This window comes from Hyphomonas sediminis, from assembly GCF_019679475.1.
Classification (GTDB): domain Bacteria; phylum Pseudomonadota; class Alphaproteobacteria; order Caulobacterales; family Hyphomonadaceae; genus Hyphomonas; species Hyphomonas sediminis.
Genome location: NZ_JAIEZP010000001.1, coordinates 726,119 through 946,254 on the forward strand (window position 1 = coordinate 726,119; position 220,136 = coordinate 946,254).

At 62.1% G+C, this 220,136-nt stretch carries 232 protein-coding genes, 1 pseudogene and 1 riboswitch (2 of these 234 running past the window's edge); of the genes and pseudogenes, 130 read left to right on the forward strand and 103 right to left on the reverse strand.

The annotated features are described in order from the left end of the window. Positions 1-117, forward strand: the final stretch of a protein-coding gene (locus tag K1X12_RS03630; protein ID WP_220986272.1) for a beta/gamma crystallin-related protein. Its footprint begins 1,452 nt before the window's first position; the window shows 117 of its 1,569 coding nt (coding positions 1,453-1,569); its start codon lies beyond the left edge, outside the window; it ends in the stop codon at positions 115-117. A 12-nt stretch (positions 118-129) separates the two neighbouring features. On the opposite strand, the gene K1X12_RS03635 is transcribed toward K1X12_RS03630, so the two are convergent. After that, positions 130-879, reverse strand: coding sequence for a glycosyltransferase family 2 protein (locus K1X12_RS03635; RefSeq protein ID WP_220986273.1), 750 nt, complete (start codon positions 877-879; stop codon positions 130-132). Positions 880-1,027: 148 nt separating this feature from the next. Between K1X12_RS03635 and K1X12_RS03640 the strand changes: the two genes are divergently transcribed. Then, positions 1,028-2,833, forward strand: coding sequence for a monovalent cation:proton antiporter-2 (CPA2) family protein (locus K1X12_RS03640; RefSeq protein WP_220986274.1), 1,806 nt, complete (start codon positions 1,028-1,030; stop codon positions 2,831-2,833). Here K1X12_RS03640 and K1X12_RS03645 read toward each other — a convergent pair. Further along, on the reverse strand, positions 2,830-3,678 hold the full coding sequence (locus K1X12_RS03645; protein WP_220986275.1) for a hypothetical protein: 849 nt from the start codon (positions 3,676-3,678) through the stop codon (positions 2,830-2,832). The two genes, K1X12_RS03640 and K1X12_RS03645, sit on opposite strands and share 4 nt — an antisense overlap. 123 nt (positions 3,679-3,801) lie before the next feature. On the opposite strand from K1X12_RS03645, the gene trmD reads away from it, so the two are divergent. The 11 genes from trmD (at position 3,802) to K1X12_RS03700 (ending at position 13,817) form a co-directional block, all read left to right on the forward strand. Continuing rightward, on the forward strand, positions 3,802-4,578 hold the full coding sequence (gene trmD / locus K1X12_RS03650) for a tRNA (guanosine(37)-N1)-methyltransferase TrmD (protein ID WP_220986276.1): 777 nt from the start codon (positions 3,802-3,804) through the stop codon (positions 4,576-4,578). Further along, positions 4,565-5,116: a 50S ribosomal protein L19 gene (gene rplS, locus K1X12_RS17155; RefSeq protein WP_220986277.1), complete on the forward strand. Its 552-nt coding sequence runs from the start codon at positions 4,565-4,567 to the stop codon at positions 5,114-5,116. The genes trmD and rplS overlap by 14 nt, the downstream gene beginning before the upstream one ends. A gap of 123 nt (positions 5,117-5,239) precedes the next feature. Then, entirely contained in the window at positions 5,240-6,637 is a 1,398-nt protein-coding gene (gene leuC, locus K1X12_RS03660; protein ID WP_220986278.1) for a 3-isopropylmalate dehydratase large subunit, read from the forward strand. 27 nt (positions 6,638-6,664) lie between these two features. Continuing rightward, on the forward strand, positions 6,665-7,627 hold the full coding sequence (bioB, locus tag K1X12_RS03665) for a biotin synthase BioB (RefSeq protein WP_220986279.1): 963 nt from the start codon (positions 6,665-6,667) through the stop codon (positions 7,625-7,627). Between the two features lie 93 nt (positions 7,628-7,720). Then, complete coding sequence (gene cysK, locus K1X12_RS03670) at positions 7,721-8,704, forward strand: cysteine synthase A (RefSeq protein WP_225907860.1); 984 nt, start codon at positions 7,721-7,723, stop codon at positions 8,702-8,704. Between the two features lie 81 nt (positions 8,705-8,785). Continuing rightward, entirely contained in the window at positions 8,786-9,424 is a 639-nt protein-coding gene (locus tag K1X12_RS03675) for a glutathione S-transferase family protein (protein ID WP_220986280.1), read from the forward strand. Further along, complete coding sequence (locus tag K1X12_RS03680; protein ID WP_225907861.1) at positions 9,391-10,269, forward strand: VOC family protein; 879 nt, start codon at positions 9,391-9,393, stop codon at positions 10,267-10,269. The genes K1X12_RS03675 and K1X12_RS03680 overlap by 34 nt, the downstream gene beginning before the upstream one ends. An 11-nt stretch (positions 10,270-10,280) precedes the next feature. Continuing rightward, a complete protein-coding gene (leuD, locus tag K1X12_RS03685) occupies positions 10,281-10,910 on the forward strand; it encodes a 3-isopropylmalate dehydratase small subunit (RefSeq protein WP_220986281.1) in 630 nt (209 codons plus the stop codon). 111 nt (positions 10,911-11,021) lie between these two features. After that, positions 11,022-11,342, forward strand: a complete 321-nt coding sequence (locus K1X12_RS03690) for a hypothetical protein (protein ID WP_220986282.1) — start codon at positions 11,022-11,024, stop codon at positions 11,340-11,342. 153 nt (positions 11,343-11,495) lie between these two features. Further along, complete coding sequence (leuB, locus tag K1X12_RS03695; RefSeq protein WP_220986283.1) at positions 11,496-12,548, forward strand: 3-isopropylmalate dehydrogenase; 1,053 nt, start codon at positions 11,496-11,498, stop codon at positions 12,546-12,548. A gap of 78 nt (positions 12,549-12,626) precedes the next feature. Further along, positions 12,627-13,817 (forward strand): amidohydrolase family protein, encoded by a 1,191-nt coding sequence (locus tag K1X12_RS03700; protein WP_220986284.1) that lies wholly within the window; start codon positions 12,627-12,629, stop codon positions 13,815-13,817. On the opposite strand, the gene K1X12_RS03705 is transcribed toward K1X12_RS03700, so the two are convergent. Then, on the reverse strand, positions 13,814-14,185 hold the full coding sequence (locus K1X12_RS03705; protein ID WP_220986285.1) for a nuclear transport factor 2 family protein: 372 nt from the start codon (positions 14,183-14,185) through the stop codon (positions 13,814-13,816). The two genes, K1X12_RS03700 and K1X12_RS03705, sit on opposite strands and share 4 nt — an antisense overlap. Before the next feature lie 125 nt (positions 14,186-14,310). Here K1X12_RS03705 and K1X12_RS03710 point away from each other — a divergent pair, with 125 nt between their 5' ends. Continuing rightward, positions 14,311-15,351, forward strand: coding sequence for an aspartate-semialdehyde dehydrogenase (locus tag K1X12_RS03710; protein WP_220986286.1), 1,041 nt, complete (start codon positions 14,311-14,313; stop codon positions 15,349-15,351). Positions 15,352-15,407: 56 nt separating this feature from the next. Here K1X12_RS03710 and K1X12_RS03715 read toward each other — a convergent pair whose 3' ends face one another. After that, entirely contained in the window at positions 15,408-15,905 is a 498-nt protein-coding gene (locus K1X12_RS03715; RefSeq protein WP_220986287.1) for a prolyl-tRNA synthetase associated domain-containing protein, read from the reverse strand. Between the two features lie 62 nt (positions 15,906-15,967). Here K1X12_RS03715 and K1X12_RS03720 point away from each other — a divergent pair, with 62 nt between their 5' ends. Then, on the forward strand, positions 15,968-16,702 hold the full coding sequence (locus K1X12_RS03720; RefSeq protein ID WP_220986288.1) for a DUF6065 family protein: 735 nt from the start codon (positions 15,968-15,970) through the stop codon (positions 16,700-16,702). Positions 16,703-16,815: 113 nt separating this feature from the next. On the opposite strand, the gene hisE is transcribed toward K1X12_RS03720, so the two are convergent. Beyond that, positions 16,816-17,178: a phosphoribosyl-ATP diphosphatase gene (gene hisE / locus K1X12_RS03725; protein WP_220986289.1), complete on the reverse strand. Its 363-nt coding sequence runs from the start codon at positions 17,176-17,178 to the stop codon at positions 16,816-16,818. A gap of 171 nt (positions 17,179-17,349) precedes the next feature. Between hisE and K1X12_RS03730 the strand changes: the two genes are divergently transcribed. Next, positions 17,350-18,159 (forward strand): crotonase/enoyl-CoA hydratase family protein, encoded by an 810-nt coding sequence (locus K1X12_RS03730; RefSeq protein ID WP_220986290.1) that lies wholly within the window; start codon positions 17,350-17,352, stop codon positions 18,157-18,159. Between the two features lie 170 nt (positions 18,160-18,329). Here the strand turns inward: K1X12_RS03730 and hisF are convergent, their stop codons facing one another. Then, on the reverse strand, positions 18,330-19,088 hold the full coding sequence (gene hisF / locus K1X12_RS03735; protein ID WP_220986291.1) for an imidazole glycerol phosphate synthase subunit HisF: 759 nt from the start codon (positions 19,086-19,088) through the stop codon (positions 18,330-18,332). A gap of 144 nt (positions 19,089-19,232) precedes the next feature. On the opposite strand from hisF, the gene K1X12_RS03740 reads away from it, so the two are divergent. Further along, the gene (locus K1X12_RS03740; protein WP_220986292.1) at positions 19,233-19,427 is read left to right on the forward strand and encodes a hypothetical protein; all 195 of its coding nucleotides are present in this window, start codon (positions 19,233-19,235) and stop codon (positions 19,425-19,427) included. Positions 19,428-19,430: 3 nt separating this feature from the next. Here K1X12_RS03740 and K1X12_RS03745 read toward each other — a convergent pair whose 3' ends face one another. The 4 genes from K1X12_RS03745 to hisB form a co-directional block, all read right to left on the reverse strand. Continuing rightward, positions 19,431-19,628: a hypothetical protein gene (locus tag K1X12_RS03745; protein WP_220986293.1), complete on the reverse strand. Its 198-nt coding sequence runs from the start codon at positions 19,626-19,628 to the stop codon at positions 19,431-19,433. A gap of 226 nt (positions 19,629-19,854) precedes the next feature. Beyond that, entirely contained in the window at positions 19,855-20,586 is a 732-nt protein-coding gene (gene hisA / locus K1X12_RS03750; RefSeq protein WP_220986294.1) for a 1-(5-phosphoribosyl)-5-[(5-phosphoribosylamino)methylideneamino]imidazole-4-carboxamide isomerase, read from the reverse strand. Continuing rightward, a complete protein-coding gene (gene hisH / locus K1X12_RS03755; RefSeq protein ID WP_220986295.1) occupies positions 20,583-21,215 on the reverse strand; it encodes an imidazole glycerol phosphate synthase subunit HisH in 633 nt (210 codons plus the stop codon). Before hisH ends, hisA begins: the two co-directional genes overlap by 4 nt. A 30-nt stretch (positions 21,216-21,245) precedes the next feature. After that, positions 21,246-21,842: an imidazoleglycerol-phosphate dehydratase HisB gene (gene hisB, locus K1X12_RS03760; RefSeq protein ID WP_220986296.1), complete on the reverse strand. Its 597-nt coding sequence runs from the start codon at positions 21,840-21,842 to the stop codon at positions 21,246-21,248. Positions 21,843-21,961: 119 nt separating this feature from the next. On the opposite strand from hisB, the gene K1X12_RS03765 reads away from it, so the two are divergent. After that, positions 21,962-23,734, forward strand: a complete 1,773-nt coding sequence (locus K1X12_RS03765) for a putative bifunctional diguanylate cyclase/phosphodiesterase (RefSeq protein ID WP_220986297.1) — start codon at positions 21,962-21,964, stop codon at positions 23,732-23,734. Here the strand turns inward: K1X12_RS03765 and K1X12_RS03770 are convergent. From K1X12_RS03770 to K1X12_RS03790, 5 genes are all read right to left on the reverse strand, one after another. Then, positions 23,716-24,234, reverse strand: coding sequence for a GNAT family N-acetyltransferase (locus tag K1X12_RS03770; RefSeq protein ID WP_220986298.1), 519 nt, complete (start codon positions 24,232-24,234; stop codon positions 23,716-23,718). The two genes, K1X12_RS03765 and K1X12_RS03770, sit on opposite strands and share 19 nt — an antisense overlap. After that, positions 24,231-24,665, reverse strand: a complete 435-nt coding sequence (locus tag K1X12_RS03775; protein ID WP_220986299.1) for a nuclear transport factor 2 family protein — start codon at positions 24,663-24,665, stop codon at positions 24,231-24,233. Before K1X12_RS03775 ends, K1X12_RS03770 begins: the two co-directional genes overlap by 4 nt. A gap of 2 nt (positions 24,666-24,667) precedes the next feature. Beyond that, complete coding sequence (locus K1X12_RS03780) at positions 24,668-25,096, reverse strand: hypothetical protein (RefSeq protein ID WP_220986300.1); 429 nt, start codon at positions 25,094-25,096, stop codon at positions 24,668-24,670. 83 nt (positions 25,097-25,179) lie between these two features. Beyond that, positions 25,180-25,833: a suppressor of fused domain protein gene (locus K1X12_RS03785; protein WP_220986301.1), complete on the reverse strand. Its 654-nt coding sequence runs from the start codon at positions 25,831-25,833 to the stop codon at positions 25,180-25,182. Between the two features lie 12 nt (positions 25,834-25,845). Next, the gene (locus tag K1X12_RS03790) at positions 25,846-26,901 is read right to left on the reverse strand and encodes an HpcH/HpaI aldolase/citrate lyase family protein (RefSeq protein ID WP_220986302.1); all 1,056 of its coding nucleotides are present in this window, start codon (positions 26,899-26,901) and stop codon (positions 25,846-25,848) included. Between the two features lie 132 nt (positions 26,902-27,033). Between K1X12_RS03790 and K1X12_RS03795 the strand changes: the two genes are divergently transcribed. Continuing rightward, positions 27,034-27,204, forward strand: a complete 171-nt coding sequence (locus K1X12_RS03795; RefSeq protein WP_220986303.1) for a YqaE/Pmp3 family membrane protein — start codon at positions 27,034-27,036, stop codon at positions 27,202-27,204. A gap of 2 nt (positions 27,205-27,206) precedes the next feature. On the opposite strand, the gene K1X12_RS03800 is transcribed toward K1X12_RS03795, so the two are convergent. Together K1X12_RS03800 and K1X12_RS03805 are read right to left on the reverse strand one after the other, a co-directional pair. Next, a complete protein-coding gene (locus K1X12_RS03800) occupies positions 27,207-28,136 on the reverse strand; it encodes a tyrosine recombinase (protein WP_220986304.1) in 930 nt (309 codons plus the stop codon). A 43-nt stretch (positions 28,137-28,179) separates the two neighbouring features. Next, the gene (locus tag K1X12_RS03805; protein WP_220986305.1) at positions 28,180-28,317 is read right to left on the reverse strand and encodes a YdgA family protein; all 138 of its coding nucleotides are present in this window, start codon (positions 28,315-28,317) and stop codon (positions 28,180-28,182) included. A gap of 107 nt (positions 28,318-28,424) precedes the next feature. On the opposite strand from K1X12_RS03805, the gene K1X12_RS03810 reads away from it, so the two are divergent. Genes K1X12_RS03810 through K1X12_RS03820 form a run of 3 tightly spaced genes read left to right on the forward strand, consistent with a single transcriptional unit; the run spans position 28,425 to position 31,406 of the window. Continuing rightward, the gene (locus K1X12_RS03810) at positions 28,425-28,985 is read left to right on the forward strand and encodes a shikimate kinase (protein ID WP_220986306.1); all 561 of its coding nucleotides are present in this window, start codon (positions 28,425-28,427) and stop codon (positions 28,983-28,985) included. Further along, complete coding sequence (gene aroB / locus K1X12_RS03815; RefSeq protein ID WP_220986307.1) at positions 28,982-30,112, forward strand: 3-dehydroquinate synthase; 1,131 nt, start codon at positions 28,982-28,984, stop codon at positions 30,110-30,112. The genes K1X12_RS03810 and aroB overlap by 4 nt, the downstream gene beginning before the upstream one ends. Before the next feature lie 19 nt (positions 30,113-30,131). Next, positions 30,132-31,406 (forward strand): HlyC/CorC family transporter, encoded by a 1,275-nt coding sequence (locus K1X12_RS03820; protein ID WP_220986308.1) that lies wholly within the window; start codon positions 30,132-30,134, stop codon positions 31,404-31,406. Positions 31,407-31,418: 12 nt separating this feature from the next. Here the strand turns inward: K1X12_RS03820 and K1X12_RS03825 are convergent, their stop codons facing one another. After that, positions 31,419-31,706, reverse strand: coding sequence for a BolA family protein (locus K1X12_RS03825; RefSeq protein ID WP_220986309.1), 288 nt, complete (start codon positions 31,704-31,706; stop codon positions 31,419-31,421). Between the two features lie 31 nt (positions 31,707-31,737). On the opposite strand from K1X12_RS03825, the gene K1X12_RS03830 reads away from it, so the two are divergent. From K1X12_RS03830 to K1X12_RS03855, 6 genes are all read left to right on the forward strand, one after another. Beyond that, positions 31,738-32,361: a J domain-containing protein gene (locus K1X12_RS03830; RefSeq protein WP_220986310.1), complete on the forward strand. Its 624-nt coding sequence runs from the start codon at positions 31,738-31,740 to the stop codon at positions 32,359-32,361. Positions 32,362-32,802: 441 nt separating this feature from the next. Then, positions 32,803-33,267, forward strand: coding sequence for a Csu type fimbrial protein (locus K1X12_RS03835; protein WP_220986311.1), 465 nt, complete (start codon positions 32,803-32,805; stop codon positions 33,265-33,267). Positions 33,268-33,278: 11 nt separating this feature from the next. After that, positions 33,279-33,959, forward strand: a complete 681-nt coding sequence (locus K1X12_RS03840) for a fimbrial biogenesis chaperone (protein WP_220986312.1) — start codon at positions 33,279-33,281, stop codon at positions 33,957-33,959. A gap of 53 nt (positions 33,960-34,012) precedes the next feature. Beyond that, entirely contained in the window at positions 34,013-36,265 is a 2,253-nt protein-coding gene (locus tag K1X12_RS03845) for a fimbria/pilus outer membrane usher protein (protein WP_220986313.1), read from the forward strand. Beyond that, positions 36,266-36,724: a Csu type fimbrial protein gene (locus K1X12_RS03850; RefSeq protein ID WP_220986314.1), complete on the forward strand. Its 459-nt coding sequence runs from the start codon at positions 36,266-36,268 to the stop codon at positions 36,722-36,724. A gap of 126 nt (positions 36,725-36,850) precedes the next feature. Then, the gene (locus K1X12_RS03855) at positions 36,851-37,840 is read left to right on the forward strand and encodes a complex I NDUFA9 subunit family protein (protein ID WP_220986315.1); all 990 of its coding nucleotides are present in this window, start codon (positions 36,851-36,853) and stop codon (positions 37,838-37,840) included. Positions 37,841-37,843: 3 nt separating this feature from the next. Here the strand turns inward: K1X12_RS03855 and K1X12_RS03860 are convergent, their stop codons facing one another. After that, positions 37,844-38,701, reverse strand: a complete 858-nt coding sequence (locus K1X12_RS03860; protein WP_220986316.1) for an undecaprenyl-diphosphate phosphatase — start codon at positions 38,699-38,701, stop codon at positions 37,844-37,846. A 236-nt stretch (positions 38,702-38,937) separates the two neighbouring features. Here K1X12_RS03860 and K1X12_RS03865 point away from each other — a divergent pair, with 236 nt between their 5' ends. Both K1X12_RS03865 and gltB read left to right on the forward strand, forming a co-directional pair. Further along, on the forward strand, positions 38,938-40,383 hold the full coding sequence (locus tag K1X12_RS03865) for an NAD(P)-dependent oxidoreductase (RefSeq protein ID WP_220986317.1): 1,446 nt from the start codon (positions 38,938-38,940) through the stop codon (positions 40,381-40,383). 5 nt (positions 40,384-40,388) lie between these two features. Further along, positions 40,389-44,930 carry a glutamate synthase large subunit gene (gltB, locus tag K1X12_RS03870; RefSeq protein ID WP_220986318.1) on the forward strand — a complete coding sequence of 1,514 codons (4,542 nt, stop codon included), beginning with the start codon at positions 40,389-40,391 and terminating at the stop codon, positions 44,928-44,930. A 12-nt stretch (positions 44,931-44,942) separates the two neighbouring features. Here the strand turns inward: gltB and K1X12_RS03875 are convergent, their stop codons facing one another. Further along, complete coding sequence (locus K1X12_RS03875) at positions 44,943-45,806, reverse strand: DUF4349 domain-containing protein (protein ID WP_225907862.1); 864 nt, start codon at positions 45,804-45,806, stop codon at positions 44,943-44,945. A 127-nt stretch (positions 45,807-45,933) separates the two neighbouring features. After that, the gene (locus K1X12_RS03880) at positions 45,934-47,481 is read right to left on the reverse strand and encodes an acyl-CoA carboxylase subunit beta (RefSeq protein ID WP_220986320.1); all 1,548 of its coding nucleotides are present in this window, start codon (positions 47,479-47,481) and stop codon (positions 45,934-45,936) included. A 108-nt stretch (positions 47,482-47,589) separates the two neighbouring features. Here K1X12_RS03880 and K1X12_RS03885 point away from each other — a divergent pair, with 108 nt between their 5' ends. The 4 genes from K1X12_RS03885 to K1X12_RS03900 all read left to right on the forward strand — a co-directional run bounded on the left by K1X12_RS03885 (position 47,590) and on the right by K1X12_RS03900 (position 51,489). Next, positions 47,590-47,895: an SCP2 sterol-binding domain-containing protein gene (locus K1X12_RS03885; protein WP_220986321.1), complete on the forward strand. Its 306-nt coding sequence runs from the start codon at positions 47,590-47,592 to the stop codon at positions 47,893-47,895. Between the two features lie 86 nt (positions 47,896-47,981). Next, positions 47,982-48,932 (forward strand): alpha/beta fold hydrolase, encoded by a 951-nt coding sequence (locus K1X12_RS03890; protein ID WP_220986322.1) that lies wholly within the window; start codon positions 47,982-47,984, stop codon positions 48,930-48,932. A gap of 42 nt (positions 48,933-48,974) precedes the next feature. Then, a complete protein-coding gene (locus K1X12_RS03895) occupies positions 48,975-50,432 on the forward strand; it encodes an AMP-binding protein (protein WP_220986323.1) in 1,458 nt (485 codons plus the stop codon). Positions 50,433-50,484: 52 nt separating this feature from the next. Beyond that, positions 50,485-51,489 carry a zinc-dependent alcohol dehydrogenase family protein gene (locus K1X12_RS03900; RefSeq protein ID WP_220986324.1) on the forward strand — a complete coding sequence of 335 codons (1,005 nt, stop codon included), beginning with the start codon at positions 50,485-50,487 and terminating at the stop codon, positions 51,487-51,489. Between the two features lie 36 nt (positions 51,490-51,525). On the opposite strand, the gene K1X12_RS03905 is transcribed toward K1X12_RS03900, so the two are convergent. Next, a complete protein-coding gene (locus K1X12_RS03905; RefSeq protein ID WP_220986325.1) occupies positions 51,526-53,088 on the reverse strand; it encodes an alanine/glycine:cation symporter family protein in 1,563 nt (520 codons plus the stop codon). 147 nt (positions 53,089-53,235) lie between these two features. Here K1X12_RS03905 and miaB point away from each other — a divergent pair, with 147 nt between their 5' ends. The 15 genes from miaB to truB all read left to right on the forward strand — a co-directional run bounded on the left by miaB (position 53,236) and on the right by truB (position 68,218). Continuing rightward, positions 53,236-54,612 carry a tRNA (N6-isopentenyl adenosine(37)-C2)-methylthiotransferase MiaB gene (miaB, locus tag K1X12_RS03910; RefSeq protein WP_225907863.1) on the forward strand — a complete coding sequence of 459 codons (1,377 nt, stop codon included), beginning with the start codon at positions 53,236-53,238 and terminating at the stop codon, positions 54,610-54,612. 38 nt (positions 54,613-54,650) lie between these two features. Further along, positions 54,651-55,595 carry a PhoH family protein gene (locus tag K1X12_RS03915; protein ID WP_220988786.1) on the forward strand — a complete coding sequence of 315 codons (945 nt, stop codon included), beginning with the start codon at positions 54,651-54,653 and terminating at the stop codon, positions 55,593-55,595. Positions 55,596-55,604: 9 nt separating this feature from the next. Further along, positions 55,605-56,057 carry an rRNA maturation RNase YbeY gene (ybeY, locus tag K1X12_RS03920; RefSeq protein WP_220986326.1) on the forward strand — a complete coding sequence of 151 codons (453 nt, stop codon included), beginning with the start codon at positions 55,605-55,607 and terminating at the stop codon, positions 56,055-56,057. Positions 56,058-56,063: 6 nt separating this feature from the next. Further along, complete coding sequence (locus K1X12_RS03925) at positions 56,064-56,924, forward strand: CBS domain-containing protein (RefSeq protein ID WP_220986327.1); 861 nt, start codon at positions 56,064-56,066, stop codon at positions 56,922-56,924. Positions 56,925-56,933: 9 nt separating this feature from the next. Further along, positions 56,934-58,577, forward strand: a complete 1,644-nt coding sequence (gene lnt / locus K1X12_RS03930; protein ID WP_220986328.1) for an apolipoprotein N-acyltransferase — start codon at positions 56,934-56,936, stop codon at positions 58,575-58,577. A 36-nt stretch (positions 58,578-58,613) separates the two neighbouring features. Then, complete coding sequence (locus tag K1X12_RS03935) at positions 58,614-59,072, forward strand: helix-turn-helix domain-containing protein (protein ID WP_225907864.1); 459 nt, start codon at positions 58,614-58,616, stop codon at positions 59,070-59,072. Continuing rightward, a complete protein-coding gene (trmB, locus tag K1X12_RS03940; protein ID WP_225907865.1) occupies positions 59,069-59,767 on the forward strand; it encodes a tRNA (guanosine(46)-N7)-methyltransferase TrmB in 699 nt (232 codons plus the stop codon). Before K1X12_RS03935 ends, trmB begins: the two co-directional genes overlap by 4 nt. A gap of 186 nt (positions 59,768-59,953) precedes the next feature. Next, positions 59,954-60,163 (forward strand): cold-shock protein, encoded by a 210-nt coding sequence (locus K1X12_RS03945; protein WP_220986329.1) that lies wholly within the window; start codon positions 59,954-59,956, stop codon positions 60,161-60,163. Positions 60,164-60,340: 177 nt separating this feature from the next. Further along, a complete protein-coding gene (rimP, locus tag K1X12_RS03950; RefSeq protein ID WP_220986330.1) occupies positions 60,341-60,937 on the forward strand; it encodes a ribosome maturation factor RimP in 597 nt (198 codons plus the stop codon). Then, a complete protein-coding gene (gene nusA, locus K1X12_RS03955; RefSeq protein ID WP_220986331.1) occupies positions 60,934-62,706 on the forward strand; it encodes a transcription termination factor NusA in 1,773 nt (590 codons plus the stop codon). The genes rimP and nusA overlap by 4 nt, the downstream gene beginning before the upstream one ends. Further along, entirely contained in the window at positions 62,681-63,367 is a 687-nt protein-coding gene (locus K1X12_RS03960; RefSeq protein WP_220986332.1) for an RNA-binding protein, read from the forward strand. Before nusA ends, K1X12_RS03960 begins: the two co-directional genes overlap by 26 nt. Positions 63,368-63,422: 55 nt before the next feature. After that, positions 63,423-65,990 (forward strand): translation initiation factor IF-2, encoded by a 2,568-nt coding sequence (gene infB / locus K1X12_RS03965; protein WP_220986333.1) that lies wholly within the window; start codon positions 63,423-63,425, stop codon positions 65,988-65,990. Positions 65,991-65,999: 9 nt separating this feature from the next. Next, complete coding sequence (gene rbfA / locus K1X12_RS03970) at positions 66,000-66,407, forward strand: 30S ribosome-binding factor RbfA (protein ID WP_220986334.1); 408 nt, start codon at positions 66,000-66,002, stop codon at positions 66,405-66,407. Positions 66,408-66,503: 96 nt separating this feature from the next. Continuing rightward, positions 66,504-67,142: a hypothetical protein gene (locus tag K1X12_RS03975; protein ID WP_220986335.1), complete on the forward strand. Its 639-nt coding sequence runs from the start codon at positions 66,504-66,506 to the stop codon at positions 67,140-67,142. Positions 67,143-67,276: 134 nt separating this feature from the next. Further along, on the forward strand, positions 67,277-68,218 hold the full coding sequence (truB, locus tag K1X12_RS03980) for a tRNA pseudouridine(55) synthase TruB (protein ID WP_220986336.1): 942 nt from the start codon (positions 67,277-67,279) through the stop codon (positions 68,216-68,218). 874 nt (positions 68,219-69,092) lie between these two features. Here truB and K1X12_RS03985 read toward each other — a convergent pair. Continuing rightward, a complete protein-coding gene (locus K1X12_RS03985; protein ID WP_220986337.1) occupies positions 69,093-69,563 on the reverse strand; it encodes a DUF2721 domain-containing protein in 471 nt (156 codons plus the stop codon). A gap of 331 nt (positions 69,564-69,894) precedes the next feature. On the opposite strand from K1X12_RS03985, the gene rpsO reads away from it, so the two are divergent. From rpsO to K1X12_RS04005, 4 genes are all read left to right on the forward strand, one after another. After that, complete coding sequence (gene rpsO / locus K1X12_RS03990; protein ID WP_220986338.1) at positions 69,895-70,164, forward strand: 30S ribosomal protein S15; 270 nt, start codon at positions 69,895-69,897, stop codon at positions 70,162-70,164. Positions 70,165-70,236: 72 nt separating this feature from the next. Continuing rightward, positions 70,237-72,378 (forward strand): polyribonucleotide nucleotidyltransferase, encoded by a 2,142-nt coding sequence (gene pnp, locus K1X12_RS03995; protein WP_220986339.1) that lies wholly within the window; start codon positions 70,237-70,239, stop codon positions 72,376-72,378. Positions 72,379-72,470: 92 nt separating this feature from the next. Then, positions 72,471-73,157, forward strand: a complete 687-nt coding sequence (gene udk / locus K1X12_RS04000; protein ID WP_220986340.1) for a uridine kinase — start codon at positions 72,471-72,473, stop codon at positions 73,155-73,157. 27 nt (positions 73,158-73,184) lie between these two features. Further along, positions 73,185-74,009: a CAP domain-containing protein gene (locus tag K1X12_RS04005; RefSeq protein ID WP_220986341.1), complete on the forward strand. Its 825-nt coding sequence runs from the start codon at positions 73,185-73,187 to the stop codon at positions 74,007-74,009. Here the strand turns inward: K1X12_RS04005 and K1X12_RS04010 are convergent. The 6 genes from K1X12_RS04010 to K1X12_RS04035 form a co-directional block, all read right to left on the reverse strand. Next, on the reverse strand, positions 73,999-74,598 hold the full coding sequence (locus K1X12_RS04010) for an NAD(P)H-dependent oxidoreductase (RefSeq protein WP_220986342.1): 600 nt from the start codon (positions 74,596-74,598) through the stop codon (positions 73,999-74,001). The genes K1X12_RS04005 and K1X12_RS04010 overlap by 11 nt on opposite strands. Next, positions 74,595-75,374: a hypothetical protein gene (locus K1X12_RS04015; protein WP_220986343.1), complete on the reverse strand. Its 780-nt coding sequence runs from the start codon at positions 75,372-75,374 to the stop codon at positions 74,595-74,597. The genes K1X12_RS04010 and K1X12_RS04015 overlap by 4 nt, the downstream gene beginning before the upstream one ends. Positions 75,375-75,484: 110 nt before the next feature. Beyond that, positions 75,485-75,742 carry a YjhX family toxin gene (locus K1X12_RS04020; RefSeq protein ID WP_220986344.1) on the reverse strand — a complete coding sequence of 86 codons (258 nt, stop codon included), beginning with the start codon at positions 75,740-75,742 and terminating at the stop codon, positions 75,485-75,487. Between the two features lie 246 nt (positions 75,743-75,988). After that, on the reverse strand, positions 75,989-76,807 hold the full coding sequence (locus K1X12_RS04025; protein ID WP_220986345.1) for an enoyl-ACP reductase FabI: 819 nt from the start codon (positions 76,805-76,807) through the stop codon (positions 75,989-75,991). Positions 76,808-76,964: 157 nt separating this feature from the next. Next, on the reverse strand, positions 76,965-77,501 hold the full coding sequence (fabA, locus tag K1X12_RS04030; protein WP_220986346.1) for a bifunctional 3-hydroxydecanoyl-ACP dehydratase/trans-2-decenoyl-ACP isomerase: 537 nt from the start codon (positions 77,499-77,501) through the stop codon (positions 76,965-76,967). A 56-nt stretch (positions 77,502-77,557) separates the two neighbouring features. Continuing rightward, the gene (locus K1X12_RS04035) at positions 77,558-78,076 is read right to left on the reverse strand and encodes an SH3 domain-containing protein (RefSeq protein WP_220986347.1); all 519 of its coding nucleotides are present in this window, start codon (positions 78,074-78,076) and stop codon (positions 77,558-77,560) included. A 137-nt stretch (positions 78,077-78,213) separates the two neighbouring features. Here K1X12_RS04035 and K1X12_RS04040 point away from each other — a divergent pair, with 137 nt between their 5' ends. Beyond that, entirely contained in the window at positions 78,214-79,200 is a 987-nt protein-coding gene (locus K1X12_RS04040) for a 2-hydroxyacid dehydrogenase (RefSeq protein ID WP_220986348.1), read from the forward strand. A gap of 33 nt (positions 79,201-79,233) precedes the next feature. Here K1X12_RS04040 and K1X12_RS04045 read toward each other — a convergent pair whose 3' ends face one another. The 5 genes from K1X12_RS04045 to K1X12_RS04065 form a co-directional block, all read right to left on the reverse strand. After that, the gene (locus tag K1X12_RS04045; protein WP_220986349.1) at positions 79,234-80,223 is read right to left on the reverse strand and encodes an alpha/beta fold hydrolase; all 990 of its coding nucleotides are present in this window, start codon (positions 80,221-80,223) and stop codon (positions 79,234-79,236) included. 75 nt (positions 80,224-80,298) lie between these two features. Then, positions 80,299-81,039, reverse strand: a complete 741-nt coding sequence (locus K1X12_RS04050) for a HesA/MoeB/ThiF family protein (RefSeq protein WP_220986350.1) — start codon at positions 81,037-81,039, stop codon at positions 80,299-80,301. After that, positions 81,036-81,623: a nicotinate (nicotinamide) nucleotide adenylyltransferase gene (gene nadD / locus K1X12_RS04055; protein WP_220986351.1), complete on the reverse strand. Its 588-nt coding sequence runs from the start codon at positions 81,621-81,623 to the stop codon at positions 81,036-81,038. Before nadD ends, K1X12_RS04050 begins: the two co-directional genes overlap by 4 nt. Then, positions 81,620-82,906 carry a glutamate-5-semialdehyde dehydrogenase gene (locus K1X12_RS04060; RefSeq protein ID WP_220986352.1) on the reverse strand — a complete coding sequence of 429 codons (1,287 nt, stop codon included), beginning with the start codon at positions 82,904-82,906 and terminating at the stop codon, positions 81,620-81,622. The genes nadD and K1X12_RS04060 overlap by 4 nt, the downstream gene beginning before the upstream one ends. A gap of 45 nt (positions 82,907-82,951) precedes the next feature. Next, positions 82,952-83,890 (reverse strand): DUF2785 domain-containing protein, encoded by a 939-nt coding sequence (locus tag K1X12_RS04065; RefSeq protein WP_220986353.1) that lies wholly within the window; start codon positions 83,888-83,890, stop codon positions 82,952-82,954. Between the two features lie 118 nt (positions 83,891-84,008). Between K1X12_RS04065 and K1X12_RS04070 the strand changes: the two genes are divergently transcribed. Beyond that, complete coding sequence (locus K1X12_RS04070) at positions 84,009-85,577, forward strand: long-chain-fatty-acid--CoA ligase (protein ID WP_220986354.1); 1,569 nt, start codon at positions 84,009-84,011, stop codon at positions 85,575-85,577. A 79-nt stretch (positions 85,578-85,656) separates the two neighbouring features. Here K1X12_RS04070 and soxR read toward each other — a convergent pair whose 3' ends face one another. Next, the gene (soxR, locus tag K1X12_RS04075) at positions 85,657-86,112 is read right to left on the reverse strand and encodes a redox-sensitive transcriptional activator SoxR (protein WP_220986355.1); all 456 of its coding nucleotides are present in this window, start codon (positions 86,110-86,112) and stop codon (positions 85,657-85,659) included. 81 nt (positions 86,113-86,193) lie between these two features. On the opposite strand from soxR, the gene K1X12_RS04080 reads away from it, so the two are divergent. Next, positions 86,194-86,610, forward strand: a complete 417-nt coding sequence (locus tag K1X12_RS04080; protein ID WP_220986356.1) for a VOC family protein — start codon at positions 86,194-86,196, stop codon at positions 86,608-86,610. A gap of 97 nt (positions 86,611-86,707) precedes the next feature. Here K1X12_RS04080 and K1X12_RS04085 read toward each other — a convergent pair whose 3' ends face one another. The 8 genes from K1X12_RS04085 to K1X12_RS04120 all read right to left on the reverse strand — a co-directional run bounded on the left by K1X12_RS04085 (position 86,708) and on the right by K1X12_RS04120 (position 93,091). Then, the gene (locus K1X12_RS04085; protein WP_220986357.1) at positions 86,708-86,977 is read right to left on the reverse strand and encodes an SEL1-like repeat protein; all 270 of its coding nucleotides are present in this window, start codon (positions 86,975-86,977) and stop codon (positions 86,708-86,710) included. Between the two features lie 228 nt (positions 86,978-87,205). Then, positions 87,206-87,622, reverse strand: a complete 417-nt coding sequence (locus K1X12_RS04090; protein WP_220986358.1) for a GFA family protein — start codon at positions 87,620-87,622, stop codon at positions 87,206-87,208. A 151-nt stretch (positions 87,623-87,773) separates the two neighbouring features. Beyond that, entirely contained in the window at positions 87,774-88,298 is a 525-nt protein-coding gene (locus tag K1X12_RS04095; RefSeq protein WP_220986359.1) for a CarD family transcriptional regulator, read from the reverse strand. Positions 88,299-88,584: 286 nt separating this feature from the next. Continuing rightward, entirely contained in the window at positions 88,585-88,926 is a 342-nt protein-coding gene (gene fdxA, locus K1X12_RS04100) for a ferredoxin FdxA (protein WP_220986360.1), read from the reverse strand. 99 nt (positions 88,927-89,025) lie between these two features. Continuing rightward, positions 89,026-89,472 carry a tellurite resistance TerB family protein gene (locus K1X12_RS04105; RefSeq protein ID WP_220986361.1) on the reverse strand — a complete coding sequence of 149 codons (447 nt, stop codon included), beginning with the start codon at positions 89,470-89,472 and terminating at the stop codon, positions 89,026-89,028. Beyond that, positions 89,469-89,756, reverse strand: a complete 288-nt coding sequence (locus K1X12_RS04110; RefSeq protein WP_220986362.1) for an RNA-binding S4 domain-containing protein — start codon at positions 89,754-89,756, stop codon at positions 89,469-89,471. The genes K1X12_RS04105 and K1X12_RS04110 overlap by 4 nt, the downstream gene beginning before the upstream one ends. A 10-nt stretch (positions 89,757-89,766) precedes the next feature. Beyond that, positions 89,767-92,541, reverse strand: a complete 2,775-nt coding sequence (locus K1X12_RS04115; protein ID WP_220986363.1) for a helicase-related protein — start codon at positions 92,539-92,541, stop codon at positions 89,767-89,769. A 70-nt stretch (positions 92,542-92,611) separates the two neighbouring features. Further along, a complete protein-coding gene (locus K1X12_RS04120) occupies positions 92,612-93,091 on the reverse strand; it encodes a pentapeptide repeat-containing protein (RefSeq protein WP_220986364.1) in 480 nt (159 codons plus the stop codon). 134 nt (positions 93,092-93,225) lie between these two features. On the opposite strand from K1X12_RS04120, the gene K1X12_RS04125 reads away from it, so the two are divergent. The 5 genes from K1X12_RS04125 (at position 93,226) to K1X12_RS04145 (ending at position 98,582) form a co-directional block, all read left to right on the forward strand. Continuing rightward, a complete protein-coding gene (locus tag K1X12_RS04125; RefSeq protein WP_220986365.1) occupies positions 93,226-93,681 on the forward strand; it encodes an SAM-dependent methyltransferase in 456 nt (151 codons plus the stop codon). A gap of 111 nt (positions 93,682-93,792) precedes the next feature. Then, positions 93,793-96,111: a S8 family peptidase gene (locus K1X12_RS04130; protein ID WP_220986366.1), complete on the forward strand. Its 2,319-nt coding sequence runs from the start codon at positions 93,793-93,795 to the stop codon at positions 96,109-96,111. A 1-nt stretch (position 96,112) separates the two neighbouring features. Next, positions 96,113-96,775: a hypothetical protein gene (locus K1X12_RS04135; RefSeq protein WP_220986367.1), complete on the forward strand. Its 663-nt coding sequence runs from the start codon at positions 96,113-96,115 to the stop codon at positions 96,773-96,775. Further along, on the forward strand, positions 96,772-97,434 hold the full coding sequence (locus K1X12_RS04140) for a hypothetical protein (RefSeq protein WP_220986368.1): 663 nt from the start codon (positions 96,772-96,774) through the stop codon (positions 97,432-97,434). The genes K1X12_RS04135 and K1X12_RS04140 overlap by 4 nt, the downstream gene beginning before the upstream one ends. After that, a complete protein-coding gene (locus K1X12_RS04145) occupies positions 97,434-98,582 on the forward strand; it encodes a M23 family metallopeptidase (RefSeq protein ID WP_220986369.1) in 1,149 nt (382 codons plus the stop codon). Before K1X12_RS04140 ends, K1X12_RS04145 begins: the two co-directional genes overlap by 1 nt. Positions 98,583-98,639: 57 nt before the next feature. Here the strand turns inward: K1X12_RS04145 and K1X12_RS04150 are convergent, their stop codons facing one another. Both K1X12_RS04150 and K1X12_RS04155 read right to left on the reverse strand, forming a co-directional pair. Then, positions 98,640-98,984, reverse strand: coding sequence for a P-II family nitrogen regulator (locus tag K1X12_RS04150; RefSeq protein WP_220986370.1), 345 nt, complete (start codon positions 98,982-98,984; stop codon positions 98,640-98,642). A 64-nt stretch (positions 98,985-99,048) separates the two neighbouring features. After that, positions 99,049-99,792: a class I SAM-dependent methyltransferase gene (locus K1X12_RS04155; RefSeq protein WP_220986371.1), complete on the reverse strand. Its 744-nt coding sequence runs from the start codon at positions 99,790-99,792 to the stop codon at positions 99,049-99,051. Positions 99,793-99,833: 41 nt separating this feature from the next. Here K1X12_RS04155 and gloB point away from each other — a divergent pair, with 41 nt between their 5' ends. Then, on the forward strand, positions 99,834-100,604 hold the full coding sequence (gene gloB, locus K1X12_RS04160; RefSeq protein ID WP_220986372.1) for a hydroxyacylglutathione hydrolase: 771 nt from the start codon (positions 99,834-99,836) through the stop codon (positions 100,602-100,604). Then, positions 100,604-101,053: a cupin domain-containing protein gene (locus K1X12_RS04165; protein ID WP_220986373.1), complete on the forward strand. Its 450-nt coding sequence runs from the start codon at positions 100,604-100,606 to the stop codon at positions 101,051-101,053. Before gloB ends, K1X12_RS04165 begins: the two co-directional genes overlap by 1 nt. Positions 101,054-101,167: 114 nt before the next feature. On the opposite strand, the gene phbB is transcribed toward K1X12_RS04165, so the two are convergent. Beyond that, complete coding sequence (phbB, locus tag K1X12_RS04170) at positions 101,168-101,893, reverse strand: acetoacetyl-CoA reductase (protein ID WP_220986374.1); 726 nt, start codon at positions 101,891-101,893, stop codon at positions 101,168-101,170. 157 nt (positions 101,894-102,050) lie between these two features. Here phbB and phaR point away from each other — a divergent pair, with 157 nt between their 5' ends. Continuing rightward, entirely contained in the window at positions 102,051-102,644 is a 594-nt protein-coding gene (gene phaR, locus K1X12_RS04175) for a polyhydroxyalkanoate synthesis repressor PhaR (protein WP_220986375.1), read from the forward strand. A 47-nt stretch (positions 102,645-102,691) separates the two neighbouring features. On the opposite strand, the gene K1X12_RS04180 is transcribed toward phaR, so the two are convergent. Together K1X12_RS04180 and K1X12_RS04185 are read right to left on the reverse strand one after the other, a co-directional pair. Next, positions 102,692-103,282 carry a hypothetical protein gene (locus K1X12_RS04180; RefSeq protein ID WP_369426058.1) on the reverse strand — a complete coding sequence of 197 codons (591 nt, stop codon included), beginning with the start codon at positions 103,280-103,282 and terminating at the stop codon, positions 102,692-102,694. An 81-nt stretch (positions 103,283-103,363) separates the two neighbouring features. Further along, complete coding sequence (locus K1X12_RS04185) at positions 103,364-103,753, reverse strand: DUF983 domain-containing protein (RefSeq protein WP_220986376.1); 390 nt, start codon at positions 103,751-103,753, stop codon at positions 103,364-103,366. Positions 103,754-103,879: 126 nt separating this feature from the next. On the opposite strand from K1X12_RS04185, the gene K1X12_RS04190 reads away from it, so the two are divergent. Then, on the forward strand, positions 103,880-104,821 hold the full coding sequence (locus K1X12_RS04190) for a prephenate/arogenate dehydrogenase family protein (RefSeq protein ID WP_220986377.1): 942 nt from the start codon (positions 103,880-103,882) through the stop codon (positions 104,819-104,821). A gap of 19 nt (positions 104,822-104,840) precedes the next feature. Here K1X12_RS04190 and K1X12_RS04195 read toward each other — a convergent pair whose 3' ends face one another. Together K1X12_RS04195 and K1X12_RS04200 are read right to left on the reverse strand one after the other, a co-directional pair. Continuing rightward, a complete protein-coding gene (locus tag K1X12_RS04195) occupies positions 104,841-105,413 on the reverse strand; it encodes an ActR/PrrA/RegA family redox response regulator transcription factor (protein WP_220986378.1) in 573 nt (190 codons plus the stop codon). 59 nt (positions 105,414-105,472) lie between these two features. After that, positions 105,473-106,840 (reverse strand): ActS/PrrB/RegB family redox-sensitive histidine kinase, encoded by a 1,368-nt coding sequence (locus K1X12_RS04200; RefSeq protein ID WP_220986379.1) that lies wholly within the window; start codon positions 106,838-106,840, stop codon positions 105,473-105,475. On the opposite strand from K1X12_RS04200, the gene K1X12_RS04205 reads away from it, so the two are divergent. After that, entirely contained in the window at positions 106,839-107,522 is a 684-nt protein-coding gene (locus tag K1X12_RS04205; RefSeq protein WP_225907866.1) for an SCO family protein, read from the forward strand. The genes K1X12_RS04200 and K1X12_RS04205 overlap by 2 nt on opposite strands. Here K1X12_RS04205 and K1X12_RS04210 read toward each other — a convergent pair. Beyond that, on the reverse strand, positions 107,519-108,262 hold the full coding sequence (locus K1X12_RS04210; protein ID WP_225907867.1) for a glycosyltransferase family 2 protein: 744 nt from the start codon (positions 108,260-108,262) through the stop codon (positions 107,519-107,521). The genes K1X12_RS04205 and K1X12_RS04210 overlap by 4 nt on opposite strands. Before the next feature lie 189 nt (positions 108,263-108,451). Here K1X12_RS04210 and K1X12_RS04215 point away from each other — a divergent pair, with 189 nt between their 5' ends. Next, complete coding sequence (locus K1X12_RS04215) at positions 108,452-110,302, forward strand: ArnT family glycosyltransferase (RefSeq protein ID WP_220986381.1); 1,851 nt, start codon at positions 108,452-108,454, stop codon at positions 110,300-110,302. Here K1X12_RS04215 and K1X12_RS04220 read toward each other — a convergent pair. From K1X12_RS04220 to ftsE, 5 genes are all read right to left on the reverse strand, one after another. Then, positions 110,275-110,838: an HNH endonuclease gene (locus K1X12_RS04220; protein ID WP_220986382.1), complete on the reverse strand. Its 564-nt coding sequence runs from the start codon at positions 110,836-110,838 to the stop codon at positions 110,275-110,277. The genes K1X12_RS04215 and K1X12_RS04220 overlap by 28 nt on opposite strands. A gap of 153 nt (positions 110,839-110,991) precedes the next feature. After that, entirely contained in the window at positions 110,992-111,636 is a 645-nt protein-coding gene (locus K1X12_RS04225; RefSeq protein ID WP_220986383.1) for a DNA-3-methyladenine glycosylase family protein, read from the reverse strand. After that, positions 111,633-112,373 (reverse strand): lysophospholipid acyltransferase family protein, encoded by a 741-nt coding sequence (locus K1X12_RS04230; protein WP_220986384.1) that lies wholly within the window; start codon positions 112,371-112,373, stop codon positions 111,633-111,635. Before K1X12_RS04230 ends, K1X12_RS04225 begins: the two co-directional genes overlap by 4 nt. 44 nt (positions 112,374-112,417) lie before the next feature. Then, positions 112,418-113,290 carry a cell division protein FtsX gene (locus K1X12_RS04235; RefSeq protein WP_220986385.1) on the reverse strand — a complete coding sequence of 291 codons (873 nt, stop codon included), beginning with the start codon at positions 113,288-113,290 and terminating at the stop codon, positions 112,418-112,420. After that, positions 113,287-114,048: a cell division ATP-binding protein FtsE gene (gene ftsE, locus K1X12_RS04240; RefSeq protein WP_220986386.1), complete on the reverse strand. Its 762-nt coding sequence runs from the start codon at positions 114,046-114,048 to the stop codon at positions 113,287-113,289. The genes K1X12_RS04235 and ftsE overlap by 4 nt, the downstream gene beginning before the upstream one ends. Positions 114,049-114,118: 70 nt before the next feature. Here ftsE and K1X12_RS04245 point away from each other — a divergent pair, with 70 nt between their 5' ends. The 4 genes from K1X12_RS04245 to K1X12_RS17045 all read left to right on the forward strand — a co-directional run bounded on the left by K1X12_RS04245 (position 114,119) and on the right by K1X12_RS17045 (position 115,877). Further along, on the forward strand, positions 114,119-114,865 hold the full coding sequence (locus K1X12_RS04245; protein WP_220986387.1) for an MJ0042-type zinc finger domain-containing protein: 747 nt from the start codon (positions 114,119-114,121) through the stop codon (positions 114,863-114,865). Beyond that, positions 114,858-115,391 (forward strand): phosphoribosyltransferase, encoded by a 534-nt coding sequence (locus K1X12_RS04250; RefSeq protein ID WP_220986388.1) that lies wholly within the window; start codon positions 114,858-114,860, stop codon positions 115,389-115,391. Before K1X12_RS04245 ends, K1X12_RS04250 begins: the two co-directional genes overlap by 8 nt. Before the next feature lie 96 nt (positions 115,392-115,487). Beyond that, positions 115,488-115,730: an HP1242/YdcH family protein gene (locus K1X12_RS04255; protein ID WP_220986389.1), complete on the forward strand. Its 243-nt coding sequence runs from the start codon at positions 115,488-115,490 to the stop codon at positions 115,728-115,730. A gap of 12 nt (positions 115,731-115,742) precedes the next feature. Continuing rightward, the gene (locus K1X12_RS17045) at positions 115,743-115,877 is read left to right on the forward strand and encodes a hypothetical protein (RefSeq protein WP_255563913.1); all 135 of its coding nucleotides are present in this window, start codon (positions 115,743-115,745) and stop codon (positions 115,875-115,877) included. A gap of 671 nt (positions 115,878-116,548) precedes the next feature. On the opposite strand, the gene K1X12_RS04260 is transcribed toward K1X12_RS17045, so the two are convergent. The 9 genes from K1X12_RS04260 to htpX form a co-directional block, all read right to left on the reverse strand. Beyond that, entirely contained in the window at positions 116,549-117,265 is a 717-nt protein-coding gene (locus K1X12_RS04260; RefSeq protein ID WP_220986390.1) for a hypothetical protein, read from the reverse strand. Positions 117,266-117,279: 14 nt separating this feature from the next. Next, positions 117,280-117,567, reverse strand: coding sequence for a hypothetical protein (locus tag K1X12_RS04265; RefSeq protein WP_220986391.1), 288 nt, complete (start codon positions 117,565-117,567; stop codon positions 117,280-117,282). Between the two features lie 84 nt (positions 117,568-117,651). Then, positions 117,652-119,238, reverse strand: coding sequence for a bifunctional phosphoribosylaminoimidazolecarboxamide formyltransferase/IMP cyclohydrolase (gene purH / locus K1X12_RS04270; RefSeq protein ID WP_220986392.1), 1,587 nt, complete (start codon positions 119,236-119,238; stop codon positions 117,652-117,654). 91 nt (positions 119,239-119,329) lie between these two features. Continuing rightward, complete coding sequence (locus tag K1X12_RS04275; protein ID WP_220986393.1) at positions 119,330-121,057, reverse strand: heparinase II/III family protein; 1,728 nt, start codon at positions 121,055-121,057, stop codon at positions 119,330-119,332. Between the two features lie 28 nt (positions 121,058-121,085). Further along, positions 121,086-121,754, reverse strand: a complete 669-nt coding sequence (rpe, locus tag K1X12_RS04280; RefSeq protein WP_220986394.1) for a ribulose-phosphate 3-epimerase — start codon at positions 121,752-121,754, stop codon at positions 121,086-121,088. 74 nt (positions 121,755-121,828) lie between these two features. Next, the gene (locus K1X12_RS04285) at positions 121,829-122,317 is read right to left on the reverse strand and encodes an outer membrane lipoprotein (RefSeq protein ID WP_220986395.1); all 489 of its coding nucleotides are present in this window, start codon (positions 122,315-122,317) and stop codon (positions 121,829-121,831) included. A gap of 162 nt (positions 122,318-122,479) precedes the next feature. Further along, positions 122,480-123,754, reverse strand: a complete 1,275-nt coding sequence (locus K1X12_RS04290; RefSeq protein WP_220986396.1) for a transcription antitermination factor NusB — start codon at positions 123,752-123,754, stop codon at positions 122,480-122,482. 91 nt (positions 123,755-123,845) lie between these two features. Next, a complete protein-coding gene (locus tag K1X12_RS04295) occupies positions 123,846-124,214 on the reverse strand; it encodes an endonuclease domain-containing protein (protein WP_220986397.1) in 369 nt (122 codons plus the stop codon). Between the two features lie 171 nt (positions 124,215-124,385). Next, positions 124,386-125,279 carry a zinc metalloprotease HtpX gene (htpX, locus tag K1X12_RS04300; RefSeq protein ID WP_220986398.1) on the reverse strand — a complete coding sequence of 298 codons (894 nt, stop codon included), beginning with the start codon at positions 125,277-125,279 and terminating at the stop codon, positions 124,386-124,388. A 104-nt stretch (positions 125,280-125,383) separates the two neighbouring features. Here htpX and K1X12_RS04305 point away from each other — a divergent pair, with 104 nt between their 5' ends. Next, complete coding sequence (locus K1X12_RS04305; protein ID WP_220986399.1) at positions 125,384-125,593, forward strand: DUF1674 domain-containing protein; 210 nt, start codon at positions 125,384-125,386, stop codon at positions 125,591-125,593. A gap of 419 nt (positions 125,594-126,012) precedes the next feature. Continuing rightward, on the forward strand, positions 126,013-127,299 hold the full coding sequence (locus tag K1X12_RS04310; protein ID WP_220986400.1) for a hypothetical protein: 1,287 nt from the start codon (positions 126,013-126,015) through the stop codon (positions 127,297-127,299). Positions 127,300-127,367: 68 nt separating this feature from the next. Here K1X12_RS04310 and K1X12_RS04315 read toward each other — a convergent pair whose 3' ends face one another. Next, the gene (locus K1X12_RS04315) at positions 127,368-128,390 is read right to left on the reverse strand and encodes an NAD-dependent epimerase/dehydratase family protein (RefSeq protein ID WP_220986401.1); all 1,023 of its coding nucleotides are present in this window, start codon (positions 128,388-128,390) and stop codon (positions 127,368-127,370) included. 202 nt (positions 128,391-128,592) lie between these two features. Then, on the reverse strand, positions 128,593-129,555 hold the full coding sequence (locus K1X12_RS04320; protein WP_220986402.1) for a DMT family transporter: 963 nt from the start codon (positions 129,553-129,555) through the stop codon (positions 128,593-128,595). Here K1X12_RS04320 and K1X12_RS04325 point away from each other — a divergent pair. Beyond that, on the forward strand, positions 129,554-129,838 hold the full coding sequence (locus K1X12_RS04325) for a hypothetical protein (RefSeq protein ID WP_220986403.1): 285 nt from the start codon (positions 129,554-129,556) through the stop codon (positions 129,836-129,838). The genes K1X12_RS04320 and K1X12_RS04325 overlap by 2 nt on opposite strands. Here K1X12_RS04325 and K1X12_RS04330 read toward each other — a convergent pair. The 8 genes from K1X12_RS04330 to ykgO form a co-directional block, all read right to left on the reverse strand. Beyond that, entirely contained in the window at positions 129,829-130,713 is an 885-nt protein-coding gene (locus K1X12_RS04330; protein WP_220986404.1) for an SDR family NAD(P)-dependent oxidoreductase, read from the reverse strand. The two genes, K1X12_RS04325 and K1X12_RS04330, sit on opposite strands and share 10 nt — an antisense overlap. A 99-nt stretch (positions 130,714-130,812) precedes the next feature. Continuing rightward, complete coding sequence (locus tag K1X12_RS04335; RefSeq protein WP_220986405.1) at positions 130,813-131,694, reverse strand: SDR family NAD(P)-dependent oxidoreductase; 882 nt, start codon at positions 131,692-131,694, stop codon at positions 130,813-130,815. A gap of 26 nt (positions 131,695-131,720) precedes the next feature. Continuing rightward, positions 131,721-132,236 (reverse strand): hypothetical protein, encoded by a 516-nt coding sequence (locus tag K1X12_RS04340; RefSeq protein WP_220986406.1) that lies wholly within the window; start codon positions 132,234-132,236, stop codon positions 131,721-131,723. Positions 132,237-132,273: 37 nt separating this feature from the next. Next, positions 132,274-132,540, reverse strand: coding sequence for a DUF2312 domain-containing protein (locus K1X12_RS04345; RefSeq protein WP_220986407.1), 267 nt, complete (start codon positions 132,538-132,540; stop codon positions 132,274-132,276). A 40-nt stretch (positions 132,541-132,580) separates the two neighbouring features. Further along, the gene (locus tag K1X12_RS04350; RefSeq protein WP_220986408.1) at positions 132,581-133,525 is read right to left on the reverse strand and encodes an alpha/beta fold hydrolase; all 945 of its coding nucleotides are present in this window, start codon (positions 133,523-133,525) and stop codon (positions 132,581-132,583) included. A 5-nt stretch (positions 133,526-133,530) separates the two neighbouring features. Further along, positions 133,531-134,067 (reverse strand): tetratricopeptide repeat protein, encoded by a 537-nt coding sequence (locus tag K1X12_RS04355; protein ID WP_220986409.1) that lies wholly within the window; start codon positions 134,065-134,067, stop codon positions 133,531-133,533. 58 nt (positions 134,068-134,125) lie between these two features. Continuing rightward, the gene (locus K1X12_RS04360; protein WP_220986410.1) at positions 134,126-134,734 is read right to left on the reverse strand and encodes an HAD family hydrolase; all 609 of its coding nucleotides are present in this window, start codon (positions 134,732-134,734) and stop codon (positions 134,126-134,128) included. A gap of 31 nt (positions 134,735-134,765) precedes the next feature. Further along, positions 134,766-134,891 carry a type B 50S ribosomal protein L36 gene (gene ykgO, locus K1X12_RS04365; RefSeq protein WP_011648318.1) on the reverse strand — a complete coding sequence of 42 codons (126 nt, stop codon included), beginning with the start codon at positions 134,889-134,891 and terminating at the stop codon, positions 134,766-134,768. A gap of 289 nt (positions 134,892-135,180) precedes the next feature. On the opposite strand from ykgO, the gene K1X12_RS04370 reads away from it, so the two are divergent. Beyond that, positions 135,181-136,338, forward strand: a complete 1,158-nt coding sequence (locus K1X12_RS04370) for a lytic murein transglycosylase (protein ID WP_225907868.1) — start codon at positions 135,181-135,183, stop codon at positions 136,336-136,338. 11 nt (positions 136,339-136,349) lie between these two features. On the opposite strand, the gene K1X12_RS04375 is transcribed toward K1X12_RS04370, so the two are convergent. Further along, the gene (locus tag K1X12_RS04375; RefSeq protein ID WP_220986411.1) at positions 136,350-137,627 is read right to left on the reverse strand and encodes an MFS transporter; all 1,278 of its coding nucleotides are present in this window, start codon (positions 137,625-137,627) and stop codon (positions 136,350-136,352) included. 134 nt (positions 137,628-137,761) lie between these two features. On the opposite strand from K1X12_RS04375, the gene motA reads away from it, so the two are divergent. Together motA and K1X12_RS04385 are read left to right on the forward strand one after the other, a co-directional pair. After that, positions 137,762-138,640 carry a flagellar motor stator protein MotA gene (motA, locus tag K1X12_RS04380; RefSeq protein WP_220986412.1) on the forward strand — a complete coding sequence of 293 codons (879 nt, stop codon included), beginning with the start codon at positions 137,762-137,764 and terminating at the stop codon, positions 138,638-138,640. Between the two features lie 68 nt (positions 138,641-138,708). Next, entirely contained in the window at positions 138,709-139,239 is a 531-nt protein-coding gene (locus K1X12_RS04385; RefSeq protein ID WP_220986413.1) for a hypothetical protein, read from the forward strand. A 120-nt stretch (positions 139,240-139,359) separates the two neighbouring features. Here K1X12_RS04385 and K1X12_RS04390 read toward each other — a convergent pair whose 3' ends face one another. Next, positions 139,360-140,079: a M48 family metallopeptidase gene (locus K1X12_RS04390; RefSeq protein ID WP_220986414.1), complete on the reverse strand. Its 720-nt coding sequence runs from the start codon at positions 140,077-140,079 to the stop codon at positions 139,360-139,362. A 70-nt stretch (positions 140,080-140,149) separates the two neighbouring features. Here K1X12_RS04390 and K1X12_RS04395 point away from each other — a divergent pair, with 70 nt between their 5' ends. The 3 genes from K1X12_RS04395 to K1X12_RS04405 all read left to right on the forward strand — a co-directional run bounded on the left by K1X12_RS04395 (position 140,150) and on the right by K1X12_RS04405 (position 144,261). Then, positions 140,150-141,895 carry an aq_1923 C-terminal domain gene (locus tag K1X12_RS04395; RefSeq protein ID WP_220986415.1) on the forward strand — a complete coding sequence of 582 codons (1,746 nt, stop codon included), beginning with the start codon at positions 140,150-140,152 and terminating at the stop codon, positions 141,893-141,895. 109 nt (positions 141,896-142,004) lie between these two features. Next, positions 142,005-142,829: a TIGR00282 family metallophosphoesterase gene (locus K1X12_RS04400; protein ID WP_220986416.1), complete on the forward strand. Its 825-nt coding sequence runs from the start codon at positions 142,005-142,007 to the stop codon at positions 142,827-142,829. A 523-nt stretch (positions 142,830-143,352) separates the two neighbouring features. After that, the gene (locus tag K1X12_RS04405; protein WP_220986417.1) at positions 143,353-144,261 is read left to right on the forward strand and encodes a metallophosphoesterase family protein; all 909 of its coding nucleotides are present in this window, start codon (positions 143,353-143,355) and stop codon (positions 144,259-144,261) included. 93 nt (positions 144,262-144,354) lie between these two features. On the opposite strand, the gene K1X12_RS04410 is transcribed toward K1X12_RS04405, so the two are convergent. From K1X12_RS04410 to K1X12_RS04420, 3 genes are read right to left on the reverse strand one after another with little or no spacing between them, the layout of a single operon-like run. Then, positions 144,355-144,828 carry a VOC family protein gene (locus K1X12_RS04410; RefSeq protein ID WP_220986418.1) on the reverse strand — a complete coding sequence of 158 codons (474 nt, stop codon included), beginning with the start codon at positions 144,826-144,828 and terminating at the stop codon, positions 144,355-144,357. Then, positions 144,825-145,283 (reverse strand): hypothetical protein, encoded by a 459-nt coding sequence (locus K1X12_RS04415; protein ID WP_220986419.1) that lies wholly within the window; start codon positions 145,281-145,283, stop codon positions 144,825-144,827. The genes K1X12_RS04410 and K1X12_RS04415 overlap by 4 nt, the downstream gene beginning before the upstream one ends. A 59-nt stretch (positions 145,284-145,342) precedes the next feature. Continuing rightward, positions 145,343-146,227: a methylated-DNA--[protein]-cysteine S-methyltransferase gene (locus K1X12_RS04420; protein WP_220986420.1), complete on the reverse strand. Its 885-nt coding sequence runs from the start codon at positions 146,225-146,227 to the stop codon at positions 145,343-145,345. 140 nt (positions 146,228-146,367) lie between these two features. On the opposite strand from K1X12_RS04420, the gene K1X12_RS04425 reads away from it, so the two are divergent. Together K1X12_RS04425 and K1X12_RS04430 are read left to right on the forward strand one after the other, a co-directional pair. After that, the gene (locus K1X12_RS04425; protein WP_220986421.1) at positions 146,368-147,315 is read left to right on the forward strand and encodes a glutathione S-transferase family protein; all 948 of its coding nucleotides are present in this window, start codon (positions 146,368-146,370) and stop codon (positions 147,313-147,315) included. Between the two features lie 84 nt (positions 147,316-147,399). Continuing rightward, positions 147,400-148,371: a cyclase family protein gene (locus K1X12_RS04430; protein WP_220986422.1), complete on the forward strand. Its 972-nt coding sequence runs from the start codon at positions 147,400-147,402 to the stop codon at positions 148,369-148,371. A gap of 4 nt (positions 148,372-148,375) precedes the next feature. Here K1X12_RS04430 and K1X12_RS04435 read toward each other — a convergent pair whose 3' ends face one another. Together K1X12_RS04435 and K1X12_RS04440 are read right to left on the reverse strand one after the other, a co-directional pair. After that, a complete protein-coding gene (locus K1X12_RS04435) occupies positions 148,376-149,266 on the reverse strand; it encodes an alpha/beta fold hydrolase (protein WP_220986423.1) in 891 nt (296 codons plus the stop codon). 130 nt (positions 149,267-149,396) lie between these two features. Further along, a complete protein-coding gene (locus K1X12_RS04440; RefSeq protein ID WP_220986424.1) occupies positions 149,397-151,940 on the reverse strand; it encodes a TonB-dependent receptor plug domain-containing protein in 2,544 nt (847 codons plus the stop codon). A 180-nt stretch (positions 151,941-152,120) separates the two neighbouring features. On the opposite strand from K1X12_RS04440, the gene K1X12_RS04445 reads away from it, so the two are divergent. From K1X12_RS04445 to K1X12_RS04455, 3 genes are all read left to right on the forward strand, one after another. Then, positions 152,121-152,927 (forward strand): SDR family NAD(P)-dependent oxidoreductase, encoded by an 807-nt coding sequence (locus K1X12_RS04445; protein ID WP_369426152.1) that lies wholly within the window; start codon positions 152,121-152,123, stop codon positions 152,925-152,927. Between the two features lie 107 nt (positions 152,928-153,034). Next, positions 153,035-154,735 (forward strand): acyl-CoA dehydrogenase family protein, encoded by a 1,701-nt coding sequence (locus tag K1X12_RS04450; RefSeq protein ID WP_220986426.1) that lies wholly within the window; start codon positions 153,035-153,037, stop codon positions 154,733-154,735. 91 nt (positions 154,736-154,826) lie between these two features. Continuing rightward, positions 154,827-156,470, forward strand: coding sequence for a DUF389 domain-containing protein (locus tag K1X12_RS04455; protein ID WP_220986427.1), 1,644 nt, complete (start codon positions 154,827-154,829; stop codon positions 156,468-156,470). Here K1X12_RS04455 and K1X12_RS04460 read toward each other — a convergent pair. Both K1X12_RS04460 and hisI read right to left on the reverse strand, forming a co-directional pair. Further along, positions 156,460-157,356 carry an N-acyl homoserine lactonase family protein gene (locus K1X12_RS04460; RefSeq protein ID WP_220986428.1) on the reverse strand — a complete coding sequence of 299 codons (897 nt, stop codon included), beginning with the start codon at positions 157,354-157,356 and terminating at the stop codon, positions 156,460-156,462. The genes K1X12_RS04455 and K1X12_RS04460 overlap by 11 nt on opposite strands. A 26-nt stretch (positions 157,357-157,382) precedes the next feature. Further along, positions 157,383-157,778: a phosphoribosyl-AMP cyclohydrolase gene (gene hisI / locus K1X12_RS04465; protein WP_220986429.1), complete on the reverse strand. Its 396-nt coding sequence runs from the start codon at positions 157,776-157,778 to the stop codon at positions 157,383-157,385. 121 nt (positions 157,779-157,899) lie between these two features. On the opposite strand from hisI, the gene K1X12_RS04470 reads away from it, so the two are divergent. The 3 genes from K1X12_RS04470 (at position 157,900) to K1X12_RS04480 (ending at position 160,211) form a co-directional block, all read left to right on the forward strand. Further along, positions 157,900-158,730 (forward strand): enoyl-CoA hydratase, encoded by an 831-nt coding sequence (locus tag K1X12_RS04470; protein WP_220986430.1) that lies wholly within the window; start codon positions 157,900-157,902, stop codon positions 158,728-158,730. Between the two features lie 8 nt (positions 158,731-158,738). After that, positions 158,739-159,653 carry a hydroxymethylglutaryl-CoA lyase gene (locus K1X12_RS04475; protein WP_220986431.1) on the forward strand — a complete coding sequence of 305 codons (915 nt, stop codon included), beginning with the start codon at positions 158,739-158,741 and terminating at the stop codon, positions 159,651-159,653. A gap of 177 nt (positions 159,654-159,830) precedes the next feature. Then, the gene (locus tag K1X12_RS04480) at positions 159,831-160,211 is read left to right on the forward strand and encodes a DUF4168 domain-containing protein (protein WP_220986432.1); all 381 of its coding nucleotides are present in this window, start codon (positions 159,831-159,833) and stop codon (positions 160,209-160,211) included. 92 nt (positions 160,212-160,303) lie between these two features. Here the strand turns inward: K1X12_RS04480 and K1X12_RS04485 are convergent, their stop codons facing one another. The 6 genes from K1X12_RS04485 to K1X12_RS04510 all read right to left on the reverse strand — a co-directional run bounded on the left by K1X12_RS04485 (position 160,304) and on the right by K1X12_RS04510 (position 165,760). Beyond that, complete coding sequence (locus K1X12_RS04485; RefSeq protein WP_220986433.1) at positions 160,304-160,732, reverse strand: hypothetical protein; 429 nt, start codon at positions 160,730-160,732, stop codon at positions 160,304-160,306. Between the two features lie 135 nt (positions 160,733-160,867). Next, a complete protein-coding gene (gene thiC / locus K1X12_RS04490) occupies positions 160,868-162,835 on the reverse strand; it encodes a phosphomethylpyrimidine synthase ThiC (RefSeq protein ID WP_220986434.1) in 1,968 nt (655 codons plus the stop codon). 37 nt (positions 162,836-162,872) lie between these two features. Then, positions 162,873-162,984, reverse strand: a riboswitch (TPP riboswitch). A gap of 303 nt (positions 162,985-163,287) precedes the next feature. After that, positions 163,288-164,241 (reverse strand): hypothetical protein, encoded by a 954-nt coding sequence (locus K1X12_RS04495; RefSeq protein ID WP_220986435.1) that lies wholly within the window; start codon positions 164,239-164,241, stop codon positions 163,288-163,290. 90 nt (positions 164,242-164,331) lie between these two features. Continuing rightward, a complete protein-coding gene (locus K1X12_RS04500) occupies positions 164,332-164,670 on the reverse strand; it encodes an ArsC/Spx/MgsR family protein (RefSeq protein ID WP_220986436.1) in 339 nt (112 codons plus the stop codon). 107 nt (positions 164,671-164,777) lie between these two features. Then, entirely contained in the window at positions 164,778-165,017 is a 240-nt protein-coding gene (locus K1X12_RS04505) for a DUF2164 domain-containing protein (protein ID WP_220986437.1), read from the reverse strand. Further along, entirely contained in the window at positions 165,014-165,760 is a 747-nt protein-coding gene (locus K1X12_RS04510) for a phosphodiester glycosidase family protein (protein WP_220986438.1), read from the reverse strand. The genes K1X12_RS04505 and K1X12_RS04510 overlap by 4 nt, the downstream gene beginning before the upstream one ends. A 283-nt stretch (positions 165,761-166,043) precedes the next feature. On the opposite strand from K1X12_RS04510, the gene K1X12_RS04515 reads away from it, so the two are divergent. The 3 genes from K1X12_RS04515 to K1X12_RS04525 all read left to right on the forward strand — a co-directional run bounded on the left by K1X12_RS04515 (position 166,044) and on the right by K1X12_RS04525 (position 168,269). Beyond that, the gene (locus K1X12_RS04515) at positions 166,044-166,589 is read left to right on the forward strand and encodes a PadR family transcriptional regulator (protein ID WP_220986439.1); all 546 of its coding nucleotides are present in this window, start codon (positions 166,044-166,046) and stop codon (positions 166,587-166,589) included. A gap of 727 nt (positions 166,590-167,316) precedes the next feature. Further along, positions 167,317-167,940: a hypothetical protein gene (locus K1X12_RS04520; protein WP_220986440.1), complete on the forward strand. Its 624-nt coding sequence runs from the start codon at positions 167,317-167,319 to the stop codon at positions 167,938-167,940. Between the two features lie 17 nt (positions 167,941-167,957). Beyond that, on the forward strand, positions 167,958-168,269 hold the full coding sequence (locus K1X12_RS04525) for a winged helix-turn-helix domain-containing protein (protein ID WP_220986441.1): 312 nt from the start codon (positions 167,958-167,960) through the stop codon (positions 168,267-168,269). A gap of 75 nt (positions 168,270-168,344) precedes the next feature. Here K1X12_RS04525 and K1X12_RS04530 read toward each other — a convergent pair whose 3' ends face one another. Continuing rightward, positions 168,345-169,127 (reverse strand): 3-hydroxybutyrate dehydrogenase, encoded by a 783-nt coding sequence (locus K1X12_RS04530; protein ID WP_220986442.1) that lies wholly within the window; start codon positions 169,125-169,127, stop codon positions 168,345-168,347. A gap of 108 nt (positions 169,128-169,235) precedes the next feature. Here K1X12_RS04530 and K1X12_RS04535 point away from each other — a divergent pair, with 108 nt between their 5' ends. From K1X12_RS04535 to K1X12_RS04565, 7 genes are all read left to right on the forward strand, one after another. Beyond that, complete coding sequence (locus K1X12_RS04535) at positions 169,236-169,670, forward strand: DUF350 domain-containing protein (protein WP_220986443.1); 435 nt, start codon at positions 169,236-169,238, stop codon at positions 169,668-169,670. 3 nt (positions 169,671-169,673) lie between these two features. Continuing rightward, positions 169,674-170,501 carry a S1 family peptidase gene (locus K1X12_RS04540; RefSeq protein ID WP_225907869.1) on the forward strand — a complete coding sequence of 276 codons (828 nt, stop codon included), beginning with the start codon at positions 169,674-169,676 and terminating at the stop codon, positions 170,499-170,501. Continuing rightward, positions 170,498-171,379, forward strand: a complete 882-nt coding sequence (gene pyrF / locus K1X12_RS04545; RefSeq protein WP_220986444.1) for an orotidine-5'-phosphate decarboxylase — start codon at positions 170,498-170,500, stop codon at positions 171,377-171,379. The genes K1X12_RS04540 and pyrF overlap by 4 nt, the downstream gene beginning before the upstream one ends. 147 nt (positions 171,380-171,526) lie before the next feature. Next, positions 171,527-173,653: a PQQ-dependent dehydrogenase, methanol/ethanol family gene (locus tag K1X12_RS04550; RefSeq protein ID WP_220988793.1), complete on the forward strand. Its 2,127-nt coding sequence runs from the start codon at positions 171,527-171,529 to the stop codon at positions 173,651-173,653. A gap of 14 nt (positions 173,654-173,667) precedes the next feature. Next, on the forward strand, positions 173,668-174,477 hold the full coding sequence (locus K1X12_RS04555) for a hypothetical protein (protein ID WP_220986445.1): 810 nt from the start codon (positions 173,668-173,670) through the stop codon (positions 174,475-174,477). Then, positions 174,453-174,992, forward strand: a complete 540-nt coding sequence (locus tag K1X12_RS04560; protein WP_220986446.1) for a hypothetical protein — start codon at positions 174,453-174,455, stop codon at positions 174,990-174,992. The genes K1X12_RS04555 and K1X12_RS04560 overlap by 25 nt, the downstream gene beginning before the upstream one ends. 69 nt (positions 174,993-175,061) lie before the next feature. Beyond that, positions 175,062-175,889, forward strand: coding sequence for a sulfotransferase domain-containing protein (locus tag K1X12_RS04565; RefSeq protein WP_220986447.1), 828 nt, complete (start codon positions 175,062-175,064; stop codon positions 175,887-175,889). Here the strand turns inward: K1X12_RS04565 and K1X12_RS04570 are convergent. Both K1X12_RS04570 and K1X12_RS04575 read right to left on the reverse strand, forming a co-directional pair. Further along, positions 175,879-176,565, reverse strand: coding sequence for a glutathione S-transferase (locus K1X12_RS04570; RefSeq protein ID WP_220986448.1), 687 nt, complete (start codon positions 176,563-176,565; stop codon positions 175,879-175,881). The genes K1X12_RS04565 and K1X12_RS04570 overlap by 11 nt on opposite strands. Further along, positions 176,562-176,858, reverse strand: coding sequence for a YciI family protein (locus K1X12_RS04575; RefSeq protein WP_220986449.1), 297 nt, complete (start codon positions 176,856-176,858; stop codon positions 176,562-176,564). The genes K1X12_RS04570 and K1X12_RS04575 overlap by 4 nt, the downstream gene beginning before the upstream one ends. A 164-nt stretch (positions 176,859-177,022) precedes the next feature. On the opposite strand from K1X12_RS04575, the gene K1X12_RS04580 reads away from it, so the two are divergent. Then, positions 177,023-177,703, forward strand: coding sequence for a TetR/AcrR family transcriptional regulator (locus tag K1X12_RS04580; protein ID WP_225907870.1), 681 nt, complete (start codon positions 177,023-177,025; stop codon positions 177,701-177,703). Positions 177,704-178,062: 359 nt separating this feature from the next. Here K1X12_RS04580 and tsaD read toward each other — a convergent pair whose 3' ends face one another. Further along, the gene (gene tsaD / locus K1X12_RS04585) at positions 178,063-179,148 is read right to left on the reverse strand and encodes a tRNA (adenosine(37)-N6)-threonylcarbamoyltransferase complex transferase subunit TsaD (RefSeq protein ID WP_225907871.1); all 1,086 of its coding nucleotides are present in this window, start codon (positions 179,146-179,148) and stop codon (positions 178,063-178,065) included. 114 nt (positions 179,149-179,262) lie between these two features. On the opposite strand from tsaD, the gene K1X12_RS04590 reads away from it, so the two are divergent. From K1X12_RS04590 to K1X12_RS04615, 6 genes are all read left to right on the forward strand, one after another. After that, complete coding sequence (locus K1X12_RS04590) at positions 179,263-179,832, forward strand: thermonuclease family protein (RefSeq protein WP_220986452.1); 570 nt, start codon at positions 179,263-179,265, stop codon at positions 179,830-179,832. Between the two features lie 75 nt (positions 179,833-179,907). Continuing rightward, on the forward strand, positions 179,908-181,566 hold the full coding sequence (locus tag K1X12_RS04595; RefSeq protein WP_220986453.1) for a serine hydrolase domain-containing protein: 1,659 nt from the start codon (positions 179,908-179,910) through the stop codon (positions 181,564-181,566). A gap of 42 nt (positions 181,567-181,608) precedes the next feature. Further along, a complete protein-coding gene (locus K1X12_RS04600; protein WP_220986454.1) occupies positions 181,609-182,130 on the forward strand; it encodes an RNA polymerase sigma factor in 522 nt (173 codons plus the stop codon). Continuing rightward, complete coding sequence (locus K1X12_RS04605) at positions 182,123-182,710, forward strand: hypothetical protein (RefSeq protein WP_220986455.1); 588 nt, start codon at positions 182,123-182,125, stop codon at positions 182,708-182,710. Before K1X12_RS04600 ends, K1X12_RS04605 begins: the two co-directional genes overlap by 8 nt. 68 nt (positions 182,711-182,778) lie before the next feature. Beyond that, positions 182,779-183,204, forward strand: a complete 426-nt coding sequence (locus tag K1X12_RS04610; protein WP_220986456.1) for an MAPEG family protein — start codon at positions 182,779-182,781, stop codon at positions 183,202-183,204. Between the two features lie 221 nt (positions 183,205-183,425). Next, complete coding sequence (locus K1X12_RS04615) at positions 183,426-183,842, forward strand: hypothetical protein (protein WP_220986457.1); 417 nt, start codon at positions 183,426-183,428, stop codon at positions 183,840-183,842. Positions 183,843-183,865: 23 nt separating this feature from the next. Here K1X12_RS04615 and K1X12_RS04620 read toward each other — a convergent pair. Then, positions 183,866-185,050 (reverse strand): annotated as a pseudogene (locus tag K1X12_RS04620) (IS3 family transposase). A gap of 112 nt (positions 185,051-185,162) precedes the next feature. Here K1X12_RS04620 and K1X12_RS04625 point away from each other — a divergent pair. Then, on the forward strand, positions 185,163-185,429 hold the full coding sequence (locus tag K1X12_RS04625) for a hypothetical protein (protein WP_220986458.1): 267 nt from the start codon (positions 185,163-185,165) through the stop codon (positions 185,427-185,429). Positions 185,430-185,517: 88 nt separating this feature from the next. Here the strand turns inward: K1X12_RS04625 and lepA are convergent, their stop codons facing one another. Next, entirely contained in the window at positions 185,518-187,323 is a 1,806-nt protein-coding gene (gene lepA, locus K1X12_RS04630) for a translation elongation factor 4 (RefSeq protein ID WP_220988794.1), read from the reverse strand. Positions 187,324-187,492: 169 nt separating this feature from the next. On the opposite strand from lepA, the gene K1X12_RS04635 reads away from it, so the two are divergent. From K1X12_RS04635 to ruvB, 8 genes are all read left to right on the forward strand, one after another. After that, positions 187,493-188,311, forward strand: a complete 819-nt coding sequence (locus tag K1X12_RS04635; RefSeq protein WP_220986459.1) for a hypothetical protein — start codon at positions 187,493-187,495, stop codon at positions 188,309-188,311. Further along, positions 188,280-189,101 (forward strand): hypothetical protein, encoded by an 822-nt coding sequence (locus K1X12_RS04640; RefSeq protein ID WP_220986460.1) that lies wholly within the window; start codon positions 188,280-188,282, stop codon positions 189,099-189,101. Before K1X12_RS04635 ends, K1X12_RS04640 begins: the two co-directional genes overlap by 32 nt. A 100-nt stretch (positions 189,102-189,201) precedes the next feature. Continuing rightward, positions 189,202-189,762, forward strand: coding sequence for a protease inhibitor I42 family protein (locus tag K1X12_RS04645; RefSeq protein ID WP_220986461.1), 561 nt, complete (start codon positions 189,202-189,204; stop codon positions 189,760-189,762). Between the two features lie 8 nt (positions 189,763-189,770). Beyond that, positions 189,771-190,868: a Rieske 2Fe-2S domain-containing protein gene (locus K1X12_RS04650; protein ID WP_220986462.1), complete on the forward strand. Its 1,098-nt coding sequence runs from the start codon at positions 189,771-189,773 to the stop codon at positions 190,866-190,868. Positions 190,869-191,015: 147 nt separating this feature from the next. Then, a complete protein-coding gene (locus K1X12_RS04655; protein WP_220986463.1) occupies positions 191,016-191,609 on the forward strand; it encodes a fasciclin domain-containing protein in 594 nt (197 codons plus the stop codon). 145 nt (positions 191,610-191,754) lie between these two features. Beyond that, positions 191,755-192,261: a crossover junction endodeoxyribonuclease RuvC gene (ruvC, locus tag K1X12_RS04660; protein WP_220986464.1), complete on the forward strand. Its 507-nt coding sequence runs from the start codon at positions 191,755-191,757 to the stop codon at positions 192,259-192,261. Then, complete coding sequence (ruvA, locus tag K1X12_RS04665) at positions 192,258-192,881, forward strand: Holliday junction branch migration protein RuvA (RefSeq protein ID WP_220986465.1); 624 nt, start codon at positions 192,258-192,260, stop codon at positions 192,879-192,881. Before ruvC ends, ruvA begins: the two co-directional genes overlap by 4 nt. Next, positions 192,878-193,909, forward strand: coding sequence for a Holliday junction branch migration DNA helicase RuvB (gene ruvB / locus K1X12_RS04670; protein WP_220986466.1), 1,032 nt, complete (start codon positions 192,878-192,880; stop codon positions 193,907-193,909). The genes ruvA and ruvB overlap by 4 nt, the downstream gene beginning before the upstream one ends. Here ruvB and K1X12_RS04675 read toward each other — a convergent pair. Further along, positions 193,906-194,283, reverse strand: coding sequence for a DUF983 domain-containing protein (locus K1X12_RS04675; RefSeq protein ID WP_220986467.1), 378 nt, complete (start codon positions 194,281-194,283; stop codon positions 193,906-193,908). The two genes, ruvB and K1X12_RS04675, sit on opposite strands and share 4 nt — an antisense overlap. Positions 194,284-194,358: 75 nt before the next feature. Here K1X12_RS04675 and K1X12_RS04680 point away from each other — a divergent pair, with 75 nt between their 5' ends. The 15 genes from K1X12_RS04680 (at position 194,359) to rpiB (ending at position 208,661) form a co-directional block, all read left to right on the forward strand. Then, positions 194,359-195,504: a DUF3137 domain-containing protein gene (locus K1X12_RS04680; protein ID WP_220986468.1), complete on the forward strand. Its 1,146-nt coding sequence runs from the start codon at positions 194,359-194,361 to the stop codon at positions 195,502-195,504. Beyond that, positions 195,501-195,959 carry a YbgC/FadM family acyl-CoA thioesterase gene (locus K1X12_RS04685; RefSeq protein WP_220986469.1) on the forward strand — a complete coding sequence of 153 codons (459 nt, stop codon included), beginning with the start codon at positions 195,501-195,503 and terminating at the stop codon, positions 195,957-195,959. The genes K1X12_RS04680 and K1X12_RS04685 overlap by 4 nt, the downstream gene beginning before the upstream one ends. Before the next feature lie 210 nt (positions 195,960-196,169). Continuing rightward, positions 196,170-196,883, forward strand: a complete 714-nt coding sequence (locus K1X12_RS04690; protein WP_220986470.1) for a MotA/TolQ/ExbB proton channel family protein — start codon at positions 196,170-196,172, stop codon at positions 196,881-196,883. 12 nt (positions 196,884-196,895) lie between these two features. Further along, positions 196,896-197,333 (forward strand): ExbD/TolR family protein, encoded by a 438-nt coding sequence (locus K1X12_RS04695; RefSeq protein ID WP_220986471.1) that lies wholly within the window; start codon positions 196,896-196,898, stop codon positions 197,331-197,333. A 426-nt stretch (positions 197,334-197,759) separates the two neighbouring features. Next, positions 197,760-198,617 (forward strand): cell envelope integrity protein TolA, encoded by an 858-nt coding sequence (tolA, locus tag K1X12_RS04700; RefSeq protein WP_220986472.1) that lies wholly within the window; start codon positions 197,760-197,762, stop codon positions 198,615-198,617. Between the two features lie 40 nt (positions 198,618-198,657). After that, a complete protein-coding gene (gene tolB, locus K1X12_RS04705; RefSeq protein ID WP_220986473.1) occupies positions 198,658-200,013 on the forward strand; it encodes a Tol-Pal system beta propeller repeat protein TolB in 1,356 nt (451 codons plus the stop codon). A gap of 220 nt (positions 200,014-200,233) precedes the next feature. Continuing rightward, positions 200,234-200,779 carry a peptidoglycan-associated lipoprotein Pal gene (pal, locus tag K1X12_RS04710; RefSeq protein ID WP_220986474.1) on the forward strand — a complete coding sequence of 182 codons (546 nt, stop codon included), beginning with the start codon at positions 200,234-200,236 and terminating at the stop codon, positions 200,777-200,779. A gap of 115 nt (positions 200,780-200,894) precedes the next feature. Next, positions 200,895-201,896 (forward strand): tol-pal system protein YbgF, encoded by a 1,002-nt coding sequence (gene ybgF / locus K1X12_RS04715; RefSeq protein WP_220986475.1) that lies wholly within the window; start codon positions 200,895-200,897, stop codon positions 201,894-201,896. Next, entirely contained in the window at positions 201,884-202,996 is a 1,113-nt protein-coding gene (tilS, locus tag K1X12_RS04720) for a tRNA lysidine(34) synthetase TilS (RefSeq protein ID WP_220986476.1), read from the forward strand. Before ybgF ends, tilS begins: the two co-directional genes overlap by 13 nt. Before the next feature lie 47 nt (positions 202,997-203,043). Beyond that, positions 203,044-204,966 (forward strand): ATP-dependent zinc metalloprotease FtsH, encoded by a 1,923-nt coding sequence (gene ftsH, locus K1X12_RS04725; protein WP_220986477.1) that lies wholly within the window; start codon positions 203,044-203,046, stop codon positions 204,964-204,966. Between the two features lie 144 nt (positions 204,967-205,110). After that, complete coding sequence (locus K1X12_RS04730) at positions 205,111-205,914, forward strand: hypothetical protein (protein WP_220986478.1); 804 nt, start codon at positions 205,111-205,113, stop codon at positions 205,912-205,914. Between the two features lie 41 nt (positions 205,915-205,955). Continuing rightward, positions 205,956-206,561: a hypothetical protein gene (locus K1X12_RS04735; protein WP_220986479.1), complete on the forward strand. Its 606-nt coding sequence runs from the start codon at positions 205,956-205,958 to the stop codon at positions 206,559-206,561. 83 nt (positions 206,562-206,644) lie between these two features. Next, the gene (locus K1X12_RS04740) at positions 206,645-207,334 is read left to right on the forward strand and encodes a DUF4328 domain-containing protein (protein WP_220986480.1); all 690 of its coding nucleotides are present in this window, start codon (positions 206,645-206,647) and stop codon (positions 207,332-207,334) included. 94 nt (positions 207,335-207,428) lie between these two features. Next, complete coding sequence (locus K1X12_RS04745) at positions 207,429-208,184, forward strand: YebC/PmpR family DNA-binding transcriptional regulator (RefSeq protein WP_220986481.1); 756 nt, start codon at positions 207,429-207,431, stop codon at positions 208,182-208,184. Positions 208,185-208,223: 39 nt separating this feature from the next. Beyond that, positions 208,224-208,661: a ribose 5-phosphate isomerase B gene (gene rpiB / locus K1X12_RS04750; RefSeq protein ID WP_220986482.1), complete on the forward strand. Its 438-nt coding sequence runs from the start codon at positions 208,224-208,226 to the stop codon at positions 208,659-208,661. Positions 208,662-208,721: 60 nt separating this feature from the next. On the opposite strand, the gene K1X12_RS04755 is transcribed toward rpiB, so the two are convergent. Together K1X12_RS04755 and K1X12_RS04760 are read right to left on the reverse strand one after the other, a co-directional pair. Beyond that, positions 208,722-209,891, reverse strand: coding sequence for a CaiB/BaiF CoA transferase family protein (locus K1X12_RS04755; protein WP_220986483.1), 1,170 nt, complete (start codon positions 209,889-209,891; stop codon positions 208,722-208,724). Positions 209,892-209,957: 66 nt separating this feature from the next. Then, positions 209,958-211,385 carry a protein adenylyltransferase SelO family protein gene (locus K1X12_RS04760; protein ID WP_220986484.1) on the reverse strand — a complete coding sequence of 476 codons (1,428 nt, stop codon included), beginning with the start codon at positions 211,383-211,385 and terminating at the stop codon, positions 209,958-209,960. Between the two features lie 187 nt (positions 211,386-211,572). On the opposite strand from K1X12_RS04760, the gene K1X12_RS04765 reads away from it, so the two are divergent. Continuing rightward, positions 211,573-214,449 (forward strand): TonB-dependent receptor domain-containing protein, encoded by a 2,877-nt coding sequence (locus K1X12_RS04765; RefSeq protein WP_220986485.1) that lies wholly within the window; start codon positions 211,573-211,575, stop codon positions 214,447-214,449. 141 nt (positions 214,450-214,590) lie between these two features. Here the strand turns inward: K1X12_RS04765 and K1X12_RS04770 are convergent, their stop codons facing one another. The 4 genes from K1X12_RS04770 to glmM form a co-directional block, all read right to left on the reverse strand. Continuing rightward, a complete protein-coding gene (locus tag K1X12_RS04770; RefSeq protein ID WP_220986486.1) occupies positions 214,591-216,939 on the reverse strand; it encodes a TonB-dependent receptor in 2,349 nt (782 codons plus the stop codon). 179 nt (positions 216,940-217,118) lie between these two features. After that, positions 217,119-218,075, reverse strand: a complete 957-nt coding sequence (locus K1X12_RS04775) for an alpha/beta hydrolase (protein WP_220986487.1) — start codon at positions 218,073-218,075, stop codon at positions 217,119-217,121. Between the two features lie 79 nt (positions 218,076-218,154). Then, positions 218,155-220,008: an AMP-binding protein gene (locus K1X12_RS04780; RefSeq protein ID WP_220986488.1), complete on the reverse strand. Its 1,854-nt coding sequence runs from the start codon at positions 220,006-220,008 to the stop codon at positions 218,155-218,157. An 87-nt stretch (positions 220,009-220,095) separates the two neighbouring features. Continuing rightward, on the reverse strand, positions 220,096-220,136 hold the 3' end of the coding sequence (gene glmM, locus K1X12_RS04785; protein ID WP_220986489.1) for a phosphoglucosamine mutase. 1,309 nt of this gene lie beyond the right edge of the window; the window shows 41 of its 1,350 coding nt (coding positions 1,310-1,350); the start codon falls outside the window, past its right edge — the gene reads right to left on this strand; the stop codon is at positions 220,096-220,098.

Consider the following 220,136-nt stretch of genomic DNA (forward strand, 5'->3'; position numbering starts at 1 on the left):
ACTACAGCCGTGTCGCGGCCTGCGCCTCCGCCGAGGGTTGAGCGTGGTGGCAGAGGCGGTGGTGGTGAAGGTGGCGGTGGCCGCGGTGGCCGCCGCTCCGGCAGCTCGCAGGACTGATCCGTAAAAGGATCAGCTTGCGCGCGGATCGTTCCACTCGGCGGCGACCCCATAGCCGCCGCGCCGGACCAGCCAGAACATGCCGATCAGGTCAAAGATGCCCGCGCCCAGCCGGCCCAGGAATCCATACTTGGATTGCCCGGCCAGGCGCGGGCGGTCATTTACCAGCTCTTCATGCACATCCCAACCGGCCCGCTTGATCAGGGCAGGCAGGAACCGGTGCATGGACGCAAAATATGGCAGGTCGCGGAAAGCGCGCGTGCGGATCAATTTCCAGCCGCATCCGGTGTCGGTCGCGTCATCCTGAAGCACAAACCGGCGTACGCCATTGGCGATGCGCGATTGCAGCCATTTGAAGCCGGAATCGTTCCGGCTGTTGCGTTTGCCCGCGATGATGCCGAGCTTCGCCGGGGCGCCCGGTGCGATGATCTCATTCCAGAGGCGCGCCGTGTCAGCCGGGTCGTTCTGCCCGTCGCCGTCCAGCAACTGCACCCACTCTCCGCGCACGGACCGCAGCCCGGTAAACAGCGCCGCCGATTTCCCGCGCCGCTGCACATGGGTCAGCACGGTCACCGTGCCGGGGTATGTCTCCAGGGCCTCGGCCAGTTCGGCCCCGGTCGCGTCGCCGGAGCAGTCATTGACGCAGACAATCTCGAAATCGATGCCGGCCAGCGCCGTGTGCACTTCCTCGATCACTGGATGGATATTGCCCGCTTCATTGAAGAAAGGGATCAGGACGGACAGTTTGGGAGAGGGGCTCATGCGGCGGCCTTATTGATAACAACCATTTCTTAGCCGCAAAAGCGGGCGCCTGTCAGCAATTGAGCGCGGCCTTGGGATATGGGGTGACGTTGCGCGCTGCATCAATCCCACTATGACTGGAAGCAGAAGCACACATTGGGGGATGGTCATGGCCACTGAATCGCACGCCTCACATGCGCTGGATCTGGCACCGGTCGTCATCCTGCTCGGCTCGGCGGTGCTGGCCGTGCCCCTGTTCAAGCGGATCGGCTTTGGCTCGGTGCTGGGCTATCTGGCCGCCGGTCTCGTCATCGGGCCCTTTGGCTTCCGGGTCTTTACCGAGCCCTCGGCCATCCTGCATGTCGCCGAACTTGGCGTCGTGATGTTCCTCTTTATCGTCGGCCTTGAGATGCAGCCCTCCCGGCTCTGGGCGATGCGGAAGGATATTTTCGGGCTTGGGCTCGCGCAGGTCGGCGTCTGCATGCTGCTCCTCTCCTGGGTCGGGATGGCGCTCGGCTATTCGGCGCAGACGTCGCTGATCGCCGGCACGGGTTTCGTCCTCACCTCGACTGCCATTGTCATGCAGATGCTGCAGGAACGGGGCGACCTGGCAAAGACGCGCGGTCAGAAGATGGTCTCCATCCTCCTGTTCGAGGATCTCGCCATCGTGCCGCTGCTCGCGCTCGTCGCCTTCCTCGCGCCGGGGGGCGGGGATGTCACCCTGATGGAACGCCTGCAGGGCGTCGGCATAGGTCTTGGCTGTATCCTCGGGCTTATCCTTGCCGGGCGTTACCTGCTCAACCCGATCTTCCGCGTGCTGGCCGCGGCGCGGGCGCGCGAAGTGATGACGGCGGCCTCACTGCTGCTGGTTCTCGGCGCGGCCTGGTGGATGCAGCTTGGTGGTCTCTCCACCGCCATGGGCGCTTTCCTTGCGGGTGTGCTGCTGTCTGAATCGTCCTACCGGCATGAACTTGAGGCCGATATCGAGCCCTTCCGGGGTGTTCTCCTCGGCCTCTTTTTCCTTGCGGTCGGCATGTCGCTCGATCTCAATATCGTCTTCGCCAACTGGGAAGTTATCGCGATCAGTGTTGCCGCCTTCACGGTCCTCAAGGCCGCCGGCGTTTACGGCGTCGCCCGCCTGTTCAAGGCAAACCACCGCGAAGCCATCGAGCGGACGGTGCTGATGACGCAAGGCGGGGAGTTCGCCTTCGTCCTTTATGCCGCCGCCCTCGGCGTTGGCCTGATCGATCCCGAAGGCAGCGCCATGCTGACGGCGATCATCATCGTCTCCATGCTGATGACGCCGCTTTTCGTCCTTATCCATGACCGGCTGATGCCGGAGGTCGAGGTTGACGCCTCCGGCGTGGAAACCCCGCATGACGCGCGCGGCACGGCGCTGCTCATCGGCTTTGGCCGCTTCGGCCAGCTCGCCAGCCAGCCGCTGCTCGCGCGCGGTTATTCCATCACCCTGATCGATAACGATCCGGAGATGATCCGGGCTGCCGGGGATTTCGGTTTCAAGGTCTGGTATGGCGATGGTCAGCGGCTCGATATTCTTCATGCGGCGGGCGCTCATCACGCGTCCCTGATCCTTGTCTGCGTCGATGATCCGGCTGCAACCACCAAGATCGTTGAGATTGTCCGGCATGAATTTCCCGGCGTTCTCGTGCTCGCCCGTGCCTATGACCGGGATCATGGCCTTCAGCTCGTCCGGGCAGGGGTCGATTACCCCGTCCGCGAAACCTTTGAATCCGCCCTCAAATTCGCGCGCGGCGCGCTTGAACGTCTGGGCGAGCCGGAAGAGGCCATCGATGACGCGATCGAGGAGGTCCGCCGCCGCGACGAAGAACGCTTCGCCCTCCAACTCACCGGCGGCACCTTCGCTGGCCGCGAACTGATGTTCGGCAATGGCGGCGGGTCTGTGCCGCTGAGCAGCAGGAAACCGGACGGCGACCCCGAACCTGCGGGCAGCTAGTCAACAGACAGCAGAACGCACTGGGCGAGCTTGGGCTGCAACTCTTCCAGGTTGATCGTGTTTGCCCAGGCAGACATAGATGTCCCAATCGCAGAGGCGTCAGACAGGAAATCCATCGCCGCTCCGTCTGCAGGTGGCGGCTTCTTCGCGTCCTCGATTTGCTTCTGATACTGCATCACCAGGGCCGCGATTGTCGTCGCGTCGGCAATCGAACCTTTGGTCGACAGGCGTTGCCGTGCCTTGTTCTCGACACTGAGTATCGCGTCATACAGCATCCCGTAGGCCTGCGTTTCCCGATCTATGATCAGTTCATTCAAGGTGTCGATAAATGCCTGGGCATTCGCGATATCTGCGGCGCCGGCGCCGGCGCCGTCCCGGCGTTTTGCGCCGTCGATGAAAATCCTGGCGCCGGACAGCTGCATTTTTGCATCGGTCGTTTTTATGCTGATGCCAAGCGTTTCCCGCCGGATGCAGGAGAATGCCTCGACGGCGTCATAATATATGTCGGCGCGATCATCGGGCGCATAATATTGTCTCGCGCTGGAAGCCAGCGCGCTGACTGCACCGGTTCCGATGGCAACGTCCGCATTCGCGCCAAGTGCTGCCGCCGTGGTTCCGCCGACCAGTGCAACCATGGCCGGCACGTCGAAAAATTGCCGCCCGTTCGCAATGTCGGCCGCCGCGTTGCGGTATTCCGTCGTGTATCTGTCGAGCAGGTTCAAACCCTCCGACAAAGTTTTCTGCGATCCGGGGCCTTCCACGACGGGCGGCGCGAAACTCGTCGTCGAACAGGCCGACAGGCTGACGAGCGCCGCAGCAATCATCCAGTTAATGTGCTGTCCCATGGTGTCCCTCCCACAAGGGAATTATGCCCCAAGGGAGTCAGAAAATCAATCAGAACGATTTTTCGGGAGACTGGCCGTTTGCCGCTCTGGCCGGCTGGTGGCAGATGGATTAGGGAGGCGCCCATGTTCAAGGCCACTGCCATCACCCTCATCCCGGAAGCCTGGCCGGGTCCGCTTGGCGCTTCGATCCTTGGCCGCGCGCGCGCCGAGGGGCTGTGGGATCTCGAAACGGTCGATCTGCGCCAGTTCGGTCTCGGCAAGCATCGCAAGGTCGATGACACGCCTGCCGGGGGCGGGGCCGGTCTCGTCTTGCGTCCGGATGTGGCCGCTGAGGCGATCGATTTCGTTCAAAAAGGCCTCAAAAGTACACAGAGTGATACGGAAAGTACCCAATCTGTCCCTGAAGGGACACGGCCTGTCATCTATCTGTCCCCGCGCGGGCGCCGTTTTGACCAGCAGATGGCGCGCGACTGGGCCGCCGGTCCCGGTGTCATCCTTTTCTGCGGAAGGTTCGAGGGACTCGACGAACGAGTCCTTGAAGGCCGGAATATGCAGGAGGTTTCCCTCGGCGACTTTGTTCTGGCGGGCGGCGATGTCGCCGCAATGGCCATGCTGGAGGCGGCGGTGCGCCTTTTGCCGGGGGTTGCCGGAAATTCCGCTTCAATTACAGGGGAATCTTTCGAGAATGGCCTCCTCGAATATCCCCAATACACCCTCCCAAGGGAGTGGGAGGGGCGCCTAACCCCCCCGGTTTTGCTGTCTGGCGATCATAAGCGTATAGAAGAGTGGCGAATCAGCCGCTCAAAGGCGTTGACTTTTGAGCGCCGCCCCGATTTATACGCCGCTTACTCCGAAACCCCGACCACCAATGCGCCGGAGACTGGCGATGAACCTGATTAAAGAGCTTGAGACCGCTGAAATCGCGCGCGTCCTCGGCGACAAGAATATCCCGCAATTTTCACCCGGCGACACGGTCGCTGTGAACGTGAAGATCAAGGAAGGCGACCGTGAGCGCGTGCAGCGCTATGAGGGCGTCTGCATCGCCCGTTCCGGCGGTGGCATCAATGAGAGCTTCACTGTCCGCAAGATCTCGTTCGGTGAAGGCGTCGAGCGCGTTTTCCCGCTGGTCTCGCCGGTGATCGACTCGATCGAAGTTATTCGCAAAGGCCGCGTGCGCCGCGCGAAACTCTACTATCTGCGCGATCTGCGCGGCAAAGGCGCCCGTATCGCCGAGCGCACCACGGGTCACGGCATCGAGCAGCAGGAAGTTGCTGTCTCCAAAACCGAGCGCCGCCGCCAGAAGGATGCCGAGAAAGCAAACCGCAAGGAAGCTGCTGCTCAGGCGCGCGCTGAAAAAGCCAAGGCCGATGCTGCTGCTGCCGCAGCCGCCGAAGCAGCCGCTGCTGCTGAAGCTCCTGCAGAGGGCGGCGAAGCGTAAGCTTTCGCTTCCAGCATATCAGCTATGTGAACGCCCTCCCTCACCGGAGGGCGTTTTCGCATGGGCAAGGCTTCCCTAAGCGGTCGTCATCGCTATTGTGCGCCGCGCAAGAGAGAGGCCAAAATGTCCGCTAAGACGCTCTACGACAAAGTCTGGGAATCCCATGTCGTCCACACCGATCCGCAATCGGGGGAGAGCCTTCTCTATATCGACCTTCACCTGATCCATGAGGTCACCACGCCCCAGGCCTTTGCTGGCCTGAAAACGGCTGGCCGCAAGGTGCGCCGTCCGGAGCTGACGCTGGCTGTGGCCGATCATAACACGCCGACGGAAAATCAGGCCCTCGGCCTGCCCGGCGTGAAGGATCCCGAAGCGCGCAACCAGCTCGAAACGCTGACGCGCAATGTGGCGGAACATGGCATCGAGTTCTTCCCGATGGGCGACATCAACAATGGTATTGTCCATGTCGTCGGGCCGGAGCAGGGGCGCACCCAGCCGGGCATGACCATCGTTTGCGGTGATAGCCATACCTCCACTCATGGCGCCTTCGGCGCGCTGGCCCATGGCATCGGCACGTCCGAGGTCGAGCATGTGCTCGCCACACAGACCCTGCGCGCGCGCAAGATGAAGAATATGGCCGTCGAAGTGTCCGGCCGCCTGCGCGACGGCGTGACGGCGAAGGATCTCGCCCTCCACGTCATCTCCATCACCGGCACCGCCGGCGGCACGGGCCATGTCATTGAGTATCGCGGCGAAGCTGTCCGCGCGTTGTCGATGGAAGGCCGCATGACACTGTGCAACCTCTCCATCGAAGGCGGCGCCCGCGCCGGCCTTGTTGCCCCTGATGAGGTGACCTTCGAATACATGAAAGGCCGCCCCTCCACGCCGAAAGGCGGCGCCTGGGAGATGGCCGAGAAATACTGGCGTACCCTGTTCACCGATGAGGGCGCCGAGTTTGACGCTGTTATCCACATCAAGGGTGAAGAGGTCGAGCCGACCGTCACCTGGGGCACCAGCCCGGAACAGGGCATCGCCCTTTCCGGCCTTGTTCCGAAGCCGGAAGACTTTACCGATCCGGTCAAACGCGCGGCCTGCGAGCGCGCGCTGGAATATATGGGCCTGGAAGGCGGCCAGCCGATTGCCGGCACGCCGGTTCAGCGCGTCTTCATCGGCTCCTGCACCAACAGCCGCATCGAGGATCTTCGCGCCGCGGCTGAGATCGCCAAGGGCAACAAGGTGGCGGCGAGCGTCCGGGCCATGGTCGTTCCTGGTTCGGGCCTTGTGCGCGCGCAGGCGGAGTCTGAGGGGCTCGACCTAGTCTTCACAGAGGCCGGCTTTGAATGGCGCGAGCCGGGCTGCTCCATGTGCCTCGGCATGAACCCGGACATTCTGTCTCCGGGCGAGCGCTGCGCTTCGACATCCAACCGTAATTTTGAAGGCCGGCAGGGCAGGGGTGGGCGTACCCACCTGATGAGCCCGGCGCTGGCCGCCCGGGCCGCCATCAATGGCGTCATCGGATAATCCGTCAACGAATCAGGAAACGCGCATATGACCACTGCCGATCTCACGCCCCGTCAGGACTGGACTCGCGAAGAAATCGCCGCGCTGTATGAGCTGCCGCTCGACCAGCTGTTCGCCCGCGCCCTGGCGGTGAAAGCGGCCAACTGGCCGGATGGCAAGGTCCAGAAATCCCAGCTTCTTTCCATCAAGACCGGCGGCTGCGCCGAGAACTGCGGCTATTGCAGCCAGTCGGCGAGCTTCAAGACTGGTCTGAAGGCAGAAAAGCTGATGCCGGTGGAAGAAGTGGTTGATGCCGCCCGCCGCGCAAAAGCCAATGGTGCAGACCGTTTCTGCATGGGCGCCGCCTGGCGCTCGCTGAAAGACCGGGACCTGCCGAAAGTGGCGGAGATGATTTCGGCTGTGAAAGCCGAAGGCCTCGAAACCTGCGTCACGCTCGGCATGCTCGAAGAGGGCCAGGCCGAAGCGCTGAAGGAAGCCGGCCTCGACTATTACAACCACAACCTCGACACCTCGCGCGAATATTACAGCACGGTTGTCACGACACGGACTTTTGACGACCGGATCGAGACGCTGGGCCGCGCCCGCCAGGCAGGCATCAAGCTATGCTGCGGCGGTATCCTCGGCATGGGCGAGTCGCGGTCTGACCGCGTTGGCCTGATCCACGAACTGTCGCTGCTCTCGCCGCATCCGGAGAGCGTACCGGTCAACAAGCTGGTGCCGATCGAAGGCACGCCGCTGGCAAACAGCGAAGAGCTCGACACGCTGGAGCTGGCCCGCGCCATCGCCGTATGCCGCATCGTGTTCCCGAAAAGCTGGGTGCGTCTCTCTGCCGGCCGTGAAACGATGAGTTCCGAAGGACAGGCGCTCTGTATCCTGGCTGGCGCCAACTCCATCTTCGTTGGCGACCGCCTGCTGACCACCGCCAATCCGGCGATGGACAAGGACTCCCGCCTTCTGGAGTCGGTCGGAGGTGGTTGCTCCACCTGCTGATCTGCCTTTAGGCAAGCTAAACGCAGGATTGGTTGCCAATCTTGTGGTCGGGACCGATATTCTCCCTTCAGAAAGCTCTGAAGGGAGAAAGTCATGGCCGGAACAGTCAAACTTGATGGCGGTGTAACGCTGGATGGCCCGCGTGGGCGTATCTATGGCTCGATCCTGGAAACAGTCGGCGCCACGCCGCTGGTGCGGGCCGAGAAATTCGCCAAGTCCGAAGGTGCCGGCGCCGACCTCCTGTTCAAACTCGAATTCTTCAATCCGCTGGCCAGCGTGAAGGACCGGATTGGCCTGGCCATGGTCCTCAGCCTCGAAGCCGAAGGCAAGCTGAAGCCGGGCGGTGTGCTGATCGAGCCGACCTCCGGCAATACCGGCATCGGCCTTGCTTTCGTGGCCGCCGCGCGCGGCTATCGCCTGATCCTCACCATGCCGGAATCGATGTCGATCGAGCGGCGCAAGATGCTCGCCTATCTCGGCGCAGAGCTTGAGCTGACGCCGAAGGAGAAGGGCATGGGCGGCGCCATCGCGCGCGCCAAGGAACTGCTTGCCGAGATTCCTGGCGCTGTCAGCCCCAGCCAGTTCGACAATCCGGCCAACCCTGCCATTCATGAGAAAACCACCGCCGAAGAAATCTGGGCCGACACCGCCGGCGGCGTTGACGCGATCATCGCTGGCATCGGCACGGGCGGCACGTTTACCGGCGCTGGCCGCGTGCTGAAGCCGCGCAAACCGGGGCTGAAGATGGTGGCGGTCGAGCCGGAAGCCTCGCCCGTTCTGTCCGGCGGCCAGCCCGGCCCGCATATGATCCAGGGCATCGGCGCCGGCTTCGTGCCCGGCAATGCCGATACCAGCCTGATCGACGAGATCCTGAAAGTCTCCAACGAAGAAGCCCTGGCGACAGCGCGCACGCTCGCCAAGATCGAAGGCATCCCGGGCGGTATTTCCTCGGGCGCGGCGGCTGCGGCGGCCGTTCGGCTCGGCAAGCGGCCGGAAATGGCCGGCAAACAGATTGTCGTCATCCTCGCAAGCTTCGCGGAGCGGTATCTTTCGACGGCGCTCTTCGAGGGGGTCTGATCGCAGTCATCGTGGCGGCAGGGCTCGCCATTCTCCGGAAGCTGGTTAATACAGTCAGCCAGATACTTCCGGAGGACACACATGGCCCGATACACACTGCACGGAATGTGGCCTTCCGGGCCGACTTACAAAGTCGGCCTGATGCTGCGCTTGACGAACACGCCCCACGATTACGAGCATGTCGATCTGCGGGCAGGGGCGCATAAGGCAGACGCCTTCCTCGCCAAGAACCGCTACGGACAGGTGCCGGTGCTGGAAGACCATGAGCAGGATGTCTGCCTCAGCCAGTCTTCGGTCATCCTCGACTATCTTGCCGATGAGACCGGGCAGTTCGGCGGCAAGGACCGGGCCGACCGCCTGCGCGCGCGGGAATGGCAATTCTGGGCCGCCGGCCCGCTCACCACCGGCATCTATCGCACGCGCGCAGTGAAGCTGGGTCTCTTCAAGTTTCCCGATGATGTTCAGGCCGCCAATCTCCAGTCGGCGCTGGGCGCGCTGAAGGAACTTGATGGCTTGCTCGCCGGCCGTACCTGGCTTGTCGGCGCAGGGCCAACGATCGCCGACATCGATATCTATGGCATCGTCAGCTATTCCGGCCAGGCGCAGATTGATCTTCAGCCCTTCGCAAACCTGCGCAAATGGATGGACCGGGTGGAAGCCCTGCCGGGCTTCAAAGGGCCGACAGAATGCCTGCCGCAGGCGAGTGTGAAAGCGCCGTGATTACTGGTCTCGACCATCTCGTCCTGATCTGTCCGGAGATTGTCTCCGGCACGGCGGTCTATGAGAAACTGCTCGGCCGGAAAGCCGATTGGCAGGCAGAGCTTGAAGGCGGGGCGGCTGCGTCGGTGTTCCGGCTGGGCAATACGTCTCTCGAATTGCTCGCGCCGGCGGGTGACGGGCCGCTGGGGCAACGTCTTGCCGAGATCATCGAGGCAGACGGCCCCGGCCTCACAACGCTGGCTTTCGCCAGCGACGCAATCGAGGACGACCATCAGACCTTCGCGCGGCGCGGCCTTTCGCCCAGCGAAATCGCCGGCGGCCATTCCGTGCACGCTGCGTCTGGCGCGCAGCGGAGCTGGCAGCGCTTTCGCGTCCCCGACGAGAAAGCCGGCGGCATCAAGACCTTCATCCTTCAGCAGGGGGAGGGCGCGCTCCAGCCTGTCGCAGTGGGCGCAGATGCCGTTCACGGGCTCGACCATGCGGTGGTCAACACCGCCGCGCCGGATCGCGCACTTGCCTTCTACGGCGCCAAGCTTGGCCTGCGCCTCGCGCTCGACCGGACAAATCCTGATTGGGGCGTCCGGCTGATTTTCTTCCGCACCGGTGGACTGACCATAGAGATTGCGCAGAAGCTGTCAGATCCCGAAGACGCGAGCCGCCCGGACAAGTTCTGGGGCCTCACCTGGGCGGTGAAGGATATTGAAGCGGCGCATCACCGTCTTGTGGCGAGCGGGTTTGAGGTTTCGGAGATCCGCAAGGGCCGCAAGCCCGGCAGCCGCGTTTTCACAATTCGCAACGGTACCATGAGCGTGCCGACCCTGTTCATTGCCCATGAGGGCGTTTAGAAGTCTCCGCCATGAAACCGTTTACCCGTCTCGATGGAACCGCCGCCCCGCTGATGGACAAGGGCAAGCCCATGTCCAATGTCGACACCGACATGATCATCCCCAAACAGTTCCTGAAGACGACGGAACGGACAGGGCTGGCCAAAGGCCTGTTCTATGAGCTGAAAACGCGGGCGGACGGCTCAGAAGACCCCAATTTCGTGCTCAATCAGCCGCAATACGCCAAGGCCAGCATCCTGATTGCGGGCGATAATTTCGGTTGCGGTTCCTCGCGCGAGCACGCGCCCTGGGCGCTGGCCGATCAGGGCATCACCTGCATCATCGCGCCATCCTTCGCCGACATCTTCCACAACAACTGCTATAAGAACGGCATCCTTCCGGTGCGCCTGCCGGTTGAGGTTTGCGAGAAGCTCGCCGCTGAAGCAGGCGGATCGAACCATGTTTTCTCGGTGGATCTGGAAGGCCAGACGGTGACAACACCGGCCGGCGAGGTCTTCAGCTTTGAGGTCGATCCTGGTCGCAAGTCGAATCTGATTGCGGGCCTGGACGAGATCGGCGCCTCGCTTACGGCGGCTGCGGAAATTGACCGTTTTGAAGACCAGCGCCGCATGGCCACGCCTTGGCTGGTACCGGTACACTAAATCCGAACGCTCTGCCCGTCATCGGAATGATTTATCGATATTCGAGTTGCAGGCTTAGGGTCTGAGTGTATTAGTATGGCCATCAACTAATGCGCGACTTGGAGATCTTTGATGGCGATCGGAATGAAACTTGGTGTTGTTGGTTTGCTCTCAGCTGGAGCACTTGTGGCATGCGCGAGCAACACGTCAGGTACAACGGCACTGAACGGCGCTGACAAGATCACTGCGTCCATGGAAGGACAGACCGCGCCGGATGGCAGCATCGTGAAATGCCGCTCCATGCAGGTCACAGGCAGCCGCTTTCCGGCAAAGGATTGCAAGTCTGAGTTGGCCTGGAAGGAGTTCGATCGACTGATGGCGGAGAACGCAAAGAATGAAACGGATAAGTTTCAGCGTCTGAATACCGGCTGTTCCACGACGGGTACCTGCTGAGCGCTTCCCTGAGGCGGGAAAGAGCAAAGGCTGTCATCGCATTGGCGCTGAAACTGTCTCTGGCGGGTCTTTCTTGAACCACAAATAGGGACTACAGGCGGAGCGTCGGGCGTTTGTCCCGGCGCTCCTTCAGCTATGTTTTGAGCAAATTCTATGAAACAGACACTCCTTCTTCTCCCTGGTGATGGCATCGGCCCCGAAGTCATCGCCGAGACGCGCCGGATTGCCCAGGCGCTTGTCCCGGATATTCACATTGAGGAAGGTCTGATCGGCGGCGCGAGCTTCGATGCCCACGGAACGCCCTTGACGGAGGAAACGCTGGAGCGCGCGCGCCATTCCCATGCCGTGCTCATGGGTGCTGTTGGTGGCCCGAAATGGAACTCGGCTGCTCGCGACAAGCGCCCGGAGGCTGGCCTCCTTGCGCTTCGCAAAGGCCTGGATGTTTTCGCAAACCTCCGCCCGGCTTTCTGCTTCCCGGCGCTGGTCGATGCGTCCAGCCTGAAGAAGGACAAGATTGAAGGTCTCGACCTGATGATTGTCCGGGAGCTGACGGGCGGGGTCTATTTCGGTCAGCCACGCGGCATTGACGAGCAGGGCGGCCTGCGTCGCGGCTATGACACGGCAATCTATACCCATCCGGAAGTTGAGCGCGTCGCGCGTGTTGCTTTCGATATTGCGCGCGGGCGTGATGGACGTGTCTGTTCGGTTGAGAAATCGAATGTGATGGAGTCGGGGCTTTTCTGGCGTCAGGAAGTTACCCTGGCTCATGCTGAACTTGGCGGCGGCGTGGAACTGACCCACATGTATGCCGACGCCTGCGCTATGGAACTCGTCCGTGCGCCCAAACAGTTCGACGTAATCCTCGCCGACAATCTGTTCGGTGACCTCCTTTCGGACGCGGCCGCGATGCTCACAGGTTCAATCGGCATGCTGCCGTCTGCCTCGCTCGGCGTGCCGGGCGTGCCGGGTCTGTATGAGCCGGTCCACGGCTCTGCGCCCGACATTGCCGGCAAAGGCATCGCCAATCCCTGCGCAGCGATTCTTTCTTTGGAAATGGCGCTGCGCTGGTCGCTGGGCAAAGAGAAAGCCGCAGATGCGCTGTTCGCCGCCGTCGGCAAGGCGCTCGATCGCGGTGCCCGCACGCGAGATCTCGGCGGCGAGCTGACCACACGCCAGATGGCCGATGCCGTGCTTGCTGCGCTGTAGCCGCCAAAGCCTCCATTTGGACAATTCTTCCGCCTTGTGACATCCTCCGCTCAAAAAGAAGAGCGGAGGAAACGAGGGATGTCTTATGCTGCCGGAAGGTTGATCCACGACGCCGATAGTCACCTGATGGAAATGACGGATTGTCTCGATCCGTATTTCGAGGCGCGCCTGCTAACGCGTTTTCATGATCTGCCGGCCTACAAGCGGAAACATTCCGACGCACATTGGATGAATGAGGAGCGCGCCCGGCATGAAGATGCAGCCTATCGGGCGGCGGCAGGCGAGGCGGTGCTCCTCAAGAAGAATTACGAAGCGCTCGGATCGTTTCGCGCGTCGGACCGTCCCGAAGTGATGAACCGGCTCGGCTTTGCGAGCCAACTTGTCTTCACCACATTCTGCCTCGGCAACTTCGGCCTCGACCAGTCTGATGACACGGAGCTCTGCTATGCGGCGGCCGATGCACACAACCGGCTGATGACCGATTTCTGCTCGGTCGACCGGCGCTTGCTGCCTGTGGCCTATGTCCCGCTGGAGCATTTTCAGAGGGCGGAAGAAACAGCGCGCCTTGCCATTCGCCTCGGCGCCAAGGCAATCATGGTTCCCTCGCTTTGCCCGCAAAAGCACTCGCCCAGCCATATCGGCCTTGATCCGGTCTGGCGCGCTGCGGAAGAGGCAGGGCTTCCGATCCTCTTTCATGTTGGCGGCGAAGAGAAGCTGAACGCGGCCTACAAGGAAAATGGCCTGCCGCCGGTTCCGGACTTCCACGGCGGAGACGACAATTTCACGTCGGTTTCCTACATGCCAATTCCGAACGCTGCGATGCAGACGATTGCGACGCTGATCTTCGATGGCGTATTCGACCGGTTTCCGAAACTGAAGTGGGGCGCGATCGAGCTTGGGGCGTCCTGGGTGCCGGGATGGATGCGGTCTATGGATTCGGCGGCTCATGCCTTCCGCCGCAATGAGGACCGGCTGCAGAAACTCTCGGATAAGCCCTCTGAAATCGTAAAGCGCAGTTTCCGGGCAGCGCCCTATCCGCATGAAGATGCCGGCTGGATCATCCGTAATGCGGGGGATGAGATCTGTCTCTTCTCGTCGGATTATCCGCATGTCGAAGGGGGCCGGAACCCGATCAAGCGGTTCGATGAAACGCTCGCGGGCTGTACCCCATCGCAGGTCTCCGGCTTCTATTCGGAGAACTTTATCGACCTGATGGGAGAGGGCCTGGCAGCTGATCTGCGCAGGCCGGTGCTGAAGGCGAGCGCCTAGCTGTAGTCCGCGATCCGGCAGAGCAGGGGGCCGCGGAACTCGAAGAAGCTTGCGCCGCGTACCTTGACCGACTGGCCGGCCTTCACGCCGGTCGGCAGATCGACCGCCGCGCGGCCTTCAAACTCGATCTCGGCGGCGGCCTTGCCTGCCCCGGAGATGAGATTGATCAAGCGTTGCCGGCGATACGAGAAGGCATTGCCGGACACTTCGGCCACCTGGCGCATCATGTCCTTGCCCTCAAGGCGCATGGATTGGCCAGTATTGGAGATGTTCTCGAACACCACGTCATCGGTCACATGGGCGAGCATGGCATCGATATCGCGCTCATTATAAGCGGCAATATATCTGCGGATGATCTCGTCGAGCATGGGAAGGCCCCCGCCTTGTTGTGTGCGTCGCGAGTCCTGCCCGACGCAGGGGAATTGCACAACCCGCTTTAAGTGAGCGGTCAGATGCGCCATATAGCCCCCGAACCTAACCAGAGGAGAGTATCATGGGCACACGCATCGCGGTTGTCGGCGCCACAGGTAATGTCGGGCGGGAACTCCTCAACATTCTGGACGAGCGCCTCTTCCCCGCCGACGAAGTGTTCGCCGTCGCCTCTCGCCGCTCCATCGGCAAGGAAGTCTCCTATGGGGACCGCACGCTGAAATGCCACGATCTCGAACAGTTCGACTTCAGCAAGGTCGATGTGGTGCTGATGTCGGCAGGCGGCTCTGTCTCCAAGGTCTGGTCACCGAAGATCGCCAAGGCCGGCGCCATCGTCATCGACAACTCTTCCCAGTGGCGGATGGACCCTGATGTGCCGCTCGTCGTTCCGGAAGTGAACGCTGACGCGGTGATGGACTACAAGAAGAAGGGCATCATCGCGAACCCGAACTGCTCGACGGCCCAGCTCGTCGTGGCGCTGAAGCCGATCCATGACGCGGTTGGCATCAAGCGCGTGGTTGTCTCGACCTATCAGTCGGTCTCCGGCAAGGGCAAGGACGCGATGGACGAGCTGTGGAACCAGACGCGCGGCGTGTTCGTGAATGACGAGCCGGCCCCGGAAGTCTTCCCGAAGGAAATCGCCTTCAACCTGATCCCGCAGATCGACGTGTTCATGGATGATGGCTTCACCAAGGAAGAGTGGAAGATGACGGTCGAGACGAAAAAGATCGTCGACCCGTCGATCGAGCTGGTGGCGACCTGTGTGCGCGTGCCGGTGTTCGTGGGCCACTCCGAAGCGGTGAATATCGAAACCAACGCTCCGATGAGCGCCGACGAATGCCGCGCCCTGTTGCGCGAAAGCCCCGGTCTGATGGTCGTCGATGACCCCAAGGAAGAGCTCTACATCACGCCGAAGGAATGCGTTGGCGAGTGGGCAACCTATATCAGCCGCATCCGCAAGGACCCGACCGTGGCCAACGGCCTCGCCTTCTGGTGCGTCTCCGACAATCTGCGCAAAGGCGCTGCGCTCAACGCGGTCCAGATTGCTGAGGAGCTGCTTAATCGCGGCGTTATCAAGCCGGAAACGGAAGCAGCGAAAGCCTGATCTTTCCAGGCAGCCAAAGTCTCGAAACCCCGGCCTTCGCGCCGGGGTTTTGCGTTTCAGAGCTCTGAAAAATCCACGATTTCAAACGTATGGCCGGTTGCTTCGACAAACTTCCGGAAATCGGCCTGGCTGATGGCGGTGGTGCCGGTGTTCGTCATCGGGTGAAAGTTCACAATGTCGGCAGCGGCCAGAACGCTGTCGACCAGGAAGCGGACGCGGGCAGGGTGGTCGTTCATCAGGGAGAAGGCCGTGACCGAGCCGGGCGTCACGCCTAGCACCTCTGTCATCAGCTCCGGCGTGCCGAAGGAGAGGCGGCGGGTGCCGATTCTCCGGTGAAGCTGGTTCAGTTTCAGTGAATTGTGCGCCTCGGCAGCGATCAGCACGAGCAGGCCATCGGCGTCCTTCAGGAACAGGTTCTTGGTGTGGGCGCCCGGCATATCAGCCTTCAGCGCGGAGGACTGTTCCACGGTGAACATCGCCTCATGCCAGGTGGTGGAATGGGCGATGTCGAGGCTGTCGAGATAGGCGAACAGGTCTTCAGGGCTTGCAGGCATGGCGCCCTTTGGGGCAGGACTTTGCCTTGCCGTCAAGCAGCCAGGAAGCGGAAACTCAGCCCATGCGCCTTGAATGTTATAAGATTTACGATGTCGCCCCTGAAATCGTGCCGGGCCGCTCAGACCGGGAATGGATGGATGCCTTCACCGATCGCCACCCCTATCGCTGCCTGCCGCTGACGATGGCGAACTCTACGGGCTGGGAAATCCTCTGCCCGATGGACATCAAGATAAAATGGAATGGCGGGCCGCGGAATGAAGACATTCAGCTTCTGACGACGGGCGATCCGAACGCCATTGCGAGCTTTGCCGATGCGCATTTCATGCGCGGCATCGTCACCTTCCATACCGGCCATCTGTTTCGCACGCCGCCGGGCTGGGGCGTGTGGGTGACCGGGCCGCCCAACTGGCCGAAAGACGGGATCGCGCCGCTGACGGGCCTGGTGGAGACCGACTGGCTGCCCTTTCCCTTCACCATGAACTGGCAGATGACCCGGCCGGGCGAAGTGGTCTTCCGAAAGGGGGAACCCTTTGCTTTCATTACACTTATGGAACATAAGCGGCTGGAAGAGATCACCCCCGAGCGCAAGCTGCTAAGGTCAAACCCCGAGCTGGTGAAGGAATATGAAGGCTGGCGCGAGAGCCGCGCGGACTTCAACACACGCCTCAAATCGGGCGAAGAAAACGCCATGAAGGCGCGCTGGCAGCGCCACTATATGCGGGGCGAGAAGCCCGATGGCGAGAAGGCCGACGCCCACCAGACCAAGCGCCGCCTGAAGCCCCCGAAGGACTTGTAAGGTGTTGGAGAGGCGCCCGCCTATCCCGTGGATAAGGGCGCCGAAAAACTCCAAAAAAGCTCTAAAAAAAACTCCAACCGCAGGGCCGAAAACTCCAACGCCGTTGGAGTTTTTCAGCTTCCGGACGGGCGCGCAGCCTTCTCCGCGATGCCGGAGGTGCCCTGGCGCTTTTCGAGGGCGGCGGCGACCGCGTCGAGCGCGACCCCGCGCGCGCGGAGCGCGACGAAGATGTGATAGAGCACATCGGCCGCTTCACTCGCCACCCGCTCATCACTCTCGGCGCGGACGGCCTGGGCGAGCTCTCCGCCTTCTTCGGCGACCTTGGCGGCGGCCGCGTCCGGGCCTTTGGCGAGCAGCTTGGCCGTCCAGCTGGAGGCAGCGTCGCCCTCAAGGGCGCGCGCGTCGATGGTTTCGGCAAGATGCGTCAGGGCAGCGGCAAGGCGCGCAGGCGAGGCGAGGGGGGCTTTGGCGGTCATGGCCTTGCTTTAACGCCATCGGGCCGACGCGAGAAGAGGCGGCGTTGCGGCCCCTCACCCCCAACCCCCTCTCCCCGCAAGCGGGGCGAGGGGGCTTTGACGCGGCGGGCACGCTTGACGTCCGCAGCGGAAGGGCGCCAGCTTGGCGGCAAAGTTCCGGAGGAAGCCAAGATGAAAGACCGCGTTTCGATTACCATGCTGGAAGACGGCGTTGCCGATGTGCGCCTGATCCGCACCGACAAGATGAACGCCCTCGACAGCGCGATGTTTGCCGGCATTGCCGAAGCGATCGACACGCTGAAGGCCACCAAGGGCCTGCGCGTTGTGGTGCTCTCTGGCGAGGGGCGCGCCTTCTGCGCCGGGCTCGACCTTTCAAACTTTGCCGCCAGCGAGGAGAAGAAGCCGGGGCAGGGGAGCGTGACTTCCAATCTGGGCGACCGCAGCCACGGCATTGCCAACCTGGCGCAATATGTGGCCTGGGGCTGGCGCGAGCTGCCGGTGCCGGTGATTGCGGCGGCGCATGGCGTGGCGTTTGGCGGCGGCTTCCAGATCCTTTCGGGCGCTGACATCCGCATCATCCATCCGGAAACGCGCTGCGCGGTGATGGAAATGAAATGGGGCCTGGTGCCGGATATGGCGGGTTTCCCGCTGTGGCGCGGAAATGTGCGCGATGATGTGCTCCGTGAGCTGACTTACACGAACCGCGAGTTCAAGGGGAAGGAAGCCCATGAGATGGGCTTTGCGACCAAGGTTTCCGATACGCCGCTGGAAGATGCGCTGTGGTTGGCCAAGCTGATGGCGAGCAAGCATCCTGCCGCGATGAAAGGCGCCAAGCGCCTGCTGAACGCCATGGCCGACAGCACGGACGCCGAGCTGCTGCAGATGGAAAGCGACGAGCAGGCCAAAGTGATCCGTACACCCAACCAGATGGAAGCGGTGATGGCGGAAATGCAGAAGCGCAAGCCGGTGTTTTCGGAGTAATTTCCCGCGCTTTACTGCACCAAAGTTTCGTCACGCTCGATGGCCGCCAGGCCATCTGAGCGCCCATCTCCTGACAGCGCCTCAACTTACGCTGGGTGAGTTCAGGAGATGGGCACTCAGATGCGCTTTCGCGCATCGAGTGTGACGAGAAACTGAAGGCTGAACTTGTTTCAGACCGTTCGCACCGGCGCGCCCGCTTCAGCAAGCGCCGCGCGGGCCTCTGCCAGCGTGGCTTCGCCGAAATGGAAGATCGAGGCGGCGAGCACGGCGCTTGCCCCGCCTTCGAGGACGGCGGGGGCAAAGTCCTTCACGCCGCCGGCGCCGCCGCTGGCGATGACGGGAATGGTGACGGCGGAGGAGACCGCTTTCAGGAGCGGAATGTCGTAGCCCGTTTTCGTTCCGTCCCGGTCCATCGAGGTGAGCAGGATTTCGCCGGCGCCGCGTTTTGCAGCCTCGCGGGCAAACTCTACGGCATTGATGCCGGTGGGCTTGCGCCCGCCATGGGTGAAGATTTCCCAGCTGTCGCCGGATTTGCGCGCATCGATGGCGACGACGACGCATTGGCGCCCGGCCTTGGCGGCGCAGGCGGAAATCAGCGCGGGGTCTGCCACGGCGGCGGAGTTGATCGCCACCTTGTCTGCGCCCGCTCTCAGAAGCGCGACCATATCGTCCACCGAGCGCACGCCCCCGCCCACGGTGAGCGGCATGAAGCAGGCCTCTGCCGTGCGGCTGACGGTGTCGAGCAGGGTGCCGCGGCCTTCATGGCTGGCGGTGATGTCGAGGAAGCAGAGCTCGTCGGCGCCCTGAGCGTCATAGGCGCGGGCAAGGGCCACGGGGTCGCCAGCGTCTTTCAGGTCCACGAAGTTGACGCCCTTCACGGTGCGTCCGTCTTTCACGTCGAGGCAGGGGATGATGCGCGTCTTCAGCATGGCCGCTCCTTTGCCGGGAAAGGCACGCGAATGCAAACTATCCGTAAGGTTGCCGAGGGTGGGAACAGGCGCCGGGATGGCTTATGTTGCCTTCAGGGAAGGCTGAACTCGCACGAGACGGGGCGCCGAAACAGGAGACGACCGATGGACATGAAACAAACCGAACGCCGCACATCCGCCCGCCTGCAGGCCGACGAAGCCGAACGCCTGGCGCAGCTCGCCGCAGGGCTGTCGAAGCTGGAAGCCGGGAAGGGCGCGCCGGCGGGCGAAGAAAGCGACATCGCCCACGCCCTGCGCACACGCCGCCGCCTGCGCCGCCCGCTGTCCAGCGCGCGCTGAGGCCTAGTCCATGAAGCTCGCCGCAACCAGGTAGACCGTGGCAAGACCTGCCCCGGTCACTGCGGCGGCGAGCCGGCCAGCCAGCCTTGCCTGATCCAGCTGACTTCGGCGCATATTGCTCAGCATCGTCTGATACACAGCGTCCTGCGCCAGTTTCTGCGCGGCCTGCTCGGACGGGGATTTCGATCTCTGCCGGGTCATGGCAGGGGCAATGCGAAATGCGTGCCACTTTGGGGGGAAAGGATAGTGTGAGGATGTTTGAGCGCGGAATGGTGGCGCTGGTGCGGGCTAGGGGCGGTTTGCTCCGGACCCGTAGGGTGGGTTAGGCGAAGCCGTAACCCACCGCTTTCGGGCCGCACCGTCTGATGGTGGGTTACGGCTTCGCCTAACCCACCCTACGAAGGGCTTGTTTAGGTATAGGCGGACCCTAGGATGAGGCGGCGGCTTCGACCGCCTCACGCGCCACAATGTCCCCATCGTAGAGCGCGCGGCCAAGGATGCTGCCCGCGATCGGCGCGCCGGAGGCCTTCAGGGCACGGATGTCGTCGACGCTTTTGACGCCGCCTGAGGCGATGACGGGGATGGAGACGGTGTTTGCCAGCTCTGCCGTGAACGGAACATTGACGCCGGTCTTCAGGCCGTCGCGGCCAATGTCGGTCGCCACGATGGCGGCGACGCCGCAGCCTTCGAAGGCCTTGGCAAGCTCGGTGGCGCGCATGTCGCTGGTTTCGGCCCAGCCTTCCACGGCAACCATGCCATCTTTCGCGTCGATGCCGACGACGATGCGGCCGGGCAAGGCGCGGGCGGCGTCTTTCACGAGCTGGGGATCGCGCAGGGCGATGGTGCCGAGGATGACGCGGGAGATGCCCGCTTCCAGCCAGGCGTCGATCTGCGCGCGGCTGCGGATACCGCCGCCGAGCTGGACCGGGGCGGGGGTGGATTTCAGGATGTTCTCGACGGCAGCCTTGTTCACCGGCTCGCCCGCAAAGGCGCCGTTGAGGTCAACCACGTGCAGGTGGCTAAAGCCCATCTCGTGGAAGGCGCGGGCCTGCGCGCCGGGATCGGTGTTGAACACGGTGGCCGCGTCCATCTCCCCGCGCAGCAGGCGCACGCAGGCGCCGTCTTTAAGGTCGATTGCGGGGTAGAGGGTGAAGGTCATGGGCGCCATTTCAGGAAGTTGGCGAGCAGGGTCAGGCCGAGGCGCTGGCTCTTTTCGGGGTGGAACTGGGTGCCGAAGATGTTGTCGCGGGCAAGGGCGGCGGCGATGGGGGCGCCATAGTCCGTCCAGGCGGAAACGCGGGCGTCTTCTTCCGGGCGGAAGGCGTAGGAATGGGTGAAATAGGCGTGGGGCGTGTCGCCAAGGCCCGCCAGAACGGGGTGGGGCGCCGGGATCATCAGCTCGTTCCAGCCAACATGGGGTACAGGCAGGCCGGGCGCAGCTTCCAGCTTCTCGACAATCCCGTGGACCCAGCCAAGGCCGGGGGTTTCCCCGTCCTCAAGGCCGGTATCGGCGAGCAGCTGCATGCCCACACAGATGCCGAGGAAGGGGCGTCCCTTGGCGAGGACGGCTTCTTCCAGCGCCTCGACCATGCCGGGGATGGCGCGCAGGGCGCCGGCGCAGTCGGCAAAATGGCCGACGCCGGGCAGGACGATGCGCTCTGCAGTCAAGATGTCTTCAGGCCGGGCGGTGACCCTCACCTTGCCCGGATCATCCGCAGCAGCGGCAAGCGCCCGCGCGCAGGAGTGCAGGTTGCCGGAGCCGTAATCGATGAGGGCGATGCGGGTCATGGCCGCGCTCTTAGCGGCGGGGAGGGAGGCTTACAAGCTGCCCTTGGTGCTGGCCGGCGCGCCGCCGAGACGCGGGTCGATGGCGATGGCCGTGCGCAGGGCGCGCGCGGTCGCCTTGAAGCAGCTTTCGGCGATGTGGTGGTTGTTCTCGCCATAGATGTTCTCGACATGCAGGCACATGCCGCCATTGCCGGCGAGGGCGTGGAAGAACTCCTTGAAGAGTTCGGTATCCATCTCGCCGATCTTGTCGCGGCGGAACTCCACCTTCCAGACGAGGTAGGGGCGTTTGCAGAGGTCGATGGAGGCGCGGGTCAGCGTCTCGTCCATCGGGATATAGGCATGGCCGAAGCGCGTGATGCCGGCAAAGTCGCCCAGCGCCCTGGCGATGGCCTGGCCAATGACGATGCCGGTGTCTTCGACCGAGTGGTGGAAGTCGATATGGGTGTCGCCCTTGCAGCGGACTTTCAGGTCGATCAGCGAGTGACGCGCCAGGCTGTCGAGCATGTGATCGAAAAAGCCGATCCCGGTCTCGATGTCGGCTTTGCCGGTGCCATCAAGGTTAACAGAAACCGAAATATCGGTTTCCTTTGTCTTACGGGCGACGTCTGCGGAGCGGTTCTGTGTCATGCGGGCCATATAAGCTGATGGAAGCGCAACAGCTAGCGTATCTGTGTTCACGGATTCCTAAACATATATCAGGCAGTTTCTGCGGGAATTGAGCAACTGGGATTCCTCGCGGGGACGATTTGAAGAAAATCTCTCTTCTCGGCCGGCTGATCAGCAGCCTATCGATCCCCGCCTTCGTTTCGCTGGTGGGGGCGTTTACCGCCCTGTTGCTGTTCGTCACGGTCATTTCGATCGAAATGGTGTTCCGTTTGGCCACAGGCGGGAACCCGTTCGAGTTTGTGCTGCCGGTCTACCTGCTGCTGCCGATCATCGGCGCGACGGTTCTGATCGCGTCGGGTGTCGGCTATATTCTCTCCCGGCCACTGCAGAAGGTGTTCGAGCGGTTTACCGAATACATGACCGTCTCGCGCGGCGAGGTCGATACCGATCTCTATTCGCTGCAATTCCCGGAACTGCGCCGCCTGCGCGTGGCCACGACCCGCACCGTGCGCAAGCTGCGCCGCGAGAACGAACACCTGCGCAAGATTGCCTATCGTGACAGCCGCACTGGCCTGCCCAATGCGGTGGCCGCCGAAAAGCGCATCGTCGATACGCTGCCCAATGCGAGCTTCGAGCGCCCGGCGGCTTTCATCCTGCTCGACATCGACCGCTTCGCGCACCTCGTTGAGCAGGTGGGGGCAGGGCATGGCGAGATGATGATCCACGCCGCCGCCCAGCGCATTTCCAAGGCGCTGGCCGATGTGCCCGATCCGTCCGCTTCGGCGCTGCGCGGGTCCATGCTGGCGGCGCTGACAGCAGACCAGTTCACGCTTTACATGCCCGACGCCGGCAGCCGCGAACATGTGATCGCGATTGCCCGCGCGATCCGCAACGCTTTCAATGAGCCTTTCACCATCTTCGGCCGCAGCGTGACGATCTCGCTGTCGGGCGGTATCGTGATGGCGCCGGAAGACGCCGATTCCCCGCAGAAGATGATGCAGAACGCAAAGCTGGCGCTGCGCCTCGTGCGGAACGAATCCCAGTCGGGCTTCCGCTTCTTCACCCCGCGCCTGACGCGCATCGTGCAGGGGCGTTACCGGTTTGAATCGGAGCTTCGCGACGCGGTGGAGAACCGCGAGTTCAAGGCCGTGTTCCAGCCGAAGATCGATTTTGCCACGGGCCGCATTGTCGGCGCCGAGGCGCTGGCGCGCTGGCGGCGCTCGAACGGCAAGCTGATCTCGCCAGCCGCTTTTATTCCGGTGGCGGAGGAAGCTGGCCTGATCGAAGAGATCGGCAAGCAGATCCTTGAGGCGGCTTGTGAAGCCGCGCGCACCTGGGAATTGGAAGGCCATGACGTGACCGTTGCGGTCAACGTGTCGCCCAGCCAGTTCCAACGCAACGATCTTACCGAAACCGTGATGGGCGCGCTCAAACGCTCCGGCCTGCATCCGCGCCGGCTGGAGCTGGAGATTACCGAGAGCATGGCCGTGTCCGATCCGGCGCGCGTGGCAGAGTTCATCTCGCCCCTGCGCGCGATGGGCACCAAGCTCGCCATCGACGATTTCGGCACCGGCCACTCGAACCTCGCCACGCTGACCCAGCTGCCGTTTGACGTGTTCAAGATCGACCGCCAGTTCGTCTCGGCGCTGGAGACAGACCGTCAGGCCCCGGCCATTGTCGAGATGATCCTGGCGATGGCCGAAACGCTCGGCCTGAAGACGGTTGCTGAAGGCGTGGAGACGACGAAGCAGGCAGACTTCCTGCGCCGCCGTGGCTGCACCATGGCACAAGGCTTCCTCTACAGCCCCGGCTTGCCCGATCAGGCATTCCTGGAATTGCTGCGGGCGTGGAAGCCGCTGGGCGCCAATGACGAAACCGGCAGCCCGGAAGCCTATCAGGCCCCGCGCCGGTAAGTGTTCACCACATTGCCTGCGAGCAGTGTCTCGCCGGTGCGCTGGTATCCGAGCTTTTCGGCAACCCGTTGCGAGCCGGAATTGTCAGGCTCGATAACGCAGCAACTGCTTCGGAATTCGCTCGCATCCAGCCAGGCGTGCATCGCGCGAACGGCTTCTGTTGCCAGGCCCTTGCCCCAGGACGCGGGTGTGAACGCCCAGCCGGCCTCCGGCCCGTGGATCAGCTCTTTGGGCAGGCCGCGCTCGAAATCGGCAAAGCCGGCTTCACCGAGATAGGCATCGGTCTGCTTGTCCGCGACGACCCAGTAGCCAAAGCCCTTCATCTCCCAGAGCCCAACGCCGCGCAGCAGCGCGAACCAGGCATCCTGACGGGACCGGGGTTTGCCGCCAATGAAACGGGTTACCGCTTCGCTGCCCCACATTGTGGCAGCGGCATCAATATCCCGCGGCTCTGCGCCGCGAAGGATCAGGCGGGCAGTTTCCAGGGTAGGGGCTTTCATGCGCCGGCTTTCATCTTTGCGAGCATTGCGCCCATGGCGGCATGGACCGTCTGGATGGCCTTCAGGGGGCGGACCATCACCTTGAAGTCGGTGATTTCACCGGCCGCATTCCATTCGATCATGTCGACCCCGTTGACGAGCACGCCGTCCATTACGGTTTCAAATTCCAGCACGGCGCGGGTTTCATTGTCGAACACGCGCACATAGCGGAAGCTGTCATTGCCGAGCGTTTCACCCGCCGCCAGCAGATAGGCCATGGTGATCGCCTTGCCCTCCTGGGGCGTGTGCACCACCGGGCTTTTGAACACGACATTCTCAGCCAGGATTTTCGAGAGGCCTTCGGCGGAGTGATCCTCAAGCATCCAGGCAAACCAGGCGTCGACATTAGCCGACCAGCCAGTGAGGGGAACGGTGTGCTGCGTTGTGGACATGGCTATTCTCCAACCACGGGTTCAGCGACGAGGAAATCCGTCGGCTGATCGAAACAATTGCCCTTCAGGGCGACAAAGCGGGCCGGGAAATCGGGCTCCACAAAGATCAGGTCCACGCGGCCCCAGGCATAGGTGGCGCCGCCATTTATCGGGTCTGCCATTGCGGACATGCAGGGGCCGTCTTCGCGTGCGTCCGGGTCCACCCAGTAGCCGCCGAAGAACACCCGGCCTTCGGTGACGCCGGCCATCTCCGGGAACACGCCCAGCAGGCGCTCGCCGCTTTCGCCGGGGAAGGAGAGGACGGCCTCGCCCGTGTCCAGATCCTGTTCGTAGACGACCTCGCCGACTGGCGTGGTCCACACTTCATCGGTGCCGGCGACACCTGACACAGACAAAAGCGCGATCGCAGACATGGCAACGGTACGGATCATGTGGAGTCTCCAGAAACAGTGCAGCCCCCAGCGAAGTGGCCGGAAGGAACGCTATGCGGGTCTATCCGGTTTGGCGAGGGTTTTCAGCGGCGTGAAAGGTCCGTCACGATCAGCGGGTCTGCCGTCGCCAGCTTTTCCGCAAGCGCGCCGAATGTCGTCTGATCGGCCAGAACGGCTTCGCATTCGGCGCGGGTAAGCCCCACCATCTGCAGGAACTGCACACTGCCATGAGGCGTGTCGATGGTGCCAAGTTCAGGGTCTTCGACAAATACGACACCGGTGATCTCGCTGGTGCTGTCGGGATTGGTTGGCTTGTCCAGTGGCCCGCCGGTGGAGGGAGAACCATGCCCCGGCTCAAACCAGCGCCCGCTTTCCTGGACATAGGCGAAGAGGTTCTGCATCACCACGATCGGCCATTGCGGCACGGCGTCCGGTGTCTCCGCGCTGCCCTTCAGGCGGAACGTCAACTCGAAACCGGCCCCGGAAAACTCTCCGCCCGCGGCGTCTTCATCATAGTGCAGGGTGGTGAAGCCATAGGTGACGTAGTGCAGGTGGCCGCCGGCCTGATAGACGCTGATCCCGTCTGGCCCGCGCCCGCCCAGCATGGGCGGGACAGATGGCGCAAAATGGCCGAGCGGATCGCCCGGCCCGTAAAGCTTTGCCATCGCTGCATCGATTGCGCGCCATCCCGGGGAGTCTTCGTCCGCGAAGGTGGCTTTGTAGGTCTCAGCGTCCATGCGGGCGCCCTCTCAGCTTGAATACGCGTCAGCCAGATCCGGGTCCTTCGAGGCGACGAGGTCTGCGAGATCGGAAATGACCTTGGCCTGTTTCCAGGTCGCGTCGTCCTGCATCTTGCCGTCGATCATGGCGACGCCGGAGCCATCGGGCATCGCGGCGAGGATCTTGCGGGCGAACTTCACCTCGTCCGGGTCCGGAGAGAAGACGCGCTTGGCAATGGCGATCTGGTTGGGGTGCAGGCTCCAGGTGCCCGCGCAGCCGAGCAGGAAGGCATTGCGGAACTGCTGCTCGCAGGCGTCGAGGTCGGCAATGTCGCCGAAGGGGCCGTAGAAGGCGTTGATGCCAGCCATGCGGCAGGCGTCGACCAGGCGGGCGATGGTGTAATGCCACGGGTCCTGCTGGGCGCTCATCCTGGCGCTGCCATCGGCTTTCGGGTCTTCGATCACGCGGTAGAAGGGGTGGCCGCCGCCGACGCGGGTGGTTTTCATCTTGCGGCTGGCGGCAAGGTCTGCCGGGCCAAGGCTGATGCCCTGCATGCGGGGGGAGGCGAGCGCGATCTCCTCGACGCGGGCAACGCCTTCGGCTGTTTCGAGGATGGCGTGGAAAAGGATGGGGCGGGTCAGGCCGGCTTTTGCTTCCAGCTGAGCGACATACTGGTCCGCGAAGTGAATGTCCCACGGGCCTTCGACCTTGGGCAGCATGATCACGTCCAGCTGGTGGCCGGCGTTGAGCACCAGCTGCGATACGTCCTCCTGGAACCAGGGGGAGTTGAGGCAGTTCACGCGACTCCAGAAGCCGGTGCCCTTGCCCTGCCAGTCATACATGTTGGCCATCTCGATGGCGCCAGCGCGGGCGGCGTCCTTCGCGTCGGCGGGGATCGCGTCTTCGAGGTTTGCCAGCATCACGTCCACACCCGGCGCCATTTCCGGCACCTTGGCGCGCACCTTCTCCAGATGCGGCGGCACGAAGTGGATCATCCGCTCCAGCTTCACCGGCAGCTCGCGATAGGGCTCGGGCGCGCCAATCGACAGCGGCTTGAAGAAATTGCGCGGCGTTTTCTGGCTCATGGGACCCTCTTGCGAATGTGTGGCCACTGGATAGGCGCGGGGGGTGCCTCCGTCAAACGGCAGAAATGCCGCCGGAACGAGTCGCCTTGCCCGTGCGTTGTCTCAGCACGTCACGATGAAAGGCTTTCCTCAATGTCGCTTCTGATGATCCTGCTCACCATCTTCCTCCCGCCGGTCGCGGTGCTCATCAAGGAAGGCCTTGGTCTGCAATTCCTGCTGAACGTCCTGCTGACGCTGATCGGCTGGCTGCCGGGTGTTATCCACGCCTTCTGGGTTAACACGCGCGGCTCGGCGCTGGCGTAAGCCTAGCGGCGCTTGAGCGACCCGGTCGCCATCGGGTGGGCCGTTTCGAGCAGCTCGGTCAGCTCGTCGGTCAGCACATGGGTGTAGATCTGTGTGGTGGCGATGTCGGCATGGCCGAGCAGCGTCTGCACCACGCGCAGGTCTGCTCCGCCTTGCAGAAGGTGCGTCGCGTAGGCGTGGCGCAGGGCGTGCGGGTAAACCCTGTCGGACCGGATACCGGCTGCAACGGAGAGTTCTTCCAGCATCTGGCCGAGGCGCCGGCGGGTAAGGTGGCCCTCTTTGCCGCGTGAGGGGAACACGAAGGGTTCGGCCTTGGCGCGCACCAGCGGATTGTCCGGCAGGCTCGCCTCGCGCACATCCAGCCATTCGGCGAGCGCCGTCAGTGCCGCCCGGCCCAGCGGGCAGAGGCGGTCCTTGCCGCCTTTACCGCGAATGATGATATCGGCGCTCATCCATTGGCCGGCCTTGCGGCGGGGCAGGTTGCCCACGCGCAGGGTGACGAGTTCAGAAGCACGCAGGCCGGCGCCATAAAGCAGCTCGACCAGACATTTGAGGCGTTTGTCCGTTTCGCAGGCGGCAATCAGCCGGGCAACTTCCTCGCGGGAGAGCACATCAGGCACTTCCCGTTCGGGCGAGGGGCCATCGAGGCGCGCTGTTGGATCGTCTTTCCGGTCGCCTTCCTGGAACAGGAATCGGAAGAATCGCCGCACGGCGGACAACTTGCGCGCCTGTGTCGAGGGCGCCATGCCGCGCGCGGCAAGATCGGACAGCCAGGCGGCCAGTTCACGCGAAGAAGCGCCCACCAGGCGGCCCCGGCAGAATTCCGAAGCATCCAGCAGGTCACGGCCATAGGCATCGAGCGTATTGGGGCTTGCGCCCCGCTCGGCCGACATCATTTCGAGAAAAGCGCCAATGCGCGAACGGTCATCCATCCGGCAGACGCTAGGAAAACGCGGTTAAGGTCGCGTTTCTGCTCTATCCGAGCGCGCCTTCCACCGGTATGCGGATTTCACCATCTGGCGGCGCGTCCTTGACGGCACGCTGGCCCAGCCACCACATGCCGCCTACAACGGCGACGGCGATGATGACGAAGAGGATCAGGTATTTGCGCATGGAACCGGCCCCGCAAAGGATTACTGGCAGGGCGAATCTGCCTGCCGATTGCGCCGTCTATGTGGCACCACTAGGACTTCTGCGCAACGCCGGGTAATACATTACACATGCCATCTGACGCCGACCCTTCGAGTACGCAGCCGCCCTTTGCCGGGCGCACGATTGCGCTTGTCGGGCTTATGGGCGCGGGAAAATCGACCGTCGGGCGGCGTCTGGCCGAAAAACTCGGCCGGGCCTTCTTTGACAGCGACCACGAAATCGAGAAGGCAGCCGGGCTCTCCATATCCGACATTTTCTCCCTGCACGGGGAAGCCGATTTCCGTCGCGGTGAAAAACAGGTCATCCGCCGCCTGCTGGAGTTGCAGCCGCATGTGCTGGCGACCGGGGGCGGGGCCTATCTCGACCCTGAAACCCGCGAAATGCTGCGGGAGAAGGCGATCACGGTCTGGCTGAACGCCGATCTTGAAACGCTCTGGCGCCGCGTTTCCAAACGCGACACCCGCCCGCTGTTGCAGCGGCCGGATGCGCGCGACCATCTCGCCCATCTTGTGATGGAGCGCGAGCCCTTCTATTCGCAGGCCGATCTGGTGGTCCATTCCAAGGATGGACCCCACACGCATACGGTCAATGCGATCCTGAAAGCCCTTCAGACCTGGACACCGAAATGACACCTTCTCCATCGCTGGAAACCGTTCGCGTCGATCTCGGCGCGCGCTCTTATGACATCCTGGTGGGTCATGGCGCGCTGGCCGAGTTGGGGCCTCGCCTCGCCGCGATGCTGAAACGACCGCGTGCGTTTGTCCTGACCGATGACACGGTACGCCGCCTTCACGCCGAAGCGCTGGAAGCCGTTGTTGCGCCCGCCGGGATCAAGCTCGATTGGTACAGCCTGCCACCGGGCGAGAAGACCAAATCCTTCTCCAATCTCGAAGGCGTGTTCGACTGGCTGCTGGCAGGCGGCGCGGATCGGGGCGACACGCTGATTGCGTTCGGCGGCGGCGTCATTGGCGATATGGCCGGCCTTGCTGCGGCGCTGATGAAGCGCGGCATGGGCTTTGTACAGGTGCCGACCACGCTGCTTGCGCAGGTCGATTCTTCCGTGGGCGGGAAAACCGCCGTCAACACGCCGCGCGGCAAGAACCTGATCGGCGCGTTCTATCAACCGCGCCTCGTGATCGCGGACACCGCAATTCTCGCCAGCCTGCCGGAGCGGGAGCTGAAAGCCGGCTATGCCGAGATCGTAAAATACGGCCTGATCAATGATGCGGCCTTTTTTGACTGGCTGGCCGTGAACGGATCGAAAGTGCTTGCGCTGGAGCCGGAAGCAGCCCGCTATGCCGTGGCGCGCTCCTGCGCGGCAAAGGCGGCGATTGTCGCTGAAGACGAAACGGAAATGGGTGTGCGCCAGCTGCTCAATCTCGGCCACACCTTTGGCCACGCCTTCGAAGCGGCGAATGAATACCGGGAAGACCTGCTGCACGGCGAAGCCGTTGCGCTCGGCATGGCGCTTGCCTTCCGCTATGGCGCAGCCAGCGGCATCACGCCGGCAGTTGAAGCGGCCCGTGTTACCGAAGTTCTTGGCGCTTCCGGCCTGCCAGTATCGCTGGATGGGTTCGATCCGCAGCGCTTTTCCGCCGTCCGCCTTGCCGCGCTGATGCAACAGGACAAAAAGGCCCGCGCAGGCCGCGTCCCGTTGATCCTCGCACGCGGCATCGGCGCCGCCTACGTCCATCCGGACGCGGATCTCAAATCGGTCGAGCAGTTTCTCGCCGGTGAACTTGCAGCAGCTGGTTGATAGGAACTGAGCCACACCCATGATCGTCGGATATGTCATCGCCATCCTCATCCTCCTGATGATGTCGGGGTTCTTCTCTGGGTCTGAAACTGCGCTGACGGCCGCCTCGCGCGCCCGCATGCATGCGCTGGAAAAGGACGGCGACAAGCGCGCCAAGACGGTGAACCGCCTCTTGGCGAACCGCGAGAATTTCATCGGCGCGATCCTGCTGGGCAACAACGTCGTCAACATCCTCGCCTCGGTCCTGGCGACGACGCTCTTCACCACGCTGTTCGGGCAGGGCGGTCTGGCGCTGGCGATGGCCACCGCCGTGATGACCATCCTTGTCCTGATCTTTTCAGAGGTGATGCCGAAAACCTATGCCATCACGCGTCCGGACGCTGTGGCGCTGGTCGTTTCCGGGCCGATCTCTCTGCTCGTTCGGGGCGCGGCCTGGATCGTCAAGCTGGTCCAGATCATCGTCAATGGCGTGCTGCGCCTCGTCGGCGCGGGCACGGCGGTAAACCCGCTTTCGGCAGAAGAGGAAATCCGCGGCGCGATCGATCTTCATGCCGCGGAAGGCGGTGTGGACAAGGACGATCACCTCCGTCTCGTCGGCGCGCTTGACCTCAAGGACCTCACTGTCGAAGACGTGATGATCCACCGCAAGAACATTTACATGCTCGACGCCGACCTTGAGCCGCGCCAGCTGATCATGAAGGCGCTGTCGAGCCCCAATACGCGCATCCCGCTCTATCGCGGCGAGAAGGAAGAGATCATCGGCATCCTGCATGCCAAGGACCTGCTGCGCGCGGCGATCCCGCTCGGCGGAGATCTCTCCGGGCTCGACCTTGACGCCATCCTGCGCAAGCCGTGGTTCGTTCCGGAAACGACGCCGGTTCAGGAACAGCTCAACCATTTCCTCTCGCGCGGCCAGCACTTCGCCCTCGTCATTGACGAATATGGCGAGCTTCAGGGTCTGATCACGCTGGAAGACATTCTTGAAGAGATCGTCGGCGCCATCCATGACGAACATGACGTACAGATTCAGGGTGTGCGTCCGCAGCCCGACGGCTCCGTCAATGTCGATGGCTGGGTGCCGATCCGCGATCTCAATCGCGCGACCGGCTGGGAACTGCCCGATGAGGAAGCCGTCACGGTTGCCGGCCTCGTCATCCATGAGGCCCAGACGATCCCGGAACCGGGGCAGAGCTTCGTCTTCCACGGCTACAAGTTCCGCGTGCTGCGCCGCCAGCGCAATCAGGTGACCGGGGTGAATGTGTCGAAGGCCGAGGCCGCTGCCGCCGTTGACTGAGTTCAGATAGGATCAGGCCTTGCCTGAAGTCGGCGCGCGTGCCTTGAGTGCAAGAGCGTGCAGGCCTGTGTCGAACTCTTTCTGAAGCACCATCATTACCGCGCGTTGAACCTGCACGCGCGAGAGACCCCCAAACGCCTCGGCGACAATCTCCACGGAATAATGGGTTTCCCCGCCCGGCGCGGCGCCTGCATGTCCTTCATGCTTGTGGCTGTCATCCACGACTGACAGCGAGTCGGGAACAAAAGCGGCCGTCAATGCGTCTTCAATGCGCGTTCTTCTGTCGTTTGGTTGTGGCATGTTTAACCGGCGCTCCCTATTATAAGGCCCCATGTCAGACGGCGACCCGTTCAGATACCGCGTGAAGTTCACCGACATAAGGGTGAAACCGCCTGCCGACGAGACTTCTCGTGCACGGGCGAAGAAAACGCGCGTGTGCGATGAGCCGGGTTGCGACCTGGAAGGCTCCCATCCTGCGCCACGTCCGGGCGGCAAGGGCCGGCACTGGTTCTGCGAGGCGCATGCCGCCGCCTACAATCGCAGCTTCAATTTCTTTGAAGGTATGACCGACGCCGAGGCTGCCGCCTTCCTGCGGGCCGAGCAGTATGGCCACAAGCGCACCTGGCGCATGGGCGGCGGCCCGATGGGCGGGCGCAAGTCTGCCGATCATATCGACCCGCGCCGCTGGGCAGGCCGGGGCTTCTTCGACATGGATGATACGCCTGCCGCCGAAGAGCGGATGCATTCCCATCGCTCCAGCCTCCAGATCCGCGCCCTCAAGGAGCTGGACCTGGAAGTCGATGCCAAGCCCGCCGAAATCCGCGCGCGCTATGCCGACTATGTTCGCCGTTTCCACCCGGATTCGAACAAGGGCGACCGCTCCAGCGAGCACAAGCTCGACCGCGTCCTGCGCGCCGGCAAGCTGCTAAAGGCCTCCGGCCTGATGAAGGGCTGAGGCACCCCAACCAGTCCGCTGAGTAATTTTCCAGTTCCGGAAGACGTCGCCATTGCTGGCGCCTGCCTCCGCACGCCATTTGCGTGCTGAATTGGCTCGCGCTGCCCGATGGATATCGAGTCTTCCACCTAAAAAAGAAACGTCCGTCCGGTTTATGGGTAGTCGAGGAACGCGCCTTTGCGCGCTGGGATTGTTGAGGATTGCCTGGGTCGCGCAGGACGCGAAACGCCGGAAGAATCGACGAATCCGCTAGATGCCCAACAAATACTTCAGAAGATACCGGACGACCGTTTTCTAAATGCTCAGAAAAATCATCCGTATAAATACCTACCGGCGTAAACCATTCGGAGACTCTTCCGAAAGCTACCAGCAATAAAGTAGCGCTATAGTAGAACTCTACAGAGCTGAAGTAATCAGCCGCCAACAATGGACAGGTGGAGTATGTTGAAGAAACTTTTGGCAGGGGCCGCATTGGTGATCTGTGGGCAGACGGCTCATGCCGCTACAGCGACAGGGACCTTGGATGTGCAGGCGACGGTGCTCAACACCTGCGTTGTGACAACATCGCCAGTGGTGTTTGCAAACGTCGGTCTTGATGCAGTTACCGCAAATGGCTCGGTTACGGTCAATTGCACCAATACGAGTGCATTCACCGTGGCGCTGGATGGCGGGGATGCAGGCGACATTGCCGCCCGGACGCTGACCCATGCCACCCTGCCGACGAGTTTCGAATACCAACTCTACACCGATGCTGGCTTCACGACGGTTTGGGGTGATGGGGTAACCGGTTCAGAGGCTAACGGGACAGGACCATCCCAGACGCTGACAGTCTACGGCCGGACGACAACCACACCCGATGCGGCCGGCGCCTATTCCGACGAGGTACAGGTGACGGTCACCTACTAAGGAGACCGACCATGAAACGCCTGACACTGCTCCTCCTGGGAGCAGCCTGGCAGGTTTTGCCTGCAAGTTCCCAGGGGCTCGCGATTGCTCCCATCATGATCGACGCCCCGGCCGGGGGCGGCGCAACCTCGCTCACTGTCAGCTCCGGTCTGGAGCATGATGTGACGGTTCAGGTGCGCGTCTTTGACTGGACCCAGAAGGGCGGCGAAGACCAGTTGTCTCCCGCCAGAGGCGTTCGTTTTGCGCCTGAAATCTTTGCGCTGTCCCCCGGTTCTTCCCAGGTCATCCGGATGTCCGTTCCCGATACAGACGGGCAGGGTGCCTGGCGCGTGATTGTTGACGAGCTTCCCAATCAGAAAGCCAGTGCGCCGGAAGGCGCCGCGCAATTGTCGATCCGCTTGCGCTATGTGCTCGCCATGTTCGCCGGAAAGCCTGGCGCGCCACAGGCAGTTCAGGCAAGCCTTGCCGGCGATGGCCTACGTCTGCACAATGAAAGCGCTGGCTGGCTGAAACTGCATAACCTGTCGCTTGAAACAGAGAGCGGGGACGCCGCGACGACCGGTCCCGGCATTGTCTATCTGCTGCCGGGAAGTCAGATCAGCATTCCTCCGCCGGAGGCTGCCGGTTTCAGCACGCTCAACTATTCGGTCGAAGGTCAGGCCTACGCCACGCGCCTCCGACAGGTGAGGTGAACGCGGCGCGTTCAGCCTGTCTTGCAGCGCCCGCACTGCTGCTAGGTGTTGCAATGGCTGCCGAGGCAGCGCCGGTTTCCGGCGCCGCGCCCGGCGAAGCCTTGCCCGATACCCTCAGTCTGCTTGTCGAAGCCAGAATCAACGGAAAGGCAATCGACGAACTGGTCAGTTTGCAGATTGAACCGGATGGCTGCGCACGCATTGAAACCCGCCCCCTCAGGATCGCAGGTCTCTATGGCGGCAGCGAAGGCGCGGCCTGCCTGCAATCTGTGGCGGGTATAGATTACACGCTCGACACGCAGTCGGCCCGGCTCGATATTTTCGCTGCGCAGGCGCCTGCGCCGCGCCGTGTGGTTTTTCTCAAACAGCAATACGCGCCGTCTCTTTCCGGCGTCATGGGCAGTTATGGCCTTTCGGCCCAGCGCGTCTATGATGGGGAAGAGGAGATTGTGAACGCTTTCGGCGATCTCTCGCTGACGGTACATACGCCTGCGGGCCGCCTCAGGAATGATATGATTGCCACCTATGGCGATGATGGCGGCCGGGCACGCCGCCTGATGACCGTCTATGAACATGATTTGCCAGATCGAATGACGCGCCTCAGTGTCGGGGATAGTTTTACCCGCGCGCCGCGCTGGGGCCGCATCGCCGCTTTCGCCGGCGTGCAGTATGGCACCGACTTCTCGATGGACCCGCAGGACAGCTGGCGTCCCTACCGGACATTCCAGGCGCTGCTGAAGGAACAGTCGGAAATCGATGTCCGGGTCAATGGCTCAGTCCGCCAGCGGACGAGTGTGAGCCCTGGCTATAGCGACTTTGAAGTCAGCCCAGAGGCTGGCCTCAATGAGGTTGAGATTGTCATTCGGGAAGCGAATGGACTCCGACGGATCGAGGATTTCAGTTTCTACACCTCTGCCGAAGCGCTGGGGAAGGGGGTGACGGACTATTCGGTCAGCGTTGGCGTCCCGCGCCAGTTTTCGGGAATTTCGTCCAGGTATGAGGACGATCTGATCGCCAGCGGCCTGGTTCGTCACGGCGTTTCCGATGCTGTTACCGCAGAAGCGTATACGGAAATCGGAGAAGCCGGACGCGTACTGGGCGCAGGAGGTCAGTATGCGGCAGGCGATCTTGGCGTTGTCAGCCTGTCGGCGGGTGTCAGTGACAGCCGGGATGGGCGGTCGGGCGCGATCCTCTCGGCGGGCATCGAGCGCAATACGCGGCGCAGCTCGCTGCAAGTGCAGGCCCGGTTTGCAGATTCCGGGTATTCGGACATCGTTTCGCGTTTTGGCGCGGAATTTCCCGACCGGTCCATCCGCGCCAGCACCGGCGTCTACACAAAGGCCGGAACTTTCCGCGCTTCCTATGTAGAAGAAGAAGACAAGGTGCTGGCCGACAGGCGCTTCCTGTCATTCGGCTGGGAAAAGCCGTTCCAGCGCGACAAGCTCTGGCTGAGCCTCAGCGCCTATCAGGATTTCGAACGGGAAGAGACTGGCATCGCGTTTGGCCTGCGTGTCAGTTTCGGACCTTACAGTGCGGGGGGAGGCTATCAGTCCGCCGGCGGGCGTGAGGCCTCCAGTGTGCAGCTCAGCCGCGCGCGCCTTCCGGGCGAAAGGATGCAGTGGGCAGTCCGCGCAGCCGATGGCGATGCCGGCGCCGTTTATCAGGGCGATCTTGCAGTCGATCTCGGCGAGGCGGATCTCGTCGTAAATGGCGGTGTTTATGGCCGGTCCAATCAGCTGATCGCCGGGGTTCGCGGGGGCTTTGCCGCCATGTCTGGCCGGGTCGCGCTGCAGCGCCAGACAACCGGCGCCGCGGCGATCGTCCGGATACCGGACCTGAAGGGCATGCCGATCTACAAGGATAACCGGATCATTGCTGTCACAGGGGAAGATGGCGTTGCGGTCATTCCCGAAGTGCGCCCGTATGAGGTCAACACGCTCAGCCTCCGGCCCGATGACGTGCCGCTCGATTTCGAGGTCGGGGATTTCAGCGCCCGCTTCGTTCCCAAGCGAGGCATTTCCGAAGTCAGCTTCGATGTGCGCCGCCAAAGCGCGCTCGCCTTCACCGTTTACCTTCCGGATGGGAGACCTCTGCCACAATCAGCGAAGGTGGAACTCGTACAGTCCGGACTGGTCTGCCCGGTCGGACTCGAAGGCCGGGTCTATTGCCCGGCGGCGGAAGATGGCGACCTGATCTCCGTCACCATTCCCGCCGGGCGCTTCGTTCAGCCGGTGAGGGATGTGCGTTTGCGCGGCGAAATGCGGCTTGGCGCCCCAAACGGGCTCAAAATGGCAGGGATTGACTGAATGATGCGCCTGATCGTCCTCGTTTTGACCCTGTTTGTGACTGTTTGTCCCGCTTTTGCCCAGACCTGTTCGGTCTCGTCCACGCCGCTGAGCTTCACGCCCTACCAGGCCTTCTCCGGCAACCCGTCGACCGCGAGTGCCACCGTCACGGTCAGCTGCACCGGCTTGCTCTTTGTGGGCGCGACTTATGATGTGCGGCTGGGGGGCGGGCAGGCCGCCAGCATTCCTGCCCGGAAGATGAAACAGGCAAGTAGCGGCAACCAGCTCGGTTATCAGGTTTACATTCAGTCGGGCCATGTCTGGGGGGACGGCGTACAAGGGTCGACCATCAATGACTTCTTCCTGCTCGGTCTGCTCACCCGGTCGCGCACCCATAACATCACGGCAACGGTGCCCGCTGGCCAGCAGGTAAACACCGGTGATTACAGCGACTCCGTGGTGATGACGATCGTCTGGTAGGCGGCGGTCCGGCCTGCCACGCAGCGAGCGTCATGGCCGCATGGACATCGTGCCCGCAAAGTGGTGAAAGGCGAAGGAATGAGCTGAATTGGGGCCGCTCGGCCCGCGCACAGGATGACGGATACTATGAGCAAAGGCTTGGTAACTCTGGTTGGTGGCTCCGGCTTCATCGGGCGCTATGCTGCGCGGGTGCTGGTCGAGCAGGGCTGGCGTGTCCGCGTCGCCTGCCGCAATGTTTCCACCGCGATTGACGCGCGCCTTGCCGGCCCTCCGGGCTGGGTGGACGTGGTTCAGGCCAATATCCGCAACCGCGATTCCCTCGTTCGCGCGCTCGATGGCGCCGATGCCGTGGTCAACCTGGTCGGCATTCTGTTTGAGCATGGTCGCCAGACCTTCGAAGGTGAGCACGCCGAAGGCGCTGCTCTCGTGGCGGAAGTGGCCAAGGAAAAAGGCATAACGCGCTTTGTCCAGATTTCGGCCATCGGCGCGGATGCAGGTTCGAAGTCACCCTACGCCCGCACAAAGGCTGCCGCTGAAGCCGCGGTGCGCGAAGCGATCCCGGAAGCGGTTATCCTGCGCCCATCCATTGTGTTCGGCCCGGAAGACCAGTTCTTCAACCGCTTTGCCAACCTTGCCCGTTTTGCGCCGTTCATGCCCGCGATCGGGGGCGGGAAAACCAAGTTCCAGCCGGTCTATGCCGGCGATGTAGCTGAAGCGATTGCTGCGGCGGTCGACCGGGAAGATGCCGCGGGCAAAACTTATGAGCTTGGCGGCCCGCGCACCTACAGCTTCAATGAGATCTATGATCTCGTCCTGAAGACGATTGATCGCAAGCGCTTCAAGATCCCTGTGCCCTTCTTTGTGATGCGCCCGATTGCGTATATCACCGGCGCTGTCTGGCGGTTCGTTCCGCCTTTCTCCTGGGCGTTTTTCGGCGATCCGCCGGTCACGGGCTCCCAGGTAGAGATGCTCACCGCAGACAATGTGGTGGCTGAAGGCGCGCTGACCATCAAGGATCTGGGCGTGCCGCAGCTGGAGTCTGCTGAGGCGATTGTGCCGGGCTATCTGTGGCGGTTCCGGCCCTATGGCGAGTTCCACAAGGCCAGCGAAGCCTGACCGTCAGCCGCTCAGGTTTGCCGTTAGCGGGGATGTCGCGAGTAGCGCGATACCCAGCGCGAACCGGTAGAGAACAAAGGGCAGGAAACTCATGCGCCGGATGAGCGCCATGAGCAGCCCGATGGATGCATAACCTGATACAAAGGCCAATGCTGCGACCAGCAGGCCGTCGCTCAGCGTGGCTGATCCTGTCATGCCATCAGCCGTTGCCAGGCCCAGCAGGCCATAAAGGCTGACCGCGCCGAGGATGGGGGCGCCGATAAGCATCGAGAAGCGCGCCGCCTCTGTCCGCTCATAGCCGAGCGCGCGCGCTGCCGTCATCGTTATGCCGGACCGGCTGGTGCCGGGAATGATCACGGCCACCAGCTGGCTTGCGCCGATAAGGGCGGCGTCGCGGAGGGTCATGTCGCCTTCGCCGCGCGACTGGCCGCCGCGAACATCCGCCCACCAGAGCAGGGCGCCGAACAATATGGTTGTTGCCGCGACAGCATATACGCTGCGCATTGCGCTCCACAGCGTTTCCGGGGCCAGAAGCTGATAGAGGAACGCGCCGATCAGGGCGAAGGGTGTTGCCACCAGAATGCACAAGGCCAGGCGCCCGCCCTGAGACAGCGGCTGTTTGCGCACAGGAGCGCCGATCAGCTCGACGCTGCCACTAATCGCGAGGGCGACATCTTTCCGGAAGTAGAGCAGCATCGCCAGCAATGTTCCGGTGTTGGACGCTGCGTTCAGCAAAAGCTCGTCTTCGCCGATCAGGCCGACAAAATCTGATGCCAGCATGACGTGAGCGGAAGAAGATATGGGCAGCCACTCGGTGATGCCCTGGACGATAGCGATGAAGGCGAGCTGGAGAAGTGACATGCTAGCGGGAATAAGGCTGAACTGTTGATAATCTTCTACAAGCGTGCGGTTGCGGACGTTCGTCGAAATAAAATATCATATTGATACAAATAATCGGAAACCGCATAATGGTTGCAAGCCGTCGACTGAAATATTCTGACCTTAAGTATCATATTGATATCATTTTGTGATCTTGCCTATTGCGACTTGCGAAGCCGCGCTTATAGCAAGCGTTCCAGCAATTTTGGGGCAAGCCTATGGCCGAGCGTATGCTGCAGTTCACGAAAGTTTCCCGCGCAATGCCGCAGAAACGTAGCGCGAAAGACCGCGCCGCCGACTTCCGCGAGATTTACGGCGAATTTTCTGTTGAAGCGGCGACCGCGCAGGCGAGCCGCTGCTCCCAGTGTGGCGTGCCTTTCTGCCAGCAGGGCTGTCCGCTCTCAAACAACATTCCCGACTGGTTGCGCCTGGCTGCCGAAGGCCGCGTTGAAGAAGCCTGGCGGGTTTCTTCGGCGACCAACAACATGCCAGAGATCTGTGGCCGCATCTGCCCGCAGGACCGCCTGTGTGAGGGCATCTGCACAATCGAGCAATCGGGCCACGGCACCGTGACTATCGGCTCGATCGAGAAATACATCACCGATACGGCCTGGGCTGAAGGCTGGGTTCAGCCGATCAAGCCGCCGCGCGAGCGTTCGCAGTCGGCGGGCGTCATTGGCGCGGGCCCCGGCGGTCTTGCCGCAGCCGAGCAGCTTCGTCGCAAAGGCTATCAGGTTACCGTTTATGACGCCTATGATCGGGGCGGCGGACTCTTGATCTACGGAATTCCGGGCTTCAAGCTGGAGAAGGATGTTGTCGAGCGCCGCATCCAGCATCTGGAAGCCTCTGGCATCAAATTCAAATTCAACACCCGCATTGGCGTAGACATGCAGCTCTCGGATATTCGGGATGCGCACGATACGGTTCTCATCGCGACGGGCGTGTATGCAGCCAAGGACCTGAAGTGTCCGGGCAGCGGATCGGAGGGCGTCTTGGCCGCACTCGATTACCTCACGGCGTCCAATAGGGTGGATCTTGGTGACAAGGTAGCCGAGTACGAAGACGGCACCCTGAATGCTGGCGGCAAGCGCGTGGTGGTCGTGGGCGGTGGCGACACCGCAATGGACTGTGTACGCACGGCAATCCGCCAGGGTGCCAAGTCTGTAACCTGTCTTTATCGCCGAGACCGGGCCAACATGCCCGGATCGCAGCGCGAAGTTCAGAATGCGGAAGAAGAGGGGGTCGTTTTTGAATGGCTCGCCAATCCGGAAGCCATCATTGACACCAAGGGTGGCAAGGTGAAGGCCGTTCGTGCCAGCCGAATGAAGCTTGGCGAGTCTGATGCGTCTGGACGCCAGGCGCCAGTCAAGACTGGCGAAACCTTCGATGTGAAAGCCGATCTTGTCATCAAAGCGCTTGGTTTCGATCCTGAAGACCTGCCGGCGCTCTTCAATGAACCTGCCTTGACGGTCAATCGCTGGGGCGCGGTCCGTGTGGACTATTCCACGATGGAAACCAGTCTTCCGGGTGTCTATGCGGCTGGCGACATTGTTCGCGGCGCATCACTTGTCGTCTGGGCGATCAAGGATGGCCGCGACGCGGCCGAAGCAATGCACCAATCTATGAAAGCGGCCGAGCAGGCAGCGAAAGTGGCGGCGGAGTAAATCAGATGTCTGATTATGTGAAGAACTATGAAGAGAACCGCCAGCGTCTCATCGAGGCAGGCGCTTACAATCCCGAAGACGAACGCGACGCCTGCGGCGTTGGCCTCGTGGTTGCGCTGGACGGCAAGCCGCGCCGCGAAATCGTCGAGATGGGTATCCGCGCGCTGAAGAATGTCTGGCACCGCGGCGCCGTTGATGCCGATGGCAAGACGGGGGACGGCGCGGGAATACGCCTTGATGTACCGCAGGATTTTTTCCGCGAACATGTGAGCCGCACCGGCCATAACCCGACCGATGACCGTATCTGCGTTGGCCAGATCTTCATGCCGCGCACGGATTTCGGCGCGCAGGAAGCGGCCCGTACGCTTGTTGAGCGCGAAGTGCTGAACTTCGGCTTCTACATTTATGGCTGGCGCCAGCCGCCGGTCGATGTGTCCGTGATCGGACAGAAGGCGAAAGACACGCGCCCTGCCATTGAACAGATCATGTTCCGTGATGCGCGCGGCCGGTCGCCAGAAGAGCTGGAGCGGGCGCTTTACATTTGCCGCCGCCGGATCGAACGCCGGGCGCGCGAAGCAGCGATCCCGCATTTCTATGTCTGCTCGCTCAGCCACAAGTCGCTGATCTACAAAGGCATGTTCCTGGCGCAGGACATCGACAATTTCTATCTCGACCTCCGCGACGAGCGGTTCGTGTCGGCTTTTGCGATCTATCACCAGCGCTATTCGACGAACACGTTCCCGCAATGGGCGCTGGCCCAGCCCTTCCGCACGATTGCCCACAATGGGGAGATCAACACGTTGCGCGGCAACCGCAACTGGATGAAGAGCCATGAGATCCGCATGGTGTCGGAAGCATTTGGCGATCACACGCAGGACGTGAAGCCGGTTATTCCCGACAGCACATCTGACTCCGGCGCGCTGGACGCGGTTTGGGAGCTGCTTTGCAAATCGGGCCGTCCGGCGCCGATGGCCAAGGCAATGCTTATCCCGGAAGCTTGGTCGAAACGTGACTCGGTGATGCCGATGGCGCACCGCGCGCTCTATGATTACTGTAACTCCGTCATGGAGCCATGGGATGGCCCGGCAGCGATTGCCGCTTATGACGGCCGCTGGGCAGTGGCCGGACTTGACCGCAACGGTCTTCGCCCGCTTCGCTATTCTCTGACAACGGACGGTATATTGGCCGTCGGTTCAGAAACGGGCATGTGCCCGCTTGGCAATCATGAGGTTACCCGCCGCGGGTCTATCCCGGCGGGGGGCATGATCGCGGCGGATCTGGGCACGGGCAAGTTTTACGATCACCGCGAAATCGTGGACTTTCTTGCCGAGCAGGCGCCCTATGAAGAGTGGCTGCAGGCAGTCACCGAGCTTGAGCCGGAAATCGGCCCAGGCCCGGAGCCTGTTCTCTTTAACAAGGAAGAGCTGCTCCGTCGGCAGACAGCAGCAGGCTATACGCTTGAAACCCTAGAGTTGATCCTTGCGCCTATGGCCGAAAGCGCCAAAGAAGCGATTGGCTCTATGGGCGATGACACTGCTCCAGCGGTTCTGACCATGGCGTATCGCCCGATGAGCCACTTCTTCCGTCAGAACTTCAGTCAGGTGACCAACCCGCCGATCGACCCGCTGCGCGAAGGCCGTGTCATGAGCCTGCGAACGCGGTTCAAGAACCTCGGCAACGTGCTGGATACGGACAAATCGCAGCAGGAAGTGTTCGTGCTAGAGAGCCCGGTTCTCACGACCGGAATGTATGAACGCCTTCTGGAGCGGCTGGGTCTCGGCACCGAGACGATCGACTGTACTTTCGACGCAGCGGATGTGACCTCCGAAGGCGCGGCGCTTAAGGAGGCGCTGGAACGCATCCGCCGTGAGGCGGAAGAAGCTGTTCGTGCGGGTCGTGAGCATATCATCCTGACGGATGAGAACCAGTCGGCCAGCCGGATTGCGGTGCCTATGGTGCTGGCAACGGGCGCAGTGCATTCGCACCTTGTGGCGCAGGGGTTGCGGACGTTCTGCTCGATCACCGTACGTTCGGCTGAATGTCTCGACACGCATTACTTCGCGGTGCTCGTTGGCGTCGGCGCGACCTGTGTGAACGCTTATCTGGCGCAGGATGCCATTGCGGACCGGCATGCACGCGGCCTGCTGGGCGACATTTCGCTCGGAAAAGCCGTCCAGAACTTCAAGGAAGCCATCGAGGCGGGTCTTCTGAAGATCATCTCGAAGATGGGCATTTCGGTCATCTCTTCCTATCGCGGCGGATATAATTTCGAAGCGCTTGGCCTCTCCCGCGCGCTGGTCGCAGATTATTTCCCCGGCATGTCCAGCCGTATTTCCGGCCTTGGTCTTGCTGGCCTCGAAGAGAATGCGCTTGTCCGCCATCAGAAGGCTTTTGATGAGGACGTCATCTCTCTGCCGGTTGGTGGTTTCTATCGCCTGCGCGCCTCTGACGAGCCGCACGCGCTCGACGGCAACCTGATCCACACCCTGCAGGCGGCGTGTGATCGGGGCGACTACTCCATCTATCGCAAGTATGTCGACGCGGTTCACAACCGCGACCCGCTGCAACTGCGTGACCTGCTGGACTTCAAGCCTGCAGGCCCGGCGATCCCGCTGTCGCAGGTTCAGTCGATCAACGAGATTCGCAAGCGTTTCGTCACGCCAGGTATGTCGCTTGGCGCACTGTCGCCTGAAGCGCATGGCACGCTGAACGTTGCCATGAACCGCATTGGCGCCAAGTCGGTGTCGGGTGAGGGTGGGGAAGACCGCGCCCGTTATCGCCCGCTGCCGAATGGCGACAACATGAACTCGGCGGTGAAGCAGATTGCTTCCGGCCGGTTTGGTGTGACGGCGGAATACCTCAACGAGTGCCGCGAGATAGAAATCAAGGTGGCCCAAGGCGCAAAGCCTGGCGAAGGCGGACAGTTGCCGGGCTTCAAGGTGACCGAACTGATCGCCAAGCTGCGCCATGCGACGCCGGGCGTGATGCTGATCTCGCCGCCGCCTCATCATGACATCTACTCGATCGAAGACCTCGCGCAGCTGATCTACGACCTGAAGCAGATCAACCCGGAAGCCCGGGTTTGCGTGAAGCTCGTTGCCCAGTCGGGCGTCGGCACGGTGGCTGCCGGTGTTGCGAAAGCCAAAGCGGACATCATCCTGATTTCAGGCGGTGTCGGCGGCACGGGCGCAAGCCCGCAGACCTCGATCAAATATGCTGGCCTCCCCTGGGAGATTGGCCTGGCCGAAGCCCATCAGGTGCTCTCGCTCAACAACCTTCGTGAAAAGATCACCCTGCGGACGGATGGTGGTCTGCGTACCGGCCGCGACATCGTGATCGCAGCCATGCTGGGCGCTGAAGAGTATGGCGTCGGCACAGCGGCGCTTGTGGCGGTCGGCTGTATCATGGTCCGCCAGTGCCATTCGAACACCTGCCCAGTCGGCGTGTGTACCCAGGATGAAAAGCTGCGGGCGCACTTTACCGGCAATCCGGACAAGGTGGTGAATCTGATGAGCTTCATCGCCGAAGACGTGCGGGAAATCCTCGCGTCGCTGGGGCTCAAGTCTCTCGATGAAGCAATCGGACGCACGGACCTGCTCAAGCAGGTCAGCCGCGGGGCAACGCACCTCGACGATCTCGACCTCAACCCGCTTCTGGTTCAGGTCGATACCGACAGCCCGATTGTCTACAAGCCGACCTATCGTGAGCCGGTTCCGGATACGCTCGACGCACAGATCCTGCGGGATGCTGAACCCTTCTTTGAGCGTGGTGAGAAGATGCAGCTCGAATATGGCGTGCAGAACACGATGCGGGCGATTGGCGCGCGGGCAAGTTCGCGCATTACACGGAAGTTCGGTATGCATGCGCTCCCCGAAGGGCGGTTGCACATCCGTCTTGAGGGTTCTGCAGGCCAGTCGCTTGGGGCGTTCAGCGTGCAGGGCTTGCTTCTGGAAGTGCTTGGCGATGCCAACGACTATGTCGGCAAGGGCCTTTCTGGCGCGACCATCGTTGTGACGCCGCGTCCGCGTGATCGCCGTGCAGCCGTGGGAGACGCCATCATTGGCAACACCTGCCTTTATGGCGCGACCACGGGCAAGCTCTTTGCCGCGGGCACGGCAGGGGTTCGTTTTGCCGTCCGCAATTCGGGCTCGAAAGCGGTGGTCGAAGGCTGCGGTGCAAACGGCTGTGAATACATGACCGGTGGCCGGGCGATGATCCTTGGGCCGGTTGGCGACAATTTCGGCGCCGGCATGACCGGCGGCGCTGGTTATATCTGGGATCCGCAACAGCGGTTCGAGCGTGTCGCAAATCCGGATTCAATCGACTGGTATCCGCTGGCCGACATGCCGGAGGAACATATCGGCGAAGCCAAGGCGCTGCTGGAAGAGCATGTTCGCCGTACGGGCTCTGTGCGGGGAAGGGAACTACTCGACGCCTGGGACGCGACGCTCGGCCAGATGCTGATGATTGTGCCGAAAGAAGTCGCCAATCTGCTGCTTGCGCGGAAAGCCGATGGCTCCAAGCGCAAGCAGGCAGAGCGGGCCTGATCCGGGGAAGGATCAGGCGCCTGGCTTCTTTTTGCGGCGGATGCGCGGCCAGATGGCCCGCAGCCAGATCCAGAGCAGCACGCCGATGAGCAAGAGCCAGGGCAGGCCGATGGCAAAAGCCGTGACGACGGCCGCGACAGCGCTGGCAAGATTGTAGAAGAAGTTTCCGAAGGCTTCGCCGAGCGGCTGCAATGCGCCTTGCGACACGGGATTGGTTTTCGTGTCATAGCTGACCGCAAGCTGGCTCATGTCTACGCGCTGGCGCAGAGCGGCGAGCGTGGACTTCAGGGAGTCGATTTCGCCATTGACGCGGGCCAGTTCACGCTCGGTTTCGAGAATGTCACCAAGTTCGCCCGGGCGGTCCGCGAGCAGCTTTTCGAGACGCTTCTGCAGCGTTTCCTGAGCATTCAGGCGGGCGCCGGTGTCGATTATGGAAACCGTCAGATCTTCGGCGGTGGTCTGCCGGTTGGTGACCTCGCCCTTCGCCGCTTCAGCTTCGGCTTCCACGCCGGACAGGAACTTCTCGATCCAGTCAGGCGTCGCGCGCAAATTCAAAGTGGCTGAAACCTGGTCCTCAGAATAGGCGTTCATCCAGGAATTGGTGACGACGCAGACTGCTGGTCCTGCGGCTTTGCAGGCGGCGATATGGCCCTGCATTGTGGGTTCGATGGACTTCACAGGAAGCCGCATGCCGACGCTATGCGAGTAGGCAATATACTGCTGCACACTGGCTGAATCCGCTCCGCCTCCGGCGGACTCCTCCACCTCACTGTACATTGGCTCTGCGGATTTCATGGCCATTTCCATGGCCGGGGGCGCCGGAGCGTAGCTGCGTTCCGCGCTGCAGGCTGCGGCCAGCAGAAGCGGCAGGGTCAAAAGGGCTAATTTCCTGAGCATGATGCGTGTCCTCCCCAACATCGGGCGTGAGCAGGCATCATCTCCCGGAAAATGGCAATACCGTGCCGGAAGCTGGTCCGAAGCAGGATAGATTGCAGAATGGGGCTTAGGGGCGGAAGCCGATCCGTCTCTCTTCAGCCTTCAGAACGCGCTGAGCGTGCGACACGAAGTCTACCAGTAAGGGTCGGGTATCACGGGGGTCTATGATTTCCTCCGCAAGGAAACTTTCCGCGGTGCGGAAGGGAGACCTGATTGCTTCGAACTTCCTGTAGAGCTGCGCTTTCAGGGCGTCGGGATCTTCTGCTTCCGAAAGCTCTTTGCGGAACGCCGCCTCGATGCCGCCGGCCATCGGCAGGGAGCCCCAGTCTCCGCTTGGCCAGCAATACCGCCACTTCGTCTTCGACTGGTTCATCATGGCCGAGCCCGCCAGACCATAGGCTTTGCGAATGACCACCGAGCATACCGGAACATCAGCCTGGTAGACGGCTGTCATGGCCCGTACACCGGCGCGGGTGACGCCTGCAGTTTCCGCTTTAACGCCAACGGCAAAGCCGGGGCAGTCGACGAAGTGAATGACGGGCAGGTGGAATGTGGAGCAGAGGTCCATATGCCGGGTGACCTTGTCGCAAACGTCGGCCGTCCACGCGCCATCCAGGAAGAAGGGGTCGCCGGCAAGAATGCCAACCGGATATCCGTCAATCCGGGCGAGGCCTGCGACGATGCCGCGGCCCCAATATGCGCCGATCTCGAAAAAGCTGCCTTTGTCGACTGCCGCGTCGATGATCTTGCGGGGTTTGTAAGGCGTGCGCCCGTCCTGCGGCACGATGGACAGCAGGCTCTCTTCCTTGCGCTTCGGGTCATCCGTCGGCTGAACGCGTTCAGGCAGATGATGTACGGAAGGGGGAAGGTAGGAGAGGAATTTGCGCGCAGCGATAAAGGCATCGGCTTCGGTGTCGACGACGTTATCTACAGTTCCGTTCTGGGCTTGAATTTTCCAGCCGCCGAGCTCTTCCTTTGTGACGTCCTCTCCCAGAGCGATGGCAACTGGCGGGCCGGCCACGAAGACCTGGCTCAGTTCTTTCACCATGATGCTGAAATGGCTGGCTGCGACCCGGCCAGCGCCCATGCCAGCGCAGGGCCCGAGTGCCAGTGACACGAATGGCACCTGCGTGAGGCCGTGAACAATTTCGTTCCAGCCGGGCGTTTCTGGAATGTAGGTGCGCGGATCTTTCTCCAACATCTTGACTGAGCCGCCACCGCCAGTTCCGTCGATCATCTGAACAAGGGGCATCCGGTATTCGGCGGCCATCTTGATGGCTTGAACCATCTTCTGCCAGATCGAGGCGTCGGCCGCGCCGCCGCGCACAGTGAAGTCGTCTGCGAGGACAACGGTGGGACGCCCGTCAAGGCGGGCGCGGCCCATCACGGAGTTTGAGGGCATGAAGGTGGCAAGCTCTTCATCAGGGCCGTAAGCAGCCTTACCCGCAATCTTTCCAATTTCGTGGAAGCTTCCTGGGTCGGCCAGGAAGGCGACCCTTTCCCTTACGGTAAGTTTGCCGCGTCCGCGCTGGCGCGAAACCGGCTCCTCTCCTCCCATCTCCTCGGCCAGCCGTTCCCGGCGTCGGAGTTCCTCGATCGCTTTTTGCCAACTCATGGAATTCAACTGATCGATGTATCGCAAGGTGCGTCAAGGGATTCTTCTTGCCGGGTCCCTTCCGGTTTGCTTTATCCGGGGCAGGTCTCAATCCAAGGAGGAAGCCTGATGGATCTCGCCCAACTCACCCAGCGCGCTGCAGAAGCGATGGCTGGCGGCAGTGATTTCAAGAAAAAAGTGAAGTTTGATTTCGGTAGCGTCGGCAAACTGTTCATCGATGGCGCCGCAGGCGTTGCTGACAATTCCGACGGCGCGGCTGATGCCACCATCTCGATCAACTGGGATGACTTCACGAAGCTCGCTGCTGGCGCGCTCGACCCGACGATGGCCTTCATGCAAGGCAAACTCAAAGTTGCGGGTGACATGTCGGTCGCGATGCAGCTCCAGTCGCTGATGAAGAAGCTGGCTGGCTGATCTGCCTGAAACAGATCGCTTGACGCATTGAGCCGCCCCGGGGAGACCTGCGGGCGGCTCTATCATTTGAACCAGGAGACTCTTGCATGACACAGGCAGGCGCCAGACAGGACCGGTTTGTGGAAGTGTCAGGAAATCCCGCGCCCCAGGGCGCTGAAATTGTCTGGTTCGACGGTCTTGAAGGGCGCCGGCTCAGAGCGTGTGTCGCGCCCGCGCTTTCGGCAGCAAAGCCGCGCGGGACCGTGATTGTGTGTCCGGGCCGCACGGAGTTTATAGAGAAGTATTTCGAGGTAGGCCGCGAGCTCCAGCAAATGGGCTTTGCTATCGTGATCCTCGACTGGCCGGGGCAGGGCCTTTCCGACCGCTTGCTGCCCGACAGCAAGAAGGGGCACATAGACCGCTTCGAGACTTTCATGAACGCGCTTGCCAAGGGACTTGGTGCGCTCGAGACGCGTTTGCCGCGCCCCTATGTGTCGCTGGCTCATTCGATGGGGGGCGCCATCGCTCTGGCGGCAATTACTCAGGAGCTTGTGAAGGTGGAGGCTGCGGCCTTCTGCGCGCCGATGTGGGGGATCAAGTCACCTGTACTCGGGATGCGCTATCTCGTCTGGGCAATGAGGGCCACTGGACGGTCCGGCGATTATGCGATGCAGCCAGGGCCGCCGGAAACATTCGAAAATAATATCGTGACCCACGACAAACGGCGTTGGGAGCTGCAACGTGCGCTGATTGATGCGCAGCCTGATCTTGAGCTTGGCCCCGTTACCTGGGGCTGGCTGGGCGCGTCGCTGGACATCTTCTCGACCTTCTCGAAAGCCAAGCTTCTCGCCAAGGTCTCCGTGCCGGTATTTGTTGCTTCGGCCGGAGAAGAAAAGCTGGTGGATAACGCATCGCATAGCCGGATCGCGTCGCGGCTTCGCGATTGCGAACACATCACCGTGGAAGGCGCGATGCACGAGATCCTTATGGAGACAGGCGACAAGCGTGCTGAATTCTGGGACGGCTTCCAGCGCCTTCTGAAGCGTGCCGGGATCTGAAACTAATCACAAGCGGGCGACTGCGGATCGGGAGGAATTTCTATGGCCATCATTTCACTGTCTCGTATTCTGGCTCATTGGGCGGATGAACAACCTGACCGGATCGTACTTTCGCACGAGGGCACCGAGATCAGCTGGGCGACATTTGATGCCCGCACCAACCGGCTTGCCCGCGCATATCAGGCGCTTGGCGTAAAGCAGGATGACTTTGTCACGATTTCCCTGCCGAATGGGATAGAGTTTTTTGAGGCTTGTTTTGCGACCTGGAAGGCAGGCGCTACGCCGCAGCCGGTGTCCGCACGTCTCCCCAAGCTGGAACGCGACCAGATCGTTGAAGTCGGCGCGCCGGCGTTGGTCGTTGGTGTTCCGGCGGGGGAATATCCGCAGACGGCATGTATTCCTCTTGGCTACAGTCCCGACCCGTCGCTGCCGGATACTCAATTGCCTGAAGCGATTGCGACCAGCTTCAAAGCCATGACGTCGGGAGGTTCGACAGGGCGGCCAAAGCTGATTGTCTCGAAGCAGCCGGCGGCTACGGACCCGGATATCCCGCTTCTCGAGATACCGCAGAAGGGATGCATGCTTATCCCGGGTCCACTCTATCACAATGGCCCTTTCCTCTGGGCAATGCAGGCCTTGTTCAAAGGGTGTACGGTCGTTGTTACCACCCGGTTTGATCCCGAAGAAACGCTTCGGCTGATCGAGAAGTACAGCGTCGATGTGGTTTACACGGTCCCCACCATGATGCGGCGCATCTGGGCGTTGCCGGAGGAAACCCGGACGAAATACAACCTCTCCAGTTTGAAGGCGCTCTGGCACCTGGCAGCGCCCTGTCCGGCGTGGCTCAAGGAGTGCTTCATTGAGTGGTTGGGCCCAGAAGTTATCTGGGAGCTGTACGGCGGTACCGAAGGGCAGGGCTCGACGACTATTCAGGGCACAGAGTGGCTGAAGCATAAGGGATCGGTTGGGAGGCCTGTTGAGGCCTGCGAAATGAAAATCGTGGGCGAACAGGGTGAAACCCTTCCGCCACGCGAAGTCGGGGAAGTGTTTATCCGGCCGCTTTCGGGCGCAGGGACGACCTATCGCTATATTGGTGCTGAAGCCAAGGCGATTGAAGGCGGTTGGGAAAGCCTCGGCGACATGGGCTGGATGGATGAAGACGGGTATCTTTACCTGTCTGATCGTTTGTCCGACATGGTGATTGTCGGAGGCGCCAATGTCTATCCGGCTGAAGTCGAGGCGGCGATCGAGGCTTATCCAGGTGTCCGGTCATCTGCTGTGATCGGCCTTCCCGATGATGACATGGGCGCGCGCCTGCACGCCGTTATCGATCGCCCGGACGGCGCGGTTGATGAGGCCTCCATGCTCGCTCATCTTTCGGAGCGTCTTGTGCGGTACAAGATCCCGAAGACCTTCGAATACACGGCGGAAGCTGTTCGGGATGATGCCGGCAAGGTTCGGCGCAAGGCCCTAAGGGAAGCTCGAATCCAGGCCTCTTGACTTCCCCAAGGGCGCAATAGCTCCCGTCCTTCCACATTGGGAGGAAAACGCCATGAAAGTAGCAGCCGTCAAAAAGCCAGGTGGGCTGGAAAAGCTCGTCATTGAAACGCGGGAAGATCCGAAACCGAAAGCGGGCGAAGTGCTCGTCCGTGTTCGGGCCAGCTCGCTCAACTACCATGATTTCGTTGTCGTGCTGGGCGGAATTCCAACGCCTGACGGCCGCATTCCGATGTCGGATGGCGCAGGGGAGGTTGTGGCGGTCGGTGAAGGCGTCACGAAGTGGAAAGTCGGCGACAGGGTCATTTCACTTTTCTTTCCGGGTTGGCAGTCGGGGCAGATTGAAGCAGCTGGTTTCCAGAGTGTTCCTGGCGACGGCGCTGATGGGTTCGGAGCCGAGCTGGTTGCGGCGCCGGAAACCGCCTTCACGCGGATGCCCGCTGGTTGGACCTTCGAAGAAGCCGCAACACTGCCGTGTGCAGCCTTGACCGCGTGGCGCGGAATGTTTGTTGAAACAAAAACCAAGCCTGGCGATTGGGTGCTGGTTCAGGGAACGGGCGGCGTGTCGATCTTTGCCCTGCAGTTTGCGAAGATGGCCGGAGCGCGCGTCATCGCAACCTCTTCCTCAGAGGAGAAGATGCAAAAGCTCAAGAGCCTCGGCGCTGACCATGTGATCAATTACAAGGAAACGCCGGACTGGGGCCGCAAGGCTTTTGAGCTGACGGGTGGCCGAGGAGTCGATGAGGTGGTCGAGATTGGCGGGCCTGGTACGATGGCGCAGTCAATCAATGCCTGCCGTCCGGGTGGACACATTTCGCTGATCGGCGTCCTGACGGGTGTCTCAGGTGAAGTCCCGACAGCAGCGCTCTTTTCAAGGAACGTAACCGTGTCGGGGATCACCGTGGGGTCTCGCCGTCACCAGGAGGACATGATCGACGCCATTGAAGCCTCGACCATGCGCCCTGTCATCGACAGCAAGTTCCCGCTGGATCAGATCGCCGCTGCCTTTGCCCACCAGGCGAGCCAGAAGCATTTCGGCAAGATAGTCCTGACGATCTGATCCTATCGCAAGAAGAATGATTAGGGCGTGCCCGTCTTATTCGACGGGCACGTTCTCACGCAGATCCTCGATCTCACTGTTTCCGTCAGCCGTATCCGGGTCGCCGTTGGCTTTGTGGATCCGGTAGACGACGCCGGACAGGAGGGCGATGGCGAGCAGGTTTGGCAGCGCCATCGATGCATTTGCGATATCGCCGAAGCGCCAGACAAAATGCACCTGCGCCACAGCGCCCACGAAAATCACCACAACCCAGATGTAGCGGAACGGCTTGGTCGCCCATTCGCCGATGAGGAAGGTGACCGCCTGCTCGGCATAGTAGGACCAGCCGATAATGGTCGTGAAGGCGAACAGCGTCAGGCAAAGTGTGACGATCCAGCCACCGACTGGGCCGGGAACGGCGTCAGTGAAGGCCTGATTGGTCAAGGTTGCCGGGCTGTGGCCTTCGGCCATCCAGATATGGCTGGTGGTTTCGCCGGCCCATTCCTTAAATTGGCCAGCCGTTGCCCAGCTGCCCTCGGCGGTGAGGATCACGAGCGCCGTCATGGTGCACAAGACCATCGTGTCGATGAATACGCCGATCATGGCGATCTCGCCCTGGGTTGCGGGGTTTTTCATCTGAGATGCGGCGTGCGCGATGGGCGCAGACCCTTGACCCGCTTCGTTCGAGAAAAGGCCGCGTGCCACGCCTTCGCGGACTGCAAAGAGAACAGCATAACCCGCCAGGCCGCCGAGCGCTTGATTGAGGCCGAATGCGGAAGCGAAGATCATTCCGAATGCGGCAGGAATGAACTGAATGTTGAGGGCGAGAATGACAACACAGGCGGCGATGTAGAGTGCCGCCATTGCCGGAACGAGATTACCTGCAACCCGTCCGATGGACTTGATACCGCCAATAATGACCGCAAAAACGAATGCGCAGAGTACGGCGCCGATCAGAGCCTTCATCGGGTCGACATCGATACCGAATACGGAAACCGAGTTCGCCATGCCGATCCCGAAGTCGGTGCGGAAAACATCTGTCAGGTTGGCGGTAATGCCGTTGGCTTGAATCATGCCGCCGGTTGCGGTTGCAGAGAACATGGTTCCAAGGCAGAAAATCGCGGCTAGCCAGGTCCATTTTTTCCCGAGACCTTTGCGGATGTAGTACATCGGGCCGCCATTGATCCGGCCATTTTCGTCTATCTCGCGGAATTTGATGGCAAGGGAGCTTTCGGCGAAGGCGAGCGCCATGCCGAGGATCGCCGTCACCCACATCCAGAATACTGCGCCGGGGCCGCCGATGGTGATAGCCGTTGCCACACCGACAATGTTTCCGGTGCCAACCTGACCAGAAAGAGCCGTTGCCAGGGCTTGGAAAGGGGTGATCGCGTTCGGCTCACCGTTGCCTTTGCGTCCCCGCCAGACTTCAGAAACTGCCGGAACAAAGCGTCGGAGCGGACGGGCGCCGAGGCGCAGCATGAAAAACACCCCCACACCGAGAAGAATGAGGGCCATAGGACCAAAGGGCAGAACGCGCGTGTCGCCCCATGTTCCGCCCCAAATAAAATCGCTGAAGGTCAGGACGCCCATTTCAATCGTCCCGAAAAGTTCGGCTAGCATGTGTGAGGGCCTCCCCGGCGCCAAAAGTGTCAATTTGGGGGCACACTAGCCCGCTTCGACGGGCTGTGAAGTCTTAGACTGCTATGGGGCGGGTCAGATTGCGGAAGGTTCTTCCAGCTTGCCCGCTTTTGAGGCATAAGCCGCCGAATGACCGGCACCCCCGACCAGAAGCCTCTGAAGGGCCTGTTTATCAGGACCTATGGCTGCCAAATGAATGTCTATGACTCCGAGCGCATCCGCGATGTGCTGCGCCCGCTTGGCTATGCGCCGGTGGATGCCCCTGACGCGGCAGACCTTGTGGTCGTGAACACCTGCCATATCCGAGAAAAGGCGACCGAAAAGGTCTATTCCGAGCTTGGCCAGCTGAAGCGCATGAAAGAAGCCTCGGGCGGCCGCATGACCATCGCTGTCGCTGGGTGCGTGGCGCAAGCTGAGGGTCAGGAGCTTATCCGCCGCCAGCCAGCTGTGGACCTGGTTCTAGGTCCGCAAGCCTATCACAAGCTTCCTGAAATGATCGCCCGCGCCAGCCGAGCAATCGGCGACCGTCTGGAGACCGAGTTCGATACGGTCGAAAAGTTTGACGCTCTTCCCAAGACGCGCGAAGCCGATGGCCCGACGGCCTTCGTCTCGGTTCAGGAAGGCTGTGACAAGTTCTGCACCTTCTGCGTGGTGCCCTACACTCGCGGCGCCGAGATTTCGCGCCGGGTGGATGATATTGTGGTCGAGACGCGCAGCCTTGCCGCTCAGGGCGTGCGTGAAATTACTCTGCTCGGTCAGAACGTGAATGCGTTCCATGGGCCTGCGCCTGCTGTTGAGGGCGGTGAAGACTGGACTCTCGGCCAGCTCTGCCGCCATCTGGCGCGGATCGGTGGAATCGAGCGTATTCGCTATACCACCAGCCACCCGCGCGACATGGATGACGATCTCATCGCAGCCCATGGCGATACGCCGGCCCTGATGCCGTTCCTGCATCTGCCGGTTCAGTCGGGTTCTGATCGTATCCTCAAGGCGATGAACCGTGGCCACACCGCTGATCACTACCGCGATATCATCGCGCGCGTCCGCAAGGCGCGTCCGGATATTGCTATTGCGTCGGACTTTATTGTCGGCTTCCCTGGTGAAACGGACGCCGACTTCGAAGCGACGATGCAGCTCGTTCGCGATGTCGGCTATGCGATTGCCTATTCTTTCAAATACTCCTCGCGTCCCGGCACGCCAGCAGCTGAAATGCACGGTCACCTGCCCGAAGCGGTGAAAGATGAGCGGCTTCAGGCGCTTCAGGCTCTGCTGCGGGAACAGCAGATGGCGTTCAACGCCTCGCAGGTCGGCGAGTCGCTGCCAGTTCTTGTCACTGGCAGGGGACGCAATGAAGGCCAGATGCATGGCCGTTCGCCCTATCTGCAGGCCGTCCATTTCGAGGGCCCGGAAAGCCTCAATGGGCAGATTGTTGATGTGAAGATTGTCGGGTCGAGCCTCAACTCCCTGACGGGTGAACTCGTGCGTGTGAGCGAGGCAGCCCTGTGACTGGCAAACGCCGCACGTCATCAGACCCTGATCCGAAGATGGTGAGCCGCCTTTATGAGGTGCGCGAGTCCGAGCGCCTGCGTGATCTCTGCGGTCCCCATCATCGCCACCTGACGCTCCTGGAAACGCGCCTGAAGCCTTTCAGCGTGAGTGCCGAGAGCCAGGGCGGCGGGATTATGCTTGCGGGCAGCCAGGAAGGCGTTTCCATCGCAGAGGCTGCACTCGCGGAGTTCGAGCGCAGGCTGCGTGGCGGCGCTGAGCCCAGCGAGATGGAACTCGATGGCGCCTTGCAGGCCGCGCAGGCGCCTTCTCAGACATTCACCGGCCTTCGCGGTCTGAAGAAGTCCGTCACCGCGATGACGCGCGGGCAGGCGAAGTATCTGGAAATCCTGTCCAATCCGGACAATGCGCTTGTGTTCGGTGTCGGCCCGGCCGGTACGGGTAAGACGTATCTGGCTGTGGCGACGGGTGTCGCGGAACTCAATGCCGGTATCCGCCAAAGGCTGATCGTGACCCGCCCGGCGGTCGAGGCCGGCGAAAAGCTCGGCTTCCTGCCGGGTACGCTTGAAGAGAAAGTCGATCCCTACATGCTGCCCATTTGGGACAGCTTGCGCGAGCTGATGGGGCAGGAGCAGATGGAGCGGCGCATGGCGCGCGGCGAGATCGAGGTTGCGCCGATTGCTTTCATGCGGGGGCGCACCCTGAAGAATGCGTTTGTTATCGTCGATGAGGCGCAGAATACGACAGCGGCGCAGATGAAGATGGTGCTAACGCGTCTTGGCCGGGACAGCCGAATGGTCGTGACCGGTGATCCGGACCAGGTTGACCTGCCGGGCAGCCAGGAATCCGGCCTCAAACAGGCGCTGCGTATCCTGAAGGACGTTGAGGGGATATCCGTTCAACGCCTGACGGCGGCCGATGTCGTCCGCCATGGCCTCGTCAGCCGGATTATTGATGCCTACGCTGCGTCAGGGGAGAGCTGAGGCCCCGCCATGATTAGTTTCGACCTTCTCGTCGAGGATGACAGTTGGGCGGCGCTCGGTAGTCTCGAGGCTCTCTGCAAAAAGGCTTTCGATGCGGCGTCAGCTATTGCGCCGGCAGGTGAGGGCACCATTGCGCTGCTGCTTGCCGACGATAGCGCATTGCATCAGCTGAATCTCGATTTTCGCGGCAAGGACAAGCCCACAGACGTGCTGTCTTTCCCTTCACTGCCGATGGACCGTCCGTTCCTGGGAGACATTGCCGTAGCTTGGGGTGTGTCCGCCGCAGACGCTGCAGAGCAGGGCAAGGCGCCCGCCGACCATCTCTTGCACCTGCTGATCCATGGCTACCTTCACCTGCTCGGATTCGATCACGAGACGGATGAAGAGGCGGCAGAAATGGAAGCACTGGAAATAAAGGCGCTTGCCTCCCTTGGCATTGCTAATCCATACCGGAATGACTGATTGGAAATGAGTGATTCAGACCCCTCCGACGCGGCTCCGGCCGGCCGATTGCGAAGCTTCTTCGGATTCCGCAAAAAGGCAGCTGAGCCTGTAGCGCCTGCGGGCAAGGACGCCGAACCGGCGGCTGCGCCCCAGGTCATGCGCCTTCGCCTTGCCGAGTTCGAAGAGCTTCGTGTTGATGATGTGATGATCCCGCGCGCGGACATCAAAGCTGTCGAGGCCGGTATCAGTCTCCAGGAACTTCTGGAAACCTTTGCTGAGGTGACCCACTCGCGTTTGCCGGTTTTCCGGGAAACGCTTGATGACCCCATTGGCTTTGTTCACATCAAGGATCTTGTGACGGAACTTGCCAAAGGTGGAACTTTGCCCCGGCGCCCGCTCGAGCGTCTGCACCGGGAAGTCCTGTATGTCCCACCATCGATGAAGCTCACCGATCTGCTCGTGAAGATGCAGGCGACCCGCATTCATCTGGCGTTGGTCGTGGACGAGTATGGCGGCACCGACGGCCTGCTCACGCTGGAAGATCTTGTGGAAGTCATCGTGGGCGACATTGAAGACGAACACGATGATGAGGAAGCTATGTTCGTGCGGCGCAGCCCCCGTGTTTGGGAAGCTGATGCGCGTACGGAAATAGAGGATTTCCAGGAGGAAACCGGCGTTGATCTCAGCCTCGATGAACTGGATGCAGACATCGATACGCTTGGCGGCGTTGCCTTTGCGCTGGCGGGGAAAGTTCCTGTCCGCGGAGAAGTGCTGCGCCATCCGGGCGGCGCCGAGATTGAAATCATGGATGCGGATGCCCGGCGGGTTCGCCGGCTGCGTCTGCGTTTGCCAGAGCCCCCGCCGCAGCCCGCTGCCGAGGAGTAGAGTTTCGACATGAGCAAAGCTGTGCGCAGTCATGGATTTACTGCGCTGGGGCCTCTGCATGAGGCCTTTGCGCGTCTGTCTGGCCTTTCGGCGCTCGCGGCAGCCTTTGCGCTGGGCGCGCTATCGGCTGTCGCGTTTGCGCCTTTCCATTTCAGCGCTGTGCTGGCGATTTCTTTCACCGGTCTTGTCTGGATGATCGATGGCGCCAGGGCGCAGGCGCGCTGGGGCCGGGCGGTATTTCTGCGTGGTTGGGCCTTCGGGACGGGCTTTTTCCTTGTCAGCCTTCACTGGACGGCGATGCCGTTCCTGGTCGATCCGGCGCGCACCATCTGGTTTATCTGGATGCCGCTGGTTCTGCTGCCGGCGGGCATGGCGATTATCTGGGGTGTGTTTACGCTCATGGCGGGTGCCTTTTGGTCGGCGTCGCCATCGCGCGTTTTCATCTTTTCACTGTTCTTTGCCCTAGCCGAGTTCACACGTGGTCACCTGTTTGGTGGTTTTCCGTGGAATCTTCCGGGCACCACCTGGATTCCGGGTGGGGCGTTGTCTCAGGCGGCCTCGCTCGGCGGGGTTTATTGGCTGACGCTGCTCACCGTTTTCATCATGGCGTCTCCGGCTGCGCTGGTCGATACGCGCGAAGCGCGGGGCATTCCGCTGCGTGTCGCGCCCGCGCTTGTGTCTGTGGTAGCGCTAGCGCTCGGTTGGGCTTGGGGCGCCAATCGTACTGAAGAGCCTTCGCCGCTCACTGATCAGGCCGTCGTGGTTATGGATGCCGGCGTTCCGCAAGACCAATGGGACACGCTTGGGCCCGACCCTGTGCTCTATGAATACCTGCGCATGCTGACCTATCCTGACAGTCGGCCTGGCGATGTTGTCGTCTGGCCGGAAGCTGCTGTGCCGGCGTACCTGCTGCAGGACGCAAATGCGTTGGACGCGATCGCAGCCTATATTGGGCAGCGCAGGCTTATTGCAGGTACGACCCGCTATGAGCTGACAACCACGGATTCCCGCACCTATTACAACAGTCTCGCCGTGATGGACGAGACCGTGAACCAGACCGGCCCGCTTGCGCTCTATGACAAGCACCGCCTTGTGCCTTTTGGCGAACTCGCTGCCGTCAACTTCATTCCGCTTGGCGAGCGGCTCAGTGCCTATCTTCCGCCTGCTGTACAGCGTCTGGCGGCGGACGGGTTCCGCCCCGGCGCGGGTGCTACAGCGATCGATACCGGCGGACTTCCGCCATTTGTGGCACTCATCTGTTATGAAGGACTGTTCCCGGAGATTTCGCGAAGCGTGAACCTGACTGACCGGGCAAAGTGGATGGTTCTGATTTCCAACGATGCCTGGTTTGGCCGCGGGATGGGTCCCGCCCAACACTATGCGCAAAACCGGTATCGTGCGATCGAGACCGGCTTGCCACTGGTGCGCGCTGCCAATCGTGGAACCTCAGGCATTGTTGACGGTTACGGCCGCGAAGTGATGCGCACCATTCCAGCAGAGACGGCACCTCAGGGCTGGTCTACCTCTTATGGTCGGGCGCGGCTGCCGGTCGCCGCTGAGGTGACCCTGTTCCAAAGTCGGGTTGGCGCCTCGCTTTTCTGGGCAAGCCTCTGCCTGTTCGCGCTACTGGCCTTCGCAAGCTGGAGGCGTTAAGCCCTTATCTCCACGGAAAATGGCGGCGCCACCTGAATGAGTATGTCTGAAAGCAAATTGCCGAGCGGGATCGACCGCGTCGTCGGCAAGAAAATCCGTCTTCGCCGGCGGGAGCTGAAGCTGACTCAGGAAAAGCTTGGCGAATTGCTCGATTTGACGTTTCAGCAGGTGCAGAAATACGAAAAGGGCGTGAACCGGGTATCGGCGGGCCGCCTCTTCGAGATAGCCGGCGTGTTGGAAGTTCCGGTCGGTTACTTTTTTGAGGGGGCCGAGGAGCTCGCTGGTCTCGAAGCCCCGGAACTCGCTGAAGAGCCGGATGACGGCGGCCTGCAAGTGCTGTCGGACGAAGTTCTGGAGCTGATCTCGGCATTTCAGAAGATTGAGGATGCCTCTTTGCGTGGATCCCTGCTTGCGACGGTCCGCGCGGCGGCTTCTGCGTTTGAAAGTCGGCTCGCCGATCAGGATAGGGCCAGTCAGGGGCCGCCGCGCGCATGACAGATCCGACCGAAGCAGAGTTTCGGGATCGCCCGTTGCGCAGCTTTGGGCGCACTGGCGGACGGCCGCTGTCGCCTCGTCAGAAGGCGCTTATGGCCGAGAAGCTGCATGCCTATCGCATTCCGGCGGGCGATGCTCCGCTGAACCTTGAGGCGTTGATTCCTGGGAAACGCGCTTATTGGCTGGAGATCGGCTTTGGCGGCGCGGAGCATATGGTGGAGCAAGCGCGCCGGAATCCGGATGTGGGCATCTTCGGCTGCGAACCCTTTCTGGAGGGGGTCGCCAAGGCGCTTGGCGGAATTGAAGATACTGGCGCTGACAATATCCGGCTCTGGCCAGATGACGCCCGGCCACTGATCGAACGCCTGCCTGATGCAAGTCTGGAGCGGGTCTTCATCCTTTTTCCGGACCCATGGCCGAAGCGCCGGCAACATAAGCGCCGCCTCATTCAGCCAGCTTTTCTGAAAATGCTGCATCCGAAAATAAAACCTGGCGGTCGACTTCGCTTCGCGACGGATGTGATCAGCTATGCCGATGAGGCGTTGCACACACTTACGGCTGCAGATGGTTTTGAATGGTTGGCCAGCTCGGCAGACGACTGGCGCAAGCCGCCACAGGACCACATCACCACCCGCTATGAATCCAAGCAGCTGGGTGACTGCAAACCAGTCTGGTTCGACTTCCAGATTGCCTAATCTGCCGGTTTTTCTTGACGGAAACGCGGCCTCATGCGCTAATTAGGTTTATCGAAACCGGCCGGTCTGAATATCAAGACCCCGTCAGACCGACGGCAATGACTTTCCCTCCTCCGTTTTCGACAGGCACCGTATGGCACAATCCCGTGCTGGCGCGGCCGAAGGAACGTCAAAGGAAAGCCAAGCATGGCAACCGGCAAAGTTAAATGGTTCAACGATCAGAAGGGCTACGGCTTCATCAAGCCGGATGATGGCGGCGCGGACATCTTCGTCCACATTTCCGCTGTCGAGCGCTCGGGTCTCAAAACCCTCGCCGAAAACCAGGCGATTTCTTACGAGCTCTACAAAGACGAGCGCCGCGGCAAGACCTCGGCAGTGGACCTGAAAGTCCTCTAATCGTCTCTGTCCTCAGACAGATAGCGGCGGCGGCTCCTGAGGGGGCCGCCGTTTGTGTTTTTGCCCCTCTCGACATCCGGCGAGTTTGGGATTATCTAGCGCGCAAGTCGAAATATATCGGCGGCGGGTCCGGAAACGGGTCCGCCGCTTTTCTTTAGCGCGGAATGCCACTTTTACATGATTGCCCTGACCGAACAGGAACGCCGCATCCTTGCCCTTGTCCAACCCGTTGCGGAGGGCATTGGCATGGAAATCGTGCGCCTGCGTATCCAGGGCGGCCGCCGGCCTCATTTGCAGATCATGGCTGAGCGGGCAGGGGGGGCGCCTACCGATGTGGAAGATTGTGCCCGCCTTTCGCGCGCGCTGTCTCCGACCCTCGATACGGCAGATCCCATTCCCGAGGCTTACACGCTGGAAGTCTCCACGCCTGGTATTGACCGTCCGCTGACCCGGCCGGGCGACTTTGCGCGCTGGATTGGTCACGCCGCCAAGGTTGAGCTGGCGCGTCCGGTTGATGGCCGCCGCCGGTTTACGGGCATCATCACGGGCGAGGACGAGAACGGCGCGCATATCGAGCTTGATGACGAGACCGAACTCGTCGCCGCCGTCCACGAGATGAGCCGGGCAAGCCTTGTGCTGACAGACGAATTGATCGAAGCCGCGCGGGCAGCCGGCAACCTGCCGCCCCAGCCGGAAGACGATGAAGAATCCCTCGCCGATTTTGAAATCGACGAGTCCGAAGACGAAGATGAAGAGACAGGAGATGTCCAATGAGCGCCATCGGCGTTTCAGCCAACCGGCTTGAAATCCTGCAGATCGCCAAAGCGGTTGCCGAGGAGAAGTCGATCGACCAACGCATCGTGATCGAAGCGATGCAGGAAGCGATCGAGAAGGCCGCCAAGGCCAAGTACGGCCAGGAACACGACATCCGTGCCAAGATCGACGCTGTGACCGGCGAGCAGACGCTGTGGCGTGTGCAGACGGTCGTTGCCGATGAGGACTTCGAAGACGAAGCCAAGCAACTGCGCCTCGCCGAAGCCAAGAAGATCGACGCCTCGCTTGAGATCGGCAGCGAACTCAAGGAAGAGCTGCCACCGTTCGATTTCGGCCGTGTGGCTGCCCAGACTGCAAAGCAGGTCATCACGCAGAAAGTGCGCGATGCCGAGCGCGAGCGTCAGTATAATGAATACAAGGACCGCGTCGGCGAAATCGTTTCCGGCATCGTCAAGCGTGTCGAGTATGGCCATGTGATTGTGGACCTTGGCCGCGCCGAAGGCATCATCCGACGCAATGACGGTATCCCGCGCGAGAACTTCCAGCCCAACGACCGCGTGCGCGCTTACCTTTATAAAGTGAGCCGCGAAGTGAAGGGCCCGCAGATCTTCCTGTCGCGCGCTGCGCCCGATTTCATGCGCAAGCTGTTCGCCCAGGAAGTTCCGGAAGTCTACGAAGGCGTTATTCAGATCAAGGCCTGTGCCCGCGATCCGGGTTCTCGTGCGAAGATCGGCGTGATCTCCAACGACAGCTCGATCGATCCGGTCGGCGCCTGTGTGGGTATGCGCGGCGCGCGCGTCCAGGCAGTTGTCGGCGAGCTTTCCGGCGAGAAGATCGACATCATTCCGTGGAGCTTCGACGCTGCGACGTTTATCGTGAACGCGCTTCAGCCGGCCGAAGTTTCCAAGGTGGTGCTGGATGAAGATGAGCGCCGGGTCGAGGTTGTCGTGGCCGACGATCAGTTCCCGCTGGCCATTGGCCGCCGCGGACAAAACGTGCGCCTCGCATCCCAGCTCACCGGTTGGCAAATCGACCTCATCACCGAGTCGGCAGACTCCGAGCGCTTCCAGAAGGAATTCCAGGAGCGTACCGAGCTGTTTATGAAGGCTCTGGATGCGGACGAGACGTTGGCCCAGCTGCTCGCTTCGGAAGGCTTCGAGTCGGTTGAGGAAATCGCCTATGTGGCGCCTGACGACTTCATCACGATCGAAGGCTTTGACACCGATGTGGCTGAAGAGCTGCAGGAGCGTGCGCGCGAGTATCTCGAGCGTGTGGCCACCGAGAACGATGCGAAGCGCCGTGAACTCGGTGTTGAAGACGAAGTCATGGAACTTGAAAGCATGACCCCGTCCTTCGCTGTGAAGCTTGGTGAGCAGGGCGTGAAGACGGTTGAGGATGTCGCCGGTCTCGTGCCGGACGACATCACCGGCTATCGCGAGCCCGGCCCTGACGGCAAGCCGGTCTGGGTTGAGGGCATCCTGAAGAAGGGTGAGATGCGCAAGGACGACGCGCAGCTGTTCATCATGAAGGCGCGCGTTGTGGCTGGCTGGATTGAGCCGGGCGCGATCGACGAGATGCTGGCACAACAACGCGCAAGCCAAACGGCGCCGGAGCTGACCGAGGAGGAGCGTGCGCTCCTGGCCCTGGGTGAGCTTGGCAATTCGGGCGGCGATGAGGGAGACGAAGAGGCCCTTGCCGAGGAACTCGGCATCGATCTCTCCGAACTTGAAGTGGAGGGCGGCGATGACGAGGCCGCATCCCGAGAGTGATCCGCGCCTGATCGCAGACAATTTGGAAGATGGGCAGGGCGAGGAAGATACTTCCTCGCCTGAGCGCCTATGCGCGGTGACACGCGAGCGGTTGCCGAAGGCGGCAATGCTCCGGTTTGTGTTGTCTCCGGACGGTATCGTGACGCCGGACATCGCTGAACGCTTGCCGGGCAGGGGCGTCTGGGTGAAGGCGGAAAGGGGCGTTGTTGAAACAGCGGCTCGCAAGGGCGCCTTTGCGCGGGGTTTCAAGTCCCAAGTGACGGTTCCGGACGATCTTGCCGGATTTGTTGAGCGGTTGCTGCTGAAGCGGACCGTTGAGCTTCTGGGCCTTGCCCGAAAAGCGGGCCAGGCGATCTGTGGCTTTGATCAAGTGCGCGACGCGCTGAAGGAAGGGGCGCCCGCCTTCCTGCTGGAAGCGTCGGACGGTGCGGAAGATGGCCGTTCGAAGGTGTATTTTCTCGCAAAAGCCCTATATAGCGGCGTGAAAGTTGCCGGTGCGCTTAGCGCGCCGGAATTGGGCATGGCATTTGGACGCGACCGTGTGATACACGGGCTCGTCCGCAGGGGGGCCATCGCGGAGAACTGGGAGTTGGCCTATAGGCGCCTCACCGGCTTTCGCGAGGCTCCAGAGTTGACCTGGTTCAAGGATACGGACCGGTAGCGGAAACTGCCGGAACGCTGAGGCGTTCCGGCGCAACGTGTGATATGTAGGACGAATGAGCGATAACAACGATCAAGGCAATTCCGGCGGGCGCAAGCCGCTTACCGTGGTTCGGAAAACTTCCGGCACGGTGAAGCAGAGCTTCAGCCATGGGCGCTCCAAACAAGTGGTCGTGGAGACCAAGAAGCGCCGTCCGGTTTCCGCAGGGGGCGGGCAGGGTGAAGGTGGCGCAGGTGCTGCGCCGGCCGCGCCTTCTGCTGCAGAGGCAATGGAAGCCAAGTTCGTGGCGTTGGCCGCGAAGCTCGGCATCACCGTTGCGGAGCTGAAAGCCCGGCAGAAAGTGCTCGATCAGCGCAAGGCTGAGGAAGCCGCTCGCGCGAAGGAACTTGAACGCGAGAAAGCCGCTCAGGACCGCCTGCGCTCCGAACAGGAACGTAAGATCCAGGAGACGCGTGAACGCGAGGAAGCTGAAGCCCGCCGCAAGGCCGAGGAAGAAGCCGCCAAGGTTGCCGAGGCTGCCGCCCGTGAACGGGCAGAGCGCCAGGCAAAAGCGCCGCGCGCTGCTCCGGCGACTCCGGCACCGGCCGCTGCTGCCGGCGCCAGCGAAGAGGATGACAGCGGCCGCAACAAGCGTGGCAGCAAGCCTGTCCGCGATGATCGCGGCGACCGCGCCCGCGAAGCTGCCAACAAGGCCTCCTCTCGCGACACCGGTGAACGCCGCCGCGGCAAGCTGACAATTGCGTCTGCGCTCGGCGATGACGAAGCGCGTCAGCGGTCGCTTTCTTCTGTCCGCCGTGCCCGTGAACGGGAACGTGAGCGGCGGATGGGCGGGGCAGGCGATCGTGAAAAGGTCTCGATCGAAGTTACACTGCCTGAGACGATTACGCTTCAGGATCTGGCCGGCCGGATGAACGAGCGCGTCGCAGACGTTGTGAAGTTCATGATCCGTCAGGGCGAAATGCTGCGAGGCAACGATATCATCGATGCCGACACGGCCGAGCTGATCGCGGCCGAATTCGGCCACTCGGTTAAGCGTGTTGCTGAATCGGACGTCGAAATCGGCCTTGAAGGGGAAGCGGACCGCGCCGAGGATCTGAAGCCGCGCGCCCCGATCGTGACGATCATGGGTCACGTCGATCACGGCAAGACTTCTCTGCTCGATGCTCTGCGTAAGACGGACGTTGCCGCCGGCGAAGCGGGTGGCATCACCCAGCATATCGGCGCCTATCAGGTGCAGCTCAAATCGGGTGAGCGGATCACGTTTCTCGACACGCCGGGCCACGCGGCCTTCACGGCGATGCGGGCGCGCGGTGCGAACGCAACCGACATTGCGATCCTCGTTGTGGCGGCCGATGACTCGATCATGCCGCAGACGATCGAATCCATCAATCACGCCAAAGCGGCCGGAGTTCCGATCGTCGTCGCAGTGACCAAATGCGACGTGTACGAAGCCAATCCGGAAAAGGTGCTGACAGACCTTCTGCAACACGACATCCAGGTTGAGGCCATGGGCGGCGCAACCCAGGCCGTCAAGGTTTCGTCCAAGACCGGAATGGGCCTTGATGAGCTGACTGATGCGATCTCGCTGCAGGCTGAACTGCTTGAGCTGAAAGCAAACCCCGATCGCGACGCCGACGGCGTGGTGATCGAGTCGAAGCTCGACAAAGGCCGTGGACCCGTTGCGACCGTGCTGGTGAAACGCGGCACGCTGAAGCGTGGCGATATTGTCGTGGCTGGCGGCCAGTGGGGCAAGGTACGCGCACTTGTTGACGAGCGTGGCCAGCAGCTTCCCGATGCGGGCCCGTCGCTTCCGGTCGAAGTTCTCGGTCTTGATGGCGCGCCCGATCCGGGCGAGGCCTTTGTGGTTGTCGACAGCGAATCCCGCGCTCGCGAGATTACGGAATACCGTGTCCGGACGAAACGCCAGATTGCCGGGAATGCAGGTGCAGCAGCGCGTGCGTCTCTCGACCAGCTGATGAACCGCCTCAAAGACGGCGCCATCGAGACGAGCGAGCTCCCGGTCGTCCTCAAGGGGGACGTGCAGGGCTCGGTCGAGGCGATCACCATGTCGCTCGACAAACTGTCGACCGAAGAAGTCCGCGCACGTGTCATCCACGGCGCTGTGGGCGGTATTTCGGAATCCGATGTGCTCCTGGCACGTTCTTCCAACGCACCGATCTTCGCGTTCAACGTTCGTGCCAACAAGCAGGCGCGTGACCTGGCGGAGCGTGAAGGCGTCGAGATCCGGTACTACTCGATCATCTACGACCTGATCGATGACGTGAAAGCGACACTGTCGGGTATGCTTGCGCCGGAGAAGCGCGAGACCTTCCTTGGCTATGCCGACATTCTGGAAGTCTTCAACATCACCAAGGTTGGCAAGGTTGCCGGCTGCCGGATTTCCGAAGGCAAGGTCATGCGTGGCTGCGGCGTACGCCTGCTGCGCGACAACGTCGTTATCCACGAAGGCAAGCTCAAGACGCTCAAGCGCTTCAAGGATGAGGTGGGCGAGGTCAATGCCGGTATGGAATGCGGTATGGCATTCGAGCGGTATGAAGACATCCGCGTTGGCGACAAGATCGAGTGCTTCCAGGTCGAGGAAATCGCAAGGACGCTTGCGTAACCGAAACAGATGGCACGCCGTCCCACTCCTCCAGGACTTCCTTCCCAGCGCCAGTTGCGCGCTGGGGAGATTATCCGTCATGCGCTTGCCGAGATCATCTCGCGCGAGGACTTCCGCGATCCGGACCTCGCCAATGTGATCGTCACGGTAGGCGAGGTGCGCTGCTCGCCCGATCTCAAGCATGCCAACATCTTCGTCACACCGCTGGGTGATGAATCCGCGGACGGCCGCGCCCGGCTCGCGGAAGCGCTGACACGGGCGAGGGGCTTCCTGCGCGCCCGTCTGGGCCGAGAGATCGACATGAAGTTTACGCCCGAACTGCACTTCATCGCCGATGCGTCCTATGACGAAGCGACGGCCATTGACCGGCTGCTGGCTGACCCGCGTGTGCGGCGGGATGTTGAAAGCGGCGATTGAGGGCAGCGCTTCGCCGTCTTTCTGCCTTTTTGCTTTGTCATTTGACAGGATGGGGTGGTCCTGCCAGCCCTTTCTATCAGGGTAACGGGGCTCAGAATGGACCGTCAGACACTCGACATGGAAGGCGCCCGCCAGGGCGAAGTATCGGCGGCATCGCTGCAATTGGCTGACGACACGATCGCCATCCGCAGAATTGCTACCATGTCGATCGAGCGGCATGAGTTTGCCCCTTGGGACACTCCGCGCAATCGCAAGACACAAGGCGTGTATGCCACGCTGTGTGTGTCGCTTCTCTTCATTGGCCTGCTGGCACTGGGTTGGTGGGCGCTTCGGCCCGGCCAGGAGGATGCCGTCTTCGGCCTGTTTCCCGGCATCGGAATGCTGCTGATCGGTGTACTCTTGGGGGTGCGGGCGGCCATGATCGCCGTCATGCTGAAGCGCCGCGAGCCGTATTTTCGGCTTCTGATCGGCACGTCGGACGGTCGGCAAATCCCGCTGGTGGACAACAACCGCGATGTGCTGGTGCAAATTCGCGATGTGGTCCGTCATAAGCTCGACACGGGCGACACGGCAGTGACGGGCGACTTTGATCTCAATCTGGACCGCGTGAATTTGCGGTTGCCGAAGGATGTGACCCTCGGCGCAGCGGTTGTTGCCGCCGATCCGCCGACAGCGCCCGCGCGCGCACGCGACGTGGATGACGACGTGTTTGATGGCCCCAGCCTCAAATTCTGACGGCACCTATCGCCGCAGGCTGCAGCAACGGTGATTGACGAGGGCCGGTGCTTGGCCCTATGCGGCGCGATCAGATAACAGATCATACTCCCCGGGCGTTCGAACCGCCGGGTTGGCATTTGCTGGAGATTACTTTGTCCCGCCAGAGAAAGCGTAAAGGCGAGCCCATCACGGGCTGGATCAACCTGTTCAAGCCCGTGGACATGACCTCCACCCAGGCTGTGGCGATCATCAAGCGGCTCTACAATGCCGACAAGGCGGGCCATGGCGGCACGCTCGATCCGCTGGCGGATGGTATCCTGCCGATCGCGCTTGGCCAGGCGACCAAGACCGTCCAGTGGGCCATGGACTCCCACAAAGAATATATTTTCACTATCCGCTGGGGTATTTCGACCGCCAGCCAGGACGCAGAAGGCGAAGTGACAGCCACTTCCGATGTGCGCCCGGACCGGGCTGCCGTCGAGGCGGCGCTGAAGAATTATATCGGTACGATCCGACAGGTGCCGCCGAAGTTTTCCGCCATCAAGGTCGCCGGTGAACGTGCCTATGACCTGGCGCGGGAAGGAGAAGCCTTCGAGCTGGAAGCCCGCGAGGTGGACGTGCACGCAGCCAGCGTGATTGGCATGCCTGACGCCGACCATACGGTGATCCACGTCGTTTCCGGCAAGGGCTTCTATGTCCGCGCGATGGCACGCGACCTTGCTCACGATCTTGGCGCGGAGGGCTATATCAGCCAGTTGCGCCGCAACCGCGTTGGCGCGTTTGGCGCGCAGGCGGCAGTCTCGATCGAGGACCTTGAGGCCCTGAAAGAAGACAAGCCCGGTCTGATGGCAAAGCTCCAGCCGCTGCACGCAGTGCTCTCAGGCATGCCGCAGGTGCAGGTTTCGGCACATGACGCGGCCAATATCCGTCAGGGCCGGTCGGTCATTCTGCTGCCGCATGTGGTGGAGCAATGGCGCGAAGGCCGCAAAGACGAGGACGACCGGGTGGCCCTTGCGCTGGCCGGAGACGACGCTGTGGCGCTTGGCGAAGTACGCGCTGGGCAGTTTGAGCCCGTTCGCGTTTTCGCCGGTTAATCAAACATCAGACGGCCCTGCCGCCCCGGCCAGCGCGCCGGGTGAAGCAGCGCATTCCAGTGTTTCCGTGTCGTTGCCTGCGCAAGGCGTTCTCTTCGGGTAAGAGACTTTCCGGAAAATAGAAGCGGCGCTGGCGGCGGCGGTGGCTCATGAGAAGCTCCATACATCAGTCTCCGGACTGGCTGTGCCATCCGGGTTTGGGGCAGTTCAGGTGGCTTAGCCAGCAGTCTTTCAGACAGCTGGCCTTCTCGGGGAAATCGCAGTGCGATTTCTGATCTCTCGAAGGGAGCCTTGCGCGGCGGGCGCCGCGGCGCCCGGGAAAGAAATTTTGTGTGGGGTGTGGGCGCTACGCCCGCCGCGCATCTGCCAACCGGAGTTTCGGGCAGTTCTTCGGGATGACTTCGGCGCTGCCAGGTCTTGCCCGTCCCTCGGGCAATCGCAGTGCGATTGCTGATCCTCGGAACTCCTCAACTCTCGTGGCCTTGGCGGATAAACACCAAGGCGGGCCAGTCGGGTTTCTCTACCGGCTTTTTAGTCCGGCTCACCTGGATCAGCGTCCCTAGAGAGATTGCGGGCCGTTACGTCCGCCGCCTCCCATCCTCCGGGGCGCCCTCCCACAAACCGAACGGTACCGGCCCGGCTCCTTGTGAGAGGATGCGGGCATTGTGATCGCGTGGGGGAGCCTGCCGGATAGGTCTGGCCAGCCCGCTCTATGGTTCGACTTCGCTCACCATGAGCTTCGGGAGGGTGAGGCTTTGAACTTCGAGGGATTCTGGGTCCCGGATAATCGCTTCCGCGATTTCCGGGATGACACGGGGAGGGGGCGTGGCGGTGTTGGATAGGGTGGGGCTTGTCCGCCGGTGGAGTGCGCCGATCAGGCTTTCTTGGGTTTGCCGGCTTCCAGCACTGCGCGGGTGACGCGGAGGGTGCGGCTGGCGATGCGGACTTCCATGAGGAAGGAGACAAGCGCGACCGAGAGGAAGAGCATCGAGGCGACAAAGAGGACCGAGACGGCCTGGGCGACCGGGATGGGCACAAGCTGGCCGGTGAACAGAAGGATGATGACAACGCAGATCAGCAGGGCAGCAAGCGTCGACAGGGAGATGGCCCGGTGGATCCGTTCCATCCGCTTGTCGAGCACGGCAAGCTCGGCATGGAACAGCAGGCGGGTATCAAGATCGGCTTCCGACAGGCCGCCTTCCAGCGCCCGCCAGCGATCCACCACCCGCGCCAGACGGTTTGCTATCACGTTCAGCAGGGCGCCGATGCCGGCCAGCGTGAAGACAGGCGCAATGGCGAGCTGGATGATATGGGCGACTTCTTCAGGAAGCTGGGTAGGGTCCATTCCGGGCGGGTCCGTTGGTGAACTCCCGGATGATTCCGGGGCCGGGAAAACCTAAACGAAGACAATGATGTTGTCGCCGGCCGATGCGCCGGGGCAGAAGCTTGCCGGATCTGGCAGCGGGAGGGGCAAAACTCATCACGCCGCCCCCTTTCATTTCCCCCTCAAATAGGTCATAAGCCGCGCTTTGGGGCGGAGGCCTGCCTGCTGACCCTGCTGGACGACATCCCGGCCGTGGCCAACAAGAAAGAGCCGCTCCCAAAAAATCACGCCAATTCAGGCGCTTATTGAAACCGGCGCTCTCCGGAGCGCGCCAGAAAAAGAAGGTATGCCGATGTCGATTACTGCAGAACGTAAGCAGGAACTCATCAAGAAGTTCGCCACCAAAGAGGGTGACACGGGTTCTCCGGAAGTCCAAGTTGCGATCCTCACCGAGCGGATCAACAACCTGACCGACCACTTCAAGACCAACAAAAAAGACAACCACTCCCGCCGCGGCCTCCTGACCATGGTCGCCACGCGCCGGAAGCTGCTCGACTATGTGAAGGGCAAAAGTGAGGATCGTTACACGAAACTCATCACAGAGCTCGGCATCCGCCGCTAGGCTCTGACAAAACAGCCCGCCGGGCATTGGGGCCACGGCGGGCTTTTCGTATGTGAAAGAAAGACAAGACGAATGTTCAACAAACAATCTGTGTCGCTGGAATGGGCCGGCCGCACGCTGACAATCGAGACGGGCCAAGTGGCACGTCAGGCCGACGGCGCCGTTATGGTGCAGTATGGCGACACAATCGTTCTGGCGACCGCCGTGTTCGCCAAGGAACCGAAACCGGGCCAGGACTTCTTCCCCCTGACCGTGAACTATCAGGAAAAATACTTCGCCTCCGGCCGGATCCCCGGCGGATATTTCAAGCGCGAAGGCCGCCCGACTGAGAAAGAGACGCTGACCTCGCGCCTCATCGACCGTCCGATCCGTCCGCTGTTCGTTGACGGCTTCAAGAACGAAGTCCAGGTCGTCGTCACGACGCTCTCCTACGACCTCGAAAACGATCCCGATGTGGTTGGCATGATCGGCGCCTCGGCTGCGCTCGTGCTCTCCGGCGCGCCCTTCATGGGCCCGATCGGCGCAGCGCGCGTCGGCTACAAGGACGGCGCCTACATCATCAACCCGACGGTTGCTGAAGTTGAAGAATCCGAACTCGACCTCGTCCTGGCCGGCACCGCCGACGCCGTGATGATGGTGGAATCGGAAGCCTATGAACTTTCCGAGGAAGTGATGCTCGGCGCCGTTGTCGCCGGTCACGAAGCCATGCAGCCGGTGATTGATGCGATCATCGCCCTGGCAGAAAAAGCCGCCAAAGAGCCCTTCGCCTACGAGCCGCCGGATCATTCGGCTGCCCTGAAAGCCGTGCTCGACACCGTCGGCGCTGACCTCTCGAAAGCCTACAAGATCACCGCCAAGGGCGAGCGTTATGCTGCCATCGGCGCCGCCAAGGACAAGGCGAAAGCCGCCCTCGTCGGCACCGAAGAAGCCCCCGGCGCGCTGACCGCTGAAATCTTCAAGACCGTGTTCAAGGAAGCCGAAGCTTCCGTGGTTCGCGGCGACATCCTGAAGACCGGCGAGCGCATCGACGGCCGTAAGCTCGACCAGATCCGTCCGATCATCGCAGAAGCAGGCTTCCTGCCACGTACGCACGGTTCCTCGCTCTTCACGCGCGGCGAAACGCAGGCGATCTGCGTTGCCACGCTCGGAACGTCCGATGACGAACAGTACATCGACGGCCTGGACGGCACGAAGAAAGAGAAATTCCTCCTGCACTACAACTTCCCGCCCTATTCGGTCGGTGAAACGGGCCGTATGGGCGGCGCTGGCCGCCGCGAAATCGGCCACGGCAAGCTCGCCTGGCGCGCGCTGCAGGCTGTCCTGCCCAAGCATGAAGAGTTTCCGTACACGATCCGGCTCGTCTCCGAGATCACCGAGTCCAACGGCTCGTCCTCGATGGCAACGGTTTGCGGCTGCTCGCTCGCAATGATGGACGCCGGCGTGCCGGTGACCCGTCCGGTTTCGGGCATCGCGATGGGCCTCATCCTTGAAGGCACCGACTTTGCTGTTCTCTCCGACATCCTCGGCGACGAAGACCATCTCGGCGACATGGACTTCAAAGTGGCCGGTACGGAGAAGGGCATCACCTCGCTCCAGATGGACATCAAGGTGGCCGGTATCACCAAGGACATCATGGGCAAAGCCCTTGAGCAGGCCAAAGGTGGCCGGATGCACATCCTCGGCGAAATGGGCAAGGCACTGACCGCTTCGCGGGGCGAGCTGTCCGAGAACGCACCGCAGATGGAAATCATGAAGGTTCCGACCGACAAGATCCGTGATGTGATCGGTTCGGGCGGCAAGGTGATCCGCGGCATCGTCGACGAGACGGGCGCCAAGGTGAACATTGACGACGACGGCACCGTTCAGATCTCCGCGCTCGACCGCAAGTCGATCGAAGCGGCGATCAAGATGATCAAGGGCATCGTGGCTGAGCCGGAAGTCGGCGAAATCTACGAAGGCAAGGTCGTCTCGATGAAAGACTTCGGCGTCTTCGTGAACTTCTTCGGTCCCAAGGACGGCCTCGTCCACGTGTCGCAGATGGCCAACAAACGCATTGGCCATCCAAAAGACATGGTCAAGGAAGGCGACAAGGTCTGGGTCAAGCTGATGGGCTTCGATGACCGCGGCAAGGTTCGCCTCTCCATGAAGGTCGTGGACCAGGAAACCGGCAAGGAACTCGCTGAAGAAGCGGGCGCCGAGGGCGACGAAGAGTAATCTTCCGGCCAATTGCCGCAGAATTGAGGGCCGCTCCTTGATGGGCGGCCCTTTTTTATGGAAACACCGGTCATAGAAGAGGGCGCGCTGTCATGACCAAGAAGAAGAACTTCCTGATTGCCATGTCGGGCGGCTCGGGCTCGGGCAAGTCAACGCTTGCGGTGGCGCTGCTGGAGCGGCTGGGGCCAGGCAAGGCGGTGATGTTCGGGGAGGACGCCTATTACCATCCGATGAGCCATTACGGGGAGCCAAGTTCGGAGGCCGAGCGCGAGACGCTGGTGGCCGGCATCAACTATGACGACCCCAAGTCCAAGGAAGTCGACCATCTTGTGTCCGACCTCAGGGCCCTGAAGGCAGGGGAGGGCGTTGATCAGCCGATCTATGATTATGACCGGCATGATCGCTCGAAAAAGACCCGGCGGATCGAGCCGGCGCCGGTACTGATCCTTGAGGGCATTCACGCCCTGTCGATGCCGAAGATCCGCAATCTCATCGACCTGTCTGTTTATGTGGACACACCTGACGACCTGCGCCTGGCGCGCCGCATTCGCCGGGATGTGATCGAGCGGGGCCGGACGGTGGATTCGGTGTTGCAGCAATACATGTCGACCGTGCGGGCGGCTCATTACCGCTTCACTTATCCGGCGATGTTCGAGGCGGACCTCGTGATTGCGGATGAGGGCGTGCCGGCATACGGTCATGTGAAGCCCTCGGCTGAAGCCATCGAGCGGATGCTTGCACCGGTACTCTCGCGGCTGCAATCTGCGGGCGTGATCTGAGCGGTCTTCCGTGCTAGGAAGGTGGCCATGCGCATCATGGCTGCCTGTCTTGCCTGGTTGAGTTTTCTGACGCTGCCGGCGTTCGCCTGCGACCTGCGGATTCAGGGGCGCCCCTTAAGCGTGGCGGGATATGTCGAGATGGCAGAGCCTTGCCTGGCGCGGCCGCCGGCGGGCTTTCAGTTCGATGCGGCGCTGGAGGCTGAGTTCCTGGCGCTGGTGAACAAGGAGCGCGCCGCAGAAGGGCTTGCCCTCGTAAAGCTGCGCCCGGAGTTAAGGGCGGCGGCGCGGTTCCATAGCCTTGACATGGCCGTGAACGGATTTTTCGGGCATTCCGGCCCGGATGGGCGACACCCGGATGAACGGATGGCTGCGCTCGACCGGACGGCGCTGGCGGATTTCTCTGCCGAGAATGTCGCCACGATTTCAAAGACCGGCGGGCGGATGGGGCCGGGCTTTGCGGTCAAACGGCTGCACCGCAACCTGATGGAGAGCCCAGGCCACCGCGCGAACATCCTGCATCCCAAGGCGACGCATGTGGCATTTGGTGTGGTGCGCACGGAAAGCGGCGTGTGGGTAACGCAATTGTTCATGCGGGTTTCCGGGACGCTGCCGGAAGCCGCGCCGCTTCGCATTGCCTCGGCGGACCTGCTGCGCGGCAAGCCGGCGGGGCTCAGCGGCTGGCGTTTCGTGCGCTATGACATGGTATCCGCTACAGGCGAGCCATCGCCGATCAGCGGCGCGCGGCCCGGCGGGAATGCGCGGCTGGCCGCCTATGCGACCCAGCCGGGCGATGATCCGCTCTCCTATTACTGGATGCGGTTTCCAGGGCCTGCGGTAACGATTACGCCTTAGCGAGCCGCCCCGCGGCAGACGCGCCGCGTGCCTCGGCCTGTTTCAGCCAGTGCTGGATTTTCTCCGGTTTTGCAGATTTGACCGTGCCGACCTGCAAGGTGCGGATGGGCTTGACCCCTGCAAATTTCATCACGAGATTTTCGACCTGCAGCTTGGCCGGGCGGCCATAGGCAAGTTGGTCGAACCAGGCGGGGCCGTCGGCGGTCATCAGGATGTCGCCCGAGCGGCCCGTGAGTAGTTTATCCCACCACGGATCATTATCGTGATAGCGCATGGCAAAGCCGGGCAGGTAGGCCCGGTCGATGACGCCTTTCATCATGGCGGGCATGCCGCCCCACCATTGGGGATAGGCCCAGCAAAGATGGTTCGCCCAGAGAATGTTTTCCCGCCATTCCTCCAGGCACGGCTCCAGCGTCTTGCGGGCGTGGTAGCCTTCGTGAAGGTCGGGATCGAACTTCATGTCGGAGAGATGCATGCGGCGGATTTCAGCGCCATGGGCCTGCGCGCCGCGCGCATAAGCGTCTGCCATGCCGTGGCTGAGCGAGGTTTCGCGCGGGTGGCCGACCCAGAGGAAGATGCGGGCAGTCATTTCGTCTCCGGATTTGCTGAAGGGTTCATATAGGCTGCGACCGTCAGGAGTTTTGAGACCGCGAAGTCCATGTAGCAGGAGTGAGAAATGTAGCGCGGGGAAAGGCCCGCCTGTTTCACCTCGGCCATGTAGTAGGCCGAATCCATTGGGCAGAGCCATTCCTTGCGGCCGTATTCGTCGAGGCCGTTCGTGGGGACCGAATAGGGCAGGCTGTCGGGCCCGTTGAGGAAGCAGGGATCGGTGAGGATCGTCTCAAGGGCTGCCGCTTTGCCCGCGTCCAGCGCGGAGGTGATATAGGGCGGCCGGGGCGGCGGCGGTGGTTCTGGGGGCCAGTCCTCAAAGCCGGGCAGCAAGTTGCCCTCCGCATCTACCGGGGGAGGCGGGGGAGGAGGCGGCGGCGCGCGGTAATCGATATTGTTGGTGGCAACCTGCCAGACGCCATCGGTGGATTTCCAGAGGGTGACGCGTGTATCGAGCGCCCACATGCCGGTTGGCGGCACGCGCACGCGAATGCGCGTTTCCGCTTCCTCCGCGCCCGGCGGAAGCGGCGTCAGGAGTGTCTGTTCAAGAATCCAGGTTTCCCGCTGGGCGGCGTCTGCTGCGTTCTTCTCTTTTATCTTTGCGACATCAAACTTTTCCGCGCCGGGGCAGAGCTGCCCATTGGCGTCTACCAGCCGGGGCGACGATGCGGCGCCGGGCGCCGTAGCGCAGCCCGGAAGCAGCAGGGCCGCCGAGAGCGTGAGCTGCGCCAGAAGGCGGACAGGTTTGGTGATCATATGGTGTGTCCACGCAGTTCGATGCCTGCGAGAATGACTGCGCCGGCGAGGATGGCAAGAGGGGACGAGGGCGGGATTGCCCTCGCCCCCTTCTTGCGGGGCCGTCTCGCTCAGCAATTGTCCAGCTGGGAGCGGACGAGTTGCAGGCCACGCCGCGTGATGCGGTATGGGCCGCCACCGCTGGACGCGATGGTGCCGCGCCGTTTCAGCTTGCGGAACAGCTCAAGGTCGAGGCCGGCAAAGCGCCAGCCATCGCGCGTGTAGCAATGGGCTTCTTCGGGTTTGCGGCTTTCATTGCGAATAAGGTCGATCCGCCCGCCTTGGGCGAGCAGGTGGAGGATGCGCTGTTCAGCGCGTGAAATATCCATTTCGTCAGGTCTCTGGTCCCGCGCTCCTTATGGAAAGGGGCGCATGAAAACGTCTCCGGCGCGGCTTCCGGGCGGAAGGGCGCCGGGCTCTACGCTTTCGCCGGCCTGCCTTGCACTGATGTCAGTGCGGGAACGGCAGGCCCTTCAGCGGGACTCAGACAGAGTACGGAACATAAAAAACCTCAAAGGGCGAGGCACCCATTTTGGAATGCCTCGCCCTGAAGTCAAGAATGGAAGGGAAGAAGCTTATTCTTCCTCGCCCGCATCCGGCACGCCGACGGCGTGGAAGCCGGCATCGACGTGGATCACTTCGCCGGCAATCGAGCGGCCGAGCGGGGAGAGCAGGTAAAGCGCGCAGCCCGCGACGCCTTCCATGCTGGTGTCTTCTTTCAGGAGAGACCAGTTGCGGCCTGTGCCCATCAGGCTCTTGCCGCCGCGGATGCCTGCCAGCGACAGCGTGCGCATTGCGCCAGCCGAGATCGCGTTGACGCGGATGCCCTGCGGGCCAAGATCGCGCGCGGCGTAGCGGGTGGAGGCTTCCAGCGCCGCCTTGGCAACGCCCATGACATTGTAGGAAGGCACGGTGCGCTCAGCGCCGAGATAGGTCATGCAGATGATCGAGCCGCCATCCGGCATGATTTCCGAGGCGCGGCGGGCGCTGTCGATAAAGCTGTATACGGAGATATCCATCGCGCGGCGGAAGCCTTCACGCGAGGTGTTGGCGACCATCGAGCCCATCAGCTCGTCCTTGCCGGCAAAGGCGATGGAGTGGACGAGGAAGTCGATCTTGCCCCATTTTTCCTTGATGGCGGCGAAGGCTGCATCCATCGAGGCGTCGTCGGTCACATCGGCCGGGATCATCGTGTCCATGCCGATGGATTCGACGAGCGGGCGCACGCGGCGCTCCAGGCTTTCGCCCTGATAGGTGAAGGCGATTTCAGCGCCCTGGGCGGCCAGCTGAGTGGAGATGCCCCAGGCAATGGAGTTCTGGTTGGCAACGCCCATCACGACGCCGCGCTTGCCCTTCATCAGGTCGCCTTTCGGCATGTTCCAGTCATCGGCCATCAGGGGCTCCCTTGTATTCGGTTTTGCTTGGGGATTGGGCTAGGCGGGGTGGTGTTTGCCGTCAAGACGGGAAAGGCCCGGACGCTGTAGGGCGTCCGGGCCTTTCAATTGGGGCTTCCTGCTGGAATTGGCCGAAGGCGACCGGACCAGGGCCGTCTCAGTCGAGGTCCGAGGGGTTCATCAGGCCGACTTTCATGTCTTCGGCGGTGTAGACCAGCTTGCCATCGGTGATGACGCGGCCATTGGCGATGCCAAGGACCAGCTTGCCGCGCTTGACGCGCTTGATGTCGATTTCGTACCGAACCAGCTTGCGTTTGGGCGTGATCTGGCCGGTGAATTTCACCTCGCCAACGCCGAGCGCGCGGCCCTTGCCGGGCGATCCGGACCAACCGAGCCAGTAGCCGACAGCCTGCCACATGGCGTCAAGGCCAAGGCAGCCGGGCATGACGGGGTCGCCGGGGAAGTGGCACTGGAAGAACCAGAGGTCGGGCGTGATGTCGAGTTCGCCGACAACATGGCCCTTGCCGAAAGCGCCGCCATCCAGGCTGATTTCCGGAATCCGGTCCATCATCAGCATCGGCGGGGCGGGCAGCTGCGCATTGCCAGGCCCGAAGTAGCCGCCGAGACCGGATTGGATCAGGTCTTCCTTGGTGTAGGAAGATTTCGGCGTGTGGAAGTCGTGCGGACCCTGCATGTGGGTGCCCTCATTCTGCTATGGATCACGCCTTCCAGCCGAGCGACCCGGCCTTGTCAACCGTTTGTGGCGATCTGGACGGTCTCTGGCGGCAGCGCTCCCCACAGGCTGGAGCGGGCTATCCAGCCGCGATAACCGGCGGCTTCGACCTCGCAGAGGTCGCCGTCGCAGCGCGTGACCAGTACCTGGACGCCCTTGCCAAGCTCGGCAATGCCGGGGGCGCTCTTGGTGGAGTCGCTGGTCATGACGGCCGTGCGGGTGACGATGGCGGTGTTGCCGTCTTCCAGCATCCGCTTGTGGACCCAGACTTCATCGCCGGAGGGGTCGCGCACCCGGTACCATTCACCGCTTTCCTTGAGCACCTGAACAGGCAGGCCCTTACGGTTGTATTTCCAGGCAATGGGGTAATCGAGGCTGGGACCGGTGCGGCCGTTGACTTCGGCCCAGCGCAGCGTTTCGAAGCGGGGTACGGGCTTGCCAGAAAACCGGCTGATGCGGGCGTCTGCGCCAGGGTCGGCAAACGCTGCGCCAGCAAGGGCAAGCAGGGTGGCCAGAACGAGGGGTGCCCGTTTCATGTGCAAAGCTTCCATCAGGAGGGGAAGCGCTATTCTGGCAGCATAGCATGAATCGCCCGTAAAGCGGTGGGAGATTGGCGTGGCGGGCTGGCTCTGCTAAGTCCCCCGAAACAATAAGAAGCACCGATGGGAGTCCCATGCCGGCCAGCAAGCTGAAAGTCGTCGTCACCCGCAAACTCCCGGCCTCGGTGGAGCTCCGGATGAAGGAGTTGTTTGACGCCCGGCTGAACGAAAGTGATCGCCCTTTCTCTGCCGACGAACTGGCGGACGCGATGCAGACGGCCGATGTGCTTGTCCCTACGGTAACTGACCGGATTGACGGGCGCCTGCTGGCACGGGCCGGTGAAAAGCTCCGTCTGATTGCCCAGTTCGGGGCAGGGGTGGACAATATCGATGTGGCGAGCGCTGTTCAGCGCGGCATCACGGTGACCAATACGCCGGGCGTGCTGACCGATGATACTGCTGACGTGGCCATGGCGCTGATCCTGGCGGTTCCGCGCCGTCTGCATGAAGGCGTGCAGATCATGGAAGCGGGCAAGTTCGATGGCTGGACGCCGACCTGGATGATGGGCCGCCGCCTGTCGGGCAAGCGCCTCGGCATCATCGGCATGGGCCGCATTGGCCAGGCGGTTGCCCGCCGTGCGCGCGCGTTTGGCATGCAGATCCATTATCACAACCGCAAACCGGTGAGCCAGCGCATCGAAGAGAGCCTTGAGGCGACCTATTGGGATTCGCTCGACCAGATGCTGGCGCGGATGGACATCGTTTCGATCAACTGCCCGCACACGCCGGCAACCTTCCATCTGATCAATTCCCGGCGCCTGAACCTGATGAAACCGGAAGCCTACATCATCAACACCGCGCGCGGTGAGGTGATCGACGAGGCAGCGCTGGCGCGGGCCATTCGCGGCGGTAAGATCGCGGGCGCCGGCCTCGATGTGTTCGAGCGCGAACCGGCGGTGAATCCGGAACTGATGGGCCTGCCCAACGTGCTGCTGTTGCCGCATATGGGCTCTGCCACCATCGAGGGGCGCACCGAGATGGGTGAGAAGGTGATCATCAATATCAAGACCTTCGCTGACGGGCACCGCCCGCCGGACCGCGTGATCCCGGCGATCCTCTAAGCATCGCAATTTACCTGAACAGGACGTCGCCGGTCAGTTGGTCGGCGTCGTTTCAGACGTGACGGATGGATAGACACGCGTGGCGAGGAAGCTGCGCAGGTCGGCAACCGACTCGGCGGCGATCTCTTCCTGCGGCAGGTGGCCGACATCCGGATAGAGCTTCAGCTCTGCGCCCGGAATGGCCGCGGCGAAATTTTCGCCATGGGATGCCGGGATGAGATTGTCCTTCTCGCCATGCATGACCAGAGTTGGCGTGGAAATCGCGGCGAGCCCTTGGGCGGTTGCCTCGGTGCCCTCGCCGGCGGAGAGGGCGAGCAGCGCATCGCGGTGGCACGGCGCGCGCGCGAGCGAGGCGTAGCGGTCGACCATTTCATCGGTCACAAAAGCGGGGTTTGCGAAGCTGTCTTCCAGGCCCGACCGGATCAGCGACGACATGTCGAGGTCCTTGATCAGCTTGCGGGCGAAGCCAATCTCCAACAGGCGAAAGATGACGGGGCGATCCTTGCTTTCTGCTTCGCTGCGGGGCCAGCCAGCGGCGTCGACCAGCACCAGGCCGTCGAGACGCTCTGGGTGCGCCAGGGCATAACTCCAGGCCGCGCCGCCGCCCATCGAATTGCCCGCAAGCGTGAACCGCTCGACCTTCAGCGCGTCTACTACGCGGTCGATGATGTCGACGAACTGTTCTGTTCCGATCGCGCCATTGTCGACGCAGCGGGAGAGTCCGTGGCCGGGAAGATCGAGGCTGATGATGCGATAGTCACGTTTCAGGTCAGCGACCCACGGCTCCCATGTGTGCAGCGAGGCGGAGAAGCCATGAACCAGAACAAGCGTTGGCGCGTCACGTGGGCCGACATCACGGAAATGAATCCGCTTTTCATCGTCAAGCGCAAGGAAGCGACTGTCGGAACTGGCATAGATGGTTTCGAGCTGTTCGTAGGGAATGTCGTCGCGCTTGAGGGCCATCCATCCGGCAAACAGGATGGCGCCAAGGGTGATCACCACAGCGAGAAATCTGGAAAGCATCTGTTTTGAAGTATCCGGTCTGCAAATCAGGACTGCGAATAACGCGCGCGGGGCCGCGCATGTCAAACCTTCTGTTCAGCCAGAACAGACAGGACACTGAGAATCGCGCCGCAGGCGCACTGTGCGCATCTCCGCGTTGAGGCCGTCCATCAGCAAAAGGCGGCCGATCAAAGGTTTACCTGCGCCCGTGATCAGCTTCACCGTTTCGAGCGCCATGGCAGAGCCCGTCATGCCGGTGATGGCGCCGACAACGCCAACTTCATCGCAGGCCTGCGCAGCCGGTGGCATCTCGGCGATCCAGCAGCGATAGCACGGCGCTTCTGCGTCAACGCCGGACGCAAACACGCTGACCTGACCGGTCCAGCCGCTGGCGGCACCGGAAACGAGATAGCGCTTTTCCGCATGTGCGAAGGCGTTCAGCGCAAAGCGCGTTTCGAAATTATCGGTCGCGTCGATGAGGATCGTGCCACTCGGCGCGCCGCCTTCACCAAAACGCGCAGTAACCACCTTCACGCGGATCGAAGGGTCGATGGCATTGATGCGGGCGGCGAGTGAGGCGGCTTTCTCGGCGCCGATCTGTCTTTCCGTAAACTGTATCTGCCGCTGCAGGTTCGACCGTTCGATGCGGTCATCGTCCCAAAGTTCGATTGAGCCGACGCCAGCCGCAGCGAGGTACAGCGCAGCAGGGCCGCCAAGGGCGCCGGCGCCGATGATCGAGACGTCTGCCGTGCGTAGCTTGGCAACGCCCGGCCCGCCGATTTCCTTCAGCAGTATGTGCCGACGGTGACGGTCTAGCTCTTCGGGGGTGAGGCTCATGCCTTTGCCCTCAGCGCGGTTGAGGAAACAGGATTTTCCCGTACACGGATGTAGGTCCAGGCGGGCGCGATCATGCGGGAAAGATCACGGGCGCGGGCCTCGGGAATGCGCGCGGCAGCGAACTTGCGAGAGAAGGGTGTTGCCTTGGAAATGCGCGCGCCGGGACGGGCGATGACCGCAATGGGAAGCATGCCGGCAATCTTTTCCCAATCCTTCCAGCGGTGGAAGCTTGACAGATTGTCGGCCCCCATCAGCCAGACGAAGCGGGTTTGCGGGGCTGCTTTCTTGAGGGCCGATATAGTGTCTACAGAATAAGTTAGGCTGAGCTGTGCTTCTATATCTGTCGCGCGCAAGTGGCGCCGGCCAGCAAGTTTCTGTGCCGATGCAAAGCGGGCGGAATAATCTCCGTGATCGGATTTAATGGGATTGCCGCGTGCAACAATCCACCAGACGGCATCAAGATCGAGGCGGACTAACGCAGTTTCGGCAACCAGAAGATGGCCTGCATGGGCAGGATTGAAGCTGCCTCCGAAAAGCCCGATGGCAAGGCCCCGGCCCGAACCAGGCAGGCGCGCGCGCGTCAAGGGCGGACCTGTCCTGTTCCGCGCACGGCGTATTTGTAGGTTGTCAGCTGTTCTGCGCCGACCGGGCCGCGCGCATGAATGCGCCCGGTGGCGATGCCGATTTCCGCGCCAAAGCCAAACTCGCCACCATCGGCAAATTGCGTTGATGCATTGTGCAGCACGATGGCTGAATCGACCTGTGCGATGAACGTATCAGCGGCTGTCTGATCCTCGGTGATGATCGCGTCCGTGTGGCCGGACGACCAACGCGCCAGATGGGCGAGCGCGTCATCCAGGTCGTCCACCACGGCGATGGCGAGGATAGCGTCGAGATATTCAGTGGCCCAGTCTTCTTCCGTCGCCGGTTTAATGTCGGCAAGGATTTCTCGCGCGCGCGTGTCCCCGCGCAGTTCGCAACCCGCTGCCGTGAGCGCCGCCGCAATTTGCGGCAGGAGGGAAGGGGCGACAGACGCGTCTATCAGCAGTGTTTCGGTTGACCCGCAAACGCCGGTCCGGCGCATCTTGGCGTTGAGGGTGATCTCGACGGCTTTCACGGGGTCTGCCGCGCTGTGCACATAGGTGTGGCAGAGGCCTTCAAGGTGGCCGATCACGGGCACGCGGGCTTCAGCCTGCACACGCTCGACGAGGCTGCGGCCGCCACGCGGGACGATCACGTCCAGCGTGCCATCGAGACCGGCAAGCATGTGGCCGACGGCTTCGCGGTCTGTTGTGGCGACCAGCTGGATGGCGTCGACGGGCATCTCTTCGTTTTTCAGCGCGCCGCGCATGGCGTCCGCCAGCGCATGAGAAGTGCGTGCGCTTTCAGAGCCGCCGCGCAGGATGGCGGCGTTGCCGGAACGCAGGCAGAGCACGCCGGCATCGACCGTCACATTCGGGCGGCTTTCATAGATGATGCCGATGACGCCGAGCGGCACAGCAATGCGCGCAATGTCGAGCCCGTTGGGGCGAGTCCAGCGGGCCAGCTCCCGGCCAATCGGATCAGGCAGGGCGGCAACGGTTTCGACGCCCGCTGCGATGCCCTCAAGGCGTTTCTCATCGAGCGCGAGGCGGTCCAGCATGGCGCCCGAAAGCCCTTTGGCGCGGGCATTGGCCATATCCTCGGCGTTGGCTGCGAGGATTTCCGGCGCGGCTGCGCGGATGGCTGCTGCGATGGCGACCAGTGCGCGGGTGCGGTCTGGTGCCGTGAGCAGGCCCATTGCTTTGGAGGCGGCGCGGGCGCGATGGCCCATGCCGATCATGATATCTGCAAGCTCAGGGCTGGGAGGGGGCGTATGTACGGTCATGGCGCATCCAAGTGCCGCAAACGGGCGTCCCCTGCAAGGTTTGGCTCAGGGAAGGGAATTCAAGAGGGCAAAGGAAGATCGTGCCAGCGGTTCATAGGTTTCCTCGTTCGAAGCGATGGCGCTGACATAAACTGCTTCTGAGAAGGCGCGCAGATTGTGCAGCTTTCGCAGCGCCGCTTCCGAGCCATAAACATTTTGGCGGAGCGGATCGTCCGCCGGCCAGAGGCTGGCGAACCAGGCGTCCCATTCGTCTGGGGCGAAGTTTTGCCGCTGCGCGAGATACAGCACGGGCGCGGCCAGCCGCTCGCTTTCCCCGAAAATGTAGGCGTGCTCGTGGGGGGCCACCTTTGCCGCGATCGCAGCAAGGATTGCTTCGGCTTGCGACCGGGTGAGCGCATGATTGAGGGAGAGCTGCATCAACAGGTCGCCCGTGTGGGCGACGCCGTGGCGCCAGCCTTCCTTATCGCTGAAGCCGCGATAATCGGTGAGGCCTGCCAGATAGGTATGCGCCGCGGCGATCAGGGCGTCGCGCTCTTCGGGCGCCATCCAGGGGTCGATCCGGTCCGTGCGGGCGACTTCCGCCAGTGCGAGCGCGGCGAAGGGGCGGGCGAAGCCGTCCTCATCCTCCGGTCCGGCAAGAACGGCCAGCAGGTCGTCCTTGATGGCTGCGACGGTTTCCGGGCCGATCAGCTTGCTGCGCATCATCTGCGAGAGGGTGGTGTAGGTAACGCCGTCGCGCAGGATGGGGGCGGGATCGGCAAGGCAGGGGAGCAGAGAGAGGGCAAGCTCCTCCCGGCTCGTCTGGGTCATGTCGAGGACGACTTCGCTGCGGGCGCGTTCATCCCCCAGAGCGGCGAGACCGGCAGCAGGGGCGCAGGGTGAACGGTTGGCGGTTGCTTCCGGCGCTGCCGTGGTGGGCGAAACCGGGGCGGGGGCGGTTGTACAGGCGGTCAGCAGCAGGGGGAGGATCAGGTGGCGCAGCATGGTCAAAACTCTCCTGTTGGCCGGCTTCCGCAAGGGTTGCGCTTCCCAAACCGGGCTGACAAGCGGCCGGAAGGCATTAATGTTCTTCCCAAGAAATGATGCCCGCCGGAGGAAACCCATGATCGACATCGATGCGATGCCCTACATTGCGGATATTCCGCCCGTTCAGGCAAGGTTGCGCCCGGATGAGACCGTGCTGTGGTTTGAAGGCCGCGCGACGAGCTTTGCGCAGCTTGAAGCGCGGTCCAGCCAGATTGCCAATGGCCTGATCAATCTTGGCCTCCAGCCTGGAGACCGGGTGGGTTATCTCGCCAAGAATACCGACCAGTATTACGAGCTCCTCTTCGGCTGCGCCAAATCGCGGACAGTGATGACCGGCGTGAACACGCGCCTGGCCGCGCCGGAAGTGAAGTTCATCCTGTCGGATTCCAAGACGCGGGTGCTGTTCGTCGGCAAGGAATTCTACGCCATGATCGACGAGATCAAGGCCGAGCTGCCAGACCTTGCGCGGGTCATCACGCTGGATGGCGACCGGGAAGACTGGGATTATTTCCCCTCCTGGCGCGATTCCAAGAAGATCGACCCGCCGGGGCTCGCCGTTCAGGGCGATGACGATGTCATCCAGCTTTATACCTCAGGCACGACGGGTCTGCCCAAAGGCGTTCAGCTGACGAACGACAATTACCGGGCCTTCTTCAAACAGGCCGGCCTGCTGGAATGGTCGAGCTATGATGCGGGAGAGGCCGTGATGAACGCCATGCCGCAATTCCATGTGGCGGGCGTGAATGTCGGCGTGCTGGCAAGCCTTCAGGGCGCCAAGACGGTGGTGCTGCGCGAGATTGATCCGCAGGCGATCCTTGGGCTGATCCCGGAGCACAAGATTGCCCATGCCTTCTGGGTGCCCGCGGTGATCCTCATGCTGACACAGCAGCCAAACATCCGCGAGGTGGATTTCTCCAGCCTGCGACAGGTATTCTACGGCGCCTCCCCAATTTCTGAAGCCCTGCTGCGCACGGCGGTCGAGATTATGGGCGCCCGCTTCACCCAGCTATACGGCCTCACCGAAACCGTCGGTGCCGGGACATTCCTGCCGCCCGAAGCGCATGATCCTTCCTGGGGCAAGCTGCGCTCCTGCGGCGTGCCGTGGCCCGGCGCTGTGGTGCGCGTTGTCGACGGCGAGGGGAATGCGCTTCCCGTGGGCGAGGTCGGCGAGATCGTCATCAAGTCCGGCTTCGTGATGAAGGGCTACTGGAACCGCCCCGACGCGACGGCAGACGCAGTGCGCGACGGCTTCTTCCATACGGGCGACGCGGGCTATTTCGACGAGGATGGCTTCCTCTACATCCACGACCGCGTGAAGGACATGATCGTGTCGGGCGGGGAGAACGTGTATCCGGCAGAGGTCGAGAATGCGATCTTCGGTGCGCCCGGCGTTGCGGATGTCGCCGTCATCGGTGTGCCGGATGAAAAATGGGGTGAGGCCGTCAAGGCGATCGTCGTCAAGAAGCCCGGAGAGGATCCGTCTACGGAAAGCATCATCGCCTGGGCAAAGGAACGTATTGCAAGTTACAAGGCGCCGAAATCTGTCGACTTCATCGATGCCCTGCCGCGCAATCCTTCCGGCAAGATCCTGCGTAAAGACCTGCGCGAACCCTACTGGAAGGGTATGACGCGGCGGGTGGGATAAGTCTGGTGATCTGGCATTCACCGTTGGCTTCCTGGTCTTCCTGCTTACATTCCGTCCAAAGACGGAAAAATCCTGACGGTCAGTCACTGCCGCCAAAGACGTAGCGCGGGCCTGAGCCGGACTTGCCCGCAATATCTCCCGGATTGTACAGGGCGCAGCGTTTCAGAGACAGGCAGCCGCACCCGATGCAGCCATCAAGCGTATCACGCATGTGCTCCAGCGCTGCGATCTTGCGGTCCAGCACGCGGCGAACTGTATTGCTGATCTGACGCCAGTCTGCCGCAGTCGGTGTGCGCCCCTCGGGGAGGGACGCAAAGGCGTGGACGATGTCTTCAATCGACAGGCCCAGGGATTGCGCGATGCGGATAAAGGAAACGCGGCGCACGTCCGACCGGAGGAAGCGCCGGTGACGGCCCGCTGACCGGATAGACCGGACAAGGCCGCGTTCCTCATAATAGCGCAGCGCAGACACAGCGACGCCCGTGCGGGCGGCGAGTTCGCCGATCGTCAGGACATCGGAATGTTTCAGGGACATGCAATTTTCTGCTTGATCTAAAGTTAGCTTGAGATTGTAGCAGAAGGGTCAGGCAACAACTACCCCGGAAAGGGACCAGCCATGACCCCGTCAGTTCTTCGCCCCGCGCGTATTGAACATGTCAACATAACTGTACCGGATTCGGAGCATGCCGCGGGTGTCTTCGAACAGATTTTCGGTTGGCATGTGCGGTGGCGCGGCGAGGCGATGAGCGGCGGTCACACTGTGCATGTTGGATCCGGCGATCACTATCTGGCGCTCTATTCTCCGCCTGCAGGGAAAGAATGCCCCAGTCGGTTTGACAAGGGTGTTCCGCTCAATCACATCGGGATCGAGGTTGACGACATTGTCGCCATTGAAACACTGGTGCGCCAGGCGGGCTATCAGCCCTTCGGCCACGACGATTATGAGCCAGGTCGCCGGTTCTATTTCTTCGACGAGAGCAATATCGAGTTCGAGGTGGTCTCTTACGCGCCGGTACTCGAGTATTCCGGCTGAGCGGGGCTGCTCTCTCCCGCGACACCCGGCGCAGCGGGAAGTGCATTCACGTGCCTTCCCGTTGCTTGCGCCCGAAGCGTTTACCTCTGGCGGTGTCTTAGTGGGCGAGGCGCATCCAGTCGCGGGCCGCCTGAAGGGCGATCTTGACCTCGGCAGAGGTCAGCATGTCGGCCATTTCCTGACGCTGCATCTTGGCGTCCTCATGCCCGCGCACCGCGGCCAGGTTGAACCATTTGTGCGCCTCAACGAGGTCGATCTCGGTGCCGGTGCCGGTCGCGTAGGCAAGGCCTGCGCGGTAGAGGTCGTCGGGAAGCGAATGCGCGCCGAGCAGGCTCGCGGGCTCCACGGGAATATCTGAGTAAGCCATCTTCTTGTCCTTCACTCCTTCCAGCCTGCCGGGTTTTCCCGTGCGCGGTCTGGCTACCATCACGTGCCGAATATTCCGGCGACGGACAAAGGTTGCCCTGAGAGCGTTGGAACATGGTTAATTTTGCATTGGTCGTGACACGGCTTCGTAAACGTCGTGGGCTCTCTTGTTAGCAAACGGACGGAATCGGCAGCTTTTGGAGTGGATGGGTCTCCACTAGGGCGCGTATCATTCGGTGCCCGGATGGCGCTTGAAGGCCGGAATCTCGCTCAAATGTACTACCCACGGTGCCTGTTCGACTGTCTGCACCTGGGCGCCAGGTTCGAACTTCTCAGGTGTGTCCAGCGTCATCAGCTGAACATCCACAATTCCAGGCAGGTAGGTTTCATTGATGTAGTAGAGGCCCGTACCGCACTGGCTGCAGAAATATCGGAAGCTGTCGCCGGAAGAGTTGAAGGCCTGCGCCTTGCCCTTGGTCACCGTGAAGTCAGGCGTCGGCACCATCGCCCAGGCGACCAGCGGCGCGCCAGCGCTCTTCTGGCAATCCCGGCAATGACACACGGAGATGCGTTCCGGCGCGTTGGCGAGGGTGTAGCGCACGGCGCCACACTGGCAGCCACCCTGGATTTGTCCTGTCTCCGACATCGCACGCCTCGTCAGATTGTTCTTGGTTTGTTTTTTTGCATTCGAGGCGCTGCAAGTCAAATGAGGGCAGCCTGGAAAATCGCGGGGCAGGGCGCAAAGAAAAAGCCCCGCAGTCGCCTGCGAGGCTTTTTTATCTTGGCTCAGCCTGAAATCAGGCGGCCACTTTTTTCTTTGCCAGGGACTTGGCGAGTTTTTCCATCGCCTTGCCCTTGTCGATATTCTCGACAGCGGCGAGTTCGCGGGCCATCCGGTCCAGCGCGCTCTCATAGAGTTGGCGCTCGGAGTAGGACTGCTCGGGCTGGTCATCGCCACGGTGAAGGTCGCGAACGACTTCCGCGATCGAGATCAGGTCGCCGGAGTTGATCTTGGCTTCGTATTCCTGGGCGCGGCGCGACCACATGGTGCGCTTGATACGGGCTTTGCCGCCAAGCGTCTTGAGGGCGTCGTCAACCAGTTTGGAGCCAGCAAGGGCGCGCATGCCCGAAACCTCGGCGCGGTTCGTCGGCACACGCAGGATCATCTTGTCCTGATCAAATGCAACGACATAGACTTCCAGCTGCATACCCGCGACTGTCTGACTTTCGATACCGGTGATTTTGCCCACGCCGTGCGCCGGGTAGACAACACTCTGACCGACCTCGAACGCATGAGTCCGAGCTTCTGCCTTCTTCGCCATGTTCGGTAAGACCCTTTTCTACACACACATTAAGAGAGTCGAGTTCCTCCGGCCCCAGTTCCGTTTAAGGTTCTGAGTTAGGAATTCCCGCTCTTCTTGATTGTTGTTCAGGCCCTCTGTGTAGCACATTCTTGCAGGAAATACAACAGCGTGGCGCAGAGGTTACCAGGGCGTAAAAGAAACAGAATCAAGGAATTCGTTAACGCACCCTGATCCTTGCTCCTGCCTGCAGGCACTGCAGAACATGGCCCCTAGGGGAATCAAATTCCCGCAAAGGCAGACAATATCAATCACCAGTGCCCGGATTGGGGCTGAAGTATTTTTCCAGCTTGCCAGTCACGCTTGCCCATTCGTCCCGGTCGGCAGGCGGTTCTTTCATCCGGGTGATGTTTGGCCAGACCTTGGCGTAGTCGGAATTGAGCTTCAGCCATTTGCCGTCGGGATCATCTTCCGTGTCTGGCTTGATGGCTTCGGCGGGGCATTCTGGTTCGCACACACCGCAATCGATGCACTCATCCGGGTGGATGACGAGCATGTTCTCGCCTTCATAGAAGCAATCGACGGGGCAAACCTCGACGCAGTCCATGTATTTGCAGCGGATACAGGCGTCGACGACGATATAGGTCATGGGAAACTTGGGTCCTGGGCGGGATATATCAGGCCCGCCAATTGGCGAGCCAAGCCGCGCATGTCAATGAGGCGAACTACACTGGGGCCGGAGATTGTCTCAAGCCGCGCCGTTTGCGTGCTCTCTCGCCCGTTGGCGGGCGCCGGCGCGTTGCACATCATCGACATAGAGAAGGCCCGCCACATGGCGCACATAGGCCTCCTCCACATCGTCATGCTCGCCATCGGCAAAGATCACGCGGTACATCGCTTCGACGATCTTCACCCGCTCATCCATCGGCAGCTTTTTCGCGTGCCGCGTGAACTGATGACTGCCGACAGCCTCTTCGGCGAGTGTTTCGGCTTCAGATAGCAACGCGTCGGCCTTGTCGGCATCGAACTCGAACGCTTCGACAAGAATTTCGGCGATCATGTCGCTTTCGATGTTCACATAGACCCCGTCCACCAGCGCGGCTTCAACGAGAAGGGCGGTGACAGCCACATAGGGTGGCATTGATTGTTCTGCAGGGGTCTTCGGTGTGAAGAGGCGCTTGATGCGGTCCATCATGGATCGGTCTCCAGCGGGCGATAGAGCGCCCTTGCTTCCTCTGCCGGGCCGCGGCGGTCGCCGAGATCCAGCACTTGAACGGAGTAGATACGCCCAGCTTTGCCGAATGTCACCACATCGCCAATGTTCACGCTGGTGCCGGGTTTATCCGTCTTTCGGGTCTGGCCCATATGCGAGAGGCGAACGCCGTGCCCCTTGACGTGAGCGGTGGACAACGCGCGCGTCTTGAAGAAGCGCGCCCGCCACAGCCAGACATCAAGGCGAAGCGTCCCCTCTTCGCTCATCGCGCCTCACTCACTGGAAGGGCTTGTACACGAAAGCGCCGTCAGTTGCCGGGGCGGCTTCCGATTTGGGTTCGCGCGGCTGCTTCGGCTTGTTCGGGCGCGGAGGCTTCGGCGGCTTGGGCGGGGGCAGCAGGGAGGCCAGCGCGGCAAACGGGCTGTTGGGATCGATCGCCTTGCGCGGGGGAGGGCCGGAATGCTGGCCGGGGCGTCCGCCACCGCGTTGTGGGCCGCGATCGCCGCGACCTTCCGGCCGGCGACCATCTCCGCGCGGACCTTTGCCCTGCGGTCGATCTGGAGACTGACGGTTCGGGCGGTTCCCTTGTGGGCGCTCCCCGCGCGGCGGCCGGGCGGATTGTTGCCCCTCTTCAGGGCGCGATCGCGCGCCGTAGCGCCACAGCGTTACGGCGCCGGTATCCTTGTCCTTTTCGGCAGGCGCCAGGCCAAAGCCCTTGAGCACGCCGGGCCAGTCATCGGCAGGGCAGGAGACCATCGAGGCAAGGTCAATCGCAATGGCAAAGGCATTCTTGCCGGCATCCTTGCGGCGCTTGGCAATTTCCCAGCCGAGGCGTTCGGCCAGATCGGCCCGCACGGCGCGGCGGCCAAAGCGCAGATAACCATTGGCGGCAAGCGCTTCTTCCGGCCATGTGCCGTCCAGTGCGAAGGAGCCTGCGCCTTCCGGCGCCAGCGGATAGTCCTGCCCCGAAGCAGCCGCTTTCAGGATGGCGATCACGCGCTGGGCGGCCGGCTTCTGCGCGTCGGGCACATGCACGGCCACGCGGCCTGCGCGAATACCGGCAGCCTTGAGCGCTTCACGCTGCTCGGCGGTAACACGCAGCGGCGGATCATCCGTGCGCAGATCGACAGCCGCGCCACTCTCCAGGATGCGGAATGCCAGGCCCCGCGCCATTCCTTCCAGCTTTTCGCTGGCGTCGCCGCTGGCGAGTTTCGCATGCACGGGCAGCACGCGGGCAATCTCGCCCTTCAGCCATTCTTCCATCCGGGTCAGGGCCGGGGCACGCTCGCCCGCATCCATCTCCAGCGCGCCGACCAGTTCGAGACGCGGCGCAATCCAGCTCGCGCCCTTGAGGAGGCGGGCGACGGGCGCGTCCTTGAACTCGATTTCGGCTGCTTCGGTCAGCTTGAATGCGTCTGAGGCAGCTCCGGAAATTTCCGTCAGACGCTGGCTCAGCAGCGGGCGGATGGCGGCCATCGCGGCGCCGCGTACGGCCTTGCCTTCAAGGGTGCGGTTGTCCAGCACGGGCTCGAATGTCAGCCCCTTCAGGCGGCCGACTAGATGGCCTTCAACGGTAACGTCGCCTTCCGGCGTCAGTTCAGTCACGAGGGCGTCTTCCTTTTTGAGGCTTGCGAGCAACGCGGTCGTGCGCCGGTCGACAAAGCGGGCTGTCAGCGCTTCGTGTAGCGCGTCGGAGAGGGAGTCTTCAATCTCCCGTGTTTTCTGTTGCCAATAGCCGGGATTTTCCAGCCAGTCGGGCCGGTGGGCGGCATAAGTCCAGGTGCGGATCGCGGCAAGGCGCTGCTGCAGCTTGGCAATGTCGCCCTGGGTGGAGGCAAGATCGTCCATCCGGCGCTCCAGCCCGGCGTCAGAGAGGCGCGCATCCGGGTCGGCCAGCGTATCGGCGAGGCCCAGCACCAGCCGGCCATGTCCTTCGGGGCCGAGCTTGCGGAAATCCGGCAGCCGGGCAAGATCCCACAGGCGGCGCACCTTGCGCTCCCCGCTCACATTCGGGCCTATTCCGCCATCCTCGCTCATCCGCCGCAGGATCCATTCGTCCAGCGCGTGCGGGTTGTGGATCAGCACCGGATTGCCTGAGGGCTTTTCGAGGCTGCGGATCAGCGTCCTGAGGCTGGTAAAGTCGAGATCGGAAGAGCGCCACTGGAGCGCATCGACTGAATCGAACCGGTGCTGCTCAATGGCTTTCCACTCTTCTTCCTGAAAGGGTGGGCAATTGCCGGTCTCGCCAAATTCGCCATCGGTGCGGAAACGCCCGGCGCGTCCGGCGATCTGGCCGCATTCAGCCAGTGTCAGCGGCCTGTGCCGGCGCCCGTCGAATTTCGAGCGGGAGGCAAACACAACCCGCTCCACATCGAGGTTCAGCCCCATGCCGATGGCGTCGGTGGCAACGATGTAATCGACCTCGCCGGACTGGTACATCGCCACCTGCGCGTTGCGCGTGCGGGGGCTCAGCGCGCCCATGACCACCGCTGCGCCGCCCTTCTTGCGGCGCAGAAGTTCGGCAATCGCGTAAACTTCCTCGGCCGAAAACCCGACCACGGCTGTCCGCTTGGGCAGCTTCGTGATCTTGGTGTGGCCTGAATAACGAAGCTCGGAAAAGCGTTCGCGCGGCTGGGTTTCGGCGCCAAGTTTCAGCGATTTCAGGATATCCCGCATCGTGTCGGCGCCGAGCAGGAGCGTTTCGTGATTGCCGCGCATGTTGAGGATGCGGTCGGTGAAGATGTGGCCCCGGTCTTCGTCCTCGGCCAGCTGGATCTCGTCGATCGCCAGGAAATCCGGGCGCAGGTCCGCCGGCATCGATTCCACGGTGCAGATGAAATAGCGCGCCGTCGGCGGAACGATCCGCTCCTCGCCGGTAATGAGGGCTGCGTGGGGATATCCCCTTGCGGCCACCACACGGTCATACACTTCGCGCGCCAGCAGGCGCAGCGGCAGGCCGATCATGCCCGTGCCGTGCCCGAGCATCCGCTCGATGGCATAGTGTGTCTTGCCGGTATTGGTGGGGCCGAGAATGGCCTTGAGGTTCGTCATGTGCGGGGAAGGGATGGGGGCGCGGCGGCGTCAGGTCAAGGCGCCTTCGCTTGCGTTTTATTCCTGCGTTTCAGGCCCGCCCGGTATCAAAGCGCACCATGCCTTCAGCTTCCGGGCGGAAACCGGGGGGGAGAAGGGTTGCCTCGTCATAGAGCGCGCCGGTGAAGCGTGCCTTGGTGATGTCGCCCCACAGGCAGTGCGCGCCGCACAGGTTGGCGCCGGTAAGGTCAGCCTGCAGCAGGTTTGCCCCGGTCATGTTGCTGCCCATCAGATTGGCAAAAGCCAGCCGCGCATTGCGAAGGTTTGCGCCTTTGAACGAGGCGCCGCGCGCATGGGCATGAGTGAGTGAGGCCGACAGGAGCCGGGCATGGTTCAGGCTCGCCCCGGCAAGGTTTGCCCAGTCCAACCGCGCGCCCCTCAACTCGCAATTGTGAAACCGCGTGTTCGAGAAGTCCTTGCCCCGAAGGTCTGCGCCCAGGAAATCTATGGATTCCAGATGGTTGGGTGTCAGGGCTGGCGGCCCCGTCCAGACAAGATTTCCCGATTCCATTCCAAACCCCGAAAGCCCGAGCTCAATTCCTTCAGCCAGTTCCTTCTGCGCTGCTTTGCGCGGCGCGCCAAGGGCGCTGTGGTTGACAGGGCGCGGGCTCTGCCTGTTCGTTTTCTCAGGCAAGGGAGGGCGCCATGATAACACTCAAACCAGTTGGCTGGGTCAGGGGCGGGCGGAGAGATGCCGTCGATGATCATTGGGGCGGGGAGCGTTCGGTGATCGAATTGGCAGCGGAATTGCCCGAATCTGCGCTTTTCGGGCTCGACACGTTCAGCCATGCAGAGATCATTTTCTTTTTCGACAAGGTACCTGAAGCCGAGATCGAGACCGGCGCGCGCCATCCGCGCGGCAATCCGGACTGGCCGCTGACAGGGATTTTTGCCCAGCGCGGCAAGAACCGGCCAAACCGGCTTGGCCTTTGTACCTGCAGCATTCTTGGCGTTTCCCGGCGGCAGATCGAGGTGGGTGGGCTGGACGCAATCGATGGCACGCCGGTGCTCGATATTAAGCCGGTGATGCGTGAATTTCTGCCGAGAGGGGCCGTGCGCCAGCCCGGCTGGGCCAGCGAGCTGATGAAGGACTACTGGTAAACGCGCCGCGCATTGACGATTGCGCAGCAGGCACGGCCCGTCATAATCTCTCCACAGCGTTAACCTAATGAGGCTGGGGCGTTCATTGGAAATCGCATGGGGATATCCGGCATGTTGAAACGATACACCGCTAGAACAGCGCGAACGGCAATCGCCCTGGCGCTTGGCAGTGCGGCCTTCCTGGTTGCCTGCGACCAGATTGATACCCGGCTCGAAAGGGCCCGCGAGATTGCCGACGCTGCTGTCGAACAGATCAATGGCGAAACCGTCATCGACTCCGGCCAGCGCAATCTGGAGCGGGCACCGCTGCTCGACCGGGCCCTGGCTGGCACAGTGATGGCAGAATTTGCCGTCGATGAGGAAGAACGTCCGATGTTCGCAATCGGCTCGATCATCGCCAAGCCGCTCGATATTCCGCCCGCCGAAACTGTCGAACTCGCCGACGATGCCGCGCTGATCGAGGAAGAACTCGATTATTTCGACTCCCCGGAAGGCGAAGCTGCGCTGGCTGAGGAAGCGGCGGCTGTCGGCGCCGCGCCAGCGCCCGCCCCTGCGCCGGGCGCAACGATCGTCGATGTGCCCGTCGGAGAGGATATCGTTGCCCAGCCTGCCCAGGTCATGCCGAAAATCAAGCTCGACCCTACCGCCACCCAGCAAACCCAGCAGGAAATTGCCAGGGCCAGCGAAAAGCTCGAACGGGTTGTCACGCAGGATGATTCCCAGCGGCTCAAAGTCCGCAGCCTGTCCCGGCAGGATCTGGAAGCCATGGCACCGGAAGACCGGGTAGAGGTGCGCAAGCTTGCCCGTCGCGCGCCGGTTGCCCGCGAAGTGGTCCGCAAACAGATCGACGCAAACAGCGTCATGCTCGACACGATGACCAAGTATGGCGTTGGCGGCGAAGTGGCGCTGTCGCGTCAGGGGCAGATGATTATTCAGATCGGTCCGGATGGCGCCAACCCCACCCAGTTCACGGGCGGCAGCAAGCCATCTGATTTCCTGGCGCGTGCCGAAGCGGCCGCTTGCCCCGAAAATCCGGATCCTGAATTGATCCGCAGCGATCTGGCGATGGCGACAGCGTGCGTTGTGAAAGACCTGCGCGCTTCCGGCCAGTTCGAATATGTCGAACCGGACTTCATCTTCCAGAACCAGTTTGCCCGGAAGCCCAAGGACATGCCGGTGGGAACGCCGGGAGAGACCAAGACGGGTACGACAGGGTCCACCGGAGCGCAGGCGACTTCCAAAGAGCCGGATGACCCGCTCTGGGCCCTGCAATGGCATTTCCGCGACAGGGGCACCACCGATGGCCGCACGGCTGGTGGCGCAGGCTTTGAGTCCTTCTGGGGCCGCCAGGGGATTACCGGCTCGGACGGCATCGTGGTCGCGGTTGTCGATACCGGCCTGCAGATGAGCCATCCTGATATTGCCGGATCGCCTAACATCATGCCGGGATATGACATGGTCTCAGACCCGCGGATGGGAAATGACGGCGATGGACGCGATACCGACCCCAACGATCCCGGCGACATGTGTGATCCCACCAAACCCAACGCGGCAGACAGCTTCCACGGCACGCACGTAGCCGGAACCATCGGCGCAGCGGCGACCAATAATGGCGCAGGCGTGGCCGGCGGCGCATGGGATGTCCGGATCGTGCCGGTGCGCGCGCTTGGCAAATGCGGTGGCCGCCTGTCCGACATTAACGACGCGATCAGATGGGCTGCGGGTCTCGTCCCAGCGGAAGTCTCCGACGAAAACAATGTCTGGACCGAAGTTTGGAACGAAAACCCCGCCGACATCATCAACCTGTCCATCGGCCTGCTCGGCAGCTGCCCGGCATCGCTCCAGGATGCGATCGACTCGGTCACCGCTGAAGGCGTCATCGTCGTTTCTGCCGCCGGCAATGCGCGCATGTCCACCAGCTTCTATTCGCCTGCGGGTTGCCGGAATGTCGTGACCGTGGCTGCCAGCGATGCGCGTGGCCAGATTGCGCCCTATTCGAACTTTGGCCCCGAAGTCATGGTGCTCGCCCCCGGCGGTGACCTGACGCGCGATGACAATGGCGACGGCAAGCCCGACGGCGTGCTCTCCACCAAGGCCGCCACCAATTGCTACGACCCGGTCACCGGCGACGCTGTTGCAAATTGCTACTACGCCTACGAGCAGGGCACCAGCATGGCCGCGCCGCATGTCTCGGCCGCGCTCGCGCTCCTGAAGGCACGTGAGCCTTCAGCAAGCCGGGAGACGCTCATCAGCACGCTGAGGGCTGCGCTCGATCCGCGCGAGAACCTTCAGTGTGCCGGTCTCTGCAGTCAGTATCCCGGCGCCACGCCCATTCCGGGCAGTGCCGATATGTGCGCTCGGCCCTGCGGGGAGGGGTTGCTCGATCTTGCCAAGGTGCCCGTCAAGGCGACCGCCGGAGGTAGTCGGTAAGATGAGTCGCAGCCGCATTCCCATGGATGTCCGTGGCCCTTTGGGTCTGCTTGGCATTGGCCTCCTTGCGGGCGCGGCGGGGCTTGCCGTGGTCGGAAGCCGGGGCGGGGAAGAGCCGGGCGGCGAAACCGAAGTTCAGGAAATCGCCTCAAATGGCGGGGCGCCTTCAGGGCAGGGAAGTCCGGCAACGGACATGACCTTCGATCCGCCGCCCGGGCGCCCGGCCATCATCATCGATCCTGAACCCGCGCCCCTGCCACCGGAAGAGCCTGAGGAGGCGCCCACCGCGTCGCCCATCCCTCAGGTCACCATCCAGCAGGAAGGCAGCACGGGCGTACTGCCCGCCCGCGCAGGCACAGCAGAAGTCGTCTTCATCGTCCGCCTCAAGGGCGCGCCCGAGGTCGACACCATCACCCGCAATTTCAAGCGCGATCCGGCTGCCGCCCAGGCGGCCTGGGTGGAGCTTACCCAGCGTATTCCCGCGCTCGCGGAGTTCGAGCTTTCCGGCGCCAGCTATTCTGGCGAAATGCGTCTCTCGCGTCGCCTGGCAGATGCTTCTCCTGAGTCGATCAAGGAGGTTCAGGCGAGCCTCCTGGCCATCGACGGCGTCGCTTATGCCGATCCTGACTATGTTGCCCATCCTGGACAGAAGGACACCAAATGAGTCTGCCTCGCTTTGCTCTCGCCCCGCTCATGCTGGCCGCTGGCCTATCGCTTGCTGCTTGCGACCAGGTCCGCCTGCCCGGTGCGTCGGGGCCTGACTATGCAGAGCCGAAGGCAGCCGAAGAAACACCTCAGCCATCGGAAGAGGGCACTGAGACAGCAGAGGTTGAGCTGCCGGTGCGCCCGGAGTCAGTTTCCGCTGACGCCGCTATCGATTGGGAGGCCGCCCGCCGTGATCTCGCCTCCCGCCCGCTGGAGGAACGTGAAGGTGCTTTCCAGGTCGCCTCCGGCGAAGCGGCTCCGCCGGTCCCGGTATTTCTGCCCTCGATGCCGGTCGGCGCGCAGAGCGGGGAATCTTCCGTGCGGTTCCAGCCGATGAGCGATGGGTACTACGCCTTCATTCCCGGGGATAAATACGACACCGTCGTCAACGGCACCAACAAGGTAATGGGCGCCCCCGGCGAAGCAAAAGCCGAGCGCGGCGACGCCTTCAATTTCCAGCCCACGACGACGGGCGCGCAAGTTTCCTTCTCCCGTTATGGGGCCGACTATCTGGTCGAATACGAATGCAAGGAACTGACGAATGGCCTGCCCACCTGCATCACGCAGGATGAGGCGGTCGCCTTTGCTGAGGAACTGGTGATTTCGGGGACGCGCTGATGCTGAAGACACGTTTGGCCGCAATCGGGCTGTCGGCTGCCCTGCTCATGCTGGGGGGGTGCGATTTCATTCGCTATCCGGGCGATGGTGGTCCGCCGCCGGAGACGCCGGACGTTGGCCCGGCCATTCCGCCCGGCGCGCCCGGCCCGCCGCCGCCTGAGCCGGGGGAGGACCCCTGGGAAATTCCGCCGATGGAAGACGGCACGCCGGACGCAGACCCTGTAGACGGCGCGCCGCCTGAAACGGAAACGCCGGGAACGGAAGTTCCCGTCGATGGCGGTACGGGCGAAGAAACGCTTCCCGGCGAAACGCCGGCGCAAGAGCCTGAGGATCAAGGCCCCGGCGCTTCCGAGCCGCCGGAAACAGAAACTCCGGTCACCGATCCGGAGCCTGAGCCCGAGCCGGAAACTGTTGTTGAGCCGGTGTTCAGCTACTACGCGCCGGGCGCTCTGCTGTCCGGTTCTGGCGCCGGCTTCTCAGAGCAGATCGTCCACGTGCCGGGCATGGTCTTCCCGATCAAATCGGCGCCGGCCTATCTGCAATCGCAGGTCTTCATGTTCGGCGGCGGTGTTGCCGGTGGCGACCAGTGCGACGCGCGCAACTATGCCTATCCGTGGCGGGACAATTTCTGCGAAAGCCGCTCGGCCAATCGCAGCTCGCCTTTCTGCCCCGTCGCAAAGATCCACCAGGGTCAGGACATCCGGGTCGGCTCGGCGGCAGACTGCAACACCCTGCGCCGCCAAAGCGCAGCCGAGCGCGGCATCCATGAAGTGATCGCGGTCGAGGATGGCGTTATCTCGTCCATCGGTACGTATACGGTCAAATTGCGCAGCGAGGGCAGCATCTACAATTACATGCACCTCAACATGAACCGTCTGGCCGTCACGGCTGGCCAGTTCGTCAAGGCGGGGGATCTGATCGGCTATGTCTCGAATGATTTTGGCGGCACGCCGACGACCATCCACCTGCATTTCGAGATCACCCAGAACACCGCCGGCAGCGGCTGGGTCCATGTCCCGCCTTACCTGTCTCTGGTGGAAGCTTATGAGCGTCGCCAGAATGGCCCCGGCGAGGAGCTGGAGCCGGAAATCGGCATTGCCTCTGCGCCGGACTGGATCATCCCCGAAGGCTACGAGATCATAGAGTGAAACAAGAAGGGCGGCTCTTGGGCCGCCCTTTTTCAGTTCGTGTTATGCCGCGCGGCCTCAGCCCGAAATTGCCTGCTCGTCGCGTTCGCCGGTGCGGATGCGCATGATGCCTTCCAGGTCATGCACGAAGATCTTGCCGTCGCCGATCGTGCCTGTGTTGGCTGCCTGGGTGATCGCTTCGATGAAGCGCTCCACATCGGCGTCAGCGCAGGCTAGCTCCACCTTCACCTTCGGCAGGAGGCGCACTTCGTATTCCGCGCCGCGATAGACCTCTGTCTTGCCTTGCTGGCGGCCATAGCCGCGCACTTCGGTCACGGTCAGGCCGGTCGCCCCGGCTTCCGAGATCGCCTCGATAACCGCGTCCAGACGGCTCGGTTTGAAGACTGCAGTGATCTGTTTCATGGCGGTTTTCCTGTCTGGTCAGTCGGATGCTGCGCTTGCGAAGGTAATCAACATGGCAACGCCGTCAATGTTCTTCGCGTCTTGCCGCACGGGCAGGACGCGCAATTCGCACGCGATCGGTCACAGGCGCGGCTGTTCCGCTCTTTGGCGGTGCATAGAGGCGTTTAACGGCTTCTATCAGGACCACGCCGCCCATGCCCGGCGCAATGAAGCGGCCAATCGCTTCCCAGCCTTCGGCGGCAGAAGTTACCAGGCCTAGATCGGTTGGCGGCATGTAAAGCGCGCTTGTGGAAGCGGTTACCTGGAAGAGGCCGGTCGACAGCAGGTTTGAAAGCTGGCTGCGGGTCCACGGGCGGCCCTGGCCAAACGGCGTCCGCGTTGCGCGTGACCAAAGGCCGGTCCGGTTGGCCGCGGCCAGGACAATGCGGCCTTCCGGCGCGGTCACCCGCCAGATTTCGCGCAGATAGGCGCGTGGGTCGCCTGTTTCCTCGAGGCCGTGAAGGATCACCACGCGGTCAAATAGTCCGTCTGAGAAGGGCAGGCGGGGGTCGCCAATGGCGACGGCGGCGTTTCCGCGCCCCGAATAATCCCAGTTCACCGGCCCATGTTCATGCGGCACGCCGGCAATGATGCGGCGCGGCGTCTGCCCGAACGCGTCCAGAACGGGCAACGCATATCCCAGCCCCAATACAGACAAGCCCTTGGACTCGCCCCACAGATCGGTCAGCTTGCCCGATAGGATGCGTGCCGCCGCCTTTCCAAGGTCGGACGCATAGAAGCGTTCAAGGGTGACGGCGTCCTGTCGCATCGTTATTGCTGCTCGCGGGTTCCTGTTTCCGGAGGTTAGAGATGAGTGTCGTAATCGAAATACACCAGTTTCCCTGCCTTAAGGATAATTACGGCTATCTGGTTCACGAGCCAGACAGCGGGCGCACCATTGCCATCGATACACCCGATGCCGCCGCTTATCTCGGCGAAGCGGAGAAGCTCGGCTGGCATATCAGCGAGATCTGGAACACGCATTGGCATCCCGATCATGCCGGCGGCAATCTCCGCATCAAGGAAGAAACCGGCTGTCACATCATCGGTCCGGCGGGCGAAGCCGACAAGATCCCCGGTCTCGACCGGGCCGTGAAGGGCGGCGATATCGTCGAGTTTGGCAATACCAGCGCCAAGGTGATCGATGTGCCCGGCCACACGCTCGGCCACATCGCGTTCCACCTGCCTGATCAGGATGCCGCTTTCGTTGGCGATGCTGTCTTTGCGCTCGGCTGCGGCCGGGTGTTCGAGGGCACGATGGAAATGATGTGGGAAAGCCTGACGCGCCTGAAAAAGCTGCCGAAGAAAACCAGTCTCTACTGCGCCCATGAATACACCGCTTCGAATGCGAAATTCGCCCTCTCGATCGATCCGGAAAACAAGGCACTGCGGGAGTATGTCGCCTGGGTCGAAAAGCGCCGCGCCGAAGACAAGCCCACCGTTCCGGCCCTGCTGGAGCGGGAGCTGGCAACCAATCCCTTCCTGCGGGCCGATCTGCCGGAAATGCAGCTTGCCATGGGCCATCCGGGCAATGCGGCGGCCACCTTCGGCGAAATCCGTGGCCGGAAGGACAGGTTCTGATGGCGCCTGCGCTGTCGGGCGATCTTGGTGCGAAGGAGATTATCCGTCTCCTGAACCTGCAGCCTCATCCGGAAGGTGGCCATTACGGCGAGACATGGCGCACCGCCCCGGCAGAAGGCGGTCGCTCACCCCTGACCGCGATTTACTACCTGCTTCAGGCAGACGAGCTTTCCGCCTGGCACCGGGTCGATGCGGATGAAGCCTGGCTCTGGCATGCCGGAGGTCCGCTCGCCCTGACCATCGCGCCGGGAGAGGGCGGGGGCGCGCGGTCGATGATGCTTGGCCCGGACCTTCGCGCGGGGCAGCGCCCGCAGGCGATCGTGCCGGCCCATCACTGGCAGACGGCGGAGACGCTGGGCGCCTGGACGCTGGTGTCCTGCCTCGTTGCGCCTGGATTTGAGTTTTCAGGTTTTGCGCTGGCGCCGCCCGGCTGGCGGCCGGAGGCCTGAAGCGGCTGCCTGAAACAGAAAATCCTCCAACGCCGTTGGAGGATTTCTGTCCTCCGTTGGAGGAATGGTTGGAGTTTTTTGCCGGGCTTATCCACGGGATAAGTCCGGCCCGGATCAGCCCGCGATATACTGCGCGCCGTTCACCGTCATCGTTGCGCCGGTGATGAACGCGGCTTCGTCGGAGGAGAGATACGCGCAGATCGAGGCGATCTCCTCGGCCTTGCCAAGCCGGCCCACGGGGATTGTCGCGATGATGCCTTCCAGCACCTTTTCCGGAACTGCCTGAACCATTTCGGTGTCGATATAGCCCGGCGCCACGACGTTTACGGTGATGCCTTTCTTGGCCCCTTCCTGCGCCAGCGCCTTGGTAAAGCCGATCAGGCCGGCCTTGGCGGCAGAATAGTTTGCCTGACCGAACTGGCCTTTCTGGCCGTTGATTGAGGAGATGTTGACGATGCGGCCCCAGTTGCGCTCACGCATCCCGTCCCAAACCTGGCGGGTCACGTTGAAGGCGGAGGTGAGGTCTACGTCGATCACCTGCTGCCACTGATCGCGGGTCATCTTGTGAAAGGGCGCGTCGCGGGTGATGCCGGCATTGTTGATCAGCACGTCCACCGGGCCGATGTCGGTCTCGATGGCTTTCAGGCCCGCGCCGACAGCGTCAAAATCCGCCACATCGAACTTGTAGACGCGGATACCGGTTTCCTTGGCGAAGGCCTCCGCCGCCGCATCGTTCCCGCCATAATTGGCCGCAACCTTATATCCCTTGGCCTGCAGCATTTCGCTGATTGCCTTGCCGATGCCGCGCGTTCCGCCGGTCACCAGAGCTGTCTTTGCCATGGTTCAAGTTCCTCCCGCTTCTCGTTGGTCTTCATCCTTGGCTATAAGCGGGGCACACATCAATAGCACATTGGTCTCTCGTGGATTTTGTGCCAAGATTTCGCACTAGCACAATAATTGCTTGCCCCAATGAAGGGCAGCTTCATGAGGTGAGGACATGGCCAGACAATCCGGCGCAGGTGGGCCGATCATTATCAAGAAATACGCGAACCGGCGTCTCTATGACACGTCGACGTCGTCCTACGTTACGCTGGAACACCTGTCCGATCTTGTCCGTGAAGGCCAGGATTTCGAAGTCCGCGACGCCAAGACCGGTGAAGACCTTACCCGTCAGGTACTGACCCAGATCATCTTCGAGCATGAAACCAAGGGGCAGGGCGCTTTGCCGCTCAACTTTCTGCGCCAGCTGATTGGCTTTTATGGTGGCGGCGCGCAGGCTTACCTGCCGTCCTTCCTTGAAATGTCTATGAATTCCTTTTCCGAGGCGCAAAAGGAGTGGCGCAAGGCGGCCAATCCGATGAGCCTGTTCGAGGCTCAGGCGCGCCGCAATATGGCGATGTTCGAGCAGGCCATGAAGATGTTCATGCCAGGCGGTATGCCAGCGGCAGGCGCAGCGCCTTCCGAGCCGCGCGCTTCGTCACAAACGCCGGCGAACCCGTTCATGGAATACCAGTCCGAAGCCCTTGCCGCGATGCAGGAGCAGATGGAAGTGATCCAGAAACAGCTGGCCGAGCTATCCCGCAAGGAATAGCCCGGCCAAAGTCCGGTAAATCTGAATCTGTGCCGGTTTGAACCGAGTCAGACGTCGCCTGCGACGCCGAAGTCCCGGCGTGCAGAGACGATCGTGACAATCACGCCTGCCAGAACATCCAGCAGCGTCATCGCTGTCAGGATAAAGAAGGTGGACGTTGCGAAGTTCGGCATCAGCAGGAACTGAACAAGGCAGAGGATGAACAGCAGCAGCGAAATGCCGTGATTGACGATGGTTGCGGTGCCCGTGCTGGTCGATTTAAGGATTTCCAGGAACAGGAAAATCACGGCCAGCAGCACAATGGCGTCGCCCTTGGTGAGCACCCATTCAACACCCGAGATCATCGGCAGGCCCATGAAGCGCTCGCCCAGCAGACTGGCGAGCGGCGCCAGCTGTGATTGGATCACCTGGCCGCTGGCATCGATGTCCTGCAGTGGGCCGCCGGCAGTCAGGGCCAGCAGGTTGTAAAGCACGACCGGAATGACCAGCAGCGGGAAGATGCCGAAGATTAGACGCATGAATGACCCCTGTTTTTGAGTTTCGCTGTCACCAGCGCGGCGTTTCTTGTCGCGCTCCATCTTGGCAACAGCCGCTCCCGCCAATGCGATCCGGGTATCCTTTGAGGCTTTATTGGCCACGTCCACCCTCGCAAAGCCGGTTGCGTTTACCAGACTTGTCTAACGTATAGCTGTGGCAGTGGCGAGGGGCTTTGCGGCGCCTTAACTTCCGGACTTGTTGACGGGCTTCTCGAAGCTGGCTTCCTCGGCTTTATGGTGCAGCTGAAGATTGAGCAGGATCGCCTTTGCCATCGGCAGAAGCCACAGGCAAAGCAGCGTCACAACAGCGCCCACACCCACCATCGCGAGTGCTTTGAGGCCCAGAGACAAAGGACTCATCGGCACAAGGAACAGGAAGGGCGCCATAAGGATCAGCACCCCGAAACCAACAAAAAAAGCTGGGCCGTCGGCCGTGTCTGCCGCCGTCATGTCCCGGCCGCAATGCGGGCAGGAGTCATTCAGCTTCAGATAGCCCTTGAAGAGCTTGCCTTCGCCGCAAGTGCCGCAGCGTTGGCGAAGTCCGGCGAGAATGGGGGTCGGTTTATTGTCCATGTCCAATATTTAGGCCCGCCAAGCGGGACGCGCGCCGTGACAAACGCCCGCGCCTCCTCTTGACGCGGGCGGACGCATTGCCCACGAGTGCGCCCGGTTTCAACGCCGCTGCCGGAGCAATCTTCTATGTCCGAACCCATCTTCAGTCGCATCGCCATCATCGGTGTGGGCCTCATAGGCTCCTCGATCGCGCGGGCTGCGGTGGAGTATGGCGCGGCTGGCGAAGTCATCCTCTATGACGCGGACACTGGAGTACGGGCCCGGTCAGAGGAGATTGGCCTCGGAACCGTTGCGCCTACGCTGGAGGCTGCTGTTTCTGATGCGGACTGTGTGATCGTCTGCGTGCCAGTTGGCGCGATTGGCGCGGTTGCTGCGGGCGCCGTGCCGAACATGAAATATGGCGCTATCCTCACGGATGTCGGCTCGGTGAAAAGCGAGGCGGCCAAGGCGCTGCACGCCGCCAGCGATGGCCGCATTCACGTCATCCCCGGTCACCCGATTGCAGGTACCGAACAATCCGGCCCGGATGCCGGTTTTGCGACCCTTTTCCGCGGCGCCTGGCACATCCTGACGCCTCTTTCGGGACAGGACGAAGCCTACCAGACCGCCACAGATGCGCTGGCCGCATTCTGGAAACAGCTCGGCGCCAGGGTCGAAGCAATGGATTCCGGCCGGCATGACCGCGTGCTCGCCATCACCTCCCACCTGCCGCACCTGATTGCTTTCAACATTGTAACGACCGCGTTCGATCTTGAATCGGTGGAAGAGGGTGAAGTGGTCAAATACTCCGCCGGCGGCTTCCGGGACTTTACCCGCATTGCAGCGTCCGATCCGGTAATGTGGCGCGACGTGTTCCTCAACAACAAGGATGCCGTCCTCGAATGCCTTGGCCGGTTCTCGGAGGATCTTGCCGTTCTTCAGCGCGCCATCCGCTGGGGTGACGGCGATACGCTGATCCGCGAGTTCACGCGCGCCCGCACAATCCGGAAGGCCATCATCGATGCCGGACAGGACTCGCGCGCCGTCAATTTCGGGCGCAATTCGCCTGAGACTGAAGACGAAGACTGAGGCCGGCTTATAGCGTCGTTTATTTGGGGGCGCGTTTCGCCAGAATCCGCTGCAGTGTGCGGCGGTGCATGTTCAGGCGGCGCGCCGTTTCCGAAACGTTGTGATTGCACAGCTCGTAAACCCGCTGGATGTGTTCCCAGCGCACGCGGTCTGCCGACATCGGGTTTTCCGGCGGGGCAGGGCGTTCGTCTTGGGTCGCGGTCAGCGACCGGATGATGTCTTCCACGTCGGCCGGCTTGGACAGGTAATCGACGGCGCCGGCCTTTACGGCGGCAACCGCTGTCGCAATCGCGCCATAGCCGGTCAGGATTACAGCGCGCGCTTCGGGGCGGTGCTTCTGCAGCACTTCAACCACATCCAGGCCGCTGCCATCTTCCAGGCGCAGGTCCAGCACCGCAAAGGCGGGCGGGTTGAGGCGGGCAATGTCCTTGCCTTCGGCAACGCTGGTCACGGCAGAAACAACAAAGCCGCGTTGCGCCAGGGCGCGGGCGAGGCGCTGCACAAACGGGCCATCATCATCCATGACGAGGCAGGATTTATCTTCCACGCCCTCAAGGCTCGGATGCTGGTTCACGACGGCGGGGCGTTCCATACGCTCTCTCCTTCAGGCGGTCTGGCCGTGGGTAAGCGAATATATGGCGGAAATGTCAACTATTCCAAGCCGCGTGGAAGCAGCGCAGCCAGCGGCCAGACCGCCTGGACGATGGCTCCGGTGGCTGGCGGCGTGCGGTTTCGGGAGGCGATTCTGCCGCCGGTACGCTCGATCAGCGTCTTGGCGATGAAAAAGCCGAGGCCCATGTCTCCGCCGCCCAGGCGCGCTTCGGACCTGTCGGAAATATAGGGCTCGCCCAATTTGGGCAGCACTTCAGACGAAAATCCGGGGCCATCATCGGTGATCGTGATCACCACCTGATCCTGCGTCCAGCTTGCTGTTGCGTCGACGCGGCTGGCGGCAAAGCTGACGGCGTTCTCGATGAAGGCACCGAGCGCATGGAGAACCTCCGGGCTGCGCGCCAGCACCGGGGGCTTTTCCGAGCCGCCTTCGCCGGGCATCGCGCGAACGACCAACGCCACGCCGAGGCCCTTCATCGGGGCGGCGGCTTCTTCCACCAGCGCGTCCAGCGGCATCCGGGCGTGGACAATGTCCTGCGCGTCGCGCGCTTCGCGGATGGCAGAGAGGATGGAGCGGCACCGGTCAGCCTGCTCGGCGATCAGGCGGAAATCTTCGGCATGCGGATTATCCGGATCGGTCTGCGCGACCAGTTCCTTGGCGACGAGGTGAATGGTGGCGAGCGGCGTGCCCAGTTCGTGCGCCGTCATGGCGGACATGGCGCCCAGCGCCGAGAGTTTCTGCTCGCGCGCCATGACGACACTGGCCGCGTCCAGCGCGCGCACGAGGCGGGCCTCATCCTGGCTGACGCGGGCAGCCGAGAGGGTGAAAAATACAACCCCCACCGCGAGGGCAGCGAACTGGCCCCATTGGAACAGGCTCGGCAGGTGTGTGCCGCCGCTTTCTTCCCAGGGCAGGGGCAAGCTGAAGACCGGCATGAGCGCCGCAAGGCCGAGCGCGAGGAATGCAATGGCGCTGGCGCGTTTCCGGCCAAGGCTGAGCGCGGCGACCGTGACAGGCGCAAGCATCAGCAGCAGGAAGGGGTTTGAGAGGCCGCCGGTGGCGGCGATCAGGGCGGCAAGCTGAACTGTGTCGAAGCCAAGCTGCAGCACCGCTTCCCAGCCACTGGTCAGGCGCTGGGACTGAAAAGCGAATGACAGGAACACGTTCAGCCAGGCCGATGCCGCAATGATCGCAAGGCAAAGGGCGAGCGGAACATCGAAGCCAAGGACGAAGGCGACCAGCAGAACGGCTGCTGTCTGGCCGGCGACCGCCAGCCAGCGCAGGGCAATGAAGGTACGCAGCCGTGTTCGGCCAAGCGCAGATTGCGCCGAGCCCAGCCCTTCCGGGGCAAGCGTGAAGATCGCGTCCTCAAAGCCCAGTCTCGAATCGCGGGTGAAATCGTCCATGCCCGACTTATGCGGCAGCCTGTCCCTTGCGCCAAGCAGGCTGATCGGGGCCTATGCGCGTATGCGAAAGACATTTGCCCTCGCCCTTCCGGCGCTTCTCGTTCTGGCTGCCTGTGGTGGCGCTTCTGACACGCCGGCCGCTGGCGGCGCCAAGTCCGGCGGCGCGCAGGCCAGTTGTTCCAGCCGCGCCTATCCGGAAATCGGCGGGCCGATCTCGCTGATCGACCAGACCGGAACACGCGTTACAGAGGAGGCCTTCAAGGGCCGCCCCACCGTTGTCTATTTCGGTTTCACCTATTGCCCGGATGTGTGCCCGGCAGCGCTCTCCACGCTTGGCGCGGCCTACCGCCGCCTGCCGGAAGGTGAAACCGCGCCGCAAACCGTTCTGATCTCCATCGATCCTGAGCGCGACACGCCCGAGGCGCTGGCGACCTATGTGGCGACACCGGCCTTCCCGAAGGAGCTGGTCGGGCTGACCGGCACCGAGGCGGAAATCCGCGCTGCTGCCGATGCGTTCAAGGCGGATTATTCCCGCATCGAGCAGCCTGAGAGCCTGGCCGAATACACGATGGACCACACCAACCTCATCTATGTGATGGACGAGGACTGGCAGCTGAAGACCTTCTTCACGCATGAAGATACGCCCGAGACGATCTCGGCCTGCCTGGCGGAGCTGTTCTAGATCTCGTCCGCACCGCCGGGATTACGCCGGCGGCGGATTAGCCACATGACGCCGCGCAGGTCCGACAGGGCGTCCTTCAGGCGGCCGAAATTGGTGTATTTCGACCGGCCTTCGCCGCGCGGGCGGTGGTTCACTTCCCGGAACTCCACCAGATGCCCGTCCGCGCGCATCAGGGCTGGCATGTAGCGGTGCATGTGATCGAAATAGGGCAGTAGCAGGAAGGTTGCCCGATCCATCACCTTGATGCCGCATCCGGAGTCGTCGCAATCGTCCTTCAGGAGGCGTTTGCGGATGCGGTTGGCAAACCGGCTGCCGAAACGCTTCCAGGCGGTGTCCTTGCGGCTGCCCCGGCGGCCCATCACCATTTTCAGGCCATGGGGCGCGTCGGCGCGCGTCAGTTGGCGGTAAAGGTCGGGAAGGTCTGCCGGATCGTTCTGGCCGTCGCCGTCAAGCGTGCCGACAACCGGCGCGCGCGCGGCCAGGATGCCCGAACGGATTGCTCGGCTCTGCCCTGAATTCTTGCGATGGCCCAGAACACGCAGCATCGGGAAGCGCGCTTTCAGCGAGGCAAGCTGCGTGCGCGTATCGTCCGTGGAGGCGTCATCGACGAAAATCATCTCGAAGGCCCGGCCATCAAGGGCGCGGGCGATTTCCGAGGCCAGCTGTTCGACATTGCCCGCTTCATTGTGGACGGGCACGACGACGGAGAATTCAAGCGAGTCGGCCACCAGCCAGTCCATTCATTCAATTCAGCTAATTTGCGCACATAGCTTCGCCGGGGGGTAAAATCGAGCCCCGGAAGTCAGGGCAGGTGGTCGCCGCCTGCATTTCCGGTCGTGTGTGTCCAAATTGCCCCGGCAGCAAGGCCTGCATTGCCGGGCCGCCAATTCCTCAAGACGAGCGCGCAATACGGCGCTATTAACCGGCCCATGACATTGCTCGACCGTCTCTCTACCGGCTGGAAAGCCTGGCTTCTCCTTTTCGTCATCACCTTTGGCGCAGCGGCGCCGGGCGTTTTTCTTCTGCCGGCGCTGGACCGGGATGAAAGCCGCTTTGCGCAGGCCTCCAAGGAGATGCTGGAGGAGGATAATTATATCCTGATCCAGTACCAGGACGAGCTGCGCAACAAGAAGCCCGCAGGCATCCACTGGCTGCAGGCCGCCTCCACGGCGATTTTCACCGGGCCGGAAGCCAACGAGATCTGGACTTATCGAATCCCCAGCTGGCTCGGCGCGGCGTTTGGCACGCTGGCTTGTTTCTGGGCGGGTATTCCGCTCATCGGGCGGCGGGCAAGCTTCCTCGGATCTGCGTTGTTTGGCGCGACCCTTCTGCTGACCTCCGAGGCGCATATTTCGAAGACGGACGGTATGCTCGTCTTCCTCACCACATTGGGCATCGGCGCGCTGGTACGCCTCTATGTCGAGAAATCTCAGTCGAAAGCGATGGCGATCCTCTTCTGGGTCACCATGGGCGCAGCCTTCCTCATCAAGGGACCGGTGACGCCGATGGTGGCGGCCTATGCGGGTATCGGTGTCTGGCTTTGGGACCGGCTGAAGACCGGGCGGGGAGGGGATTGGTGGCGTGTCCTGCTCTGGTGGCCGGGGCCGGTGCTCTTCGTGCTGATCGTTCTGCCCTGGCTGATCTGGATCCAGATGGCGACGGACGGCCTCTATGTGCAGGGCGCAGTGGGCAAGGATCTAAAGGACAAGTTCGTTGGCGCTTCGGAGGGCCATGGCGGGCTGCCCGGCTATCATCTGGCGCATATCCCCGCATGGTTCTTTCCGGCAAGCCTTCTGCTTATTCCGGCCATCGTTGCCACGGCGCGCGCCCTGCGCGGCGAAACGCTGACGGCGCTTGGCCATGGCACAGCCGGCCTCCGCTTCCTGCTCGCCTGGGGCGTGCCGACCTGGCTGTTCTTCGAACTGCTGCCGACCAAGCTCAGCCACTACATTCTGCCGGCCTATCCCGCATTCGGCCTGCTTTGCGGCTATGCGGCGGTGCAGATGATGGATGGCATGAAAATGCCGCTGGCGCGTGGCCTCGGCATGATCACCTTCCTGATCGGCGCGGTGGTGCTGCTCGCAGCGTCCTTCCCTGGTGTCACCAGCTATTTCATGGCCGAAACTGCGGGTGATTTCACCACCGTTTCCAAGGAAGAAGTGCTGGCCTCGTGGGAAGGCTACCGGGAATTCCCGATCTGGCTGTGGGCGGCAGGGTTTGCCTTTGCGGGATTGGCGCTGGTCGAATCGGCCCGCCTGCGGATGGGCGCGGCAATCACCCTGGCTGTGCTTTCCAGCGTGGCGATCGGCTGGCATGTGCGCACGTTCATGCTGTCTTCGCAGGTCTGGGTGCAGCCGACCGAGACGGCCCGTCTGGCGCTTGAAGATGTGTGCGGCATTCCGGGCGAGGACGATCTCTGCAATGTGAAGACGCCGGAACGTATCCTGGCGCTCGGCTATGCTGAGCCTTCCTATGTGCTCTCCCTCGGTACGCAGAACCTTCACCCGCCGCAGACGCCGCTTGATCTGCCAACGGATGAGAGCGCCTATCCGGTCGTCTACCTGATGAATTTCGAGGACCGCAAGGCCGAGCCGCCCATCCTGGAGGAAGCTGCCCATCTGCGCGCGCAGGCTGCCAAGCTGGGTGTCTGCCTCACGGAAGGGGCGCCGCGCTACGCGCTCAACTATTCAAACGGCGATCCGGTGCATTTCCGGGCATGGCGGTTTGACTGGGGCGGATGTCCGGGCGCGGATCAGCCGTCCAGCTCTACGTCCCAGTAGAGATAGTCCATCCAGGTTTCATGCAGGTAGTTCGGCGGGAATTTCCGGCCGATGTCCTGAAGCTGGAAGTTGTTGGGCCGGAAGGGCTTGCGCTGAAGGTCCATGCCGCTGTCGCGCAACATCTTGCCGCCCTTGGCAAGGTTACACGGGCTGCAGGCGGCAACGATGTTTTCCCATGTCGTGCGCCCGCCTTTGGAGCGCGGGATCACGTGATCGAAGGTCAGGTTTTCGTGCGATCCGCAATAGGCGCAGGCGAAGCCATCGCGCAGGAACACGTTGAACCGCGTGAAGGCAGGCGGACGGTCCTGGCGGACGAAATCGCGGAGTGCGATGACCGACGGCAAGCGCATTTCCCGGCTGGGGCTGCGCACCATGAAGTCATATTCGGCAACAATGTCCACACGGTCGAGGAAAACCGCCTTGATCACTTCCTGCCAGGGCCAGAGGGATAGCGGATAGTAGGAAAGCGGCCTGAAATCAGCATTCAGGACTAATGCGGGGCGTCCATGCGGCGGGGCGGTGATTATCTCAGCCATGTTTCCCTCCGGTTCGGCCCTGATGGGCTTTATCCTGGTTGATCCTGCTGAAGACGCGCGCTCCTTAAAGTCTGGCGTTCGCCTGTTCCTAGGCGATTCCCATAATAAGATTATGACAGCGCAGGCTGAACGCAAGGCCCCGTGCGCTGAGCTTCATTTTGCCGATGGCGCAGAATCGCGGGCGCGCTCGGCATTCAGCCATCCCCAGAGCAGGTGAGCAGCAACGCCCCGGCTGGGCCGCCAGATCTCGGCATGTGCTGTAAATGCCTTTGATTCCATGCGGGTTTCATAACGGCCGAGCTGTTTGTGGGCCTCCATCAGGCCAACATCTGCGGTAGGGAAGGCATCCATCTCGCCCACCGCATAGAGCAGGAATAATTCTGCCGTCCACGGCCCGATGCCACGCACAGCCACAAGCTCCGCGCGGGCCGAATCAAGGTCATTGGCGCACACGCGCGTGAGGTTCAGGCCACCGGTAACCATGGCTTCGGCGATGGAAGTGAGGTGGGCGACTTTCGGTCGGGAGAGGCCGCACGCCCGCAGATCGTCTTCACTAGCCGAGAGGATCGCTTCGGGCGTAACCTCGCCGAGGAATGTCTCGACACGGCCCCAGATGGTGGCGGCGGCTTTGGTGGAGAGTTGCTGGTGGGCAATCATCCGGCCCAGCATGGAATAGGTCGGCTCGCCCGTGCGCCAGTCTGGAACGCCGATGGTTTCATAGGCCCGGGCGAGGGCAGGGTCGGCGAGAGCGAGACGCTCGCAGGCAGTTTTCAGCCGGCGGCGTGTCGGCGCAGTCATCCCAATATTTCCTTCTGTACCGCGCGCCCTTCTTCCAGCAGGCGGTTGGACGCGGTTTCCAGCTCTGCCTCAAGACGCGGCATCAGGGCCTTCCGGTCAAGCCCCGGCGGAATGGCAGGCAGGATTTCGTAGACGATCTTGCCGGCGGTCCGGCGTGTTCCCTTGGCTGGCCAGCAGAGACCCGCATTTGTCGCCACCGGGACGATAGGAAGGTCCAGCGCCTTGTTGAAGGCAGAGATTCCGGCTGGCTGGTAGGCGGGTTCCGCGCCCGGCGCTGTGCGGGTGCCTTCCGGGAAAATGATCAGGCTGCGGCCTTGTGCGGCGCGCTTTTTGGCAGCCGCCACCATGGTTTTCAGCGTTTTGGAGGTTCCCGCCCGGTCGATCGGGATCATCTGGGTCTTGAGCGCGTACCAGCCGAGGAAGGGGTAGAACAGCAGCTCCTTCTTCAGGATGATCGCCGGATCGTTACACACGATGAACGGGATGAAGATGTCGAGCATGCAGTGATGCTTGCCCGCATAGATTACTGGTTCGTTGGTGAGGTTCTCACGGCCACGGATTTCCGTGTCGATATTGCAGATCAGCTTCAGCCCCAGCCGGATGATGTGCGCATAAAGCCGGATGCAGCGCTGGGCAGCGACGCGCGGCAGGAGCATCGTCGGCAGGTAGAGCAGGCCGCAGATGGCCATCCAGCCATAGAGCCACGCCACGAACAGGTAAGAGCGGAGTGCAGTCATATCAGCGCTGTAGCGGGCCTTGCGGCGTTCGTCACTAGAAACGGCTACATCATCGAGCGCAGCGCCCGCATCACCGTGATGCCCGCCGCAATGCGCGAAGCGAGGCCCGCGATGACCGGCGTGACGACAAGGACAGCGAGGTCCGGGAAGTCCAGCGTCAGTTCGGGCAACAGGCCGGACCGGTTTCCGCCAGAGCGCGCCACGACGATCAGCACGGCAACGGCGGCCAGTGCCACAAGTGCGCCAACCGTGCCCGCCCGCAGGCCGAGCAGCCAGAAGCGGCGCTCGAACAGGTTGGCGATGAACCTGTCACGCGCCCCGGCGATGTGCAGCACGTCGACAATATCGCGCCGGGCAAGCAGCGCGGCATGGGTCGCAAAGGCAATAACGGCGATGGCGGTTGAGCCGAGCAGGGCGACGATGGCTAGCGCGATCAGACGCGCGGTGCCCAGCATCCGCCGGACATCGCCCGCCCAGGCCGAATGAGAATCGACGGCGGCGGTAAAGCCAGCCTTCTCAAGCGCCGTGCTCAGCACCCGGCCAATATCGCCGACGTCCGGGGAGGCCGTCACCGCAATCAGGCGCGGCACGGGCAGGTCGGCGGGCAGGCCCCGACTGCCGAAGGTCGGCTCCAGCAGGGCGGAGATTTCTGCATCGGAGAGGAGCCGGGCGCCCTCGACGCCTTCTATTCGCTGGATCAGCAGGGTTGCCGTCTGCGCGTCGGCCACTTCAGCGCCAGAGAGGGAGACCGTGTATTCGCCTTCCACTTCAGCGGTCCAGGCGCGGGCCGCGCCATAGGTGGATTTGGCCGTGAGGGCGGCCAATGCGGCCAGGAAGCAGAGCGCGCCGACAACGAAAAACAGCGCCGCTTCGCGGGCGTCTTCAAGGGGCAGGAGAGAGGTTTCACCGCGTTTCATGGGTCTTCTGCCTTGATCTCGATGCCATCGCCGCGCCGGCGGGCCGTCTTGCCGGGATCGGCGCTTGTGCGGGCGAGCAGGCCATCGGCGAGATGATAGACCGGCGCGTCGATCTGCCGGACAAGGCCCAGATCATGTGTCGCGATGATGACCGTCGTACCGAGCCGCTTGTTGAGCTCGATGAACAGGCGCATCAGCCGGGCGCCCATCTCAGGGTCAACGTTGCCGGTGGGCTCGTCCGCGATCAGCAGGTCAGGCTGGGTAACCACGGCGCGGGCGATGGCCACGCGCTGCTGCTCGCCGCCTGAAAGGGTTTCGGGCCGTTTGTGCATCCGCTCGCCCAGGCCCACCCAGGCGAGCAGTTCTTCGACATCGGCCCGGTATTGCGATTCCTTGCGGCCCATCACGCGCAGGGGGAGGGCGGCATTTTCATAGGCGGTCAGGTGGCCCAGCAGGCGGAATTCCTGGAACACGACCCCGATCCGGCGGCGCAGGGCGGAGAGTTGGTCGCGCGTCAGCCGGCTGGTGGGGCGGCCGAACAGGGAAACTTCCCCGGTGCTGGGCGGACGTGCCAGATAGAGCAGTTTCAGGAGGCTGGACTTGCCCGCCCCTGAAGCACCTGTGAGGAAGCTGAACGATCCGGGTTTCAGGACCAGATCAATCCCGCTAAGAATCTCCCCTGACGCATCATAGCGAAGCGTCACCGCGTCGAGGCGGACGGCCGCTTCGTCGAAAATATCGGGGCGTAGCTGGGTCATATCTGGGGCGCGCACTCGTTGTTTGCGGGTTCAACACACGGGGCGAATTGCGGGAAAGACTCTTCGGGCCATGATCCTTACCTGTCCTTCCTGCGGAACTCATTATTTCGCTGATGACTCAACAATCGGTGAAAGCGGCCGCACGGTGAAGTGCGCCAGCTGCGGACATTCCTGGTTCGTGCAGCCGGCCCACCTGGCCGAAGAGGCCGCCGCCAAGCCGGCCCCGCATGAGCTGTACCGTGAGAAAATGCGCGAATCGCGGCGCGAGAAAAGCCGCCTGGCCGCTGTTTTTGCGTGGGTTTTCACCATCATCCTGTTTGTGGGGCTGACGGCGGGCGCCTTCTTCTTCCGCAATGAGGTGGTGAAGGCCTGGCCCCAATCGGCGTCTGCCTACCGCCTGTTTGGCCTGGAAGTGAATCGCTTCGGCCTTGATTTTGAGGGTGTCGTCCACACGCGCACCTTCAATGACACGATCCCCATCGTCACGGTCACGGGCCGGGCGGTGAATGTTTCCAAATCGACCGTCGAGACGCCCGGCGTGCGCGTCGACCTGAAGGACGAGAGCGGAGACATCGTGGCCACCCGGTTCAGCTTCGTGACCCCGGCAGAGCTTGCCCCCGGCACGGCAGGCCAGTTCGGCGTGGTGGTCGAGCCAACCCCGGTCGAGAGTTACGAGATCGACCTGACCTTTGTGGACCGCTCTGCTGTGCCGACCGAGCCGCCGGCGGAAGCCGCGCCGGGCCCGGCATCGCGTTCGCCGCCCACCGCAGAGGAGGCATCAGACGAGGCCCTGCTGCCGGAGACCCAGGATGAGTGATCTGCCCAAGATCGATGTTGTCATGTCCGAGGCCGAGCTGATGGCGACGGTCGACGGTCTGGCTGACCGGCTGGCCCCGCGCCTCGCAAACGGGGAGTGGACGGCGGTGTCGATCCTGATCGGCGCGACGCCTTTCACCAGCGACCTGATGAAGGCGCTCGCCCGGCGCGACATTCACCCCATTCTCGATGTGATGTGGCTGGAGAGCTACCGCGATGCCCGCGAAAGCTCCGGCCGTGTCGTGGTGCGGGCCGACATTGCCCGCAATGTGGAGGGGCGCGGCATCCTCCTGATCGATGATGTGTTCGATACTGGCCGCACGCTGGACTTTGCCAAGCACCATCTGCTGGCCAAGGGCGCACGGGAGGTGATCACCGTGGCGCTGACACAGAAGCCCTGGGCGCCGCGCGGCGAAATGGGCGTCGATTTCTGCGCCTTCGATGCCCCCGGCCGGTTCCTCGTCGGCTATGGCATGGATGATAAGGGCCTCTATCGCGGCCTTCCGTTTATCGGCGCGCTCGATTGAGCAGCGGCCCTGCCGACTAGGTAGTTTCCTCGATTTTCCCCCGCATCAGATTGCGTAGGCTGGCGGCATCCCAATTGATGCCGGAGGCTCATTTCCATGTCCCATACCCCGCACGAACTGGCCGCAGACTTCCCTGAGCTGGCAGACCGTATCGAGACGCTGAAAGCGTCCGATGCGCATTTCGCCCGGCTTGCCGGCGAATATCATGAGCTCAATCGCGAGATTCACCGGATCGAGACCGATGTGACCCCGGCCAGCGATGCAACGCAGACGGAGCTTCGCCGCCGTCGCATGGCGCTGAAGGACGAGCTGTATGCGCGCCTCAAGGCGCCAGCCTGACGGGGCGGTATCATGCAGATTGGTCCACTGACGATTGACCCGCTGGCGGTTGGCGCGCTTGTCGGCTTTGGCGCGCTGGTGCTGGTGATGAGTGGCATCACAATCTGGCTCCTGCGCCAGATGGCGAAGCGTCCCGGCGAGAAATAATGGCGGTATCCGGACTGGCTGTGCCATCCGGGTTTGGGTCAGTTCGGGTGGCTTAGCCAGCAGTCTTTCAGACAGCTGGCCTTCTCGGGGAAATCGCAGTGCGATTTCTGATCCCTCGAAGGGAGCCTTGCGCGGCGGGTGCCGCGGCGCACGTGAAGGAAATGTTGTGTGGGGTGTGGGCGCTTCGCCCGCCGCGCATCTGCCAACCGGAGTTTCGCGCAGTTATCGGGATGACTTCGGCGCTGCCAGGTCTTGCCTCCGGGGCGGCCTCCCACAAACCGAACGGATAAGTTTTGCCGAAAATCTCGCGGGCTCGTCGTCCCGGTTTGGCCGCAGGCCAAGACCGGGACGACGGAGGAGGGGCGGGGCGTGTTGGATGGGGCGGCGCTTATCCTCACTGTTACAGCCCTCACCTCCCATCGCTGCGCGACGGGTCCCTCCTCTCCCGCAAGCGGGAGAGGGGTAAGAGGCGTGGCGCTCCGCTTAATCCCTCTCCCATGAAATGGGAGAGGAGGGGCCCGCGCCCGCAGGGCGTGGGAGGTGAGGGCCTTATGCTCCGTACCCGTGATAACCGTAGGGTGGGTTGAGGCCCGCAAAAGCGGGTCGATACCCACCATCTCTTATTTTGTGGAACCGCAGCCCGGTGGGTATCGGCTACGCCTCAACCCACCCTACGCTTGCAATTCATCCATACTTTCAATCTGAAAACCAATTGCAGTCGGTTTTGGCCGAGATAACCAGAACCGGTCTTCGCCAATCTCACTATTGATTTTTCTAAACTTTATTCTGAGTTCGAACCCGAGGTGATCTGTCTCTCCATAACGAATGTCGAACTTCACACAGTCGCCGTAGGGGATGGTCGGAATGGTTTTTAGGAAACTAGGAAACCCTCCCTCGAGTATGTCGAGAATTTGAACATCAGAGCAGTCTGCACCAATATTTCTTAACTCCATACTTGCGCTATATCGTGCAGGTGAAATAGCGGTCCCACCGCTGCAAGATAACACGAGTTTGGGCGAGCCGGCTCGTTGGCGAGCTTCGCGCTCCTCATGCAACGCACTAATTTCCGCTTCGGCTTGCTTCCTTGTGATCTCAACCAGTGCTTTTTGCTGTTCCACTGAATTGCGAAGTTCTTCGCTCTGCAGTTCGAGTGCCCGAACACTGCTTCTAAGTTCGTCGCCCTGCTGCCAGAATCCTAATATAAGCCATAGAATACCCACTGGGCCAAGAATGCCCGCGATAAAGTCACCCAACGCGTTGGGTTCCAATTCCAATAGGTTGTATCTGCTGTTGCCGATATATAAGCTGACAACTACCAAGTAAACGAATGATAATCCCAATCCGATTACTTGGTATTTCTTAGAATTCTCATCCTTAAGAACGTTCATAACTGCATCGGCCCTTAATTCGCAGGAATACAGCGATACTCTCGACTGTATTCCTTCATAAGAGCGTCGGCGATGTCTGAGCAGCCAGAATAATCCTCGAAGTAGCCATAGATCAAAGCCACTCGTTCCCATTCTCCGGCTAAATTGAACATCTCCAACCAGTAATCATTGCTGCTTCCGATCTGATTTCCAGCGACGAAATTATCTAGTTTGGCTTGTTGCGCATCAAGATCTGCGCTGCACGCCGATGCTATCAGCAACGCGAGAACAGGATAAAATCGAGAAAGTAATCCCCATGTCATGTTGGACCCTCCACAATCGTAGGGTGACGCAACATGCGATAGAGTGCAACTACATTGAATCGGCTGAAATTAGCCTAGCGCCCCTCAATGCCGGAAGTGCCGCATCCCCGTGAACACCATCGCCAATCCGGCCTCGTCGGCTGCCGCAATCACTTCGTCGTCGCGGATTGAGCCGCCCGGTTGGATGACGGCGGTGGCGCCGGCGCTGGCGGCTTGAAGCAATCCATCCGCGAACGGAAAGAAGGCGTCGGAGGCGGCAACGCAGCCTTTGGTGCGGGGCTCGGTCCAGCCCGCGGTTTCCTGCGCGTCTTGCGCCTTGCGGGCGGCGATGCGGGCTGAGTCGATGCGGCTCATCTGGCCTGCGCCCACGCCGGCGGTCACGCCGTCCTTGGCGTAGACGATGGTGTTGGATTTCACATGCTTGGCCACGCGCCAGGCAAACAGCATGTCTTCCATTTCCTGGGCCGTCGGGGCGCGCTTGGTGACGATCTTGAGGTCAGCCTGCGTGATACGGCCTGCGTCGCGGTCCTGCATCAGGAAGCCGCCGGCGACGGTTTTCACGAAGGTGCCGCCTGCGGCCGGGTCGGGCAGACCATTGGTAATCAGGAGGCGGAGGTTTTTCTTCTTGGCGAAGATCGCTTCAGCCGCGGCATCTGCGCCCGGCGCGATGACGACTTCGGTGAAGATCTCTGTAATGACTTTCGCCGTTTCCTCGTCCAGCGGGCGGTTGAGCGCCACGATGCCGCCGAAGGCGGAGGTCGGGTCGCAGGCCAGCGCGGCCTTGTAGGCTTCGATGATGTTCGGGCCGAGCGCCACGCCGCAGGGGTTGGCGTGCTTGATGATGGCGACGGCGGGTTTTTCCGCGCCCAGTTCGCCGATCAGCTCATAGGCGGCATCGGTGTCGTTGATATTGTTATAGGAAAGCTCCTTGCCCTGAAGCTGGCGCGCGGTGGCGACGCCCGGGCGCTTCTCGCCGGTGACGTAGAAGGCGGCTTTCTGGTGAGGGTTTTCGCCATAGCGCAGGGATTGCTGCAGGCGGCCACCGAGCGCGGCCCAGTCGGGCGCGTCCTCGCCGATCTGTTTGGCATACCAGCCGGAGATGGCGGCGTCATAGGCGGCGGTGCGGGCATAGGTCTTCGCCGCCAGCTTGCGCAGGAGGGCGGGGGAGACGGCGCCGTTTGCTTCGGCCTCGGCCAGCACCGCGTCCACGTCTCCGCCATCGGTACACACGGCCACGAAGGCGCCGTTCTTGGCGGCGGCGCGCAGCATGGCGGGGCCGCCGATGTCGATATTCTCGATGCAGGTTTCAAAGTCTGCGCCCGAGGCAACGGTGGCCTCGAAGGGGTAGAGGTTGACGTAGATGAGGTCGATCGCGCCGATGCCGTGGTCTGCCGCGTCTTTCACATGGGAGGGGTTGTCGCGCAGGTAGAGCAGGCCGCCATGCACGGCGGGGTGCAGCGTCTTCACGCGCCCGTCCATCATCTCGGGGAAGCCGGTCAGGTCCGACACGTCTTTCACCGCGAGGCCGGCCTCTTTCAGCGCCTTGGAGGTGCCGCCGGTAGAGACCAGCTCGACGCCCAGCGCGGCCAGGCGCTTTGCCTGTTCGATCAGGCCGGTCTTGTCGGAAACGGAAATGAGCGCGCGGCGGAGGGTGACGGGGGCGCCAGACATATAGGCTGCTCCTTGGCTTGGGCATGGGGAAGGGCTGCGCGCGGCCTACCACCCCCTGCGATGCCGTCAAGCCGGGTTTGCCCTGCCTTGCCTAGTTCTGTCGCTCGCGGATGAAGGCCCAGCGCACGCAATTGGGCGGCTGGCTGCCATCGCCATTGGGGTCGGCATAGCCGGCCAGCACGATCTGCTCGGGCGTCTCCACCACGCCGCGTGCCAGATATACCGTCCGCTCCAGGCGCGCGCCCTCATGGCTGGTCTTGAAGCGCCAGACCGCGCCCGTCTCACTGACAAGGCGGATCGCCTCGCGTCCCATATGGGCGGTGATCGTCGGGTGAAGATGGAAGCGGATTTCGAAGGGAATGCCCTTCTTGTCGTCCGTTGGCGGTTGGGAAATCGGCCGCACGAGCGAGTCCTCGCCCGTCAGCCGGTCGCCCTCGCCGGAAACGAAGATGCGCCGCCGGTGCAGCAGGCCGTGGGAGGCCTTGTATCCGGCATGCTGGGCGTCCAGCCAGATCTCGTTGGACTCCTCCAGCCGTTTGGCGGCGATGCCTTCCGGCCCGGTCACGGCGCGCATCCGCGTCTCTTCGTTCAGCACGAAGACCGAGGAGTCGCGCCCGGCCAGCACAAGCGTCGAATGCGCACTGGTGCGGCGTACGGCGGCCTGCCAGTCCACATTCACTTCCGAGGAATGTCCGCAGGAGGTGACGATCCGTGCCGGCCCGTCGGAGAATTCGAAGTTCAGGGCGCCGGCGCGCGCATGTTCGGCAAACGGCCGGGGCGGGGCCTCGCCGCAATCGAGCACGAAGCGCAGGCTGCCTCGCTCGATCTTCTGGAAGCCGGATTTGGGCGCAAACAGGAAGCGGCGCGGCGGCGCCTCAAAGCGTGAAAGCGCAGCCTCCACCATCTCGGCGCGGCTCTCGTCGCCATCGTTGAACGGGTCGAGCGCGCCATCGCCGCTGCGGAAAAAGCGGACCATCGCGCCCATGCGCGGGGTCCATTTCGTCAGCCATTCAGGGATTGGCCGCTGCGCCCGCATGAGGGCGTCTTCAATCGTTTGCAGTTGCAGCAGGGAAGAGAGGGTGTGCGCCGGGCTGCGGGTCACATGCCCGCCATCGGGCAGGATCTGCGCCGTCACTTCGCCCTCAAGGCGGGCGAGTGCTTCGCTCAGCCCCGCGCCCTTCCGCAGGCAGAGCGAATGGGCGACCAGCGCCACCGCGCCCATCCAGCGCGATTTCGGGTCCAGCGCCGTGTCGATCATTTCGGAAAGATAGCGCAGCTGCCGGGCCACCGCGTCGATCCGCTCGCTGCGCTGCTTCGGGCTGCCGCTTTCGAACAGGTCTGGCCCACAGCGCATCCAGTTCCACACGCGGCTTGCCGTCGGTTCGATGCGCCAGGCAAAGCCGTTGAACTTGCCGAACCGCTCGATCCAGTCGTCCACATGCGCGCGGGCAAGTGCTGCGCCGTCCTCGCCCTGGGCCAACAGGTCGGGCAGCCACCCGAACCTGTGCACCCGGTCGGCAAAATGGCGCGAGGGCATTTCCAGGCTCCAGGGCGCCTGTCCGCCGCTCATCTTCATCCGCTGCTGGCCAATCCGCCACACGCCGCGCATCAGCGCGTCGCCGCGCCGGTCGTCCGGGGGCAGAAGGTTGGAGATGTGAAGCGAGAAAGCGTCCGGTCCATGCCCGGTCAGCTTCAGGCGCTGCAGCGTCGAAACTTTGGCATCTTCGCCCACCACGCCGCGAAACCGGCGCCAGAGGGCAGCGTCGTCGCTGCTGGTGCGGGTGCGGTCTGCGTGGAATTCCAACTCGGGTTCGGACAAGGCGGGGTCCCGTCTCCGGACTAAAAATTCAGGCGGTGACCTGCGGTCTCAGTGCCCGGATGTTTGCAGCATATGCGTCCGGGCCGCCCTTGAATACGGCTGACCCGGCGACAATTGCGGTAACACCCGCTGCAATGGCGCGCGGGGCGGTTTCGGCGTTCAGGCCGCCATCGATCTCCAGGATGATGTCGCGGCCCGATGCATCGATCATGCGGCGCAGCTCGGCCACTTTCTTCAGCTGGCTTTCGATGAAGCTCTGCCCGCCAAAGCCGGGGTTCACCGACATCACCAGCACAAGATCAATATCGCCGATCACCGGCTCGATCACGCTGGCCGGGGTGCCGGGGTTCAGGGCCACGCCGGGGCGCATGCCGGCGGCGCGGATCGCCTGGATCGTGCGGTGCAGGTGGGGGCCTGCTTCCGGGTGCACGGTCAGGATGTCGGCGCCTGCCTTTGCGAAGTCCTGAATGTAGGGGTCCACCGGCGAAATCATCAGGTGCACATCGAACAGCTTTTTCGTGTGCGGGCGCAACTTCTCGATGACCGGCGGGCCAAAGGTCAGGTTGGGCACGAAGTGGCCGTCCATCACATCCACATGGATCATGTCGGCGCCGGCCGCGTCGATGGCACGGATTTCCTCACCCAGCTTGGCAAAGTCTGCAGAAAGGATCGAAGGCGAAATCAGGACGGGTTTCATGTCCCCTCCCTAAAAGGGAACAGCCGGCCGCACAAGGCGGCCGGCTGCCCGGAAGTCAAAGCATTTCGCCGCGCTTAGCGGGGAACGATTTTCCAGCCATCTGCGCCGGCGATGGCGTTCACCGGGGTGCCCGGCTGGATGTAGAGGTCTGCGCCCTGAACGATCTCGCGCACTTCGCCATTGTCGAAGCGAACAGTGTAGGCATAGCCCTTCTTGGTGCCCATGGCCTTGCCCGCCTCGTTACCGGCGATCCCGCCAACAACAGCGCCGCCGATGGCGCCGGCCGTCTGGGCCTTGTCGCCGCCGCCAAGCTCAGAACCTGCCAGGCCGCCGAGCACGGCGCCGGTCGCGGTGCCGATCAGCGAGCGTTCGGAACGGATGGTCACTTCACGCACTGACTGCACATAGCCGGTGTAAACAGTGGAGGCCTGGCCAACCGAGGACGGGCTGACCGTGCCAGCGCCATAGGAGGAGGCGCAGCCTGCGAGCGCCATGGTCAGTGCGGCCAGAGCGCCGGCTGCCATTTTGTACGGTTTGGCCTGTTGGGTGATCGCCATAGTCATTCGTGTAATCCTTTCGCACTGCATACCCGCGATGGGGCTGCTTATACCGCAGTAGCTGCTGAATGAGATATGAACTGGGCTTCAGATTTCCGTTCAGAAATGGATTACATTTTGGAAATCTGAGGCTTAGGGCTGTTTTGGGCGCCGTTCTGGCCGCTCAGTTTACGCTGCTGGCCGGGTCAGGCGGGCCATGTAGAAGGCGTCGTGATGGTGTCCCGGCCGGGGTAGGGTCAGCACATCGCCTGCCGGGGTCAGGGCCGCTTCAAAGCCGGGGATCTCATCGGCGGTGACGGGCGCGCGCGCCAGCAGGCCCTTGGCGATGGCTGCCTCCACAATCTCGACGCCTTCTGCCGGAACCGGCGTGCAAACGCAGTAAACAAGCGTTCCGCCGGGGCTCAGCATGGCGGTGGCGGCGTCCAGCAGGCGGGCCTGCACGCCGGAGAAGCGCGCCGCATCCCCTTGCGTCTTGATCCAGGCGCCTTCGGGATGGCGTTTCAGCGTGCCCAGCGCCGAGCAGGGCGCGTCCAGCAGGATTTTCGGGAAGAGGGCAGGCGGTGCCCAGGCTTCGCCATCAGCCACAATCACATCCGCGTGGAGCCCCGTGCGGACCAGGTTTTCCTTCAGCCGCTCGAGCCGGGGGCGGGACCGGTCGAGCGCGGTAACGGTTGCCCCCGCTGCGGCCAGCTGCAGCGTCTTGCCGCCCGGCGCCGCGCAAAGGTCAAGGATGCGTTCCCCGGCCTGCGGGGCCAGCAGGCGGGCGGGCAGGCGCGCGGCGGCGTCCTGCACCCACCAGTCGCCCGCGCTGTAGCCGGGCAGGATTTCCACGACACCGCTGTCCAGCTCCACCGTGCCGTCGGCCATCAGCGTGCCGCCGGTCGCGGCTGCGACCGCTGCCGGGTCAGCTTTTGCCGAAAGATGCAGGCGCGGTTCTTCCAGTTGTGCCAGCGCGAGGGCCTCTGCCGTCTGCGTGCCGTAGGCCTGCTCCAGCGCGGCGGCCAGCCATTCCGGCCACAGCGCCAGCGGGCTCAGCGTCTCGGCCGGGCTTGGCCGCTCGCTCACCCGGCGCAGCGCCGCATTGAGGAAACTCCCGCCAGACCGGGCAGGGGCCCACATCCGGGCCGCTTCCACCGTTTCAGACACCGCCGCATGCGGGGGCACATCCATGAACCACAGCTGGGCAGCGCCCGCGCGGATCAGCGCGCGGATTTCCGCCCCCGTTGCCGCCAGCGGGCGCGACAGCAGCGGCGCCACCGCCTGGTCGATCCAGCCCAGATGGCGCAGCGCGCTCGACGCAATCGCCCGCGCAAAGGCCCGGTCGGAGCCTTCCAGCGCGCTGAAGGCGTCATCGGCCACCATGGCCTCGTCCAGGGTCCGGCGCTTGTCCAGCACCAGATGAAGCAACCGCCCCGCCGCCAGCCTCGCCGCCGCGCCGCTCATGCCGGAAGCCCCCGAACCAGGGCGTGACGGTTCTTCATCCTTCCCCGCGTGCGGGGGAGGTGCCCCGAAGGGGCGGAGGGGGCAGGCGCCATCATTGTTTTCTTTCCAAGTTTCTCAATTCCAGAAGCAACCCTTCCAGCACGCCTTCAAGGTTTTCGTAGACCTCATTGTTCCAGACGCGCCGGACATGCCAGCCTCCCTGCTGCAGAAAGGCTGTGCGGCGGGCATCATGCTCCAGTTGGGACGGGGTGGCGTGTGTCGCGCCGTCCACTTCAAAGGCCAGCTTCAGCTCAACGCAGGCAAAGTCGGCAATGTAGGGGCCAATGGGCACCTGGCGCCGGAAGCGATACCCGCCGAGCTGCCTGCGCCGGAGGCGGCTCCACAGAATGACCTCGGCGTTCGGCATCGCCTTTCGAAGGGCGCGGGCCTTGCGAAGTGTCGGCTTTTCGTCGTCGCGCATCCCCCCTCCGACTGCTTCGCAGCCACCTCCCCCGCAAGCGGGGGAGGAGACCAGCCTTCCGCTTCCAGCATCGCACTTCGATCCGGCGCAGCGCAACTTGTTCCTCCCCTGCGCAGCGGGGGAGGTGCCCCGCAGGGGCGGAGGGGGCCTTCAAAAGACCTGACGCTGCCCTCAGCCCCAGGGGCCAGCCGACCGCGCCGCCGGGGCCGGGGCGTTGGAAATGCCCATTTCCCCGGCCATTCGGCGCAGGGCTTCCACGCGGTTTGCCGTCGAAGGGTGGGTGGAGAACAGATTGTCCGCCCCGCGCCCGTTCAACGGGTTGGAGATATACATATGCGCCATCGCGGGGTTACGCTCCGCATAGGGATTGATCTGCGCGCGCGCCCCGCGCTCGATCTTCTCCAGCGCGGAGGCGAGCCAGAGCGGGTTGCCGCAGATTTCCGCGCCGCGCGCGTCAGCCTCATATTCGCGCGAGCGGCTGATCGCCATCTGCACAAGGCCGGCTGCCATCGGCGCAAAGATCATGATCGCGATGGAGCCCAGAAGGCCCGCGCGCTCCCGCCCGAAGAACAGCGCAAAGTTTGCCAGCATACCGATCGCGCCGGCCAGCGTTGCCGTCACCGTCATCGTCAGCGTGTCGCGGTTCTGAACATGGGCCAGCTCATGCGCCATCACGCCGGCCACTTCCTCGCGCGTCAGCATGTTCAGCAGGCCGGTCGTCGCCGCCACGGCGGCATTCTTCGGGTCGCGGCCCGTGGCAAAGGCGTTGGGCTGGGGCGTGTCGATCACATAGACCTTCGGCTGCGGCAGGCCGGCGGCGTCCGCCAGCTTCGCCACATCCTGCCGGAAGGCGCGCAGCATCGGATTGCTCGTCCCTTCAGGCACTTCCTGCGCGCCCTGCATCCGCAGGACCATCTTGTCGGAGTTCCACCACGCAAACACGTTCATGCCCGCGGCCACCACGAAGGCGATCGCCATACCCACCGTGCCGCCCACGAGGAAGCCGATGGCCATGAAGATGGCCGTCATCGCGGCGAGAAGGATGAAAGTCTTGGCCGTGCCCATCGGTGGGGTGCTCCTCATCAACAAGAACGAAGCCTGCGCGCCTTTGCGCAATTCGTATTCGGGTAACTATATGGGAAAGGGTGAACGACTGGGAAAGATTTGGAATGACGCAGCCGCTGCCCGAAGATGAGATCGCCCGCCGCGCTGGCCTGCCCGAAGCGGCCCGCCGCGCGCTGGAAGAGGCCGACGCCCGCAAGGCCGCCGAAGCCCCTGATTCTGCTGCGCTTCCCGAAGGCGAAATCGGCGGCCCGAAGAAGATCGAACCCACCCGCTTCGGCGATTGGGAACGCAAAGGCATCGCCTACGATTTCTGAAATTTAATCCGCCGCCCCTTCGCCCCGCTCCCGCGCGAGGGGCGCCAGGGGTGAGGGGCGCGCGTCCTCTCAACCGGCTCATCCTGAGCGAAGTCGAAGGACGAGCCGGTCCGGCGCTCCGCCATGTGGCCCATCCTTCGACTTCGCTCAGGATGAGTGTTGCTCTGTGGAGGGAATGGTTTGCTGCTCGCCGCCGCTCACGCTCACGGCGTCTGCGTCGCGCTGGGTTTCTCCAACTCAAGGCGCCGGGGAAATTGATGGAAGCGATCAAGCTGCCGCATTTGGGGAGATGAGTTTCATGCAGTAATCGGAGATTGGACAAATGCGGCAACTTGCACTTCCCGTCAATATTAGGTTGATCACAAGCTTTAAAATGGGATCATTGCGGTGAATAAATAGAACAGCAAAGGTGCCGGTCGATGGCGGCGTTCAACGAAAACGATGTCCACAAGCATCTTCTTGGCGCTGGCTTAGAGTCGTTGATTTTGGACTGCTCTGCATTCGACTTACCCGCAGATCAAAATACATCCACGGCATTTGGAGAAGAAGGAGACTTCGTCCTTTGGCGGATTATCAAAGAGCGTGCATTTGCAAAACTGAAGAGACTTCACCAATCAATCAGATGCGGCGACCTGATTGGCAGCAAGGTTCAGCTAAAGTTGGGGGGCGAGGGAGGGGCAATGGAGCTCGACTTCCTCGGTGTACATGAGGGCGGGTTATTTGTTCTGGAGTTGAAGGTCAGTAAGTCCGCTGAGCGAAATGCTTTCTCAGAGCTGTTTGCTTACAGCAACTACATCGCTGGAATGTTTGCTTTATCAGGTCGGCAGGACATTGCAAACGTGCTGGTAGCCAACATTGAGAACCAAATCACTCGGCAAGCTTTCCTCTACGACCTGCTAATCAATGATAGAAACATTGTGGTGTACAGACCAAAATTCGATACCGATCAAGTAAGTAGCCTTAGGCTCGAAATGTATTTGCCAAGTGACGAGGATTTTCGTCACTTTTCCAACGAGCTCTTATCGCACGAATCTATGGCTTGCGTTGTGATTTCATTTGATGATGTTGATGGCTGGTTCGACAGCAATGAGATGAGCGGAAGTCTAAACGATACTACCCTCCAAAACCTTTCAGCGCTCAGCACTTATGCCGCGCAGCTGATGGAGGCGGAAAATCTGCATGGCTTCTGTTTTATTCGCAAACCCTGGGCGGAGATTCCACGATTCTACCGGAACAGCCTCTTCATCTGCGCTGTAAATCCCTTTGGTGCTGCGGAACCCAATCGCTCGAATGAGATCGTCGCCCAGATTGACCCTACTTTTCATTCAGAATTCTTCGCCGCGCCCGAACTATCTTTCGATGGCCGACTAATCCGACTAGCCCAACGCGCTGTAAGCGACTGCCTCACGTACACGCATCAAGGTGAATGCGAGACGCCACGGTGGAGCGCGCTCATTTTGCAGATGCAAGAGGTAGTTTTCACACACAACTTCGGATTCCGTCCGACCGGAATCTTCCGCGAGGCTTATGGCAGTTACGTTGCTTCGCTGTACGCCCACAACCATTTCCGAGAAGGGCACAAGCATGATATTGACAAGCTTCAAATCAACGAAATCAACAACTGGCTTCGCGCTTGGTCATTTATGGAAGGTTGTGGGTTTACCGAGCACTCGCTCGGTAATGATGATGAAGAAAACGAGCAATGAGGCAACAACAGGCTGCTGCAGATACGTCATGCTTTCTAAATAGAAATAGTTGTTCCATCCACAGCCCCTCAAACCACCCCAAACTCAATCAAGCTCCGTGCCCCGGCAATCACGCCCTCTTCGCTCGTGCGCGGTTGCCAGCCCAGCACGCGCTTTGCCTTCTCGCTGGAGATGTGGCGTTCGCGGTTGAGTTCCGGGATGAGTTGTTTGGCGGGTGGGTTGATGAGGGCGATGAGGCGCAGCGCCCAGCCGGGTATGTCCCTGGACGGAACTTTTGAGGCATAGGCTGGGAATTCGCGGGCGATGATCTCGGCGGCCTCGCGGAACCAGATGAACCGGTCGCCCACAAGGAAGCGTTCGCCCGCCGCTGCCGGATGAGTCATCGCGGCCACATGCGCGGCGGCCACATCGCGCACGTCCACGATCACGAAGCCGGTGCGCGGGGTGCCCGGCAGTTTGCCAGACATCAGCTGCGTGAGAATTTCGACCGAGGCGGAGAAATCCGCCCCCATCACCGGCCCCAGCACGAGGGCAGGGTTGATGGTGGTCAGCTCCAGCCCCTGGCCTTCGCCCTTCACATAGTCCCAGGCCGCGCGCTCGGCGGCGAGCTTGGAGCGGATATAGGGCGTCATGTCCGGGGCGCCATTGTCCTGCGACCAGTGTTCCTCCGTGATCGGATTGGGCCGGTCGTTGCCCCAGCCATAGGCGCAGGCCGCCATGGAGGAGGTCATCACCACGCGTTTGACGCCCGCCGCCTTCGCCGCTTTGAGCGCGCGCAGGGCGCCGTCCCGGGCGGGAATGATCAGCTCGTCGGCATTCTTCGGCACGGTCGCCGGAATGGGGGAGGCGATGTGGTGGATATAGTCCACGCCCTCGGCCGCCTCTGCCCAGCCCTTGTCGGAGGTCAGGTCCGCTTCATGGACTTTGATATGGATCGGCTTGCCGGCATAAGCGCTCAGCGCGGCGTTCAGCGGCGCGGCCTTGGCCGCCGAGCGGGCCGTGCCCGAAACCTCATGGCCTGCTTCCACTAGCTGGTGGATCACATGCCCGGCGATGAAACCCGTCGCCCCCGTTACCAGAACTTTCGCCATTTCATCCTCCCGATTTGGTGAGAACGATAAACGATACGTTTTTTATTCACAATGGGGGTGTGGAATTCTGTTCGCGTTCGGGATGCAGGCGGCGCGGGGAGGGATCAAGCTGACACGCAATGTACCCCGAAATGACCCAAAAAGTCCCAAAGAGTCCCTGTTTGTCCTCAAAAGTACACGGTTTGATACGGGGAGTGCCCTGTCAGACAGGCTTTGGCGGCAGTGGGGGCTTCTTCCGGTTCAGCCGGTGTTCCCGCCAGGTGATGTAGAGGGTCGAGGTGATGATGATCCCCGCGCCCAGCCAGACGAACGGCCCCGGCAGCAGCCGGATCATCACCCAGTCGGCCAGCGTCGCCATCGGCAGGCGCACATAGTCGAGCGGGGAGAGGAACGAGGCGTCGCCCACCGACATGCCCTTGATGAAGCAGAACTGGGCGACAAACCCGGCAAACGCCATCGCAAGGATCAGGGCCCAGCCCATCAGGTCCGGGCTGCTCCAATAGAACAGGGCGAAGGGCAAAATAATGATGGAAGACAGGAAGTTAGCCCATACCAGCAGGGCCAGCGGCGCATGGATTCCCGTCAGCGATTTCACCAGCACGATGGTGAACGCAAAGCAGAGCGAGGAGAGAAGGGCAAACAGCGCGCCGAGGTTCAGATGCGTGCCCCCTTCGGCCCCCAGCAGCGCCGGCACCAGCGTCATGATCAGCACGCCCGCAAAGCCGATCACCACTGCGCCGCCCCGGTGAATGCCCACCTTCTCGTGCAGCAGGATGATCGCCAGCAGCGTCACGAACAGCGGCCTTGTGAAAGAGAGCGCATTGAACTCCGCCAGCGGCAGTCCGAAGATCGGCCAGATCGCAATCAACCCGAACACAAACCCTGCCGACCCGATCAGGCTGCGGGTCACCAGCGCGCCAAACCGCGCGGTGTGGATCTTCACGCCGCCGATCCACACGAACGGCATCGCGATCGCAAAAGCCAGGCAACTGCGCCAGAATGCGAGGAAAATCGGGTGGGTATCGGCGGTGATTTCCTTGGCCAGCGCGATATGCAGCGTATAGCCCGCGCCCGAAACCAGCATCCACAGCGCCCCCTGAAGATTGCCCGAAAGGCGCGTGGCCCCTACAGACGGGGAGGGTTCAGAAGGTGCTTTGCCGCTCATGCTGCTGTTTTCACCAGAAGAGATTGAAGAGATCGACCGGCTCTGGAGGAGCCTGCCAGCCGGCCACATGTGGACCGGATGGGCCGCTGTTGGCCAGTCCCCGGCGACGGTCTGGATCTATCGGTCGCGGGCCCATTGGCGCCGCTTCCCGCTGACCCGCACTGAAGCAGGCTATGCCCTCAGCGACGATGCCGGCCGCCTGTTCCGGCAGGCAGCCAGCCTGGAAGAGCTGCTGCGCGCGGTTGAGGCGGTGCCGGGCCTCGCCGATCCGCCTCAGGACTGAGCGTTGGCCTGCTGGGCGAGGCGCATCTGCTCGGCCTGCTCGGGCGAAATGCCAAGCGAATCAAGGATCGGGCTTGCCGCCGTCTCGTCCCAGCTGTGGCGCGGGCCAACCGTGATGCCGCCATCGACGAGGAACTCGCCCCCGGTGATGAAGCCTGCCGCGTCGGAGCCGAGGAAGGCGGCCATCTCGGCAATGTCGCTGCCTTTGCCCACCCGGCCGATGGGCTGCATCTTGCCGCCGGCCTGCGCCAGCATTTCAGCCATCTGATCGGCCACTTCCCGCGGCATGCCGAGTGACGCGCCGAAGATGGAGGTAGCGATAAAGCCGGGCAGGATGGCGTTCACGCGGATCTTGTATTTGGCCAGCTCTGCGGCCGCGAGCCTGGAGAAGTGGGCCACGCCTTTCTTGGCGACGGAGTAGGTGATCGGCGCGTAGCCCGCGCAGACAGCGCTGACTGAGGAGGTGTTGATGATCGCGCCGCCCTTGGCCTTCATGTGGGGGATGGCGAATTTCGTGCCAGCAAACACCTGCTTCAGCAGCAGGTTCATGGTCTGATCGTAGCCGTCGAGGTCCAGCTCCTCCACCGAGGTGTTGGTGCCGCCATGGCCGGCATTGTTCCACACGATGTCGAGCGATCCGAAGGCTTCGGGGCCTGCGTCCATGATGGCTTTCAGCTCATCCATATTGGTCACGTCACAGTGGACAAAACGCAGCTTGTCCTTGCCGAAACGGGTTTCCAGCGCGCGGCCTTTTTCGTCCTGGATGTCGCCGGCGATGACCCTGGCGCCTGCCGCGATGAAGGTTTCCACGCCTGCCAGCCCGATACCGCTCGCCGCGCCGGTGATCACGGCCACCTTGCCCTTGAGATCTGCCATATTGTTTTCCTCCCGTTTCTCCCGACATGCGGCGCCATTCCGCAAGGGGCGTCAAGGGACAAAGATGACGGCAGCGTCAAATTTTGAGGATCGAACGCCCTAGCGCCGCTTCAGGCCAAACCGCTTGATGAACACCTTGTCCAGCCAGCGTTTCGGCAGGCGGCTGGCGATGGTGAAATTGGTCAGCTTGTCGGGCACAGGCGCATAGCGCGCTTTGGGGTTGGGATGGCAGAGCGCCTTCTCGATCACCTGCGCAATCTCTTCAGGGGGAAGGCCGGTCTTCCCGCCGTTGAGCATTGTCTCTTCGAAGATTTTCAGCGGTTTGGCCCAATCGCTGCTGGCATATGGCCCGCTTTCATTGGCCTGTTCCGCCTTGTCCCAGATGGGAGTGCGCACGGAGCCTGGCCCGATGGCGATGGCGTCGATGCCATAGATGGCGAGTTCGCGGCGCAGCGTATCGGTCATCGCCTCATTGGCATGCTTGGTGGCGGTATAGGCGCCGAGGAAGGGCGCCGCGATCCGTCCGCCGACGGACGTGATGGTGACGATCCGCCCCGGCGGCCCCTGCCGGACCGGATCGCTGCCCAGCAGCGGCACGGCGGCCTGCGTCACGCGCAGCTGGCCAAAGACGTTGACCGCAAAATGCGCTTCGAAATCGTCCAGCGGCTGAATGGCCAGCGGACCCATCTTGGCGATGCCGGCATTGTTGACGAGGCCCGTGAGGCGCCGGTTGCACAGCGCCGTTCCGATGGCATCCATTGCCGCGCTTACCTGTTCCGCGCTTGTCACATCCAGCGGGACGGGCCTCAGGTCTCCCGTTGCGCTCAGGCGCAGCGCGCTGGCGTCCTTCTCGGATCGCACGCCGGCAAACACGGTCCAACCAATCGCCGCCAGATGCCGCGCAGCCGCCGCGCCTATGCCGGTGGAGGCGCCAGTGATCAGGACGGAGCGGGCGAGGGCAGGGGCAGAGATATCGGTCATGCCCTGTTATACGCGTGAGACGCCGATCAGTTTTCAGATTTCTTCCCGCCGCCTTCAATCACCGTGAAGCGGGGTTTGGTCTGGCGCAGGCGTGTGATCTTGCCAGGCTCTGGCGGAGACAGGCTCGACGCGGGCACAAGCGTGGGCCGCGCCTTGGTGGGCGGCGGCGGTGGCGCGTCTTCCATTTCGGGCATTTCAGGCGGCACAGCGTCAGCGCCGGGATCTTCGCGCCGGGAGGGCGGCTTGCGCTTCATGCCCATCGGCTTGCGGGTCTGCAGGCCGCGCGAGGCCTTGCCACGGGCTTTCTTGTCGATCTCGCGCAATTTGGCCTGTTGCAGGCTGGAGAGGGCCTCGCCATCGGCGCCTTTCATGGGATCGGCGAAGGCGGACCCGAATTTCTCGATCCGGCCCTCAACCTCTTCAAGGAACTCGCGTTCCCAATCCGACAAAGGTGGCCCCAGGCCCTGCTCGGCAAGCTGGGCAGCGCGCCTCAGCTTCCGCAGCGCGGCGCGTTTCTTGCGCTCGTCGACCTCTCTGCCCATAGGCCTATCTCAGACGAGTTTGCGGCTGGGTGCAATCTCAGGCTTCGCCCAGCGCGATCAGGTAGGTTTCCAGGATCATTTCCTGTTCGTCGCGTTCGGCTTTGTCGATTTTCCGCAGACGGACCACCTGGCGCAGCGCCTTGGTATCAAAGCCGATGGCCTTGGCTTCGGCGTAGACTTCCTTGATCTGCTCGGCGACCTCTTTCTTTTCCTCTTCCAGACGCTCGATCTTGGCGATGGTCTGGCGGAGTTTTTCCCGGGTCGTTTCGTCGATCTTGGTCAGCTCGAAGCTGTCATCGTCCATGGGGTGTCCTTTCCGGGGTCTTGAAGCGAAGGCGAGGCTATTAGCGGGTCTGTGCGGCAAAGGCCAGACGGCGGATGGCGCCGGCAACCTGATCAGCCTCTCCGTGGTGGGGCATATGGCCCTCCTCGGGCAGGATGACGAGATCGATCGGCACCTGCCTTTTCAGCTGGCCGGTATGAATCTTCGGTGAAAGCACGGTGTCCTTGCTGCCGGAGAAGACAGTGACGGGCGCCTTGATTTCCCCATAGCGCCGAGATTGAGCCGCAAGCTCACCATTTAGCGCCGTCATGTCCGCTGCATTGGCGCGAAAATTCGGCGGGCGCAGGAACAATCCGATGCCTGACTTCTCGTAATAGCCTTCCGGGGCAGGGGCGGGCGAGAAGACGTTGGCAACGCCCTGGCGAATCTGGCTGGGGCCGGCAATCGGGATCAGCTGGGAAAAGGCCTCGCCAATCAAAGGCGTAGAACCAATCCCATTGTACCAGGCAGGGCCACCGCTTTCCCACCCATGGGTCGCCGGGGCCAGCAGCACGAGGCCGGACACGAGGTCGGGCCGATCGAGCGCCACACGCAAGGCCACCGCGCCGCCAAAGGAATGGCCCACAATCACGGCCTTCTGGCCGGGGGTAAGCTGGTCGAGCGCGCCCGCCATCTGCCGGGCCTGGGCGGCCAGTGTCTCGGCGCCGTCAAACCGGTCTGACCAGCCATGCCCCGGCCTGTCGGCCATCAGCACGCGCAGGTCGGTCTGCAGGCGCGGCGCCAGTGTCCAGCTGAATTCGCGCGCATTGGCCGAGGCGCCATGGATCATCAGCACAGGCGGGGCCGCCTCTGGCCCGCGCGCCAGCACATGCACGTCATGGCCATCAACGCGAACCATTGCGCCGTCGGCCGGATAGGCCGTTTCCACCTTGGCAGAATACGCGCGGCTGTTGAGGCAGGTGCCCAGCCCCAGGCCAGAAAGCGCCGCCAATGTCAGGGCCAGCATGCGGATCAGAGCTCCACGCCTTCCGCCTTCAGCGACAGGCGCGCTTCAGCAGACAATGCCTGCGGCATCAGCGGATAGACCTTGAGGGCCTCCCGGTAGCTGTCGAGAGCTTCTTTTTCCCCGCCAAGCTGTTCCAGGATGAAGCCCATGCCCAGCCAGGCGCCAAAATGGCGCGGCTCAATGGCGAGGGCCTCGTTCAGGTCGCGCAGGGCTTCAGTATAGTTCTCTTCGGAGAGGAACAGGCCCGCGCGGCGGTGCCAGGCCTCGGCAAAGTCTGGCCGCAACAGGATCACCCGGTCGAGCAGCTCATGGGCAAGTTCCGTTTCGCCGACATTGATGGCGTCGGCCGCCCGGCTCATCACGAGGTCGGCAGTCGGGGAACCCGATTCCATCCAGCTGAGCCAGATATCGTCGGCCACATCGGCGGCTTCGGCGGCGTCCCCGGCGGCTTTCAGCTTCTCGAACATCTCGTCTGAAGGCAGCGCGGCGGCGACAGGCGCCAGCGCCAGCATCAGGAGGGCAGGGAGGAGCCGTTTCAGCATGGTGTTTAATATGCTGCACAATCGCCCGGCGGCAACGGGGCAGCGTCACAGCAACCGCTTAAAGCAGGCCCTGCCGGATGAGTTCGCTCTCAAGGCGGGCGGCGTCGGTGAACAGGTGGGTCTGGTAACCCATCGCCTCGGCCATAGCGATATTGCGCGGCAGGTCGTCGATGAACAGCACGTCGCCCGGATCGGGATCGCCCATACGCGTGCGGGTATAGTTGAAGATCGCGGGGTCGGGCTTCACCAGGCCGATCTGGCCAGACACCACCACTTCGCGGAAGCGCTTCAGCGCCGGGAACATGTCCAGCATCTGCTGCCAGATCTCGGCGGGCATGTTGGAGAGCGCGTAAAGTGGCACGCCCTTGCCATAGAGCATTTCCACGAGACGGTCGGTGCCGCTGACATAGCCGCCAAACATATCGCCCCAGCGGCTGTGCCAGGCGCTGATCTGCGCTTCATATTGCGGATAGCGCGCAATCAGGGGCGCGGCATTGTCGGCAAAGCTCACGCCGCGGTCATGCTCGGTGTGCCATTCCATGGTGCACACTTCGGCAAGGAACCGGTCAGCCTCAGCGGCGTTGCTGAAGACCTGAGAGTAAAGGCGAGTTGGCGACCAGTCGAGGAGGACGCCACCTAAATCGAAGAGGGCAATCTGGGCGGCCATGCTGCCGCCTCAATCCCTGTTCATCAACGGCTCAGCCTTGCTTCGCTTTAAAGCGCGGGTCGGTCTTGTTGATGACATAGACACGGCCCTTGCGGCGCACGATCTTGCAGTCGCGGTGGCGCGACTTGAGCGATTTGAGAGACGAGCGGACTTTCATGGGTCTGGCCTTGGGAACTTTAGGAATTGGGAAAGCGGAGCGCGTAATGAATCCGGAAAGCCGAGTCAAGAACGCTAACTGCGGCGAGAAGGCCGTATGGAAGGTTGAAGCCATGATTTTAGCCGGTTTGATGCGCTCGAAATGGATGGGAATTGCCGCTCTGTGCGGGGCGCTGGCTTCCTGCGCGGCCGGGCCGCAGGCGCCGTCGCCCAAACCGCCGATTACCGGAACGCCGACTCCTGCACCAGAAACCGGCCCGATCACCTATAAATCTTCCGGTCACGCCGCCATGGATGCCTGGCGCGACGACTTCAGCGCGCGCGCGATGGCGGCGGGCAATGACCGCGCCATCGTAAAATCGCTTCTGGAAAATATAAGCCCGATCACGCTCTGGCTTGGCCAGACTGATCTGGTCCAGACGCAGACCGCCCCCAGCGATCAGGCCGAGTTTGCGAAACCGATTTGGGACTACCTTGCCACGCCGCTCGGCGCGACCCGCATTACCTCCGGCCAGCAAAAGCTGGCGGCGCTCTCGCCGACGCTTCAGGCAATCGAGACCAAATACGGTGTCGACCGGCAGGTCCTGCTGGCAATCTGGGGCATGGAAACCAATTTCGGCGGCTTCATTGGGCGGGATGATGCCGCCAACGCGCTCGCCAACATGGCGGTCGAAGGCCGCCGCCGCACGCTGGCTGAAAGCGAACTCTTCGCGCTGATGAAAATCCTCAGGGATGGCGATGCCCGGCGCGCCGATCTCGTCGCTGGATGGGCCGGCGCCATGGGCCAGACCCAGTTCATGCCGACCACCTATGTGGCTCATGCTGTCGATTTCGACGGGGACGGGCGCAAGGATATCTGGAAAAGCGAGGCCGACGCGCTCGGCTCGGCGGCGAATTACCTTGCCCGGTCCGGCTACATGAAGGGCCAGCCCTGGGGTATCGAAGTGCTTACCCCGGAAGGCTTCGACTTCAGCCTGGCGGATGGAACCGAACGCCGGATGGAAAGCTGGGTCTCTGCCGGCCTTTCCCCGATCCGGGGCGGCGCATTCAACACCGGCGGCGCCGATGTTGCCGAGCTGTGGCTGCCTGCGGGCGCGTCCGGTCCGAAATTCCTGCTGTTCAAGAACTTCAACGTCTTCAAGACGTATAACCGCGCCGATTCCTACGCGCTGGCTGTTGGCCTGTCGGGCGACATGATCGCCGGGAAGGGCGGACCGGTCGCGGCCTGGCCAACGCACCTGACCCCGCTGACGGTGGCCGACATTAAAGACCTGCAAAGCGGCCTCAACGCGCTTGGCTATGATGCGGGCACGGCAGACGGCATCGCCGGGCGGCGCACCAAACTGGCGCTGCAGCAGTTCCAGAAGGCGCGCGGTTTCCTCGCCGATGGCTATCCGACCAAGGAATTGCTGGCGGCCGTGAAGGCGGGCGGGCCCGCCATCAACTGACCGGCACCAGCCTAGTCTTCATCGTCGTCGCGCGCTTCGCCCAAGCCGTCTTTCATCCCGAAACGGGCATAAAGGAACATGGCGACAAGCATGCCGGCGCAGAGATAGAAGGGCAGTTCGTGGCTGAGATATTCGTAGAAGAACAGCCCGAAGAAGGGCGTCACGATATAGCCCATGCCGTTGGCTGAAATGACGAGGCCGGCGACATTCCCCTGAAGCTGCGGTGACACGGCGAGCGAAGCGCCGCTGGAGAAGCCGGGCCGGGCAAGGCCCTGGCCCAGCCCGATCAGGAATTGCGACAGGATGAGGCTCGCAAAATCATTGGCGAAGACGATCATGAGTGTGCCCATCAGCAGCGGCACGCAGCCGACCCACATCAGCGTCTTGTTGCGCAGATGCAGGCGCGGAATGATCACCAGCTGGGCCAGCAGCACGGCGACTGCGCCGACCGTGAAGGCTGGGCCGGTATACTGCGCAGCTTCCCGGCCCGAAACACCGAGCTTGTCCATCACCGCAAAGACGAACACCTGGGTCAGTACGCCGGTCACCAGCGACATTGCCACCGCATAGATCAGGAAGGGCAGGACTCTTTCCGAATGCCAGAGGCCGCGCGCGCTAAGCTCGGCTTCAATCTTCACCGCGTCGGCAACCGGCGCGCGGGTTTCCGGCAGGCGCCACCAGACCATTGCCGCCATAGTTGCCGCCAGGATCGCCGTGAACAGGGCAGGGGAGAGAATACCGACCCAGGCAACGAGCGCAGCGGCAAAGGCCGGCCCGATGACGCTGCCGACGCTGAAGCCGGAGGAGAGGAAGGCGATTTCGCCCTGACGCTCAGCCTTGCTGGTTCGGTCGGCCACATAGGCCTGCGCAGCCGGGTTCGCGGCAGAGCCGATCAGGCCGAACAGGGAGCGGGCGAGCGCCAGACAGACGAAAACGACGACAATATTGGTCATCATCCCGGAGAGGGCGAGGCGCCCGGTCACCCAGATGAAGAACATGGAGGCGGCATAGCCTGCCAGGCCGATCGCGGCGACCTTGCGCCGGCCCCAGCGGTTCGACCGTTCGCCCCAGAAAGGGGAAGTGAGCGACCAGAGCAGGGCGGAGAGCGAGAACACTGCACCGGCCATCCAGTCAGGCATCTGCATCTCGCGAGTCAGCTGTGGCAACACCGCTGCGAGCAACATCGTGTTGCCTGCGCCAATCGCCATCAGGGCGAAAAACAGAAGAATGAAGGCGCCTCGCCGGTCCGGCCGTGACTGATTGGGCAGCCGGTCGTTCAGTCCAACCATGCTCTGTTTCCGCCTCCCACGGATTTTTCTCAGCGGGTGCGCCTGAACCTGCCCCTTGTGAACGTGGCTTTAAGACGCGGACCCGCATTAAGGCTAAGCGTAGTTTCCTTGTCCTGAAAGGGGGTACTGGTTTCGTGCTCCAGCTTGCTGGTCTTGTCGTCGTGCTGATCCTCGTGGGGGGTGGGCTTGCCCTGACGGGTGGCCCGGCGGCCATGCATGCGCTTCCCTTCGAGTTGGCGCTGATTGGCGGTGCGGCAGTTGGCACTGTGATGCTGGCAAACTCTCCGGATGTCGCGCGCGAAACGTTCGCGGGCTTTGTGCGCGCTTTCCGGGGTGGCCGCTGGAAGAAGGCGGACTATGGCGATCTCTTCGCCCTGCTCGGCGGATTGATGCGCGCTGTAAAGCGGCGCGGCTTTGTCTCCATCGAGGCCGATATCGAAGTGCCCGAAGAGTCCGCACTGTTCCGCGCTGCGCCGCGCATCCTGGAAGACGTGCCTGCCCGCAGCCTGATCTGCGATGCGTTTCGCCTGATGGCGCTGGATCTGTCGGATCCTCAGCGCGCGGATCAGCGGATGATGGAAGCAATCGATGGCCATATGGATCGTCGGCTGAAAGCGGTCGGCGCGTTGCAAACGCTGGCTGATGCGCTCCCCGCGCTCGGCATCGTGGCGGCTGTGCTGGGTATCATCCGCACCATGGGCGCCATCGATCAGGATCCCGCGATCCTGGGCAGCATGATCGGTGCGGCGCTGCTGGGTACCTTCCTCGGCGTATTCCTCGCATATGGACTCGTTGGTCCGATTGCTGCCCGCTACGGGCAGATTGTTGAGGAGGAGGCCCAATTCCTCGAGACGATCCGCGCGGTGATCCGCAGTTTCGGGGAAGGGGCGGCGCCCTCGCTGGCGCTTGAAATGGCGCGCACAACCCTGCCGCCGCAATTTCAGCCCGATGCGGCCAGCCTCAGCGCGTCTGCCGTGACGCCACTTTCTGCGGCCCGGCGCCCGGCAGCGTGATTTGCGCATTCTGCCCGAGAGGGTAGGGTTCCGGACTTCGTTTCAGACTTTGCAAGGCCCGCTATTCCATGCCCCGATTTGATGAGCTCGTTGCTACCGTTGAGATCTACCAGGCGCTCGCCGAAGAGAATTACAATCGCATCCGGCGCCTCGCCGAAGAGGTCCGCTCGGGCCTCTGCGACTATCTCGGCGCCAGCGACGGCATCTGCGTACATCTTGTGCCGCCCGCCGGACCCTTCGAACCGCGAGCCTATGGCGACCAGGCTTTCTCCATTCCTCCGCGCGGCTTCAGGCCGCTTGGGCCGGTCTCGTTCGGGCTGGCCGTGCGGGTGTCGAAGGGGCAGGACTGGTTGCGCCTGGTGCTCAACTGCCGCAAGACCGGCGACAGTTTCATCGTCCAGATCGAGGAGGGCGCCGAATACGAGTTCCAGCTTCCGATCCGCGAGGAGGATGCTGGGCCGTTCAACGCCCACATCTACCAGCACATACTCGACTGGTTCACGGAGAATATCGAACGCTACCGTGAAGGGTCTTATGGGTCCCGGGCGATCGGCTTCGATTTCTCCCTGCCTGAGTCCACAAGTAGGTTTGACATCTGAGTCCAGAATTGGGCCTTAATGGTGCAGGGGCGCCCTGGGCGGTCAGTTCAAAATTCGTATTCTCCCTCTTGGGGAGAAAATAATTTTCTGCCTTTTTCAGGAAATCCGTCTTGACACGGATTATTGGCCGACGGCCTGCAGTTCCGCTCCGTGGACGCGTAGCCAGGACCGGTGGCGCTTCCAATCGGGGCAGCATTGGGACACCAAGGCCCAGAACCGGGTGGAGTGATTCATCTCCTGCAAATGCGCGCATTCATGCGCGGCGACATAGTTAAGCACGTCGGCCGGGGCCATGATAAGGCGCCAGGAGAAGGAAAGCTGGCCGTCGGACGTGCAGGAGCCCCAGCGTGAGCGGGTATCCTTTACGGAAATTCCTTTGTATTCAACGCCCAGTGTCGCGCAATGACGCTTCACCGCGCGGGTCAAATCGGCCCGAGCCTGCTTCCTCAGGAAGCGTTCTACGCGCAGATGAATGGTTTCCGGATCCCCCGGAACGGAAAGGATTTTTGGCTCGCCCGCAATAATTTTTGCCAGCCTTCCATCGCCTTCCGTCGTAATTTGACAGGGATCCCCCCGATAGTTGAAAATGGCGCCTTCTTCGAAGCTCACAATCTCCGGAAGGTGCTGAAGACGCGAAGAAATCCAGTCCACCCGCTCGGCGGCGAATGCGACAGCAGCTTCCATCTGCCGGGGACTTGGCGCAATGGCGACGGCTTCGCGACGCCGTTCATCCAGCCGGATAATCAGGCGCCTGGCTTTTGCATTGACCTCAAGGCGTACTTTCACCCGCTGACCGCCGGGCGCCTTGAGTGTCATGGTCTGGCCATTGTTGTAGAGCATGTGTAAACAGTCCGCACTAAACACAGGCGGCCACACCGCACCTCCAAACCGAAATCCAGAGGGACAACAGATGAAGTATTTGGTCACCGGCGTGATCGCTATGACTTTGCTTACGGCATGTGGGCAGAAAGACAAGGCGACTGGTGAAGCCGCTCTCGCGGCAGTTGAATTTGACGTCAGCAAGCTGCCGGAAGTCTCGCTCCGCAAAGGGGATGCAGCAACTGCGGATCAGGCGCTGCAGGCGCTCGGCCTAGCTGAGTCTGGAATCGGGAGGCTGGCTTTCGAGAACAAGGATGTGAGCGGCGAGAAAGCCGTTTTCACCAATGTCACCCTGTCGATCCCGGAAGACACTACCCCGAGCGAGCCGCTCTATTCCGAAGAGGAAGTAGCCGAACTGTTCGGATATATGGACTATGACGGCGACGGCATCGCCGACGACGGTTCGGATATGACGCTGGAAGAGTATGGCGCCAGCCTGAACGCGGAAGAGCCTGAAGGCCCGCCGCCGGTTGTGAAAGCTGCCAAACTCGAATTCGACGGCCTGAGCTTCGTCGATGGCGCCGCGAACTTCTCGCTGATGCGTTTCTCCGACATTTCCATGACGCCGGTTGAGGGGTCTGCTGACCAGAGCACTGGCAAAATCGGCTCGATCGAACTGGTGAACCCGTCGCCGGAAACCGCTGCATGGGTTGGCAGCCTCTTCGGGCAGGGTGAGCCAGCCGATTTCCCGGAAGGCAATGCGCTCTCCTTTGATCGCTGGGCCGTGAAGGACGTGAACTTCAATATCGCGGACGCCAGCGGCACGGGTGCTTTCACGCTCGCTTCGGTCTATGTCGATGGGCTGAAGGAAGAGAAAGCCGGCAAGGCCGGCATTTCCAACCTGGTCTTCCAGTTCAATGAAGCTGAAACCGGCGATGTGAACGTTACCCTCGATGGCGTCGGCGTTGCCGGCCTCGACTATGGTCTCATCGCTGCTGCTGCCAACAGCTCTGCCGATCCGGCGCTGGTGGCAGAAGCGCTGCAGGCCGATCCGGGCAATCCGGGCTTCGATGCCGCGCTCATGAAGGGCCTGAAAGCCGATATCGTTGGCGCCAGCGTCGACATGCCTGCCTTCAACTCCTATGTCGGCCGCGATGCGCAGGGCCGCGCAACCAAGATCACGACTGATCCGTTCACAATGACGGTTGCGGCGCGTGACAACGCCGATGGCGAACAGTTTGCCGGCGCGCTGGCAACGCTGGGCTATGAGTCGCTGACCCTCAGCGGCGCTGGCGAGCAGCTCTATGATCCGGATGCGGACATCGTGACCCTGCCGAAGGGCAAGAACTATTGGAAGCTCAATGACGGCTTCCAGCTGGATGTCTCGGCCAAGTATGCCGGCGCCAAGGATATTTCTGCTGCCTCGACAGCTGCGAACCTTGAAGCCGATCCGGACGCTGTGATGGACGTGATGCTCAACAAGCTGGCTTTCCATCAGTTCGAGATTTCCTTCGACGATGACGGCTTCTTCAACCGCGCCCTGAACGCTTATGCGGCTCAGTCGGGTGAAGATCCGGCGAACCTGCGCGCACAGATCTCCGGCATGATGGCGATGGCCCCGATGGCCGCCGGCAGCACCGGGATCGACGTGGCGGTGATCACCGAGCTGGCCTCGGCCCTGTCGAGCTTCGTGCAGGACCCGAAAACGCTGACGATCAGCTTCGCGCCGCCGACACCGGTGACCGGCCAGGCCTTCGTGGACGCGGCTTCCAACCCGAGCGACCCGGCCATGAAGCTGGACAAGGCCAAGCTCGGTTTTGCGGCTTCCAACAAGTAATCTGACTGCCGGACACGGCTGACAGGAATGAGGGCGCGGGGCGAGAGCTTCCGCGCCCTTTTCAATAGGGGATAATGGAGGCATAGGCTGTTGCGATGAGACGTGAACTATGAAGCTGGCCTTTTTCGGCGATGTTGTGGGCAAGCCCGGACGGGCGGCGGTGCTGGATCACCTGCCGGGCCTGCGGGCGCGGCTGAAGCTCGACTTCGTGGTGGTCAATGGCGAGAACGCCGCCGGCGGCTTTGGCCTGACCCGTCAGATCGCAGAGGAATTCTTCGGCGCGGGCGCCGATTGCCTGACGCTGGGCGACCATGCGTGGGACCAGCGTGAGGCGCTCACCTATATTGAACGCGAGCCGCGCCTCCTGCGGCCGATGAATTACCCGCGCCAGGCTGGCGCGCCGGGGAAGGGGGCTGAGCTTTACATGCTGCCCGATGGACGCCGGGTGGGCGTTGTCCAGCTGCAAGGCAATGTCTTCATGCGGCAGGCACTGGAATGCCCGTTTGCGGCGGCTGACCTTGCGCTCGACCAGATGCCGCTGGGCACGGTGGCCGATGCCGTGATCGTGGACATGCACTGTGAGGCGACCAGCGAGAAGATGGCGATGGGCCATCATTGCGATGGCCGGGCAAGCCTTGTGGTGGGCAGTCATACTCATGTTCCGACGGCGGATACGATGATCCTTAATGGCGGCACGGCCTATCAGAGCGATGCGGGTATGTGCGGAGACTATGACTCGGTCATTGGTATGCAGAAGGAAATGTCGCTCTACCGCTTCCAGACCCAGCTGCCCGGCGAGCGTTACCAGCCCGCCCTTGGCGAAGGCACGCTGTGCGGCACCTATGTCGAGACTGACGACCGCACAGGGCTCGCGACCCGGGTTGAGCCGATCCGCATGGGTGGCCGGTTGAGCGCGCAGGTGCCTTCCGTTTGAGTGGCCGGTGCTGATCGCAGGTAAATGCTTGCGGTTCCTGCGCCTTAGCTTTTCTGGATGTTGCCGTCATCGGTGTGACTCTCCGCTCCGTTCGGGAGATGGGTCCTCAGATGGCCTTTGGCCATCGAGGGTGACGAGGGTGGAGAGGCTTGTTCTGCATACATCAGTCTCCGGACTGACGTATGCCATCCGGGTTTGGGTCAGTTCGGGGGAACCTGCCGGATAAGTTGACGGAATATCTCGCGGGTTTGTCTTCCCGGTTTGGCCGAAGGCAAAGACCGGGATCCAGCGGATGTGTTGGTACTGCTGGGTATTCTGGGTCCCGGATAATCGCTTCCGCGATTTCCGGGATGACGCGGGGAGGGGGGTGGCGATGTTGGATAGGGGGGGGCCATGCTGGCCGGGCGGAAGATCCAGAAAGACGTATCCTTTGCGGACTCGATGTCAGAAAAAATTCATCCCGCTGCTGGGCATGATTACCTAAGAGACCGGGTTCCTGCTCAAGAAAACCCGGGAGATTCTGATGACCCTGTTGCGTCCCGCAATGTTGAAGCGTGCAGCCTTTGCTGCGCAGGCCGCTGCCATCCTGCTGATCGCGGCTTGCGCCAGCCCTTCGGAAGTTCCGCCCCAGGAAGACCGCGTTGCGTTCGCCGTGCTGGGAGACGCTGAGCCCAAGCCGCTCGCCGAGTTTCCGAATGTTGCCGCCGCTGTGGCTGACGTGAATGTTCTGGCGGAGAAAAAGGAAATCGATTTCGTTGTCGGCGTGGGCGACATCGCGCACAAGGGCACGCTGGTGCAGTATGAGGCGGCAACGCCGGTGCTGCAGGCCCTGACGCTGCCTTTCTTCCCGATCATGGGCAATGAAGAGTTCAACGAAAGCGAAGCGCGCTTCATAGATTTCGCCAATCGCTGGAACGAAGGCAAGGCGATCATCGACAGCCGCAGCTATGTGCAGGACCGCGGGCCGGTGGTGATGGTCTATGCCTCGCCCGATTTCAGCCGGCAGTTTACGGATGAAGGCGTCGAATGGATGCTGGACCAGGTCCGCGCAGCCAGCCCGAAGCCGGTGTTCCTGGTGGTGCACAGCGCGCAGGTTGGTGTGTACCCGGAGAATGCCGAGAAGGGCATCGAGAATCCGAAATTTGCGGAAGTCGTGGCCCAACCGAACCTGGCGGCCGTGATCTCAGGCGACCTGCACATGGATATGGACCGGACGGATCATTCCAAGCAGATCGGCCATGTGCATTACCTGCACATTCCGGCGCTGGAGCGGACCAAGATTCCCGATGAAACGCAGCACACGCCGCTGTTCCGCGTGTTCACGGTGAAGGGCGGCCATGTGAAGGTCGACACCTACCAGACAGGCAATCCCGAGCCGCTGGACCGGTTTGCCTACAGCTTTGACCTGCCGGAAGTTCCGGCCGCGAACTAGGGCGACGTGCGATCTGATGGGATCAGGTCGCTTATTCCCGTTTTTTTATTTGCTCCAAGAAAAAAGCCGGAGGGGCGACCCTCCGGCTTGATCTTACCACACCCCAACATTTGGGGCGCTGGCCCAGGGTTCCTGCGGGGGTTTGGATGGGCCTTTCTGCAGCAGCTCGATGGAGATGCCATCGGGCGAGCGGATGAACGTCATGCGGCCATCCCGGGGCGGACGATTGATCGTCACCCCGATATCGGCAAAGCGCTGGGTGGCGGCGTAGATATCTTCCACCTGATAGGCGAGGTGGCCGAAATTGCGCCCGCCGTCATAATCCTTCTCATCCCAGTTCCAGGTGAGCTCTACCATCGGGATGTTGAGGGAAGTCGGCGAGACGCCTTCGGGCACGCCGCCATTGCGGGCGATGTCTGACGGGGCGGCCAGGAAGACCAGCGTGAAACGGCCAGCTTCGTTGTCGTAACGAGTGATTTCCTGCAGGCCGAGCCCGTCGCAATAGAAACGCTTGGCCGCGTCAATGTCGCTGACGCGAACCATGGTGTGGAGAAATTCTGGGCTCATGAATGGGCTTCCTTCAGATTATGGATGACCTGGCGCAGATTGGGCGGAGTGAGCGCATAAAAGCGCCGCAGCGCCACTGCGAGCAGGCCGACGGCGGTGCCCATAAATGCCAGGAAGATGCTGAATGTGTGGATCAGGGTGCCTTGCTCGAACACCGGCGAGCCGCCGGTCATCTGCCAGCACGCATCCCAGGCCATGTTGAACACGGCCACCAGCGGGCCGAGGCCGAAGGTCAAAAGGGCGCCGCAGGCGAAGAAGTAGGTGCCTGCGCGGGGTCCTTCGGCGCGGACATAGAGATCTGTGAACTCCGCTTCGCTGACGCTGACCGGCAGCTCGCCGCTTTCCTTGCGCAGGGCAAGGAGCTGGGGCGCGAAATCGCGTGTCTGTTTCCAGCGCCAGGCTAGATGCAGCCCCCAAGCGATGACGGCGGCGATGAGGACGTAATAGAGCCACATGGGCGGGAACAACGCTCCAAGACGTAAACTGGCCCGCAGAGGGCCCGGCCGGAGCGGCATCAGACCCTGTGGGCGCGTTCGTATACCAGCATGGCGCGCTTGCGGGCCACACCCCAATGATAGTTATGCAGCCGGCCATCTGCCGCAAGGGCTCGGTGGCAGGGGATAAACCAGCTGACGGGGTTGGCGCCCACCGCCGCGCCGACAGCGCGGGAGGCCTTGGGCGCCTCGATTTTCTGGGCGAGGTGGCCATAGGTTCGAGTTTCGCCGGCAGGAATCTCAAGCAGGGCGCGCCAGACCTGCCGCCGGAAGGGCGTGCCATAGAGGCAGACCGGCAGGGGCGTTCCATCCTCGAACACGTCGCGCGCCATGCGTTCAGCGGCGGCATCATCACGGCGAATTGATGCGCCGGGATAGCGGGCGGCGAGGTTTGCGAAGGCGTCGTCCTCGCGCCGACCCTGATGCTCGAAGCCGGTGCGGGGGGCGGCGTCCTCGTCAATGAAGCCCAGCGCGATGAGGCCGCGCGGGCCGATCAGCCAGGCGCCAAGGCCGAAGGGGGTCGGCGCTTTGCCGAGGATCAGGTCCGCGCCCTTTCCGCCGGCTTTTGCCTCGCCCGGCGAGAGCCCTTCATGGGCAATAAACAGGTCATGCAGGCGGCCGGGGCCGGAAAGGCCGGTTTCGAGACTGGCCTCCAGAACGCTGGCGCCCTCGCGCAGCAGGTCTCCGGCCATGCCATGGGCCAGCGCGCCCTGGAACTGCTTGGGGCTGATGCCGGCCCAGCGGGTGAATTCACGCTGGAAATGGTGGGGCGAGAGGCCCATCGCCCGAGCGGCGGCGTCCAGATCGGGCCAGTCCTGCCAGGTGTCGCCCAGCCATTCGAGCGCCTTTGCCATACGGTCATAAGCGCGGGCGCGTTCATCGAGGGGGAAGAGAGTGTCAGCCATGAGGAGAGTGTGCCGGAGGCATAAGACGCGCGCCACCCGATTCTTGCCGTTCCCTGAAGGGCGGAATTTACACTTTCCTGCAATCAGGAACACGCGCAATGTGCGGTCCAAAACACTACCCGGGAGGCAAGAAGGTCAACATGGCGGACGCCCGCAGCATTATCCTGCATGAGTATCCTGCATCGCCCTATGCCGAAAAGGTGCGCTTGGCGCTCCGGCTGAAGAACCTGGCCTATGCGCGCGTCGAGCAGCCCTCGATCATGCCGAAGCCTGATCTGGTGGCGCTGACCGGCGGCTATCGGCGCATTCCTGTGTTGCAGATCGGGGCGGATATCTATTGCGATACGGCGATCATCCTGCGGGAGCTGGAAGCGCGCTATCCGATGGTGGCGCTGAAGCTGCCGGGCCATGAGGGGCTCGCGCAGATGGTGGCGGGCTGGACGGATGGGCGCTGGTTCCAGTGCTCCGTGGCGGTGATCTTCGGCGAGATGGGCGACAATGTTCCCGACGCCTTCATCAAGGACCGCGAGCAGCTTTCCGGGCGGCCGTTCAATATTGCCGCGATGAAAGCGGTGGCGCCGATGATGCGTGACCAGTGGCGCGCGCGGCTGATGCTGCTTGAAGAGCGTCTGGCGGGCGGTAAGGGCGCTGGCGGCGGGCTCTATCTCGTCGGCGGCAAGCCGGGGCTGGTGGATGTGCACGCCTATATGAATGTGTGGTGGATGAAGCAGGCTGTGCCGGCTTTCGCGGACGCCTGTTTCGAAAGCGCGCCGCTGACGCGCGCCTGGTTTGACCGTCTTGCCGAAGTCGAAGGGCAGGAGCCGGAAACCATTACCGGCGCGCAGGCCGCCGCGATTGCTCGGGACGCGGCCCCGCGCCTCGTGGCCGCGACGACCCGGAACGAGCCGCAGGGCTTTGTGCCGGGCGAGCATGTAGCCGTTGCGCCCGATGATTACGGGCAGGACTGGGTGGAAGGGGAGCTGGTGCATGCCGACAGCCAACGGATCATCTTGCAGCGCGTCAGCGAGATTGCAGAGACGATCCACGTCCACTTCCCGCGCGCAGGCTTCCTGGTGCGGCGCGCCTGAGGCGCCTTGGGCGGGCCTGACTTTGCTTGCATGCGCGCGTGGCCGCGCTAGGTTTTCTTCCAGAGATACTATCGGGAGGAAATGATGAAGAAGATTCTGATGGCGTCGGTGCTCGGGCTGGCGGCCTGCGGGCATATGGCGGCCGAAGAAGCGGCGCTAGATGCGCCGGGCGCAAAGCCGACAGTGAAAGAAGTCTGGTATCCCTCACGCTACGGCGCGGAGGACCGGATTGGGGCAATGAACCTGCTGTCTCCGGAGAAGACCGCCGAAGCGGCAAAACTCATTACTACCGGAAAGACTTATTCGCTGGGCCAGGTGACCGGACGCAAGACGCCGGCTTATGGGCCGCGCAGCTTCTCCATGACGATCCTTCAGCTCTCGGATGGTTCGGGTACACCGCTGGGCGAGAACAAGGCTGTGGGCAATGACGACCTCGTCAACACTTATGTCGGCATCGGCAGCCAGATCGACGGGCTGGGCCATATGGGCATCGACCATCGCTACTATAACGGCGTTCCGGTGGCGGACTTTGTGACCACTTCGGGTCTCACCCAGTTTGGCACGCATGACCTGCCGCCTGTTGCGACGCGCGGCGTGCTGCTCGACATGACCAAACAGTTTGGCGATCCGGTGCCCGCCGGAACAGCCTTCAACAAGGCCGAGATCGATGCGGCGATGGCCGCGGCGGGCGTCAGCATCGGCGAGGGGGATATCGTTCTTTTCCACACCGGCACGATGAAATCGCAGGAAGGCTCTGCCGAACTGTCGCCAGTGGAGCCAGGCGTTGGCGTGGAAGGCGCGCAATACCTGGCAGACCTTGGCGCGGTCGCCGTGGGCGCCGACACATGGGCGCTGGAGGTCATCCCGTTCGAGAAAGATGCCCGGCCGTTTGACGTTCACCTCACCCTGCTGGCGAAGAACGGAGTCTATATCCTCGAGAACATGGTAACGCACGAACTCGCCGAGGATGGCGTTTCGGAATTCTTCTTCACGCTGGGCGCCCCGCGCCTGGAAGGGGCGGTGCAGGCGATCATCAATCCGGTGGCCATCCGCTAGCGGATCATTCCTTCAGGAAAGCGATGACCTCGGCGGCCAGTGTTTCCGACATGGCATCGGCGAGGTCATGGCCCCAGCCGGGGAAAGAGCGGAACCGTGCGCCCGGAATGCGCTGGGCGATGTCTTCGCCGCAGCCAAGGCGCACGAGCGGATCTGCCTCGCCATGCAGGATCAGGGCGGGCAGAGAGAGTTCGGACAAATGCTCGTGCCAGCGGGGTTGGGCGCGGATGGCCGCAAACTGGCGCAGGGTGCCGAGTGCGCGGTCTGATCGGTTGAAGTCGTCAATTGCCCGCTGGCGGATTGTGTCTGCGCTGTTGCGCAGGGCGGGCGCCGACCCGATAGCGTGCTGCGTGACTATCGCAATCTCGCCGATGGCTTCGGCTGTTCTTTGTGCCGGAACGGATATGATTGCTTCCATTGCTTCTGGCGTGGCTGCGGGCAGTCCCGGCGCCCCGGAAGTCGCCATCATGGTAATCAGCTGCCGGACTTTGTGCGGGTGATTGATCGCCATGATCTGGGCGATTGCGCCGCCCATCGACATGCCAAGCACGGCGGCCTGATCTATGTCCAGCGCATCAAGCAAACCTGCGGCATCGGCGGCCAGGTCGTTCAGAGTATAGGGAGCAAAGGGGCTCGCATCATGCCCCGCTTCCAGAGCGTCCATAACACCGGCGATATCCGGGACGCCGAGTTCGACCATTTCCTGTGAGAGGCCGATGTCTCGGTTGTCAAACCAGATGACGTAATACCCTGCGTCCGCAAGCGCCTGCCGGAACTCCGGTGGCCAGCGCGTCATCTGAAAGGCGAATCCCATGATCAGGAGGATTGCCGGATCGCCAGGGTTGCCTGCCGTTTCATATTCCAGCTCGATCCCATTGGCCGTGATCTGGGACATATGCCTGGCTCCTCTAGCCGTGTTGCGCTGCAGAGTAGGGGGCGGGCACCTTGGCAATCAAGCTGTCCACAAAAAGAAAACGCCGCCCCGTACTTAAGGGCGGCGTTTGTTGATGAGTGGAAAGATCCGCTTAGAAGTTCAAGGTGGCTTTCGTGTAGACGAAGCGGCCCGAATAGCCGAACGGCGAGTAGGTCGAGAACGGCACGTTACCGGTCGAGTTCAGACCCAGCGGGGCCGCATCCGGGTATTCGTCCAGGATGTTGTCGGCGCCGACAGCGATAGTGATGCGATCGTTCCAGTTATAGCGGGCCTCAAGGTCCACAATGGTTTTCGGGCTGAGGTTGTAGTCCGTTGCGGAGCTAGACCCCGGCACCAGAACTTCGCCGTAGCGGATCGCACGTAGTGTCGCTGCAAACGGACCGTGTTCCCAATCGAGCTGGCCGGTGAACTTGTCCTTCGGAGCGCCTTCTTCAAAGGTGAGCACGTTCACGCGACCGAACAGCGTCGGGGCCGGCGAAAGGGCCGAGAGTACCGGAACTTCCGGGATCTCTGTTACTTCTGTCTTGTTGAAGTTTGCGCCCAGCGTTCCGCGGAACTTGCCGAAATCGGTTTCCGGGAACGTATAGTTGGCGATGATGTCCACGCCGGTGGTTTCAGTAGAGACCCCGTTCAGGAAGAAGCGGCCACCACCCGCGCCCACGAAGCCTCGATCTTCGAGATAGTCACGGACGTTCGCCGCCGTCAGGTTCTCGGAGAGAACGATGCGATCATCCACATCGATCCGGTAACCGTCGACCGTCAGGTTAAAGGACCCGGTACGGAAGACGAAACCCAGCGCGTAGTTGACCGAGGTTTCCGCGTCCAGTGGTTTGGCGCCCAAGGCAACAGCGATTGGGTCGTCCACACGGAAGGTGGTGATATCGAAGGGCACGCCATCGATGAAGTTCGTCGATGTGGTGGTGAAGAACTGCTGTTGTAGCGTCGGAGCGCGGAAGCCGTTTTGAATCGAGCCGCGGATCGCGAAGCTGTCATTCACATCATAACGAGCTGCGAGCTTGCCGGTGAGGGCCTCGCCGAAGTCTGAATAGGATTCGCCGCGAATGGCGCCCGAAAGCAGCAGCTTGTCGGTGACGTTTGCTTCCAGGTCGAGATAGAGGCCAACGGCGGTACGGTCTTCATCCAGCTCGTTTTCTGGGCGGAAGCCGGGGAACACTTGCGCGCCGCTTGCCGTTGCACAGCCGCCATTGGCGATTGCAAACGGTGTCAGGGCAGCATCGCCGACACAGCCACCGCTGCCTATCGGAATGAGCACACCGCCATTGCTGTAGGAGTCTGCCTCGCCCGCGAAGATTTCATACGCTTCGCGGCGGGCTTCCACACCCCATGCGACGTTGAGATCCGAGGCGAAACCGTCAACGGCGAAGCCCTTCACAAAGCCAAGGTTCCCGACGAGCTGACGGGTTTCGAAGCCGCCGGCATCAAAAGAGGTTTTCGACGTCGGACCGATCGACCGGTTCAGCGTGTCGATGATCTGGAACTCCATCTTGTTGGTGCCGTAGCCCAGCGAGGCATCGACATCCCAGCCTGCCCAATTGAAACGGGCGCCGCCAAGAGCAGAATAGTCCGTAGTCGTTGGATTTATCTTCGGCAGGAAGCCGTTCGGGTAGATCTCAATGACGTTGCGATCGTCACGCGAGCGGCGGAAGAATCCGGCGGAAACCGTTTCGCGGTCCTGATAGCTGCCCCAGCCATAGAGTTCTACACCGTTGCCGAGCGTGTAACCAGCATTGGCGAAGAAGCTCAGCTGTTCGAGGTCGGGCTCGCCAGTCCAGGCGTTCCAGCGGTTGATTTCGGCTTCAGCAGCAGGCTGGGAGCCGGGATATTGTTGGCGATGGTCGTAGCCGGAGCGTTCGGTGTGGTTCTGGTCCTTATACTCACCGGTGATGGTGAGGAAGCCATCTTCGCCGAGGCCGTAACCTTTCCAGCCCGCGACGGTCAGCACATGGCCATCGGAGCGTTCGCGACTTACGGAGCGACCCGGATCAGGCACGCCGGGAGTGGACGGTGCAATGACGGGTACGGTATATTCTGTTTCACGCCAGCCATAGGAGGCTTGGACTGCGCCGCCGGTGTTGGCTTCGCGCAGGCGCACGTTGACCACGCCCGCGATTGCGTCAGAGCCGTAAAGCGCCGAGGCGCCGTCGCGCAGGACTTCCACGCCACCAACAGCGAGTGAAGGGATGGTGTTGAGGTCCACCGCGGAAGAGCCGCGGCCGATGGAGCCGTTGACGTTCACCAGAGAGGCAGAGTGACGGCGCTTGCCGTTCACCAGCACAAGCGTCTGATCAGGGGCAAGACCGCGCAGGGCTGCCGGGCGGACGGAGTCGGTGCCGTCAGTTAGTGCCGGACGCGGAAAGTTGTAGGACGGAAGGTTGACCGACAGCGCCTGGTTGAGTTCGCCAACACCGATATTCTGGATGGTTTCAGCTGAAACGACATCCACCGGTGCGGCTGTGTCAAGGGCTGACCGGTTGGCGACGCGTGTACCGACGGTTACGACAGCGTCCAGCGTGCGGGCGCTTTCTTCTTCCTGTTCCTGTGCCAGGGCTGGCGCAGAAACGGCAGAAAGCGCGATGGCGGCCACGGCGGCCGACAGCATGGCTTTGAATTTCATTGAGTGATCACTCCCGTATGCGTGATTGCCGGAGATACGGCGGGCGGTTGTGGAAACCTAAAGTGATCGTAAGGTGAGGGCAGCGCAGCAATCAACAATAAGGCGTATCTAATACTACACTTTAGCCAAGCATTTGTTGCATTTCCGACACAATTCCTAAAACGAGCATGAAAAATGAGCATGAATAGGCGGCTTTGTCTTATTACTGGTGCTTCGGCGGGCATAGGTGCGGAGTTCGCCAAACAGTATGCGGCGCTTGGCTGGGATCTGGTTTTGACAGCGCGGCGGGCAGACCGGTTGCAGGTGCTCGCCTCCGAGATGCATTCCCGGTACGGCGTTTCGGTCGATGTTATTCCCGAGGATTTGTCCAATCCGGGCGCGCCGGCGCGTCTGGTGGCGGCGATCGAGGAGAAGGGCAGGCAGGTTGATGCGCTGGTCAATAATGCCGGCTATGGCCTGCCGGGCACCTTCCTGTCGACCGAATGGAAAGATCAGGCAGACTTCCTGCAGGTGCTTTATCTCGCGCCGCTGGAGCTGACGCACCGTGTGCTGCCGGGCATGGCGGCGCGCGGCTTCGGGCGGATCATCAATGTCGCCTCACTCGCGGGCTATGCGCCGGGTAGCGCGGGCCACACCCTTTATGCGAGTGTGAAGGCCGGGCTGATCAAGTTTTCCGAGAGTATCGAGGCCGAATGCAAGACGCTGGGACATGAGAATGTCCACTGCACGGCGCTGTGCCCCGGCTTCACCTGGAGCGAGTTCCATGATGTGAACGGTACGCGTGAGGCGACAAAGTCGATGCCGAAATGGATGTGGATGGAGGCTGAGCCGGTCGTCAAAGCGGGGATCGAGGCGGTCAATCGCGGCCAGCCGGTGGTCGTGCCGGGCGTGGCCAACAAGGCGCTGGCGACCCTGACACGTATCTTGCCGGAACCTCTGGGCCGGGCCCTCGTCAGCGGCCAGTCCAAGCGTTACCGCAAGCTGTAGGTCAGTCCCGCCTTGTTGCGCCGCACAACGCTCCTGTGGCAGAAAGCGCTTGCCGCCCCATCATATTCGATACCAAGAGGCGGCGGCATAGTTGAGGGAGCCAGGGCATGGACGGAGAGAGCGCGGTGACAGACAGGCAGGACGTGATGATCGAGGGGCTGGTTCCGGCGCTTGCGGAGGCTGTGCGCGCGCTCGATACCTATACTGCGGCGGCCCTTTCCGGAGCCCGCGCGCAGCTGGCCGGCGCCGACGGCAAGCCTGACCGCGCCGCGTTTGAGCGCCATCAGCACCTTGCCCATGGCCTCTCCTGGCTCGTGACCTATGTGGAAACCCTCCGCCAGGTGGCCGAGTGGGCCGGGCGGCTGGACGCTGACGGCAAGTTCGGTGAGGCCGAAGCGCTGCTCTCGCAGATCCTTTTCGGCGAATATTGCGCCCAGATCATTGGCGGCATTCCAATGAACCAGGGCGAGACCATCCGTCCGCATGAGCTGGACAGCCTTGAGGCCGCCGACAAGCTGTTTGCCGAGCCGGTCATCCGCAAGCTGATTACCTCCGGGAAGACGCCGGCGTCCCTGGCTGCGGCGGCCCGCCTGCTGCCGGATTCGCTGACGCGCCATTCGGTGGAGAATACCGGCCTCGACGAGACCATGGAAATGGTGCGCGACCAGTTTGCAAAATTCGCCGCCGATCGTATCAAGCCCCACGCCCATGGCTGGCACCTGCGCAATGATTATATCCCGATGGATGTGGTCGATGCGATGTCCGAACTCGGCGTGTTCGGCCTCACCATTCCGGAGGAATTCGGCGGCCTCGGCATGGGCAAGACGGCGATGTGCGTCGTCACCGAAGAGCTTTCGCGTGGCTATATTGGCACCGGATCGCTCGGCACCCGCTCGGAAATTGCAGCAGAGCTGATCCTGATCGGCGGCACGGCGGACCAGAAGTCCCAATGGCTGCCGAAGATCGCGAGTGGTGAAATCCTGCCGACGGCGGTGTTCACCGAGCCCAATACCGGCTCCGACCTTGGCTCCTTGCGCACGCGCGCCGTGAAGGATGAGGACGGCGCACAGTATTCCATCACCGGCAACAAGACGTGGATTACCCACCCGGTACGCGCCGACCTGATGACGCTGCTGGCGCGGACCAATCCGGCAACGAACAATTTCTCCGGCCTCTCGATGTTCCTGGCCGAGAAGCCGCGCGGCGACGACGCCAATCCGTTCCCGGCCGAAGGGATGACCGGCGGCGAGATCGAAGTGCTCGGGTATCGCGGCATGAAGGAGTTCGAGATCGGCTTTGATAATTTCAAGGTGAAATCCGAGAACCTGCTTGGCGGCGTGGAAGGGCAGGGCTTTAAACAGCTGATGGCGACCTTCGAGAGCGCGCGGATCCAGACGGCGGCCCGCGCGGTCGGCGTCGGCCAGAACGCCCTGGAAGTCGGCCTGCGCTACGCACTCGACCGTCAGCAGTTCGGCCAGGCGATCTTCAACTTCCCGCGCGTTGCCAACAAGCTGGTGATGATGGCGGCGGAACTCGTCGGCGTTCGTCAGCTTACATACTATTCGGCGCGCCAGAAGGATGACGGCAAGCGCTGCGATCTTGAGGCCGGCATGGCCAAGCTGCTGGCGGCCCGCGTGGCCTGGGCCGCTGCCGATAACGCCGTGCAGATCCATGGCGGCAACGGATTCGCGCTGGAATATCCCGTCAGCCGCATCCTGCAGGATGCGCGTATCCTGAACATCTTTGAAGGTGCCGGAGAGGTGCAGGCGATGGTGATCGCCCGCCGCCTCGTGGAGGGCGGCAACTGACCTGAACCTTGCCCCGGCCTGTTCCGGGCCGGGTATGCGAGAATGCTGAATTGAGCGTCAGACCGGCCTCGCCGGGATGAGAGGAGGGCATATGTCCGATACGGTAGAGCAAAAGGCGCAGCGCCGCCCGGAATGGTATCGCCGCCTGCGCGTCGCGCGCTGGCGCGGTATCCGCAGCATCGACCATATGGAAGTTGTCGATCACGTCCATGAAGAGGGCGGGCTTTCGGGCCGCTACCTGTTCATGACGGCGATGTCATGCGGCATTGCCATTCTTGGCCTGCTGTTGTCTTCGCCAGCGGTTATCATCGGGGCCATGTTGATCTCCCCGCTGATGGGGCCCATCATGTTGATGGGTTTCTCGCTGTCGATCCTTGAGCTCAAGGCGTTGCGCGGAGCTATCGTTTCGCTTGCCATCGGCACGGCGCTGGCGCTGGTGACTTCTTTCCTTATTGTGTTCCTCTCTCCACTGACGGATGTGACGCCGGAGATCCTGGCGCGCACGCGGCCGAACTTCTTTGACCTGCTCGTGGCGGTCTTCTCCGGCCTGGCGGGCGGCTATGCTGTAATCCACCGAAAGGGCGAGACCATCGTTGGCGTGGCGATAGCGACGGCGCTGATGCCGCCGCTTGCCGTTGTCGGATACGGGCTGGCCACGGCGCAGTTCCAGGTCGCAGGCGGAGCCTTCTTCCTCTACATGACAAACCTCCTGGCGATTGCGCTGTCAGTTACCGTGCTCTCGCGCTTCTACGGCTTTGGCGAGCGTCACAGTCCGCGCCACACTTTCTGGCAGACCGGCCTGATCGTCAGTGTCTTCGTTGCGTTATCGATCCCGCTCGGCCTTGCCTTGCGCGACATTGCCTATGAAACTCGGGTGCGTGACGTGGTGCGCGACATCGTCCTGGAGCCTTTCGAGGGAAGGGAGGCGCGCCTCTCTGACATGAATGTCACCTTCCCGCGCCGGGGCGACCACCGTATCGTGCTGCAAGCTACTGTGCTGACATCGGAACGTGTTCCGGGGGCGGAGAAGGAGCTGGCAGACCAGCTGACCGAGCGGTTCCGCCGACCGGTGAAAGTAGCTGTCGATCAGATCCAGGTCGATGACAATAACTCGGAGACCGCGCGCTTCCTTCAGGCCGCGGAATCTTCGCTGGGCGCGCCGCTACGCGCGCAGATGTCCCAGTTCGAAGCGCTCGCCGTCGAGCGCCGCACCGAGCGGGAAGTGCGCGCCGCGTTTCCGTTCAATCTGATGGCGGCAGACATAGACGCTGAAAGCCGTGTTGCGGTGTTTGCTGCTGCCCCCACTGAAGGCGTCACGCTGGCAGGCTGGCGTAGTCTGGAAGATGGCCTCACCCGGAACTTCAGCAACTGGACGATCTCGGTCGTGCCGCCGCCGCTGGTGCTCACGCCGATCCTCTTCAGCGCGTCGGAAGACACGTTGACGCCCGGCGCAGCCGACCAGCTGAATGATGAGGTCTGGGCGATGCAGCGCTGGGGCGTGCAGCAGGCGGAGCTGATAGCCTATCTTCCCAACGCCATTGCCGCGCAGACTTTCGATGAGCGCGCGCTTGGCCATCGCCGCGCCAGCCGTGTCTCCGCTGCGCTCTCCGAGGCGGGCATCAGCGCGACGATTGCGGGTGAGTTCCGGCGGGGCGAAATGGCAGGCCGTGAGGACCGGATTTTCATTCGGCCCGTGACGGTGTCTGCCGAAGCGCTGGCCGACCCTAGCGAATAACGCCGTCGAGCGGCTGAATGTCGCTCGGCTCGTGCTGGATGATAACCTTCGCGCCGAGCGCCTTGGCGCGGTCTTCGAAGATTTTCATGGAGGCGAGGGTCGTCTCTTCATTCGCATTGAAGCGCGGCACGCGCGAAAGCGCGCGGCTTTTGGCGCGGTGATAGAGATCGCCCGTCAGCAGGACGGGACCAGCCTCGGGCAGCATCAGCTGCAGGGACGTATGGCCCGGCGTATGCCCCGGCGTTTCGAAGATCACGACGCTGCCATCGCCGAATACGTCCTTCTCACCGGTGAAGGCTTCGCGCTTCAGCCCCTGGAAGGCATTGAACAGCGCGATCTGGTCTGCGCTCGCCTGCGGCACGGACCCATCCGGCGGGATCATCGTATCCAGCTCGGCCTGGTGGACCAGCCAGATTGATCCCTGAACCTGGTCGACCTGGCCGATATGATCGAAATGGCTGTGGGAGATGGCAACATAGTCGATATCGGCGGGGGTGAGCCCCAGCGCTTCGAGTTGCTCCGTAAGCGTTGCATCGAGGGAGACGGTGAAGATGTCCTGAGTCACGGGGCCGGCAAGGCGCAGGATGCTCGGCAGGCCTAGATCCCAGAGCAGGCGGCCATTGGGGTGATTGATGAGGTAGCAGGTGTCGGTCAGCGTGTCGGCCTCGCCCGCATAATCGCCAGCGGAGGAGAAGGCATCCAGGTCCGAGACCTTCAGCGTACCGCAATCAAGCACATCGACATAGAGCGCCGGGCTTGTTTCAGAGGCGGTTTCGGTGGCCGCCTCAGTGCCCGGTTCGGCGGGCGCCTCGGGCGTGCTGGCTGGCGCGCAGGCGGCAAGCAACGCGCCTGCAGAGGCGGCGATGAGAAAATGGGAATGGCGCATGGGGTTCCTCCGTTTTGCGGAGGAGCTTAGTCGGCCTTGCCGGGGAAGGATAGCGCGTCGCCCTCGACGCGCCGGTAGAAGCAGCTTTCCCGGTGTGTGTGGCAGGCGCCACCCGTCTGGCGCACCTTCAGCAGCACGGCATCCTGATCGCAATCGACGCGGATCTCGGTGACTTCCTGAATGTGACCAGAGGTGTTGCCCTTCACCCAGATTTCCCCGCGCGACCGGGACCAGTAGGTCGCCCGGCCGGTCTCGATCGTCTTCTGCAGCGCCTCGGCATTCATCCAGGCCAGCATCAGCACTTCATGCGTAACGGCGTCCTGCGCGATGGCTGCGATCAGGCCGTTGGCGTCGAAGCGTGGGCGCATCTCTGGCGTCTCGTCCTGCGCGCTGCCAGAAAGGGGAGGGAGAAAGCGGGTCATGGGGCAGAGCGGTCGCGCATGGGCGGCGCGAAGTCAAGCAGCCAGACGGGGCCGAATTCGGCCTGCCCATCGACGGTAAAGGGGGCTAGACTGGCCGCAACGAAATGGGGAGAGAGAGCCAATGAGCGCCTATAGGCAGATCCTGACATCCACCGCAGACGGCGTGCTGACCATCACGCTGAACCGCCCGGAGCGGCTGAACGCATGGACCGGCACGATGCAGGAAGAGGTGGAGACAGCCATCCGCGCAGGCGGGCGGGATGACGCCGTGCGCTGCATTGTGCTGACGGGCGTCGGGCGCGGCTTCTGCGCAGGCGCGGATATGGACCGGTTGCAATCTATCCAGGCGAGCGCGGGGGAGGGCCATGCAGAAGCCGTTGCCGAAACCCGCCCGCCCGAGCCCACCGGCCTTGAGAAGACCTTCCCCGGCCGGTTCGGCCACATGTTTGCCTGCCCCAAGCCGATCATTGCGGCGATCAACGGGCCATGCGCGGGCATCGGCCTGATCCTCACCCTGTTTGCGGATATGCGCTACGCCGCCAGCGAGGCAAAGTTCACCACCGCTTTTGCCGAGCGGGGCCTGATTGCCGAGCATGGCATCGCCTGGCAGCTGCCCCGCCTCGTGGGCGAGGCCAATGCGCTGGACCTTCTCTTCACGGCGCGCAAGTTCGATGGAGCGGAAGCCGAAAAACTCGGCCTGGTGAACAAGGCGCTGCCCGGCGATCAACTGATGGGCTTTGTGGCCGAAACCGCCCGGCATCTGGCCACGCAGGTTTCCCCGCGCTCGGTCGCCATCATGAAACGCCAGATCCGCGAAAGCTATTTCCAGTCTTACGCTGCCTCCCTCGCCGTGGCGGACGCAGAGATGGAAGCAAGCTTTGCGACGCATGACTTCAAGGAAGGGGTGGCGAGCTTTGTCGAGCGGCGCGCTCCCGCCTTCACCGGAAAGTAGGCCCCCTGATGACCCGCCGCATTGATATCGTCGAAGTCGGCCCGCGCGACGGGCTGCAGAATGATCCGGCCAACCTCACCGTGGCGCAGAAGCTGGAGTTCATCGCCCGGCTGGAAGCGGCAGGCGTGAAGCGCATGGAATCAGGCAGCTTTGTCAGCCCGAAGGCGGTGCCGAAAATGGCGGACTCGCCGGCGGTGTTCGCGGGGCTCGACCGGTCACGCCCCACCCGGCATATCGCCCTGGCGCTGAATGAAACCGGTGTGCGCCGGGCCATTGAGGCGCAGGCGGACGAAATCAATTTCGTGCTGGTGGCTGGCGAGGCCTTCGGCAAGCGCAATCAGGGCATGAGCCCGCAGGAAAGCGCTGATATGCTGGTCAGGTGCGCCCCGCTGATCCACGATGCGGGCATTCCCCTCTCGGCCACCATCTCCGTCGCCTTTGGCGATCCCTATACCGGTGATGTCGACATCGCCGTTGTCGGCAGCCTCGCCGCGCAGGCTCAACGCGCAGGCGTTGCGGAGCTGGCCCTTGGCGACACGATCGGCGCGGCCACGCCCTGGGATGTGCGCAAGCGGATAGACCGGGTAAGGATGGAAGCGCCCGACGTGTTCCTGCGCATGCATTTCCACGATACGCGCGGCGCCGGGATTGCCAATGTGTTTGCCGCCGTGGAGGCGGGCGTGGATGTGATCGATGCCAGCTGCGGCGGCATTGGCGGATGCCCCTTCGCGCCGGCGGCAACCGGCAATGTGGCAACCGAAGATGTCGTCTGGATGCTGGAGCGGGCCGGTTATGAAACGGGGCTGGATCTGGCAAAGCTGATCGAAACGGCAAAATGGCTAGAGGGCGTTCTTGGCCATCCGGTCGCTTCCGCGCTCAGCCGGGCAGGCGCGTTCCCGCCGACGAATGTCGCCGCGGGCTGAAGGCGCGGCATCCGGACACATGATTTGTGTCCGGATGTTCATGACAGAAGCTTAAATTACAATGCCCTCATTTGGGGGTGTTTGCCGCTTCTCGAGATTGCGCCGCCAGGCACCCTTTGTTTTCTTGTGCACGAGGGCAGATGCCCGAAGGGGGGGAGACGAAGAGGAGAACTTGGCATGACTTCCCAGAACATCCGTATACGATATGTATCCCTGATCGCGGCGGCGGTCTTCATGACCAGCGGCGTCGCCATGGCCCAGCAGGCGGGTCAGCCCGCTACAGCCGCTACGCAGATCGCCCCGCTCAGCGACAAGGAAGCCACCCAGTTTGTGGCCGCCAACAAGAAGGTGACGGAAGTCGCCAATAAGATGAGCGCCCAGCTGCAGGGCGCCAAAACCGAGGAGGATGTGGCGAGCCTCCAGACCAAGGCGGAGAAGGAAATCGTCACCGCCATCCAGAAGGAAGGGCTCACCCCCACACGCTATCAGGAAATCATCGTGCTGGCGGAGAATGACGAAGCCACGCTCGCAAAGCTGCGCGCAGAATTTGGCGGCTGAGCGGCTGCCATGCCTGCGTGAGGCCGGGAGGGGGCGTTCCAGAAGGAGCACGCCTTCTTGCCGCCCAGTGCGCTTGGCGACGCGGCGCCGCCCTAACAGCCCGAAGGCGGGCAGGGGCCACCGGCGTCAACTTCGTCGCCCACGGGAAGCTCTAGCTTGCTGTCGTCTTCGAGGCGGCGGTATTTGAAGGTATCGGCGGCAGTTGTGGCGGGGCGGGCGATGTCGCGGCCAACTGTTTCGGCCTCGCCAACCGGCGTATCATCCGTAAGCTGAAGCACGTTCACGCCCTTCTCAGCGCGGAGTTTGCCGTTCATCTGCTCGCCCGGTATGCTGTAGCCGTCGATCGTGCAGGAGGAGTCGGTGGTGCTGCAGGAAACGCCTGCAGAATCGCAATAGCCCGCAACGACCGTGCCGGCATCAACCTTCACATAGCAGGTGTCGCGAACATGCACGCCCGGCGCAGCAGATGCGGTTCCACAGGCGGCGATGGCGGCGAGCGCGGCAAAAAAGACAGTTTTCATGGGTTCCCTCCAGCTTTGTGCCTGTCCCGGTTGACCCAAAAGGCTTGAACGTAAAATGAATGGCCGCGAAAAAATCGCGGCCGTCCTTGTATTTTCTGAGTTTTCAGGGAATTTTTGCGGGATGCTGCAGGCCGATCAATCGATCGGCTCGCGCTTGCTTCCATCCTTGGAAAGATAAATCTCTCCGCCCTTGTCGAGGAACTCCTTCGACTTTTCCTCCATGCCTTTCTTCGCTTCGGCGGCCTGTTTCTCCAAGTCCATCCGTTCGTTCTCGGACATTCCGGCGGCGTAGTCGCGCACTTCGGCGGTGATCTTCATGGAGCAGAATTTCGGGCCGCACATGGAGCAGAAATGGGCCACTTTATGCGCGTCTTTCGGCAGGGTCTGGTCGTGGAAGTCGCGGGCGGTTTCGGGGTCCAGTGCCAGGTTGAACTGGTCTTCCCAGCGGAATTCAAACCGCGCTCTTGAAAGCGCATCATCGCGCAGCTGCGCGGCCGGGTGGCCCTTGGCCAGGTCTGCGGCATGGGCGGCCAGGCGATAGGTGATCACGCCGACTTTCACATCGTCCCGGTCAGGCAGGCCCAGATGCTCCTTGGGCGTCACATAGCAGAGCATCGACGTGCCGAACCAGCCGATCATCGCCGCGCCAATGCCTGACGTGATATGATCGTAGCCGGGGGCAATGTCGGTTACAAGCGGCCCGAGCGTATAGAAGGGCGCCTCGCCGCATAGCTTCAGCTGCTTGTCCATGTTCACCTTGATCTTGTGCATCGGCACATGACCGGGCCCCTCGATCATCACCTGGCAACCCTTCGCCCAGGCGATCTTCGTCAGCTCACCAAGGGTTTCAAGCTCTGCAAACTGCGCCGCGTCATTGGCGTCGGCTATCGCGCCGGGGCGCAGACCGTCGCCGAGGGAAAAGGAAACATCATAGGCGCGCATGATGTCGCAGATTTCCTCGAAATGGGTGTAGAGGAAGCTCTCCTTGTGATGGGCGAGCATCCATTTCGCCATGATCGATCCACCGCGCGAAACGATGCCGCAAACGCGCTTGGCGGTGAGGTGGATATACGCCAGCCGTACACCTGCATGGATGGTGAAATAGTCGACGCCCTGTTCGCACTGCTCGATCAGCGTGTCGCGGTAGACTTCCCAGGTCAGGTCTTCGGCAATGCCGTTCACCTTCTCCAGCGCCTGATAGATCGGCACGGTGCCGATCGGAACCGGGCTGTTGCGGATGATCCATTCGCGCGTGTTGTGGATGTTGCGACCGGTGGAAAGGTCCATCACATTGTCGGCGCCCCAACGGGTCGCCCACACCATCTTTTCCACTTCCTCTTCCACGGAAGAGGCGACGGCGGAGTTGCCGATATTGGCGTTGATCTTCACAAGGAAGTTGCGCCCGATGATCTGGGGCTCCAGCTCGGCATGGTTGATGTTGGCCGGAATGATGGCGCGTCCACGGGCAATCTCGTCACGGACGAATTCCGGTGTGATGAACTCCGGAATGTCCGCGCCGAAGGAATTGCCCTGCTCGATCTGCGCGGCTGCGCCGGGAAGGGCTTCCCTGCGGCCGAGGTTTTCCCGCTCCGCCACATAGATCATCTCCTTGGTGATGATGCCGGCACGCGCGAATTCATACTGTGTCACCAGGGGCCTGCCTTCAGCATTGACCGGCGGGTCCATATCCAGTGAGCAGGGCGATGACGCACAGTCGATCTTGTCGATACGGCTCAGGCCGCGCAACGGTTTGTGTTTTACCGGGAATTCACGCGCGAGATATTTGCCGGTGGCGCCGCCATTGTCTTCAGGTTTGACTTCGCGGCCCGCATACTCCTCCACGCCGCCTCGCTCGATCACCCAGTCGCGGCGGTTTCGGGGCAGGCCCTTTTCCACGTCGATCTCGGCCGCCGGGTCCGAATAGGGGCCGGAGGTGTCATACACGCGCACTGGCGGCTCGTTCGCCGACGGATGAAGATCAATCTCGCGGTGGGGCACGCTGATGCCGGGCGCGGGCTGGGTGTAAACCTTACGGCTGGCAGGCAGGGCACCGGTCGTGACCTTGGGGGCGTCGAAATCGCCGGATTTGGTGGGCTTGTTCATGTGGGTCTCCAAACAGTTGTGAAGACCCGGGAGCGTTTAGCGTCTCGGTTTCCGTTCCTACGCCGGCGCGACCCGGATCAGGTTCAAAGGGTGCTGGAGCGGTATCGGCCCCATCTCAGCGCTTTCCGTGCGCGCCCCTCGGATCGGCAGACCTTAGCGCGGTTTCCGGCAGGTGAAAAGCGCGCGCGGGGACCTTTCTGCGGGGCAGGCGTATGGTTAAGCGAAAAGCGGCCAATGGGGCACGCAAGATGAAAGCATTCCACGCCATATTGACCGCCGTGCTGGTCCTGCTTCTTTGCGGTGATGATGATTTTTCGGCTTGTCGAGGGGGGCCGCCGCCGATGGGGCCGGGCAGGCCGCCGGTGAGGTGGCTGCCGCAACCGATGCTGCCGTCGAGGACATCGCCGCCGACATTGCCAACGAGCGCGACGAGAACTGATGGCCGGGCCGCGTTAAGGCGCGAGCTTTTCCCCGGCGGTCCGCCAGATAGCCGCTTCGCGGCGGCGCTCGTCATCAATGCTGGTGCCCAGCGGCGCCAGTTTCAGGAACGCGTCGAGATGCGGCTTCGCTTTGCCGGCCAGCGGGCGCGCGCGGGCGTCCAGCTCGGCCTTCTTGGCCTTCATCTCGTCCTCATCGAAGATTGAGGTGTTGAGGCTGGCATTCGACCAGAACCATCCGCCATTCTTGTACGGCTGAAGCTCTGAATAGTGATAGCCCCACTCGCTGAGGCGGACGACTTCCTGTCCGTAGAGGCGGGCGAGCGCGTATTCCAGGTCGCGCCGGTGCAGGGGGCAGGCGGCGCGCAGCTTCGTCAGCCGCGTCTCGGCCAGCGCATAGAGGGCCTGATCGGACTTGCCCTCCACATTCGTGTTCCAGAGGTTTGCTTCTTCCGTCAGGCGGCCGGCAGAATGGTCCGCATACGGGCAGACGGCATACGCTTCGCCGGAAAGCATCCGGGGGGTATGCCCATTTTGCGCCAGCATGGCCGCGTACGGCAGGACGGTATTCAGCAGCGTGCTCGTCGCCTGGGCATAACCGTAATAGTCGATTGTGCTGCCATCGCGGTTCTTGAGGATCGCCGCGCCCAGTTTGGGGTTCCATGAATAGTCGTTCTGCCGGATCGCGGTTTCAGCGAGGGCGAGATAGTCCTGCATCGTGCCCGGAATGGCCGATGACGGGATCACGGCGGTCAGCAGCGTCGCGGCCAGCGCCTGCGCATGCGAGCGGGTGGGGCAGGTCATCACCGCCCATTCGGCAAGCTCGGCCACCGGCGCCGCATCGGACTGCTCGCCCAGCTGGATCGCCTGGATCATGTCATAGAGGCGTTGCTCCGCGTCAGCCGGGCACTCTGCCGCCGCATTCAGGGAAACAGCCAACAGGCCCAGCGTGGCGAGCAGAATGCGCATGAATTGAAAGCCTCCCGATGCGTCTTCGGGAAGTATAGGCCGGGCCAGCGTTTCAGGAACACCCCCTGAAGGGGGAGGGCGCCGCCGCCTTTAGCCAAGCCGCGCCTTGGTCTCCGCGCTCCAGCCGACGAACACCTCGCCGCCCTGCTCGATCACCGGGCGTTTGATCAGCGTCGGATTGCCCAGCAGCAGGCCCTCCAGGCTCACGCCGGAGGCGCGCGCCTTGTCAGCGTCAGACAGGTTGCGCCAGGTGGTGGAGCTGCGATTGACGAGCTTCTCGCCCACGGCCGAGATCCAGCGCGGCAGTTTGGAGGGCAGGTCCGCCTCCGTGCGGATGTCCACAAAGTCTGCCGCCTTGCCATCTGCTTCCAGCTCCTTGAGGGCTTTCTTGCAGGTGTCGCAGTTTTTCAGGCCATAGAGTGTGGTCATCGTCTTTCCTCTTCGTTCAGCATCTTGCTTCAGCGTCTGGCGCGCAGATATGAACGCGCCCGCCCGCCTGCAACCAGCTTATCCCAATCGTAAGCTCAGCTTACGCATCAGCCCGGATCGTCCACGAACACTTCGCCGTCGAGGTCATCCAGCCGCCGCTGGAAATGCTGGCGCACATCCTGAACCGCTTCGTTATACACCGCCGGGCCGAGCAGGGCCGTCATCCGGTCCACCACTTCACCGGCCTGAAACGGGCTGAGAGCGATGTCGAATTCCTGCGAGAACATCAGGCGCAGCTGGTCGATCAGGCGCTGGCGGCGGTCCTCGGAGAGGGCGAGCGTCTTCATTTCCGGATGACGCCGACAATCGGCCCCATGTCCAGCCCGGACTCGCTGCGCTCCATCGCCGGCACATAAACCTTCGAGACCGCCCCATCGAGATAGAGCGCATCGGGCGCGTCCAGTTCGTCGCGGAACAGCCGCGCGAAGGAATGGAAGTTCACCGGCACTTCGCTGATCACGAAGAACACCTTGTGCCCATCGGCGCTGACGCCCACGCCATTGCGCCGGCGCAGGCTTGTCCCGTCGGGGTTCAGCGCCGGGTGCAGCTCGCCCTTGATCACCAGCATCGGGCCGGACTGTGTGGCAAAGCGGGGCGGGGCATCCTTGAACTGTTCGTCGAAGGCGAGCGTTTCCGAAACGCCGGCCGTGTCGCCATCAATCCAGAACACGCCATTGGGCAGCATCCCGAAATTGCCCGGCCCGGCCGAGCGCACGAGGCCCATCTCCGCTTCGCCCTCTTCGATATAGAGGCCCACGGGGCGCCGGTCGTCGTGATACATGCCCGCATTCATGGCGAAGATCAGGTGGCCCCCTTGCGAGGCGACATGATTGGCCAGCCGGTCGAACTGGCCATAGGGCGCGCCCGTCTCGTCCCGCAGGAACAGGCGGATGTCGTCCTCGGCCGTATCGAAGGTGCACACCAGATAGGGCAGGTTTTCGAAGGTGCGCGTCTGGCAGGGGCCTGCAGGCGCCTCGCCGCAGGCAGCCAGAACCGCCATCAGGGCGGGCAGGAGAAGGCGCCGGATCATCCCCTATACCTAGCGGGCGCCGCCGGATTCGCAAACGGCCACGCCAGCGGGCCATGTGGAATTTCACAGTCGCTTGCGCCGGTCCCGCCCCGCGCGATTTCACTTTTCGATATATCGATACTTGAAATTTAGATATATCGGAACGATGTGCCGTTCAGATATATCGAAAGGAGAAAACATGATGTATCGCAATAACCGAGGAAAAGGCGGGCCAAGCGTCCGCATCTTTGTGGATGGCGGCCCCGGTGAAGACCGTGGCTGCGGCGGAAGAAGGGGGCGGCACATGCGCCACGGCAGAGGACAAGGCGAGGGCAGGGGCCGCGGCCACGGTGCGGGCATGGGTAAAGGGGGGCGGGGTGGCCGCGGCGGCCCGCGGCGCGCGCTGGACCACGGCACCCTCCGCCTGCTGATCCTTCAGATGATCACGGCCGAGCCCCGCCATGGCTATGATCTCATTCGCGGCATCGAGGCCCGCACGGGCGGCGCCTATGTGCCCAGCCCCGGCGTCATCTATCCCGCGCTGGAAACCCTGCTGGATCTTGGCTGGGCCGCCGCTGAAACCGAAGGCAGCCGCCGCCTGTTCCGCATCACGCCGGAAGGGGAAGCAGAGCTTGCCCGCGAGGCCGCGACGCTGGACCAGGTGAACGAACGCCTCGACGCCCTTCAGGCCAGCGATGCGCCGGAAGACCCGGATGACGTGCGCGGCGCCATGCGCCGCCTGCGCCACACGGTCATCGAAACGGTCCGCGCCGCCCCGGAAGACACCGCCCGCCGCAGCGCGCTGGCCGCCATCCTCGCCGAAGCCCAGGAAAAGATCTCCCGGCTCTAGGCGGTCTGCGCATCGGGTCGCCATACATCAGTCTCCGGACTGGCGGAGCCATCCGGGTTTGGGGCAGGTGTTGGCTCCTGATGCGGAGCCTTGCGCGGCGGGCGCCGCGGCGCCCGGAAAAGAAATGTTGTGTGCGGTGTGGGCGCTACGCCCGCCGCGCTTCTGCCGCCGGAGTTTCGGGCAGTTATCGGGATGACTTCGGCGCTGCCAGGTCTTGCCCGTCCCTCCGGCAATCGCAGTGCGATTGCTGATCCTCGGAACCCGTCAACTCTCGTGGCCTTCTCCTTGCGGGGAAGGCGGGCCAGTCGGGTTTCTCTACCGGCTTTATGGTCCGGCTCACCCGGATCAATGTCCCTAGAGAGAGGCTGGACCGTTCGCCCCAGCCGCCTCCCATCCTCCGAGGCGACCTCCTACAAACCGAACGGTACCGGCCCGGCTCCATGTGAGAGGATGCGGGTATTGTGATCGCGTGGGGGAGCCAGCCGGATAAGTCGCGTGTTCGGCGCCTGTAGCCGTCATCCTGGTTTGGCCGCAGGCCAAGACCGGGATCCAGCGGATGTGTTGGAATTGCTGGGCATTCTGGGTCCCGGATAATCGCTTCCGCGATTTCCGGGATGACGGAGGAGGGGGTGTGGCGGTGTTGGACAGGGTGGGGCCTATCCATGGGGTATTGACGGATCTTATTCGGCAAACTACTTTGTATTTCAAAGTTAATGTGGAGATGACCATGACCCGATCGCCGACCCTTGCTGAAGACCTCAGCTATATTCGTGACCTGGCCGAATCCGGGCAGAATGCGCCGCTGCTGGGTGGCCGGTTCCTGGCGATGTGGGGCGGGCTGGTGACGGCTGCCTATATTGGCCACTACCTGATTTCCGCCGGCGTCTTCGGCGAGAATGGCGCCGCCTATCTTTATATGTGGCTCGCCTTTGGCATTCTGGGCGGCCTTGGCCAGTTCCTGATGGTGTCGCGCATGGGGCCAAAGCCGGGGCAGGCCTCTGCCGGAAACCGTGTGCAGACGGTTCTCTGGACCACGGCAGGACTGTTCCTGTTTGTCTATTTCGTCAGCCTGATGGCGCGCGTGATGCTGACCGGCGAGGGCGTGGAAGGCTTCTATTGGTCCGTGCCGATGGTGCTGGGCCTTTATGGCATCGGGCAATTCGTGACGGGAGCGATCTCCGGCCAGGGCGCGCTGAAATTTGCGGGCATTGCAGCCTTTGCGGGTGTCGCGGCAACCGTTTTCATGACGGGCACGGAATATATCTGGCTGGCGGGGGCGGGCGCGGCTTTCCTGGCAGTGTGCGTGCCCGGCATCATGATGATGCGGGCCGAGCCCTCCGACACCGTCTGAGAGGGGATCACTGCGCGATGAGCGAGGACAATCCCTTCGACCACAATGACATTGACGATGTCATCCATGGCCGCCTGCGCCTCGGTGTGATGGCCTATCTCTCAACCGCCAGCCCGGCTGTGTTCGGCGAGTTACGCGACAAGGTGGGGGCCACCGATGGCAACCTGTCCACCCATCTGAAGAAGCTGGAAGAGGCAGGGTATGTGACGCAGGAGAAGCGCTTTGTCGGCAAGAAGCCGCAGACACGCGTGTTCCTGACGGACAAGGGTCGCAAAGCCTGGCTGATCTGGATTTCGCGGATGGAAGCCATCATGAAGGCCGCCGAATAGGCGGGACAGGAAGATCCCTCTCGGACAGACGGAGGGGGGATTTTCTGGTTCGCTTTTGCGGGTCTTTTTCTGGCGCTACTGCGCCGTCCAGCCGCCATCGATCGAGAGGTCGGCGCCGTTGATCTGGGCGGCAGCGTCCGTGCAGAGGAAGCTTGCCAGGGCGGCGACTTCTTCCACCGTCACGAATTCCTTGGTCGGTTGAGCTGCCAGGATGACTTCATTCTTGACCTGCTCTTCGGACATGCCGCGCGCCTTGGCGGTGTCGGCAATCTGGCCATCGACCAGGGGTGTGTGGACATAGCCGGGACAAATGGTGTTGCAGCGCACGCCGAAGGTTGCCCCTTCCAGCGCGGTTGTCTTTGTGAGGCCGGAAATGCCGTGCTTGGCGGCGACATAGGCTGACTTGAAAGGTGAGGCGACCTTGGCATGGGCCGAGCCCATATTGATGATGCGGCCCCATTTCTGCTTTTTCATATGGGGTAGGACGAGGCGGGTCGTGTGGAAAGCGGCTGACAGGTTCAGCGCAATGATGAGATTCCACTTCTCGACCGGGAACTCCTCGATCGGGGAAACGAACTGTACGCCGGCATTGTTCACCAGAATATCGATGCCGCCGAAGGTGGCCGCAGCCTCCTTCATCATCGCCTCGATGGCGTCGGCCTTCGAGAGGTCGGCGGCCGAGTAGGTGGCCTTTACTTTATAATCCTTTTCGATTCCGGCACGAAGTGCCTCGATCTCGTTCGCGTCACCGAAACCGTTAAGCACGATGTTAGCCCCGTCGGCTGCAAGACGCAGCGCGATGGCCTTGCCGATACCGCTGGTTGAGCCTGTTACGAGGGCTGTTTTACCGGCGAGCATGTTGCTCTCTCCTTGAGGCTGGCCTTGAGGCAGGGGGACGCACTGGGTAGGGTCTGTCAGGGGGCTTTCAGATGCGGGGGGTAGACCCGCAAGCGAGGATTAACAAGGGTGTTACTGGGCGAACTCAGCGCTTTCGATGCGGCCTTCCCGCGCTTCCTAATGTCAACCGGACTGGCCGCGTTGCTGCTGCTGACGGCGTCTGCCGTCTATGTTCTGCTCACGCCGTGGAAGGAACTTGCGCTGGTGAAGAAGGGCAACACCTCCGCCGGTGTCGCCCTTGCCGGGGCGGTCGGCGGGCTGGCGATTCCCATCGCCTCGACGCTCGCTTCTTCCGTTTCCCTCCCCGAACTTGTCCTGTGGGGCGCCATTGCGCTGCTCATGCAACTCATTACCTATCGTATCGTGGACCTCATCCTGCGGGACATCCCGCGCCGGATCTCGGATGACGAGATGGGCGCGGCGGTGCTGCTTGCGGCGGCAAAGCTCGGCACGGGGCTGATCTTTGCGGCAGGGCTGTGGGATCCGGTGTTGCAGAGGATCTGACGGATGCGCGGCTTTGACTGGGTAATCTACCTTGCCGCGCTCGGATTTATTCTGCTGGTCGTCTTTTCATTGGCGCCGGAAGCAGAAGCGCCCGAACCGCCGCCCCCCTCCATCATTGCCGAAGAAATGGGGCCGTTGCTGCCCGACCCTTCGCCGCTGGACGAGCTGGTGGTGGTGCAGACCGGGCCGCCGCAGAACGGTGTGGGCACTGCCTTCGCGGTCAATTCGCGGGGCGACTGGCTGACGGCCCGGCATGTGGTGGAAGGCTGTTCGAAGGTGAGCCTTGAGGTGGCGCCGGGCAATTATGTGCCCGTGGCGCGGATTTCCCTCGATGACGGGCACGACCTTGCGCTGATTTCGACGGGGCGCAGTCCCAATCCGGTGACGTTGGACCTGACATCGCCGATGTATCTTGGCAATGAGGGGTTCCTTGTAGGCTTCCCTCAGGGCCAGCCGGGCGAACTCGCAGGCAAACTGGTGGGCCGTTCGCGCCTTGTGACGCGCGGTACGCGGGAGGCAGAGATGCCGATCCTCGCCTGGGCTGAAGTTGGCCGCACCAGCGGTCTGAAAGGCACGCTGGGTGGGATTTCCGGCGGACCGGTGTTTGGCAAGGATGGTTCGGTGCGCGGCGTGATCGTGGCCGAAAGCCCAAGACGCGGCAGGATCTATACAACTGCGCCGCAATCGGTTGAGGCGTTTCTCGCGGTTATGGGCGTGGTGCGGGAGGCCGGGCCGGCTGATGCTTTTCAATTGCGCAATTATGGCGCAGCTTCGGACACAGCGCGGCGGCGCTTGCAGGTGGTGAAGGTTATGTGCGAAGTGGGGTCATGATCGATTTTGCCACCCGACTGACCGAAGGCACGCGGAAATTCGGCCCGCTCTGTGTAGGGATCGATCCGCATCCGGGCCTTATTCCAGAGCTGTTTGGCGGAGATACGCCCGAAGGCGTCCGCAATTGGGCGCTGGCGATGGTGGACGCCGCTGCCGGCAAGGTGGCGATCATCAAGCCGCAGGTCAGCCTGTTCGAGCGCCACGGGCCGGAAGGCATGGCGGCGCTGCAGGCGGTGGGCCGGGCAGGGCGCGCGGCAGGTCTCCTGGTGCTGATGGATGCCAAGCGCGGCGACATCGGCACGACGGCGGAGGGCTATGCCAACGCCTATCTGGCATCGGGCGCGCCGTTCGAATGCGACGCGCTGACGGTGAACCCCTATATGGGCCTCGATACGATCGAGCCTTATGCAAAGATCGCAAAAGCGGAAGGCAAGGGCGTAGTCGTGCTGGTGCGTACGTCCAATCCCGGCGCGGCGGACTTCCAGCGACTCGATACCGGTGGCAAGCCGCTCTATGTCCGCGTGGCTGAGGCGCTGGCGCCGCTGAGCGAGCGGCTGATGAGCCCCTGCGGCTGGTCGAACCTGATGATGGTTGTCGGCGCCACCGCGCCGGAGGAAGCCCGTCAGGTCCGGGCTGTGGCCCCGAAGGCGCTGTTCCTTGTGCCCGGCTATGGCGCGCAGAATGGCCGGCCGGAGGATGCGATGGCGGGCCTGATGAGCACGGGCAATGCAGTTGAAGGCGGGGTGATCAGCGCGTCCCGTTCGATCAGTTTCCCGTCTGCGGCTGCAGGCGCGGGCAGCATCGATGCCTGGCAGGCAGCCATCGCGTCGGCTATCGAAGCGGCCAGGGCGGAACTGGCGGGCGCCGCCTACGCCTGACGCGCTCCCGCGGCGTCACATCTCGACTTTACGCTGCAAGCGGCTAGTCTTCCCGGCGACATGATCCTGCGCGCACGGCGCCGCGGGACGAGGTCTGGGAGGATTATCGTGAGCAAATTTGTGAAGGCCCGCTGGGCCAGCCCACTGATGGCTGTGGCAGCGGCGGCGCTGGTTCTGGCGGCCTGCGGACAGGGACAGCTTCAGAAGGCGGAGCCGCGCGGCTTTGCAGCAGTCGATACGGCGCGCATCTCAGCCGAGAGTGGCGGCAATGAATGGCTCACCTATGGCGGCACGTATGACGAGCAGCGCCACTCCAAACTGACCGCGATCAATAAAGAGAATGTCGGCGAACTGGGTGTTGCCTGGACCTATGACCTGGCCACCAATCGCGGCGTTGAGTCGACCCCGATCGTGGTTGACGGGACGATGTATGTCACCTCCGCCTGGTCGATCGTCTATGCGTTGGACGCCAAGACCGGCGCCGAGAAATGGGTGCATGATCCGGAGGCGGACCGCGCTGTGGGCGTCAATGCTTGCTGCGATGTCGTCAACCGCGGCGTCGCTGTCTATGACGGCAAGGTCTATGTCGGCGTGATCGATGGCCGGCTGGAAGCGCTTAACGCCGCAACCGGCGAAGTGGTCTGGAGCACGGTGACCGTCGACCAGTCCAAGCCCTACACGATCACCGGCGCGCCGCGTGTTGTGAATGGCAAGGTGCTGATCGGCAATGGTGGCGCCGAGCTTGGCGTGCGCGGATATCTCTCCGCCTACGATGCAAATACCGGCGAGCTTGTCTGGCGGTTTTACACTGTGCCGAACCCGGCAAAGCAGCCCGATGGTGCGGCCTCGGACGATGCTTTCGTCAAGGTGGGCAACGTGACCTGGGGCGATGAAGGCGCCTGGGTGACCGATGGCGGTGGCGGCACGGTCTGGGATTCGATCGTTTATGACGAAGTGAACAACCAGATCATCTTCGGCGTTGGCAATGGCTCGCCCTGGAACCGGAATTTCCGCGATCCGTCGGCAGGCGATAACCTGTTCCTTTCTTCCATCGTTGCGGTGGACGCCGAGACGGGCGCGTACAAATGGCACTTCCAGACGACGCCGGGCGACAACTGGGATTACACGGCGACACAGACGATCATTCTGGCGGACCTGCCGCTGGGCGAGAATGGCGCGCCGCGCCGCGTGGCCATGCAGGCACCGAAGAACGGCTTCTTCTATGTGGTCGATGCGGCGACGGGCGAGTTCCTGTCGGGCGACGCCTATGTGCCGATGAACTGGGCAACTGGCCTTGATGAAAATGGCCGGCCCATCGAAGTGCCCGAAGCACGTTATTCCAAACAGCCTTACGAGCAGTTGCCCGGCCCGCTGGGCGGCCATAACTGGCACCCGATGGCGTTCAACCCGGACCTCGGCCTGGCCTATATTCCGGCCCAGGAAATTCCGCAGGCGTATTCTGAAGATCCGCGTTTCAATTCCCGCCCGGTTGGCTGGAACACCGGCGTCGACTTCTCTGCAGGCGTGCCGCCGATTGCGCCCCCGGAGGTCGCCAAGTTCCTGCGTTCAAGCCTGAAGGGCCGCCTGATCGCTTGGGATCCGGTGGCGCGCCAGCCGCGCTGGAGCGTTGAGCATGGCAATGCCTGGAATGGCGGTGTGCTCTCGACGGCAGGCGGGGTGGTCTTCCAGGGCAAGCTCAATGGCGAGTTCGTGTCCTATGACGCGGCCACTGGCGACAAGCTTTGGAGCTATAATTTGAAATCGGGCGGCGCGTCCGGCCCAGGCACCTTTATGGTCGATGGCGAACAGTATGTGACCATCACGACCGGATGGGGCTCTGCCTTCGCGCTGGCAGCTGGATTTGCCTATGACGACAAGGTCGCCTCCACGGTGGGCAAGGTTGTAACTTTCAAGATGGGCGCGACGGGCGAGATCGCCGACGCGGGCCTGGCGCCGATTGATGCGACACCCAAGGGTGAAGCATTCGGCTCGCTGGCGCTGGTTTCGGAAGGCGCCGTTCACTATGCCCGTAACTGCATGGTCTGCCATGGCCCGCTGGCGGTTTCTTCCGGCGTTCTGCCGGACCTGCGCTGGTCGGCCATCGCGGGCAATGCGGATGCTTGGAAGGGCGTCGTCATCGACGGCAACCTCTCGGCCAACGGCATGGTGTCATTCTCCGAATACATCACGCCGGATGAAGCCGAAGCGATCCGGGCCTATGTGCTGACGCAGGCGCATGCGGCCTCCGCGCCGGCAGAACAGCCCAGCCCCTGATGCAGGAAGGCCGGGTGGGGGGGCAGAGAAAGCCCCCCCGCAAAGGGCTTTCCCTGGTCGTTGATCCGCGCAGCTGGCCGATTGATCGGTTGGTTGCGCTGATCGTCTCGATCGGCGCGCTGGCCGCCATGACTGCGTCTGTCCGCTCCTGCAAGGTCGGCGAGCAACAAGCTCAGATTGCCGAGCGAAGTTTTGTCCGCGGACAGCAGGTGATGCTGCCGGTGACCTATGAGCCCGGCCTGATCCGACTGAAGGCTGTGGAGGCAAATCACCTTTTGCAGGCCGGGCATGTTTCATTGCCCAGCGAAGTGTCTCTGGCTGAGCAAGCCATCGGACCCGGCGGCGCCATTGCCTATGACTACGGGTTTGCCGCAGATATCCGCCGGTATCTGATGGAGAAGCTGAAGCTGAGGGCGGAGGTGATCTCGTCGGGAGAGATCAGCCTGCCGGTGATGATCTTCTCTTACTGCACCGTGTCCGGAGAGCCGCGAGAGGATATCTCCGCCTATTGGATGACTCTCCGGTTCCGGGTGAGCCTGGAGCGCGGCGTGTTCGAGCTGGAGCCGACGAGCATGGTCTTTGCTACTCGCTTTGCGGAGAATATGGCGCAGGGCGGCCGCGAAGCGCTGGACTATTACCAGCAGGAACTGGACGCGATTTTCGAGAGCAGCGGGCTGGAGCTGAAGGTCAGCCACCTTGGCGCGCCCAAAGTGGTGGCACCGCCGCCGCAGGGAGGCGCCCTTAAACCTTACCGAAAAGGAAGATGGCGCGGGCCGAGCGGCGGGATTAGAATGATGCCATGCATGTTGTTCTTGCTGCCCTGACCATACTCGTTGCCGTTGCCGTGTGGACCTGGCGCCTGCGGATGGCCCGGCGTGGACTGGACGAGCTGGCCGAAGTGGCCAAAACGGTTGCCAATGCGCCGCGCCGGCTCTCCTTTAAATGGCGGGCGGGGAAGGGCGGCGTCGATCTGATCGAAGACCCGAGGGAAGCTGCCGCGATCATGATGATGATGGTGGCGCTGGCGCGTGGTGGATTGCTGAGCGCCCGGCAGGGCGATGTGATCGAAGAGGAGATCCGCACGCATTTCGATTTCACCGATGCGGAGGCCGAAGATCTTGCAGCGCATGCGGCCTGGGTGGCGAGCAGCCAATTACCTGGTGAGGAAGCAATGCGTCGGCTGAGCAGGCTGATCGTGAATTCCGCCCAGCTCGGACCGAAGGAAGTGGTCGATCTCGACATGATGCTGGTGACGGTTTCGGAGGCAGAGGGCCTGCCTACGCGAGCCCAGCTTGGGCTGCTGCAGATCTATCGTGACATGGCCGGTCTGAAGACATAGGCCAGCGACAATTTTCTGTCACCAACATGGACATTGCCTTCCCCGGCAATGACGCATAGCGATAGCCCGATGAACAGTGCTGAACCGCAATCCTATCTCGCCAAGGTCCACAGCGACCGGTGGACCAATTTCTCCGTGCTCCGCCACGGCGCGTTTGACGGATTTCTTGTCACCTCGAAAAACTCTGGCACTCATTGGGTGAAGTATATGTTCGCCGTCGCGCTCGCCGACACATACGGCATCGCGCGGCCGCAATATTTCTCCGAGAATGCGGTGCGGCCCTATATCGGCTGGCCGAAGGACAAGCCGGTCTTTCCGCAATTACCAAGGCTGGCATTCAGCCACACCATTCCCCACCAGCTGGCCGATTGGGGCTGGGCGCGGGGCCTCGCTGGCCTGCCGCCTTATGTGCTCTGTGTACGCCATCCGATGGCGATCCTGGCATCGCACCATGCCAAATGGGAATACGACATCAAGGTCGACTGGCTGGAATATCTGAAGGGTGATCCTGAAGGGAAGCGCTATCGCTGCGACCTTTACTGGCTGGCGCGTTTCTGGAACCGCTGGGGCGAAGTGGCAGAGAAATATCCTGCCTCGATCCTCCGTGTGCAGTATGAAGAGACGCGGGCCGATCCGCGCGCCGCGCTGGAAGCCATGGCCCGGCATTGGGGCATCGCGCTGAAGCCCGAAGCGATCGAGGCGGCGCTGGCGGAAGGCACCAAGGACGCGATGGCAAAGAAGGTCGATCCTGACGCTGAGCCCAATGTGCTGCAGAACCGGCAGGTATCGCTGGAGGAATTGTTCTCGGGCGAGGCCATGGAGATTTATGCGGAGCGTGTGAAGACGCTGTTCCGCCATGATCTCGGCTATGACCTGATGGCGTCGCCTAAGGCTTGAGATAGCCGCTGGAGCGACCATCCGGACCGTAATTGATCCACCAGGGCTCTGCGGCAGCCTGTGCTTCGAGTTTCAGAAAATCCGGATCTTCCAGAACGGCGGCGGCGTAATCGGCGGCGGCGCCCGAAAGCGGCAGGCCATAGGTGCGGAAACGGGTAACGACCGGCGCGAAGAAGGCGTCCGCCCCGGACCAGGCACCAAAGAGGAAGGGGCCGGGTTCGGCGGTGTTGCCACCATATTGAGCGCGCAGGCCGGACCACATGTTCTGGATCCGGATTATGTCGACTTCCAGCTCCGGGATCATATCCGGCATGGCGGCGCGGGCGCGGATGTCCATCGGGCAGGCCTTGCGCAGGGCGGCGAAGCCCGCATGCATCTCGGCAGCGACGGCGCGGGCGATGGCGCGCCGAGCGGTATCCTTCGGCCAGATGACGCCGGAGCCAGCCAGTTCAGCGACAAATTCGGTGATCGCGAGGCTTTCCCAGATCTCGATCCCGTCCCAGATCAGCAGGGGCACTTTGGCCGTGGGGCTGATCTGTTTGAGGCGGGCGGTTGTCTCCGGGAAATCCAGCGGGATGATTTCTTCCTCAATGCCGAGCCCGGCCTTGCGCACGGCGAGCAGGGGACGGATCGACCAGCTGGAATAGTTGAGATTTCCGGAGACGAACTTTCTCACTCCGGTTTGCCTCCACCGAAGGCCCAGCGGGTTTCGAGGATCGAGACGCGGCCAAACACGCCGCCTTTGACATAAGGGTCGGCTGCATTGAGGGCGCGGGCGGCGTCGGCGCTTTCGGCCTCCATGAGGAAGACCGAGCCGATCATCTTGCCATCTTCATTGAGTAGCGGCCCCGCCATGCGGCAGGTGTCGCCCAGGCTGACAACCCATTCCAGGTGGGCGGGGCGGGCGGCGGCGCGGCGCTCGGCGCCGTCGGTCTCATTGTCCAGGCAATGCAGGCAATAGAGCGGCATGGCGTTTCTCTCCCTGTTGTTCCAGGCGGCTATGGCACAGGCGGGCGGGGAGTGTCACCGGCAATCTTGGGAACCCTGCCAGTGTCAAGATTCTAACAGTAAATGTATATTGAACACTATATTGATCGTTCAGCGATTTGCTGTACACTCATCTAATGACTCAGATGGACGACACCCGGAAGATGATCCTCCACGCCGCCGTGGAGCGCATTCTTCACTATGGCTACTCGAAGACGACGATGGCTGAGATTGCCAAGGACTGCAACATGTCCGCCGGCAACATCTATCGCTTCTTTGCCTCGAAGCTCGACATTGCCGAGGCGATGGCTCGGAAGTTCAACGAAGAAGCATATGCCACCTTCGCCAAGATTGCTGCGCGCAAGAGTTCGGCGGCCGACCGGATGCGCGAGATTTTCCATTATGAGCTGACGCGCACCTATTCGGCGATCGCCGAAGAGGCAAAGATCCTTGAAGTCGCGGAAGTCCTGGCTGACGAACGTCCGCTTTACATGAATGAGAAGCTGGCAACCGAGCGGACCTATCTCGTCCAGATCATGAATGACGGGGTTGCCAGTGGTGAATTCCGCGCGATCGAGAATGCCGAAGAGGTCGCCGAAATGTGGCAGGCGGCGCTGATGAAGTTCCGTTTCCCGCAGTTGTTCTCGAAGCTGACGCTGCCGAAGCTTCAGCGGGAAATTGATGGTGTGATGGATTTGTTGCTGGCCGCGCTATCGCCCGGCGCCACGACACCAGCAGCCTGGGAAGGCCTGCCGGAGACGGTCGATCCGCATTGCGCACCGACTGTTGATGACATCATGAAAAAGCGGCTGAACGCTGATCAGTGAACGAAATCGAATTTATTCATTGATTATTCCTCAGGGCGTGCTATATGACGTTCATGGGCAGCGGTGGTCGCAGGCCCAACCCGTCAGAAAGCTCTCACCATGTCCTCGTCGTCTCAGGAAAATCGCCAGTCCCTCCTGTCGTTCCTCGCGGCAATCCCGGCCGCTGCCCTCGTCATGTGGGCGACCCTGCAGCTCGCAAATTTCGTGGTCTAAGGCCATAATTCACCGCCACAGCAGGCGTTTCCCCTGCCGCTTGCTGTGGAGTGCCGGCCCGGGTTTTCCTCCCGCCCCATCCGGCAAAACGGGCGCCTTTCAGACGGGCGCCCGTATTTTTTTGTCCTGAAGTGAAGGGTTTTCCGTCAGGCCTTGGCGCCGCGGCGGCCCGCGCCGAAGACAGGATCTGCCTTGGCAGAGGCTTCGTCTAACGGCCAGCGCGGGCGCGCGCCTGATGCGAGGCCTTCGGCGTCTTTGCCCGCAGCGAGGCGTTCGGCCCCGGCGAGCGCGATCATCGCCGCATTATCGGTGCAGTGGCGCAGAGGCGGGGCAATCAGCCGGGCGCCGTTGGCGCTTGCGGCCGCTTCCAGCGCGGCGCGGATTGCCTTGTTGGAGGCGACGCCTCCGGCCACGACGAAGCGCTTTTCATCTGCGTCCGCATCAAATCCAGCCAGCGCGCGGCGCGTTTTTTCTGCAAGCACATCGCAGATTGCGGCCTGGAAGCTGGCGCAGATGTCTGCCTTTTCCTGATCGGTGCGGGCGCCTTCCGAGGCGCGCGCGATGGCCGTTTTGAGGCCCGCAAAGCTCATTTCAAGGCCGGGCCGGCCCAGTAGCGGGCGCGGGAAATCATGTGCCTTCGGATTGCCCGAAGCCGCCATTTTCTCAACCGCTGGGCCGCCGGGAAAGCCAAGGCCGAGCAGCTTGGCCACCTTGTCAAAGGCTTCGCCCGCGGCGTCGTCAATGGTGGAGCCAAGTCGGCGATAATCACCTAGCCCGCGCACTTCGAGAAACTGGCAATGCCCGCCGGAAACCAGCAGCAGGAGATAAGGGAAGGGGCAATCTTCGCTGAGGCGAGGCGAGAGGGCATGCCCTTCCAGATGGTTCACCGGGATAAAGGGCTTGCCGGCGGCCTGCGCAATCGCCTTGCCGGTCATCAGCCCCACCAGAACGCCGCCGATCAGGCCGGGGCCGGCAGTTGCGGCCACGCCGTCCAGATCTGCGTATTTCAAGCCCGAGGCATTCATGGCGGCGGCGACGGTCAGGTCCGCCAGCTCGGCATGGGCGCGTGCAGCAATTTCCGGCACCACACCAAGATAGGGCGCATGTTCGGCCAGCTGGGTACGGATCACATCGGAGAGCAAAGTGGCTTTCCCGTCTTCAAAGCGCAGCACGGCGGCAGCGGTTTCATCGCAGCTGGTTTCGATGCCGAGGAGGGTCAGGGGCTTGCTCATGGGGCGCATATAGCGGGGCGGGGGCGGGGAATCGATTGAATTTCAACAGTCCGGGGAACTCAATGGAGGGGTTTTTCGGAGAAGCTGCGTGCCGGGACCAGGGAGGAAGGGCCTATGGCGCGCAAAGCAGGCGTTCTCGAGTTTCGACGACCGAAGCGGCGTGCCGTGCTGATCCCTGGCATCCAGCGTACAAACAAGCTGCGTTTTGGGCGCAGGCGCCCAATGAGTGTACCGCGCCAGCTGTTGATTCTGGCCATCGCGCCGCTCGGGCTGCTAGCGGTTGTGGCCATGACCGAGCGTCAGGCCAGTTTGCGTGATCCGGTGCCTGAAGTCACGGCCCATCCGAGTGCAGCCAGGCACGCTGTTTCCTGGGTGGACGGCGACAGTGGCAGGATCGGTGAGGTACGTTTCAGGCTGTATGGGGTGGACGCCCCAGAAGGCTCGCCCAGCAAGGCTTATTGTGACCTGGAACAGCGAAGGGCGATTGGCGCAAGGCTGGCTGCCCGCACACTGACCAATCAGGGAAATGTCCGCATCGAGGAGATGGGAATGGACCGCTATGGCAGACTGCTCGTCAGGTTGTCTGTCGCCGGAGAAGATGTTGCCAGCAAGCTGGTCGCGCAGGGGCATCTCAAGACCTGGGACTATGACGCCGGCGAGACGAAGCCTGATTGGTGTTCCTGAAAAATGGCGTCTTCCGGTCCACGCCAAATAGGCTAGCTTGCCCCCAAGGAACTGATGACGGGGAGTGGGATGCGGATGGACCGGCGCGCCTTTATTGGCGGAGCAGCGTTTACGCTCGGATTGGCGGCTTGCGGCGGGCGTGCCGGGGGCCTTGCTGGCCCGCCCGCACCAGATGGCCTGCTGTTGCCGGTACGCGACTACATGGACGCCCATCGTGCGGCCTGGGGCCTGCCGGGAATGACGCTGGCGGCTGTCTCCCGCGAGGGGGCCAGCGCGACGGCCACCAGCGGCTTTGCCAATCTGGAAACGCAGACCCCGGTTGATGGCGATCACCTGTTCCAGATCGGTTCTATTAGCAAGATGTTCACGGCGCTGGCAGCCTGGTCGCTGATTGCGGAGGGCAAGCTGGCGCCGGAAACGCGCCTGGCCGACCTGCTCGACAATGTCGTCATTCAGGGCGGGGAGGGTATCACGCTCCAGCACCTGCTGAACCACACGTCGGGCCTGCCGGCCGACGTACCAATCTTTGCCGAAGGTGGGCTCTGGGTGGGCTATGATCCGGGCACAAACTGGTCCTATTCCAACACAGGATACGACCTGGCAGGACGGATGATGGTGGCCGCCAGCGGGCAATCCTATCCGGACCTCATCCAGACACGCGTGCTGGACCCGCTGGGAATGACGCAGACCAAACCGGCAATTCGCACGATTGACCGGCCGCTCTATGCGCAGGGGTATGAACCGCTCTATTTCGACCGTGCCTTGCCGCGTCCATTCCCGGTTGCGCCCGCGCCCTGGATCGATTCCGATAGTCCGGCAGGCTGCATTGCCGCGACCAGCGAAGACATGTCAAAATTTCTCCGTTTCCTGATCGATCTTTCGGCGGGGAAGGGTGGGTCTGTTTTGCCCGATGACATTGCCGTTCGCTTTCTGGCGGACCCGGTCTCCGGCTGGGGGCCAGATGCTGCCTATGGCAATGGCATCGCGCGGATCAGGGTTAATGGCCGGGATTATCTCCACCATACGGGCGGTATGGTTTCCTTCTCTTCCTCGCTGCATGTGGATATTGAAGCGGGCGTGGCGGCTTATGCCTCGTCCAATGTGCATTATGGCTTTGGCTACCGGCCTGTGCGTGTGACAGCATATGCCTGCGAAACACAGCGGGCCGCCGGGGCCGGGCAGGCGACGCCGGTGGCTCCGCTGCCGTTCGATCCGGTCGAGGGGCCGGAGCAGTTTGCCGGAACGTTTATGGCAGCCGATGGGGATGTGTTCGAAGTCATCCTGAAGGAAGGCGATTTGCGTTTGCTCCGTGCGGGCCACGATAGCGCGCTTCAGGGCCTGATGGCGCAGCGCTTCTCCACCGACGATCCCGACTTCGCCTTCGACGGCGTGGTGATTGAGGCGGTGGACGGCAAGGCCGTACGTGCTTGGGTTGGTGCGAAGGAATATCTCGTCGATCCGTCTGCGGGGTATAAGCCTGCGGCGCCGACCGAGCTGCTGGCGCTGGCAGGGCGGTATGTCGATGACGACCGCTGGGGCGTGCCGGTCAGCGTCTATGCCCGGGATGGGGCTTTGCTGCTGGAGAATGTCGCGCCATTGGAGCTGATGCCGGAGGGGTATTGGCGGATTGCCGGGGAGGAGGGCGCAGAGCGCCTGCGCTTCGACACCGTCATCAATGGCGTGGCGCAGGTGCTTGTTTATTCGGGAATTCCATTCGTGCGCCGGGACATTTGAACCGGCATGTAAGAAGTTCCCAGCGGGCCGGACTATAGGGGCATGAAGCAGATGCCCGATCAGGAAAAGCGCTACAGGGAGGCTGCCGCCGAGCATGGACCGGCGATGCAGCGTCTTGCCCGCGCGATGGAGGCAGATCCCGCCCGTCGGCAGGATTTGCTGCAGGAGATGCATGTTGCGCTCTGGCGCAGCCTCGCAGGGTTTGACGGACGGTGCAGCCTGAAAACATGGGTCTACCGTGTGGCGCATAACACCGCCTCGACGCATGTGGGCCGGGAGGTGCGCCGCAATCGCGGCCTCGTCGGCGTCGAAGCGATCGGCGATCTGCCGGGGCACGATAATCAGGCCGCAGAGTATGAGCGGGAAGATGCGCTGGAGCACCTAAACGCCTGGATCCGCGCGTTGAAGCCGGCCGACCGGCAAGTGATGACACTCTATCTGGAAGAGCTGGACGCGCCGGCGATCGCGGAGATTACCGGCTTTACGCCGGGCGCCGTGATGACCCGGATTTCTCGCCTCAAGGCGCGGCTGGCAAAAGATTTCAAGGAAGCAAAGCATGACTGAGACAGATCCTCTTCGCGCCCTCTGGGCCGGGCAGGCGACCCCGGAATTCGCCATGACGCCAGAAGCGCTGCGCCAGAAGGCGGGCGGCTTTCAACGCACCATCCGGCTGCGGAACATCACCGAATATGCCGCCGCGATTTTCGTCGTCGGTGTGTTCGGGTGGATGGCGTTCCTGATCCCGGAGCCGGTGGTAAAGCTTGGCTGCGCGCTGATCGTGGCGGGTACGCTCTATGTCTGCTGGAAGCTCTATCACGTGGCGAGCGCGGCGGGGCGCAAGCAGCTGGATGCCGCGCTCAGCCTGACGGCGTTTCACCGGGCCGAACTGACGCGGCAGCGGGACGCGCTGGCTACCGTCTGGCGCTGGTATCTCTTGCCCTTCGTGCCGGGAGTACTGGTTTTCCTCGGCGGGGTGGCGTTCACGCCGGCCAATCCTGCGCCGCTGGCGGCAAAGCTGATGATGTTCCTTGTGGAGATTGGCTTCTGCGGGGTGATGTTTGCGGCAATTGCCTGGCTGAACGCCCGTGCAGTGAAAGGGCTGGATGCGGAGCTGGCGGCATTGGCAGAGGCAGAGGGCGAATAATCGCTTGATTTCCTTGAGGGCAGGGCGGCAGATTTGCCGCCCTGAACGTCATATTCCGGGAGGTTTCCATGACCCAAGCCATTCTTCTGCCTGCCGCCGTTCTTGTTGCGTGGACGCTGGTGATCTGGGTCTGGATGCTGGCAACGCGCGTGCCCGCCATGCAGAAGGCGCGGCTGCATCCGGAGAAGGCCAGGCATACGCGCGGCGACGCATGGAACGCGCTGCCGTCCGAAGTTCGTCAGGTGGCGGACAATTACAACCACCTGATGGAACAGCCGACGATCTTCTATGCCATCGTGATGGTGCTGGCCGTCAGCGGCGAGGCAGGCATGGTGGATGTGGGCCTTGCCTGGGCCTATGCGGGCCTGCGCATCCTCCACTCGCTCTGGCAGGTGACGCGGAACGTCGTGATGATCCGCTTCTACCTGTTTGTGGTGTCCACGCTGGTCCTGTTCCCGATGGCGGGCCGGGCGATTTATCTGCTAGCGCTATAATGACGCAAGTGATGTGGACCGGCGCCAATGCGCAACGAATTTCTCGCGGATGGTGTCGCCATCCGGAGGATGGGGGCTCGAATTTTAGCAATTGAGACCGTAGAATTTTTTAGATTAGTATAGATACAAAAGGGCTCAGAGACATCTCGATTACATGATTTTGCTTGAATGAGATCTACGGCAAGAGGTGTTGTAGATTACTATATGGAAGGGGCGGGCTGATGATGAAAGCTCAAAAAATACTCGGACGATGTGGCGCGCCGATACTTTTTTTATTTGGTGCCGCTTGCGCCAATACTATTCCAACTCCCGATATGGCTTTCAATGCAAATACTCCTCAAGCACTTCTAGTAACTACGGGGGAGTTACAGCAAGTTCGCGGCAACTTAAGTGACTACAAATTTCGTCGAGTAAATCTCGAGTCGCGGGAGTTTGTTGGGGAAACTGTCACTATTGGTTTTGGGTTTGCTAAGGACAGATCCGGAGACGAACTTCGCGAAGCTAGCGGAGAGCGCATTAAAAACCGTACGCTGTTCGCTGTAAAAGCCGTAGAGCCCGGTGACTACGTTCTGGTGGGCCAATTCGAAGTTAGCAGTGGAACGCCGTACTCCGAGATGGGCTCTGTTTGTTATTCTTGACCCAGCCCCCTGATCCGGGCCGTTTAATTGGAGACTCTGTTCGCCTTTCTTTCTGGTTGGGGGTGGGTGGTCAAGGCCCGCTGAGCGGAGCTCTTGCGTAGCTCAGGCGAAGCGGGCCGGGCTCGCCGCGCCTGGTCGGCGAACATCGCCGGAGCGAGACCGCCGAGGGATGTATGTGGGCGGACAGTATTGTAGTCGATCCGCCATGTCTCGATTATGCTGCGAGCTTCGCTCAGCCGGTCGAACAGGTGTTCGTTGAGGCATTCGTCCCGCAGGCGGCCATTGAACGACTCCACGAACGCATTCTGTGTCGGTTTTCCGGGTGCAATGTAGTGCCATTCGATGCGGGCCTCCTTCACCCATTTCAGGATCGCGTGACTGGTCAGCTCCGTGCCGTTGTCGGAGACGATCATCTGAGGGCGGCCACGCTGGTCGATCAGACGGGAGAGTTCCCGCGCAACGCGGATACCCGACAGCGAGACATCGACAACCGTCGCCAGGGCCTCGCGTGTGAAGTCATCGACGACGCAGAGCGTCCTGAACCGCCTGCCATCGCTCAGGGCGTCGGAGACGAAGTCGAGGCTCCATCTCTGGTTCGGCCCCTCGGGGAGGTGCATCGGGCTGCGGGTGCCGACTGCGCGCTTCCGGCCGCGCCGGCGCTTCACGGCGAGACCTTCCTCCTGGTAGATCCGGAACACCTTCTTGTGGTTAGCGCCCAGCCCCTCGCGGTCGAGCAGAATGCCCAGCCGACGGTAACCAAACCGGCGGCGGGTCGCAGCCAGCGCCCGCAGACGCTCCCGCATGACAGCATCATCGCCTGCCTGTTTCTCATATTGGAACGTTGACCGGTCCAGCTCAGCCAGCTTGCAGGCCCGACGTTCGCTCAGCTCATGCACCTCCATCAGGTGCTGCACGGCCTTGCGTTTGACATCGGGCGTCAGAAGTTTTTTGACGCAAGATCCTTCAGCGCTGCATTGTCCAGCATTGCCTCGGCCAGCAGGCGCTTCAGCTTGCTGTTCTCGGTCTCCAGCGTCCGCAGCCGCTGGGCGTCCGACACCGTCATCCCGCCAAATTTGGCCTTCAGCTTGTAGAAGGTCGCATCCGACAGACCGTACTTGCGGCAGATGTCTGCCGTTGGTCTTCACGCCACTCTCGTGCTCCCGGATCATCGCAATGATCTGCTCGTCTGTGAATCTGCTCTTGCGCATGTGTCATCCTCTCTAATCGAGAGAGTCTGCAAAATCATGGCCGGAATTCAGGGGGCTGGGTCACTCTGATAGAGCGGCTGTATTTCGTTTAGAGGCTGGCAAGATACAAATTGTGGATGCCTATAAAGGCCCCTTGCTATCCTATAATGCGACATCAGCAAAGCGTGTGCGCCCTGATCGCATTGAGCCAGACTTCGATAAATTGCGTCAAGGCTATCCCAATGTTCAGGGGGAGGCTAACGTTGTGTCACCCATTGCCATGATTCAATGGCCTATTGAAAAAGGAAAGTTTTTTGGGGCGGGTCTGCTTCAAAGATGCTCAGAAGCGGCGACGTTCAAAGTTCTCGCCAAGTCTTCCAAACAAGGCCTAATAGATTAGGTTAGTCTTCGGCGGTTCGGTTGCGCGCGCACCGACGAAATTCAGGCTCTATATATAAACTCTGTATAAAGCCGGTCTTTCTCGATGATCAATCCCCATCCATCCGGAGGGCTGCCACGAAGGCTTCCTGCGGGATTTCCACCTTGCCGAACTGGCGCATGCGGGCCTTGCCGGCCTTTTGCTTGTCGAGGAGTTTGCGTTTGCGCGTGGCGTCGCCGCCATAGCATTTCGCGGTCACGTCTTTCCTCATGGCACTGATGGTTTCACGCGCGACCACGCGGCCACCGATGGCGGCCTGGATCGGGATCTTGAACATCTGGCGCGGGATCAGCTCTTTCAGACGTTCGCACATCTGGCGACCACGGCTCTCGGCGCGGTCGCGGTGGACCAGCATGGCGAGGGCGTCGACAGGCTCTTCGTTCACAAGGATCTGCAGCTTGACCAGGTTTTCGGCGCGGTGGCCGATGATGGTGTAGTCAAAGCTCGCATAGCCGCGCGAGATGGATTTGAGGCGGTCGTAGAAATCGAACACCACTTCGTTGAGCGGCAGTTCGTATTTCACGCAGGCCCGCCCGCCCACATAGGACAGCTCGGTCTGGATGCCGCGGCGGTCCTGGCAGAGTTTCAGGATCGAGCCGAGATATTCGTCCGGCGTGTAGATGGTTGCGGCAATCCACGGCTCGCGGATTTCCGAGATACGGACAATATCCGGCATGTCGGCCGGGTTATGCAGCTCGATTTCCGTGCCGTCCGTCATCGTCATTTCATAGACCACGCTGGGCGCGGTCGCGATGAGGTCGAGGTCGAACTCGCGGCTGAGGCGCTCCTGGATGATCTCAAGGTGGAGCAGGCCAAGGAAGCCGCAGCGGAAGCCCATGCCGAGTGCGGCGGAGGTTTCCATTTCCCAGGTGAAGGAGGCGTCGTTCAGGCGCAGCTTGCCCATTGCGGCGCGCAGGTCGTCAAAGTCGCCGGCATCCATCGGGAAAAGGCCGCAGAAGACGACCGGCTGCACGTCCTTATAGCCGGGTAATGCTTTGTCTGTAGGCCGCTTGTCCTCGGTGATCGTGTCACCGATCGAACAGTCGCCGACTTCCTTGATCGAGGCGACGAAATAGCCGACCTCGCCGGGGCCGAGGGCATCGGTTTCGGTGAGCTTCGGGTTGAACGTGCCGACCTTGTCGATCTCGTAGACGCCGCCGGTGCGCATCATGCGGATCTGCTGTTTCTTCTTCAGCACGCCGTCATGCACGCGAACGATGACCACGACGCCGAGATAGGGGTCGTAATAGGCGTCAACGAGCGCAGCTTTCAGCGGCGCGGCCTGATCGCCGCCGCGTGGCGGGGGCAGGCGCGTGACGATGGCTTCGAGCACATCGGGAATGCCAAGGCCGGTCTTGGCCGAAATCTGGACAGCGTCAGAAGCGTCGAGACCGATGATCTCCTCGATCTGCTCCTTCACGCGGTCCACGTCAGCGGCCGGCAGGTCGATCTTGTTGAGAACCGGCACGATCTCATGGTTCTGGTCGATGGCCTGATAAACGTTGGCCAGCGTCTGGGCCTCCACGCCTTGCGAGGCGTCGACCACCAGCAGTGAACCTTCACAGGCGGCCAGGCAGCGGGAGACTTCATAGGCGAAGTCCACGTGTCCGGGCGTGTCCATCAGGTTCAGGACATACTCTTCCCCGTCCTGCGCCGCGTATTTCAGGCGGACGGTCTGGGCCTTGATGGTGATGCCCCGTTCTTTCTCGATATCCATGGAATCGAGCACCTGTTCGCTCATCTCCCTGTCGGAGAGGCCGCCGCACGCCTGAATCAGGCGGTCAGCAAGGGTCGATTTCCCATGGTCGATATGGGCAATGATCGAAAAATTACGGATTTTGTCGCGCGGAGTCATTTGCGGCATATAGCGGGCACTTCCCGGCTGGGAAAGTGGGTGCAGGCGGCGCCTTTAAGTATCAGCATGTGGGACTGGTTCTTGCGAGGGGGGTAAAGCTCAGTTAACTTTCGTCCAACGTCTGGAGGAACAGCCTATGGCGGACAACCCGGATCGGAGCTCATCCTCCTTGCGTGTCGTTGGAAATGACAAATCTGCCGACCGTGCGGCTGCGAAAAGTGCCAAGATCGAGCGGTTGACCGATCTGCATGCCGGCCAGATGGCCTCCATTGAAACCCGGTATGGCGGCCGCGTCAGCGACGCACAGGAATCCGTCGAAACGCTGGCGGCAAGATGGGACTCCATTCAGGCCGAGGTCGAACGCCAGCCGCGCTATGCGCGTGCCATCTTCTACTGGCCCTTGATGCTCGCTCTGATGCTGTTCGAGGTTCCGGTGAACCGGTTGAGCTTCGAGCTGTTCTTCCGCGAAAGCCCGACAGTGTCGCTCGGTGTGGCCTTTCTTGTCGGCGTGATCCTCGTGACGCTGGCTCACCGGCTGGGCCTGCTGTTTTGCCGCTTCGGCTATCACATCCGCAAATCCGGTTGGGTCAGCAGCCTCGTTCAGATCGTACTGATCACGGCCATCATGTTTGCGTTGGTTTATGGCGTCTCGGTGTTGCGCCAAGGGTATCTCGACTTCGAGACCCAACCTCAGGCGAGCTTCTCAGATATGCTGGCCGGCACGGGCGCCGTGCAGGCGGCCGGGGAGATGTTCAAGGCGGGTCTTGGCATTTCCGGCTGGATCTTCTTTGCCATCAATATGGGCATCATCGCAGTGGGGTTGACGGCCTCGTATTTCGCGCATGATCCCCATCCGGATTTTCAGGCGGTGGATATCCAGCGCAAGAAAGCGGAAAAGAAGCTTGCCCATATCAAGGGTCAGCGCGCCGATGCCGAGGCGATTGAATTGCGCCGCCATGCCAACCAGATCAACAGGGCCAGCGCCTGATCCGATGAAGATGTTTTCCGGTTTCCGGCGCGCCCTGCCGGTTCTTGCGCTCGGGATGCTGGCGGCCTGTTCCGGCGGCGAAGGCTTCGTGAACCGCACGGCTGACGATTACTGCACGCTCAGCGACCGATCGACCCTGTTCCTGATTGACCGCACGACGACCTTCGATGCAGGCGACCAGACGCGCCTGATGGAAAGCCTCGGCAGCGTGGTCGACCATCTGGAGACGGGCGACCGGATCATCATCGCCACGATCTCGGACCATTATTCCAACACCAAGCGCCTCGCCAATGCGTGCAAGCCGGGTTGCCCGGCGGCGTCCGGGCTGATGGATGAGATCGCGGGCTCCTGTTCCACGATGAAGGCCAAGCAGGACAGCCAGCAATTTGCCGCCACGCTGGCCGGATCGCTGCGCGAGATCGTCAACACTGCGGAAGATGCGTCGGGCTCGGACATTATCCGCACGCTCGGCCACTGGACCGGGAACAGCTCGGCCAAACCCTACACCCAGATCGTCGTTTATTCTGACATGCTGGAAAACAGCGACATGATCTCCTGGGCTAATTTCGCCGCCATGGACGAGGACCAGCTGATGTCTGTCGTGCGCGAGCATGGGGCGGAGGCCCACACGCAGGGAACCGGCGTCCGCATCATCGGCTATGGCCGCCTGCATGATAAGGCGCGCTCGCCTTTGCCGGCGGAGCTGGACGCGAAGCTGCGCAGCTTCTGGATGCGATATTTCCGCGATGGCGGCGGGCAGGCCGAATTCTCCGCCCAGATCGACGGCTGACCGCCTTCCTGCGGCAGGTGCCGTACATTGTGTCCAGTTGCCTTGGCGCTGCCGTGATCTTAGCGGTAGAATCAGAGTGTTGGATATTAAGGAGCCTCTCATGCGGAAATCTATTGGTCTGGCCGTTTCGGCCGCAGCGGTGCTGGGGCTGGCGGCGTGTGGCGCCGGAGAAGGGGGAGAGATCGATGCCGGCACGATCGACCCGCCTTCGGTTTCCGATGATGTGACCGATGGTTATGAAGAGTTGGAGATGCCTCAAGCTCCGACCGAAGAAGAGCAGGCCGCTGCGGCGAAGGCCGCTCAGCAGGAAGCCGAAGCCGGCGTTTTTTATGTCGGCGAAGACAAGGCGGGCACGGAAGTCACCCTCCCGGCCGGTGAAACGCTGCGCATCGAACTCGAGACTGTCCCGACCGCTGGCTATATCTGGCAGATCGTGGAGAAGCCGGACTTCCTGGAACTGACCGGTGAGCGCTCGCGTGGCACCAATCCGGCCATGCAGAGCCTTCCCGGCTTTACCGGCGGCAACCATTATATGAGCTTCGACCTCAAGGCCCTCTCCGAAGGCACGGGCGTCGTGAAGCTCACCGAGGGTCGCTCCTGGGAAGCCGCAGCACCCGAAGGCACTTTTGAAGTGACCGTTTCGGTCACGCGCGTGGAGTAGGGCGCCTCGTGGCCGACACCCAGCACAGCCAGCCGAAGGCAGGCATCACGCCAGACGGCTTCCTGACGGATAGCTGGTATCTGGCGGCGCCGTCTGCGGAGCTGAAGTCCGGCACGCAGCGCCGGATCATGATGCTGGGTGAACCGGTCGTGGTGGGCCGCACACCGGCGGGGGAGGCATTTGCCCTTAGGGATATCTGCCCCCACCGCCTTGTGCCGCTTTCTGCCGGCCAGCAGGTTCAGACCGAGGGGGAGTGGACCCTTCAGTGCCCGTATCATGGCTGGCGCTTCGGCACTGATGGCGGCTGCAAGCTGATGCCGAGCCTCACCGAGGGCAGCCCGTATGATCCGTCCAGGGTCAAAGTGCGCCGCTATCCGGTGCATGAGGCCAATGGCGCGGTCTATATCTATGTGGCGCATGATCCGCGTGTTGTGGGCGAGCCGGCTGTTCCGCCGCCGGATTTCGGGCCGTTGCCGGACAAGCCCAAATTCGTCATCCATGATCTCTTCAATGCCCATATGGACGATGCCGTGGTCGGTCTGATGGACCCGGCGCATGTGCCCTTCGTGCATAATCAATGGTGGTGGCGTCCGCCATCGACCGGGCTGAAGCTGAAGCAGAAGCCGTTCATTCCGACAGAGCGGGGCTGGGCGATTGACCGGCACGCGCCTTCGTCCAACTCCAAGCTCTATCGCTGGGTGTTTGGTGGGGATGTGATGACGGAGATCCGGTTTCAGCTGCCGGGCTATCGCTGGGAGATCATCTCCAACGCAACCGCGCGCCTGCTGACGCTCACCTGCCTGACGCCGGAAGCTCCCAAACGTACACGGATCACCCAGTTCACCTGGTGGACCGGCGCGCCGCTGCTCAACCTTGCCATTCCGATGGCCAAGCGCATGGGCAAGACCTTCCTGGCGCAGGATGGCCGCATGGTGGACCTGCAGAATGAAGGCATGGCCCACCAGAAAGCCATGCTCTGGATCGATGACATCGACGTTCAGGCCAAATGGTATCAGACGCTGAAACGCGAATGGACCGCAGCCCGCACCGACGACCGGGCCTTCGTCAACCCGATCGAGCCGCGCGTCCTGAAGTGGATGAGCTGAGGCCGGCAAGGCTTCGCCACGACAATGCCGCGAAAAAGCCGCGGAATTTTGGGAGCTTTCAGGCGGTTCGCGCGTTGCGCATGGGTGTGAAGCCGAACCGCCGGGTGCGGTCCGGTTTCCGGCGCACTTTCAAAAGGAACCCCACGCATGAAACCGTTTCTCTTTGCCGCCGCTGCGAGCGCGATTGTCCTCGCGGCCTGTTCGCCCGCTGTCGAGGAAGGCACGCCTACGGTTGCGCCTCCGCCTGTCGAAGCAGTTGACACCCCGATCGACGAGGCCATTGCCGAAGACACGGCAACGCCCGCCGAGGCTGAAACCCTGGTCGATGTGCTCGCCACCCGTCCGGAATTCTCCAGCCTGCTGGCGGCTGTTGATGCCGCAGGCCTGACCGAGACGCTGGCCGGCCCCGGCCCGTACACGATCTTCGCCCCGACCAATGATGCCTTCGCCGCTCTGCCGGCGGGCGAGCTCGACCAGCTGCTCCTGCCGGAGAACAAGGACAAGCTCGTCCGCATCGTCAGCTACCATGTCATTCCCGGCAAGGTTCTGGCCGCCGAAGTCCCGGCTGAGGAAGCCGGCACCGCCACCGTCAGCATCAACAATCTCGACCTCTCGGTCCGCCGCACGGCAGACGGCTCGGTGATGGTGAACCAGTTCACGGTCACCGAAGGCGACATCGATGCCGGCAACGGCGTCATCCATGTCATCGATGGCGTCCTCGTCCCGCGCATGGAAGAATAAGCCTCACAGGCATCCCGCCTGATCGGAAACCGCGCCGCCCTTGCCGGGATCGGCGCGGTTTTCGTGTCGGGGGTGGCCTGCCAACGCGAACAAAGAGTGAAAATTCAAACTGTCCTTAACTATCCGCGCTGATAGGGTGGTGCTGATGAGCACCCCGATTCGCATCCTCGGCATCGACCCCGGCCTCCGCCATACAGGCTGGGGCATCATCGAGCAGACCGGCGCGCGCCTTGCCCATGTGGCCCATGGCGTCATCGAGGCCCCGACGGACCTGTCGATGGCCGAGCGCCTTGGCCATATCTTCGAGGCGGTGGGCGAGCTGGCCCGGCATTACGCGCCCGACGCGGCCGGGGTTGAGGAAACCATCGTCAACGCAAACCCGCGCTCGGCGCTGAAGCTTGGCCAGGCGCGCGGCGCGGCCATGGCGGCCCTTGCGATGGCGGGCATTCCGGTAGCCGAATTTGCCCCCCGCCAGATCAAGCTGGCCATCGTCGGCACCGGCACGGCGGATAAGGAACAGGTGAAGTTCATGGTCCAGCGCCTGCTCCCCCGGGCAGGGGAGATGAAGCTCGACGCAGCCGACGCCCTTGCCTGCGCCATCTGCGCGGCGCATCACCTGCCCATGCAGCAGATCAAGAAGGGGGCGGCATGATTATCGGGCGCCTGAAGGGAGAGGTCGCCGCCGTCGGGCTCGACCATGTGCTGATCGATGTAAACGGCGTCGGCTATGTCGCGCTCGCCGGAACGCGCCTCCTGTCGAAACTGCAGACTGGCGACAAGATCACCGCGCATATCGAAACGCGCGTCACCGAAAGCTCGATCACTCTTTTTGCCTTCGCCACGGATGAAGAGCGCGCCTGGTTCGTGCGCCTTCAGGATGTGCCCGGCGTTGCCGGAAAGTCTGCCCTCGCCATTCTCGACGGGCTGGCCCCGGCAGAGATCATGGATGCCATCGCGCTTGGCGATGCCGGCGCCTTCACCCGCGCCAAGGGCATCGGCAAGAAGCTCGGGGAACGGATCGTTACAGAGCTTACCGGCAAGGCGCCCCCGCTCGGCCGTTTCGGCAAGTTCGAGGTTGCCGCTGTCGCAGGGCTCGCTTCGGCGCAGCCGGTGTCTGGCGGAACAGGTTCGCGCGCGGAAGCGGTCAGCGCGCTCGTCAATCTCGGCTATACGCAGGGTGAGGCCGCCAAGGCCGTCGCGGCGGCTGCCAAGGACGGCGCCGATGAAGTCGGCGCCCTCGTCAAAGGCGCGCTGAAGGAGCTGGCGCGGTGAGCCGCGAAGGAAGCCTCTCTGATCCAAATGCCCAGGGGCCGGACGCGCTGGATCGTGCGCTCCGTCCACAGACGTTCGACGATTATGTCGGTCAGCGCAAGGCGAAGGCAAACCTGAAGGTGTATGTCGATGCGGCGCGCGGCCGGAAGGAAGCGCTCGACCATGTGTTGCTGTTCGGCCCGCCCGGCCTTGGCAAGACGACGCTGGCGCAGATCCTCGCGCGGGAAATGGGCGTGGGCTTCCGCGCCACGTCCGGCCCGGTGATTGCCAAGGCGGGCGACCTTGCCGCCATCCTCACCAATCTTGAGCCCAATGACGTTCTCTTCATTGACGAGATCCACCGCCTTCCGGCTGTGGTGGAGGAAATCCTCTATCCGGCGATGGAGGATTATGCCCTCGATATCGTGATCGGGGAGGGGCCGGCGGCGCGCTCCGTGCGGCTCGATCTTGCGCCCTTCACGCTGGTCGGCGCCACCACGCGCGCGGGCCTTCTGGCAACGCCGCTGCGCGACCGGTTTGGCATTCCCGTCCGGCTTGAGTTTTATGAAGGCGAGGAACTGGGCCGCATCATCATGGCAGCCGGGCGCAAACTCGGTGCTCAGATTACGGAAGATGGCGCGGTCGAAATCGCCACCCGCGCGCGGGGCACGCCGCGCATCGCGCTGCGCCTCCTGCGCCGCGTGAGGGATTTTGCCGAGGCCGATGGCGCCGCGATCAATCGCGCTTCTGCTGCCAAGGCGCTCAAGCGGCTGGAGATTGACGAGGATGGCCTCGACGCGCTGGACCGGCGCTATCTCCACGCGCTGGTGAAAACCTATGCCGGTGGCCCGGTCGGCGCCGATACGCTGGCCGCCGCCCTCTCTGAAGCGCGCGACGCAGTGGAAGATGTGATCGAGCCTTACCTGATGCAGAAAGGCTATGTGGCGCGCACGCCGCGTGGCCGGGTGGCCGCCCCGCTTGCCTATGAGCGCCTTGGCCTGAAGCCGCCAAATGGTCAGCAGTCGGCTTTATTCGGCGAGGAGGACTAGGCGTCTTCTTCCTGTTCATGCGCGCCCATCGACCAGAAAAGGCCGATGATCGCGCCTTTGATCCGGGGCAGGAGGGTCAGCACGGCGCCAATCGCAAACAGGCTCAGCGCGGGCAGCGTCAGCCACATCGGCCAGCTTTCCTGCCGGGAGCTGATGAAGGTCAGCCCCGCCAGGAATGGACCGAGGCAGAGCACGGTCAGCCAGGGCGGGCCATCCTCGGCGCGGATCTTCCCGATCGGCGCGCCGCAGGCCGCACATACGTCCATCTGTTTCAGATAGCGCTGATAGAGCTTGCCCTCGCCGCAGGCCGGGCAGCGGTGCCGCAATCCGCGCAGAACGGGCAGCCAGGCAGGGGAGGAAGAAGCATTCGGCATAACTCAGCTTACTCCCGCACTGATCCCCCCGTTATGAGGGATGACGCCGCAGGACGCCGCTGCTAGCGTTTACGTATGACGATGGGGTGGGACGACATTGAGCGGGTGGACGGGTTTGCCGGGCTGCAGGCGTATGCCGAGGCTGAGGTTGTACCCGTTCTCGAAAGCGACACGCTCGCGCCGGGCAACGGCAAGAAGCTGCGAGGACGCCTCAGCCGCGCATTCACCGGCGGCTTCATCGCCTTCGTGATCACCTTCATGATCGTGCAGGCCATCATGCCGGACACATGGTGGGGCGAGACGCTCGTCTTCATCCTGTTCCCGCTGCTCTTCTTCGGGAGCATCATTGGGGTGGTGTTTCTGGTCCGGGGCTCGCTGATCAAGCTGATGCTGGAAGCGAAAACCCGCTTCCTCGTGCGCAGCCGGGCGCTGTCCCTGCTGGGCGAAAAGCTGGGACTGACCTATGTGCCGACGCCCGGCGGGCCGCCGGCCGCAATCAAATGGATGGCCGAGCAATCCTGGGCGCCGCAGGAGTTGAAGGACGCCGCCGCTGTCTTCGACGAAACCGCCGGCATGGAGGCGGCGGTCGATGCGGCGCGTGAAGCCGGGCTGATGATCGAAGCGAATGTTTATGTTGTCGGCTCGGCCGAGCAGAAGGAAAAGTACCAGAAGATGGCCGCCGGCCAGTCGCGCGTGGAGGATGGATTCCACGGGCGCCGGGGCGGGGTCGATTTCGAACTGTTCGAATGGATCGAGAAGGTCGAGGAAAATCCGGACATCTACCACCTTGTCGTTGTGCTCGAAGCGCCGCTGGCGCTGCATGGCATCACGCAAATGAAATCCCGCAAGGCAAGCTGGCCGCAGGATGCCAGCGATGTGAGGTTGCAGGAGGTTGATCTCGGTCCGAAGGCGTTCGACCAGCTCTACAAGCTTCGTTCTTCCGATCAGGTCGAGGCGCGCGCCATCTTCAATCCGGCAGTGATCGAGCGGGTTATCGCGCTCGCCGGGGGCGGGGAATACCGCGCCGTCGGCAAGGGCGACCGGCTGGTCTTCGACTTTCCCGGCGCCAACCGCTTTGCGCTGATGGATGTGGTCACCGGCGACTGGAACGCGGAGACGGTACAACAGACGGCTGCAGACCTGGCCGCCGCGCTGTCCCTCGTCGATACGCTCGCCCATGCCTTCATGCTGGCGCGGAAGTCTGATACGAGCGGAGCATGACCCTTCCTGTTCTCGACGCCCAGAATTTCGATGACGCCCGCCAGCACTGGATTGCGGTGCGCGTCTATTATGAAGACACCGATTTCACCGGCATGGTGTATCACGCCAACTATCTGCGCTTCTTCGAGCGGGGCCGGTCGGACCATCTGCGCGATGCGGGCATCTCGCACCAGTCCCTTCTGGCGCGGGAAGATCCTGCCGCCTTTACGCTTACGAATGTGAACGTCACCTATCGGAAACCGGCCAAGGTGGATGATCTGCTGCATATTCGCACGCGCTACCTCGGCATGGATGGTCCCCGTATCCGGTTTTCCCAGTCCTGCCTGCGGGGGGATGAAGTCCTCGCCGAGGGTGAAATCACGGCCGTGATGATCCATGCCGATGGCCGCTTGCGCCGTCCTATCAAGGAGATAGCGGATCATCTGGAGGCCTATCGCTGGCGCCAGCAAGATTAAGATTTCGCCATAATGGCTTAACCAGTAGGCACTAACGTGCCCGGCGACTGCGCAAAGCCTGCAACACGCCGTGTTTCTGCCGGATTTGCGATAGATTACAGAGCAGAAATAACCAGTGGCCGCAGTTGAACCCCCCCGCATTTCTGGTACCGCAGATGCGGTCCGGGGCGCTGCGATTTGCCCTGGCTCGCCAAGGAGATGACGAGACCTATGGAAACGGAAGCGATCGAAGCGGTAGCCAGCCATTCGGATTTTTCCCTGTTCAGCCTGCTGATGGCCGCTGACCCGGTTGTGAAACTTGTGCTGCTGGCGCTGTTCCTGGCTTCGGTCTGGTCCTGGATTGTAATCGGGGAGAAGTTCTTCAAGCTCGGCGCTCTGAAGAAGGCTTCGCGCGAGTTCGAGGAGGCCTTTTGGAGCGGCCGCGCCGGCGAGATCGATATGCGCCCCGGCCAGGGCGGCAAGGACCCGGCCAGCCGGGTTTTCATTTCTGCCGCGCGTGAGTGGTCCGATGCGGGCCGGCCCGTCGCCTCCACCGGGGAGGCCGCCGCGCTGGTCAGCCGCGCTGAACGCTCCATGCGCGCCGCTGTCGACCGCGAAGTCGCCCGCGCCAGCGCCGGTATGTCCGTGCTCGCCACCATCGGTTCGGCCTCGCCCTTCATCGGCCTCTTCGGCACGGTCTGGGGCATCATGAACGCCTTCCTGAACATCGCCGAACAGCAGGATACCAGCCTCGGCACCGTTGCCGGCCCGATTGCCGAAGCCCTCTTCGCCACCGGCCTCGGCCTCATCGCCGCCATCCCGGCGGTCATTTTCTATAACAAGTTCACGTCGGACGTGACCAAGCTCGCCGACCAGCTCGACACCTTTTCCCAGGATGTCCTCGTGCGCCTTTCCCGGCGCGCATCGGACGCTGGCGGCAAGTAAGAGGCGCGCGCGATGGGACTGATCCTCGGTTCAGGTGGCAAAGGCGGGCGGCGCGGCCGGCGCGCCCTCAATGCCGAAATCAACGTGACCCCCTTTGTGGATGTCATGCTGGTGCTGCTGATCGTCTTCATGGTGACAGCGCCGATGCTGGTGCGCGGCGAGCAGCTCACCCTGCCCAAGACCACCTCCGCCCCGCTCAAATCCGATCCCAACGACGCCCCGCTCACGGTCTGGATCAAGGCCGATGGCACGGTCCTCGTCCAGCAGACGGAAATGGACATCGACGGCCTCGGCGCCCAGCTCCAGGCGATCGTGGGGGAGGGGTATGACAAGGACGTCTTTCTCTATGCCGATGAAGCCGTGCCTTATGGCGTCGTGATGCAGGTGACCGCCGAAGTCCGCGGCGCCGGCTTCACCCGCATGTCGTTCGTAACCGAACAGAAGAAGTAGGATAATAGCAGCTACGAGATGTCGTTCCTTATCAACGCATTTCTTGTCGGGGTTCTCGCGGTTGCTGCGATCAGCTTCCTGCTATCCTATGGGATTGCGTTGGTGTTCCAGCCTGCGTGGAAGCGCGCTGGTCTCCGTCTGCGGATGTTCGTTGCCTTACCCTTCTCGCAGCTTCTGTTTGGGCTCTTGGTTTGGCTTGTTTTTCTCGCATATTTTCCTTCGTCGGAGGGAGCATCTGTTGATGCTGCAACAGCTACGCAGCTTGCCTTTCTGACTGTTGGCGCGCTGGGCTATCTTCCTGGCTTAATTCTTTGCGCGATCATGATCGCCATGTTGGGGGGCATAGATCAGAGAAATGGGTCGCGCTATTCGGCCGGTGTCGCTTTTTCGATTGCGGTGCATGGCGCCATAATAGGCGTGAGCGGAATGGCATGGCCGCACAAGACGGATGAGTGTGAGGAGAGCATCGAGCGCCTGCGCCGCGAGCAGCCGGGCATCAGCTCGGTCGAGATCCTGATGCAGCTGCCCCAGTGCGCTTCCTCCGCAGACCTGCCGATCGACTTCCTGGAAATTGGCCGGATTTCCGATGTCGCGGAGCTGCGCAAGTCAGATACGCCATTGCCGGAGCCTGAGCCTGAAGCGGCTCCCGAGCAGGTTGAAGAAACCTTGCCGCCGCCCGAGCCTGAAGCGGCAGAGCCTGAGCCTGAGCCTGAGGTGGAGGTGCCGGACCCGCGCCAGCCCGAGCCGCCGAAAAAGCCGGAGCCCAAACCCGAGCCAAAGAAAGAAGAGCCCAAACCCAAGCCCAAGCCGGTGGAAAAGCCGCCGGCCAAGCCGAAGGATGACCTCGACTTCCTGAACGACCTGGAGAGCACGCTTCAGTCGAAGCGGACGGCTGAACAGCGCCCGGACGCGCAGCAGACCGACCGTCCGCTGCTTGCCAATTCAGACCGCGACCAGCAGGGGGCAGGGGCGCGCACCGGCGCGACCGCCTCGCTTCAAGCCGCTTTGCGCCGCCAGATCGGTGAATGCTGGGTGTCGGTCGACGACCTCCCGCCCGAACACCAGATCGATGTGACAATCAGCCTGCAGCTTGGCCGCGATGGGTCTCTGATCAGCTCGAAGCTGGTCGATCCGCGCTCGCGCCCCGTGGGCCGCTCTGGCATTGCTGTTGACCGCGCCCTGCTTGCAGTGCGCAAATGCGGCGAGACGAATTACCGGTTGCCGCCGGAAGACTATGAGCTTTGGAAAGATATCAGCGTAACGCTCGGCCCCAAGCAGGGGTGAGGCGACCGCGCGCCATGAATTCGATGAGGAGTCCGAACTGATGCTGAAACGCCTGATGCCGCTCCTGGCTGTCATCGCGCTTGCCTTGGGGCTGGCCGCTCCGGCCAGTGCCCAGCTGGTAGTTCGTGTGGATGAAGGGAATTACAAGCCCACCCCGATCGCCATTCCGGACTTCCAGGTGACGGGAAGCAACACCCAGCTTGCCAAGCAGATAGCCGATGTAGTGCGCGCCGACCTTGCCTCCACCGGCCTGTTCGACATGCAGAACCCGGCCTCCTTCATCCAGCGCGATCTCTCGATCAATGCCGAGCCGCGCTTTGCCGATTGGAAAATCATCCGCACCGATGCCCTTGTCGTGGGTGCATTCGAAGAGCTGCCGGATGGCAAGTTCGCCGTCTCCTTCCGCCTTTGGGATGTTTATGGCGGTGAGCTGATGCAGATCAATGGCGAGCCCGGACGCCGCCTGGCCACAACGCCAGAAAATTGGCGCCGCATTGCTCACAAGATTGCCGACTCGATTTACACGCGTCTGACTGGTGAAGACCCGTATTTCGATACGCGCATCGTCTATATCGCCGAAACTGGTCCGAAGACGGAACGTGTGAAGCGGCTCGCCATCATGGACAGCGATGGCGCCAACCAGCAATATCTCACCTCAGGCCGCTCGACCGTGCTGACGCCACGCTTCAGCCCCTCGGCCCAGGAAATCACCTACATGTCTTATGAAGGCGGCCGCCCGCGCGTCTACCTCTTCAATATCGGGACAGGCCGTCAGGAGCTTCTCGGCAACTTCCCCGGCATGACCTTCGCTCCGCGCTTTGCGACCGATGGCCAGAGCGTGCTGCTCTCCCAGGCCCAGCGCGGGAATACCGACATTTACATCATGAACCTGCGCACGCGTGAAAGCCGGCGTCTGACCGACCATCCGGCGATTGATACCTCGCCGTCGATGTCGCCGGATGGCAAATCCATCGTGTTCAACTCCGACCGGGGCGGTACACCGCAGCTCTACATCATGAACACCGATGGCAGCCCGCGCGCCTGTCCTTCGGGTGGCCGCGATACGGCCTGCCGCATCACCTTCGGGCGCGGGCGTTATTCCACGCCTGTCTGGTCGCCACGCGGCGATCTGATCGCCTTCACCAAGCAGGAAAGCGGCAAGTTTTATATCGGCGTCATTGGAACCGATGGGCAGGGAGAGCGTCTCCTCACCGAGGCTTATCTCAATGAAGGTCCCGACTGGTCGCCCAATGGCCGTGTCATCGTTTACTTCCGCGAAAACCGTCCGGGTGCGGGTCCGCAACTCTGGTCAGTTGACCTTTCGGGCCGCAACGAACGCCGTGTGATGACCCAGACAGACGCCTCTGACCCCGCTTGGTCGCCTGTATTGCAGTAATGTAATGTGGTGCCCGGCGCCAAAGTGCCGGGCAACTGCCCCAAATGAGGCCATTTTGTGGCAAAAACAGCACGAGGGGCGAAAAATTCGCCGGAATACAGATTGTCGCGGTAAAACAGTCAGAATAAGGAAATATAGGCCCGCTAGACGGCCGCTGTCACAAAGATACCGCAACCTGGTCCGTAAAGTGCCTACTGAAATAACCTTGGAGCCCCGACACATGCATACCCTCCTGAAAGCCTCTGCCGCTGCTGCTCTTCTGGCCGCCACGGCTGCTTGCGCTTCTCGCCCGCCGCCGGTTGACGATACGCCGGTCACCCCTCCGCCGGTTGAAGAACCCGTGACGGAAACCGAAACCGTCGTGACTGAGCCGGTTGTCGAATCCTCGATCAAACCGGGCTCGCTGGAAGACTTCCGCGTGAACGTTGGCGAGCGCGTTTACTTCGACCTTGACCAATGGAGCCTCGACTCCGACGACCAGGAAATCCTGAAGCGTCAGGCTGCCTGGCTGCAAGCTTACCCGAACGTGCGCGTTCTGGTCGCTGGCAACGCCGACGAGCGCGGCACGCGTGAATACAACCTCGCCCTCGGCGAGCGCCGCGCGTCTGCTGCGAAAGACTACCTTGTCAGCCTCGGCGTCAGCGCTTCGCGCGTCGACACCGTGTCCTACGGCAAAGAGCGTCCGATCGCTGGCGGTTCCAACGACGAGTCGTGGGCTCTGAACCGCAACTCGTGGACGCAGATCGTTTCGGGCGCCACCAGCTAAGCTGACGCCTGCTGCGATTAGCAGATGAAAAGGATAGCCGGGTGCCATAATTTGGCCCCGGCTGTTTTTTTACTGTCCCCATCCGAAGTACGCCCCCGCACCCGGAGACCCCCTCATGCTGAAAGCCTCCCTTACCGGCCTCGCCATTCTTGGACTTGCTGCCACGCCTGCCGCCACGGCGCAGACGCGCGGCGCCCCGATCGTGAAGGGCGTCACCACCGGAGACCTTTCGGTTCAGGTCGACCAGACTCGTCAGCAGACGGCAGATCTGATGCTGGAGATCAATCGCAATGGCGACCGGATCAACCAGCTCAATGGCCGGATCGAGACGCTCGAGTTCGAACTCTCGCGGATGCGCGAAGCCAACAAGCAGCAGACGCTGGATAATGAGGCGCTCGCCGCCCAGAATGCCGAGCTTCGCCAGATCGCAGAAGGGCAGGCGCGCGCCATCGCCGCCATCCAGATGACGCTTGGCCTTGATGTTGGTGTGCCGGGTCTTCCGGGGGCGGACGGTGCATCGCTGGGCAGCTCTCTGCCGATGGGCCCTGCGCCGCAGGATTTCGCGTCCGCGGGCGGGGTTGATCCAGGCGTACCGGCCGGCGCGCCGGGCCAGACATTTGGTCAGGCGGTTACGGGCGGCGCGCGCTCGGGCGCTGGCCCGTCGGTATTGACGCCTGCGCAGCCCGTGCAGACCACGCCTGCCGCCGCCGTCGCTGAAAACCTTCCCGAAGAAGCTGCGCCCCTCTTTGCCGTCGCGCGCCAGCGTCTTCTTGCGCTGGACTATGCCGGCTCTCAGGCCGCCTTCCAGAAATTCGTCGACAAGTATCCGAGCGACGGACAGGCCGGCGAAGCCTATTTCTGGCTGGGTGAAACCCTTCACCAGCAAAACCTCTATGCCGAAAGCGGCCAGGCCTACACGACGATGATCCGTTCCTTCCCGGACGATCAGCGTGCGCCCGATGCGCTTGCCCGCCTTGCGCGCGCCATGCGGCTGATTGGCGAGCCGGCGAAAGCCTGCCAGGCGCTCGATACGCTGCCCAAGCGTTATCCTAATGCGTCGAAGGTCGTGCGCGATCTCGCCGCCGTTGAGCGCACCCGTTCGGGATGCAAGGGCTAAGCCCCGAAGCGTCTTTCGAGGCGGCGCTGCGCGCGCTGCCTGCCGTCCTGCTTGAGGCGCCCATTGGCGTTGCCGTGTCCGGCGGCAGCGACTCGTTGGCGCTTCTGGTCCTTGCCCATCGCTGGGCGGCGGCGTCAGGGCGTTCGGTTTTCGCCATTACCGTCGATCACGGTCTCCGCCCCGAAGCGCGCGCGGAGGCTGACGCGGTTGGCCGCTTCTGCGCCAGCCTTGGCATCGCCCACGTAACCTCCCGCCTCGAAGGCATTCCGCCCCGCCAGTCCGCCCTCCGGCGCGGGCGTCACGCCGCGCTTTCCGCTGCGCTGAAGGAAAGAGGGGGGCGCCTCCTGCTCACCGGCCACACAGCCGACGATCAGGCCGAGACCTTCCTCATGCGTGCCCGCCAGGGCTCGGGCTGGTATGGTCTGGCCGGCATGCGCGCGCTGTCGTCCTCACCGGTCTGGCCGGAGGGGGAGGGGGTGTTCATCGCTCGCCCGCTGCTTGGGGTCTCCCGCACGTCGCTTCGCCGCTTTCTGGAGGGGGAGGGTTTCAGCTGGGCCGACGACCCCTCGAACGACAATCCGGCGTTCGAGCGTGTCCGTATGCGGCGCCTCTTGTGTACCAAAGTGTCACTCAAAGTACCCATTTTGACACTGTCTGACCGGTTTCAGACATTAAGAATGCTTGAGGATACACGGATCAGGCTCTGGTTGGCCGCAAATGTCAGCTGGAATGAGGCGGGCCTGCGCGCCACCCCGATGACCGGTTTGCGGCCCGAACTCGCCGCCCGCATACTCGGCATTCTGCTACAGGTCTGCGCGGATCGCGAAACCCAGCCGCGGGGTGACAGTCTCGCGCGTCTCGCTCAGTCACTTGTTTCAAAAGAAGAATTCAGGGGCGCGACCCTCGGCGGCGTCCATATCCGCCTGCGCCGCGGTCGCCTGCACTTCCAGCCTGAAAGCGGCCCCAGCACCCCAGAGGTTATCCAACACCAATCCCGGCGCCTGTCACAGCTTGCGCTGACCCTGTCCATGAGCGCTGCCGAAATTGACGCAACCGCACGAAAGGAGTCGTTTTTCGGTGAATTGGTACCTATCTTCTAACCTCAATCCGATATGGTTGATCTCGTAGTTTCTGACGGAACCTTGCTATGAACGTCCGCAATTTGGCGATCTGGGGCGCGCTTGCCCTGCTCGTGATCGGTATGGCTGTAATGATGGGCGGCAACCCTGAGGTTGCCCGGGCTGACTCGGCCAAGCTGTCCGAAATTTACAAGCTGGCCGAAGATGGCAAGCTGGCTGACGCGACGCTGGGCGATACAACGATCATCGCCAAGACCACCGACGGGCGCACCCTGAAAAGCGAGCTGCGCGCGCTGGACATGAAAACCGAGGATATCCTCACTCAAAACAATGTTCCCTTCTCGGTGAAGCCGGACACGGGCCGCAACAATGTTGCCTCCGTCCTCTTGTCGCTTCTGCCGATCCTGCTGATCGTCGGCTTTGTCTTCTTCATGATGCGCCAGATGCAGGGCGGCGGAACGCGCGGCGCGATGAGCTTCGGCAAATCCCGCGCCCGCCTGCTGACCGAAAAGCATGGCCGCGTGACTTTTGACGACGTTGCCGGCGTCGATGAAGCCAAGGAAGAGCTTCAGGAAGTCGTGGAGTTCCTTCAGGACCCTTCCAAGTTCCAGCGCCTCGGCGGCAAGATCCCGAAAGGCGCGCTGCTGGTCGGCCCGCCGGGCACCGGTAAGACGCTGCTCGCCCGCGCTGTTGCTGGCGAAGCCGGCGTTCCCTTCTTCACGATTTCCGGTTCGGACTTCGTCGAAATGTTCGTCGGCGTCGGCGCCAGCCGCGTCCGCGACATGTTCGAGCAGGCCAAACGCTCTGCGCCCTGCATCATCTTCATCGACGAGATCGATGCGGTTGGCCGCTCGCGCGGCGCGGGCCTCGGCGGCGGCAATGACGAGCGTGAGCAGACGCTCAACCAGTTGCTGGTCGAGATGGATGGTTTTGAAGCCAATGAAGGCATCATCATCATGGCGGCCACCAACCGTCCTGACGTGCTCGACCCTGCGCTGCTGCGCCCCGGCCGTTTTGATCGCCAGGTGACCGTTGGCAATCCGGACATCATCGGCCGTGAGCGCATCCTCAAGGTTCACATGCGCAATGTCCCGCTCGCCAAGGATGTCGAGACCAAGACGATCGCCCGTGGCACGCCCGGCTTCTCTGGCGCCGACCTTGCGAACCTTGTCAACGAAGCTGCGCTTCTGGCCGCGCGCCGTGGCAAGCGTGTCGTGGCGATGCAGGAATTCGAAGACGCGAAAGACAAGGTGCTGATGGGCCCTGAGCGCCGCTCGATGGTGATGTCCGACAAGGAAAAGGTTCTCACCGCCTGGCATGAAGCTGGCCACGCCATCGTCGCGCTGCGCGTGCCGGCCGCTGACCCGGTTCACAAGGCGACGATCATTCCGCGTGGCCGCGCGCTGGGCATGGTCATGCAGCTGCCGGAAGACGACAAGCTGTCGATGTCGCGCATCGAAATGACCTCGCGTCTTGCCATCATCATGGGTGGCCGTGTGGCTGAAGAGCTGAAGTTCGGCGATGACAATGTCACTGCTGGTGCGGCTTCTGATATTCAGCAGGCGACCCGTCTGGCCCGCGCCATGGTCACCCGCTGGGGCTATTCCGACATTATCGGCCCGGTCGACTATGGCTCCGACCAGGGCGACGTGTTTCTGGGTCAACAGCTGATGCAGTCCAGCCATATTTCGGAAGACACCTCGCGCAAGATCGAAGAGGAAGTCCGTAAGCTGATTGAAAAAGGCAAGGAAGACGCCCGGCAAGTCATGACCGAATACCGGCATGAATGGGAGGCGATCGCTAATGGCCTGCTGGAGTTTGAAACGCTTTCGGGCGAAGAGATCGCGGCGCTCTTGAAGGGCACCCCGCCGAGCCGCCCAGATGTGTCTGACGATGATGCAGGCCCATCTTCGGCTGTACCAGTGATCGGTAAACGGAAGAAGCCGAAGGAAGACGGCGGCGTTGGTGGTGCGGAGCCCAACCCCGTCTGACCGCCCTGCCAATCAAGAGAATTCAGAAAATGCCCTTTCGAACCTTCGAAAGGGCATTTTCATATTTGTTTCCCTTTGAAGGCGTAATTCGAGCGCAATCTTCGGCGAGCGTGCCGTTTACAACCGGTCGAGGAGGATAAGGGGATGCGGTTACAAAACCTGGCAGCAGGGCTGGCTCTGCTGATGGCGTCAGCCTGCGCGTCGCAAGTGCAGACAACATCGGGCACTGAATATCTGGCGCGCTATGACGGGGCATACTCTGCGCTTGCGGGCGGGTCGTCAGAGGTGGATTCCCAGGTGCGCGAGATCGCTGCGGTGGAGCCGGATATCCGGTTTCCGGCGCGGATTGGCCTCGCCCGCATTGAAGGCGGCCAACTCGTGTCTATTCCCGCGCGCGAGGCGGAAGCATGGGCCGCTCTCACAGAGAATCTGGATGGTTTGTATGGGGAATTTGTGCCCGTCAGCCCGCTGATCGCCGCGATGGTTGCGCCGGAGGGCACCAAACCCCGCTATGAGTATACTGCCAGCGACACGATGGCGGATATCCGTCGCGGGGCTGCGCGCCAGCATCTCGACTATGTGCTTGCCTACGAAGTTTCCACCAGCAACAGGGCAAAGGGCAGCGCCCTCTCATTCGCCGATCTCACGATCATCGGCATGTTCGTGCTGCCCGGACGCAGCGTTCAGGCGGAAGCCGCCGCTAGCGGCATCCTGATCGACGTGCGTAATGGCTATCCCTATGCGACCATGACAGCGTTCGCCGACAAGAAGGGCCTGTCGCGCACGATCAACACCTGGCGTGTGAAGCGGGATTTGATGCGGAACGCCTCCGCCAAGGCCGTGCTGGAGCTTGCTGGAGAGCTGCGCGGTTCCCTGGAGAAACTAGCGGTGGCCGGCACTTCCAAGGACGTTGGTTCGGGGACCGAAACACAGGAAGAAGGAAGCTGAGGCGTCTTGCCTTTCGCCGCTTCGCCTTTAGGCTGCCAGCCATGATGATCAGACTGGCAGCTGCCACCGCCTTCGCCCTGTTTTCCGCTGCCTGCGCCAGTGCGCCGGCGGCTACACCAGATCTTCCGTTTGCGGAGGGGGTGGCGACGGTTTGCGGCAAGGCATTTGAGGGCCGTGTCGTTTCCGATGATGTTGCCGACGATGCCTGGCGGGCCGAGCGGATCGTGATGTATGTGCGCGATTGTGAGCCGGGTCTGGTACGTATCCCGCTCAGCGTTGGGGAAGATCGCTCCCGCACCTGGGTTCTCTCCGCCACAGGGGAGGGCGGCGCCTGGGAATTGCGCCATATTCACCGCCATGAAGACGGTAGCCTCGATGCGCTCACCAGCTATGGCGGCTATTCGATCTCGGCTCTCGGCGCAGCGCGTCAGGAGTTTCCGGCGGACCAATCCACGAAGGATCTGTTCGATCAGGAGAATATCCCGGTTTCCAAGGCAAATGTCTGGGCCGTGGAAGTCCGCACCGGCAGCAACCTTTTCGCGTATGAGCTCAGACGCCCGGAGCGATTCTTCCGGGTGGAGTTTGATCTGACGCAGCCGGTGGAGATCCCCCCGCCTCATTGGGCCCCGCCGGCGCCGCCGCTTTAGGGAACGCGATTTGGATTGCCTCTTGTCAGTGCTCTGATCTGTGATCAGGATATCATCCTGGGGTTGTGGAAAAGGGGGTGGGCATGGCTGGTATTGTTGAAGCAACGAGTCCGGCGCCGATGACGCGTCCGTTGAGCGACCGGTTCAAGCCGCTGCAGATTGCCGTTATTATCTACATGGTCGGCGAGGCCGGACTCGCGCTGTTTGGGGCGGTTGAGCTCTATTTCCTGACCGGCATGGACGCTGACCCCTATCTGGATTTCGGGACCGCTTCCTCCGCCTTTGCGATTGTCGCGCTGATCGCTGGTTTGGCCCAGCTCATTGGTCTGACTGCGTCTGTTATCCTTGTGTCGATGTGGACATTCAGGGCGATGAAGAACCTTCACATTGTGGGCGCTGTTGCTGCAACCATGTCGCCGGGCTGGGCTGTTGGCTGGTACTTCATTCCCTTTGCCAATTTGTGGAAGCCTTTTGAGGGGGTGTTGCAGATCTGGCGCGAGTCGCATCGGTTGGCGGGCAGGCCGGAAAAAGTCGCCGCCTATGTCGGCTGGTGGTGGGCGACTTGGCTCATCTCGAACTTCCTGGCGAATATTTCCGTCCGGCTGACTGGATTTGTTGAAGCCCTCCCGACTTATAATGCTGGCGTATTGGTGGGTGTGGTTGGCAGTGCACTTTCTGTGGTGTGCGGGTTCCTTCTGTTGCGAACAACGAGGCAGGTTACTCAAGTTCAGACGGAAATGCATTCCGGCGGCCTTGCAGATACGTTCGGCTAGGGCGATTGCACTGGGAACGCTTCCCAAGGCCGCTCCTGCGCGATAGACAGCCCCCCACACAGCCAGAAACCAGATTATATCGAGGGGTTTTCCCATGGCCGGGCACAGTAAATGGGCCAATATCCAGCACCGTAAGGGCAAGCAGGACAAGAAGCGCGCGGTTCTGTTCGCGCGCCTGTCAAAAGAGATCACTGTCGCTTCGAAGATGGGCGGGTCGGATCCGGGCATGAACCCGCGCCTGCGCCTTGCCATCCAGAACGCCAAGGGCGCATCGGTGCCCAAGGACAACATCCAACGCGCCATCGACAAAGGCCAGAGTGGCGGCGGCGCCGATTATGCTGACATTCGCTATGAAGGCATTGGCCCGGGCGGTGTGGGGATCATCGTCGAAGCGTCCACGGACAACAAAAACCGCGCGGCAACCGACATCCGCACCGCATTCTCCAAGAATGGCGGCGCGCTCGGTCAGACCGGCTCTGTCTCGTTCAATTTCGACCAGCTGGGCGAGATCGAGTATCCGCTGTCTGCCGGATCGGCCGACGAGATCATGGAAGCGGCCATCATTGCCGGCGCCCAGGATGTCGAGACCGATGAGGAAAGCCATTGGATCTATACCGCGCGTGAGGATTTCGCGGCCGTCAGCACGGCGCTTGCCGAAACGCTGGGCGCAAACACCGAGGTCAAATCCGCCAAGATCATCTGGAAGCCGAAAGTGACGAGCCCTGTTACGGGTGACGCCGCCGAACAGTTGATGAAACTGCTCGACGTGCTGGACGAACTCGACGATGTGCAGAGCGTCTACGACAATTCCGAACTTTCCGAAGAAGAAATGGCCCGCCTCGCCGAGTAAGCGCTTAACGGGCCTGACGCTTCAGCCTCAGGAGACAACATGCGGATCGCCATCGCATCGGACCACGCTGCTTTTGCCATGAAAGCCTTGCTGGCCGATTGGCTGCGTGAGCAGGGGCATGAGGTTGAGGACCTGGGCCCCGACAGCGAAGCGAGCGTCGATTATCCTGACTACGGCTATCGTCTGGCGGCGCATATCGCTTCAGGCGCTGCAGAGCGGGGCGTTGCGCTGTGTGGATCGGGCATTGGTATTTCGATTGCCGTCAACCGCAACACAGATGTACGTTGCGCGCTTGTATCTGAGCCGCTGTCTGCTGCGCTTTCGCGCGAGCATAATGATGCGAACGTCATTGCCATGGGCGCCCGCATGATTGGCCCAGAGATGGCCAAGGCCTGCCTTACCGCTTTCCTGAGCACGCCTTTTGGCGGTGATCGGCATGCGCGCCGCGTCGCAAAGCTCGGCAAGGTCAGCGGTTAAGGCTCGCCTTCCTCAAAGCTGGTTTAATGGCGCGCACCTGTTTGGTGCGCGCCATTTGATTCAGACACCCAGGCCCAGGCTTTCAAGCACTGTTTCCGTGTCCGCGCCGGGACGCGGCGGAGGCAGACGCAGGCTGGCAGGCGTTTCGGAGAACTGGACCGGGTGGCGCATCGTGCGATAGCGCCCGGCCTCGGGATGCTCCGCTTCCGCGAAGAACCCTGTGGCCGCAAGGTGGGGGTCGGTCAACACCTCTGCGATTGTATTGTAACGCATCGCCGGAATGTCGGCTTTGTCCATCAGGTCCAGCCATTCTTCCGTGGTCTTTGTGGCGCTGACTTTTTCGATCAGGGCGTAGAGATCGCCAACATTCTCCGTGCGGGCCCGATAGGTGGAGAAGCGGGGGTCCTGGAAAATGTCTGGCATTCCGCCGATTTCGAAGAACTTCTCCCATTGCTCGTCAGAGTACGGAACGAGGCCGATGAAGCCGTTCTTGGTCGGGTAAGGGCGGCGGTTGGGGTTGATGGACCGCGTATAGGCGAGCTTGCCATTGCCGGGCAGGAAGGTCTCGCCGTAGAGGTTCTCCACCATGTTGAAGAAGGTGAAGCTCTCCAGCATCGGCACCTGCACGAATTGCCCTTTGCCCGTGCGGGCGCGGTGGAAGAGGGCTGCGAGGGTTGCATAGGTGGCAAACAGGCCGGCGGTCTTGTCCGCAACAAGGGACGGGGCATACTCCGGTCGCCCGCCCGAGCGCAGCGCATTGAGATCGGCAAAGCCCGAGGCGCCCTGGATCAGGTCGTCATAAGCCTGACGGTGTTCATACGGGCCACCTTTGCCGAAGCCGGCGCAGTGAACATAGACGATGTCTTCCTTCAGCGCCTTGACCTGCTCATAGCCAAAGCCGAGCCGTTCCATCCCCGCGAGGCGTACATTGTGGAAGAATACATCGGCAGTCTTCAGCAGTTCGGTCAGGGCCTTTTTGCCTTCCGGCGTTTTTGCATCGAGATTGATCGCCTGCTTGTTCCGGTTCAACGCCATATAGATCGGGCCGAGGTCCCCCGTGGGCGAAGCGCCGGCGTAGCGCATGGTGTCACGTTTCTTCGGAGGCTCAATCTTGATCACCTCCGCGCCAAGATCGGCGAGGATTAGCGTCGCGAAGGGCCCAAGGACCACGGAGCTCATATCGATAATTCGGATGCCGGAAAGCGGGCCAGGGCGGAACTTATCGGTCATTAAGGGCCTCCTCGTTTTTGGCTAACTGCCTTCACCCGGCCCCCAAGATCAAGGTGTACCCTAGCGTTAAAGGGCAAGTGCCTGACGCGCTTCTTCCATATGTTCTACCTTGGTCTCGAAGAGGGACCAATCATCGGCCTCCGCAATCGGCGCCCAGAGCGCCTCAACTTCGTCGATAAGCAGACTGACAGGGGAAGCCTTCTGGAAATAGACGTGGTCCAGCCGCTCGGGCCGGGCAGGGGCGCGGTTGAGCAATCCCACCCGGACCGCAGCAAACGGCGCGGTATTGTATAGACTTGCTTGCGGCGAGGCGCCGGCGCGGTCTTCGCTGGCTATCCCGCCAAACCAGTCGAAAAAGGTCTGTGGCCAGCTGGCGCCGCTTTCGGTCATCCAGGCGTAGAAGGTCTGCAGGAAGCCAATGTCCGATGCGGCATCGCCCGAGGGTAAGAGCCCGAGCAGGGTATGCGTATGGGCCGTGAAACTTTCTCGGTAGGCCGGCTCATAGGGCGCGAGCGCCTTGGCGAGGTCATCTGCGTCGGCCAGTAGGAGCATCGCAGAAGCGAGCTGTTGCAGGGCCCAGCCGCCCTGGATCGGTTGGCGGCCGAACCGGTAAAGGCCCTGAGCGTCAAAATAGGCGGCTGTAAAGTTGGGATCTGAAACCGGCAGGAACCGCCAGGGGCCAAAGTCGAAGGTCTCACCCGTGATATTGAAATTGTCGGTATTCATCACGCCGTGGACGAAGCCGGCGGCCATCCACTGACCAATCATCCGTCCCGTTGCGGTGGAGATTTCTTCCAGAAGCCGGCAGGCTTTGCGGGGCATGTCCGCTTCGTCTGCAGAAGGATGGAACTCGGCAACGCAGTAGTCGACAAGCTGCGCCATTGCCGCCTTGTCTTCGAGCCAGGCGCAGCGCTGGAATGTGCCGAAGCGAACATGGCTGTGGGAGAGCCGCACCAGAACGGACGCCCGTGTCGGGGAGGGCTCGTCATTGCGCGCAAGCTGTTCGCCCGTCTCGATGAGGCTGAACGCCTTTGACGTATTCACGCCCAAAGCTTCCAGATAGCTGGCGGCCAGAATTTCCCGGACCCCGCCCTTCAGCGTCAGCCGGCCATCTCCCTGGCGCGACCAGGGAGTCCTGCCCGAGCCCTTGGTGCCCAGATCCAGGAGGCGTCCCGATTGGTCGCGCACCTGTGCAAACAGGAAGCCGCGACCGTCGCCAAGCTCTGGGTTATAGGTTCCAAACTGGTGGCCATGGTACCGCATAGCCAGGGGATGCGGCAGGTTTTCGGGCAGGGGCTGGAACCGCCCAAAGTGTTGAATCCAGGCACTTTCGGAGAGGCTACCAAGGCCGATTTCCTCCGCCCAACGCTGGTTGCGCCAACGCAACACAGTTGAAGGAAAACTGGCGGGCTCGACTGCATCTGCGAAAGATTCCGCAATGCGAAGAAACGGAGGCGGCGGCGGCTGTCCTGCAGAGGAAGGCGTGTTCTGCATCAAATTCACCTGTTCATATGCGAACCAAAGACGGATCGCTTGTTCAGGAGTTCTTTTTTTGCATGCAGCGGCGCAGCACAAGTCACCCCTTTGCGACCGATCAATACCGCATAAGAGTGAAAATGGGTCCAATCAATGACAAGCGGCAAAAGCTTGCGCCTGGACCCACAAAAACGGGAGGAAACAAATGAAGTATTTCAAAGGAGCGCTCCTTTACGCCTCAGCGATTGCGCTGAGTGGGGCGATGGTGGTGCATGCGCAGGAGCAGGACGAGGGCGAGCGGAAGCTCAGCACAGTCACCGTTACGGGCTCCATGATCCAGGGTACTCCGGAAGACGCTGCGCTTCCGGTAGATGTTCTGACGGCTGGCGACCTCAAGCTGGAAGGGTCGCCCTCAATTACAGAGCTTATCCGAAATCTGGGTGTCTCATCGGGTGTCGACGGACAAACGAACCAGTTTGCGTCGAACGGACTTGAGGGGACGTCCAACGTAAACCTTCGCGGTTTGGGGCCTGCCAGAACGCTCGTTCTCATTAACGGTCGACGGCAAACTTATGCGCCCTATTCCATTGGCGAGCAGGCGCAGCTCTTTGTCGACACCAACATGATCCCGTCGGCTGCCATTGGCCGCATCGAGGTTCTGAAAGATGGCGCTGCAGCGATTTACGGCTCAGATGCGATCGCGGGCGTCGCAAACTTCATTACCAATACGGACCTCAAAGGCCTCGAGGTTTCGGGCACCTTTTCCACATTCGAAGGCAATGATGACGGGGATTATGAGCTTTCGGCCGCGTATGGTTTCCAGGGTGAGAACTGGAACTGGATTACATCGGCTGGGTATCAGTATCGATCCGAAGTTCCGCTAACAGAAAAGGATTGGGGAACGCCATCTTTTGCTGAGAACCCGGTCGCTGGGTATTCCTCCATCTCCAATCCTGGTCGCTTTGTGACGATTGGTCCGGTTCCCGGCGGTGGTGTCGGTGTGAACGGAAACGTTGCGGATGTTGGCTGTGTGCCGCTCGGTGGGGTGCTCGGGCCGGACAACCAATGCCGCTTCCAATTCACTCAATTCGACAATCTTGTCGAAAAGGAAGAGCGCTTCCAGATCTTTTCTGAATACAATCGCACCACCGAATTTGGAGATCTTCATTTTGAAGTTCTCTACGGAAAGACAGATGTTCCCGAGTGGAAAACGTCGCCTTCCTATCCACCGCAAGTGCTGACCAATCAGGTCATCCTGCCGACCCATCCTGGCTGGCAACAATACATTCTCGACAATCCGGGCACAGCGCTGGATACCGCTGTTCAAGCTCTGTTTATTGGGCGTTCATATGGATGGGGCGGCTTTCCGGATAACGATTATGGGCCTCAGGTTGGATCCCGCGAATACGAAACCTGGCGGGCATCAGGCGGCCTGAAAGGGCAGTGGGACAACGGTGTCAACTACGACGTCGGGCTGAGCTATTCGACGACGGAAGGGTATCGTTCAACAAACGACACTTACGTTCAGGGGTTGACGCTAGCGCTCCGTGGGTTTGGTGTGTGTACGGACCCTATCACGGGGTTCGATCCGGCGACGGGAACCTCCCCGCTTTCCGCCGGGTACACCGGAACTCTGGCTGCCGGCGCGGGCACTTGCCAGTACTACAATCCATTCTCCAATTCCATCCCGGCGGGCGCCATTACCGGAACTCCAAACCCGCAGTACAATCCTGCCCTGGCCAATACGGCGGAACTGGCAGACTGGATGACCGACGCATCTGAAACGACGGTGACCACGGACCTGATGGTCCTTGATGCTGTTCTCTCTGGAGAGTCGTCTGTTCAGGCTGCAGGCGGCGCGGTCGGCTGGGCCTTCGGTGCGCAAGTTCGCCGCGAGAGCTATGAGGTGGTACCTTCTGCTCTCACCGACCTTAATGCCACGCCGGGACCTGGCGGTACTGGGCCGTATTCGTTCCTTGCTGGCACCACAGGAGCGAACGACGAACAGACGATTTATGCTGTATTCGGAGAAGTTCAGATTCCGCTCTTTGAGGATGTCGGCGTCCAGGTGGCGATGCGGTACGAGGACTATGGTGGTGACATCGGGTCAACTTTCGATCCGAAGTTTGCTGCGAAGTGGCAGGTGAACGACATGCTGGCACTTCGTGGTTCTGCGCAGACATCGTTCCGTGGTCCGACGCTCAACCAGCTTGGCGGTGTTGGAACAACGCTCCAGTTTGTGGCTCCGGCAAGCGCTTTCAAGGCGGTGGACCAGTATGGAAACCCCTCGCTTGATCCGGAATCGGCCTTCAGCTTCAATTTGGGTGCGTTGTTCGAGACGGGCAACTTCCACGCGTCATTGGATTACTACAACTTCGACTTCTCTGATCCGATCATCGTCGAGGAACAATCTAATATCGTGAATGCCGCGGTTGCTGCGCTGGCCGCCAACGATCTCAGCAATCCGATCCTGAACCGGATTACTTTCCAGGATCCTCTCAATCCGACAGCTGCAACAATTGCGCGGGTTCGCACGGGTGTTGTGAACGGTCCGGATATCCAGACATCAGGTCTCGATTTCCGGGCTGAGAATATGTGGGAAGGCTTGGTTGCCGGAGCAGATCTCTCTGCTGGGGTCGATGCGACATACATCATTGAGTATGTCGTTGCGCCATACTTCGTTGAGGGCGTTTCTATCGGGGGAGGTGACTATGTTGGTCAGTTCAACCGTTCGAACTTCACCCGCTCGATGCCGCAGTGGAAAGCAAATGTGTTCGCCAACCTTGCATTCGGCGATCACAATATCCGCGGCGTGATGCGCCACATCGACTCCTACAAGGACGAGCGGCCGGCCGCGCTTCGTGGGGGTGTGTATCCGGAAATTTCCAGCCAAACGACCTTTGATCTCTTCTATAACTACACCAATGACAATTGGGGTATTGATGTGGGGCTTGGTGTCGTCAACCTGACGGACGAAGATCCGCCGCCGGCTGCGTTTGATACGAACTATGATCCGTACACACATAACCCGTTCGGAAGAACATTCCGCCTGACGCTAACAAAGCGGTTTGGCGGAGACTGATCAGGGCGAACTGCCTGATATAGCCTGACTTAGGAGACGGCCTCTCAGTTCTGGGAGGCCGTTTTCATTGGTGGGCAAGCAAAAAGGGCGGCTTTGCAGCCGCCCTTTCGATTTTTATCAAATGCCGGATGGCAATTGAATTTAGTAGACGTAGGTGAGTTCCAGGCCCAAGAGGCGGCCCTTCTTCAGCGGTTGGAACGTTCCGCCAGCGGGGTCAACCGGGTAGGAATAGTTCTGGCCGGTGGAGTTCGGGCCAGGGAAGGGCAGTTGGGTGTCGTTGCCGATCTGGACTTCGTCGAGCAGGTTCTTGCCATACAACGACGCCGTGAGGCCCTGGAACGGTGTTTCCCAGGTGATGTCGACGTCCACCATATCCGCATCTTGGATCCAGCCGAAGTTGCTGTCCGTGTAGGCGATACGATCGCGGTGTTGATAGCTGGCGCGTGCAATGATGGCGCCGGCCGAACCGAGGTTGATGTCCTTCATCAGGCCAAAGCCGTAAGTCATCGGCGGAACGCGCGGCAGGTCGAGGTTCAAGTCTTCGCGATCGACAACGCCGTCCGCGTTCAGATCAAAGAACACTTTGTCGTATCCGGCGTCCATGAAGCCGACATTAAACGAACCGAGCAGTGTGTCCGTGAGCGCAATGCGGCCATCGAATTCGATGCCGACGATGGTCGCGTCCGTGGTGTTGATGATGTTCTGAACGACACCAGACGAGCCAGCGGTGTTCACTTCACGCTGCATGTTGCCAACTTCCGTCATGAAAACTGCGCCGTTGACCTGGATGCGGCCGTCATCGCTTTGCGATTTGAAGCCAACTTCGTAGGAGTCCACTTCTTCCTCGTCGAAGCCGAGGCTGCCGGTCTGCGTCACGAATTGCTGGAAGATCGGTAGATCGGTGATGCGGAAGTTGTAGCCTCCCGAACGGAAGCCCTTGGTGTAGTGAGCGTAGGATTGGACATTGTCGTTCCAGAAGTACTGGAAACCAACTTTCGGGGTCCAGTTCTTCCATTCGTTGGAGTCGCGGAAGCCATTGGGCTCCTGGACGGTGCCGCCTGTGATCAGTGAGATCAGGGCGTTGTTGCCGGTCGCAGAGCAAGTACCTTCCACCACGCTGCAGGGCAGGCGCGGACGAATGTAGATTACGTCACCGGACTTCTCTTCGACGGAGTAGCGGACGCCGACATTGGCGACCAGCTTGTCCGTGATCGAATAATCGATGTTCGCAAAAGCGCCCCAGACGGTGTGGTCCAGCGTACCGCCGCCGTAGAAGCCCCACGGGATCGATGCCGGAAGTGTGGGCGGGCGCGTGGTCGGCAGGTTACGGATCTCGGTATAATCGAGTGTCTGCTCGAAATAGTAGAGACCTGTGGTCAGGTCGAGCTTGTCAAACGTACCTGCGTAACGCAGCTCGTTCGAATATTGCTCCTGATTAAACTCTGCGTTCGAGTGGAACAGCGTCATCGGCGTTGCGTCGATGTCTGCGCCCGAGGTCGATTCATACTTGCGGTAGCCAAAGATGTTGGTGATCACGCCATTACCGAAGTCGACGTCGAGGTCGGTGCGCAGCGAGCCGAGGATAGTTTCGTTCTCGCCGAAGCCCGGATTGTTGATCGACATATCAAAATTGTCGCGATCAAAATAGGCAGTGTTCTTGCCGGAAGGGCCGTCCGAGCGGGCGTCGGTGTACTCCAGCTTGCCGAGGAAGGTCAGCGCGTCCGTCGGCATGAACTCGAGGGCGCCGCGATAGGTGACCGATTGCAGCTCGCCGTGGTTTTCGCCGTTGTGCAGGTTTTTGAAGTAACCGTCGTCAGTATTGTAAGAGACGCCGAACTTGCCGTTCAGAACGTTTTCGATGAGCGGACCGGAAACGATGGCTTGGAAGTTTGCATTTGCGCCGCCGCGATCGCCGTCCACAGGGCCATCAATGCTGGTGCGGGCCTTGAACGAAAACTCATCGGTTGGGTTTGCGGTGTTGACGACAATTGCGCCGCCAGTGGTGTTGCGGCCGAAAAGAAGGCCTTGTGGGCCACGCAGAACTTCAATGCTGTCGAGATCGAACATGTCGACAACAACACCGCTGTTCACGCCGAGATAAACGCCGTCCACGAAAACGCCGACTGCAGGATCGATTGACGGGATCGAGGAGTTCACACCAAGGCCGCGGATGGCAAAGTTGGCAGTGCCGCGCGCAGTGCCGACATCGTCCAGCGACACGTTCGGCGAGGAATAGCTGAGGCTTTCAAGCGTCGTAACGTTGAGGGCGTCGAGCGTATCGGCGTTGTAAGCCGTCATTGCCACCGGAACGGTCTGCACGTCTTCCACGTCCGCTTTCTTGGTAGCCGTTACAGTGACGGTCCCAAGAACGCGCTCAAGGGCGGATTCGCGTGTCGGCGCTTCTGCAGCGGCTTCTTCCTGAGCAAAGGCGGGGGTAGAGAGGATGATCGCTGCGGACGCAGTCGTCATCAGAAACTTGTTGAGCGTCATTTCTGGGAGTTTCCTCTTGGATTTTATGTGAGCGACCAGCGGTGCCTGGCGGCTCAACAATAAATAGACATTTATCAAGTTTTTGAAATGCTTGCTGCAGTGCAACAAATGTGTTTGATTACAAGGTGTTGCCTCAGGGTCACGAAACTCAAAAGTTCCAAAATAGAACTTTTGAGTTCTTAAATTGCACCCAGGTATTTTCCCGTAATAATTCCTGCATCCCTGGCGGCAGAACGCGCCGTTGCCGAAAGATGCGTCAGGTTCAGAAAGCCATGAACCATCGAGGGGTACTCTTTTTCTGAGACCGAGATGCCCATAGCGCGCAATTTTGCTGCATATGCGAGGCCCTCATCATGGAGCGGGTCCCATCCGCATACGATAATGTGAGCGGGTGGCAAGCCCTTGAGTTCTTCGGCTGGCGCGAACAGGGGTGAAATCCGGGGATCCATGTGCGTTGCCGGGTCGGGCATGTAGTGGCCACGGAAAAACTCAAACAGGCCAACCGAGATGAAGAATCCGCTTTCCTGAGGCGGCATCTTTTTGCTGCGAATGTCTGCAAACTGGAGGAGGGGGTAGAGCAGGAGCTGGAAGGCCGGTTTTGGACCTTTCTTGCGGTTCATCTCCTGGCACACATATGCGGCAAGATTTCCGCCGGCGCTGTCACCGGCGATGGCGACGCGCTTGGGGTCAATCCCAATAGTGGGGCCGTGCAGGCTCATCCACATCCAGGCGGTTAGGGCGTCCTCATGCGCGCAGGGAAAGCAGGTTTCCGGTGCCAGCCTGTAGTCGATTGCCAGCACGCGGCAGCGCGATCCCTCCGCCAGCCGGCGGCAGATCATGTCATGGCTCTCAAGGTCTCCGAGGACGAAGCCGCCGCCATGAAAGAAGAGGATGCCGGGGCCTGGCGGGATGCCGGCGCCGAGTGGCACATAGAGGCGTGCCTTGAGTGGTCCGTCTGGCCCCGGAATCGTCAGGAGACGAATTTCCGCCAGCTCGGGCGCGTCTGGCTCGCCGGAATAATCCATTCGGAAGAATTGTTGTCTTAAACGTTCGATCGGCACGCGCAGGTCAGGCGGCTGCATGCCGGGCAATTGCAGCTTGTCCCTGAAGTTGCGGAAGGCTTCGTCGAACGTCATGGCCTCACATCTGCCGGTCAATTCCGGCGATGTGATGGCGCATGGTTCATCTTGCAATGGGGCAATCGCGCCATTTGTTTCAAAGCTGGATTACGCCGGAGCCGGGTGGGTCGGAATACAGCGACTTCACCAGATCGGCCCGTCGCGAGATCACGAGACGCTGGTTCACGTAGCCCTTGTCAGTGATCTCCCCTGCATCAATGCTCGGCGGCTCCATCATGACGAGCAGCCGCTTGATGCGCCGCGATGAACCTTGTTCTGCGGCGTTGAATGCGGCGGCCTTGCGGACCAGGTCGCCCATCAGGGCTGCAACCCCTTTGGCGGGGTCGCCGGCGGCTTTGACGTACTGTTCGGCCGTTGCGGGCGAAGGCCAAACGAGCGCCGAGGCGAAGTCTTTATCCTGCCCGCAGATGACGGCGTCGAAAATGAGGGGGGAGCATGCCGCCACGAAATCCGGCCGGAGTGTGCCGACCGAAACCCACGTGCCGGAAGAGAGCTTGAAGTCTTCTCCAACCCTTCCATCGAAAACCAAGCCTTTGTTGGCATCGTTTTCGTCCACGAACTTTACGGCGTCTCCTAGGCAATAATAGCCTTCCTCGTCGAACACTTCAGCGTTCTTTTTGGGGTCGTTGTGATAGCCCGGCATGACGGTTGGGCCTTTGACGCGGACTTCCAGCTTCTCGCCGTTGGGGACGAGCTTGAGCGTCGTGCCCGGAAGCGGTAGGCCGATCAGGCCGACCCGCTCGACTTCCCAGTGGACCATCGTAACGCCTTGGGTTTCGGTCGCCCCATACATTGTTGTGATGGGGATGCGGCGGCCCGTTGCCTTGATGGCGAGGGCCTGAAGGCGATCGTATAGATCGTCAGAGAGGGTCGCGCCGCCATAGCCGACGGAGCGCATGTTTTTAAAGAATGCTTTGAGGAGTGTTTCGTCCTGCTCCATTGCGTCGGCGAGCATCGCTAGCGCAATGGGTGCTGTTCCGAATACGGAAGGACTGCATTCGCGAACATTTCGGATTGTTTCGTGGAACAGGGCAGGCGTTGGCTTGCCGCCGTCGATCCAGAATGTCGAGCCGTTCCAGAGGGCACCGTTGAAATTTACATTGGACCCTGAAATGTGATTCCAGGGGAGCCAGTCGAGGAAGCTATCGGTGCGGTCGGGATCATAGTCGGGGTCACGCTCATTGTGGCGTATGCCCTCCTGTCCCGCAATTAGCGAACACATCGCACCCTGCGTCTGGGGCACCGGCTTTGGCAGGCCGGTCGAGCCTGAGGTGAAGAGGTATTTTCCGATGCTGTCGTCGGTTAGCGCGTCGCGTGCTGCCGTTACAGCCGCCGTGGGTGTCGTGGCCGCAAGGGTATCATAAGAAAGTGCGGAGTTGTCGCCGCCTGGATCGGCTGACACAATCTTGAACGCGCCTTCGGGGAGTGCTGCGATTGCATTTTTGAAGGGCGCAAGCTGCTCTGCAAATACGACGGCCGGCTTTACGGTGTTGTAGCAGTGCTTCAGCTTGTCGAAATCATTCGACATGGTGGAGTAGGGGACCGAGATAGGAGCTGCGGGTGCTCCTGCTTTCTGGGCCGCAAGGATTACCATGGCGGCGCGGATCGAGTTTCCTGACAGCAGCATGACGGGTGCATCAGGGCCGGCGCCAAGATCCAGAAAGGCTTGTGCCAAGGCATCCGTGATGCGTTTGGTCTCACCATAGGTCACTTCGACCCATTGATCCGTCTTCGGATCGCGTTCCTTGATAAAGACCCTATCTGGATGCTGGGTGGCGCGTTCATCCAGGCAATGGGGGATGGTTTTGGGGCGTGGGCCAGGAGGTTGTTTGGCTTTGATGTATACCGCGTTGCCTTGGCGCGTCATTTCAACATCAGGTTCTCTCTGCGGCAAAAGGCGAAAGGGTGGCAAGGTTTGACCTTCAGCCATGGCATTTCCTCCGGGACGTATCGTTTGGCGTCCGAAGATACTTGTGCGTTGATGGCAGGCAACAGGTGACGCCACGCCAAGGCGAAATCACTGTTGAAGCAGAACCGCACTTATTGCGTCCACTGTTG

Bases quoted from the DNA above. Each gene is read 5' to 3' on its own strand.
- K1X12_RS03635 (WP_220986273.1), bottom strand. From the start codon at position 879: ATGAGCCCCTCTCCCAAACTGTCCGTCCTGATCCCTTTCTTCAATGAA.
- K1X12_RS03640 (WP_220986274.1), top strand. From the start codon at position 1,028: ATGGCCACTGAATCGCACGCCTCACATGCGCTGGATCTGGCACCGGTC.
- K1X12_RS03645 (WP_220986275.1), bottom strand. From the start codon at position 3,678: ATGGGACAGCACATTAACTGGATGATTGCTGCGGCGCTCGTCAGCCTG.
- trmD (WP_220986276.1), top strand. From the start codon at position 3,802: ATGTTCAAGGCCACTGCCATCACCCTCATCCCGGAAGCCTGGCCGGGT.
- rplS (WP_220986277.1), top strand. From the start codon at position 4,565: ATGAACCTGATTAAAGAGCTTGAGACCGCTGAAATCGCGCGCGTCCTC.
- leuC (WP_220986278.1), top strand. From the start codon at position 5,240: ATGTCCGCTAAGACGCTCTACGACAAAGTCTGGGAATCCCATGTCGTC.
- bioB (WP_220986279.1), top strand. From the start codon at position 6,665: ATGACCACTGCCGATCTCACGCCCCGTCAGGACTGGACTCGCGAAGAA.
- cysK (WP_225907860.1), top strand. From the start codon at position 7,721: ATGGCCGGAACAGTCAAACTTGATGGCGGTGTAACGCTGGATGGCCCG.
- K1X12_RS03675 (WP_220986280.1), top strand. From the start codon at position 8,786: ATGGCCCGATACACACTGCACGGAATGTGGCCTTCCGGGCCGACTTAC.
- K1X12_RS03680 (WP_225907861.1), top strand. From the start codon at position 9,391: ATGCCTGCCGCAGGCGAGTGTGAAAGCGCCGTGATTACTGGTCTCGAC.
- leuD (WP_220986281.1), top strand. From the start codon at position 10,281: ATGAAACCGTTTACCCGTCTCGATGGAACCGCCGCCCCGCTGATGGAC.
- K1X12_RS03690 (WP_220986282.1), top strand. From the start codon at position 11,022: ATGGCGATCGGAATGAAACTTGGTGTTGTTGGTTTGCTCTCAGCTGGA.
- leuB (WP_220986283.1), top strand. From the start codon at position 11,496: ATGAAACAGACACTCCTTCTTCTCCCTGGTGATGGCATCGGCCCCGAA.
- K1X12_RS03700 (WP_220986284.1), top strand. From the start codon at position 12,627: ATGTCTTATGCTGCCGGAAGGTTGATCCACGACGCCGATAGTCACCTG.
- K1X12_RS03705 (WP_220986285.1), bottom strand. From the start codon at position 14,185: ATGCTCGACGAGATCATCCGCAGATATATTGCCGCTTATAATGAGCGC.
- K1X12_RS03710 (WP_220986286.1), top strand. From the start codon at position 14,311: ATGGGCACACGCATCGCGGTTGTCGGCGCCACAGGTAATGTCGGGCGG.
- K1X12_RS03715 (WP_220986287.1), bottom strand. From the start codon at position 15,905: ATGCCTGCAAGCCCTGAAGACCTGTTCGCCTATCTCGACAGCCTCGAC.
- K1X12_RS03720 (WP_220986288.1), top strand. From the start codon at position 15,968: ATGCGCCTTGAATGTTATAAGATTTACGATGTCGCCCCTGAAATCGTG.
- hisE (WP_220986289.1), bottom strand. From the start codon at position 17,178: ATGACCGCCAAAGCCCCCCTCGCCTCGCCTGCGCGCCTTGCCGCTGCC.
- K1X12_RS03730 (WP_220986290.1), top strand. From the start codon at position 17,350: ATGAAAGACCGCGTTTCGATTACCATGCTGGAAGACGGCGTTGCCGAT.
- hisF (WP_220986291.1), bottom strand. From the start codon at position 19,088: ATGCTGAAGACGCGCATCATCCCCTGCCTCGACGTGAAAGACGGACGC.
- K1X12_RS03740 (WP_220986292.1), top strand. From the start codon at position 19,233: ATGGACATGAAACAAACCGAACGCCGCACATCCGCCCGCCTGCAGGCC.
- K1X12_RS03745 (WP_220986293.1), bottom strand. From the start codon at position 19,628: ATGACCCGGCAGAGATCGAAATCCCCGTCCGAGCAGGCCGCGCAGAAA.
- hisA (WP_220986294.1), bottom strand. From the start codon at position 20,586: ATGACCTTCACCCTCTACCCCGCAATCGACCTTAAAGACGGCGCCTGC.
- hisH (WP_220986295.1), bottom strand. From the start codon at position 21,215: ATGACCCGCATCGCCCTCATCGATTACGGCTCCGGCAACCTGCACTCC.
- hisB (WP_220986296.1), bottom strand. From the start codon at position 21,842: ATGACACAGAACCGCTCCGCAGACGTCGCCCGTAAGACAAAGGAAACC.
- K1X12_RS03770 (WP_220986298.1), bottom strand. From the start codon at position 24,234: ATGAAAGCCCCTACCCTGGAAACTGCCCGCCTGATCCTTCGCGGCGCA.
- K1X12_RS03775 (WP_220986299.1), bottom strand. From the start codon at position 24,665: ATGTCCACAACGCAGCACACCGTTCCCCTCACTGGCTGGTCGGCTAAT.
- K1X12_RS03780 (WP_220986300.1), bottom strand. From the start codon at position 25,096: ATGATCCGTACCGTTGCCATGTCTGCGATCGCGCTTTTGTCTGTGTCA.
- K1X12_RS03785 (WP_220986301.1), bottom strand. From the start codon at position 25,833: ATGGACGCTGAGACCTACAAAGCCACCTTCGCGGACGAAGACTCCCCG.
- K1X12_RS03790 (WP_220986302.1), bottom strand. From the start codon at position 26,901: ATGAGCCAGAAAACGCCGCGCAATTTCTTCAAGCCGCTGTCGATTGGC.
- K1X12_RS03795 (WP_220986303.1), top strand. From the start codon at position 27,034: ATGTCGCTTCTGATGATCCTGCTCACCATCTTCCTCCCGCCGGTCGCG.
- K1X12_RS03800 (WP_220986304.1), bottom strand. From the start codon at position 28,136: ATGGATGACCGTTCGCGCATTGGCGCTTTTCTCGAAATGATGTCGGCC.
- K1X12_RS03805 (WP_220986305.1), bottom strand. From the start codon at position 28,317: ATGCGCAAATACCTGATCCTCTTCGTCATCATCGCCGTCGCCGTTGTA.
- K1X12_RS03810 (WP_220986306.1), top strand. From the start codon at position 28,425: ATGCCATCTGACGCCGACCCTTCGAGTACGCAGCCGCCCTTTGCCGGG.
- aroB (WP_220986307.1), top strand. From the start codon at position 28,982: ATGACACCTTCTCCATCGCTGGAAACCGTTCGCGTCGATCTCGGCGCG.
- K1X12_RS03820 (WP_220986308.1), top strand. From the start codon at position 30,132: ATGATCGTCGGATATGTCATCGCCATCCTCATCCTCCTGATGATGTCG.
- K1X12_RS03825 (WP_220986309.1), bottom strand. From the start codon at position 31,706: ATGCCACAACCAAACGACAGAAGAACGCGCATTGAAGACGCATTGACG.
- K1X12_RS03830 (WP_220986310.1), top strand. From the start codon at position 31,738: ATGTCAGACGGCGACCCGTTCAGATACCGCGTGAAGTTCACCGACATA.
- K1X12_RS03835 (WP_220986311.1), top strand. From the start codon at position 32,803: ATGTTGAAGAAACTTTTGGCAGGGGCCGCATTGGTGATCTGTGGGCAG.
- K1X12_RS03840 (WP_220986312.1), top strand. From the start codon at position 33,279: ATGAAACGCCTGACACTGCTCCTCCTGGGAGCAGCCTGGCAGGTTTTG.
- K1X12_RS03845 (WP_220986313.1), top strand. From the start codon at position 34,013: ATGGCTGCCGAGGCAGCGCCGGTTTCCGGCGCCGCGCCCGGCGAAGCC.
- K1X12_RS03850 (WP_220986314.1), top strand. From the start codon at position 36,266: ATGATGCGCCTGATCGTCCTCGTTTTGACCCTGTTTGTGACTGTTTGT.
- K1X12_RS03855 (WP_220986315.1), top strand. From the start codon at position 36,851: ATGAGCAAAGGCTTGGTAACTCTGGTTGGTGGCTCCGGCTTCATCGGG.
- K1X12_RS03860 (WP_220986316.1), bottom strand. From the start codon at position 38,701: ATGTCACTTCTCCAGCTCGCCTTCATCGCTATCGTCCAGGGCATCACC.
- K1X12_RS03865 (WP_220986317.1), top strand. From the start codon at position 38,938: ATGGCCGAGCGTATGCTGCAGTTCACGAAAGTTTCCCGCGCAATGCCG.
- gltB (WP_220986318.1), top strand. From the start codon at position 40,389: ATGTCTGATTATGTGAAGAACTATGAAGAGAACCGCCAGCGTCTCATC.
- K1X12_RS03880 (WP_220986320.1), bottom strand. From the start codon at position 47,481: ATGAGTTGGCAAAAAGCGATCGAGGAACTCCGACGCCGGGAACGGCTG.
- K1X12_RS03885 (WP_220986321.1), top strand. From the start codon at position 47,590: ATGGATCTCGCCCAACTCACCCAGCGCGCTGCAGAAGCGATGGCTGGC.
- K1X12_RS03890 (WP_220986322.1), top strand. From the start codon at position 47,982: ATGACACAGGCAGGCGCCAGACAGGACCGGTTTGTGGAAGTGTCAGGA.
- K1X12_RS03895 (WP_220986323.1), top strand. From the start codon at position 48,975: ATGGCCATCATTTCACTGTCTCGTATTCTGGCTCATTGGGCGGATGAA.
- K1X12_RS03900 (WP_220986324.1), top strand. From the start codon at position 50,485: ATGAAAGTAGCAGCCGTCAAAAAGCCAGGTGGGCTGGAAAAGCTCGTC.
- K1X12_RS03905 (WP_220986325.1), bottom strand. From the start codon at position 53,088: ATGCTAGCCGAACTTTTCGGGACGATTGAAATGGGCGTCCTGACCTTC.
- miaB (WP_225907863.1), top strand. From the start codon at position 53,236: ATGACCGGCACCCCCGACCAGAAGCCTCTGAAGGGCCTGTTTATCAGG.
- K1X12_RS03915 (WP_220988786.1), top strand. From the start codon at position 54,651: ATGGTGAGCCGCCTTTATGAGGTGCGCGAGTCCGAGCGCCTGCGTGAT.
- ybeY (WP_220986326.1), top strand. From the start codon at position 55,605: ATGATTAGTTTCGACCTTCTCGTCGAGGATGACAGTTGGGCGGCGCTC.
- K1X12_RS03925 (WP_220986327.1), top strand. From the start codon at position 56,064: ATGAGTGATTCAGACCCCTCCGACGCGGCTCCGGCCGGCCGATTGCGA.
- lnt (WP_220986328.1), top strand. From the start codon at position 56,934: ATGAGCAAAGCTGTGCGCAGTCATGGATTTACTGCGCTGGGGCCTCTG.
- K1X12_RS03935 (WP_225907864.1), top strand. From the start codon at position 58,614: ATGAGTATGTCTGAAAGCAAATTGCCGAGCGGGATCGACCGCGTCGTC.
- trmB (WP_225907865.1), top strand. From the start codon at position 59,069: ATGACAGATCCGACCGAAGCAGAGTTTCGGGATCGCCCGTTGCGCAGC.
- K1X12_RS03945 (WP_220986329.1), top strand. From the start codon at position 59,954: ATGGCAACCGGCAAAGTTAAATGGTTCAACGATCAGAAGGGCTACGGC.
- rimP (WP_220986330.1), top strand. From the start codon at position 60,341: ATGATTGCCCTGACCGAACAGGAACGCCGCATCCTTGCCCTTGTCCAA.
- nusA (WP_220986331.1), top strand. From the start codon at position 60,934: ATGAGCGCCATCGGCGTTTCAGCCAACCGGCTTGAAATCCTGCAGATC.
- K1X12_RS03960 (WP_220986332.1), top strand. From the start codon at position 62,681: ATGACGAGGCCGCATCCCGAGAGTGATCCGCGCCTGATCGCAGACAAT.
- infB (WP_220986333.1), top strand. From the start codon at position 63,423: ATGAGCGATAACAACGATCAAGGCAATTCCGGCGGGCGCAAGCCGCTT.
- rbfA (WP_220986334.1), top strand. From the start codon at position 66,000: ATGGCACGCCGTCCCACTCCTCCAGGACTTCCTTCCCAGCGCCAGTTG.
- K1X12_RS03975 (WP_220986335.1), top strand. From the start codon at position 66,504: ATGGACCGTCAGACACTCGACATGGAAGGCGCCCGCCAGGGCGAAGTA.
- K1X12_RS03985 (WP_220986337.1), bottom strand. From the start codon at position 69,563: ATGGACCCTACCCAGCTTCCTGAAGAAGTCGCCCATATCATCCAGCTC.
- rpsO (WP_220986338.1), top strand. From the start codon at position 69,895: ATGTCGATTACTGCAGAACGTAAGCAGGAACTCATCAAGAAGTTCGCC.
- pnp (WP_220986339.1), top strand. From the start codon at position 70,237: ATGTTCAACAAACAATCTGTGTCGCTGGAATGGGCCGGCCGCACGCTG.
- udk (WP_220986340.1), top strand. From the start codon at position 72,471: ATGACCAAGAAGAAGAACTTCCTGATTGCCATGTCGGGCGGCTCGGGC.
- K1X12_RS04005 (WP_220986341.1), top strand. From the start codon at position 73,185: ATGCGCATCATGGCTGCCTGTCTTGCCTGGTTGAGTTTTCTGACGCTG.
- K1X12_RS04010 (WP_220986342.1), bottom strand. From the start codon at position 74,598: ATGACTGCCCGCATCTTCCTCTGGGTCGGCCACCCGCGCGAAACCTCG.
- K1X12_RS04015 (WP_220986343.1), bottom strand. From the start codon at position 75,374: ATGATCACCAAACCTGTCCGCCTTCTGGCGCAGCTCACGCTCTCGGCG.
- K1X12_RS04020 (WP_220986344.1), bottom strand. From the start codon at position 75,742: ATGGATATTTCACGCGCTGAACAGCGCATCCTCCACCTGCTCGCCCAA.
- K1X12_RS04025 (WP_220986345.1), bottom strand. From the start codon at position 76,807: ATGGCCGATGACTGGAACATGCCGAAAGGCGACCTGATGAAGGGCAAG.
- fabA (WP_220986346.1), bottom strand. From the start codon at position 77,501: ATGCAGGGTCCGCACGACTTCCACACGCCGAAATCTTCCTACACCAAG.
- K1X12_RS04035 (WP_220986347.1), bottom strand. From the start codon at position 78,076: ATGAAACGGGCACCCCTCGTTCTGGCCACCCTGCTTGCCCTTGCTGGC.
- K1X12_RS04040 (WP_220986348.1), top strand. From the start codon at position 78,214: ATGCCGGCCAGCAAGCTGAAAGTCGTCGTCACCCGCAAACTCCCGGCC.
- K1X12_RS04045 (WP_220986349.1), bottom strand. From the start codon at position 80,223: ATGCTTTCCAGATTTCTCGCTGTGGTGATCACCCTTGGCGCCATCCTG.
- K1X12_RS04050 (WP_220986350.1), bottom strand. From the start codon at position 81,039: ATGAGCCTCACCCCCGAAGAGCTAGACCGTCACCGTCGGCACATACTG.
- K1X12_RS04060 (WP_220986352.1), bottom strand. From the start codon at position 82,906: ATGACCGTACATACGCCCCCTCCCAGCCCTGAGCTTGCAGATATCATG.
- K1X12_RS04065 (WP_220986353.1), bottom strand. From the start codon at position 83,890: ATGCTGCGCCACCTGATCCTCCCCCTGCTGCTGACCGCCTGTACAACC.
- K1X12_RS04070 (WP_220986354.1), top strand. From the start codon at position 84,009: ATGATCGACATCGATGCGATGCCCTACATTGCGGATATTCCGCCCGTT.
- soxR (WP_220986355.1), bottom strand. From the start codon at position 86,112: ATGTCCCTGAAACATTCCGATGTCCTGACGATCGGCGAACTCGCCGCC.
- K1X12_RS04080 (WP_220986356.1), top strand. From the start codon at position 86,194: ATGACCCCGTCAGTTCTTCGCCCCGCGCGTATTGAACATGTCAACATA.
- K1X12_RS04085 (WP_220986357.1), bottom strand. From the start codon at position 86,977: ATGGCTTACTCAGATATTCCCGTGGAGCCCGCGAGCCTGCTCGGCGCG.
- K1X12_RS04090 (WP_220986358.1), bottom strand. From the start codon at position 87,622: ATGTCGGAGACAGGACAAATCCAGGGTGGCTGCCAGTGTGGCGCCGTG.
- K1X12_RS04095 (WP_220986359.1), bottom strand. From the start codon at position 88,298: ATGGCGAAGAAGGCAGAAGCTCGGACTCATGCGTTCGAGGTCGGTCAG.
- fdxA (WP_220986360.1), bottom strand. From the start codon at position 88,926: ATGACCTATATCGTCGTCGACGCCTGTATCCGCTGCAAATACATGGAC.
- K1X12_RS04105 (WP_220986361.1), bottom strand. From the start codon at position 89,472: ATGATGGACCGCATCAAGCGCCTCTTCACACCGAAGACCCCTGCAGAA.
- K1X12_RS04110 (WP_220986362.1), bottom strand. From the start codon at position 89,756: ATGAGCGAAGAGGGGACGCTTCGCCTTGATGTCTGGCTGTGGCGGGCG.
- K1X12_RS04115 (WP_220986363.1), bottom strand. From the start codon at position 92,541: ATGACGAACCTCAAGGCCATTCTCGGCCCCACCAATACCGGCAAGACA.
- K1X12_RS04120 (WP_220986364.1), bottom strand. From the start codon at position 93,091: ATGGAATCGGGAAATCTTGTCTGGACGGGGCCGCCAGCCCTGACACCC.
- K1X12_RS04125 (WP_220986365.1), top strand. From the start codon at position 93,226: ATGATAACACTCAAACCAGTTGGCTGGGTCAGGGGCGGGCGGAGAGAT.
- K1X12_RS04130 (WP_220986366.1), top strand. From the start codon at position 93,793: ATGTTGAAACGATACACCGCTAGAACAGCGCGAACGGCAATCGCCCTG.
- K1X12_RS04135 (WP_220986367.1), top strand. From the start codon at position 96,113: ATGAGTCGCAGCCGCATTCCCATGGATGTCCGTGGCCCTTTGGGTCTG.
- K1X12_RS04140 (WP_220986368.1), top strand. From the start codon at position 96,772: ATGAGTCTGCCTCGCTTTGCTCTCGCCCCGCTCATGCTGGCCGCTGGC.
- K1X12_RS04145 (WP_220986369.1), top strand. From the start codon at position 97,434: ATGCTGAAGACACGTTTGGCCGCAATCGGGCTGTCGGCTGCCCTGCTC.
- K1X12_RS04150 (WP_220986370.1), bottom strand. From the start codon at position 98,984: ATGAAACAGATCACTGCAGTCTTCAAACCGAGCCGTCTGGACGCGGTT.
- K1X12_RS04155 (WP_220986371.1), bottom strand. From the start codon at position 99,792: ATGCGACAGGACGCCGTCACCCTTGAACGCTTCTATGCGTCCGACCTT.
- gloB (WP_220986372.1), top strand. From the start codon at position 99,834: ATGAGTGTCGTAATCGAAATACACCAGTTTCCCTGCCTTAAGGATAAT.
- K1X12_RS04165 (WP_220986373.1), top strand. From the start codon at position 100,604: ATGGCGCCTGCGCTGTCGGGCGATCTTGGTGCGAAGGAGATTATCCGT.
- phbB (WP_220986374.1), bottom strand. From the start codon at position 101,893: ATGGCAAAGACAGCTCTGGTGACCGGCGGAACGCGCGGCATCGGCAAG.
- phaR (WP_220986375.1), top strand. From the start codon at position 102,051: ATGGCCAGACAATCCGGCGCAGGTGGGCCGATCATTATCAAGAAATAC.
- K1X12_RS04185 (WP_220986376.1), bottom strand. From the start codon at position 103,753: ATGGACAATAAACCGACCCCCATTCTCGCCGGACTTCGCCAACGCTGC.
- K1X12_RS04190 (WP_220986377.1), top strand. From the start codon at position 103,880: ATGTCCGAACCCATCTTCAGTCGCATCGCCATCATCGGTGTGGGCCTC.
- K1X12_RS04195 (WP_220986378.1), bottom strand. From the start codon at position 105,413: ATGGAACGCCCCGCCGTCGTGAACCAGCATCCGAGCCTTGAGGGCGTG.
- K1X12_RS04205 (WP_225907866.1), top strand. From the start codon at position 106,839: ATGCCCGACTTATGCGGCAGCCTGTCCCTTGCGCCAAGCAGGCTGATC.
- K1X12_RS04200 (WP_220986379.1), bottom strand. From the start codon at position 106,840: ATGGACGATTTCACCCGCGATTCGAGACTGGGCTTTGAGGACGCGATC.
- K1X12_RS04210 (WP_225907867.1), bottom strand. From the start codon at position 108,262: ATGGACTGGCTGGTGGCCGACTCGCTTGAATTCTCCGTCGTCGTGCCC.
- K1X12_RS04215 (WP_220986381.1), top strand. From the start codon at position 108,452: ATGACATTGCTCGACCGTCTCTCTACCGGCTGGAAAGCCTGGCTTCTC.
- K1X12_RS04220 (WP_220986382.1), bottom strand. From the start codon at position 110,838: ATGGCTGAGATAATCACCGCCCCGCCGCATGGACGCCCCGCATTAGTC.
- K1X12_RS04225 (WP_220986383.1), bottom strand. From the start codon at position 111,636: ATGACTGCGCCGACACGCCGCCGGCTGAAAACTGCCTGCGAGCGTCTC.
- K1X12_RS04230 (WP_220986384.1), bottom strand. From the start codon at position 112,373: ATGACTGCACTCCGCTCTTACCTGTTCGTGGCGTGGCTCTATGGCTGG.
- K1X12_RS04235 (WP_220986385.1), bottom strand. From the start codon at position 113,290: ATGAAACGCGGTGAAACCTCTCTCCTGCCCCTTGAAGACGCCCGCGAA.
- ftsE (WP_220986386.1), bottom strand. From the start codon at position 114,048: ATGACCCAGCTACGCCCCGATATTTTCGACGAAGCGGCCGTCCGCCTC.
- K1X12_RS04245 (WP_220986387.1), top strand. From the start codon at position 114,119: ATGATCCTTACCTGTCCTTCCTGCGGAACTCATTATTTCGCTGATGAC.
- K1X12_RS04250 (WP_220986388.1), top strand. From the start codon at position 114,858: ATGAGTGATCTGCCCAAGATCGATGTTGTCATGTCCGAGGCCGAGCTG.
- K1X12_RS04255 (WP_220986389.1), top strand. From the start codon at position 115,488: ATGTCCCATACCCCGCACGAACTGGCCGCAGACTTCCCTGAGCTGGCA.
- K1X12_RS17045 (WP_255563913.1), top strand. From the start codon at position 115,743: ATGCAGATTGGTCCACTGACGATTGACCCGCTGGCGGTTGGCGCGCTT.
- K1X12_RS04260 (WP_220986390.1), bottom strand. From the start codon at position 117,265: ATGAACGTTCTTAAGGATGAGAATTCTAAGAAATACCAAGTAATCGGA.
- K1X12_RS04265 (WP_220986391.1), bottom strand. From the start codon at position 117,567: ATGACATGGGGATTACTTTCTCGATTTTATCCTGTTCTCGCGTTGCTG.
- purH (WP_220986392.1), bottom strand. From the start codon at position 119,238: ATGTCTGGCGCCCCCGTCACCCTCCGCCGCGCGCTCATTTCCGTTTCC.
- rpe (WP_220986394.1), bottom strand. From the start codon at position 121,754: ATGAAACCCGTCCTGATTTCGCCTTCGATCCTTTCTGCAGACTTTGCC.
- K1X12_RS04285 (WP_220986395.1), bottom strand. From the start codon at position 122,317: ATGACTATGGCGATCACCCAACAGGCCAAACCGTACAAAATGGCAGCC.
- K1X12_RS04290 (WP_220986396.1), bottom strand. From the start codon at position 123,754: ATGAGCGGCGCGGCGGCGAGGCTGGCGGCGGGGCGGTTGCTTCATCTG.
- K1X12_RS04295 (WP_220986397.1), bottom strand. From the start codon at position 124,214: ATGCGCGACGACGAAAAGCCGACACTTCGCAAGGCCCGCGCCCTTCGA.
- htpX (WP_220986398.1), bottom strand. From the start codon at position 125,279: ATGGGCACGGCCAAGACTTTCATCCTTCTCGCCGCGATGACGGCCATC.
- K1X12_RS04305 (WP_220986399.1), top strand. From the start codon at position 125,384: ATGACGCAGCCGCTGCCCGAAGATGAGATCGCCCGCCGCGCTGGCCTG.
- K1X12_RS04310 (WP_220986400.1), top strand. From the start codon at position 126,013: ATGGCGGCGTTCAACGAAAACGATGTCCACAAGCATCTTCTTGGCGCT.
- K1X12_RS04315 (WP_220986401.1), bottom strand. From the start codon at position 128,390: ATGGCGAAAGTTCTGGTAACGGGGGCGACGGGTTTCATCGCCGGGCAT.
- K1X12_RS04325 (WP_220986403.1), top strand. From the start codon at position 129,554: ATGCTGCTGTTTTCACCAGAAGAGATTGAAGAGATCGACCGGCTCTGG.
- K1X12_RS04320 (WP_220986402.1), bottom strand. From the start codon at position 129,555: ATGAGCGGCAAAGCACCTTCTGAACCCTCCCCGTCTGTAGGGGCCACG.
- K1X12_RS04330 (WP_220986404.1), bottom strand. From the start codon at position 130,713: ATGGCAGATCTCAAGGGCAAGGTGGCCGTGATCACCGGCGCGGCGAGC.
- K1X12_RS04335 (WP_220986405.1), bottom strand. From the start codon at position 131,694: ATGACCGATATCTCTGCCCCTGCCCTCGCCCGCTCCGTCCTGATCACT.
- K1X12_RS04340 (WP_220986406.1), bottom strand. From the start codon at position 132,236: ATGGGCAGAGAGGTCGACGAGCGCAAGAAACGCGCCGCGCTGCGGAAG.
- K1X12_RS04345 (WP_220986407.1), bottom strand. From the start codon at position 132,540: ATGGACGATGACAGCTTCGAGCTGACCAAGATCGACGAAACGACCCGG.
- K1X12_RS04350 (WP_220986408.1), bottom strand. From the start codon at position 133,525: ATGCTGGCCCTGACATTGGCGGCGCTTTCTGGCCTGGGGCTGGGCACC.
- K1X12_RS04355 (WP_220986409.1), bottom strand. From the start codon at position 134,067: ATGCTGAAACGGCTCCTCCCTGCCCTCCTGATGCTGGCGCTGGCGCCT.
- K1X12_RS04360 (WP_220986410.1), bottom strand. From the start codon at position 134,734: ATGGCCGCCCAGATTGCCCTCTTCGATTTAGGTGGCGTCCTCCTCGAC.
- ykgO (WP_011648318.1), bottom strand. From the start codon at position 134,891: ATGAAAGTCCGCTCGTCTCTCAAATCGCTCAAGTCGCGCCACCGCGAC.
- K1X12_RS04370 (WP_225907868.1), top strand. From the start codon at position 135,181: ATGGATGCCTGGCGCGACGACTTCAGCGCGCGCGCGATGGCGGCGGGC.
- K1X12_RS04375 (WP_220986411.1), bottom strand. From the start codon at position 137,627: ATGGTTGGACTGAACGACCGGCTGCCCAATCAGTCACGGCCGGACCGG.
- K1X12_RS04385 (WP_220986413.1), top strand. From the start codon at position 138,709: ATGCCCCGATTTGATGAGCTCGTTGCTACCGTTGAGATCTACCAGGCG.
- K1X12_RS04390 (WP_220986414.1), bottom strand. From the start codon at position 140,079: ATGCTCTACAACAATGGCCAGACCATGACACTCAAGGCGCCCGGCGGT.
- K1X12_RS04395 (WP_220986415.1), top strand. From the start codon at position 140,150: ATGAAGTATTTGGTCACCGGCGTGATCGCTATGACTTTGCTTACGGCA.
- K1X12_RS04400 (WP_220986416.1), top strand. From the start codon at position 142,005: ATGAAGCTGGCCTTTTTCGGCGATGTTGTGGGCAAGCCCGGACGGGCG.
- K1X12_RS04405 (WP_220986417.1), top strand. From the start codon at position 143,353: ATGACCCTGTTGCGTCCCGCAATGTTGAAGCGTGCAGCCTTTGCTGCG.
- K1X12_RS04410 (WP_220986418.1), bottom strand. From the start codon at position 144,828: ATGAGCCCAGAATTTCTCCACACCATGGTTCGCGTCAGCGACATTGAC.
- K1X12_RS04415 (WP_220986419.1), bottom strand. From the start codon at position 145,283: ATGTGGCTCTATTACGTCCTCATCGCCGCCGTCATCGCTTGGGGGCTG.
- K1X12_RS04420 (WP_220986420.1), bottom strand. From the start codon at position 146,227: ATGGCTGACACTCTCTTCCCCCTCGATGAACGCGCCCGCGCTTATGAC.
- K1X12_RS04425 (WP_220986421.1), top strand. From the start codon at position 146,368: ATGGCGGACGCCCGCAGCATTATCCTGCATGAGTATCCTGCATCGCCC.
- K1X12_RS04430 (WP_220986422.1), top strand. From the start codon at position 147,400: ATGAAGAAGATTCTGATGGCGTCGGTGCTCGGGCTGGCGGCCTGCGGG.
- K1X12_RS04435 (WP_220986423.1), bottom strand. From the start codon at position 149,266: ATGTCCCAGATCACGGCCAATGGGATCGAGCTGGAATATGAAACGGCA.
- K1X12_RS04440 (WP_220986424.1), bottom strand. From the start codon at position 151,940: ATGAAATTCAAAGCCATGCTGTCGGCCGCCGTGGCCGCCATCGCGCTT.
- K1X12_RS04445 (WP_369426152.1), top strand. From the start codon at position 152,121: ATGAATAGGCGGCTTTGTCTTATTACTGGTGCTTCGGCGGGCATAGGT.
- K1X12_RS04450 (WP_220986426.1), top strand. From the start codon at position 153,035: ATGGACGGAGAGAGCGCGGTGACAGACAGGCAGGACGTGATGATCGAG.
- K1X12_RS04455 (WP_220986427.1), top strand. From the start codon at position 154,827: ATGTCCGATACGGTAGAGCAAAAGGCGCAGCGCCGCCCGGAATGGTAT.
- K1X12_RS04460 (WP_220986428.1), bottom strand. From the start codon at position 157,356: ATGCGCCATTCCCATTTTCTCATCGCCGCCTCTGCAGGCGCGTTGCTT.
- hisI (WP_220986429.1), bottom strand. From the start codon at position 157,778: ATGACCCGCTTTCTCCCTCCCCTTTCTGGCAGCGCGCAGGACGAGACG.
- K1X12_RS04470 (WP_220986430.1), top strand. From the start codon at position 157,900: ATGAGCGCCTATAGGCAGATCCTGACATCCACCGCAGACGGCGTGCTG.
- K1X12_RS04475 (WP_220986431.1), top strand. From the start codon at position 158,739: ATGACCCGCCGCATTGATATCGTCGAAGTCGGCCCGCGCGACGGGCTG.
- K1X12_RS04480 (WP_220986432.1), top strand. From the start codon at position 159,831: ATGACTTCCCAGAACATCCGTATACGATATGTATCCCTGATCGCGGCG.
- K1X12_RS04485 (WP_220986433.1), bottom strand. From the start codon at position 160,732: ATGAAAACTGTCTTTTTTGCCGCGCTCGCCGCCATCGCCGCCTGTGGA.
- thiC (WP_220986434.1), bottom strand. From the start codon at position 162,835: ATGAACAAGCCCACCAAATCCGGCGATTTCGACGCCCCCAAGGTCACG.
- K1X12_RS04495 (WP_220986435.1), bottom strand. From the start codon at position 164,241: ATGCGCATTCTGCTCGCCACGCTGGGCCTGTTGGCTGTTTCCCTGAAT.
- K1X12_RS04500 (WP_220986436.1), bottom strand. From the start codon at position 164,670: ATGACCACACTCTATGGCCTGAAAAACTGCGACACCTGCAAGAAAGCC.
- K1X12_RS04505 (WP_220986437.1), bottom strand. From the start codon at position 165,017: ATGAAGACGCTCGCCCTCTCCGAGGACCGCCGCCAGCGCCTGATCGAC.
- K1X12_RS04510 (WP_220986438.1), bottom strand. From the start codon at position 165,760: ATGATCCGGCGCCTTCTCCTGCCCGCCCTGATGGCGGTTCTGGCTGCC.
- K1X12_RS04515 (WP_220986439.1), top strand. From the start codon at position 166,044: ATGCGCCACGGCAGAGGACAAGGCGAGGGCAGGGGCCGCGGCCACGGT.
- K1X12_RS04520 (WP_220986440.1), top strand. From the start codon at position 167,317: ATGACCCGATCGCCGACCCTTGCTGAAGACCTCAGCTATATTCGTGAC.
- K1X12_RS04525 (WP_220986441.1), top strand. From the start codon at position 167,958: ATGAGCGAGGACAATCCCTTCGACCACAATGACATTGACGATGTCATC.
- K1X12_RS04530 (WP_220986442.1), bottom strand. From the start codon at position 169,127: ATGCTCGCCGGTAAAACAGCCCTCGTAACAGGCTCAACCAGCGGTATC.
- K1X12_RS04540 (WP_225907869.1), top strand. From the start codon at position 169,674: ATGCGCGGCTTTGACTGGGTAATCTACCTTGCCGCGCTCGGATTTATT.
- pyrF (WP_220986444.1), top strand. From the start codon at position 170,498: ATGATCGATTTTGCCACCCGACTGACCGAAGGCACGCGGAAATTCGGC.
- K1X12_RS04550 (WP_220988793.1), top strand. From the start codon at position 171,527: ATGGCTGTGGCAGCGGCGGCGCTGGTTCTGGCGGCCTGCGGACAGGGA.
- K1X12_RS04560 (WP_220986446.1), top strand. From the start codon at position 174,453: ATGCATGTTGTTCTTGCTGCCCTGACCATACTCGTTGCCGTTGCCGTG.
- K1X12_RS04565 (WP_220986447.1), top strand. From the start codon at position 175,062: ATGAACAGTGCTGAACCGCAATCCTATCTCGCCAAGGTCCACAGCGAC.
- K1X12_RS04575 (WP_220986449.1), bottom strand. From the start codon at position 176,858: ATGCCGCTCTATTGCCTGCATTGCCTGGACAATGAGACCGACGGCGCC.
- K1X12_RS04580 (WP_225907870.1), top strand. From the start codon at position 177,023: ATGGACGACACCCGGAAGATGATCCTCCACGCCGCCGTGGAGCGCATT.
- tsaD (WP_225907871.1), bottom strand. From the start codon at position 179,148: ATGAGCAAGCCCCTGACCCTCCTCGGCATCGAAACCAGCTGCGATGAA.
- K1X12_RS04590 (WP_220986452.1), top strand. From the start codon at position 179,263: ATGGCGCGCAAAGCAGGCGTTCTCGAGTTTCGACGACCGAAGCGGCGT.
- K1X12_RS04595 (WP_220986453.1), top strand. From the start codon at position 179,908: ATGGACCGGCGCGCCTTTATTGGCGGAGCAGCGTTTACGCTCGGATTG.
- K1X12_RS04600 (WP_220986454.1), top strand. From the start codon at position 181,609: ATGAAGCAGATGCCCGATCAGGAAAAGCGCTACAGGGAGGCTGCCGCC.
- K1X12_RS04605 (WP_220986455.1), top strand. From the start codon at position 182,123: ATGACTGAGACAGATCCTCTTCGCGCCCTCTGGGCCGGGCAGGCGACC.
- K1X12_RS04610 (WP_220986456.1), top strand. From the start codon at position 182,779: ATGACCCAAGCCATTCTTCTGCCTGCCGCCGTTCTTGTTGCGTGGACG.
- K1X12_RS04615 (WP_220986457.1), top strand. From the start codon at position 183,426: ATGATGAAAGCTCAAAAAATACTCGGACGATGTGGCGCGCCGATACTT.
- lepA (WP_220988794.1), bottom strand. From the start codon at position 187,323: ATGACTCCGCGCGACAAAATCCGTAATTTTTCGATCATTGCCCATATC.
- K1X12_RS04640 (WP_220986460.1), top strand. From the start codon at position 188,280: ATGCCAACCAGATCAACAGGGCCAGCGCCTGATCCGATGAAGATGTTT.
- K1X12_RS04645 (WP_220986461.1), top strand. From the start codon at position 189,202: ATGCGGAAATCTATTGGTCTGGCCGTTTCGGCCGCAGCGGTGCTGGGG.
- K1X12_RS04655 (WP_220986463.1), top strand. From the start codon at position 191,016: ATGAAACCGTTTCTCTTTGCCGCCGCTGCGAGCGCGATTGTCCTCGCG.
- ruvC (WP_220986464.1), top strand. From the start codon at position 191,755: ATGAGCACCCCGATTCGCATCCTCGGCATCGACCCCGGCCTCCGCCAT.
- ruvA (WP_220986465.1), top strand. From the start codon at position 192,258: ATGATTATCGGGCGCCTGAAGGGAGAGGTCGCCGCCGTCGGGCTCGAC.
- K1X12_RS04675 (WP_220986467.1), bottom strand. From the start codon at position 194,283: ATGCCGAATGCTTCTTCCTCCCCTGCCTGGCTGCCCGTTCTGCGCGGA.
- K1X12_RS04680 (WP_220986468.1), top strand. From the start codon at position 194,359: ATGACGATGGGGTGGGACGACATTGAGCGGGTGGACGGGTTTGCCGGG.
- K1X12_RS04685 (WP_220986469.1), top strand. From the start codon at position 195,501: ATGACCCTTCCTGTTCTCGACGCCCAGAATTTCGATGACGCCCGCCAG.
- K1X12_RS04690 (WP_220986470.1), top strand. From the start codon at position 196,170: ATGGAAACGGAAGCGATCGAAGCGGTAGCCAGCCATTCGGATTTTTCC.
- K1X12_RS04695 (WP_220986471.1), top strand. From the start codon at position 196,896: ATGGGACTGATCCTCGGTTCAGGTGGCAAAGGCGGGCGGCGCGGCCGG.
- tolA (WP_220986472.1), top strand. From the start codon at position 197,760: ATGGCATGGCCGCACAAGACGGATGAGTGTGAGGAGAGCATCGAGCGC.
- tolB (WP_220986473.1), top strand. From the start codon at position 198,658: ATGCTGAAACGCCTGATGCCGCTCCTGGCTGTCATCGCGCTTGCCTTG.
- pal (WP_220986474.1), top strand. From the start codon at position 200,234: ATGCATACCCTCCTGAAAGCCTCTGCCGCTGCTGCTCTTCTGGCCGCC.
- ybgF (WP_220986475.1), top strand. From the start codon at position 200,895: ATGCTGAAAGCCTCCCTTACCGGCCTCGCCATTCTTGGACTTGCTGCC.
- tilS (WP_220986476.1), top strand. From the start codon at position 201,884: ATGCAAGGGCTAAGCCCCGAAGCGTCTTTCGAGGCGGCGCTGCGCGCG.
- ftsH (WP_220986477.1), top strand. From the start codon at position 203,044: ATGAACGTCCGCAATTTGGCGATCTGGGGCGCGCTTGCCCTGCTCGTG.
- K1X12_RS04730 (WP_220986478.1), top strand. From the start codon at position 205,111: ATGCGGTTACAAAACCTGGCAGCAGGGCTGGCTCTGCTGATGGCGTCA.
- K1X12_RS04735 (WP_220986479.1), top strand. From the start codon at position 205,956: ATGATGATCAGACTGGCAGCTGCCACCGCCTTCGCCCTGTTTTCCGCT.
- K1X12_RS04740 (WP_220986480.1), top strand. From the start codon at position 206,645: ATGGCTGGTATTGTTGAAGCAACGAGTCCGGCGCCGATGACGCGTCCG.
- K1X12_RS04745 (WP_220986481.1), top strand. From the start codon at position 207,429: ATGGCCGGGCACAGTAAATGGGCCAATATCCAGCACCGTAAGGGCAAG.
- rpiB (WP_220986482.1), top strand. From the start codon at position 208,224: ATGCGGATCGCCATCGCATCGGACCACGCTGCTTTTGCCATGAAAGCC.
- K1X12_RS04755 (WP_220986483.1), bottom strand. From the start codon at position 209,891: ATGACCGATAAGTTCCGCCCTGGCCCGCTTTCCGGCATCCGAATTATC.
- K1X12_RS04760 (WP_220986484.1), bottom strand. From the start codon at position 211,385: ATGCAGAACACGCCTTCCTCTGCAGGACAGCCGCCGCCGCCTCCGTTT.
- K1X12_RS04765 (WP_220986485.1), top strand. From the start codon at position 211,573: ATGAAGTATTTCAAAGGAGCGCTCCTTTACGCCTCAGCGATTGCGCTG.
- K1X12_RS04770 (WP_220986486.1), bottom strand. From the start codon at position 216,939: ATGACGCTCAACAAGTTTCTGATGACGACTGCGTCCGCAGCGATCATC.
- K1X12_RS04775 (WP_220986487.1), bottom strand. From the start codon at position 218,075: ATGACGTTCGACGAAGCCTTCCGCAACTTCAGGGACAAGCTGCAATTG.
- K1X12_RS04780 (WP_220986488.1), bottom strand. From the start codon at position 220,008: ATGGCTGAAGGTCAAACCTTGCCACCCTTTCGCCTTTTGCCGCAGAGA.